The organism is Nocardia sp. NPDC059691 (genome assembly GCF_042733915.1).
Classification (GTDB): domain Bacteria; phylum Actinomycetota; class Actinomycetes; order Mycobacteriales; family Mycobacteriaceae; genus Nocardia; species Nocardia sichangensis.
Genome location: NZ_JBHWFB010000010.1, coordinates 110,684 through 319,908 on the forward strand (window position 1 = coordinate 110,684; position 209,225 = coordinate 319,908).

General features: G+C 67.4%; 184 protein-coding genes and 4 pseudogenes. 105 read left to right on the plus strand and 83 right to left on the minus strand.

The features are described from left to right. The 4 genes from ACFV2O_RS22430 to ACFV2O_RS22445 all read right to left on the minus strand — a co-directional run. Nucleotides 1–433 (minus strand): tachylectin-related carbohydrate-binding protein (locus ACFV2O_RS22430; RefSeq protein WP_379253470.1); only part of this gene is annotated, 433 nt, incomplete at its 3' end. A 486-nt stretch (nt 434–919) separates the two neighbouring features. Next, nucleotides 920–1,480: a choice-of-anchor K domain-containing protein gene (locus ACFV2O_RS22435; RefSeq protein ID WP_379253471.1), complete on the minus strand. Its 561-nt coding sequence runs from the start codon at nt 1,478–1,480 to the stop codon at nt 920–922. 294 nt (nt 1,481–1,774) lie between these two features. After that, nucleotides 1,775–3,094, minus strand: a complete 1,320-nt coding sequence (locus ACFV2O_RS22440) for a serine hydrolase domain-containing protein (RefSeq protein WP_379253472.1) — start codon at nt 3,092–3,094, stop codon at nt 1,775–1,777. 229 nt (nt 3,095–3,323) lie between these two features. Further along, entirely contained in the window at nt 3,324–4,088 is a 765-nt protein-coding gene (locus ACFV2O_RS22445) for a potassium channel family protein (protein ID WP_379253473.1), read from the minus strand. Nucleotides 4,089–4,420: 332 nt separating this feature from the next. Between ACFV2O_RS22445 and ACFV2O_RS22450 the strand changes: the two genes are divergently transcribed. After that, nucleotides 4,421–5,755, plus strand: coding sequence for a carotenoid oxygenase family protein (locus tag ACFV2O_RS22450; protein ID WP_379253474.1), 1,335 nt, complete (start codon nt 4,421–4,423; stop codon nt 5,753–5,755). Between the two features lie 194 nt (nt 5,756–5,949). On the opposite strand, the gene ACFV2O_RS22455 is transcribed toward ACFV2O_RS22450, so the two are convergent. Further along, complete coding sequence (locus ACFV2O_RS22455; RefSeq protein WP_379253658.1) at nt 5,950–6,642, minus strand: dienelactone hydrolase family protein; 693 nt, start codon at nt 6,640–6,642, stop codon at nt 5,950–5,952. A gap of 274 nt (nt 6,643–6,916) precedes the next feature. Continuing rightward, complete coding sequence (locus ACFV2O_RS22460; RefSeq protein ID WP_379253475.1) at nt 6,917–7,867, minus strand: zinc-binding dehydrogenase; 951 nt, start codon at nt 7,865–7,867, stop codon at nt 6,917–6,919. A gap of 77 nt (nt 7,868–7,944) precedes the next feature. On the opposite strand from ACFV2O_RS22460, the gene ACFV2O_RS22465 reads away from it, so the two are divergent. Next, on the plus strand, nt 7,945–8,553 hold the full coding sequence (locus ACFV2O_RS22465) for a TetR/AcrR family transcriptional regulator (protein WP_379253476.1): 609 nt from the start codon (nt 7,945–7,947) through the stop codon (nt 8,551–8,553). Between the two features lie 74 nt (nt 8,554–8,627). Here the strand turns inward: ACFV2O_RS22465 and ACFV2O_RS22470 are convergent, their stop codons facing one another. The 4 genes from ACFV2O_RS22470 to ACFV2O_RS22485 form a co-directional block, all read right to left on the minus strand. Then, the gene (locus ACFV2O_RS22470; RefSeq protein ID WP_379253477.1) at nt 8,628–9,041 is read right to left on the minus strand and encodes a DUF1003 domain-containing protein; all 414 of its coding nucleotides are present in this window, start codon (nt 9,039–9,041) and stop codon (nt 8,628–8,630) included. A gap of 206 nt (nt 9,042–9,247) precedes the next feature. Further along, the gene (locus ACFV2O_RS22475) at nt 9,248–10,078 is read right to left on the minus strand and encodes an LLM class F420-dependent oxidoreductase (protein ID WP_355074294.1); all 831 of its coding nucleotides are present in this window, start codon (nt 10,076–10,078) and stop codon (nt 9,248–9,250) included. Nucleotides 10,079–10,377: 299 nt separating this feature from the next. After that, the gene (locus tag ACFV2O_RS22480) at nt 10,378–10,608 is read right to left on the minus strand and encodes a DUF6400 family protein (protein WP_355074292.1); all 231 of its coding nucleotides are present in this window, start codon (nt 10,606–10,608) and stop codon (nt 10,378–10,380) included. 247 nt (nt 10,609–10,855) lie between these two features. Further along, the gene (locus ACFV2O_RS22485) at nt 10,856–11,308 is read right to left on the minus strand and encodes a helix-turn-helix domain-containing protein (protein WP_355074290.1); all 453 of its coding nucleotides are present in this window, start codon (nt 11,306–11,308) and stop codon (nt 10,856–10,858) included. A 110-nt stretch (nt 11,309–11,418) separates the two neighbouring features. Between ACFV2O_RS22485 and ACFV2O_RS22490 the strand changes: the two genes are divergently transcribed. Both ACFV2O_RS22490 and ACFV2O_RS22495 read left to right on the plus strand, forming a co-directional pair. After that, complete coding sequence (locus ACFV2O_RS22490) at nt 11,419–11,811, plus strand: dihydrofolate reductase family protein (RefSeq protein ID WP_379253478.1); 393 nt, start codon at nt 11,419–11,421, stop codon at nt 11,809–11,811. A 46-nt stretch (nt 11,812–11,857) separates the two neighbouring features. Next, nucleotides 11,858–12,235, plus strand: a complete 378-nt coding sequence (locus ACFV2O_RS22495; protein WP_356967487.1) for a PPOX class F420-dependent oxidoreductase — start codon at nt 11,858–11,860, stop codon at nt 12,233–12,235. Nucleotides 12,236–12,308: 73 nt separating this feature from the next. On the opposite strand, the gene ACFV2O_RS22500 is transcribed toward ACFV2O_RS22495, so the two are convergent. Further along, nucleotides 12,309–12,701, minus strand: a complete 393-nt coding sequence (locus ACFV2O_RS22500) for a hypothetical protein (RefSeq protein WP_364433752.1) — start codon at nt 12,699–12,701, stop codon at nt 12,309–12,311. 227 nt (nt 12,702–12,928) lie between these two features. On the opposite strand from ACFV2O_RS22500, the gene ACFV2O_RS22505 reads away from it, so the two are divergent. Beyond that, complete coding sequence (locus ACFV2O_RS22505) at nt 12,929–13,585, plus strand: VC0807 family protein (protein WP_379253479.1); 657 nt, start codon at nt 12,929–12,931, stop codon at nt 13,583–13,585. Nucleotides 13,586–13,635: 50 nt separating this feature from the next. Here the strand turns inward: ACFV2O_RS22505 and ACFV2O_RS22510 are convergent, their stop codons facing one another. Both ACFV2O_RS22510 and ACFV2O_RS22515 read right to left on the minus strand, forming a co-directional pair. Continuing rightward, nucleotides 13,636–14,382, minus strand: a complete 747-nt coding sequence (locus ACFV2O_RS22510) for an ABC transporter permease (protein ID WP_356967482.1) — start codon at nt 14,380–14,382, stop codon at nt 13,636–13,638. A gap of 165 nt (nt 14,383–14,547) precedes the next feature. Continuing rightward, nucleotides 14,548–15,981 carry an aminobutyraldehyde dehydrogenase gene (locus tag ACFV2O_RS22515; protein ID WP_379253480.1) on the minus strand — a complete coding sequence of 478 codons (1,434 nt, stop codon included), beginning with the start codon at nt 15,979–15,981 and terminating at the stop codon, nt 14,548–14,550. A 252-nt stretch (nt 15,982–16,233) separates the two neighbouring features. Here ACFV2O_RS22515 and ACFV2O_RS22520 point away from each other — a divergent pair, with 252 nt between their 5' ends. Continuing rightward, nucleotides 16,234–16,506 carry a hypothetical protein gene (locus tag ACFV2O_RS22520; RefSeq protein WP_379253481.1) on the plus strand — a complete coding sequence of 91 codons (273 nt, stop codon included), beginning with the start codon at nt 16,234–16,236 and terminating at the stop codon, nt 16,504–16,506. On the opposite strand, the gene ACFV2O_RS22525 is transcribed toward ACFV2O_RS22520, so the two are convergent. Further along, nucleotides 16,487–16,909 carry a VOC family protein gene (locus ACFV2O_RS22525; RefSeq protein ID WP_364433741.1) on the minus strand — a complete coding sequence of 141 codons (423 nt, stop codon included), beginning with the start codon at nt 16,907–16,909 and terminating at the stop codon, nt 16,487–16,489. The genes ACFV2O_RS22520 and ACFV2O_RS22525 overlap by 20 nt on opposite strands. 93 nt (nt 16,910–17,002) lie before the next feature. Between ACFV2O_RS22525 and ACFV2O_RS22530 the strand changes: the two genes are divergently transcribed. Continuing rightward, nucleotides 17,003–17,998 (plus strand): helix-turn-helix transcriptional regulator, encoded by a 996-nt coding sequence (locus ACFV2O_RS22530; RefSeq protein WP_379253482.1) that lies wholly within the window; start codon nt 17,003–17,005, stop codon nt 17,996–17,998. A gap of 145 nt (nt 17,999–18,143) precedes the next feature. On the opposite strand, the gene ACFV2O_RS22535 is transcribed toward ACFV2O_RS22530, so the two are convergent. Continuing rightward, on the minus strand, nt 18,144–18,548 hold the full coding sequence (locus tag ACFV2O_RS22535) for a hypothetical protein (RefSeq protein WP_364433735.1): 405 nt from the start codon (nt 18,546–18,548) through the stop codon (nt 18,144–18,146). Between the two features lie 476 nt (nt 18,549–19,024). On the opposite strand from ACFV2O_RS22535, the gene ACFV2O_RS22540 reads away from it, so the two are divergent. Next, nucleotides 19,025–19,465 (plus strand): hypothetical protein, encoded by a 441-nt coding sequence (locus ACFV2O_RS22540; RefSeq protein ID WP_379253483.1) that lies wholly within the window; start codon nt 19,025–19,027, stop codon nt 19,463–19,465. 234 nt (nt 19,466–19,699) lie between these two features. Here ACFV2O_RS22540 and ACFV2O_RS22545 read toward each other — a convergent pair whose 3' ends face one another. Then, nucleotides 19,700–21,328 carry an FAD-dependent monooxygenase gene (locus tag ACFV2O_RS22545; RefSeq protein ID WP_379253484.1) on the minus strand — a complete coding sequence of 543 codons (1,629 nt, stop codon included), beginning with the start codon at nt 21,326–21,328 and terminating at the stop codon, nt 19,700–19,702. Nucleotides 21,329–21,404: 76 nt separating this feature from the next. Here ACFV2O_RS22545 and ACFV2O_RS22550 point away from each other — a divergent pair, with 76 nt between their 5' ends. Further along, nucleotides 21,405–21,965 (plus strand): TetR/AcrR family transcriptional regulator, encoded by a 561-nt coding sequence (locus tag ACFV2O_RS22550; RefSeq protein WP_379253485.1) that lies wholly within the window; start codon nt 21,405–21,407, stop codon nt 21,963–21,965. Nucleotides 21,966–22,226: 261 nt separating this feature from the next. On the opposite strand, the gene ACFV2O_RS22555 is transcribed toward ACFV2O_RS22550, so the two are convergent. The 9 genes from ACFV2O_RS22555 to ACFV2O_RS22595 all read right to left on the minus strand — a co-directional run bounded on the left by ACFV2O_RS22555 (nt 22,227) and on the right by ACFV2O_RS22595 (nt 31,520). Continuing rightward, complete coding sequence (locus ACFV2O_RS22555; protein WP_379253486.1) at nt 22,227–23,459, minus strand: VWA domain-containing protein; 1,233 nt, start codon at nt 23,457–23,459, stop codon at nt 22,227–22,229. Further along, the gene (locus ACFV2O_RS22560; RefSeq protein ID WP_379253487.1) at nt 23,456–24,100 is read right to left on the minus strand and encodes an SRPBCC family protein; all 645 of its coding nucleotides are present in this window, start codon (nt 24,098–24,100) and stop codon (nt 23,456–23,458) included. Before ACFV2O_RS22560 ends, ACFV2O_RS22555 begins: the two co-directional genes overlap by 4 nt. A gap of 13 nt (nt 24,101–24,113) precedes the next feature. Next, the gene (locus ACFV2O_RS22565; protein WP_379253659.1) at nt 24,114–24,998 is read right to left on the minus strand and encodes an AAA family ATPase; all 885 of its coding nucleotides are present in this window, start codon (nt 24,996–24,998) and stop codon (nt 24,114–24,116) included. Then, entirely contained in the window at nt 24,998–25,591 is a 594-nt protein-coding gene (locus ACFV2O_RS22570) for a nucleotidyltransferase family protein (protein WP_364433722.1), read from the minus strand. The genes ACFV2O_RS22565 and ACFV2O_RS22570 overlap by 1 nt, the downstream gene beginning before the upstream one ends. After that, on the minus strand, nt 25,588–26,481 hold the full coding sequence (locus ACFV2O_RS22575; RefSeq protein ID WP_379253660.1) for an XdhC family protein: 894 nt from the start codon (nt 26,479–26,481) through the stop codon (nt 25,588–25,590). The genes ACFV2O_RS22570 and ACFV2O_RS22575 overlap by 4 nt, the downstream gene beginning before the upstream one ends. A 26-nt stretch (nt 26,482–26,507) precedes the next feature. Further along, entirely contained in the window at nt 26,508–28,898 is a 2,391-nt protein-coding gene (locus ACFV2O_RS22580; RefSeq protein WP_379253488.1) for an aerobic carbon-monoxide dehydrogenase large subunit, read from the minus strand. Next, nucleotides 28,895–29,413, minus strand: coding sequence for a (2Fe-2S)-binding protein (locus ACFV2O_RS22585; RefSeq protein WP_379253489.1), 519 nt, complete (start codon nt 29,411–29,413; stop codon nt 28,895–28,897). The genes ACFV2O_RS22580 and ACFV2O_RS22585 overlap by 4 nt, the downstream gene beginning before the upstream one ends. Nucleotides 29,414–29,415: 2 nt before the next feature. Then, nucleotides 29,416–30,306: an FAD binding domain-containing protein gene (locus tag ACFV2O_RS22590; RefSeq protein WP_379253490.1), complete on the minus strand. Its 891-nt coding sequence runs from the start codon at nt 30,304–30,306 to the stop codon at nt 29,416–29,418. 80 nt (nt 30,307–30,386) lie between these two features. Further along, a complete protein-coding gene (locus ACFV2O_RS22595) occupies nt 30,387–31,520 on the minus strand; it encodes an XdhC family protein (RefSeq protein WP_379253491.1) in 1,134 nt (377 codons plus the stop codon). Nucleotides 31,521–31,584: 64 nt separating this feature from the next. Between ACFV2O_RS22595 and ACFV2O_RS22600 the strand changes: the two genes are divergently transcribed. Together ACFV2O_RS22600 and ACFV2O_RS22605 are read left to right on the plus strand one after the other, a co-directional pair. Then, on the plus strand, nt 31,585–32,541 hold the full coding sequence (locus ACFV2O_RS22600) for a LysR family transcriptional regulator (RefSeq protein ID WP_379253492.1): 957 nt from the start codon (nt 31,585–31,587) through the stop codon (nt 32,539–32,541). A 153-nt stretch (nt 32,542–32,694) separates the two neighbouring features. Next, nucleotides 32,695–33,081 carry a phosphatidylserine decarboxylase gene (locus tag ACFV2O_RS22605; protein WP_379253493.1) on the plus strand — a complete coding sequence of 129 codons (387 nt, stop codon included), beginning with the start codon at nt 32,695–32,697 and terminating at the stop codon, nt 33,079–33,081. Nucleotides 33,082–33,342: 261 nt separating this feature from the next. Here ACFV2O_RS22605 and ACFV2O_RS22610 read toward each other — a convergent pair whose 3' ends face one another. Further along, nucleotides 33,343–34,320: an ADP-ribosylglycohydrolase family protein gene (locus ACFV2O_RS22610; protein WP_379253494.1), complete on the minus strand. Its 978-nt coding sequence runs from the start codon at nt 34,318–34,320 to the stop codon at nt 33,343–33,345. Between the two features lie 407 nt (nt 34,321–34,727). On the opposite strand from ACFV2O_RS22610, the gene ACFV2O_RS22615 reads away from it, so the two are divergent. Both ACFV2O_RS22615 and ACFV2O_RS22620 read left to right on the plus strand, forming a co-directional pair. Then, the gene (locus tag ACFV2O_RS22615) at nt 34,728–35,387 is read left to right on the plus strand and encodes a TetR/AcrR family transcriptional regulator (RefSeq protein ID WP_379253495.1); all 660 of its coding nucleotides are present in this window, start codon (nt 34,728–34,730) and stop codon (nt 35,385–35,387) included. Nucleotides 35,388–36,235: 848 nt separating this feature from the next. Continuing rightward, nucleotides 36,236–41,692 (plus strand): carboxyl transferase domain-containing protein, encoded by a 5,457-nt coding sequence (locus ACFV2O_RS22620; RefSeq protein WP_379253496.1) that lies wholly within the window; start codon nt 36,236–36,238, stop codon nt 41,690–41,692. A gap of 185 nt (nt 41,693–41,877) precedes the next feature. Here ACFV2O_RS22620 and ACFV2O_RS22625 read toward each other — a convergent pair whose 3' ends face one another. Continuing rightward, entirely contained in the window at nt 41,878–42,762 is an 885-nt protein-coding gene (locus tag ACFV2O_RS22625) for a universal stress protein (RefSeq protein ID WP_379253497.1), read from the minus strand. Between the two features lie 839 nt (nt 42,763–43,601). Here ACFV2O_RS22625 and ACFV2O_RS22630 point away from each other — a divergent pair. Beyond that, the gene (locus ACFV2O_RS22630; protein WP_379253498.1) at nt 43,602–44,219 is read left to right on the plus strand and encodes a hypothetical protein; all 618 of its coding nucleotides are present in this window, start codon (nt 43,602–43,604) and stop codon (nt 44,217–44,219) included. Then, nucleotides 44,216–44,866 (plus strand): hypothetical protein, encoded by a 651-nt coding sequence (locus ACFV2O_RS22635; RefSeq protein WP_379253499.1) that lies wholly within the window; start codon nt 44,216–44,218, stop codon nt 44,864–44,866. Before ACFV2O_RS22630 ends, ACFV2O_RS22635 begins: the two co-directional genes overlap by 4 nt. A gap of 61 nt (nt 44,867–44,927) precedes the next feature. Here ACFV2O_RS22635 and ACFV2O_RS22640 read toward each other — a convergent pair whose 3' ends face one another. Then, nucleotides 44,928–45,431, minus strand: coding sequence for an FAD-binding oxidoreductase (locus ACFV2O_RS22640; RefSeq protein WP_379253500.1), 504 nt, complete (start codon nt 45,429–45,431; stop codon nt 44,928–44,930). Between the two features lie 158 nt (nt 45,432–45,589). On the opposite strand from ACFV2O_RS22640, the gene ACFV2O_RS22645 reads away from it, so the two are divergent. Both ACFV2O_RS22645 and ctaD read left to right on the plus strand, forming a co-directional pair. Continuing rightward, on the plus strand, nt 45,590–47,383 hold the full coding sequence (locus tag ACFV2O_RS22645; protein WP_379253501.1) for a thiamine pyrophosphate-requiring protein: 1,794 nt from the start codon (nt 45,590–45,592) through the stop codon (nt 47,381–47,383). Between the two features lie 28 nt (nt 47,384–47,411). Continuing rightward, entirely contained in the window at nt 47,412–49,109 is a 1,698-nt protein-coding gene (gene ctaD / locus ACFV2O_RS22650) for a cytochrome c oxidase subunit I (protein WP_379253502.1), read from the plus strand. 20 nt (nt 49,110–49,129) lie between these two features. On the opposite strand, the gene ACFV2O_RS22655 is transcribed toward ctaD, so the two are convergent. Then, nucleotides 49,130–50,566, minus strand: a complete 1,437-nt coding sequence (locus tag ACFV2O_RS22655) for a short-chain fatty acyl-CoA regulator family protein (protein WP_379253503.1) — start codon at nt 50,564–50,566, stop codon at nt 49,130–49,132. A 154-nt stretch (nt 50,567–50,720) separates the two neighbouring features. Between ACFV2O_RS22655 and prpD the strand changes: the two genes are divergently transcribed. The 8 genes from prpD (at nt 50,721) to ACFV2O_RS22695 (ending at nt 58,221) form a co-directional block, all read left to right on the plus strand. Further along, nucleotides 50,721–52,223 carry a 2-methylcitrate dehydratase PrpD gene (prpD, locus tag ACFV2O_RS22660; protein WP_379253504.1) on the plus strand — a complete coding sequence of 501 codons (1,503 nt, stop codon included), beginning with the start codon at nt 50,721–50,723 and terminating at the stop codon, nt 52,221–52,223. Beyond that, complete coding sequence (prpB, locus tag ACFV2O_RS22665) at nt 52,223–53,137, plus strand: methylisocitrate lyase (protein ID WP_379253505.1); 915 nt, start codon at nt 52,223–52,225, stop codon at nt 53,135–53,137. The genes prpD and prpB overlap by 1 nt, the downstream gene beginning before the upstream one ends. Before the next feature lie 26 nt (nt 53,138–53,163). Continuing rightward, complete coding sequence (locus tag ACFV2O_RS22670; protein WP_379253661.1) at nt 53,164–54,315, plus strand: bifunctional 2-methylcitrate synthase/citrate synthase; 1,152 nt, start codon at nt 53,164–53,166, stop codon at nt 54,313–54,315. 250 nt (nt 54,316–54,565) lie between these two features. Next, nucleotides 54,566–55,258, plus strand: a complete 693-nt coding sequence (locus ACFV2O_RS22675; protein ID WP_379253506.1) for a DUF6069 family protein — start codon at nt 54,566–54,568, stop codon at nt 55,256–55,258. Nucleotides 55,259–55,271: 13 nt separating this feature from the next. Further along, nucleotides 55,272–55,862 carry a cutinase family protein gene (locus tag ACFV2O_RS22680; RefSeq protein WP_379253507.1) on the plus strand — a complete coding sequence of 197 codons (591 nt, stop codon included), beginning with the start codon at nt 55,272–55,274 and terminating at the stop codon, nt 55,860–55,862. A gap of 74 nt (nt 55,863–55,936) precedes the next feature. Next, on the plus strand, nt 55,937–56,161 hold the full coding sequence (locus ACFV2O_RS22685) for a hypothetical protein (protein ID WP_379253508.1): 225 nt from the start codon (nt 55,937–55,939) through the stop codon (nt 56,159–56,161). Nucleotides 56,162–56,220: 59 nt separating this feature from the next. Continuing rightward, nucleotides 56,221–57,933: an acyl-CoA dehydrogenase family protein gene (locus ACFV2O_RS22690; RefSeq protein WP_379253509.1), complete on the plus strand. Its 1,713-nt coding sequence runs from the start codon at nt 56,221–56,223 to the stop codon at nt 57,931–57,933. Between the two features lie 81 nt (nt 57,934–58,014). Further along, nucleotides 58,015–58,221 (plus strand): oxygenase MpaB family protein, encoded by a 207-nt coding sequence (locus ACFV2O_RS22695; RefSeq protein WP_379253510.1) that lies wholly within the window; start codon nt 58,015–58,017, stop codon nt 58,219–58,221. 177 nt (nt 58,222–58,398) lie between these two features. Here the strand turns inward: ACFV2O_RS22695 and ACFV2O_RS22700 are convergent, their stop codons facing one another. After that, entirely contained in the window at nt 58,399–59,295 is an 897-nt protein-coding gene (locus ACFV2O_RS22700) for an SDR family oxidoreductase (protein WP_379253511.1), read from the minus strand. A gap of 133 nt (nt 59,296–59,428) precedes the next feature. On the opposite strand from ACFV2O_RS22700, the gene ACFV2O_RS22705 reads away from it, so the two are divergent. Together ACFV2O_RS22705 and ACFV2O_RS22710 are read left to right on the plus strand one after the other, a co-directional pair. Continuing rightward, nucleotides 59,429–60,073: a TetR family transcriptional regulator gene (locus ACFV2O_RS22705; RefSeq protein ID WP_379253512.1), complete on the plus strand. Its 645-nt coding sequence runs from the start codon at nt 59,429–59,431 to the stop codon at nt 60,071–60,073. Between the two features lie 244 nt (nt 60,074–60,317). Continuing rightward, entirely contained in the window at nt 60,318–61,547 is a 1,230-nt protein-coding gene (locus tag ACFV2O_RS22710; RefSeq protein ID WP_379253513.1) for an erythromycin esterase family protein, read from the plus strand. Nucleotides 61,548–61,664: 117 nt separating this feature from the next. Here the strand turns inward: ACFV2O_RS22710 and ACFV2O_RS22715 are convergent, their stop codons facing one another. Next, entirely contained in the window at nt 61,665–62,297 is a 633-nt protein-coding gene (locus ACFV2O_RS22715; protein ID WP_379253662.1) for a TetR/AcrR family transcriptional regulator, read from the minus strand. Between the two features lie 109 nt (nt 62,298–62,406). On the opposite strand from ACFV2O_RS22715, the gene ACFV2O_RS22720 reads away from it, so the two are divergent. The 5 genes from ACFV2O_RS22720 (at nt 62,407) to ACFV2O_RS22740 (ending at nt 67,693) form a co-directional block, all read left to right on the plus strand. Continuing rightward, complete coding sequence (locus ACFV2O_RS22720; protein WP_379253514.1) at nt 62,407–63,489, plus strand: hypothetical protein; 1,083 nt, start codon at nt 62,407–62,409, stop codon at nt 63,487–63,489. Further along, nucleotides 63,450–63,875 carry a hypothetical protein gene (locus tag ACFV2O_RS22725; protein WP_379253515.1) on the plus strand — a complete coding sequence of 142 codons (426 nt, stop codon included), beginning with the start codon at nt 63,450–63,452 and terminating at the stop codon, nt 63,873–63,875. Before ACFV2O_RS22720 ends, ACFV2O_RS22725 begins: the two co-directional genes overlap by 40 nt. Nucleotides 63,876–63,961: 86 nt before the next feature. Next, nucleotides 63,962–64,804: a dienelactone hydrolase family protein gene (locus ACFV2O_RS22730; RefSeq protein WP_379253516.1), complete on the plus strand. Its 843-nt coding sequence runs from the start codon at nt 63,962–63,964 to the stop codon at nt 64,802–64,804. A 105-nt stretch (nt 64,805–64,909) separates the two neighbouring features. Further along, nucleotides 64,910–66,136 carry a thiolase family protein gene (locus ACFV2O_RS22735; protein WP_379253517.1) on the plus strand — a complete coding sequence of 409 codons (1,227 nt, stop codon included), beginning with the start codon at nt 64,910–64,912 and terminating at the stop codon, nt 66,134–66,136. A gap of 3 nt (nt 66,137–66,139) precedes the next feature. After that, nucleotides 66,140–67,693: a class I adenylate-forming enzyme family protein gene (locus tag ACFV2O_RS22740; RefSeq protein WP_379253518.1), complete on the plus strand. Its 1,554-nt coding sequence runs from the start codon at nt 66,140–66,142 to the stop codon at nt 67,691–67,693. A 72-nt stretch (nt 67,694–67,765) separates the two neighbouring features. Here the strand turns inward: ACFV2O_RS22740 and ACFV2O_RS22745 are convergent, their stop codons facing one another. The 13 genes from ACFV2O_RS22745 to ACFV2O_RS22805 all read right to left on the minus strand — a co-directional run bounded on the left by ACFV2O_RS22745 (nt 67,766) and on the right by ACFV2O_RS22805 (nt 81,847). Further along, entirely contained in the window at nt 67,766–69,052 is a 1,287-nt protein-coding gene (locus tag ACFV2O_RS22745; protein WP_379253663.1) for a uracil-xanthine permease family protein, read from the minus strand. Between the two features lie 47 nt (nt 69,053–69,099). Further along, nucleotides 69,100–69,354, minus strand: a complete 255-nt coding sequence (locus ACFV2O_RS22750; RefSeq protein WP_379253519.1) for a hypothetical protein — start codon at nt 69,352–69,354, stop codon at nt 69,100–69,102. 8 nt (nt 69,355–69,362) lie between these two features. After that, nucleotides 69,363–70,688: a UDP-glucose dehydrogenase family protein gene (locus ACFV2O_RS22755; RefSeq protein ID WP_379253520.1), complete on the minus strand. Its 1,326-nt coding sequence runs from the start codon at nt 70,686–70,688 to the stop codon at nt 69,363–69,365. Beyond that, a complete protein-coding gene (locus ACFV2O_RS22760; protein ID WP_379253521.1) occupies nt 70,681–71,631 on the minus strand; it encodes a glycosyltransferase family 9 protein in 951 nt (316 codons plus the stop codon). The genes ACFV2O_RS22755 and ACFV2O_RS22760 overlap by 8 nt, the downstream gene beginning before the upstream one ends. After that, nucleotides 71,622–72,311, minus strand: a complete 690-nt coding sequence (locus ACFV2O_RS22765) for an SDR family oxidoreductase (RefSeq protein ID WP_379253522.1) — start codon at nt 72,309–72,311, stop codon at nt 71,622–71,624. The genes ACFV2O_RS22760 and ACFV2O_RS22765 overlap by 10 nt, the downstream gene beginning before the upstream one ends. 21 nt (nt 72,312–72,332) lie before the next feature. After that, nucleotides 72,333–73,715, minus strand: a complete 1,383-nt coding sequence (locus tag ACFV2O_RS22770) for a PfkB family carbohydrate kinase (protein ID WP_355074205.1) — start codon at nt 73,713–73,715, stop codon at nt 72,333–72,335. Continuing rightward, the gene (locus tag ACFV2O_RS22775) at nt 73,712–74,275 is read right to left on the minus strand and encodes an SIS domain-containing protein (protein ID WP_355074204.1); all 564 of its coding nucleotides are present in this window, start codon (nt 74,273–74,275) and stop codon (nt 73,712–73,714) included. Before ACFV2O_RS22775 ends, ACFV2O_RS22770 begins: the two co-directional genes overlap by 4 nt. After that, a complete protein-coding gene (locus ACFV2O_RS22780; protein ID WP_379253523.1) occupies nt 74,272–75,315 on the minus strand; it encodes a glycosyltransferase family 9 protein in 1,044 nt (347 codons plus the stop codon). The genes ACFV2O_RS22775 and ACFV2O_RS22780 overlap by 4 nt, the downstream gene beginning before the upstream one ends. Beyond that, entirely contained in the window at nt 75,312–76,811 is a 1,500-nt protein-coding gene (locus tag ACFV2O_RS22785; protein WP_379253524.1) for an HAD-IIIA family hydrolase, read from the minus strand. Before ACFV2O_RS22785 ends, ACFV2O_RS22780 begins: the two co-directional genes overlap by 4 nt. Beyond that, nucleotides 76,808–78,430 carry a carbamoyltransferase gene (locus ACFV2O_RS22790; RefSeq protein WP_379253525.1) on the minus strand — a complete coding sequence of 541 codons (1,623 nt, stop codon included), beginning with the start codon at nt 78,428–78,430 and terminating at the stop codon, nt 76,808–76,810. Before ACFV2O_RS22790 ends, ACFV2O_RS22785 begins: the two co-directional genes overlap by 4 nt. A gap of 120 nt (nt 78,431–78,550) precedes the next feature. Beyond that, the gene (locus tag ACFV2O_RS22795; protein WP_379253526.1) at nt 78,551–79,522 is read right to left on the minus strand and encodes an NAD-dependent epimerase/dehydratase family protein; all 972 of its coding nucleotides are present in this window, start codon (nt 79,520–79,522) and stop codon (nt 78,551–78,553) included. A gap of 8 nt (nt 79,523–79,530) precedes the next feature. Then, on the minus strand, nt 79,531–80,838 hold the full coding sequence (locus ACFV2O_RS22800) for a glycosyltransferase (RefSeq protein WP_379253527.1): 1,308 nt from the start codon (nt 80,836–80,838) through the stop codon (nt 79,531–79,533). A gap of 31 nt (nt 80,839–80,869) precedes the next feature. Then, a complete protein-coding gene (locus tag ACFV2O_RS22805) occupies nt 80,870–81,847 on the minus strand; it encodes a glycosyltransferase (protein WP_379253528.1) in 978 nt (325 codons plus the stop codon). Nucleotides 81,848–81,991: 144 nt separating this feature from the next. On the opposite strand from ACFV2O_RS22805, the gene ACFV2O_RS22810 reads away from it, so the two are divergent. The 4 genes from ACFV2O_RS22810 (at nt 81,992) to ACFV2O_RS22825 (ending at nt 86,141) form a co-directional block, all read left to right on the plus strand. Further along, nucleotides 81,992–83,383: an aldehyde dehydrogenase family protein gene (locus ACFV2O_RS22810; protein WP_379253529.1), complete on the plus strand. Its 1,392-nt coding sequence runs from the start codon at nt 81,992–81,994 to the stop codon at nt 83,381–83,383. 89 nt (nt 83,384–83,472) lie between these two features. Next, nucleotides 83,473–84,360: a polysaccharide pyruvyl transferase family protein gene (locus ACFV2O_RS22815; protein ID WP_379253530.1), complete on the plus strand. Its 888-nt coding sequence runs from the start codon at nt 83,473–83,475 to the stop codon at nt 84,358–84,360. Beyond that, the gene (locus ACFV2O_RS22820; RefSeq protein ID WP_379253531.1) at nt 84,357–85,241 is read left to right on the plus strand and encodes a glycosyltransferase family 2 protein; all 885 of its coding nucleotides are present in this window, start codon (nt 84,357–84,359) and stop codon (nt 85,239–85,241) included. The genes ACFV2O_RS22815 and ACFV2O_RS22820 overlap by 4 nt, the downstream gene beginning before the upstream one ends. Nucleotides 85,242–85,244: 3 nt before the next feature. Next, nucleotides 85,245–86,141 (plus strand): glycosyltransferase family 2 protein, encoded by an 897-nt coding sequence (locus ACFV2O_RS22825; RefSeq protein WP_379253532.1) that lies wholly within the window; start codon nt 85,245–85,247, stop codon nt 86,139–86,141. Between the two features lie 35 nt (nt 86,142–86,176). Here the strand turns inward: ACFV2O_RS22825 and ACFV2O_RS22830 are convergent, their stop codons facing one another. From ACFV2O_RS22830 to ACFV2O_RS22840, 3 genes are all read right to left on the minus strand, one after another. After that, nucleotides 86,177–87,154: an acyl-ACP desaturase gene (locus tag ACFV2O_RS22830; RefSeq protein ID WP_379253533.1), complete on the minus strand. Its 978-nt coding sequence runs from the start codon at nt 87,152–87,154 to the stop codon at nt 86,177–86,179. 120 nt (nt 87,155–87,274) lie between these two features. Beyond that, nucleotides 87,275–88,057 (minus strand): sigma 54 modulation/S30EA ribosomal C-terminal domain-containing protein, encoded by a 783-nt coding sequence (locus ACFV2O_RS22835; RefSeq protein ID WP_379253534.1) that lies wholly within the window; start codon nt 88,055–88,057, stop codon nt 87,275–87,277. Between the two features lie 239 nt (nt 88,058–88,296). Then, nucleotides 88,297–88,911 (minus strand): hypothetical protein, encoded by a 615-nt coding sequence (locus ACFV2O_RS22840; RefSeq protein WP_379253535.1) that lies wholly within the window; start codon nt 88,909–88,911, stop codon nt 88,297–88,299. An 826-nt stretch (nt 88,912–89,737) separates the two neighbouring features. Here ACFV2O_RS22840 and ACFV2O_RS22845 point away from each other — a divergent pair. Beyond that, complete coding sequence (locus tag ACFV2O_RS22845) at nt 89,738–90,337, plus strand: SLATT domain-containing protein (protein WP_355074183.1); 600 nt, start codon at nt 89,738–89,740, stop codon at nt 90,335–90,337. Here ACFV2O_RS22845 and ACFV2O_RS22850 read toward each other — a convergent pair. Genes ACFV2O_RS22850 through ACFV2O_RS22860 form a run of 3 tightly spaced genes read right to left on the minus strand, consistent with a single transcriptional unit; the run spans nt 90,246 to nt 92,251 of the window. After that, the gene (locus tag ACFV2O_RS22850; RefSeq protein WP_379253536.1) at nt 90,246–91,064 is read right to left on the minus strand and encodes a TVP38/TMEM64 family protein; all 819 of its coding nucleotides are present in this window, start codon (nt 91,062–91,064) and stop codon (nt 90,246–90,248) included. The two genes, ACFV2O_RS22845 and ACFV2O_RS22850, sit on opposite strands and share 92 nt — an antisense overlap. A gap of 12 nt (nt 91,065–91,076) precedes the next feature. Then, nucleotides 91,077–91,484 (minus strand): VOC family protein, encoded by a 408-nt coding sequence (locus ACFV2O_RS22855; RefSeq protein ID WP_379253537.1) that lies wholly within the window; start codon nt 91,482–91,484, stop codon nt 91,077–91,079. Between the two features lie 11 nt (nt 91,485–91,495). Next, the gene (locus ACFV2O_RS22860) at nt 91,496–92,251 is read right to left on the minus strand and encodes an ArsR family transcriptional regulator (RefSeq protein WP_379253538.1); all 756 of its coding nucleotides are present in this window, start codon (nt 92,249–92,251) and stop codon (nt 91,496–91,498) included. 139 nt (nt 92,252–92,390) lie between these two features. Here ACFV2O_RS22860 and ACFV2O_RS22865 point away from each other — a divergent pair, with 139 nt between their 5' ends. The 3 genes from ACFV2O_RS22865 (at nt 92,391) to ACFV2O_RS22875 (ending at nt 95,149) form a co-directional block, all read left to right on the plus strand. Then, nucleotides 92,391–93,638 (plus strand): TIGR03618 family F420-dependent PPOX class oxidoreductase, encoded by a 1,248-nt coding sequence (locus tag ACFV2O_RS22865; protein ID WP_379253539.1) that lies wholly within the window; start codon nt 92,391–92,393, stop codon nt 93,636–93,638. A 159-nt stretch (nt 93,639–93,797) separates the two neighbouring features. Beyond that, nucleotides 93,798–94,241 carry a pyridoxamine 5'-phosphate oxidase gene (locus ACFV2O_RS22870; RefSeq protein WP_379253540.1) on the plus strand — a complete coding sequence of 148 codons (444 nt, stop codon included), beginning with the start codon at nt 93,798–93,800 and terminating at the stop codon, nt 94,239–94,241. Between the two features lie 110 nt (nt 94,242–94,351). Beyond that, nucleotides 94,352–95,149: an SDR family NAD(P)-dependent oxidoreductase gene (locus tag ACFV2O_RS22875; protein ID WP_379253541.1), complete on the plus strand. Its 798-nt coding sequence runs from the start codon at nt 94,352–94,354 to the stop codon at nt 95,147–95,149. Between the two features lie 50 nt (nt 95,150–95,199). Here ACFV2O_RS22875 and ACFV2O_RS22880 read toward each other — a convergent pair. Then, nucleotides 95,200–95,319: pseudogene (locus ACFV2O_RS22880) on the minus strand (ester cyclase); the annotation flags it as partial. On the opposite strand from ACFV2O_RS22880, the pseudogene ACFV2O_RS22885 reads away from it, so the two are divergent. Together ACFV2O_RS22885 and ACFV2O_RS22890 are read left to right on the plus strand one after the other, a co-directional pair. Next, nucleotides 95,292–95,414: pseudogene (locus ACFV2O_RS22885) on the plus strand (TetR family transcriptional regulator); the annotation flags it as partial. The pseudogenes ACFV2O_RS22880 and ACFV2O_RS22885 overlap by 28 nt on opposite strands. Nucleotides 95,415–95,423: 9 nt before the next feature. Next, nucleotides 95,424–95,810, plus strand: coding sequence for a hypothetical protein (locus tag ACFV2O_RS22890; RefSeq protein WP_379253542.1), 387 nt, complete (start codon nt 95,424–95,426; stop codon nt 95,808–95,810). Here the strand turns inward: ACFV2O_RS22890 and ACFV2O_RS22895 are convergent. Continuing rightward, nucleotides 95,773–97,044, minus strand: coding sequence for an FAD-dependent monooxygenase (locus ACFV2O_RS22895; RefSeq protein ID WP_379253543.1), 1,272 nt, complete (start codon nt 97,042–97,044; stop codon nt 95,773–95,775). The genes ACFV2O_RS22890 and ACFV2O_RS22895 overlap by 38 nt on opposite strands. Before the next feature lie 535 nt (nt 97,045–97,579). Here ACFV2O_RS22895 and ACFV2O_RS22900 point away from each other — a divergent pair. Both ACFV2O_RS22900 and ACFV2O_RS22905 read left to right on the plus strand, forming a co-directional pair. Continuing rightward, on the plus strand, nt 97,580–98,074 hold the full coding sequence (locus ACFV2O_RS22900; protein ID WP_379253544.1) for an anti-sigma factor antagonist: 495 nt from the start codon (nt 97,580–97,582) through the stop codon (nt 98,072–98,074). Nucleotides 98,075–98,166: 92 nt separating this feature from the next. Continuing rightward, nucleotides 98,167–98,378, plus strand: a pseudogene (locus ACFV2O_RS22905) (carboxymuconolactone decarboxylase family protein); the annotation flags it as partial. Between the two features lie 61 nt (nt 98,379–98,439). Here the strand turns inward: ACFV2O_RS22905 and ACFV2O_RS22910 are convergent. Beyond that, nucleotides 98,440–98,961: a MarR family transcriptional regulator gene (locus tag ACFV2O_RS22910; RefSeq protein WP_364426657.1), complete on the minus strand. Its 522-nt coding sequence runs from the start codon at nt 98,959–98,961 to the stop codon at nt 98,440–98,442. Between the two features lie 58 nt (nt 98,962–99,019). Between ACFV2O_RS22910 and ACFV2O_RS22915 the strand changes: the two genes are divergently transcribed. The 3 genes from ACFV2O_RS22915 to ACFV2O_RS22925 all read left to right on the plus strand — a co-directional run bounded on the left by ACFV2O_RS22915 (nt 99,020) and on the right by ACFV2O_RS22925 (nt 101,814). Then, on the plus strand, nt 99,020–99,745 hold the full coding sequence (locus ACFV2O_RS22915) for an SDR family NAD(P)-dependent oxidoreductase (RefSeq protein ID WP_379253545.1): 726 nt from the start codon (nt 99,020–99,022) through the stop codon (nt 99,743–99,745). Nucleotides 99,746–99,923: 178 nt separating this feature from the next. Next, entirely contained in the window at nt 99,924–100,745 is an 822-nt protein-coding gene (locus ACFV2O_RS22920; RefSeq protein ID WP_356969288.1) for a DUF1684 domain-containing protein, read from the plus strand. A 4-nt stretch (nt 100,746–100,749) separates the two neighbouring features. Continuing rightward, nucleotides 100,750–101,814 carry an LLM class flavin-dependent oxidoreductase gene (locus ACFV2O_RS22925; RefSeq protein WP_379253546.1) on the plus strand — a complete coding sequence of 355 codons (1,065 nt, stop codon included), beginning with the start codon at nt 100,750–100,752 and terminating at the stop codon, nt 101,812–101,814. Nucleotides 101,815–101,865: 51 nt separating this feature from the next. Here the strand turns inward: ACFV2O_RS22925 and ACFV2O_RS22930 are convergent, their stop codons facing one another. Beyond that, nucleotides 101,866–102,684, minus strand: coding sequence for a DUF2505 domain-containing protein (locus ACFV2O_RS22930; RefSeq protein ID WP_379253547.1), 819 nt, complete (start codon nt 102,682–102,684; stop codon nt 101,866–101,868). Between the two features lie 50 nt (nt 102,685–102,734). Between ACFV2O_RS22930 and ACFV2O_RS22935 the strand changes: the two genes are divergently transcribed. Next, nucleotides 102,735–103,499 carry a TetR/AcrR family transcriptional regulator gene (locus ACFV2O_RS22935; RefSeq protein WP_379253548.1) on the plus strand — a complete coding sequence of 255 codons (765 nt, stop codon included), beginning with the start codon at nt 102,735–102,737 and terminating at the stop codon, nt 103,497–103,499. Nucleotides 103,500–103,640: 141 nt separating this feature from the next. Beyond that, nucleotides 103,641–104,558 (plus strand): alpha/beta fold hydrolase, encoded by a 918-nt coding sequence (locus tag ACFV2O_RS22940; RefSeq protein ID WP_379253549.1) that lies wholly within the window; start codon nt 103,641–103,643, stop codon nt 104,556–104,558. Here the strand turns inward: ACFV2O_RS22940 and ACFV2O_RS22945 are convergent. Further along, entirely contained in the window at nt 104,542–104,748 is a 207-nt protein-coding gene (locus tag ACFV2O_RS22945) for a hypothetical protein (protein ID WP_355074149.1), read from the minus strand. The genes ACFV2O_RS22940 and ACFV2O_RS22945 overlap by 17 nt on opposite strands. A gap of 134 nt (nt 104,749–104,882) precedes the next feature. Here ACFV2O_RS22945 and ACFV2O_RS22950 point away from each other — a divergent pair, with 134 nt between their 5' ends. The 3 genes from ACFV2O_RS22950 to ACFV2O_RS22960 all read left to right on the plus strand — a co-directional run bounded on the left by ACFV2O_RS22950 (nt 104,883) and on the right by ACFV2O_RS22960 (nt 107,306). Beyond that, entirely contained in the window at nt 104,883–105,533 is a 651-nt protein-coding gene (locus tag ACFV2O_RS22950) for a cyclase family protein (RefSeq protein WP_379253550.1), read from the plus strand. Between the two features lie 124 nt (nt 105,534–105,657). Then, nucleotides 105,658–106,101, plus strand: a complete 444-nt coding sequence (locus ACFV2O_RS22955) for a fatty acid desaturase (RefSeq protein ID WP_379253551.1) — start codon at nt 105,658–105,660, stop codon at nt 106,099–106,101. Next, entirely contained in the window at nt 106,098–107,306 is a 1,209-nt protein-coding gene (locus ACFV2O_RS22960) for a cytochrome P450 (RefSeq protein ID WP_379253552.1), read from the plus strand. The genes ACFV2O_RS22955 and ACFV2O_RS22960 overlap by 4 nt, the downstream gene beginning before the upstream one ends. A 172-nt stretch (nt 107,307–107,478) precedes the next feature. Here ACFV2O_RS22960 and ACFV2O_RS22965 read toward each other — a convergent pair whose 3' ends face one another. Beyond that, entirely contained in the window at nt 107,479–108,330 is an 852-nt protein-coding gene (locus ACFV2O_RS22965; protein WP_379253553.1) for a crotonase/enoyl-CoA hydratase family protein, read from the minus strand. A 238-nt stretch (nt 108,331–108,568) separates the two neighbouring features. Between ACFV2O_RS22965 and ACFV2O_RS22970 the strand changes: the two genes are divergently transcribed. Further along, on the plus strand, nt 108,569–109,330 hold the full coding sequence (locus tag ACFV2O_RS22970) for a 3-hydroxyacyl-CoA dehydrogenase (protein WP_355074129.1): 762 nt from the start codon (nt 108,569–108,571) through the stop codon (nt 109,328–109,330). A 75-nt stretch (nt 109,331–109,405) separates the two neighbouring features. On the opposite strand, the gene ACFV2O_RS22975 is transcribed toward ACFV2O_RS22970, so the two are convergent. Together ACFV2O_RS22975 and ACFV2O_RS22980 are read right to left on the minus strand one after the other, a co-directional pair. Beyond that, nucleotides 109,406–110,302 carry a hypothetical protein gene (locus ACFV2O_RS22975; RefSeq protein ID WP_379253554.1) on the minus strand — a complete coding sequence of 299 codons (897 nt, stop codon included), beginning with the start codon at nt 110,300–110,302 and terminating at the stop codon, nt 109,406–109,408. Nucleotides 110,303–110,397: 95 nt separating this feature from the next. After that, entirely contained in the window at nt 110,398–111,159 is a 762-nt protein-coding gene (locus ACFV2O_RS22980; RefSeq protein WP_355074127.1) for a DUF4239 domain-containing protein, read from the minus strand. 1,059 nt (nt 111,160–112,218) lie between these two features. Between ACFV2O_RS22980 and ACFV2O_RS22985 the strand changes: the two genes are divergently transcribed. The 5 genes from ACFV2O_RS22985 to ACFV2O_RS23005 all read left to right on the plus strand — a co-directional run bounded on the left by ACFV2O_RS22985 (nt 112,219) and on the right by ACFV2O_RS23005 (nt 118,240). Beyond that, nucleotides 112,219–113,331: a hypothetical protein gene (locus ACFV2O_RS22985; RefSeq protein ID WP_379253555.1), complete on the plus strand. Its 1,113-nt coding sequence runs from the start codon at nt 112,219–112,221 to the stop codon at nt 113,329–113,331. Between the two features lie 358 nt (nt 113,332–113,689). Beyond that, nucleotides 113,690–114,955 (plus strand): cytochrome P450, encoded by a 1,266-nt coding sequence (locus ACFV2O_RS22990; RefSeq protein ID WP_379253664.1) that lies wholly within the window; start codon nt 113,690–113,692, stop codon nt 114,953–114,955. Between the two features lie 152 nt (nt 114,956–115,107). Further along, a complete protein-coding gene (locus tag ACFV2O_RS22995; protein ID WP_379253556.1) occupies nt 115,108–116,538 on the plus strand; it encodes a hypothetical protein in 1,431 nt (476 codons plus the stop codon). A gap of 134 nt (nt 116,539–116,672) precedes the next feature. After that, nucleotides 116,673–117,548 (plus strand): DUF4231 domain-containing protein, encoded by an 876-nt coding sequence (locus tag ACFV2O_RS23000; RefSeq protein WP_379253557.1) that lies wholly within the window; start codon nt 116,673–116,675, stop codon nt 117,546–117,548. 308 nt (nt 117,549–117,856) lie between these two features. Then, nucleotides 117,857–118,240 (plus strand): VOC family protein, encoded by a 384-nt coding sequence (locus ACFV2O_RS23005; RefSeq protein WP_355074122.1) that lies wholly within the window; start codon nt 117,857–117,859, stop codon nt 118,238–118,240. Nucleotides 118,241–118,357: 117 nt separating this feature from the next. Here the strand turns inward: ACFV2O_RS23005 and ACFV2O_RS23010 are convergent, their stop codons facing one another. From ACFV2O_RS23010 to ACFV2O_RS23020, 3 genes are all read right to left on the minus strand, one after another. Next, nucleotides 118,358–118,789 carry a hypothetical protein gene (locus tag ACFV2O_RS23010; protein WP_379253558.1) on the minus strand — a complete coding sequence of 144 codons (432 nt, stop codon included), beginning with the start codon at nt 118,787–118,789 and terminating at the stop codon, nt 118,358–118,360. A gap of 137 nt (nt 118,790–118,926) precedes the next feature. Next, on the minus strand, nt 118,927–120,483 hold the full coding sequence (locus ACFV2O_RS23015) for a serine hydrolase (RefSeq protein WP_379253665.1): 1,557 nt from the start codon (nt 120,481–120,483) through the stop codon (nt 118,927–118,929). Between the two features lie 188 nt (nt 120,484–120,671). Then, entirely contained in the window at nt 120,672–122,393 is a 1,722-nt protein-coding gene (locus ACFV2O_RS23020) for a GMC oxidoreductase (RefSeq protein ID WP_379253559.1), read from the minus strand. A 187-nt stretch (nt 122,394–122,580) separates the two neighbouring features. On the opposite strand from ACFV2O_RS23020, the gene ACFV2O_RS23025 reads away from it, so the two are divergent. Together ACFV2O_RS23025 and ACFV2O_RS23030 are read left to right on the plus strand one after the other, a co-directional pair. Continuing rightward, the gene (locus tag ACFV2O_RS23025; protein WP_379253560.1) at nt 122,581–123,279 is read left to right on the plus strand and encodes a TetR/AcrR family transcriptional regulator; all 699 of its coding nucleotides are present in this window, start codon (nt 122,581–122,583) and stop codon (nt 123,277–123,279) included. Nucleotides 123,280–123,331: 52 nt separating this feature from the next. Further along, nucleotides 123,332–124,318 carry an NAD(P)H-dependent flavin oxidoreductase gene (locus ACFV2O_RS23030; protein ID WP_379253561.1) on the plus strand — a complete coding sequence of 329 codons (987 nt, stop codon included), beginning with the start codon at nt 123,332–123,334 and terminating at the stop codon, nt 124,316–124,318. Nucleotides 124,319–124,323: 5 nt separating this feature from the next. On the opposite strand, the gene ACFV2O_RS23035 is transcribed toward ACFV2O_RS23030, so the two are convergent. Both ACFV2O_RS23035 and ACFV2O_RS23040 read right to left on the minus strand, forming a co-directional pair. After that, nucleotides 124,324–124,518 (minus strand): hypothetical protein, encoded by a 195-nt coding sequence (locus ACFV2O_RS23035; RefSeq protein ID WP_379253562.1) that lies wholly within the window; start codon nt 124,516–124,518, stop codon nt 124,324–124,326. Between the two features lie 34 nt (nt 124,519–124,552). Continuing rightward, nucleotides 124,553–125,872: a family 1 glycosylhydrolase gene (locus tag ACFV2O_RS23040; protein WP_379253563.1), complete on the minus strand. Its 1,320-nt coding sequence runs from the start codon at nt 125,870–125,872 to the stop codon at nt 124,553–124,555. Between the two features lie 614 nt (nt 125,873–126,486). Between ACFV2O_RS23040 and ACFV2O_RS23045 the strand changes: the two genes are divergently transcribed. The 4 genes from ACFV2O_RS23045 (at nt 126,487) to lexA (ending at nt 131,004) form a co-directional block, all read left to right on the plus strand. Next, nucleotides 126,487–126,945, plus strand: coding sequence for a nitroreductase family deazaflavin-dependent oxidoreductase (locus ACFV2O_RS23045; RefSeq protein ID WP_379253564.1), 459 nt, complete (start codon nt 126,487–126,489; stop codon nt 126,943–126,945). Between the two features lie 62 nt (nt 126,946–127,007). Beyond that, a complete protein-coding gene (locus ACFV2O_RS23050) occupies nt 127,008–129,302 on the plus strand; it encodes a molybdopterin-dependent oxidoreductase (protein WP_379253565.1) in 2,295 nt (764 codons plus the stop codon). After that, the gene (locus tag ACFV2O_RS23055) at nt 129,299–130,312 is read left to right on the plus strand and encodes a LysR family transcriptional regulator (RefSeq protein ID WP_379253566.1); all 1,014 of its coding nucleotides are present in this window, start codon (nt 129,299–129,301) and stop codon (nt 130,310–130,312) included. The genes ACFV2O_RS23050 and ACFV2O_RS23055 overlap by 4 nt, the downstream gene beginning before the upstream one ends. Before the next feature lie 29 nt (nt 130,313–130,341). Then, nucleotides 130,342–131,004 (plus strand): transcriptional repressor LexA, encoded by a 663-nt coding sequence (gene lexA / locus ACFV2O_RS23060; RefSeq protein ID WP_379253567.1) that lies wholly within the window; start codon nt 130,342–130,344, stop codon nt 131,002–131,004. 142 nt (nt 131,005–131,146) lie between these two features. Here the strand turns inward: lexA and ACFV2O_RS23065 are convergent, their stop codons facing one another. The 13 genes from ACFV2O_RS23065 to ACFV2O_RS23125 all read right to left on the minus strand — a co-directional run bounded on the left by ACFV2O_RS23065 (nt 131,147) and on the right by ACFV2O_RS23125 (nt 145,702). Further along, nucleotides 131,147–132,622 carry a phytoene desaturase family protein gene (locus ACFV2O_RS23065; protein WP_379253568.1) on the minus strand — a complete coding sequence of 492 codons (1,476 nt, stop codon included), beginning with the start codon at nt 132,620–132,622 and terminating at the stop codon, nt 131,147–131,149. Then, nucleotides 132,619–134,379, minus strand: a complete 1,761-nt coding sequence (locus tag ACFV2O_RS23070) for a DUF3556 domain-containing protein (protein ID WP_379253569.1) — start codon at nt 134,377–134,379, stop codon at nt 132,619–132,621. The genes ACFV2O_RS23065 and ACFV2O_RS23070 overlap by 4 nt, the downstream gene beginning before the upstream one ends. Before the next feature lie 32 nt (nt 134,380–134,411). Then, nucleotides 134,412–135,890 carry a class I adenylate-forming enzyme family protein gene (locus ACFV2O_RS23075; RefSeq protein WP_379253570.1) on the minus strand — a complete coding sequence of 493 codons (1,479 nt, stop codon included), beginning with the start codon at nt 135,888–135,890 and terminating at the stop codon, nt 134,412–134,414. Between the two features lie 132 nt (nt 135,891–136,022). After that, nucleotides 136,023–137,258, minus strand: coding sequence for a PucR family transcriptional regulator (locus tag ACFV2O_RS23080; protein WP_379253571.1), 1,236 nt, complete (start codon nt 137,256–137,258; stop codon nt 136,023–136,025). A gap of 10 nt (nt 137,259–137,268) precedes the next feature. Continuing rightward, the gene (locus ACFV2O_RS23085) at nt 137,269–137,895 is read right to left on the minus strand and encodes a TetR/AcrR family transcriptional regulator (RefSeq protein WP_379253572.1); all 627 of its coding nucleotides are present in this window, start codon (nt 137,893–137,895) and stop codon (nt 137,269–137,271) included. Between the two features lie 83 nt (nt 137,896–137,978). After that, nucleotides 137,979–139,076, minus strand: a complete 1,098-nt coding sequence (locus tag ACFV2O_RS23090; protein ID WP_379253573.1) for an acyl-CoA dehydrogenase family protein — start codon at nt 139,074–139,076, stop codon at nt 137,979–137,981. Beyond that, on the minus strand, nt 139,073–140,266 hold the full coding sequence (locus tag ACFV2O_RS23095; RefSeq protein WP_379253574.1) for an acyl-CoA dehydrogenase family protein: 1,194 nt from the start codon (nt 140,264–140,266) through the stop codon (nt 139,073–139,075). Before ACFV2O_RS23095 ends, ACFV2O_RS23090 begins: the two co-directional genes overlap by 4 nt. Nucleotides 140,267–140,288: 22 nt before the next feature. Then, the gene (locus ACFV2O_RS23100) at nt 140,289–140,741 is read right to left on the minus strand and encodes a MaoC family dehydratase (RefSeq protein ID WP_379253575.1); all 453 of its coding nucleotides are present in this window, start codon (nt 140,739–140,741) and stop codon (nt 140,289–140,291) included. Between the two features lie 17 nt (nt 140,742–140,758). After that, nucleotides 140,759–141,520, minus strand: a complete 762-nt coding sequence (fabG, locus tag ACFV2O_RS23105; protein ID WP_355074091.1) for a 3-oxoacyl-ACP reductase FabG — start codon at nt 141,518–141,520, stop codon at nt 140,759–140,761. 41 nt (nt 141,521–141,561) lie between these two features. After that, a complete protein-coding gene (locus tag ACFV2O_RS23110) occupies nt 141,562–142,545 on the minus strand; it encodes an NADPH:quinone oxidoreductase family protein (protein WP_379253666.1) in 984 nt (327 codons plus the stop codon). Nucleotides 142,546–142,555: 10 nt separating this feature from the next. Next, nucleotides 142,556–143,311 carry an SDR family oxidoreductase gene (locus ACFV2O_RS23115; RefSeq protein ID WP_379253576.1) on the minus strand — a complete coding sequence of 252 codons (756 nt, stop codon included), beginning with the start codon at nt 143,309–143,311 and terminating at the stop codon, nt 142,556–142,558. Nucleotides 143,312–143,336: 25 nt separating this feature from the next. Continuing rightward, nucleotides 143,337–144,554: an acetyl-CoA C-acetyltransferase gene (locus ACFV2O_RS23120; RefSeq protein WP_379253577.1), complete on the minus strand. Its 1,218-nt coding sequence runs from the start codon at nt 144,552–144,554 to the stop codon at nt 143,337–143,339. 644 nt (nt 144,555–145,198) lie between these two features. Further along, on the minus strand, nt 145,199–145,702 hold the full coding sequence (locus tag ACFV2O_RS23125) for an SPW repeat protein (RefSeq protein WP_379253578.1): 504 nt from the start codon (nt 145,700–145,702) through the stop codon (nt 145,199–145,201). A 128-nt stretch (nt 145,703–145,830) separates the two neighbouring features. Between ACFV2O_RS23125 and ACFV2O_RS23130 the strand changes: the two genes are divergently transcribed. The 4 genes and pseudogenes from ACFV2O_RS23130 to ACFV2O_RS23145 form a co-directional block, all read left to right on the plus strand. Further along, complete coding sequence (locus ACFV2O_RS23130; protein ID WP_379253579.1) at nt 145,831–146,268, plus strand: MarR family winged helix-turn-helix transcriptional regulator; 438 nt, start codon at nt 145,831–145,833, stop codon at nt 146,266–146,268. A 283-nt stretch (nt 146,269–146,551) separates the two neighbouring features. Beyond that, nucleotides 146,552–147,394 carry an ABC transporter permease gene (locus ACFV2O_RS23135; RefSeq protein ID WP_379253580.1) on the plus strand — a complete coding sequence of 281 codons (843 nt, stop codon included), beginning with the start codon at nt 146,552–146,554 and terminating at the stop codon, nt 147,392–147,394. Further along, complete coding sequence (locus tag ACFV2O_RS23140) at nt 147,395–148,123, plus strand: ABC transporter ATP-binding protein (RefSeq protein ID WP_355074080.1); 729 nt, start codon at nt 147,395–147,397, stop codon at nt 148,121–148,123. Beyond that, a pseudogene (locus ACFV2O_RS23145) lies at nt 148,120–149,013 on the plus strand (FAD-dependent oxidoreductase); the annotation flags it as partial. The gene ACFV2O_RS23140 and the pseudogene ACFV2O_RS23145, both read left to right, overlap by 4 nt. A 46-nt stretch (nt 149,014–149,059) precedes the next feature. Here ACFV2O_RS23145 and ACFV2O_RS23150 read toward each other — a convergent pair. The 4 genes from ACFV2O_RS23150 to ACFV2O_RS23165 all read right to left on the minus strand — a co-directional run bounded on the left by ACFV2O_RS23150 (nt 149,060) and on the right by ACFV2O_RS23165 (nt 157,056). After that, entirely contained in the window at nt 149,060–150,142 is a 1,083-nt protein-coding gene (locus ACFV2O_RS23150; RefSeq protein WP_379253581.1) for a tyrosine-type recombinase/integrase, read from the minus strand. A gap of 1,149 nt (nt 150,143–151,291) precedes the next feature. After that, nucleotides 151,292–152,182 (minus strand): helix-turn-helix domain-containing protein, encoded by an 891-nt coding sequence (locus ACFV2O_RS23155; RefSeq protein WP_379253582.1) that lies wholly within the window; start codon nt 152,180–152,182, stop codon nt 151,292–151,294. A gap of 294 nt (nt 152,183–152,476) precedes the next feature. Further along, nucleotides 152,477–154,309: an FAD-dependent oxidoreductase gene (locus tag ACFV2O_RS23160; protein ID WP_379253583.1), complete on the minus strand. Its 1,833-nt coding sequence runs from the start codon at nt 154,307–154,309 to the stop codon at nt 152,477–152,479. A gap of 170 nt (nt 154,310–154,479) precedes the next feature. Continuing rightward, on the minus strand, nt 154,480–157,056 hold the full coding sequence (locus tag ACFV2O_RS23165; protein WP_379253584.1) for an ATP-binding protein: 2,577 nt from the start codon (nt 157,054–157,056) through the stop codon (nt 154,480–154,482). A 623-nt stretch (nt 157,057–157,679) separates the two neighbouring features. Here ACFV2O_RS23165 and ACFV2O_RS23170 point away from each other — a divergent pair. The 28 genes from ACFV2O_RS23170 (at nt 157,680) to ACFV2O_RS23305 (ending at nt 188,815) form a co-directional block, all read left to right on the plus strand. Next, nucleotides 157,680–158,492, plus strand: coding sequence for a class I SAM-dependent methyltransferase (locus ACFV2O_RS23170; RefSeq protein WP_379253585.1), 813 nt, complete (start codon nt 157,680–157,682; stop codon nt 158,490–158,492). Nucleotides 158,493–159,821: 1,329 nt separating this feature from the next. Next, entirely contained in the window at nt 159,822–161,024 is a 1,203-nt protein-coding gene (locus tag ACFV2O_RS23175) for a cutinase family protein (protein WP_379253586.1), read from the plus strand. 452 nt (nt 161,025–161,476) lie between these two features. After that, nucleotides 161,477–162,043: a hypothetical protein gene (locus tag ACFV2O_RS23180; protein ID WP_379253587.1), complete on the plus strand. Its 567-nt coding sequence runs from the start codon at nt 161,477–161,479 to the stop codon at nt 162,041–162,043. Continuing rightward, nucleotides 162,040–163,044, plus strand: coding sequence for a hypothetical protein (locus ACFV2O_RS23185; RefSeq protein ID WP_379253588.1), 1,005 nt, complete (start codon nt 162,040–162,042; stop codon nt 163,042–163,044). The genes ACFV2O_RS23180 and ACFV2O_RS23185 overlap by 4 nt, the downstream gene beginning before the upstream one ends. Next, a complete protein-coding gene (locus ACFV2O_RS23190; protein WP_379253589.1) occupies nt 163,045–163,527 on the plus strand; it encodes a hypothetical protein in 483 nt (160 codons plus the stop codon). Then, nucleotides 163,527–163,802, plus strand: a complete 276-nt coding sequence (locus tag ACFV2O_RS23195) for a hypothetical protein (RefSeq protein ID WP_379253590.1) — start codon at nt 163,527–163,529, stop codon at nt 163,800–163,802. The genes ACFV2O_RS23190 and ACFV2O_RS23195 overlap by 1 nt, the downstream gene beginning before the upstream one ends. Then, nucleotides 163,799–163,942, plus strand: coding sequence for a hypothetical protein (locus ACFV2O_RS23200; RefSeq protein WP_379253591.1), 144 nt, complete (start codon nt 163,799–163,801; stop codon nt 163,940–163,942). Before ACFV2O_RS23195 ends, ACFV2O_RS23200 begins: the two co-directional genes overlap by 4 nt. Nucleotides 163,943–164,090: 148 nt before the next feature. Beyond that, a complete protein-coding gene (locus ACFV2O_RS23205; protein WP_379253592.1) occupies nt 164,091–165,263 on the plus strand; it encodes a GAF domain-containing protein in 1,173 nt (390 codons plus the stop codon). A 324-nt stretch (nt 165,264–165,587) separates the two neighbouring features. Then, nucleotides 165,588–167,129, plus strand: coding sequence for a flavin-containing monooxygenase (locus ACFV2O_RS23210; protein WP_379253593.1), 1,542 nt, complete (start codon nt 165,588–165,590; stop codon nt 167,127–167,129). A 62-nt stretch (nt 167,130–167,191) separates the two neighbouring features. Next, nucleotides 167,192–169,096 carry an acyl-CoA dehydrogenase family protein gene (locus ACFV2O_RS23215; RefSeq protein ID WP_379253594.1) on the plus strand — a complete coding sequence of 635 codons (1,905 nt, stop codon included), beginning with the start codon at nt 167,192–167,194 and terminating at the stop codon, nt 169,094–169,096. Between the two features lie 1,885 nt (nt 169,097–170,981). After that, a complete protein-coding gene (locus ACFV2O_RS23220) occupies nt 170,982–171,107 on the plus strand; it encodes a hypothetical protein (protein WP_379253595.1) in 126 nt (41 codons plus the stop codon). A 180-nt stretch (nt 171,108–171,287) separates the two neighbouring features. After that, entirely contained in the window at nt 171,288–172,232 is a 945-nt protein-coding gene (locus ACFV2O_RS23225) for a hypothetical protein (protein ID WP_379253596.1), read from the plus strand. Further along, a complete protein-coding gene (locus tag ACFV2O_RS23230) occupies nt 172,229–173,791 on the plus strand; it encodes a cutinase family protein (protein ID WP_379253597.1) in 1,563 nt (520 codons plus the stop codon). Before ACFV2O_RS23225 ends, ACFV2O_RS23230 begins: the two co-directional genes overlap by 4 nt. Nucleotides 173,792–173,838: 47 nt before the next feature. Beyond that, complete coding sequence (locus tag ACFV2O_RS23235) at nt 173,839–174,612, plus strand: hypothetical protein (RefSeq protein ID WP_379253598.1); 774 nt, start codon at nt 173,839–173,841, stop codon at nt 174,610–174,612. Beyond that, nucleotides 174,609–175,316, plus strand: coding sequence for a DUF6668 family protein (locus tag ACFV2O_RS23240; protein WP_379253599.1), 708 nt, complete (start codon nt 174,609–174,611; stop codon nt 175,314–175,316). The genes ACFV2O_RS23235 and ACFV2O_RS23240 overlap by 4 nt, the downstream gene beginning before the upstream one ends. After that, entirely contained in the window at nt 175,313–175,603 is a 291-nt protein-coding gene (locus ACFV2O_RS23245; RefSeq protein WP_379253600.1) for a hypothetical protein, read from the plus strand. The genes ACFV2O_RS23240 and ACFV2O_RS23245 overlap by 4 nt, the downstream gene beginning before the upstream one ends. An 18-nt stretch (nt 175,604–175,621) precedes the next feature. Then, a complete protein-coding gene (locus ACFV2O_RS23250) occupies nt 175,622–175,891 on the plus strand; it encodes a hypothetical protein (protein ID WP_379253601.1) in 270 nt (89 codons plus the stop codon). 28 nt (nt 175,892–175,919) lie between these two features. After that, complete coding sequence (locus tag ACFV2O_RS23255; protein ID WP_379253602.1) at nt 175,920–176,561, plus strand: hypothetical protein; 642 nt, start codon at nt 175,920–175,922, stop codon at nt 176,559–176,561. Next, complete coding sequence (locus ACFV2O_RS23260) at nt 176,558–177,397, plus strand: hypothetical protein (RefSeq protein WP_379253603.1); 840 nt, start codon at nt 176,558–176,560, stop codon at nt 177,395–177,397. Before ACFV2O_RS23255 ends, ACFV2O_RS23260 begins: the two co-directional genes overlap by 4 nt. Further along, a complete protein-coding gene (locus ACFV2O_RS23265; RefSeq protein ID WP_379253604.1) occupies nt 177,388–178,983 on the plus strand; it encodes a hypothetical protein in 1,596 nt (531 codons plus the stop codon). The genes ACFV2O_RS23260 and ACFV2O_RS23265 overlap by 10 nt, the downstream gene beginning before the upstream one ends. 42 nt (nt 178,984–179,025) lie before the next feature. After that, nucleotides 179,026–180,513, plus strand: a complete 1,488-nt coding sequence (locus ACFV2O_RS23270; protein WP_379253605.1) for an SCO6880 family protein — start codon at nt 179,026–179,028, stop codon at nt 180,511–180,513. A 4-nt stretch (nt 180,514–180,517) separates the two neighbouring features. Next, nucleotides 180,518–182,269 carry a hypothetical protein gene (locus ACFV2O_RS23275; protein ID WP_379253606.1) on the plus strand — a complete coding sequence of 584 codons (1,752 nt, stop codon included), beginning with the start codon at nt 180,518–180,520 and terminating at the stop codon, nt 182,267–182,269. Nucleotides 182,270–182,518: 249 nt separating this feature from the next. Beyond that, the gene (locus tag ACFV2O_RS23280) at nt 182,519–183,688 is read left to right on the plus strand and encodes a hypothetical protein (protein WP_379253607.1); all 1,170 of its coding nucleotides are present in this window, start codon (nt 182,519–182,521) and stop codon (nt 183,686–183,688) included. A gap of 306 nt (nt 183,689–183,994) precedes the next feature. Next, entirely contained in the window at nt 183,995–185,629 is a 1,635-nt protein-coding gene (locus ACFV2O_RS23285; protein WP_379253608.1) for a peptidoglycan DD-metalloendopeptidase family protein, read from the plus strand. A gap of 25 nt (nt 185,630–185,654) precedes the next feature. Further along, nucleotides 185,655–186,206, plus strand: a complete 552-nt coding sequence (locus tag ACFV2O_RS23290) for a hypothetical protein (protein WP_379253609.1) — start codon at nt 185,655–185,657, stop codon at nt 186,204–186,206. Next, nucleotides 186,203–186,754 (plus strand): hypothetical protein, encoded by a 552-nt coding sequence (locus ACFV2O_RS23295; RefSeq protein WP_379253610.1) that lies wholly within the window; start codon nt 186,203–186,205, stop codon nt 186,752–186,754. Before ACFV2O_RS23290 ends, ACFV2O_RS23295 begins: the two co-directional genes overlap by 4 nt. A gap of 124 nt (nt 186,755–186,878) precedes the next feature. Further along, the gene (locus ACFV2O_RS23300) at nt 186,879–187,715 is read left to right on the plus strand and encodes a helix-turn-helix domain-containing protein (RefSeq protein WP_379253611.1); all 837 of its coding nucleotides are present in this window, start codon (nt 186,879–186,881) and stop codon (nt 187,713–187,715) included. Between the two features lie 95 nt (nt 187,716–187,810). Continuing rightward, nucleotides 187,811–188,815, plus strand: coding sequence for a hypothetical protein (locus ACFV2O_RS23305; protein ID WP_379253612.1), 1,005 nt, complete (start codon nt 187,811–187,813; stop codon nt 188,813–188,815). A 124-nt stretch (nt 188,816–188,939) separates the two neighbouring features. Here ACFV2O_RS23305 and ACFV2O_RS23310 read toward each other — a convergent pair whose 3' ends face one another. Further along, complete coding sequence (locus ACFV2O_RS23310) at nt 188,940–189,881, minus strand: hypothetical protein (protein ID WP_379253613.1); 942 nt, start codon at nt 189,879–189,881, stop codon at nt 188,940–188,942. Nucleotides 189,882–189,910: 29 nt separating this feature from the next. Beyond that, entirely contained in the window at nt 189,911–190,876 is a 966-nt protein-coding gene (locus ACFV2O_RS23315) for a hypothetical protein (RefSeq protein ID WP_379253614.1), read from the minus strand. Nucleotides 190,877–191,548: 672 nt separating this feature from the next. Here ACFV2O_RS23315 and ACFV2O_RS23320 point away from each other — a divergent pair. From ACFV2O_RS23320 to ACFV2O_RS23360, 9 genes are all read left to right on the plus strand, one after another. Then, nucleotides 191,549–192,757: a hypothetical protein gene (locus tag ACFV2O_RS23320; protein WP_379253615.1), complete on the plus strand. Its 1,209-nt coding sequence runs from the start codon at nt 191,549–191,551 to the stop codon at nt 192,755–192,757. Nucleotides 192,758–192,917: 160 nt separating this feature from the next. Next, nucleotides 192,918–194,738: a hypothetical protein gene (locus ACFV2O_RS23325; protein WP_379253616.1), complete on the plus strand. Its 1,821-nt coding sequence runs from the start codon at nt 192,918–192,920 to the stop codon at nt 194,736–194,738. A 155-nt stretch (nt 194,739–194,893) separates the two neighbouring features. Continuing rightward, a complete protein-coding gene (locus ACFV2O_RS23330; protein WP_379253617.1) occupies nt 194,894–195,118 on the plus strand; it encodes a hypothetical protein in 225 nt (74 codons plus the stop codon). Then, nucleotides 195,115–196,086, plus strand: coding sequence for a hypothetical protein (locus ACFV2O_RS23335; protein WP_379253618.1), 972 nt, complete (start codon nt 195,115–195,117; stop codon nt 196,084–196,086). Before ACFV2O_RS23330 ends, ACFV2O_RS23335 begins: the two co-directional genes overlap by 4 nt. A 326-nt stretch (nt 196,087–196,412) precedes the next feature. Continuing rightward, a complete protein-coding gene (locus tag ACFV2O_RS23340) occupies nt 196,413–197,150 on the plus strand; it encodes a hypothetical protein (RefSeq protein WP_379253619.1) in 738 nt (245 codons plus the stop codon). A gap of 70 nt (nt 197,151–197,220) precedes the next feature. Continuing rightward, nucleotides 197,221–199,077: a type IV secretory system conjugative DNA transfer family protein gene (locus ACFV2O_RS23345; RefSeq protein WP_379253620.1), complete on the plus strand. Its 1,857-nt coding sequence runs from the start codon at nt 197,221–197,223 to the stop codon at nt 199,075–199,077. Continuing rightward, nucleotides 199,074–199,949, plus strand: a complete 876-nt coding sequence (locus ACFV2O_RS23350; RefSeq protein WP_379253621.1) for a DUF4913 domain-containing protein — start codon at nt 199,074–199,076, stop codon at nt 199,947–199,949. The genes ACFV2O_RS23345 and ACFV2O_RS23350 overlap by 4 nt, the downstream gene beginning before the upstream one ends. Before the next feature lie 219 nt (nt 199,950–200,168). Then, on the plus strand, nt 200,169–200,834 hold the full coding sequence (locus tag ACFV2O_RS23355; protein ID WP_379253622.1) for a cysteine hydrolase family protein: 666 nt from the start codon (nt 200,169–200,171) through the stop codon (nt 200,832–200,834). A gap of 635 nt (nt 200,835–201,469) precedes the next feature. Then, nucleotides 201,470–201,673 (plus strand): cold-shock protein, encoded by a 204-nt coding sequence (locus tag ACFV2O_RS23360; protein WP_069160283.1) that lies wholly within the window; start codon nt 201,470–201,472, stop codon nt 201,671–201,673. A gap of 999 nt (nt 201,674–202,672) precedes the next feature. Here ACFV2O_RS23360 and mobF read toward each other — a convergent pair. Next, on the minus strand, nt 202,673–208,807 hold the full coding sequence (mobF, locus tag ACFV2O_RS23365) for a MobF family relaxase (protein WP_379253623.1): 6,135 nt from the start codon (nt 208,805–208,807) through the stop codon (nt 202,673–202,675). Nucleotides 208,808–209,225: the final 418 nt, after the last annotated feature.

The following is a 209,225-nucleotide window of genomic DNA, read 5'->3' on the forward strand; positions in this document are numbered from 1 at the left end:
TACGGTTGCCGCCCGCACCGGCGGTCCACCTGGCGGTGCCGTCCTGCCACCCGTCGTGGCGGTACCACTGCAGGTCACCGTTCGGCTTGATGCCGTAGACCACGCCTCGGCCGATGCTGAAGACCGTGCGGTAGATGTCCCAGCCGCCACTGATCCTGTTACCGCCCGCACCGGCGGTCCAGAAGGCGCCGCCGTCCTGCCAGCCGTCGTGGCGGTACCACTGGAGATCGCCGTCCGGCTTGATGCCGTAGATGACGCCGCTGTCGCGGCCGCTGAACACCGTGCTGTAGATGTCCCAGCCGCCACTGATCCTCTTCCCGCCCTCACCTGCTGTCCAAAAGGCTCCGCCGTTCTGGACACCGTCGTGGCGATACCACTGCAGATCGCCATCGGGCTTGATGCCATATAACGCAGTGCCGACAACCCTGGTCATTTCTGTTCCTACCTTTTTGTCGCGAGTGATACTGCTGTCGTCCCCGACATTTCGGCCGCTCGGCCCAACTCCTGGCGATAATTTCAGGACGCTGGATCGCGGACACCAGTAGTCGACTACTCGTTTCGGGGCGTAGCTGATGAATTGCCCTGCAGGGTGCGCGAGAGCGTCGCGGCGGCTCGGCTCCCTGGATCGGCCGCCGGGAAATGTCAGCTCGAGGCGAGCGCGTCAGCCAGCGGTCGGCGCCCGGGGCAGGATGATCGCCGTGGACACGTGGTCGCTCGGGACTCTGGCAGCGTGCACCTCGGCCGATAGGGCGACGAGGTAAGACCGTCGGCGCGGCTAGCGGCGCCCGGGTCACGGTGGTCGATCCTGCACGCTGGATTGCCGCGGCCGGGCCCGGCGAACACGCCGTCGGGCCCGGCCGTTTACATCAGCGTCCCGCCGCACCAGGACATAGGATGGGCGCCGGGCGAGTATCTTGGTTCAGGAACCCGGCTCAGCCTGGGGTTCGAATTTCGCAACGAGCCAGACTCTCTTGATTTCCCCTTCGGGATTTTCGAAGTACGGCCTCACTTCATCCTTGTCGTCCAGGAAACCGCTGATGGTCACCAGGTATTCGGTGCCGTCGACGCGGACGATGTCGTTCTCGTGGACGACCGGCGGTCTCACCACATCGGGGACGTCGCCCGGCGAGTTGGGCGTCTCGTCGTGGCGGAAACGCAGGGTGAACGTATGGTCGAATCCCTCGTCCTGGAAGTCGACGGTGACCTTCAAGAAAACCGAGAACTGACTGTGTGGCAAATGAATTCGACGGTTGTAGTGTGTGAATATGCCGAGCCGGAAGTTCTGGCCGTCGAGGCGCGCGTCGACATCGGTGAGGCCGGTGAAGTCGTAGCCGCTCTTCTCCTCGTCTTGGCTGCCGCCCCATCGGATACTCGATTTGATGCCCGCGCTCGACCTGACTCCGGGCTGTCGCAAACCCTCGAACTGCGACTCGTCCACGCTGACGCGCGTCCAAACACCTCTGGTGTCCACTTTTCCCATGACAGACATGCCCCCTTGTTTCCGGACCGATCGGCGAACTGCCTATCTACCGTGAGACACATCATCCCCCACAGAGCGCAATTTGTCATCGAAATCGGTTGTGCGACAAAGGTAATTGGGTCGAGCTACTACTCGAAGATCTTCGCTGGACCCCATGCCCGCCGAAGACGGTGAAGGCAGGTTGGTGCGCGGAACGTAGACGCATTGGGTTTCATCGCAAGGAACTACGGATCGGTTGCGCGGCCCGGCGTCGTGATATGTCGGCGGCGGCATGGTGCGCGACGCGTTGTGCCGCTACGGAATTCCAGGAGTCGCCGGGTGCGGGCCGACGCAGCCGAGTATGAAACAACCCGGTGGCCAATTCGCGAACGGTGTGGACATGGGTTTACCCAGGCAGGACAGCGGGTTGCAACCTGGGTAGGCCATCGGCCCGATGCCGAGTGCGGCGAGTGTCGCGTCCGGGTTCGAGATCATCGGATCGGACAGTTGGACATCGGATTGCTGCTCGTAGGGCGCCGCTGCGGGTATGCGAGGTTCCCGGAAGGCGGCGCCGACCGCGCGCAGGACATCGTGCGGGAAGCTCAACGCGCTCCCCGGCACCGTGACACCGGTCCAACTGACCATCAATCCGAGGCTCGGCACCACGAAATTGTCCTGGCGCATCATTCCCGACATCTGCATCGCATCCGGCGGCAGTCCAGGAAAGTAGTTGCCGCAGTCCGGCCCGTTCACCACGAACAGGAAGCCATAGCATGGGTTCGTCGGGGCGGGCCGGCCTGCCTGCGCGAGATATTCCGCGGAAATGATCTGGTGACCGCCCCACTGGCCGCGATTGGTGAGCAGCAGTCCGAGCTTGGCGAAGTCGTCCGGTGGCAGCAGTAGATGCGCGTAACCGTAGGTGTTTCCACTGCGGTCCCGTCCCCAGAAGTAGTCGGTCGGCGGAATTCCCAACGGATCGAAGAGCTTTCGTTGCGCGTACGTCTGAAAGTCCTCATCGACCGCACGCTGGATGACGTACACGAGCAGATCGACAGCGCGCTGACTGTAGCGCCACTCGGTGCCCTGCTGTTGATCGATCGGCATCGCCAGCGCCTGCGCCACCACATTCGGGTCGATTTGCGCCAACCCGGTGATGCCCTCCGAGGCTACCGCTACCCGCATGCCGCTGGATTCGATGAGCAGATTCCGCACCGTGATCGCGCGATGTCCGGCATCACCGAGCTCGGGTGGCAGATAGGCGCCGATCGGGTCATCGAGCCGCAGCCGCCGCTCGTCGACCGCGATCCCGGCTACCATCGAAACCACGCTCTTGGTGCTACTCCATAGATTCCACGGCACACCGGCGGCCCGCGCGGTGTTCGGGCCGGTCGCGATCAGGCAATTGTTCCGAAAGATCTGTAGCGTCGTGCGGGTCGAATCCGCCGCGAGCGCCACCGCCTGGCGCAGCGCGGGCGAATCGAGTCCGACCTCCTCCGGGGTCGCTGTTTCCGGTACTCGTCCACTGCTGACCGCGCAATGCCTCAGCCCGTCCGGTTCGGCATGCGCCATCACCGGCGAACCGATCCCGAACATCGACATTGCCGCCGTAATAGCGACCACCGCAACACTTCTCATAGCTCGACCCACGCCGGCCTCCGCTCTCGACGAACTCCACCTGGCTCATCGCCCCCACCTCACCCCCGGTTACGACCCTGAGCGCCCCTACTTGTAGGGGCGGCCCCGCACCGGCCCGCATCCGCTGGTGGTCGCGGTTGCGGCGAATCATGTTGAAATTCGGCCGACACCGCAGGGCCGCGTCGGCGACTCTCGCCGGAGATGGGCATTGTCACCGAGGATGCGTCGGTCATTCGGCCGGCACGGTATCCGGCTCGATCCCAGTGGATCGCAGAGCGGCCACCTCGGCACGTAATGCTCTGATCTCTGCGACGAGTTCGGTGATCTCCCGATCGGTACTCTCCACATTCGCCTCGACGCTCTTCAGCTGATCCATCACCCAGCTGGTGGTGGTGCCGATTGCGAAACTGATCAGGCCGATGCCCAGGGTCATGAGGATCAGCGAGATCAAACGGCCTTCGGTGGTCACCGGATACACATCGCCGTAGCCGACGGTGGTCACCGACACCATCGACCACCACAGCGCGTCACCGAAATTGTGGATCTTGCTGTCGGCCGCCCCGTACTCGGCGTCGAAGAATGCCAGACTGCACAGCAGCAGAAGCAGTAGCGAACTAGTTCCTACGAATACCGCGAGCCTGGCTCTGGTCGTCGTGTTCCGGTTCAGGGTGCCGATCACGAGCATGGCCGCCCGCAACAGCCGCAGGGGGCGAAGCGGCGGCAACACCACGATCAACAGGTCGACCGGGTGGGTACGCAGGAATCGCAACCGGTTCCCGGACAGCGCCAACCGCACAGCGAAATCCAGCGCGAACGCCGCCCAGATCAGCACGTCGACCCGGGTGAGCCAGGCGTCCAGGCGAGGCGATGCCCCGGTATCGAGTACTTGCCAGGCATAGACGCAGAGAAACGCGACGGCCAGCACCATCAAGGGGATGCCGGTCGTCCGCTCCCAGGACTCTCTGCGGGTGCACTCGGAATGTGTTTCGGTCATCGGACTACCTGTGTCGCTGCGCAGCGGTGTCGGCGACACCGCGGGTTCGGCCGCCGAGTCCCGAAAGAGACCGGCCGTTCTCCAGCCGATTCTCACACGGAACCCAGGTCACCGTGCCTATCCCGGTCGTCATTCCAGCGACGAGTCGGCCGGCGCCATCCGCGACGGCCGCCGCCGGCGCGGATGGCGGTGATCGAGTCGCGCATATTTTCTTGCGCGGCGCTGAGCTGGGAGTTCGGTGAGCGGCTCAGGGCTTCGCCGAAAACAAGTCTGTTTGTTCAAGAATTGTCTCGGCATCCTGGCACGGCGATCCAGGGAAGGGAGATCCGACGATGACAATGCCGTCGCACGCGGCCGTGCCACTGCATCTGGCCGGGAACAACGCGCCGGTCACCGAGGAATGCACCGTGGAACCAGCCGAGGTGATCGGAGAAATACCCGCAGACTTGAACGGAATGTTCGTGCGTAATGGTCCCAACCCGCGGACCGGTTGGTCACCGCACTACTTCGCCGGGGACGGCATGGTCCACGCGGTCGCCTTGACGGAAGGACGCGCGCGCTGGTATCGCAACCGCTACGTGCGCACCCCGCTCTACCACCACCCGGGCCGGTCGCGCTTCGAACTCGGCTTCGACCCGGCGACCGCGACGATGGATTACCGGGTCACCACGGCCAACACTCACGTCGTCAGCCACGCGGGCCGACTTCTGGCGCTCGAGGAAGGCGGCTTCCCCTACCAGCTCACGCCGGAGCTGGAGACCGTCGGACCGTTCACCTTCGACGGCGCGCTGCGGACGCCGATGACCGCGCACCCCAAGATCTGTCCGGAATCCGGCGAGTTGCTGTTCTTCGGTTACCGACTGCGCCCGCCGTATCTGACCTACCACCGTGTGTCACCCTCCGGCGAGTTGCTCCGGACCCAGCCGATCGAACTTCCGCGCGCCACGATGATGCACGACTTCGCCGTGACCCGGCACCATGTGGTCTTCATGGACCTGCCGGTCGTGTTCGACCAGGTCACCGCAGCGTGGCGCTGGGACGACGGACATCACGCGCGGTTCGGCGTGATGGCCCGCGCCGGTGGCCCGGTCCGCTGGTTCGACATCGAACCCTGCTATGTGTGGCACACCCTCAACGCCTTCGAGGCCGACGGCGCCATCACCCTCACCGGTACGCGGGTGGCAGCATTGTGGCGGGACGGCAGCGACGATATCGGCGGCGGGCTGCCCCGCCTGCACCAGTGGCGCCTGATGCTTGCCGAGGGCACCGTCACCGAACAGCAGGTGGACGACGCGGTGGTCGAGTATCCGCGCGTCGCCGACAGCACGGTCGGGCTCCACCACCGCTTCGGTTACCTGGTCAGCTTCTCGCTCGAAGCCGAACCGAGCCACTCCCGCATCTACCGCTACGACTTCGCCGACGGCGCCTCACGGCGCACTCACCGACTGCCGGAAGGGCGTACCTGTGGCGAGGCCGTGTTCGTCCCGCGCCCCCAGGCGACGGACGAAAACGACGGATACCTGATGAGTTTCGCCCACGATCGTATTCACGGAAACGGCTACCTTCTGATTCTGGACGCCGCCGACCTCGACAGCCCTCCCATCGCCGAAGTCCACCTGCCCGTCCGAATCCCCACCGGCTTCCACGGCAGTTGGATACCCTCTTGACTCCATCTCCAGCTGTTGCGCCGACCGCCCGCGCGGTCTCCTCCAATCCGAGTGTCGAGGCAGCGCGGCGCGCAGGTGTGCGGCCGATGCCGCTGTGTCCGGGGCCGCCGTCGCGGACGGCGCGGAGCGTTCGATGCTCTACTGACCCGACAACGAGGGCGAGGCTCCCCGACGCCGATCTCGCGGCGTCGCGGTCACCGCAGGTGCTGGCCGAAGAACGCGAATACCCTCTGCCACGCATCCGCGGCGACTTTCTCGTTCTCGCCGAACCCGAAGATGCGCGCCACCGCCTGCACGGGAGTGCGGTCGGCGAAGCTGTGACCCGCGTCGGGGTAGGTCTTGACGTCGTGTGGAATCTTCTTTTGGGTCAACACTTCTTCGAGGCGCGGGCCGCTACCCCGGTTCATCGGATCGCGTCGGCCGAAGCTGGCGACTATGGGGCACGCGCCCTCGACGATTTCGGCGTACTTGCTCTGCAGCGGCGGTGGATAGAACGGCGCCGATGCGCCGAAGCCCTTCGTAGAGGCGACGAGGGCGAACCCGCCGCCCGAGCAGAATCCGGCGATGCCGACTGCACCGGTGCAGTCGGACCTTTCTGCCAGGCATTTTCGTGCCGCCGCGATGTCGTCGAAGGTGCGGCCTTCATAGGCCATGAGATCGTTGAACATCGAGCGCATACAGCGGATCATCCCGCCGCGGGAGTACAGGTTGGGCACGATCGCCAGATAGCCGTTGCCGGCGATGCGACGCGCGATCTCCCGGTGGGGGCCGCGGAGCCCGAGGGCGTCGTGGATGACGACCACGCCAGGCCAGGGTCCTTCGCCGGACGGGATTTCGAGCACCGCGTCGATGGTTCCGTTGAGCGTCTCGATGCTGATATCTGTCATGGCGCTCTGACTTCCTTCGGTGGGTCGGGGCGAGTTTGTCGGGACGTCGAGCGGTGGACATCCACACGGCCAGCTGAATACAGTGTCGGGTCTGCTGCGCAAACTCCGATTATCCCAGTTCAGGAGCCTTTTCCAGGTAACAACCATCGATGACCGCGATATCGGGCGGTCGGGGGCTGGGAGGTCCGGCCGCCGAGAGATCTTTCCGGTAGCGCGGGATGGGCAAATCGCCGGGGCGCGGAGACCTGGCGCTGGATTTCGGCGATGCGATCGCTCACGGCGTCAGGACGATGCGACCGAAAACCTCTCCGGCGTCCATCTTCCGATGCGCCAGCGCGGCCTGCTCCAGCGGCAGCAATTCGTGCACTACCGCATCCAGTTCCCCGCGAGCCGCGGCGGCGAACTGCTCGGCTCGGATCGCTCGCTGGGCGGTGTGGTCGATGGTGTCGGCGCTGAAGGTTGCGAAGGAGAGCGACTTCTGGAACGCCGTCATCATCGTCATACCGAAATCGGCCGGTGGATAGCCCGCGACGATCCCCACGACCACCATGCGGCCGTTCGGCGCGAGTTTGCCGAGGAACGACGGGACGGCGGCGCCGGCGACGATGTCCATGATGACGTCGTAGTCCGCGCCACCGGTCCCGGCGCGGTCCAACACCTGGGTGGCGCCGAGGGCGCGGAGTCGATCGCCTCTCTCCCGCGAGGAGGTCGTGACCGCGACCGCGGCGGCGCCGGCGCGAGCGGCGAGCTGCACGGCCGAGATTCCGATACTGCCCCCCGCTCCGCGCACCAGCACCGACTCGCCTGCGGCGAAGCGGGCGTGAGCGAGACCGAAGTGCGCCACGACTCCGGAGCTGCCCAGGGTGACCGCCGCGGCCGGAGACAGGTGCTCGGGCAGCGCGAGGATCTGCTCGACGGCGGCGACGGCATGTTCGACGTATCCGCCGCCGACCCCGGTGAACGCCCACACCCGCCGCCCCACCCACGAGCGGTCGACACCCGCGCCGACCGCGGTCACGACCCCGGCGACCTCGCTGCCGGGGATGTGCCCTTCCCGGAAGCCGTAACCGCCGAGGGTGCCGCGCCGGATCACCGCGTCCACTCCACCGACGCCGATCGCCTCCGTGGTGACGAGCACCTGTCCTGCGGCGGGCGACGGGATGCGAATGTCGGCCACTGCCATGCCGTCAGGGCTTCCGAAGGTCCGGATCTCGATGGCTTTCACTGGCTCTCCTCGTCTCCCGTCATCCCCCCGAGCCGACGCTAACGGACGCATGCGTCCGCTTAGCTAAAGTGAGAGCGGTGGCCGACCGTTTGCCTCACACTCTGCGTTCGGATGCCAGAGACAACCGCGAACGCATCCTGGACGCCGCGCGCGCTCTGTTCGCCGCCGAGGGAATGACCGTGCCGATGCGCGATATCGCCCGCCATGCCCGGGTCGGGCCCGCGACGCTGTACCGGCACTTTCCGACCAAGGAGATCCTGGCCACCGCCGCGTTCGCCGGTGAGATGCGCGCCTGCCGCGCCCTCGTCGAGCAAGGACTGTCCGACCCGGATCCCTGGCATGGCTTCTGCCGGTTCATCGAGAACATCTGTGCGCTGCACGCCGACAACCGCTCCTTCACCGAGGCGTTCACCTCGACCTTTCCCGACGCATTCGACTTCGCCGCCGAACGTGCCGCTGCGCTACGGGCGGTCGGCGAACTGGCCCGCCGCGCCGAGAAGACCGGGCAGCTGCGACCCGACTTCGCAGTCGCCGACCTGAGCCTCATGCTCATGGCACACCGAGGAATCCGAGCCGGCTCGCAGACCCGTGTGGCGGCCTCGCGGCGCTTCGCCGCACTCATGATCCAGGCGTTCCGCGCCTCGCCTGAGAACGGTCCGCTGTCGGCAATGCCGCGTGCGCGGTAAGGAGTCGCCCTCCGCCGCAACGCAACACCGCGGGACAGTGGCAGCGCGCTGTCGTGCCGGTCGGTCGACCGCGATCACAACCGCTCGGCCTGGTCGGGTGTTTCCTCGATGATGCGACGGTGCAGTTCGGTGGTCATGGCGTGGATGGCGCGGGTGAGTTCGGTGTTGGTCTTGAGTTCGAGCTCTTCCTCGGCGAAGTCGTGGTCGGCTTTGAGTTGCTGGAATTCGGCCGCTCGGTTCTGTCCGATCATCACGAACGTCGAGAGGAAGATCGCCTCGAGGGATACCACGAGAGTCAATGTCGGCCAAGGGCTTTCCTCGCAGAGGAGCATCCAGGCGGCGAATCCGGCCGCGTGGAGGTAGACGAACGGCATCGATCCGGCAAAGCGGGTGATCCAGTCCGCGAGGCGTAGTTGCCAGTTGTCGCGGCGGCGGGTGTGGAAGTCCACCACGACCGGGTGCTGGGCGGGATTCGGCGGCTGGGACATAGTGGGCTCCCCGGCAGGAGGATTGTGGGCGACGACGCCGGAATACTATCGGCCGCCGCCTACACACCCTCCGACTCCGGCTACCTCTGCGGCAGCGGACGCATCCGTCGCCAGTGCTCGACACCGCTGTGCGCACCCATCGAACCGTCGATCGACGTGGATCAGCGAATGGCCGGCCTCACGAGAACGCGGCCCGGCACGGTGATTCAGTCGGCCGCGGTCAGCAGCGGCGCGAGTTGGCGCAGCGAGCCGAGATAGTCCGCGTCCAATGCCTGCAGCGCAATGTGGTCGGCACCAGCCTTCAGATGCTCGACCAGTTGCCCGGTGACCTCGACGGGCGTGCCGTGCACCGTGAGCACATCGATGAGACGGTCACTGCCCGGTTTGGTCACATCGTCCTCGGAGAAGCCGAGACGCCGCAGGTTCGAGACGTAATTGCGCAGGCCGAGATACATGTCCACCATCTGCCTGCCGACTTCGCGCGCCCGCTGCGGATCGTCGTCGAGCACGAGCTTCTGCTCCGCGACCAGCAGCGCGGAGCCGAGGATCCGGCGCGCCCGCGCGGTGTGCTCCGGCGGAGCCAGATACGGCAGCGCGCCGGCGGTGCGCTCACGCGAGAGTTCGAGCACCTTCGGCCCGAGGGCCGCCAGTGCGATCCGCTCCTTCGGCACCCCGGCCTTGTCGAGCTCGTCGAGGTACTCCACCAGCGCGTCGTACGGTTTCTGATACGGCTTGTTGGCCTCCGGGTGCCCCACGCCGATACCGAGCAGGAAGCGGCCGGGGAATCGCTGTTCGATCCGGTGGAACGATTCGGCGACCGTATTCGCCGGTGCCGTCCAGATATTCACGATGCTGGTGGCGACGATCAACGTCTCCGTCGCCTCGAGCAACGACTCGACCACCGGCAAGTCGGCGGGCGGCGACCCACCGAGCCACAGCGCGCTGTAACCGAGACCCTCGAGTTCGGCGGCATCCGCGGGAGCGAATCCCCGGTAGCCGCGCCATACTCCGTACCGTCCGAGACCGTCGATCGCCATAAACGTCCGAACCTTCCTTTTGCCTCCGCTGGTCAGCGACCCGCCGCTGAAGGTATACCGTTTCGCGTCCCGGCCCACGCGGGCGTGGATGCCGGCGGGCGAAGATTTCCTCAGGAAAACGATAACGGTGCGGACGACCGGCGCCTACGACCTGGGGGCAGTCCGACCACTCGGCCGTGTCCCTGGTCCCGCGCGACAGCTCTGGATGAGTTCCGGATGCCGGCTCGGGGACGATCCGTCCGGCGGTCGGGCTGTCGCACACGCCGAACACCGGTCACGGTTCGTGCTCGGCGGTCGGATCAGTGCGCAGTATCGCGTGTCGCTCGATCCGGCAGGATCCCCGCTTGGACGAGTTCCTCGTAGATTCGCTGCTGCTCATCGTCGAGATTCGAGTACAGCATGGTGTACGCCAGCTCCTCCTCGGCGAGCACCGCGACCGGATCCCAGTCGTCTCCGAGCGCCGCCAAGACGGCGCTGCGCCGTCGTGCCTCGTCCAGCGTGAGGTCGTAAGCGAAATTATGGTCGGCCATTCGGCATCTCCAACCAGGTTCTTTCCAAAATGAATGGACGACGATGCCCAACCCCACCTTTTGGCGCAATGATCTGCATCACGTTCTGTGATATGTCTTCGTCACATTCGATGTCCGTACATGCGCTGGACGGCGGAGTAGAGCGAATGATCGGAAGCGTATTCGGCCGGCGATTGATCCAGGCCCGGAATCCCGGTACCTCGCTACCCGGCGCCCTCGCAACTGGACGCAACGCAAGCGGGCGGGGTCATCCGGCTGCGCCGGGGCCCGGCAGTGTGTCGATGTCCTCCGCGTGCATCGGCTCGCCGCAGTGGGCGCAGCGCAGGTCGACGTCGCTGATCCGGCCGCACGCGTGGTGGCGGTAGAGCACCGGCGGGCCTTCCTGGCCCGAGAGCCATCTGTCACCCCAGCGGGTCATGACCATGAGCAGGTCCACCAGCTCGAGACCCTTCTTCGTGAGGTGGTACTCGTAGCGTGGCCGCTGGTCGTAAGGACGCCGGACGAGCACCCCCTGATCGACGAGGTGGTTCAGCCGCTCGGTCAGGACCTTGCGGGAGATTCCCAGGTCGGCCTGGATCTGGTCGAACCGATTGAGCCCGACCCACACATCCCGCAGGACCAGCGGTGACCACGGCTCCCCGATGACGTCGAGCGTCCGCGCGATCGAGCACGCCATCCCGCTGAAGTTCGTGCGCTGCATGGAAGCAGCTTACCGATTGGAGTTCCTTCAGGGAACTAAAGGTGCTACGGTTCTGAAGTCTCTTGAAGGAACTCAGGGAGGAGTGTGGAGATGAGCAAGGTTTCAGCGCGTTGGCGGTATCGGTCGACGGATATGTCACCGGCCGTGACCCCGGGACCGGTCGCGGTCTCGGCGATGGAGAGACGCTGTTCGTCGTCAGCCACCCGCACGCGCCGGAGATCTCCGACCGCCAAAACCTCGTCACCACCGGCATCGAGGACGCGATCGCGGCAGCCCGTGAGGCCGCAGGCGACAAGGATGATGTCGCCCTCATGGGCGGCGGCGTCGTGACCGAGGCGTTGAAAGCGGGACTCGTCGACGAAATGGTTCTGCATCAGGTGCCGGTCCTGCTCGGCGAGGGCACGCCCTTCTTCCGGGCGCTGCCCGAGCAGGTGCGTCTGCGTCTGGTCGAAGCCGTTCCCGCGTCGGGGGTCACCCACCTCCACTACGAGATTCAGCGTTGACCCTTCGATATCGATACCGAGAACTCACGCCCAGGAGATGACAAGCATGCTCGACCCCGAAGTGCGCCGCGTGCTCGAAGGCACCTCGATCGCCCACCTCGCCAGCATCCTGCCCGACGGCGCACCCCACTCCGTCCCCGTCTGGACCGGCACCCACGGCGACCATATCGCGATCATCACCGGCCCCGGCTATCGCAAGACTCGCAACATGCGCCGCGACCCCCGGATCGCACTCTCCCTCACACCGGTCGACAACCCGCTCCGGCCGGTCGTCATCCGCGGCAGGGTCGTCGCATGGCTCGAAGGCGACGCCGCATGGGAGATCGTCGACCAAATCTCGACGAAATACACCGGCAACCCCTACTCGCGGCAAGAGGAGCGGTTCATCGCGCTCATCGAGCCAACCCGTCAAAGCATCGGCTGAAACCGCGGGGAATCACTCCGGCCGGATGCCCCTACCGTCCATCGCATCGGGGTAGTCGGTGGGTGTACAGCCGTCAGGGCGCATCCAACACACTTGCCGGAACCCCATAGGGCAGGAACCGCACCCGACGGCGATCATCGGTGTTGTCGCGATGCGCGCGCAAGGCCTCGAGTTCGCTCGGAAAGACCTGCTCGACCTTGGCCTCGCCGATGTCGTCGACTCTGTAGATCACCCACACCCCGCTGCCGGTCTCCCCGGTGGTCTCGCCCTCGGGTTTCGGTGGACGTGGCTGTTGTGATTGGACGAACTGACCGAGCAGCGACGCCAGTGAACCGACGGTCGCGTGGTCTACGCGATCCAGGTATACACCGGCTTTCCCGAGCAGGTCGCGGAGCTCGGTGCCCGCCCCACGCAGTGCGCGTTCGAAATCTTCCGGATCGATGCCGAAAGGCCCGTTGGTTGGCATCGCATGTGCTCCTGGGGACGAGTTGGGTGCTACGTCCTCAGTGTCCTCGCCGAACGCCGACTCCGCCACGTCGAACGGCCGCGGGTCCGGGTCGGGTGCCGTTCGGGGGCGGCTACCGCGCCATGACAGTTGTCATGCCCGACATGTGACGGTTGACAGATCCCGGACGGCTCTCGCGTTCGTAGATTCGATTCCTGTCCGGCCCGTTCTTACAGGAGTTGCCCACCATGATCGTTGACGAGACCGTTTCCCCCGCCGCGCAGGTTGCCACTGGGCGTCCCGACCTGCGAAAACTGTTCGCCCCCGTGGCGCGCGACATCCTGGTGCCGATAGCGGCCTACTTCGTGCTGCACGCGCTCGGCTGCTCCGATTTCATGGCGCTGCTTGCCGGTGCGCTGGCCTCCGCGGCGACCGTGCTCGTGGAGGTGGCGCGGAATCGCCGGATCGACCTGTTCGCCGGAATGATCTTGGGCGGCTTCGTGATCGGACTGATCGGGTCGCTGCTCAGTGGCGACGCCCGCACGCTCATGGTGCAACAATCCGTGGTGACCGCCGGTATCGGCGTCACAATCCTCATCGGCCTGTTCTTCGGCAAGCCGCTGACCTACTACGCCGCCCGCCGCGTCATGGCGACCGGCGACCTGGCCGTCATCGAGCACACCTACCGCGCCAATGCGCTGGCCCGCCGCACCCACGTCCGCCTCTCGGCATTGTGGGGCGTGGGACTGGTCGTCGAGGCCGCGACCCGGATCGTGTTGGTCTACCGGCTGTCGGTGCCCACCATGGCGTGGTTGTCCACGGTGCTGCTGACGGCCACGTTGACGGTGCTGGTGGTCGTCACCGTCCGGATGGTCGAGCGGATGCGCAAGGCGCTCAGGGGGTGACCGGCGCGGGTCGGTGCGGCACCTTCGGCTGGTACTGATCCATTGTGTCGTTATCGTGGTGTGCGGCGTACCTTCGATCGTGCGACCAGTTCGGTGGTCACCGCTACCGCGGATGCTTGGGCCAGCAGCAGGCCGGTGAGAACCAGCATCTGTACCGCGGCGGCTTGCAGGGCTGAACCGCTGGCGAGCAGCACACCGATGAATGCGCCGGGCAGAGTGACCAATCCGACTGTGCGGGTCTGGTCGACGCCCGGTAGCAGCGCATCACCCGTACTCGGACGGACGACCTCGAGTCGTGCTTCGCGTTCGGTGAAGCCCAGACTCATCGCCGCCTCCACTTCACCCCACCGTTGTTCGACCGTGTCGAGGGCTCGACGGGCGGCGAGCGATGTCGCGGTCATCGTCCCGCCCAGCACGATTCCGCCGATCGGGACCAACGCCACACCGGTGAGTGGGACCACGCCGCTGATCAGCATCAGTGGCACCACCACCCCGATTCCCGCCCCGAGCGCGACGGTGAGCCACATTCCCGACCAGCCGGCCGAGGACCGCTGCGCGGCGGTCGCCACCGCGGCGGCGAACATGACGGCCAGGACGAGCACCGCGGACCAGAGATGTGCCAGCGCCGCGGCCAGTACCAGCGCGACGATTCCGAGTTGTGCGGCGCCGCGGATCGCGGCGCGCGGAGCCACGGGAGTCGGTCCCAATCGCGCCACCCGATACCACGCGGCCGTCAGAGCCACCATCACCACGCACAGCACCGCCAGTTCGACGCCGGGCTCTACGGTCGCGTGCACCCGCGCCCCTTTCTTCTTCGCTCACGGCACCGGATTCGTTGCCTACGCTGTTGCGATTGTGCCGCCGACCGGCCTGGATCACACGAGTAGGTGATGGCGACGCCGCAATTGGCGCATGGCGCTGCCGGTGGCGGCGACCGGCTGTGCTGTCATCGTCGTGGGGCTTCAGTCGATCTTGGCCATCACATGCTTGACACGGGTGTAGTCCTCCAGCCCGTACATCGACAGATCCTTGCCGTGTCCGGACGACTTGAACCCGCCGTGCGGCATCTCCGCGACCAGCGCGGTGTGGGTGTTGATCCACACGGAGCCGAAGTCGAGCGCGGCCGACACGCGGAGCGCCCTCGACACATCCTTGGTCCACACCGAGGAGGCCAGCCCGTATTCGACGCCGTTGGCCCACCGGATCGCCTCGTCTTCGTCGGTGAACGACTGCACGGTGATCACCGGGCCGAAGATCTCGTTCTGGCTCATCCGGTCATCCTGCAACAACCCCCCGATGACCGTCGGCTCGACGTAATACCCGTGGTCGCCCTGCCGGTGTCCACCGGCCACGACCGAAGCGTGATCGGGCACCTCGTCGAGGAAGCCGAGCACCCGCTGTAGTTGCTCGGCGTTGTTGACCGGTGGCACCCAGGCATCCCCGTCATCGGCGGCTTTGCCGAAAGTGGTTGTCGCGCCGCAGGCCTGCTCGGCCAGCGCCGCGGTCAGATCGTCGGCCACAGACCCGTGACCGAGCACTCGGGTGGCCGCCGTGCAATCCTGCCCGGCGTTGAAATAGCCCGCGGCCGCGATACCCTGGGCGGCAGCAGCGATATCGGCGTCGGGGAACACGATGACCGGCGCTTTGCCGCCCAACTCCAAATGCGTGCGCTTCAGGTGGCTCCCGGCCGACTCCGCGACCGCACGGCCCGCGGCCACCGAACCGGTGATCGATACCATCTTCGGAGTCGGATGCGCGACCACCGCCGCACCGGTCGCCCGGTCACCGGTTACCACGTTGAGCACACCTGGCGGCAGGTGTTCGGAGGCCAGTTCGGCGAGCATCACCGTCGTCACCGGAGTGGTTTCGCTCGGCTTGATCACCACGGTATTGCCTGCCGCTATCGCGGGAACGAACTTCCAGATGGCCATCATCATCGGGTAATTCCACGGTGTCACCTGTCCGATGACGCCGATCGGCTCCCGGCGGATCCAGGATGTATGGCCCGCCAGGTACTCACAGGCCGACTTGCCCTCGAGTACCCGTGCCGCCCCCGCGAAGAATCGGGTCTGGTCCAGCATCTGCGGGATCTCCGCGGCCGAGGTGATGTGGTTCGGCTTGCCGGTGTCGCGTCCCTCGGCCTCGACAAGCGCGTCGGCGGCATTCTCCAACTCGTCGGCGAAATCCAACAGCGCCTTCTGGCGTTGCGACGGCGTCGTCCGCTTCCAGTCGCGGAACGCTCTGGCGGCCGCTGCGTACGCGTTCTCGACGTCCTGTTCGTCGGACACGGGGGCGGTACCGTACCGATCGCCGGTAGCGGGGTCGACCAGTGCCATCGTCGCACCGCCGACCGAGTCGACGAGCTTGCCGTCGATGAAGTTCTGAACCACTGTCATGATGCCTCCTCGATCGCTCTGTTCTGTCGACGATGCGTTGGCGTGGGACGGTCGGTCGACTCGGCATCTGGTCGCCATCGTCGGGCTAGCAATTATCGTCGATATTTGATTTATCGATATCGAATGAATCGATTTTACTCCTCTCGCGACTGCCGAGGACTATGCTGCTGGAGGTCTGCTTATCCGCGCCGAACAGCGTCATTTCATCCGATTGTGACGAATTCCGCCTCGCTAAGAATATTGTCGTTCCAGATGTCGGAAAAGTTGTGCACCATAGCATCCGCCTTCACCCACCGGCCGACCGGCGTTGCGGCCGCCCATCGGGATATCGAATCATGGCTCGCGGCCCGTCTGGCCAGGAAGGGCGGCGGCGAATTCGATTTGGGTTGGTGGAATGCGGCGGTGATTCTGCGGCAGATGCAGATTCGTCAACGCGAAGTGCCCCAGGTGGCCCGGCGGGAGGCGGATGGACATCGGGGCGGGAGCGCCCCGATGACGCAACGAGTTATCCGTTGTATTCGCTGACGACGTCGACGACCCAGACCACGCCGAAACGGTCCCGCAGCATCCCGTAGGCGGTCGCCCAGCTCGCCGGGCCCATCGGAATCACCACGGTGGCGCCCGCGGTGAGTTTCTCCCAGTAGTCCGACACCTCGTCGACGGTCTCTCCGCGCACGGAGACGAAGAACCCGTTCTCTCCGGGGTGGTAGTCCATCGACGAGGGCACGTCGTAGGCCATGACGTGGAACCCGCTGTCGGCCTGTACCTGGCCCCACATGATCTGGTCGGCCTCGGACTCGTCACGGACAGCTCCGGCGTCTCCGTAGGTGACGACGGCGAGGTGGCCGCCGAAAACGGACTGGTAGAAGGCCAGCGCGGCGCGGGCGTCACCGCGGAAGTTCAGGTGGGTGGTGGTTGTGAGGGACAAGGTTGCTCCTGATTCGGCTCGATGGCTGACGTGAGCAACCCTCGCAAGGGTAGTGGCCAGGTTGTGTCCTCTACTTCGGGCAGGATGACAAACATGCCGAAGACTTCCGCGCGACTGCTGGCACTGCTGTCCCTGCTCCAGGCGCGCCGGGACTGGCCGGGAATGCTGCTGGCCCAGCAGCTGGAAGTCAGCCCGCGCACGGTGCGCCGTGACGTGGACCGGCTGCGCGAACTCGGCTATCCGATCGTCACCAGCAAAGGCCCGGACGGGGGATACCGGCTCGGCGCGGGTACACAACTGCCGCCGCTGCTGTTCGACGACGAGCAGGCCGTCGCCCTGGCCGTCGCACTGCAGATCGCCACCACCGCCGGCGCCGGTATCGACGAATCCGCGGCGCGAGCGCTGACCACCATCCGTCAGGTCATGCCCGCGCGGCTACGCCACCGCATGGACACTCTTCGGATCACCGCTGTCGCACCGCCCGCCGACCAGTCCGCACCCGAGGTCGGCACGGAGGTTCTCACGGCGATCGGCGCCGCCATCAATGCCCGCGAAGTACTGCGTTTCGACTACAACGGCGCGGCCGCACCGCTTGCCGCCGCGCACCCCCCGCGTCGAGTGCAGCCCCACCATCTCGTCACGTGGGGAGGGCGCTGGTACCTCGTGGCGTGGGACCTCGACCGTGACGACTGGCGGACGTTCCGAGCCGACCGGATCACCCCGCGCATCCCCACCGGCCCCCGCTTCGTTCCGCGCGAACTTCCTGCGGGAGATGTGGCCACCTTCGTGAGCAGCAGTTTTCGCGGTTCGGACGCGAACGGCGGATGGCCCTGCCGCGGTGCGGTCATCATGCACCTGCCCGCCACCGAGATCGCACCGTTCCTCCACGACGGAGTGGTCGAGGCGCTCGGTCCCGACCGCTGCCGAATCGTCCTGGGCTCGTGGTCATGGCCCGCGCTCGCAAGCTCTCTCGGCAGGTTCGACGCTGACATCGAGGTCATCGGCCCGCCCGAACTCACCGCCGCTTTCGCCCACCTGGCCCGCCGCTACGCCGACGCAGCGAACAGCGGACCCGGTCGGCAGGTGTGAGGGTGAGTCGTTGTCCCGCGGCACACTCGAATCAGCACGGAACCGCGTCGGGCCCGAACCGATCGCCGAGATCGAACACACCGAGCAGCCGTCTACCTGACGAGCAGGCGCGATGTACGAGAGGGTGTCGCCTTCGGCTGAACAATCACGCAGGTGGTCGGCAACCGTAACTTTGCGGCATTCGATACCACGGGCGCGGGCAGACCCTGGCGCACGCGGAACACCGGATAGGCCGAGCTTCGTTGACCACCAGCTTATTGCCGACGAATGTGTGCACGATAAGAGACTTCGAATGGCCGGCGTCAACCAAACCGGTGAAGACGAAGTCGTACATGGTGAGGCGTCTTCCGCATTCGCAGACGATTTTTTGGAGGTAGTACTCGTCGCCGGCGAGCATGCCTTCTCGCAGATCGAGGATCCGCTCCATCCGTGCGATGTCGACATCATCTGATTTGGTCGACTTCGTGTCGTCTCTGAGTTCGGCAACACTCGGTCCCGATTGTTCGAATTTCTCGCGGGACAGCGAAACGACTCGATCGTAGTCAGCCATTACCGTCCTCCAGGTTCTGAGAGCCATCCCCTCGGCTGCGGTGTCCAGAGACCGAGTGTAGCCGCCGTAATTTCCGGGGCCGCATTCGCTCTGCGTCCTCGTCGGCGTGTCGTTGCGCGAGGAATTCGAGATGGTTTCCGAGTCACACCCGGTCGCGCCGTGCACCGGCGCGGGGTGCCGACCGCCGCTCACCACAAACAGCCGACAGAGTCACCGGGCAGCGGTGGATGGATGCAGTGCGAGGCGTCGGGGGTAGGTCCCGACCGGCTGGTCGTCGGCCCCGCGGATCGTCCCCAGCTCGCTGAGACAGGGGGGCTCTGTCTCGTTCGGAGGAGCCAGGCGGCTGCGATCCCGCCCGTACCGACGTGATTCTTCGGTCGATGGGCGGGGTAGCCCAAAGGCACGGAATCTTCTGATGCGAGGCTCGCGGGAACACCGTGGCCTCGGGATCCAGCGGATGGTGAGGACGACGGATCATGACCGGTTTGAGCGAGGGTGTCTATCGGATCGTCAATGTCGGCGCCGGTTGTGTGCTGGCGCTCGACAGCGCTGATCAGGTGACGGTGGTGGCGGAGCCAGGTGTCGAGGACGGCTGGCAGCATTGGCTGTTGTCCAGAGCGCCGGAATTCGGCGAGGGAATTTGGTATATCGGCAGCGGACGCACCGGCACCAGGCTCGGACTCGGCGACGGAGTGGTGAGCGAGGGAACCCACCTCGAGTGCAGTGGGACGCCGATGGGGTGGCAGATCACCGCCGAGGAAGCCCATCCCGACTGTTACCGCATCGCTGTCTGGGCCGCCTGCGAGTTCGTCCTCGACCTGCCCGGTCACGACGGTGACATCGGCACCGAGCAGATCGGGCTCGCGCGATCCGCGCCGATCAGCCGCACCCAGCAGTGGCGATTCCAGCACACCTGATCATCCGCCGGACGGCGGACAGCGCGATCGAACCGGACGCAATTCCACGCAGCACCGACCGTCTGCCGTAGGAGTGGTGGACGTTCTCCACTTCCATCATCACTCCCTCATCTGCTGCCGGTGTAGTGGCCAGGCATCCCCTCGGAGCTATCGATTGGCAACGAAACCCTTGCAGCGAGAGCAGAGTCGCAGTCGCCGCTGGCCGTCATCCGGCGCAGCACGCGACGGTGACCTTCAGGCAGTGGTCTCGAGTGCTTTGCGCGGAGCGAGGATTCGAGTGAGGTGTGCGGAGATCGCGGCTGCGTCGCGGGTGCGCGCGGCGAGGTAACCGTCGGGACGGATCAGGACCAGCGTGCCCGGCTGGGCGCGGAACAGGCGCCGCGCTTCGGAACCGATGAGTGTCCGGGTGATATCCGTGTGGTCCGAACCCGGGGCGTTGTCGGTTGCCATGCAGGTGCGTACTGCGTCGTCCGAGATACCGGCGAGTTCACGGAGCGCTGCGGCGGCCTCTTCGCCGAATCCCACTACGGTCCAGTGGGTTCCGCGTGTGAGATCGAACAGTCGAGTGGGTGTGCCGTCGGCGGTGACGCCGCGGGCGTCGGGGGCGCGGTCCCCGGGGCGTGGGCCGCGGCAGCGGTCCTCACCGCGGAGGGTCAGCGCGGAGTCGGGGTAGGCGATGGCCAGGTGGTTGGTTTTGGCGAGCAGCCTGGCCATCACCGCCGGGTGCTTCACGAGTGGGAAGATCAGATGATCACGCAGAAAGCGGCGCACACCGCGCAGCGCGAACACCGACTCGAAGCCGCGCGAGCTGTCTGCCAGCACCTTGGCGGCCACCGGGATTCGCTCGTCCCCGTAGCTGTCCAGCAGGTCGACGGGCGCACCACCGAGGACAGCCGCGAGTTTCCAGCCAAGGTTGTAGGAGTCCTGGATGCCGGTGTTCATGCCCTGGCCGCCAGCAGGCGAATGCACGTGGGCGGCGTCGCCGGCCAGGTAGACCCGGCCGTAGCGGTACCGGTCGACCATGCGCGCGTTGAAGCGGTAACGCGACAGCCAGGTCGTCTCGTCCAGCACCACATCCGCCCGGCCCGAACGCGCGGTGAAGAGTTCGCGGAAGATGTCGAGCGTCGGCTCGGGCACCGATCCGTCGGGTCCGGGCACTACGTTCGCCTGGAACTGCCATACTCCATCGGCGTGCGGCAGCGGCGAAACAGCGAGGTAGCCACCGCCTTCGGTGAACCAGGCGTAGGCGGCATCGGCACTCAGTCCGCCTACTCGCACATCGCCCACCAGGAAGTACTGATCGTCGTGCGTCCGTCCGGCCATAGTCGCGCCTAGCTGACGGCGGACTGTGCTGTGCCCGCCGTCGCAACCGACCAGATACCGGGCCCGGACGATCTCACCGTTCTCCAGCACTGCCGTGACGCCCTCGGCATCTTGTTCGAACGATGCCAGCTCCGCACCGAACGCGACGTTGCTACCCAGTTCGGCCAAGCGGTCGCGCAGCACCTTTTCCACTCGCCATTCCGGCAGCAGGACCAGGTCCGGGAAAGGAATTCCCGGCCGGGGACCCGGACCCGTGGTGGTCGCCAGCTCCGCGGTGAATTCGTGGTCCTGGTACATGCGCAGCGGCAGCCCTGCCTCGCCGGCGGCGAGGATTCGATCGATCACGCCGAGGTCGTCGAGTACCTCCAGGCTGCGCGGCTGCAAGCCCTTGCCGCGCGAACCGATCGCGGGACCGGAGCCGCGGTCGATCACCCGATGGGCGATCCCGCGACGGGCGAGTTCGACCGCCAGTGTCAATCCGGTTGGTCCGGCGCCCACCACGAGGACGTCGGTGCTGTGAATCTTCTTGCCCTGCAACATCAGAACCTGCCTCGATCAAATGGTCACTACATCGTAGTACTACATCGTAGTACTACGATGTAGTAGAATCAAGCGCATGCCGAGAAAAACAGATAGACGTGAGCTTCTGTCCGACACAGCCCTCCAGCTGATCGACGAGATCGACCTGGCAGCGATCACCCACCGCAGCATCGACAAGGCCGCGGGCGTTCCCCCGGGCACCACCTCGAACTACTTCGCAACACGAGCCGCCCTCTACACGGCGATCGCCCGGCGCATCCTCGACCACCAGATCGCCGCCGAAAAGAGCTCGGTGGCAAACCCGCCCTCCACCCCCGGGCAGGTGGTCGATCTGCTCGCAGCCGCCGTCGATGCCGGGTCCGGCCCCGCTCGCAACCGGTATCTGGCCCGCTTCGAGCTGTCCGTGGAAGCCGCCCGCGATCCGGAACTGGCTGCGCTCATGCGAGACCTGCGGGCGGTCACCGTGCGCACTCGCGCCGCCCAGATCCGCGCTGCCTACCCGCACGCCACCGACGATCAGATCGATGCGATAGTGTCCCTGCTGACCGGCGTCGCTCTCGACCGTCTCGCACTCGACGTCCCCGCACTCGACACCGCCGCTATCGTTCGGGCCATCCTCCGCGGATTTCTCGAGTAGAGATGTGCGGGACGTCTGAGCACACAATTCCGGCAAGCCGGCTCGTATGGCGGACCGTCGTCGGCGCGGTGACACGGGTCGGTCTCGAGCGGGCTCGCAATGCCGGGCTGCCATCGTTGCCGCCGCGCCGGATCCACCCCGCGCTCACAACGCCGCTGCGCCGAGATCGCGGCTAGCGGCCTGGGCCGGGTGAAGCCAGACGCAGGCGTTCGGATGGTCGCCGATCCGTCTGGTTTGCGCCACCGCAAGGTTTCTCGATGATCACCGGGACGGGATCGGGTATCGACCTGGGTCGGCGGACACAGCCGACGATGCCAGAATCTGCACGAACGCGTGTATCTCCGCCAGTGTGTGCGCGGGCATCATGGTGTCGCAGAACGGCAGGGCTGCCGCCATCGCGCCGGTGGCCGGCTGGAACCCGGACTCGCCCGCACGGGGATTGAGCCAGATGACGCGCCAAGCCCGGCGTCTGATCCGGGCCATCGCGCGGGCCAGGAGATCGGGAGTGTCGCTGTCCCAGCCGTCCGAGGCGATGACGACGACGGCGCCGCGCACCGCGTTACCGGACGGAGTCGCCAGCAGTGTGCCGAGGCATCGGCCGATGTGCGTGCCGCCGTAGCGGTCGAGCACCTTGTCGTTGGCCCGGGCCACCGCCACCTCCGGGGAACGGTGCGCGAGCACGGGGGTGAGCCTGGTCAGGGAAGTGGAGAAGGCGAACGCCTCGGGTCGATCGGACGAACGGCGTTGCATGGCGGCCCGCATCAGGTGCAGGTAGATCGTCGAATACGGCTGCATGGAGCGGCTGACGTCGCAGACCATGACGATCCGGCGCGGGCGACGCCTGGGACGGGTGCGGACCAGCACCGCCGACTCCCAGCCGGTGCGGCGCGAGTGGTTCATCGTCGCTCGGAAGTCGATCCGCTTGCCATGCGGATCACTTTCCTGGCGCGTGCTGCGGCGCTGCGGCCAGAGCGCTGCCGCCTGTTCCAGCCAGACGCCGATCGTTCGCAGATCGTCCGGATCGAAGCAGGCGAACGGTTCCTGTTCCCGTGCGGCGAACCGGCTCGGCAGCACGTCCGGCAGCGCCGGAGCCTGGTCGGTGGACCGGTCGGCGCCGGTTGCCGATCGCGGCGTCGCCCAGGGGACATCACCGCCGTGCCGAGACCGCCCCCGACCGACTGTGCCCGGCGCCGACGCGCGTTCGGCCGGTAGTCCGTGCGTTCGGCTCGCCGGGTCCACACCCAGCACCGCGTCGGCGAACACCGCCGCGAAGACCGCGTCGAAGGCGGCGAGATCTTGCATGCGATCGACGAGCGTCAGTCGCATGGCCCAGTAGAGTTCGGTGCGCGAGCGCGGCGCCATGCGACGCCAGGCTTGCACGAACAGCGCGGGACCGCTCGGCGCCACCGCGACGCCACTTCCCCGCAGCCGCGCGACCACCGCGACGGCGAACGCCGCCAGATCCACGCCGCGCAGCAGTGCCGCCCGCGTCATCGATTCGTGCGTATCCGCTTGCGAAGCAAGATTATTCCGAGCACTGCCGCGAGTGCGAACACGACCGCGGGCGCATATTTTTTGATCATCGCGGGCCCCATGAGTTCGACAAGGTCCAGCGGCGCGGGCTCGGGTGGCGCCACCGGCTGCGCTGCTCGGCGGTCCGGCTCGGCTACGGGCTCCGCAGAGGTCTCATCGGCCGCCGCGAGTTTCGTTTCCAAGGATGTGACGAACTGATTCATCATCTTCTCGGACACCTGTTGCAGCATTCCGCTGCCGAACTGGGCGAGTTTGCCGACAACCTTGAGGTCGGTGTCGACGGTGACCCGGGTCCTGCCGTCGTCCGCGCACAGCCGTGTGGTGATGGTCGCGGCGGCGTTCCCGGATCCGTGTGCATCCCGGCCGCGCCCGCTGATGACGGCGCGATGGTCGTGTTCGTCGCGCTCGACGAATTGCGCTTTGCCGGTGAATTCACTGGTCACCGGGCCGACTTTGACCTTCAATCTGCCGAGGAAGTCGTCTCCCTGCCATCCGACCATCTGTGCGCCGGGCAGGAGCGGGACGACCTGTTCGAGGTCGGTCAGTACCTCCCATGCCTGCTCGACGGGTGCGTTGACGGTGAACTCGTTGGCGATCTTCATTGCGGCATCCCTCTCATCCGGTAGCCAGGTCTCGCGTGTATTCGGCGAACGCCTCCCGCACGGTCGCGCGGTCGTCGGGTGTCTTCGCCAGCGCGCTGAGTGCTGCGACCGCCTCCGGCGCGACGAGATCGGCGACATCGAGCGTCGCCAACGCGGCGATCCAGTCGATGGTCTCGGCGACGCCGGGCGGCTTGTCGAGATCGAGACCGCGAGCGTGCGCGACGAACAGGGTGGCATGTTCGATCAGCGCATCGGTCGCCCCGGGCACGGTGCGTCGCACGATCGCCACCGCGCGGGACGGTTCGGGATAGTCGATCCAGTGGTAGAGGCAGCGCCGCCGCAGCGCGTCGTGCAGGTCGCGACTGCGGTTCGAGGTCAGCACCGCGAGTGGCGGCCGCTCGGCGGCGAAGGTGCCGAGTTCCGGCACGGTCACCGCGGCCTCACCGAGGAATTCCAGCAGCAACGCCTCGAATTCGTCGTCGGCACGGTCGATTTCGTCGACCAGCAGCACCGGGGGCGTCGGACCGCGATAACGGACACAGCGCAGGATCGGACGGTCGACCAGGAATGCCTCGGTGAACAAGTCGGCTTCGGTGAGGTCGGCGCCGCGCGCTTCGGCGAGCCGAATGCTGAGCAGCTGACGCTGGTAATTCCAGTCGTACAGCGCTTCGTTCACGGTCAGGCCCTCGTAGCACTGCAGGCGGATCAGCGGAGCGGCGAGCGCGGTCGCAAGGGTCTTCGCCGCGGTCGTCTTGCCGACTCCCGGCTCGCCTTCCAGCAGTAGGGGCCGACCCAACGTGGTGGCCAGATAGAAGGCGGCGGCGGTACCGGTGTCGAGCAGGTAGTCGTCGGCGTCGAATCGCCGGACCACGTCCTCGATATCGGCGAACGGCGACATCATGGCGAGGTCGAGGCGCGCAGGCGCTCGTAATCGGCCCAGGTGTCCACATCCAAGGGCACCGCTGCGTCGACGTCGAGCCGGGAGACCGGGACGCGGCCCGACTCGATGATCTTCCAGACCGCCTTGTCGCCGTGCAATCGGGCCAACTGGCCGAACAGACCGCGGGGCAGCCAGAACGGATGCCCGACGCCGTCGCGGTAGCCGCAGACCGTGATCGCCGCGGTCGTCGCGTCGGCGATCAGTCGTTCGACGGTCGCGGCCGACAGACCCGGTTGATCACCGAGCATCAGCACGATTCCGGGGGCCAGGGGATGTACCGAGCCCAGGGCCGAACGCAACGACGAGGAACAGCCCGAACCGAAGTCGTCGGCCACGACCACCTCCACCCCGGTGAGATCGACCTGCTGCCGGACCGCTGCGGCCGCCCCGCCGAGGGTGACGATGATCTGACCGAAACCGCAGGCTCGAACCACGTCCAGTGTGGCGCCGAGAAGTGTCGTATCCCGGTATGGCAGTAGCTGTTTCGGTGTGCCGAGACGCCGTGAGGTTCCCGCCGCGAGTACGACCCCGGTGACGAATCCGTTTGTCATGAGCCCGTCTTCGCCTCGGCGAAGGAAGTGCGGCAGCCGGAGCCGCAGAACCAGTAGTCGACGTCGTCGACGGTGAGATGCGGTGTGTCCGGCCCGACCGCCACGGTCATACCGCACACCGGATCGAGCGCCTCGAACGCGACGCTCGACAGGCGAACCGGGACGGCCAAGCCGCCCTTGCGGATCGCCTGGATCACCTCCGCGACGATCGAGACGGCGATCTCCGCCGAGGTCTTGGCGCCGATCGGCAGGCCCACCGGGGTGCGCACGCGCATCTGCTCGGCTTCGGTCAAGCCGAGTTCGTCCAGAATCGACGCTCCCCGGATCTTGCTGGCCACCAAACCGACATACCCCACACCCGAGTCGAGCGCGGCGCGGATCGTCTCGGCTTCCGGGCCGCCGTGGCTCGCGATCACCACCGCGGTCGTGTCGGTCAGCGAATCCGGCGAGTCGGCTCCGCCGATACCGCGCTGCACATCGAATCCCACCAGTGCGCACATCTCGGCCAGTGCGTCCGCGATCGGTGTCGCGCCGCAGATGCGCACCAGAGGAGCCGGGACCTGCGGCTCTAGGAATATCTCCAGCGCTCCGCCGGACAGACAGGGATTCACCACCACAGCCGCGCCGGGGGCTTCGGGAAATTGCAGGTCGCCGTCGGGCAGCACGCGCAGCAGCACGCTCTCGTTCGATTGCAGGGCGCCCAGCGCGGCCTTGCGGACCGAGTTCTGGGCGCACTGGCCGCCGACGAATCCTTCGATCGTCCCGTCCTGCAACAGGATCGCCTCGTCCCCGGCATGCGCCGAGGTCGGCTGCTGCGCTCGGACGACGGTCGCGTGCACGAACGGAGTCCGGGTCCGAACCAGTTGCTGTGCACGCTCGGTCATCTTCATCGGTGTTCCCATCGCTCCCACCCCACTCAGACGGGCGGTGTGGCCCGGCCCTGCATCGCCTCCCAGACCCGCGACGGCGTCAGCGGCATGTCGGCGTGCCGAACCTTGTAGGGCGCCAATGCGTCCACCACCGCGTTGACCACTGCCGCCGGTGATCCGACGGTCGCCGATTCGCCGATACCTTTCGCGCCGATCGGGTGGTGCGGCGAAGGAGTGACCGTGTACCCGGTCTCGAAATGCGGAACCTCGAGCGCCGTCGGGATGAGGTAGTCCATCAGGGATCCGCCGAGGCAGTTGCCGTCCTCGTCGAAGGCGATGATCTCCATCAGCGCCATGCCGATGCCGTCGGTGATGCCGCCGTGCACCTGACCCTCGATGATCATCGGGTTGATCCGGGTCCCGCAGTCGTCGACGGCGAGGAAGCGCCGGACCTTCACCACGGCCGTCCCCGGGTCGACATCGACGACGCAGAAGTACGCGCCATAGGGGTAGGTGAGATTCGCTGGGTTGTAACAGATCTGCGCGTCGAGTCCGCCCTCGATACCCTCCGGCAGATCACCCGCGCCGTGTGCTCGCATCGCGATCTGCTGGATCGTGACGGCCGCGGACGGGTCGCCTTTGACGTGGAACAAGCCCTTCTCCCACTCCAGATCGGCGACGGATACTTCGAGCATGCCGGACGCGATGATCCGGGCCTTGTCGCGCACCTTCCGCGCCACCAGCGCGGCAGCGGCGCCCGAGACCGGAGTCGAGCGGCTGCCGTAGGTGCCGAGGCCGAACGGGGTCTGATCGGTGTCGCCGTGGACGACGTCGATGTCGTCCGGCGGTATCCCGAGCTCCTCGGCGACGATCTGGGCGAACGTCGTCTCGTGTCCCTGCCCCTGGGTCTGCACCGACAGCCGCACAACGGCTTTGCCGGTCGGGTGGACCCGCAGCTCACACCCGTCGGCCATCCCGAGCCCGAGGATGTCCATATCCTTGCGCGGTCCCGCGCCGGCGGCTTCGGTGAAGAAAGCCATCCCGATGCCCATCAACTCACCGCGGGCGCGCTTTTCCCGCTGCTCCTCTCGCAGGGCGTCGTATCCGATCATGTCCATCGCCAAGCGCATGGTCTTCTCGTAGTCACCGGAGTCGTAGACCCAACCGGTCTTGCTGGTGTACGGGAACTGTTCGGGCCGGAGCAGATTGCGCAGCCGCAGCTGCGCCGGATCCATCTTCAGTTCCTGTGCGAGGCAATCCACCAACCGCTCGACGAAGTAGACGGCCTCGGTGATCCGGAACGAGCACGCGTAGGCGACGCCGCCGGGGGCCTTGTTCGTGTAGACCGCGGTCATCTTGCAGTAGGCGGCTTCGATGTCGTAGCTGCCGGTGAAGACACCGAAGAAGCCGGCCGGATACTTCAACGGCGCGGCCGTGCCGTTGAACGCGCCGTGATCGGCGAGCACGGTGGACCGGATGGCCAGTATCTTGCCGTCGGCATCGGCGGCGATCTCACCGAGCATGATGTAGTCGCGGGCGAAACCGGTACTGGTCAGGTTCTCGCTGCGATCCTCCATCCATTTGACCGGTTTGCCCAGTAGCAGCGACCCGACGATGGCGCAGACGTATCCCGGGTAGATGGGCACCTTGTTGCCGAACCCGCCGCCGATATCGGGTGCGATGACCCGGATCTTGTGCTCGGGCAGCCCGGCCACCATCGCGTAGATCGTGCGGTGGGCGTGCGGCGCCTGACTCGTCGACCACAGGGTGAGCTTGCCGGTCACCGGATCGAGATCCGCGACGGCGCCGCAGGTTTCCATCGGGGCGGGATGCACGCGCGGGTAGACGATCTCTTGCTCGACGACGACGTCCGCGCGGGCGAACACCGCCTCGGTCGCGGCGGCGTCACCGGTCTCCCAGTCGAAGCAGTGGTTGTCCCGCTTGTCCTCGAGATCGTCTCGGATCACCGGCATCTCGGGCGAGAGCGCGGTCCGGGCATCGATCACCGGAGGGAGCATGTCGTACTCGACGTCGATGAGTTCCAGCGCGTCACGCGCGGCGTAGCGGTCCTCCGCGACGACGAAGGCCACCTCCTGGCCTTGGAACCGGACCTTGTCGGTCGCCAGTACCGCCTGCACGTCGTTGGAAAGCGTCGGCATCCAGGCCAGTCCCTTGGCGGCGAGGTCCGCGCCGGTGACTACCGCCTTCACCTTCGGATGCGCCTGTGCCGCGGAGACGTCGACGCTAACGATCCGCGCGTGCGCGAACGGCGAACGCAGGATCGCCATATGCAGCATGCCGGGCAGTTGGACGTCGTCGACGAAATTGCCGCGTCCGCGGATGAACCGGGGATCCTCCTTGCGGAGCATCCTGCCGTGCCCGCACGGCTTGCGGTCGTTGTCGACTCGGTCTTCCGGCCGGGATTCGACGGCGGTCATGATGTACTCGCTACCGGCGCCGCGGTGGGCGCGGGTTCCGGCTCCGCCGCTTCGCCCCGTTGCTTCGCCGCGGCCCACTGGATCGACCGCACGATGGTGGTGTATCCGGTGCAGCGGCAGATCTGGCCCGAGATCGCCTCCCGGATGGTTTGCTCGTCGGGATCCGGGTTGCGGTCGAGCAGTGCCCGGGCCGTGATCATCATCCCGGGCGTGCAGAATCCGCACTGCAGCCCGTGACACTGCATGAAGCCTTCTTGCACGGGATCGAGCTTGCCGTCGACCTCGAGTCCCTCGACGGTGCGCACCGAACGCCCGCCGGCCATGACGGCCAGCATCGTGCACGACTTCACCGGTTCGCCGTCCACCTCCACCACACAGGTGCCGCAGTTGCTGGTGTCGCATCCCCAGTGGGTTCCGGTGAGCCGCAATTGGTCTCGTAGGAAGTGCACGAGCAGGGTGCGCGGCTCGACGTCGGCGCTCACCTGCTCGCCGTTGACGGTCATGGTTACCTGCATGGCTAGTTCCCTCTCGGTGCGGGATGGTTCAGCACGCGCTCCACCGCGGTGCGCAGCGCGCGAATCGTGAGTTCGGACGCGAGGTGGCGCTTGTAGTCGGCGCTACCTCGCGAATCGGAGGCTGGTGCACACGCCGCGCTCGCCCGCCGGCCCGCCTCCACGTAGATCTCCTCGGTGGGCGGCGCGCCGACCAGCAGGTCCGAGGCGGTGGCCAGCGCCGCTGTATCGGGCTCGACGGCGGTCAGGCCGATCCGGGCGGCCGCTATCGCACCGTCGCGCAGTGTCACCGTCGCGCCTGCCGCCGCGATCGCCCAGTCGCCGACTCGGCGCTTCACCTCCTTGTAGGCGCTGGAGGTCCGATGCCGCACGGGAATTCTGATCTCGATCAGAAGTTCATTGCGCATCATGGCGGTCTCGTACGGGCCGACCAGGAAGTCGTCCATCGCGATCTCCCGGTCGCCGGACGGTCCGCGCACCAGGCAGGTGGCGCCGAGAACCGTGCAGACCGTGGTCAGGTCTTCGGCGGGATCGGCCTGGCACAGCGAGCCGCCGATCGTGCCGCGGTTGCGCACGACGGGGTCGGCGATCACGCGCTCGGCGTCACGGAAGATCGGGCACACCGCGGCGAGATCGTCGGATTCGAGCAGATGCCGGTGCCGCACCATCGCGCCGATGCGCACCAGGGTCGGATCGGTGACTATATAGCCCAGCTCGGCAGCCAGGTCGTTGATGTCGATGAGATATTCCGGATTGGCCAGGCGCAGTTTCATCATCGGCAACAGGCTGTGCCCGCCCGCGATGATGCGCGCCTCCTCTCCGAGCCGGTCCAAGAGTCCGACGGCGTGATCCACGCCCGTCGCGCGCTCGTATTCGAATGGTCCGGGCACCTGCATGTGACCCACCTCACATTCATGGGGAGAAGCTCAGCTTCTGCGCCGCTGAACTGGGGGTCAAGACCGGATTAAGTAATCACTTAATCGGCTGTCGGCGCGGTGTGGTGAATCCGTCCGCCGGTTCCGGTCAGCGAACGGCCGTGCCCGCCCCAGCGCCGCGCGATGATCTCGGCCGCGATGGACACCGCCGTCTCCTCCGGCGTCCGGCCGCCCAGATCCAGCCCGATCGGGCTGGCGAGCCGGGCGAGTTGCTCCTCGGTGAGGCCGGCCTGCCGCAGGCGGGCCAGCCGCTGGTCATGCGTGCGGCGCGACCCCATGGCGCCGACATAACCGATCTGCGGCGCCCGCAGGGCCACTTCGAGCAGCGGAACGTCGAACTTGGGATCGTGGGTCAGCACGCAGACGACGGTCCGCGCATCGACCGCGCCTGCCGCGATCTGCGCGGCCAGGTAGCGGTGCGGCCAGTCGACGACGACCTCGTCCGCGGTCGGGAACCGGGCCGAGGTGGCGAAGATCGGCCGCGCGTCGCATACGGTCACCCGGTACCCGAGGAAGGATCCCTGCTGCGCCACGGCGGCGGCGAAATCGATGGCCCCGAACACCAGCATCCGCGGCTGCCTGGCATGACTGGCGACGAAAACCGCCATGCCCTCGCCGCGACGCTGTCCGTCCGGGCCATAGGACAGCACCTCGCTGCGGCCCGCCGCGAGCAACCCGGCCGCGTCATCGATCACCGCGTCGTCGGTGCGCGCCGACCCCAGCGTGCCGCGCGCGTCACTCGGCCGGATCAGCAGCCGCCGCCCGATCCGGCCGGGGTCCGGGTGCTCGATGACGGTCGCGATCGCGACCGGCCGGTGCTCGGCGATGTCCGCGGCCACCTCGCCGAGTTCCGGAAACGTCTTCCGTGAGATCGGTTCGACGAAGATGTCGATGATGCCGCCGCAGGTGAGGCCGACGGCGAACGCGTCGTCATCGGAGAACCCGAACCGCTGCAACACCGGAAGGCCGGTGCGCACGACGTCGGTGGCGAGTTCGTAGACCGCGCCTTCGACGCAGCCGCCGGAGACCGAACCGCCGACCGTCCCGTCCGGGGCGACGACCATGGCGGCGCCTGGCGGTCGCGGCGCCGAGCGGAAGGTGCGCACAACCGTCGCGACCCCAGCCGTGCCCCCGGCGTTCCACGTTGCCATCAGATCCGTGAGCACGTCCTGCATGATGCGTCCTCCGGGCGCGATACGGCGGTAGGCACCGCGTCCACCTCCAAACTAGACTCGGATCGTGACGCCCGCCCAGCTTCGGGCCTACTCGACCGTGGTGCGGCTCGGCTCCGTCCATGCGGCGGCCAGAGAGCTGGGGATGTCCGACGCCGGTGTCTCGTTGCACATCGCCCAGCTGCGCAAAGAGCTCGACGACCCGTTGTTCACCCGCGCCGCCGCGGGGCTGGCCTTCACGCCCGGCGGATTGCGCTTGGCCAGCCGGGCCATCGAGATCCTCGGACTGCAACGGCAGACCGCGATCGAGGTGAGCGAAGCCGCCCATGGCCGACGGCTGCTGCGTATCGCGGCATCGAGCGCGTTCGCCGAACATGCCGCGCCCGGCCTCATCGACTTGTTCGCGGCGCGGGCGAAGGATCTGGCGGTCGAACTGAGCGTGCACCCCACCAGCCGGTTCCGCGGTCTGATCGAGACCCGTGCGGTGGACATCGCGCTCGGGCCCGGGCCGGAGAACGCCGACACCGCCATCGCCGCCCGGCCGTTCCTGAAGTATCAGATCATCTCGGTCGCGCGCCCCGACAGCCCTCTGGCGGGCGTCGCCGCACCTCCGGCGCTGCTGCGGGAGCAGCCGTGGATGCTGGGTCCCAGCGCGGGCAGCGTGGACGGGCACATCGCGACGATGCTGCGCGAGTTGGCCGTACCCGAATCCCATCAGCGGATCTTCCAGAGCGACGCCGCCGCTCTGGAAGAGGTCCGCCGGGTCGGAGGCATCACCCCGACGATCGGTTTCGCCGTGGCCGCCGATCTCGCGGCCGGTCGGTTGATCCACGTCAAGGGACCAGGGCTCCAGGTATCCGACGAGTGGTGCGCCACCACGTTGCCGCCCGATTCCCGCCAGCCCGCGGTGTCGGAACTGCTGCGGTTCATCACCACCCCGCGATGCATCCAGGCGATGATCCGTGGGTCCGGCGTGGGCGTCACGCGGTTTCGCCCGAAAGTGCATGTGACCCTGTGGAGTTGAAAACGCGACTGCTGCGCACCGTTGACGGGATGCTTCGCCTCGAGTCCGCACGACGGCCTCGATGGCGGAGTCGATGTTGTCGGCGATGCGGAACGTCTGGCCGCCGCAGGCCGCGACGTAGAGTTGGGTTTACACGGCCGGCAGGAGGCTGATGTGAGCGAGCCGGACAGGATCATCCAGCATTTGCGGCGGGCCCTCGGCGAGGAGCAAGGCCTTGCCGCCCGGCTCGACGCCCAGACGGGCTATCAGTTCTCTCAAACCCGCGGTGTCGTCACCATCGACACCTCCGTCGCACCGGTCGGTGACATCGGCATCGTCGCGGTCGTTTGCGTCGGCATGTCCCACGTGGGTTCGGTCGTGCTCACCGCGGTCGAGAACAGGCAGATGGAGAAGGGCCAGCAGTTCGGCTACTTCCAGTTCGGCGGCTCCGACATCATCCTCCTCTTCCAAAACAAGCTCGATCTGCACGTGAACACCGACGACGACTACCGGCTCGTCGGATCACCCGCAGCGCACTTCGCGTCGGCGACCAACCGCTGACGCGCGGCTGGACGATGACGAACCGATATCGGGAACAGACGCGCTCCGGGCCGACCTCATTCGCCACTGAGAAGCGTTGGGGCGTCCGAGGGCACAGGACATCGCTCACGCCACCGCATGATCGGTGCCGCTCGGTTGAAAAGCTTTGCGGCCAAGAGACTCTGGGCCGCGACCGGTGCGGCGGGCGCCAGGGTAGGCGAGGAGGTGCGACGGGGGAGTGGCGTCTTGGTGTTGCGGATCCACGGCGTCAGCTGGTTGTTCTCACGACGCGCCGGATAGCCACTTCCGGAAGCGGCCGGAAACGGAATCTTTGCGCCGTGGTGGTCGGCGGGTGGGGTCGAACCAGCCGGGCAACGGTTCTCGCGCGGCGAGCCAGGTTCGCGGCACTCCTCCGAGCGGGCCGGGATGCGTGTCGGTGCCGGTGTGGGCGGCGACGATGCCGCCGGCGATGGCGCTCGTGGTGTCGATATCGCCGTCTGCGGCGATACACGTGGTGATCGCGGCCGGGTAGTCGTCGAGATGCGTCGCCGCTACCCAGATCGTGAACGGCACCGTGTTCTGTGCGGTGACCCGGGATCCGTTGCCGAGTTCGTCCGCGGCCTCCTCCGCGGAGGCATCGAGCAGACTGCGAGCACGGCGAATCAGGCGGGTCGTCTCGCCGTCGTCAAGGCGGTCGAGGACGCCGGTGATGAAATCCGCTGGCGTGGGCCGACTTCCGCGTAGGCGAGCATGAGCGGCCTGACCGGCCGCGAGCGCCACCGCGACCGCGCCGAGGACGCCCTCCGGATGCAGATGCGTCACCTGCGCCGACCGCGCCGCTTCGGCGGCGATCTTTTCCGGATCGTCGGCGTAGAAGGCGCCCAGCGGAGCGACGCGCATGGCCGCACCGTTTCCACAGGATCCCTGGTTGTCGTACACGGCTCCGGCCGCCTCCCGCCAGTGCACGCCGTCGCGGATCCGGCGCAAGGTACCGACCGCCAGGAAGCCGTAGTCACGGCTCGGGTCGAATCGGCGCGCGAAGGCGGCGGCGAGCCGATCCTGGTCGATCCCACCGCGACCGATGAGTTCGGCAACCACGGTGCAGGCCATTTCGGTGTCGTCGGTCCACCCGCACTGCCGGGCCGGGAGATTGCCGGCCCGAAGATCCGGAATCGACCGGCCCATGATGGGAAATTCCGCTCCCAGCGCGTCTCCCACGGACAGTCCGTCGAGTGAATCGAGCATCAACTCAACATGCATCGCGTCTGAGGGTAGCCACCGAAACGGCGGTGCATACGAATGCGCAGGCTGGGCCGTGCCTGAACCGAGCGCTGCCGGCAGAACGCCCAGCTGGGCGAGATGGGTGAATTCGCTGCCGTCGGGCGCCACGGGAACAATTGCATGTTCATACTTAGATATGCGCATCAAGATATGTATCATCCGTCGAGCCGTTGACGGCAATGCAGCGCTTGTCCTAGCCTCGGCGAGGTGAACATTGATCACCCGGCGGTCGTAACCACTTCCGTCTCGTGTTCGGGAGATCTGGACGGCCTCCGCTTCGTAGATGTCCGTGGGGTGACTCGACGGCTCGTATGTGTCGATCACGTGGGGGGAGGCACTCGCCGCGTCCTTGGGCCTGCTCGCGGCGCGGGATCGGCGCGATAGCGATGACCAAGCGCGGGTTGACCCGGGATCGTCTGGCCGACATCGCTCACGATTACGTCTCGGAGAACGGTCTGGACGCGCTCACGATGCGACGGCTGGCGGCCGCGGCGGGGGTGACGCCGGGTGCGTTGTACAAGCATTTACGGGACCGGAAGGATCTCCAGCGTGCGATGGCCGACACCATTTTCCGGGCCGTCGACCTGTCGGATATCGACCTCGGCAACCCCGATGTCGCTCAGACGATGATCTGCTGTCGGCGTATTCGTGCGGCGATACTTCGTTTCCGTGAGGGAGGGCGCGTCGTCGCGGGCTCGTACTCGCCTTCGCCGGAGACCATCAGAGTCTCCAGTACGCTGACGACACTCCTCCGCGGTGTGGTTCTGCCGCAGTTCGGCGTCGGCGAGATCGTTTTGGTATTGCGTTCCTACATCACGGGTTTCGTCATCGAGGAACAGGCCTATCTCGAACTGAGCAACGCGGGCGAGTGGGATTCCCTGGTGGCGCGAATTTCGACCGGTGATCATGCTAGGCAGGAGGGCGCCGACGATGTCCTCGCGATTATGACCGGTGATCGGGATCTGAGGTTCACGGACGGATTGCGCGCTGTTCTCTACGGCAAGGTTCGAGATTCGGCGAACATCCTTGCCTCGGTGCATAACTGACCGCAGTGTCGGCTTCGGCCGAATCGACGGGCGCGGCTGCATCATGGCTGATCGGTTCAACCGGTTCGCGGTCTGTCCGGACGTCGACGCATCGGCGAAGGCGGTGCGCTTCATACGCATCTGCGACCTGTGGGATCCCGATCGTCACCCTGGTCGGCGCGCCAGGTCTCCTACCGGGTGCAGGGTGGCAGCGCGACGGGTGAACAGGCATCCGAGCCTTTCGTACGCCTACGGTAAAGCCGAGGTCGGGAAGATCGCGATCGGAACGCGCTACGGCGGGCGCATCGAGTCGTTTGCTCCGTACCCGGGGTGAGGAGGTGGACCCGGGACAACTACGCGGTTCCTGGTCACGGGGTCGTCCGGTGGGGCGCGAAGTGGCAGGTTCCCCGTTCGTGGGAGGGGAGACGTCTGCGAAAGGGAGACGCCGTTCGCGTGCAGGTTGCGGCGCCACAGCTCTCGGTACTCGCTAAAATATTCGAAACCGACCAGTAATTCGCGTTTCTGGTTTCGTAGCGGAATCCGACGACGCGAGCGTACGCGAGGCGAAAAGATTGACGCGGCACCGGCCTGCCTCTAACCTTCGCGTGGTGAACGATGCTTACCATGCGGCGTCGGGGTGGCCGTCGCAGGTATCGCCATCTCTGCGACCGACGGCTGCCGGATCACTCCACGCTTCCCTGAACGTCGCAGTCGGCAGCGGGCTACCCGGCGCGCCTGCCCCGCACCCGCGCGACGATACGGCCGAGTAACCACCGGACAGGTGTAATTGCACCGACCGGATGTGCGACAAAGGGTATCCACCCTTTGCCCGTCGACCGGGCCACAACTTCGGAGAGGAAGGACGGCGAGTGTTCAGCCGCATCGCCATTGTGAACCGGGGAGAGGCCGCCATGCGCCTCATCCACGCGGTCCGAGACCTGGCCGCGGAAACGGCACGTTCGATCGAGACCATCGCCTTCTACACCGATGTCGATCGCAACGCGACGTTCGTGCGCGAGGCCGACATCACCTATGACCTCGGGCCGGCCTCCGCGCGACCGTACCTGGATCTGAAGGCGCTCGAACGGGCGCTGGTGGCGACTCGGGCCGACGCCGCGTGGGTCGGCTGGGGCTTCGTCGCCGAAGATCCGGCGTTCGCCGAGTTGTGCGACCAGATCGGCGTGACCTTCATCGGTCCGGATGCCGAGGCGATGCGCAAACTCGGCGACAAGATCGGCGCGAAGCTCATCGCCGAAGAGGTCGGTGTACCGGTCGCGCCGTGGAGCCGCGGCCCGGTCGAGACCGTCGACGACGCGCTCGCCTCCGCCGCCGACATCGGCTACCCGCTCATGCTGAAAGCGACCGCGGGCGGCGGCGGGCGCGGTATTCGCGTGGTCACCGACGAGGCCGAGTTGGTCGACGCCTACGAACGCACCCGGCAGGAGGCCGCCCGCGCGTTCGGCAGTGGAGTGGTGTTCCTCGAACGGCTCGTCACCGGCGCTCGCCATGTCGAGGTTCAGGTGATCGCGGACGGTCAGGGCACCGCTTGGGCGCTGGGTGTGCGCGACTGCTCGGTGCAGCGGCGCAACCAGAAGGTCATCGAGGAGTCCGCGTCACCGGTGCTGCGGCCCGAGCAGGTCGCCGAACTCAAGGCCTCGGCCGAGCGCCTGGCGGTCGCGGTCGGTTACCGCGGCGCGGCGACCGTCGAGTTCCTCTATCACCCCGGTGACGAGCTGTTCGCGTTCCTCGAGGTCAACACCCGTCTGCAGGTCGAGCACCCGATCACCGAGCAGACCACCGGTTTCGACCTGGTTCGCGCGCAACTGGCGGTGGCTTCGGGTGAACGGCTCGAGGGCGAGCCGCCCGCCGAGCGTGGGCACGCCATCGAAGCGCGGCTCAACGCCGAGGACCCCGACCGCGACTTCGCTCCCGCGCCGGGCCGGATCGCCCGCTTGGACCTGCCCGCGGGTCCGGGTATTCGGGTCGACACCGGTGTCAGCGAAGGCGATGTCATCCCCGCCGATTTCGATTCGATGATCGCCAAGATCATCGCTTACGGTCGCGACCGGTCCGAGGCGCTGGGCAGGTTGCGCCGGGCCGTCGGGCAGACCCGGGTGATCATCGAGGGCGGCGCTACGAACAAGAGTTTCGTCCTCGAACTGCTGGACCAGCCCGAGGTGATCGACGCGAGCGCCGACACCGGCTGGATCGACCGGGTGCGCGGACAGGGTCGCCTCGTCTCGCACCGCAACTCCGCCGTCGCGCTCGCGGCCGCCGCCATCGACGCCTACGAGGAAGAGGAACGGGCCGAGCGGGACCGCCTGCTGTCCACCGCCGCGGGCGGTCGTCCCCTGGTGCAGCACCACGCGGGTCGACCGCTCGACCTCAAATTGCGCGGAGTCGGCTATCGCGTGCGCGTGGCCCGTACCGGCGCGCATCGTTTCCGCATCGGCATCGAGGCGGGCGAGGACATCCGCACCGCCGATGTCGACTTGGTCCGCTATGACCGGCATTCCGGCCAGATCGTGGTCAACGGCACCGCCTTCCGCGTCACCGCGGGCACGCACGGGCCGATCCACGTGGTCGACGTCGATGGTGTGACCCATCGGGTGAGCCGGGACGAGGGCGGCGTCGTCCGCTCGCCCGCACCCGCGCTCGTGGTCGCCACGCCGCTGCAGGTCGGCGACGAGGTCGAGGCCAACGCGCCGCTGCTGGTGCTGGAGAGCATGAAGATGGAGACGGTGCTGCGCGCACCGTTCAAGGCGCGACTGAAGGAATGCGCCGTCTCGGTCGGTACCCAGGTGGAGACCGGGGCGCCGCTGCTGCGGCTGGAGCGCCTGGTCGACGACGCGGTCGAGGAGACCGCGGTCGTCGGGTCGGTCGAACTGGACCTGCCTGCCGGGGACGCGCAGGCTCATCCGCACGAGCGGATCGTCCGACGGTCGCAGGACCTGCGCGGCCTGCTGCTCGGTTTCGACGTCGATCCGCACGACGACCGCCGGGTGCTGACGGATTACCTCGATGCCCGCCGTGTCGCCGTCGCGGACGACCGCAGGCCGCTGGCGGAGGAACTCGAGCTCATCGACGTGTTCACCGACCTCGCCGAGTTGAGCCACAACCGGCCGTCGGGTGAGGACGCCCAAGGGCATGTCCACAGTGCCCGCGAGTACTTCCACACCTACCTGCAGAGCCTGGACGTCGAACGGGCGGGACTGCCGGAATCGTTCAAGAGCAAGCTCGCGCGGGCGCTCGGCCACTACGGCGTGTCCGATTTGGAACGTACCCCCGAGCTCGAGGCCGCGGTCTTCCGGATCTTCCTCGCCCAGCAACGCACCGACACCGTCGCGGTCGTGACGGCACTGCTGCGGGAGTGGCTGGGCGAGCGGATGCCCGATCGAGCCCTGCGCGAACCGGTCGGTCTGGCACTGGAACGGCTGGTCGCCGCGACCCAGGTGCACTTCCCCGTCGTCGCCGATCTCGCTCGCGGTCTGGTGTTCGGCTGGTACGGCCAGCCGTTGCTGCGGCGTAATCGCGCCCGCGTGTACACCAATGTCCGCCGGTCCCTGCGGTACCTGGACACCCATCCCGACGCGTCCGATCGCGCGGAGCGTATCTCCGACATGGTCCGCAGCACCGAACCGCTGGTGCGGTTGCTGGGCCAGCGGCTGGTGCGCGGCAGCGACGACAACACGGCGATGCTCGAGGTGCTGACCCGCCGGTACTACGGCAACAAGGGGCTCACCGGCGTCCGCACCCACGACGTCGACGGATGCCGCTACCTGATCGCCGACCGCGACGGTGCGAGCCTGGTGTCCGCCGCGGTGCGCTTCGACGCGCTCGGCGCCGCGGTGCGCGGGCTGGCCGAACTGACCGGCGACGCGGTGTCGATCGACGCCGACATCTACCTCAGCTGGGAGAAGCAGCCCGCCGACTTCGACGCCATGGCCGCGGCTCTGCACTCGGTGCTCAGTGCGCAGCCGCTGCCGAAGCAGGTGCACCGGATCACCGCGACGGTCGCGGGCAGCAACGGCGCGGTCATGCATCACCACTTCACCTTCCGCCCGTCGGCCACCGGCCCGGCCGAGGAACGACTGATCCGCGGCCTGCATCCGTACATCGCGCAGCGGATGCAAATGGAGCGGCTGCGCAAGTTCGATCTGACGCGACTGCCGTCGTCCGACGACGAGGAGATCTATCTGTTCCGGTGCGTCGCGAAGGACAATCCGGCCGACGACCGGCTCATCGCGTTCGCCCAGGTGCGGGACCTGACCGCGCTGCGCGAACACGACGGACGGCTGCTCGCGCTGCCGACCGCCGAGAGCACGATCGCCACCTGCCTCGACTCGATCCGCCGGGCGCAGTCGCAGCGGCCGTCGGCGAAGCGGCTCAACACCAATCGCATCGTGATGTACGTCTGGCCGCCGCTGGACGTCACTCGCGCCGAGCTCGAGCGGATCGGCGGCCATGTGCTGCCGACGACCGCGGGCGCCGGACTCGAGGAAATCGTGCTCATCGCGCGGGAACGCGACGCGGACACCGGCGAGTTGGCGAAGGTGGCCATCCGGATCAGTTTCGATGCCGCGGGCGGCACCGTGGTGACCTTCGGCGAGCCGTCCGACGAACCGATCGAACCGCTCGACGCCTACCGGCAGAAGGTGCTGCGCGCCGCGGGCCGCAATGCGGTGTACCCCTACGAATTGACCGGCTTGCTCGGCGATTTCACCGAATACGACCTCGACAGCGACCACACGCTCGTCCCGGTCGACCGGCCGAAGGGGCGCAACACCGCCGCGATCGTCGCCGGCGTCATCACCACGGCCACCCCGAAACACCCGGAGGGCGTCACGCGGGTGGTGCTGCTCGGCGACCCGACGAAAGCATTGGGCGCGCTGTCGGAACCGGAGTGCAGGCGGGTGATCGCCGCACTGGACTTGGCCGAGCGCCTGGAGGTGCCGCTGGAGTGGTACGCGCTGTCGGCGGGCGCTCGCATCTCGATGGAATCGGGCACCGAGAACATGGACTGGGTGGCGGCCGCGCTCAAGCGGATCGTCGAATTCACCCAGGCGGGCCGCGAGATCAACATCGTGGTCGCGGGCATCAATGTCGGAGCCCAGCCGTACTGGAACGCCGAGGCGACCATGCTCATGCACACCAAGGGCATCCTGGTGATGACGCCGGATTCGGCCATGGTGCTCACCGGTAAGCAGGCGCTGGACTTCTCCGGCGGCGTGTCGGCCGAGGACAACTTCGGCATCGGCGGCTACGACCGGGTCATGGGTCCGAACGGACAGGCGCAGTACTGGGCGCCGAACCTGGCCGCGGCGCGCGACATCCTGATGGCGCACTACGACCACACCTACATCGTCCCTGGTGAGCAGGCGCCGCGGCGGTCGCAGACGAGCGATCCCATCGATCGCGACATCTCCGATTTCCCGCACGTCCTGGCGGGCAGCGACTTCGCCACCGTCGGCGAGATCTTCTCCGCCACCGCGAATCCGGACCGGAAGAAGCCGTTCGACATCCGCACGGTGATGCGCGCGGTCGCCGACCAGGACCACCCCGTGCTGGAGCGCTGGGCGGGCATGGCCGACGCCGAGACCGCCGTCGTGCAGGACGCGCATCTGGGCGGAATCCCGGTGTGCCTGCTGGGCATCGAGTCCAGGGGCGTGCCGCGGCACGGTTTTCCGCCCACCGACGGCCCGGACACCTACACCGCGGGCACGCTGTTCCCCCGGTCGTCGAAGAAGGCCGCGCGGGCGATCAACGCCGCGAGCGGCAACCGTCCGCTGGTGGTGCTGGCGAACCTGTCGGGCTTCGACGGGTCGCCGGAGTCGATGCGCAAGTTGCAGTTGGAGTACGGCGCCGAGATCGGCCGTGCGATCGTCAACTTCGACGGTCCGATCGTGTTCTGCGTGATCTCCCGCTATCACGGTGGCGCGTTCGTCGTCTTCTCGAAGGCGTTGAACCCGAACATGACCGTCTTGGCGCTGGAAGGCTCGTTCGCCTCGGTGCTCGGCGGCGCGCCCGCCGCGGCGGCGGTGTTCTCCGGTGACGTCGCCACCCGCACCACGGCGGACCCGCGGGTGCAGCAGCTGGAGGTGCGCGTCGCCAACGCGGCCGGTACCGATCGCGCCACTCTGAGCGCCGAACTGGACGAACTGCGCTCCTCGGTGCGCGCGGAGAAACTCGGTGAAGTGGCCGCGGAGTTCGACCGCATCCACAACATCCAGCGCGCCGTCGAAGTCGGCTCTGTCGATGCGGTCATCCGCGCCGATGAACTGCGGCTTCGCGTCATCGAGGCCATCCAGGAGCGCCTGGACGGCTGACGGCGGGCGGGCGGCGTCCTCGGCGGGCGGCGGCTGGACGGTCGGTTGTGCTCGATAGCGGCACAATCCGATCGGCAGTCGTCGCCCGCCCTCGTGTGCGAGCTCGGCTACGAGCCCACGGCTCCCCGTGGTGCACCGTGAATCGGTAGCGTTGACGGTCCGTCGATCGCGGTGGCGGTGCCCGTCTATCGCCCGTTCCGGGGGTGCCGCGCAAAGCTCGCCGGTCTTGTGACGATCACCGGCACCTGCGCCCCGTGTAGTACGGCTCTACTGACCGAACCGAGCGGCATCGCGGAGAAGTCGTCGTGCCCGCGGCTGCCGACGACGATCGACCGCGCTTTCTCGCCCGCCTCGAGCAGTCGCCTGGCGGGGTGGTCCTCGACCACGACACGCCTCACCGTCACTTCCGGATACGCCTCGCTGTACCCTGCCAAACTCCGGTCGAGCAATCCCTCGCCACCCTCCCGCGATTCGATGAGCGAGCCGGGGAAGCCGGACAACGCGTGGACGGCAACGAGATCGGCGCCGCGAAACGCCGCTTCGTCGAAAGCCAAGGAGACGGCTGCCGCGCTGCTCGTGGAGGCATCGACGCCGACGACGACAGGCCCGTCGCCGTGCTCGACGCCACGGGGAACGACGGCAACGGGGCATCCCGCCTGCCGCGCCAGCGCGGTGCTCAGCGATCCCAGCATCGCGCGGCTGAACGCGCCGAGGTCATGGGCGCCGACCACGAGCAGCCGCGCGGTCTCGGATCGGCGGCGCAGAACCGGAACGGGGGCGGCGTTGGTCAACTCCGCGGTCACGTCGATCCGATGGATCGGAGCGGATTCGGCGATGGCCGTGGCGTACGCGATCTCCAACGCGTCCGGGCCGCCCCACCGATAGCTGCCGGGGGCGGACGGCCCGAACTCGACGCCGGAACCGTGGTCGCCGAGGCCGCCGGTCAGATAGACGAGGTGCAGCGGTGCGTGGCGGTGGGCGGCGTCGATGGCGGCCCAGCGCACAGCGGCAAGCGCCACCTCGGAACCGTCGACACCCGCGAGGATCGGAGCCTTGCTCGAAGTGAACATGGGTTCTCCTCCGGTTCGCATGCGGGGGCCGTTGTCGGGCCGGGTCGAGATCGTGGCGGCGTACCTGCGAGTGTCCGTCTCCTCGGCGAGGCGGCAGTAGAGCAACCGGTAGCCAGCGGCGAAGGACCAAGGTCCCGCTCTTGCACCCGGCCGGGAGCCGCCTTCCCCGCGTCGACCGCTGGGGCGAAGTCGCGGAGCACGATGGTGCGTTCGAGCCTCGGCGACGGGTGATACATCCGTTGGCCTCGCGGAATCAAGGGCGGTGCCGGGGCAGACGGGTACGGGCGCGACTACGGGAAACGGGTAGTCGGCTACTCGCGTCGGCAGGTCGAGGAGAGCGAAGGCTCGACTGCATCCTCGGGAGCATGCCTGTCTCGGGGGAGGTGATCATGAGAAACGATTCGCGAGTATTCCTTGTCGCGGCGGCCGTAGCGGGACTGGTCGGCGCGGTGTCGGTACCGGTCGCGGCACCGGAGCCGGTTACCACCGTGCCTAACCCGTCGCCGGTCACGTCACAACCCGCTTGGCCGAACAGCACGCCCACGGATGACTGGCTGCCCAAGACTACGCGGTCCGATTGGACGACCACCCCGACGACACCGGAGCCCACGACGGGGAAACGGGAGCCCAAAACCACGACTGAACCGGAGCTCACAACCACGACGACCAGGCCGGAACCGACAACCACGACGAATCCGGAACCGACAACCACGACGACAAAGCCGGAGTCCACAACCACGACGCAACCGAGTCCGACGACGACCACGACGAAACCGGTCGGGACAACCGCGCCGCCATCGAGTTCCGGTCCGTCCCCTGTACCGACCGAGAGTTCGGCCGTGCTTCCCGCACCCGTTCTCACCGCGCCGGCCACTGCCGAACGCGGCACTGTGATCACTGTGCACGGCGAACGCTGGCCCTGCGACCTGGTGCGGGTGCTTCCGGACTGGTCCGCGGCGGTGACCGCCCAGGCTCAGGGCGGTTCGTTCGATGCTCGCGTCGATGTGCCACAGGGAGCCGCACTGGGTCCGCACTCCATCCCCGCCGCCTGTTCGGGAACCTCTCAGCGCATTGTCGCGAAGACATCCGTGGAGATATCACCCGCGCGGCTCGTCCCCACATCCAACGGACCCGGAAACCCGGAACGGCCCGGCGAGCCTCCGCTTCCTCCGGGACAAGCCGATGCGGGCAACCCGGACACCGGCCCCGTCGGCATAGTGGGCCTCGGAGGGTTCCTCCTTGCCCTCGGTGCCGCGGCGCTGGTCATACGGGGTCGCGGGAAACGCCCGGGCGGCGCGTCGCACGACGAGGATCCGCATCTACCACAGGTAGAGGTGCGTGTGGTCGCGGACGTCCCCCCATCCATCCACGTTCGCCAGGTCGCCCGCGCTCCCGACGTCCGGGTGCGGCTGCGGGCCTGCGAGCCATGGCTGAGCGTCAAGGAGGTATTCGGATGACAAGTCCAGCGTTGATCAGGGCTCGGACAGTGCTGTTCCAGAACGCTCCGCACGATGTCGGTGTGGGCGAGTTGGCCGAGTGCCTGCACGAAAGGGGCGCCGAACACCTGGCACTGCGCCGGGCGCCGGGCGTGGCCGCGCTACTGGAGTCGGCGGCGCTGCGCGAGGTGGCCGAGACGATAGATGGGCTGCTCGAGGTCGACTTGGGCACTGTCGCGATCGAGGGTTGGCGCCGTTACGACCGGCTACGCATGGCGGCGATGCGTACAAGTGCGGGCGGAGCCGAGCAGGTGACGCTGTTCGAACACGAGATCACCCAGACCTACCATCCGTGCCTGGACGTCACCATCGACGGAAATACGGTGGGGGAGTTCACGATCGAGCTCTGTGTCGCGCTGCTGCTCCAGCCGCTCGCCGCCACGGTTCGCAACGGCATGCTGTCGGCGCTCGGCCCCGGCGATTGCACCGTGACGGTATCGATCGGCGCGCCGGAGCTCGGGCCGATCATGAAACGCCAACGCACGCTGCACACGGCGACCATGATCGACCTCCGATGGCCCATCCCGCTCGTCGAGCAGCCCGGAGCCTCGTCCGTCGATCGCGTGCACCGGGTGCGTCCGCCGCAATCGCGGTGGACCGGCGGATGATGAAAAAGTATGGACGTCAGGGCATGTCGCCGCCTGGGCCTTCACCGGCCGGGCCGTGCTCTCATTCCGTCGAGCCGGAAGCGCGGCGAGAGCTGTCGGTCGTGCAGCTGACATGGGTGGACGGCTTCGGGCCGACCATCAGGCCGGTGGATGCCAGCTCGGTGTTGAGCCGGTCGAGCGCGATGCCCGGCTCGACCACGGCGGTGGCGGCGGCACGGTCCACCGACACCGCACGCGTGCAGTATTTGCTCCGGTCCATGACGATCGCCGCGTTGCGGCATTGCCCGGCCAGGCTCGTGCCGCCACCACGCGACACCACCGGCACGTCGTGCGCGCGACAGACGGCGACCGCCGTGGCCGCGTCCTCCGGTGTGCGCGGCACGACCACCCCGAGCGGGACGGCGCGATAGTTGGACGCATCCGTCGAGTACGTCGCGCGGCTTCCGGAGTCGAATCGAACCTCGCCGTCGATCCGCTCGGTGAGGTCCGCGCGCAGTGCCTCCAACGGCCATTGGGAACGACCGGAAGCGCTGTGACGGCCGGGCAATTGAAGCGAACGCGCCATTTCGGGCACATCCTCTCGACGACGGCAGGTGAGCATCGGAACAGACGAGAACACCGCGCGGATGCCCGTCCGGTCGCCGCGTATGCCTCGGGTTGAGGGCTGCCGGCCGGGGTAATCGGCCCCGGAGACGACACCTCGAAGGCGGACAGGAGAACGACATGGCTGACCAGGTCGCCGACTATGTCTTGCGACGACTCCGTGACTGGGGCGTGCAGCAGGTGTTCGGCTATCCGGGCGACGGCATCAACGGCTTGATCGCCGCGTTCGGGCGGGCCGACAACAAACCCGCCTTTATTCAGGCGCGCCACGAGGAGATGGCCGCGTTCCAGGCGGTCGGCTACGCGAAGTTCAGCGGCGAGGTCGGCGTCTGCACTGCCACGTCGGGTCCGGGAGCGATCCATCTGCTCAACGGTCTCTACGACGCGAAACTCGATCACGTGCCGGTCGTGGCGATCGTCGGGCAGACCGCGCGCAGCGCGATGGGCGGCAGCTATCAGCAGGAAGTCGATCTGCAGAGCCTGTTCAAGGATGTCGCCTCGGACTACTTGGTCGAGGTGAACGTTCCCGATCAATTGCCCAACGCGCTCGACCGCGCGTTCCGTATCGCGACCACCCGCCGGGCCCCCACGGCGCTGATCATCCCCTCCGATCTGCAGGAGGAGCGCTATCAGCCGCCCGAGCACGCGTTCAAGCAAGTGCCATCCAGCCCGCCCTCGGCACTGCATGCCACGGTCACCGCGGATCGCGCAGGCATAGAACGAGCCGCCGAGATCATCGACGCCGGGTCGCGGGTGGCGATCCTCGTCGGGCAAGGCGCCCGGGACGCCGCCGAGCAGGTGATGGAGCTGGCCGAGATCACCGGAGCCGGGGTGGCCAAAGCCCTGCTCGGCAAGGACGTGCTATCGGACGACCTGCCGTACGTGACCGGATCCATCGGCCTGCTCGGTACCCGGCCCAGCTATGAACTGATGCGCGACTGCGACACCCTGTTGATCATCGGATCGAATTTCCCCTATTCGCAGTTCCTTCCGGACTTCGGTCAGGCGCGTGCGGTGCAGATCGACATCGACGGCGCCATGATCGGCATGCGATACCCCACCGAGGTCAACCTCGTCGGTGACGCGAAACGAACACTCACCGAACTGCTTCCGCTGCTGAGCCGCAAGTCCGATCGCAGCTGGCGGACGACGATCGAATCCAACGTGCGGCGCTGGTGGGAGACGATCGAACGCCAGTCGCTGCTGGACGCGAAGCCGGTCAATCCCATGCGGGTGGTGTGGGAACTGTCGCGGTACATCCCGGAGGACGCCATCGTGACCGCGGACTCCGGGTCGTCCACCAACTGGTATGCCCGCTGTCTGCGGTTCCGCGGGCAGATGCGGGGTTCGTTGTCGGGGACGCTGGCCACCATGGGGCCCGGTGTGCCGTACGCGATCGGCGCGAAGTTCGCCCACCCGGACCGGCCGGTGGTCGCTCTCGTCGGTGACGGTGCGATGCAGATGAACGGCGCGGGCGAATTGCTGACCATCAGCCGCTACCACGAGCGGTGGCGCGATCCACGGCTGGTGGTGTGCGTGTTCCACAACAACGACCTGAACCAGGTCACGTGGGAGCTGCGCTCGATGGGGGGCGCGCCGAAATTCGAGGAATCGCAGTCGCTGCCGGAGGTCTCCTACGCCGAACTCGCCCGCACGTACGGCCTGGGCGCCATCGCCGTGGACGACCCCAACGACCTCGCGCCCGCGTGGGAAGCGGCGCTGTCGGCCGAGCGGCCCACGGTGCTCGACGTCCGCTGCGATCCGGAGGTGCCGCCGATCCCACCGCACGCCACCTGGGAACAGATGAAATCCACCGCCGAAGCGGTGCTGCGCGGCGACCCCGACGCCTGGCATCTCGTGGCGCAAGGCGCGAAAGCCAAGGCCCAGGAATTCGTCCCCGGCCACCGCGGGTGATCTCGCCGGTAGCAGGTGAGGAGTATCGATGACTCAGGTGTCGTATCCACTCGCACCGCAGGTCACACCGACCAGGCCGTTTCCGGCGCGGACGGCTCCGAAGGGCTCGGTGTTGTGGCGGCTGGTCACCACGACGGACCCGAAGGTGCTCGGCATCATGTATCTCGTCGCCGCGACCGCCTTCTTCTTGCTCGGCGGTCTGATGGCGCTGCTCATGCGCGCGGAACTGGCACGGCCGGGCCTGCAGTTCCTCTCACCCGAGCAGTACAACCAGCTGTTCACCATCCACGGCACCGTCATGCTCCTGCTGTATGCGACTCCGACGGTGTTCGGATTCGCCAACGCGGTCCTTCCGCTGCAACTCGGAGCACCCGACGTGGCATTTCCACGGTTGAATGCCTTGAGCTTCTGGCTGTTCCTCTTCGGCGGGACGATGGTGGTCTCCGGATTCGTGACACCCGGCGGCGCGGCTGATTTCGGATGGACCGCGTATACGCCACTGAGCGACATCATCCACGCGCCCGGCCCCGGAGCCGATCTGTGGATCATGGGCTTGGTCGTATCCGGTTTGGGCACCATTCTCGGCGCGGTGAACATGATCACCACCATCGTCTGCCTGCGCGCGCCCGGCATGACGATGTTCCGCATGTCCATGTTCGGGTGGAACATCCTGGTGACCAGCGTGCTGGTGTTGCTCGCGTTCCCGATTCTCACCGCCGCCTTGATGGCGCTGGCCTACGACCGGCATCTCGGCGGGCACATCTACGACGCCGCCACCGGTGGCGTCCTGCTCTGGCAGCATCTGTTCTGGTTCTTCGGGCACCCCGAGGTCTACATCGTGGCACTGCCGTTCTTCGGGATCATCAGCGAGATCCTGCCCGTGTTCAGCCGCAAACCCCTGTTCGGCTATGGACCTCTGGTGTACGCCACCATCTCGATCGGGGTGCTGTCGGCAGCGGTATGGGCGCATCACATGTTCGCGACCGGGGCGGTGCTGATGCCCTTCTTCTCGATGATGACCTTCCTGATCGCGGTGCCGACCGGGGTGAAATTCTTCAACTGGATCGGCACCATGTGGAAGGGGAACCTGACTTTCGAGACCCCGATGCTGTTCGCCGTCGGCTTCATCGTCACTTTCTTGTTCGGCGGACTGTCCGGCGTCATCCTCGCCAGCCCGCCATTGGACTGGCAGATTCACGACACCTATTTCGTCGTAGCCCACTTCCACTACGTGTTGTTCGGCACGATCGTTTTCGCCACTTTCGGCGGAATCTACTTCTGGTTCCCCAAGATGACCGGGCGCTACATGGACGAACGCCTGGGCAGGCTGCATTTCTGGACGACATTCGTCGGCTTTCACACGACCTTTCTGGTTCAGCACTGGCTGGGCGCCGAAGGTATGCCCCGCCGGTACGCCGACTATCTGCCGACCGACGGGTTCACCGCGCTGAACGCCATCTCGACCATCGGATCGTTCATTCTGGGCGTCTCGATGGTCACGTTCGTATGGAACGCGTTCCGCAGCTACCGCTACGGCGAGGTCGTCACCGTGGACGACGCCTGGGGCGGGGGAAATTCACTCGAATGGGCCACGACTTGCCCGCCTCCCCGGCACAACTTCTACGAACTCCCCCGTATCAGATCCGAACGCCCGGCCTTCGAACTCCACTACCCACACATGCGAGAACGGATGCGCGCGGAATCGTACGTCGGCTGGGGCTCGTAGGTGGCACGAAGCCGGTGTGATCATCGCGGTTCGCCGCGATGGTCGGCCGGGGTGTAGGGGATGTTGGCGGCGCGGTTCTCATCGACCCGGATCGCGCGCCCGAGCTGCGGGAAGGCGCGCTGGGCGCAGTCGGGGCGTTCGCAGATCTTGCAGCCCGGGCCGATGGGCACCGCGGAGGTGTCGTCGTGGATGGGCAGGCCGTGGGAGTAGACGAGCTTGTCGGCGTAGGCCAGGTCGCAACCCAGACCGATTGCGAAATCCCTTCTGGGAGAGAGGTATCCGGGGGTGCTCTCGTCGGTGGTTCGGGCCAGCCAGAGGTATTTGCGTCCGTCGGGCATCTCCGCGATCTGGGTACGGATTCGACCGGGTGTGGTGAAGGCCTCGTGGACGACCCACAACGGGCAGCTGCCGCCGACCCGGGAGAAATGGAACGCGGTCGCGGATTGGCGTTTGGAGATGTTGCCCGCGCGGTCGGTGCGTACGAAGAAGAACGGGACTCCGCGTCGTCCGGGGCGTTGCAGCGTGGACAGGCGGTGGCAGACGGTCTCGAAGCCGACCTCGAACATCGCCGACAGCAGATCGATGTCGTAGCGCAGCTCTTCGGCGGCGTCCCGGAACCGGGTGTAGGGCAGGATCAGCGCCCCGGCAAAGTAGTTCGCCAATCCCACCCGCAGGAGTTCGCGCGATTCGGCCGCCATCGACTCCACTCTCGCGGTCAACGCATCGATGGTCGCGGTCTGGGTGAGAAAAGCCAGCTGCGTGGCGAGTTGAAAGGCCCGCTGACCGGCGGAGAGCCTGCGGGCGAGCGTGATACGTCCTGCTTCGGGGTCGTAGAGGCGTTTGGGGCCGGGGCGGTGTGGGTCGTCGGATCTGATCGCGACCGCGATGCCGTGCCGCTCGCGCAGGAGTTCGCTCAGTTGCAGGTCGAGGCCGCCGATGCCAAGACCGTGGTCGGCGAAGAGTCGTTCGGCGGCCTGGTCGAGTTCGGGGATGTGGTTGCGGTGGTCGTAAAAGAAGTCGCGCACGTCCTCGTACGGCATGGCACGACCGGGGTCGGCCGTAGGGCTTTCGATGCCCGCGGAGAATCGTTCGAGTTGTTCGGTCGCGCCACGCAGACGCCGGTGCAGGCTCACCAGGACGCGGGCGGCGGCGGGCACCCGGGAGACCAGGTCGTCGAGTTCGGCGGTGGACACCGTCGTGCCGGCGGGATCCTCGGCGAAGACGTCGTGCAGGTCGGCGAGCAGTCGCGCGTCGGTGTCGGCGGCGAAGAACCCCATGTCCAGGTCGAAGGTGGAATTCAGGCGTAGCAGCACCGGCACCGTCAGGGGCCGCTGATCGTTCTCCAGCTGGTTGACGTAGCTGACCGACAGCGCGAGCGCCTTCGCCAGGCCCGATTGCGACAAGCCGCGTTGCTCGCGCAGTGCGCGCAGCCGTCCGCCCGCATACATCTTCTGCATGCTCGCGAATGTAGCACCACGAGATTTCGCAATTTCCACAAATTTGCTGATTGCGGTACGCAAAATTCGGCATTTGTAACGGATTTCTCGCGTGCACAGGCGTGTGTAGTGTGCGAAAAGAAACCCGGAAATTGATGATCTGGAGGATTCCGTCGTGAAAAACCACTTCGTCCGCACGCGCCGCTCCGCTGAGCACTTCCCCCGCGAGGAGCACCTCGCGTGGCGGATCGCCGAGGTTGCCGCGGACCCGGTGGCGGTCGCTCCGGAGACCGAGGAGATGATCGTCAACCGGATCATCGACAACGCGGCGGTCGCGGCGGCGTCGGTGACGCGTCGTCCGGTGGCCAACGCGCGCGCCCAGGCGCTGGCGCACCCGTACCAGCCGGGCGCGACCGTCTTCGGCGTCGACGGCCGATGCTCGCCGGAGTGGGCGGCCTGGGCCAACGGCGTGGCCGTGCGCGAACTGGATTTTCACGACACTTTCTTGGCCGCGGAGTACTCCCACCCCGGCGACAACATCCCGTCGATCCTGGCGGTAGCCCAGCATGCCGGACGCGGCGGGCGGGATCTGATCCGCGGGTTGGCGACCGGATACGAGATCCAGGTGGACCTGGTGCGGGCGATCTGCCTGCACGAGCACAAGATCGACCACGTCGCCCACCTCGGCCCCTCCGCCGCCGCCGGTATCGGCACGCTGCTCGGCCTGGACACCGAGACCATCTATCAGGCCATCGGTCAGGCACTGCACACCACCACCGCCACCCGGCAATCGCGCAAGGGAGAAATCTCCAGTTGGAAGGCCTACGCACCCGCTTTCGCCGGGAAGATGGCGGTGGAAGCGGTCGATCGTGCCCTGCGCGGTGAAGGCGCGCCGTCGCCGATCTGGGAAGGGGAGGACGGCGTCATCGCCTGGCTGCTGGGCGGCCCCGACAAGGAGTATTCGGTGCCGCTGCCCGGCCCGGGTGAACCCAAGCGCGGCATCCTCGACACCTACACCAAGGAGCATTCCGCCGAATACCAGAGCCAGGCGCCGATCGACCTGGCGCGCCGGTTGCGTGAGCGGATCGGCAACCTGGACCGGATCGCCTCGATCGTGCTGTACACCAGCCACCACACGCACGTGGTGATCGGCACCGGATCGGGCGATCCGCAGAAATTCGACCCGACGGCGTCCCGCGAAACCCTCGATCACTCCGTCATGTACATCTTCGCCGTCGCCCTGCAGGACGGCACCTGGCACCACGAGCGCTCCTACGCCCCCGAACGTGCGCAGCGACCCGACACCGTCGAGTTGTGGCGCAAGATCTCCACCGCCGAGGACCCGGAGTGGACCCGGCGCTATCACTCGACCGACCCGAACGAGAAGGCGTTCGGCGCCCGCGCCGAGGTCACGCTGAAGAGCGGCGAGGTGATCGTCGACGAACTCGCGGTCGCCGACGCGCACCCGCTCGGCGCGCGGCCGTTCACCCGCGACCAGTACATCGCCAAGTTCCGGACGCTGGCCGAGGGAGTGATCGACGCGGGCGAGCAGGACCGCTTCCTCGACGTGGCCCAGCGCACCCCGCAGTTGTCCGCCGAGGAACTGGGTCAGTTGAACTTCACCGTCTCCGACGAGGTACTCGCGCGGGCGCCGAAACTGCCGAAGGGACTGTTCTGATGACCGGTCTGCTGGCCGCGGCCACGCCGGCCGCCGACAAACGCGCCGCGTTCCGCGCGGGCCTGGCCTCCGGAACGATCCAGCGCTTCCCGGGTGCGTTCAATCCGCTGGTAGCCAGGCTGATTCAAGAAATCGGCTTCGAAGGCGTGTATGTCTCCGGCGCGGTGGTCTCGGCCGATCTGGCGCTGCCGGATATCGGGCTCACCACCTCGACCGAGGTGGCGGAGCGCGGTCGGCAGATCGCGCGCGTGACCGATCTGCCGGTGCTCATCGATGCCGACACCGGCTTCGGCGAGCCGATGAGCGCCGCGCGCACGGTCTCGATGCTGGAAGACGCCGGAATCGCGGGCTGCCATCTCGAGGATCAGGTGAATCCGAAACGGTGCGGTCACCTCGACGGCAAGGCTGTGGTGCCGGTCGAGGAGATGGTGCGCAGGCTCCGGGCGGCGGTGTCCGCCCGGCGGGATCCGAATTTCGTGCTCTGCGCGCGCACCGACGCCGCCGGGATCGAAGGCATCGACGCCGCGATCGATCGGGCGGGGGCCTATGCCGAAGCGGGCGCGGACCTGATCTTCACCGAGGCGTTGCGCACCGTCGCGGATTTCGAGAAGTTCCGGGCCGCGATGCCGATTCCATTGCTGGCGAATATGACCGAGTTCGGTAAGTCCGAACTCATCCCGGCGGCGACACTGGAGCGGATCGGCTACAACGCGGTGATCTACCCGGTGTCCACCCTGCGGTTGGCGATGTTCGCGGCCGAGGCCGGGTTGCGGGAGATCTTCGAGCGGGGCACGCAATCGGGCTTGCTCGATCGAATGCAGCCCCGCTCTCGCCTGTACGAGCTTCTCCAGTACGAGCGATACAACGAATTCGATTCCGACATCTTCGATTTCACTCTGGGAAGGAACCAGTGATGAACACCGCATCGCCAAGCGATTCGATGGGGGGCGGTGGTCGGGCGACGGGTGGGCCGGAGGCCGCGGTACCGACCATAGCCAAAGGCCTGGCAGGCGTCGTCGTCGACACCACGGCCATCTCGAGGGTGGCGCCGGAAACCAACTCTCTGACCTACCGGGGCTACGCCGTACAGGACCTGGCCGCACACTGCGGTTTCGAGCAAGTGGCGTATCTGCTCTGGTACGGCGAGTTGCCCTCGGACGCCGAACTGGAGCGGTTCCAGCAGCGAGAACGCGCGGCCCGCCGGGCCGATCGGTCACTGCTGTCGCTGGTGGCCAAGTTGCCCGACACCTGCCACCCGATGGATGTGGTCCGCACCGCCATCAGCTACCTCGGCGCGGAAGACCCGGCCGAAGACGACAATTCGGCGAATGCCAACCGCGCCAAGGCTCTTCGCATGTTCGCGGTGCTGCCGACCATCGTCGCGGCCGACCATCGCCGTCGCCATGGCCTGGACCCGATCGCACCGCATTCCCATCTGGGGTACGCGGAGAACTTCCTGAACATGTGCTTCGGGACCATCCCGTCGCGCGCGTTGGTGGAAGCGTTCGAAGTGTCGTTGATCCTCTACGCCGAGCACAGCTTCAACGCCTCCACCTTCGCCGCCCGCGTCGTCACCTCCACACAGTCGGACATATACAGCGCCGTCACCGCCGCCATCGGCGCATTGAAAGGGCCCCTGCACGGCGGCGCGAACGAAGCCGTCATGCACGACATGCTGGAGATCGACGACCCCGCGCTGGCCCAGGCATGGTTGCGTAACAAGCTGGCGCGCAAGGAGAAGGTGATGGGCTTCGGCCACCGCGTCTACAAGAACGGTGACTCCCGCGTCCCCACCATGAAGAAAGCCTTCCTGGATATCGCCGCGGCGACCGACGGCCAGAAGTGGGTGCGTATATACGAGGTCCTCGAGCGCACCATGCGCGAGGCCACCGGCATCGAACCGAATCTCGACTTCCCGACCGGCCCCGCCTACTACCTGCTCGGTTTCGATATCGAGGTGTTCACCCCGATCTTCGTGATGAGCCGCATCACCGGCTGGACCGCGCACATCATCGAGCAGGGCGAATCCAACGCGTTGATCCGGCCACTGAGCGAATACGTCGGCGTCCCGCAACGGACGGTCGTCGCCTGAACTTTCCGCACTGCGGATCGTGCTCGGGTGCGATCGGCCGGGAACCGGGAGGAGTTGTCGGCTGGGCCACGGCGATCCTCAGGACCCGATCGGAGTCCGGCACCTTACTGATCTCCGCCATGGCGGCGCCGGCCTGTGTGTGACGACTGCGCGCAACGGGAATTCGATAGGGGGCAGCGGCCCTTGCGGTCCCGCCCTACACTCGACGCACACGCAAGCTCTCCACGGAGGTGATCGGCGGTTGAATCCCATGAATCCGCGCGACCAACACACCGCACGTTATGAAGCCGGTTATCAGCCGGGCGATTACCGTGATCCCGGGTACGGCCAGGATCGCGGAGACGGCCGGTCCTCCGGGTACGGCCAGGATCGCGGGTACGGCCAGGCTTCGGGATACGGGCAGGAACACGGGTACGCCCAGGATCACAGATACGACCAGGCGTCCGGATACGGCCAGGACCAGGGACAGGGCGCGTATCAGCACTCCGAACGCCCGGAGAGGCAACCTCGGTCGCGGCAGGAGCCGGACGTCAATATCGGCATGTTCGTCGGCGGTGTGATCGCCGCGGCGGTGGTGACCGCGCTCGCGGCGTGGTTGTGCGCCTGGATCATCGAGATCATCGCCACCCGGGTGAGCGAGAGCGGCAAGTTCGGGGTGTGGAACCCGATGGCCCAGGATGCGTACTGGTTCGCCGTGGTGGCATTCATCTGTGCGCTGTTGGGCGGGGTGCTGTGGTATCTGCTGCGCCTGGGCACTCCGTCGCCGGAGTTGTTCTTCGGCTGGATCGTGGGCATTCTGACCGCCGCGGCGGTGATCATTCCTCTGGCACTGTCCAGCGACCTCTGGGTCGGCATCTCCACCGGGATCGAACATTTGGTGATCGGGCTCCCGATCCTCAGCCTCGTGCGCATGGTGGGCGCGAAGAGCATCGTGCCCCGGTGATCGACCCTGCACAATGTTTGCACGCGCGCTGCCGGAGCCGGATGGGGATGTCCAGGTCGACTATGTCCCCTACGCGGCAACGGCTTTCCCATGGGAAAGCGAAGTGTACGGTCGCTCCGAACGGAAGGCGATCGACAAAGCGCGCGTCCTGGTATCGGCAATGGCCCAGCTGTGCGGGGCCACTCGGATCGCGCTGCTCGGCTACAGTCAAGGCGCGGACGCGGCAGGTGATCTCGCGGCCGAAATCGGTACCGGACTGGGCGTGGTGCCGCCACACCGGGTCGTGCTGGTCGGGCTGATCTCCGATCCTCGTCGCTCACCCGGCGACCTTCTGATCGGGCCGCCTGTCCCGGGTGCGGGCGCGATCGGCCCTCGCGCAGGGGGTTTCGGCTGGCTCACCGCGCGGACCTGGACCTTCTGCATCGCGGGTGACCTGTATTGCGCGATGCCGGACGGCGACTTCGCCGGACGCATCGCCGGCTTCTTCGTGCAACTGTCGAATCCCGATCCCGGCAACATGGGTGAATACCAAGCGGCCACCTCGCCGCTGGAGCCGGTATCCACCGCGTCGGAGAGCGTGACCGAGAGCGTTCTGTCCAGATGACGACCCGTCGCGTCCACCGCCTCGCAGGGGAGTCGGGGTGGTAACCAAGACGCAAGTGGACCACTCTCGCCGTCATGCCCTCGTTCACTCGCCTGATCCGAGTGCACTTCTGCACCGGTATCCGGGATCCGGTGCGCCGTGACCTGGCCGCGGTCACGATGGCGTGCGCCTGTGCGGGCCTGTTCTCGGCCTGGTGGGACGGCACATTGCCCGCGACACGCGAACAAGTCGTCGAACACCTCGCCGAGACGCTGACCGCTTACCGTCGCCTGTACCGCCGAGCCCCGTTCGATGATTGACGGCAGCTGCCGTCAGTTCTAAATTGATGGCACTTGCCGTCAATTCGAAAGGTGTCGTCATGGCCCTGTTCAACCCGAAGACCGAGACGTTCGAGGAGTTCGATCCCGCCACGCGGGCTCGGCTGCGGTCGGTGGTCGACTTCTTCGAGCGGAAGGGCAAGCAGGCGCTCACCAGCGACGCGCACCGAGCGGAGTGGTACGAGGACTGGATGCGGTTCCTGGCGGAGAGCCGGATCATCGCCTACATGGCGATCCCGCGGGCGAGTTCGGGCGCGGATCCGGAGAAGCGCTGGGACACCGCGTTCATTTCCCGGTTCAACGAGATCACCGGCTTCTACGGATCGCAGTACTGGTATGCGTGGGGCGTCTCCACGCTCGGCCTCGCCATCATCTGGCAGAGCGCCAACGGCAAGGCGCATCTGCGTGCGGCCGAGGAACTCGACCGCGGCGGGATCATCGGGTTCGGGCTGTCGGAAAAGGACCATGGCGCCGACATCTACGCTACCGATATGCTGCTCTCTCCGGATGGCGCAGGGGGTTTCACCGCCACGGGCAGCAAGTACTACATCGGCAACGGCAACGTGGCCAGGATCGTGCCGACCATCGGCAGGCGCACCGACCTGGAGGGTTCCGACGCGTACGTCTGGTTCATCGCCGACAGCCAGCACCCGAACTACCGGCTGGTCAAGAACGTCATCCACGGGCAGAACTTCGTCTCCGCCTACGACCTGGTGGACTATCCCGTCTCGGCCGACGACATACTCCACGTAGGCCGCAAGGCGTTCGACTCCGCGCTCGCCGCGGTCAACTGCGGCAAGTTCAACATCGGCATGGTCGCGTTGGGGATCGTGGAGCACTGTTTCTACGAGACGATCAACCACGCCGCCGCCAAGGTCTTGTTCGGGCACCCCGTCACGGACTTCCCGCAGGTGCGCCAGATCCTGAGCGACAGCTACGTGCGCATGACCGCCATGCGGCTCTACCACGAACGAGCGATCGACTACATGCGCTGCTCGACCCCGGAGGACCGCCGCTTCGTGATGTTCAACTCCATCGGCAAGATGAAGGTCACTCGCGAGGCCGAGCGCGTGTTCCGTGAACTCTCGGATGTCATCTCCGCCAGAGGATTCGAGAAGGACTCCTACTTCGCGACGGCACGCGGCACCATCGACTCGATGCCACGGCTGGAGGGCACCGCACACGTCAATATGGCCTTGACGTTGAAATTCATGCCGAACTTCTTGTTCAACCCCGCGGAACTGCCGCCGGTCCCGGTGCGACGGGATCCCGGCGACGACGAGTCGCTGTTCCGGCAACCGGGTGCGGCGGGTTTGGGCGCAGTGCGATTCGCGGATTGGCGGCCGGCGTACGAACGCTATCGGCACCTGCCCAACGTGGCATTGTTCGTCGAGCAAGCCGAGCGCTTCACTCATTTCCCCGTACAGGCACCGCCTACCCCGGCCCAACTCGAGGATCTGGACTATCAGCTCGCGGTGGGGGAATTGTTCACGCTGCTGCCTTACGGGCAGCTCATCCTGGAACAAGCCGAGATCAAAGGGGCGTCCGAGGACATTGTGGACTCGATCTTCGAGATATTCGTGCGCGACTTCTCCTCGTACGCGCTGGGAGTCTTCTCGAAAGCCTCCTCGACCACCGCTCAACAGGATTGGGCACTGAGCGTGCTGCATAAGCCGATCATCGACGTCCAGCGAACCGCGCGCCTGCACGACGAGGTGATGAGCCACGCGGGCGTGTTCGAAATGAACCCGTAGCAGGCCGCCCCCGCTGTGAGGGCGATGACCGAGCGCGCGGTTCGCCGGTGGGCGGCTCGCTGAGAATTTGTGGAGGTCGGCGTGGGCGTCGAGGTCGCGATGGTGCAGATCGCCTACTCCGACCGGGATCTGCGCTCGCTGATCCACGCCGGGCACGCCCACGTGCAGGGCAGCGACGATTTCGGCACTCGCTATCACGCGCTCCGGCCGGATCTCTTCTTCTTCCAGCATGCGACCTACGGGTTGGATGAACCGAATCCCTCGTGGTCTTCCGACTGGTTCGGGTGAACGCCGCCACGTGCTCGATGCCCGAGGCCGCACCGGTGCAGACACCGGCCTTTTCTTGTCGTCGCCGAGGCGGTGATCGCCACAGGGCGTGCTGGGTCGGGGAGGCTACCGGTGACCACGGGTGAAGGCTCGTCAGTGGAACCCGCCCCGGCGACGGCACGAACTTGCGGCGGCCGATCAGTGCGCCGTGTAGGCACCGGCGTCGAGGTCCTCGATGAGGGTCGGCCCGGTAGGTTTCCAGCCCAGCAGCTCTCGCGTCGCCTCGCTGGTTGCCGAGAGGTCCATCGCGAAGAATGCGCCGATCCACCCGAAATGACCTTGGATGTCCTCCGGGGCGATGGAGGTCACGGGCAGGTCCAGTGCTCGGCCGATCGCCTCGGCGATCACGCGGCTCGGCACGCCCTCTTCGGCGACGGCGTGCAGGCGAGCTCCCGCCGGGGCCTTGCCGAGGCCGAGCGTGACCAGTCGGGCGGCGTCGGCTCGATGGACCGCGGCCCACCGGTTGGCGCCGTCGCCGGGGTAGCCGGAGAAGCCGGTCCGGCGGGCGATCGCGGCGAGGGTCGCGATGAAACCGTGGTCCCCGGCGCCGTGCACGGTTGGCGCGAAACGCAGGCTCACGGCGTGCACGTCGCGGTCGACGTACTCGAGCGCCAAGTTCTCGCTTCCTCCGCGCGGCGAGTCGGGGCCGTGGAACGGAGAAGGGTCGGCTTCCGTCGCGGGCCTGCCCTGGCTGAGGGCGGCGACGCCCGACGCGAGCAGGAAGGGGCGGCCGGTGCCGGCGAGCGCGTCGCCGATGGTCTGAACGGCGGCTCGCTCGGCCGCATTGGAGGCGGCGAGGTCGGACCAATCGTGTTTGTTCGCCAGATGAATGACGGCGTCGGCCGCCTCGGCTCCGGAGCGGATGCCGTCGAGGTCGTCCAGGTCGCCGCGGCGGACCTGGGCGCCTTTTGCCTCGAGGGCTGCGGCGGATCCGTCGGATCTGGCCAGTCCGGTGACCTCATGGCCGTCGGCGAGCAGGTCGGCGACGGTGGCCGAGCCGATCCATCCAGAGGCTCCGGTGACGAAAACATGCATGACGTGAACTCCTTCGTCCACTCCGCCGCTGAGCGGGGAGCGATCCCTGCGAGGTGATGTCTGTGACTGACGTCAGTCACAGACATCACCTTACGCCTTCATGTCAGTAGCTGTCATCACTACACTTGGCGACATGGCACGCTGGGAACCTGGGGCCGCGGAGCGGCTGCGGCAGGCCGCGCTCGAACTGTTCGCCACCCGGGGCTTCGAACAGACCACCGCCACGGAGATCGCGCAGTCCGCCGGTCTGACCGAACGCACGTTCTTCCGTCACTTCAGTGACAAGCGGGAGGTTCTCTTCCGCGGACAGGGCTTACTGGTCGAAGCGTTCGTCACCGGCGTGGACGCCGCACCCCCGGACATGTCCGCGATCGACATCGTCGCCTCCGCGCTGCAGTCCGTAGCGTCGTTCTTTCCCGACGAACGCCGGTCGGACTCCCGTACGCGACAATTCGTGATCGACCAGAACCCCGCACTACAGGAACGCGAGCGGCACAAGCTCGCAGGTCTCGCCACGACGGTCGCCGACGCCCTGCGCGCGCGAGGCGTCGAGGACCTCGCCGCGAGGCTGGCGGCGGAGTCGTGCATCACGGTGTTCGGGATCGCTTTCACGCAATGGATTCGCGAAGACGAGCAGCGGTCGCTCGCCGAGATCGCAGCCGATGTGTTCGGCGAGTTGCTGACCCTCACCCGAAAATCGACAGCGCATCGCGCCACGCCCGCGGATCGCGCCGCCGGGCAATCTCGAGAAACTGTCGACGCCCGCCATCGCTCATGACGCCGATGATGCTCGGCTCACTCGATCGGCCCTTCCTGCGCTCCGGCGCGGCCGACCTCATCGCGGCGCGTCGGTCGCGGTAGGCGGGGGCGGACGGGTTCGGTGACCGCGATTCGGCAATTGACATCCGCCCCATCCCGAAAGTACTTTTGCGATCAAAGATAAATGTCTTTGATATCAAAGGCATTGTCGAGAGCGCTCCGCCGCGCTAGGTCCGGCGGGCCCGTTCGCCGAGGAGCAGATCATGTCGGATGAGACGCACGACTCCGCGCACGTGACGCGTTGGATCCGCGACCGCGCCCGCCCCCTCGCCACGGTCGACGCCGATGGGTCGCTCATGGACTTGGCGGCGTTGGTCGACCGGGCTGACAGCACGGTCGTCGTCGGAGTCGGCGCGACGACCCGCGCGGGGCACGAACTGTCCGTGACCGCACACCGGATATTGCGACTGTTCGTGGAAACTCTGGGTTTTCGGGCGCTCGCCCTGCTCGATGACGAATCCGTCGTGGCGGCCATGGACGAATACGCGCGGACGGGTGCCGGGGACGTGCGGGCGATTCTGGGCGATGCGTGGGTGCCGTGGCGCACCGCCGAGACAATCGCTGTTCTGGAGTGGGCGCGCGAGTTCAATCGTGCGCATCCGCACGATCCGGTACGCCTGTTCGGCCTGGCTCCCGAGGCCGCCAAGCCGGCGCACTACGAGCGCGTGACAAGGTTCGTGGAAAGAGTTGCGCCGCAAAGGATCGCGGAGATCAGATCGCACTACGACCCGATTGTGACAGCCCATCGGCTGGGCGAGCACATACAGCGCGCGAACGGCACCCACCCTGGGCGCCCATTTGCCGACCACGCCCGAGACGCGCTGACGCTGGTCGAGTCGTTGCCGGGCGCCGCAGGCGCACCCGAAGTCCTGGACGCGGCTCGCCTCATCGTGCGGTACCACGAGAACAGCACCGCCTCGGGCCGCCGTGACTTCGCCGCCGAATCCGTCGATGCCGCTCGCCGCATCGTGGACTGGCACGATCGCACCGGGCACCGGATCGTGTACTGGGAAGGAGTGTCCAACACCGCCGTCGCGCGAGAGCTCACCGTTGCCGCTATGTCACAACGGTTTCCGAACACGGGATCCCTGCTCCGTGACCGCTTCGGAACCGGTTATCTGTCGGTCGCACTCACCTTTCATCACGGCAACGTCCGCGCCGACCTGGCTGTGCCCGCTCCGGCGGAGGGCTTCGCGGACACGGTGCTCGACCAACCCGAGCTCGGCAGTTACCTGCTCGATCTGCGGACCGCACCCGCGGGCGCGGTTCGGCAATGGCTGCATCGGCCCGCGAAGCTCCGCCTCATCATCGGGACCTACCGCCCTGACCGCGACGTCGATCATCACATCGCCGGTGCCGGACTGGGCGACTGGTTCGACGTCGTCCTGCACATCCGGACCATCACCCCGACGCACTCGCTCGCCCAACCGTGACGCATGCGCCCGCCGTCGGGTCCACGACCCTCGACAAATTACGCTACTCGACTTCGATCGACGGTGGCGCCGCGCACTTCTGACGCGCTCGACGCGGTCCGAGTAGGCGGCGCGCTCTCATTCGCCGCCCTGCCCGATGTGGGGCCGCACGAGGGGCAGGTAGATGGTGTCGATGATCTCGGTGATGGTGCTGTCGGGGATGGTGGTGACGCCGCGGACAAGGTACTCGTTGCGCAGTAGATCGACCGCCACGGTCGCGATTCGCGGCGACAGTGCTTCGGGGCGGGCTTGGCCACGGGCGATGGCGCGACCGAGAATCGTCAGCCATCGGGTGACGCTGGTGTCGAACAGCTGATCTCGAACTTCGCGGAGCAGGTCCGGTTGGCTGTGCATTTCGGTGGCCAGTACGTGCAGTAGGTCTCCCTGTCGTGACGTCATTCGGTCGGCGGCGGCGCGTAGTACCGCGAGTGCGTCCGTGCGCAGGTCGCCGGTGTCGGGCACGTCGTCGGTCAGGGCGGCATCGCGGAACGCCGCGACCGCCAGTGCCGCGCGGCTGGGCCAGCGGCGATAGATCGTGGTTTTGTTGGTTCCGGCGCGGGTGGCGACTCGGTCGATGCCGAAGCCCGCGTAGCCGACCTCGGCGAGTTCTTCCGCCGCCGCTCGCAGTATCGCTTGTTCCAGCACCTCGCCACGCCGTCGCGGCGCCTTGCGGTGATCGTCCGCGCGGCTCGGCCCGTCCGGCCCACTCATTCCGTTCACTTAGAGGACTATACGTCCCTTGGTGGCGGAATCCCGTGGTAGCTTGGCTCACTAATAGAGTACTAATAGTCCTCTATTTGGCGCTGAAAGGAGCACGACCATGGCCTCTGCCGTATCCGCGGATGAACTGCTGCCCGGAATTCGTCTCGGGGTGGTGCGTGGCACCACCTACGGGCTGTTCGGCCGACCCGAGGAGTTCGTGCCACAGGCGCGGGCGCTGGGCGCAGGCATCGTTCGGGTGAACATTCACTGGTCGCAGGTCGAGCCGGAACCCGGCCGGTTCGATCTGCACGTGCTGGACGCGTTGCTGGACCAACTCGCCGACGGCGACGAGGCGTGGGTGACGGTGTGCGCGGGTTCGCACTGGGCCACGCGGCGCGCCACCCGGTGGCTGCCCGCGTCGCCGGCCATCGACATCGACCGCTACCATCGCTTCGTCCGAGAGCTCGCCGCGCACCAGCCGGGCCGAATCCGTTTCTGGCAGTGCGAGATCGAGCCATGCCTGCCGTTGTTCTGGGCCGGTACGGCCGGTGACTATGTCGCTCAGCTGCGGGTCTTCCACGAGGCCGTGAAACAGGCGGACCCCGCGGCGCTGGTGGTACTCGGCGCGGCGGTGCCGGGGGCGATGCTTGGCGACGGACCGGCCGGAGCGCACACCTGGGGGCGCTTCTTCGGAGAGGTGCTGCGGGACGGAGCGGAGCATTTCGACGTTTTCGACATCCACCCCTACGGCGACCCGTACACCGTCCCGGAACTGGTGCGAGCATGCCGAGCGCAGCTGGCCGCGCACGGATGCGAAAAGCCGGTCGTCGCAAGTGAACACAGTGGGCCGCTGCCCACGGATTTCCCGGACAATCTGCCGCATCTGGCCGATGTGCTCGCGGTTCATCAGCAGCAGTTCCTCGGGAAGGCTCCAATGCCCGACACCCTCGAAGAGATCGAAGCCGCGGCGGACGCGCCGGTGGTCGAGCTCTACCAGCGCATGGCCGAACTGCCGCCCACGTTGCAGATGTTCATGAACGGGTGCGCACCGGAACTGGAGGAACACCGGCACAGGCTGGCCTGCCGGGATGTGGTGGTGCGCACGATGCTCGCGCTCGCCGAGGGCATCCGGCGCAACTTGTACTACCCGATCGCCCCCGAATGGAGTTCTATCGCGACAGCCGTGCCGCGGGTGCGCTGATGTTCGGCAAACTCCAGCTTCTGGACAGTGCGGGCGCAACCATCGGTCGACGGCATCCGGCCGCCGACACCTTCGAGTTGATGGCACGCCTGCTCGACGGCGCCACCCGGGTTCGGCGGATCACCGTCATCGATCGTCCCGACTTGTACTTGTTCGAAGCCGAGCGGAATCACGGCACTCCGGCGCTGGTCGTCTGGGAGCGGCGCGGCATGGCCGATCAGGATGATTCACCGAACGAATTCGTCTGTGACTGGCCGTTTCTCCGGGCGCATGTAGTGGATGCCCACGGTGCTCGTGTGCCGGTCGACATCGCTGGGGGAGTGCTTCGGGTCCCGGTCTCGTCGACGCCGCTGTTCATCGACGGCGCTGTCGAGGGACAGCGGTGACTCCGGGCGCATCGGGGAACATTTTTCCTATAACCGGCGAGTCCTGCCGGTCGATAGTGAGGGCCCATTCACGAGAAGGGCTACACATGAGCGACGACGATCTTCACGACTTCGAGCGCGATTCGTTCACCTACGACGGCAAGACCCGCGCACTTTTCCGCCGAGGCGCCGGTCCCGCCGTAATCGTCATGGCGGAATTCCCGGGCATCTCACCCGAGGTGTTCGACTTCGCCCGCCGCGTCGCGGGTTTGGGGTGCACGGCGGTGGTGCCGCACCTGTACGGCAACCCGGGTCGTGACCCCAGCCCCGCCGCGCACGGGCTGGTCTCCGCGTTGGCGAACGTCGCCGGTCAGCTCGGGCCGATCTGCGTCAGCCGGGAGTTCGTGGTGCTGGCCACCGGCCGCACCTCACCGGTCGTGCACTGGCTGCGTGCGCTGGCCGAACACGAGCACCGCCGCTGCGGCGGACCGGGTGTCGGTGCCGTCGGGATGTGCTTCACCGGTGGATTCGCCCTCGCCATGGCGGTCGACGACCGTCTGATCGCGCCCGTACTGTCCCAGCCGGGGCTGCCGCTGGGTTTCACCTCGCGACAGAAATACTCCATCGACCTGTCCGCTTCGGACCTCGCCCGCGTCAAACAACGTTGCGCCGACGGACTTTCGGTCATGGGCCTGCGATTCTGCGGTGATCGACGTTCTCCGGCCGAACGATTCGACTTCCTGCGCGACCAACTCGGCGAGGCGTTCATCGCGATCGAACTAGACGACGCCGCCGCCAACCCGGACGCCGTGCTCGATCCCCACTCGGTCCTGACCGAACACCTCATCGACGAACCGGGCCAACCTACCCAGGCCGCCCTACACCGAGTACTGGATTTCCTCGGCAGTCGACTCCTGGCGGATCACCAGCCGATCGGTGAGCGCCCTTAGCGACGACTCCTGTCGTCCCGCGAGGTCGATGCGACTCCGCACCGCCTTCGGCGCGGGCCGGCGTCGATCGGACCGCATCGACGACTTCGAATCGAAAGGAAAATCATGACAACCCCCGTCTGGGTCGCCGGTGTCGGAATGACGCCGTTCGGCAGACACCCCGGAAAGAGCGTCAACGATCTCACCCGCTGGGCCGTCACCGACGCGTTGCGGGACTGCGGTGCCTCCGCCGACGCACTCGACGCCGCGTTCTTCGGTACCGCCACGCAAGGTGCGCTCGAGGGCCAGCACATGATCGCGGGGCAGATCGCCTTGCGGGCCTCGGGTATTCAGCGCATTCCGATCGTGAACGTCGAGAACGCCTGCGCTACGGGCGCCTCCGCGTTCGCGCTCGCGGTGGATCGGATCCGGTCGGGGGCCGCCGAGGTCGCGCTGGCCGTCGGCGTGGAGCGCATGCACGTCGACGACCCCGAACGAACCATGGCGGTGTTCGACAGCGCCTACGACGTGTCCGATCCCGCCACACTCGAGCGCGTCCTGCTGGAGTTGGGTGGTGACGTCGACGACCACGACCTGGGGCGCCGCTCGGTCTTCATGGACATCTACGCGGCTATCGCTCGCAACCACATGCGTCTGCACGGCACGACCCAGGAACAGATCGCCGCGGTAGCGGCCAAGAATCACGACCATGCGGCCGACAACCCGCGCGCGCATTACCGCAAGCCGATGACCGTGGCGGACGTACTCGCGGGGCGGCAGCTGTCGTACCCGCTCACCGTCCCGATGTGCGCGCCGATCACCGACGGCGCGGCCGCGGTGATCGTGTGCAGCGAGGCCGGGCTCCGGCGGCTCGGCGCGCCGAAATCGGTGCAGGTTCTCGCCGCCGTCCTCGGCAGCGGAGCGGACCGCGACGCGACGACCTTCGAGGGACACCCGAGCCGTACGGTATCCGCACGCGCCTACGAACTGGCAGGAGCCGGTCCGGAGGACATCGACGTGGCCGAGGTTCACGATGCCACGGCATTCGGCGAGATCCTGCAGACCGAGTTGCTCGGCCTCGTTCCGCTCGGTGCGGGTGGACCGGCGGCGCTGCGCGGTGAGACCACGCTCGGGGGCAGGATTCCGGTGAATCCCTCCGGCGGCCTGGAATCCAAGGGGCATCCTCTCGGGGCGAGTGGGCTCGGCCAGATCTTCGAGCTCACGGAACAATTGCGCGGCAACGCCGGTCCGCGTCAGGTGGACGGGGCGCGAATCGCGCTGGCGGAGAACGGCGGTGGTTTCCACCGCGGCGAGGAAGCGGTCACTGCCGTCATCGTGCTGGGAAGGGTGTGAGACATGGCCATCATCGATTTCTTCGATCGAGGCCGGGCGATCAATCCGGCGGGCGTCGCCTACCGGACCGACGACGAGACCTGGACTTTCGACGAAGCCGGTGCGCTGTCGTGCCGAATCGCCCATGCGCTACTGAGCGCCGGCATGCGGCGCGAATCGAAAATCGCCGTGCTGTCGCCGAACTCACCGCTGGCGTGGATCTGCGTACTCGGCGCATGGCGCGCGGGCGCGGCGTGGGTCCCGCTGAACCCGGCGCATCCGGTGAGCGAGAACATCCGGCTGTTGCGGCGCTTCGACGTGGAAGTGTTGTTCTACCACCCTGCTCTCGCCGACCAGGTAGCGGAACTGAAGACGGCAGCACCCGGGGTCGGCGTATACATCGCGTTGGCGGCAGGGACCGACGATGTGACCCTGCGGGACTGGACCGCCCAGCATCCCACCGCGCCACCACGGGTCGGCTACGCCATGGACGATGTGGTCGCAGTGGCGCCGACCGGCGGAACGACCGGTGCACCCAAGGGCGTCATGAACACGCACCGCAGTCTGTCGGCGATGGTGACCCACCAGATGATGGCGCTGGTCCATCCGGCGGGCGCACCCATCGTCAACCTGGCCGCGGCCCCGATGACGCACACGGCCGGGCTGTTCAGCCTGCAGGCCACCGCACGCGGGGGCGCAGTCGTCATCATCCCGCGCGCGACACCGGAGCGGGTCCTCGATGCCATCGAGCGGCACCGCGTCACGGATCTGTTCCTTCCGCCGACGGTGATCTACCGCTTGCTCGAGGTGCTGCGGCAGCGGACCGCCGACACCTCGTCCCTGCGCTACCTGACCTACGGCGCGGCGCCGATGTCGACCGAGAAACTCCGCGCCGGAATCGAGCGGCTCGGGCCGGTCTTTCTGGAAGGCTACGGGCAAATGGAGGCCCCCGCGGCGATCTCGTTCCTGCGGCCCGACGAGCACCTGATCGACGGACAGGTGGCGCCCGAGCACCGACTCGGTTCGTGCGGACGACCCTATCCGCTGGCCACGGTGGCGATTCTGGACGAGTCCGGGGCGGAGGTGGCCGCGGGTGTGACCGGCGAGATCTGTGTCCGGGGCGATCTCGTGATGAAGGGCTACTACAAGGATCCCGAACGCACCGCGGAGACCATTGTCGACGGATGGCTGCACACCGGCGACCTGGGGCATCGCGACGCGGAAGGCTACCTCCACATCACCGACCGGAAGAAGGACCTCATCATCTCGGGCGGTTTCAACGTCTTTCCCGGCGAGGTCGAGCAGGTGATCTGGAGCCACCCCGCCGTGCGGGATTGCGCGGTGGTCGGCGCCCCGCATCCCGACTGGGGTGAGGTCGTGACCGCTGTGGTCGAACTCGAGGCGGGGCAGAGCGTTGGCGACGCGGAGCTGATCGCCCGGTGCCGCGAGCGGCTCGGCCCGGTGCGGGCGCCCAAGGCGGTCGTCTTCGTCGACCAGCTCCCTCGCAGCGTCAATGGCAAGGTCTTGAAGAAGGAAGTGCGGGAGCGATTTTGGGCCGACCGCAGCACGAGGATCTGAGGGTCGTGCTCGTATTCCTCCAGGTTCCCAGCGCATGGAGCGTCGATCGCTGTTGCCCGGAATCGCCGACGGTCACCGATCCGTCGGTTCCACCGGCTTCCGCACCCCGTGCGCGTTGTCAGGGACGACCGTCCCGCGCCATCCCCCGATGAGCCGCATGGCGTGGTAGATCACCAGCGCGGCGACGGCGCCCAGCGTGATGCCGCCGAAGTCGAGTTCGCCTACCACCCATGTGAAGTCGGCGATGCCGATGACCAGCGGGATGGCCGCGGTGAACTGGTTGATCGGCTTGCCGAAGTCCACCCGGTTGCTCACCCAGATGTGCACGCCGAGGATTCCGACCAAGCCGTAGAGTGCCGTCGTCACGCCACCGAGCACCCCGGCCGGGATGGCGGCGATCACGGCTCCCACCTTCGGTGAAAGGCTGAGCGCGATCGCCGCGGCGCCGGCCACCCAGTACGCGGCGGTGGAGTACACCTTCGTCGCGGCCATCACGCCGATGTTCTCCGCGTACGTGGTGGTCGCCGAACCGCCGCCGCTGCCCGCCAGTACGGTCGCCAGACCGTCGGCCGCCAGCGCGCGGCCCATGCGCCGGTCGTAGTCGATACCGGTCATCGTGGTGATCGACTTGACGTGCCCGATGTTCTCGACCACGAGCACCAGGACCACCGGCAGGAACATCGGGATCACCGAGAGGTGGAAGCTCGGTGCGTGGAAGTCGGGCAGCCCCACCCAGGAAGCCTTCCCGATCGCCGCGGTGTCGACCTCGCCGCGGGCGAGCGCGAGCAGATAGCCGAGCACGACACTGGTGACGATCGCCAGCCTGCCGAGCAACCCGCGAAAGAGCACCAGACACAGGATCAGCAGGACGAGCACGACCGTCGCGGTGATCGCGTCCTTCTCGAAATTCGTCTTGGCGGTCGGCGCCAGGTTCAGCCCGATCAGGGCGACGATGGTGCCGGTGACCACCGGCGGCATCAGCGCTTCGATCCAGTGGGTGCCTGCGAAGTGCACCACCGCGCCGATGACGATCAGCACGACGCCCACCACGACGATGCCGCCCAGCGCCGCACCCATTCCGGCGGAGGCGGTGGCCGCGAGGACCGGAGCGATGATGGCGAAACTCGAACCCAGATAGCTCGGCAGCCGGTTGCGGGTGATCACCAGGAACAGCAGGGTGCCGACTCCGGAGAACAGCAGCGTCGTCGACGGTGGGAACCCGGTGAGGACCGGCACCAGGAAGGTGGCGCCGAACATCGCCACCACATGCTGCAATCCGATGCCGATCGTGCGCGGCCAGGTCAATCGCTCGCCGGGCGCGATCACCGCGCCGGTGGCGACCGGAGTCCACCGGAACATCGATCCGGTTCGCGATTCGGGCGTCGTCATGGGAGCAGTGTGCGGCATCAACGGCCGGCGCGCTGTGCCGGACTCCCTCGGCCGAGATGTCGCGTGCTGTCGTGCCGCGCGTCGACCTCGTCCTGTGCCCCGTAGGCGTGGGCGCCGGACGGTGCCGAAGTCGTCGCCCACGCCTTCGCGGTGTAGCCCGGCTGCACCAGCCAGGCGGGGGTGCGGGCGTAACCGACGCCGGACGGCGTTCCGGTGGCCAGCAGGTCGCCGGTGCCGAGACCGGCTTCGCGTACTCGACCTGGGCCCTGCACGAGCGTGTCTAAAAGGTCCGTCCGGCGTCGGACGCGCCGGTGGTGCCGTTGCCCAGCACTGTGAATCCAGTGCCGGTGAGCAGGCGCTCGTCGAGAAGGTTTCTCGTGTCGACGATTACGGGTCGGTCGACGTCGGTCGCGAGTTCGGCCCAGTCGAGCGAACGGAATTCGGGCCACTCGGTGAGGATCACCAGCGCGCCGGCGTCTTTCGCCACCAGGTAGGGGTCGTCCACCACGCGGATGCCGTCCAGACCCGGGGTGCCCGCCGGCACACACGGGTCGTAAGCGGTGACCACGGCGCTGTGCCGGGTCAGCTGCCGCGCGACCGCGACGGCGGGGGAGTCGCGCAGGTCGCCGGTTCCGGCTTTGAACGCGAGGCCGAGCACGCCGATCCGGGTCCCGGCCAGCGAGCCGTCGACCGAATCGGTGACCGCGCGGCGGATCTTGCGCAGCACCATCGCCTGCTGACGGTCGTTGGCCTGCAAGGCATTGCGAACCATGGCGAAGTCCACACCCCGAGCTTCCGCGGCACGCAGGAGCGCGCGCGTGTCCTTGGGCAGGCACGAGCCGCCCCAGCCGGGGCCGGGAGCGAGGAAGGCGGGACCGATCCGGTCGTCCATCCCCATCGCGCCGGTGACCTTGGTGATGTCGGCGCCGACTCGTTCGCACAGTTCGGCCAGTGTGTTGACGAACGAGAGCTTCACCGCGAGAAACGCGTTGCTGGCGTACTTGGCCAGTTCGGCGCTGGCAGAGTCGGAACGCAGCACCGGTGCGCCCGTTCCGGCGTAGAGCGCCGCGACACGGTCGGCCGACTCCCGATCGTGCTCGGCCGCGCCGAGGAGAACCCGGTCGGGGCGCAGGAAATCCTCGACCGCGTGGCCCTCCCGGAGGAATTCGGGGTTGCTGACCACCGCCGTGCCCGCGAGACCGGACAGGGCGGGAATCCGCGCCGCCGTCCCCACCGGGACGGTGGATTTGGTGACGAGCACACAGTCCGGCGGCAGGACGGTGGCCAACGTCCTCAGCGCGTCCTCGAGTACGCCGAGGTCGGCCGTACCGCCGGTGCCCATGGGCGTGGGAAGGCACAACAGGACCACTTCGCATTCGTGCAGCGCCTGCGCGTCCGATGTGAAGACCAGCCGATTTTCCTCCAGTCCCTCTCGAACCAGTTCCGGCAACCCGGGCTCGACGATCGCGACCGCACCCGTACGCAGCGCCGCGACTTTGGCTTCGTCGTTGTCGACGCAGATCACGTGGTGTCCGAGGTGGGCGAGGCATGCGGCGCTGGTGAGCCCCACATAACCGGCGCCGACCACGCCGACGCGACTACCCATGGCGGACCCGCTGTCCGAGCAAGTCGGCCGCGACCGCGAGCACATGTTCGGGTCGCACCATGAGCAGGCCCGGGTCCGGATAATCGGCGTGCGGGTCGCCGACCGTCCCGGCCCACAGCGCGATGTGGTGTTCCGCGTGCGGGGGCGGCCCCCACCGGTTCGGGGGCGTGGGCCCGAACAGCACTACCGACGGTGTGCCGAACGCGGTGGCGAGATGCCCGACGCCGGTGTCACCGCACACGATCAGAGCCGCGTCGGCCACCAGTGCGGCGAGTTCGGTCAGATCGGTGCGTCCCGCGTACACCGCCGAGGGCGGTAGCCCGGCCTTCTCGGCGACCGCGTTGGCCAAGCGCATTTCGTCTCTGTTCCCGGTGATCACCACTCGATGACCGTCGGCGACGAGTTCACGCGCCACTCGCGCGAAGCGTTCGGACGGCCAGCGCCGCGCGGGATACGCCGCGCCGGGATGGATCACGACCGCATTCGATTCGGGGGCGGGTCGCGGTGGGGCCGGCAGCAGCAGTGCGGTTGGATCGGCTTCGATCCCACCGTATTCCAGCAGCTGGCACCAGCGATCCACTTCGTGCTCGTCGTCGCGCCACGCGGGGCCGGGCAGGTCGGGAAATTCCGGATTGTGGTGGGTCAGTAGTGCATCGGGGCCTGCCGTCAGCAGATCGCGGATGCTCTCCGGTCCTTTGCCGTGCAGGTTGACCGCGAGACTCGGTGGCGCGGTGGGCCATCGAAGCGCACCAAGTCCCGCCGTCGGCAGCAGTTCGTCGACCGCGTCGATGAGGCCGACGAGGTCACGCAGCGCTTCCGGCGCCGCGAGCACCACCCGGTGGCCGGGGTGGGCGCTTCTGATCCCGCGCAAGGCGGGCACGATGGTCAGCAGGTCGCCGAGCCCGAGTGCCCGCAGCACCAGGATCGTGCGCGTCAGGGCCACGATCCCTCTTCCGAGGCGCACACGACCATCTCCCTGACTTCGCAGCCCGGCGGCTGCCGGAGCGCGAAGACCACCGCGTCGGCGACGTCCCGCGGTTGGTTGAGTTTCGCGTCGGGCGGCGGCTTGTACTGCTCGTCGCGGTCGTCGAAGAACGCCGTGTGCATCCCGCCCGGGATGAGCAGGGTCACCCCGACGCTGCCCGCCGTTTCGGCGGCGAGCGCCTTGGTGAAGCCCACGACGCCGAATTTCGAGGCGCAATAGGCGGTCGCATGACCGACCGCCTTGACGCCCAGGGTGGAAGCACACGTCACGACCGTTCCCTTGCTCTCCCGCAGCGCCGGAAGGGCGGCACGAATCACGGCGGCGGTGCCGAACAGATTGACCTGGACCACGTATTCCCATTTCTTCGTTGGCACTTGGTCCAGTGGGCCGCAGGCGTCGGTCCCCGCCGCGGTGAACACGCCGTCGATCCGGCCGCCCGTGCGCTCGATGATCTCGTGCACGGCTTGTTCGGCGGCGACGGTGTCGGCGAGATCGGCACGCACGAAGTCGACGGGTGCCTCGGGCTCCACCCGGTCGATCACATAGGGGCGGCCCCCGTTCGCGCGGACGGCGGCGGTGACCGCCGCGCCGAGCCCGGAAGCGCCACCGGTGATCAGGACATTGCCGAGGGTTCGCATCGCGCTCCTTACGTTCTCGGGTCAGCCGCCGACCTGGCTCGCGGTGACCAGTTGTGTAGTCGAGTAACCGGGAACAGTGGGGATCAGCGCGATCTCGCCGCCGTAACCGCGAACGACCGCGGCCTCGGGGAGATCCACGCCGGAGTAGTCGCCGCCCTTGACCCACACATCGGGGCGAAGGCGGTCCAGCAGTGCGCTCGGCGAGGATTCGTCGAACACGACGACGGCGTCGACCGAGGACAGTTCGACGAGCAGCCGGGCACGGTCACGTGCGGTGACGATCGGCCGGCGCGGCCCTTTCAGGCGCCGCACCGACGCATCGGAGTTGAGGCAGACCACCAAGGCGTCACCCATGGCGCGAGCCTGGCGCAGCAGGCTCACATGGCCGGGATGCAGCAGATCGAAACAGCCACCGGTGGCGACGAGTCGGCCGCCACGCGCCCTGATCCGCGCCGCCACCTCGAACGCCGACTCGTTCGTGTCGGTCGGCCCCGCCGTGGCCACGGCCGTGCTGTCGCACGTGGACAACGTGGCCGCGCCGCCCGCCGCGACGAACCTGGCCGCCGCGTCGACCGCGTGCGACACCGCGTCGGCGACCGTGGAGCCGCCGAACAGGGCGGCGGTCGCGGCCGAGGCGAATCGGTCACCCGCGCCGCAAGTGTCGGAACCGGGATGCCCGGCGAGACGGACGTCGGCAGGTACGGGAACCACAGTGAGCCGTTTCCCGTTGGCCAGGACCGCTCCGCCCGGACCGGTGGTAACCGCGACGGAATCCGCTGCCCACTCGTCTCGCAGCACCTTCGCCAACTCGTCGGGTTCGACATATCCCGGCGCGAACTGGCGTGCCTCTTTCAGGTTCGGCGAGACCAGTTGTGCTCCCGGTGTCGGCGCGGGGCCACGCGGGTGCGGATCCCACACCACCGGTACCGACCGAGCCAGTTCGGTGAGCAGGCTCCGGATCCGGGGATGCGCGGCGACACCCCGGCCGTAGTCCGCCACGAGGATCGCCCCGGCCGCCCGCAGTGTCCTGGTAACCGCGGCGCTCACCGAGCCGCCGTCCGCGGTGCCGTCGCCGGTGTCCATTCGCAACAGCGACTGTCCCGCGGCGCGGACGCGGGCCTTGCGAACCGTCTTGCCGCGCAGCGCGATCGGAACGACTCGAACGTGCTGGTCGAGGAGCCGGGTGAGGATGCGGCCGTCGTGGTCGTCGGCGGTCGCCGTGATGAGCGAGACCTCGGCGACCGACTGCGCGGCCAGCGCGGCGGCCAGCCCGGCACCGCCCGGGCGTATCCACTGGCGTTCCACGTCCACGACGGGCACGGGAGCTTCGGGCGACAACCGCTCCGCGACGCCTTCGATGTCGACGTCCAGAATGCTGTCGCCCACCACGACCAACGGCTTCATGTCGGTACCCCCAGTGCATCGTCGAGCGCCGAGCACAGAGCGTGCACCAAGACCAGATGCACTTCCTGCACAGTGGCCGTGGTGGGCGCGTCCACGGCGACGGCGTCATCGCACAGCGCCGCGAGCGGATTGGGCGCGGGCCCGGTCATGGCCCACGTGACGACGCCGATGTCGTGCGCCGCTTTCGCCGCGGCAACCACGTTGTGGCTGGTGCCGCTGGTGGACAACAAGACGAGGATGTCGTCGGGCCTGCCGTGCGCGCGGACCTGGCGCGCGAACAGTTCGGTCTCGCCGTAGTCGTTGATGATCGCGGTACCCGCCGAGGTGTCGGCGTGCAGCGCGATCGCCGAGAACGGACGGCGCTCGTTGCGGAAGCGGCCGACCAGCTCACCGGTCAGGTGCTGGGCTTCCGCGGCGCTGCCGCCGTTACCGCAGGCGAGCAACCGTCCACCGTTGGCGAGCACGACCGCGAGTTGCCTGCCCCATCTGCGGATATCGGGTGCGAAGCAACTGGTGCGGTCCAGCGCCGCGTGCAAAGCCGCGAAATGGTCCTCGATCACCCCGCACCTCCTGTCCGCAGGCGCGTGAGGCTGCCCGCACCGAGTTCTTCCGCCACCGTGACGACCTGCTCGGGGGTGATCGAGTCGAGGCACGGATGCCCCGCCACCGGGCAGACCCGGGCTCTGCTGCCGCGGCACGGCGCGCGTTGGTCACCGAGCATGGCCACCGGCACGCCGTAGGGCGCCCACCGCTCGGCGGGCACGACCGGTGCGAACAGCGAGACCACGGGTGTCCCGACGGCCGCGGCGAGATGCGCCGGGCCGGTGTTGGGCGCCACCACGACGCTCGCGTCGCGGAGCACGGCGGCGAGTTCGGGCAGGGTCGTGGCTCCACCGAGATCGATACCGTGTCTGCCCGCGACGGCGCCGGTGAGCGGCCGGTCGGCGGGAGCGCCGGTCACGATCACCCGGTGACCGGCGCTGGTCAGTGCGGCGACGATGGCCGCGGAACGGGACGAGGACGGCTGCCGCGCCGGTACCGACGCGGCCGGATGCATGACCACGTAACCCGGTTCGCCGGTGAGCCCGCCGACCTTCGGCAACGGCTGCCGGACAGCGAGTTTCCCGTCGTCGCCGGGCGGCAGCCGGAAGCCGGCCGCCGCGGCGAGCGACAACGCCCGTTCGGCTTCGGGCGGATCGCCCTCGACGCGATGGCGCAGATCCAGCAACGAACCGGGGTAGTCCTCCGAGATCGCGCCGATCCAGGGAATACCGGCCATCCGAAGCAGCAGCGCCAGCGGCAGCGGCGACTGGTGGAAGGACGTGAGGATCAACGCGAGATCCACCTCGAGCGCGCGTATCCGCTCGATAAAGGCATCGATACCCGCCGACGTGACCGCGGGTGGCTCCAGATCGATCCACGGAGCGCGCCACGTCACGACCTGCTCCACACCCGGCAGAAGATCTGCGGCGGCTCGGCCGCGCGGCCCGGCCAGCAGCGTCACCGAATCGACCTGCGCGGCCACCGCTCGGACGCACGGCCCCGCCAGCAGCACATCGCCGAAATTGTCCATGCGGGCCACCAGCGCCCGGCCGGTCACGGCACACCCGCCATCGCCAGCCGGACGGCCTCGGTCAGATCCCGCGCCACAGTCGCTTCGCGACGCGCGCGGTGCACCTCGCCGGGAAGGGTTCTCGCAGTCGGCACCAGGATCGCGCGTGCGCCCGCGGACTGCGCGGCGGCGACGTCGGCGCCGGTGTCGCCGATGACCACACACCTGCCGACGTCGACGCCGAGATCCGCCGCGGCCTGCCGGATCAGGCCCGGCTCCGGTTTGCGGCACCCGCAGCCGTCGCCTTCGCCGTGCACGCACACCTGCCAGGTCGCGAACGGTCCGAGCAGATCCTCGACTCGGGAGTTCACCGCGGCGAGCTGTTCGGGGCTGATCAATCCTCGCGCTACGCCGGACTGGTTGCTCACGATGCCGAGCTGGATGCCCGCCGCGCGCACTTTCCGCAGCGCGTCGGCGGCTCCCGGCACCGGCTGGACCTCGGTGGGGTCGGCGAGGTAGGGGACATCGATGATGAGGGTGTCGTCGCGGTCGAACAGCAACGCCAGCGGCGAGGCGTGGGTCGCGTTCCGGTGACGCAGCTCGCCGCGCAGTCGGTGCCAGCACGCGGCCGGTGGAATCAGCGCGCTGCTCAGCGTCATCCGGCCGATCTCGCCGGGTGTTCGGGGTCCTGGTGCGATCCGGCGCGCTGCGAACGCACCGGTCAGCGCCGTCCAGATGGCCGCGAAAACGAGGGCGGGCAGTTTACGGCCCGCGACGCCGAGCGCCATGGCCAACGCGCCTGCGGCCGTAGTGAACGCGTGGCGGCGGAGAAGTCCGGCCTCTTCGCCGATCCGCTGCCGCCATCGAGCGCCGTATTTCCGCCGCAATAGGGCGTTGTCGGCGTTCCCGCGTTGTGCTCGGACACTGGCCATCGGTCCCGATTCGCGAAGCGGGTGGCGAGTGACGCGTTGTCCGGCCGCGATGACGTAACCCGCGAGGCAGACCCGGAGTGCCAGATCGGCGTCCTCGCGGAACGCCCGCGGGAACCGTTCGTCGAAGCCACCCACCGCGATCAGCGCGGACCGGCGATAGGCCATGTCCGCCGTGATCCACCGCGCCGTGGCCAGCCGTGCGATCCCGCGTTCGGCGTCGGTCGGCCTGCGGTGCTTCGGCAGTGGAACCTCGATGCGGGCCGTGGAAGCCGCCGTGTTGTCGTCGAGATCACGCAGGTCCTCGGCCAAGCGGGCGGGCCAATCCGGCGCGGTGAGCACATCGTCATCGAGGAAAGCGATCCAGGTTCCTTCGGCATGCCGCCACCCGGCGTTCCTGGCCGCGGCGGGTCCGCGTCCGCCCGAGCGGATGACCTGAACCGAAGACACCGTCGCGGGCAACGGTAGGTCCCCGGCTCGGGGCCGATCGTCCACCACGATGATCTCCCGTGGTTTCGGTCCCGACGCTGTGTCCAGCGACTCGAGCAGCGCGCGAAGACTTTCCCGGCCCATGGTCGGGATCACGATGCTGTAGTCCACGGTGGGGCCGTTCATGGGCGACGGACCACGAATGAGCCGATGGCGAGCAGATCGATGGGTGCCGAACCGAAGCATTCGAGGGCGTCGCGCGGTGAATCGACCATCGGCCTGCCCGCCGTGTTCAGGCTGGTGTTGATCACTACCGGCAGACCCGTGTGCCGCTCGAACTCCGCCAGCATGCGTGCCAAAACCGGCTTGTCGGCGGGATCTACGGTCTGTACCCGCGCGGTGCCGTCGACATGTGTCGCGGCGGGAATCCGCTCTCGCCACTCCGGCGCGACGTCGTGCACGAACAGCATGTACGGGCTCGGCAGCGGCCCGCGTCCGAAGATCTCGGACGCCCGGTCGGCGAGCACCATCGGTGCCAGCGGCCGGAACTGTTCGCGCCCCTTCACATCGTTGAGGCGTTCGAGATTCGCCGACCGGCCGGGGTGAGCGAGCAGCGAACGGTGGCCGAGTGCGCGCGGGCCGAATTCGGACCGGCCCTGGAACCAGGCCACCACCTGGTCTTCCGCGAGCGCTTGCGCCACGTCCGCCGCGATGTCGTTGGATTTCGTGTACCGGACCTTGGCCGTGCGGAGCACGGTTTCCAGCTCGGCGTCCGTCCATTCGCGGCCGAGGTCGGCGCCCCGCATCGGGGTGACCCGCTCCCCGAACTCGGCCGCCAATTGCAGCGCGGCGCCCAGTGCGGTGCCCGCGTCGCCCGCGGCAGGCTGGACCCAGATCCGCTCGTAGGGGCCTTCGGCGTGCAGACGGCTGTTGGCCACGCAGTTCAGCGCGATGCCACCGGCCAGCGTGAGGGTTCGCTGCCGGGTCTGGCGATGCAGCCAAGAGGTCAACTCGAGCAACACGTCCTCGAGTCGTCGTTGGACGCTGGCGGCGAGGTCGGCGTGGTCTCGGCCGAGCTCACCGCCGATCACCGTGGGGGCGAAGTCCGACCAGTTCACGGCCTCGGTACGGAAACCACCGTCCCGGGTGGAGTACACGAGTTGGCGGAACCGATCGAGGAATCGGGGGGTGCCGTAGGAGGCCAGTGCCATGACCTTGTATTCGTCGCTGGACCGGGTGAAGCCCAGATGCTCGGTGAGGTCCTCGTACATCAATCCGAGCGAGTGCGGCAGCCGCTGTGCCGCCAGCTCCACGAACTTGCCGTCTCGATATTCCCCGGCGAGATAGGACTGGCTCTCGCCGCGTCCGTCGGCCACCAGCACCGCCGAGTCGCCGGACGGGGCCGCGAGGGCCGCGGACGCGGCGTGCGCCAGGTGATGTCGCACGAAACGCACGATGGTGGGATCGAGGCCGGGCAACGCGGCCGCGAGGAAAGCGGGCGCTCGGAACGCGTAATCCGTTCTGGTCGCCTCGCTTTTCCGATCGAGACCGCCGAGCGAATGATCGACCAGTGCCGGGTCGTAGGAGTAGCCCACCGCGTCGAGTTGGTCGGGGCGTAACCCCGCTCGCTCCAGACACCATGCGGCGGCTTGTTCGGGCAGTTCCCATGCGGAGAAGGGCACCGGGCGCTTGCCGTGCTTGCGACGGGTGAACCGCTCTTCCTCGGCGGCCGCGACGATTTCGCCGTCCACGATCAGAGCCGCAGCAGGATCATGAAATACCGCGTTGATTCCGAGAATGCGCACGGGCCGCCTTTCTGTTCGAGACGCGGTTCGAGACGCGCGGGACCCGGTTCGCCCGCTGGCATACAAGGGGGGCGCTACCCGGTGAAGTCGCGACTAAACCGATCCGCCGTCGGGCGCCGCTCAGCGCACGGACTCTTCGGCCGACTCGGCGGTGCGCCCGGCGAACCAGTCGATCGTGCGGCGCAGTCCTTCCTTCCTGCCGATCAACGGCCACCAGCCCAATTCGCGCCGGGCCAGCGAGATGTCCGGGCAGCGCCGTTTCGGATCATCGATCGCGCTGTCGACATACGTCACGATGGAACGGCTGCCGGTTGCCGCTCGGATCTCCTCGGCGAGGCCGCGGACGGATATCTCGTGCGGATTACCGATGTTGACCGGCCCCGGATGGTCGGTCGACGCCAGCGCGAGCAGGCCGCGCACCGTGTCTTCGACATAACACAGCGAGCGGGTCTGCTCGCCGGTTCCCGCGATGGTGAGCGGTGCGTCCGCCAACGCCTGTGCGATGAAGGTGGGCACCATCCGGCCGTCGTCGGTACGCATGCGGGGACCGTAGGTGTTGAAGATCCGGGCGATCCCGGTGTTCGCGCCACGCTCCCGGCGAAATGCCATCGTGAAAGCCTCGGCATACCGCTTCGCCTCGTCATAGACGCTGCGCGGCCCGACCGGATTCACGTGACCCCAGTAATGCTCGGGTTGCGGGTGGACACCCGGGTCGCCGTAGACCTCGCTGGTCGATGCGAGCACGAAACGAGTTCGATGCCGCTCGGCCGAATCGAGGGCGTTGGCGGTGCCGAGGGAGCCGGCTCGTAGCGTCTCGATCGGCAGTCGCAGGTAGTCCGGTGGCGACGCGGCCGACGCGAGGTGGAAGACGACATCGAAGAAGCCCATCGTCGGCAGCGGCTCGGTGACGTCGTGCTGGATGAGGTCGAATCCGGGACGGGCGAGCAGCCGGGCGACGTTGTCCGGTGTGGACGTGGCGAAGTTGTCGAGCGCGACCACGACGGTGCCCGCGTCGAGCAACTGCTCACAGAGGTGGGATCCGACGAAACCGCATCCACCGGTGACCAACGCGCGTTCGCGGGGTTCGGACATGCTGTGGCCTACCCGCGGCCGCTCGCGCGAAGACCACGATCTGTCGACGGTGACTCGGGAGCAAGCTTGCCGCTGTCGCCGGTGCCGTCGAGCGAACGGCTGTCGGTGGGCCCATGTCCGTTGCGTGCGCCCGCGCGTGCGGTCACCCGGCGGTACGCGTGGAGGGTTTCGGCGGCGATCCGATCCCATGAATAGCGCGACTCGACACGCTCGCGCCCGGCGCGGCCGTAGCGCTCCCGGACCCCTGGTGTGGTCAGCAGCTCGCCGACCGCGTCGGCCAGTTCCGCGGGCTCCCGCGGTGGAACCAGCCTGCCGGTCACACCGTCGACGACGGTATCGATGAGGCCGCCGACCGCGGTGGCCACCACGGGAACGCCGCACGCCATCGCTTCGAGTGGCGTCATCCCGAAGGGCTCGTACCACGGCGTGCACACGGCCACGTCCGCCGATCTCAGGAGCGGAGCTATCCGGGTCCTCGGCACCCGGCCCAGCATGCGCAGCCGTTCTCGTACGCCGAGTTCGTCCGCCAGGGCCAGCAGCCGCCTGCCCTCCGGGTCGTCGGATAGCTCGGCATCGTCCGGCCCGCCGACCAAGACCAACTCGGCGTTCCGCAGTCCGGTGAGCGCGGTGATCGCGGTGTCGAAACCTTTGCGGGGCACCAACCTGCCGACGCTGATCATCCGATACTCGGCCGACTTCGGCTCTTTCGGTCCCTCGGGTGCGAACTGTTCGAGGTCCACGCCGCACGGGATCACCGAAGTCTTGGACCGGGGGACGCCAAGCCTGGCCAGTTCGAACACCTCGTCGGTGCAGGTCGCGATGATCCGGTCGGTTTGTCCGGCGATCAGCCGTTCGAGGCGTATCCGGTCGGCCGGACTGGTGTCGTTCGCGCCTTGGTGGCGGCGCTTCACCACGCCCAGCGCGTGAAAGGTCTGCACGACCGGAATGTCGGTGGGGCGTGCCCCCGACAGGGCGGCGAGTCCGGACATCCAGAAATGCGCGTGCACGACATCCGGCCGCAGGTCGCGCCAGTGCTCGCGCAGGAAAATGCCGAATTCGACCATGTGCGGCAGCAATTCGTCCTTCGGCAGCGGACGAGCGGGACCGGCCGGGACGTGGACGACGCGGTAACCCTGTTCGGCGGTGACCGTGTCGGGCGCGTCCGCCTCCTCGCGGCGCGTGTAGACGGTGACCTCGTGTCCCTGCCTGCACAGGGCGGCGGACAGCTCGGCGACATGAACGTTCTGCCCACCGGCATCGACGCCGCCCAGCACCGCGAGCGGACTGGCGTGTTCGGACACCATCGCGATCTTCATGATTCCGCCTTCTCTCTCCGGGACACTGCCTTCATTCGGTGACCTCGGCGAGCAGGGCATCCCACCGGCGCAGGAAGACCTCGAGGCCGTAGTGCTCGAGCGCGAACTGCCGTCCCGACTTGCCCGCCAGCGCCGCGAGATCGGGTTCGTGGAGGAACTCGTGGAACTTCGCGGTGAGCACCGCGACATCGGTGGAGACGGCACCGGCTTCGGGCGGCACCGCCATGACGGCCTCGGTGGTGGCGAGGGCTACCACCGGCATGGCCAGGTGCATGGCTTCGAGAAGGGACAATCCGAGCGAGGTCCAGCGCGCGGTGTGCAGGTACACCCTTCTGCGCGCCATGTCCGGATGCAATGCCGACTGCCGCAAGTCGCCGATGCCGCGGATCGGGTGCCCGGTGGACCTGTTCGCCGTGTAGTCGCCGGCTCCGATCCCGTACACATCGATCGGTCCCGCCATCGCGAAGTCGGGCAGGAGATCACTCCCGGTGATCCTTCCGCGCCGCATCGGCTCGTTGATCAACGCCACGCCATGGGGCAGTTCACCGGTGTAGCGCGCGCCGGGGTCGACGATTCCGTGCGGCACCACCCGGGTGGGCGCGCGTCCGCTGTCCCACATCAAGTCGTTGAAATGCGTGACGTGCACGAGCGGGATGTCGGCGCGATCCGCCAGCGGATGCCTGCTGGTGGCAGCACTGGGCCGCGGCGCGTTGTGCTCGACGAAGACCGCGGGAATATCGGCCCCGGGACGACGGCCGAGCCATCGTTCGGTGAGCTCGATTTCCTCCGGGCGCTGGAGCACGACCACGTCCGGCTCGGTTTCGCGCAAGTGGTCAGCGGGCACCTCCGCGGCGGACGGCCAGTCGCGGCCGCACCGTCCACGGCCCCACGGCCCGCCGCCTTCCACCACGGGCAGCAGATAACGGTGCCGCCCTCGGACGAACGACGTCGTCCACGAGCCGTGCACGTGCCACAGCAGCACCGTGAGCCGCTCGATCTTTTCGGCCATGCCGGTAGCTCTTGCCTATTGCCGCCGGATCAAACCTGGTCGGCGCGGCCTGACAGCGAACTTGTGGCTATTGTCGATGTCCTGGGACCGCTGCGGCCGACGCGCGACCGGTTTGAACCATGGATGCCAGGCAATGGCCGCGATATGAGCGCACCCCATGCTGCCCCGTCGGCCACCGAACTCCACGCGACCGAAACAATCGAGATCTTCGATCCCGCCAGCGGCGCCACCGTCGGCAAGGTACCCATGACGGATGCCGCCGAAATCGATCGGCAGGTTGATCTGGCGAATCGCGTGCAAACCACCTGGGCGCGAACAACGGCGGCCGAGCGGGCCGTCGCGGTCCGCGCCGGTGCTGCCCTGCTGCGCGAGCATGCCGATGAACTGGCCGAACTCAATCGGCTCGAAACCGGACGTCCACGGTCGGAGAGCAAGGAGGGGGTGCTGGCCGGTGCCGCGACGCTCGAGCAATATGCCGAACTGGGACCGTTGCACCGAGGCCGAAGTCTGCAAGGAGCTTTCGAGGCGACCGACCTCATGGTGTGGGAGCCCCGCGGCGTCGTCGTCGCGCTGACGCCGTGGAACGATCCCGTCGCGGTGTCCTGCGGTTTGCTCGGCGCGGCGTTGGTCACGGGAAACACGGTCGTGTACAAGCCGAGCGAACGCGCACCGCACACCGGAGCTCTGCTCGGCGAGTTGCTCTCCCGAGCGCTTCCCGGCGGCGTTCTGCAGACGGTGCAGGGCGACGGCCGGGTCGGCGCGCTGCTCGCCGCACGTCTCGATGTGGACGTCATCGCGCATGTCGGCAGCACCGCCACGGGACGGTCGATCGCGCGCAGCGTCGCCGACACCGGTGCGAAGGCGCTGCTGGAGAACGGTGGCAACGACGCGCTCGTCGTCGACGCCGGTGTGGATCCCGTCTGGGCGGCCGGGCAGGCGGCGCTCGGCGCGTTCGCGAACTCCGGCCAGATCTGCGTGTCCGTCGAGCGGATCTTCGTGCACCGGGACGTCGCGGAGGCCTTCCTGGCGGCGCTGGTGGCCGAAGCCGAGTCCTGGAACCCGGCGCCGCTGGTCGACCGTCATCATCGCGAGCAGGTCCACTCGCACGTCCGCGATGCGGTGGAGCGCGGCGCCGAGCTGCTGACGGGCGGAGTGCTGCCGGACGGCGCCGGTGCGCACTATCCGGCCACCGTGCTGGCACAGTGCGATCCGGCCATGCGGATCATGCGGGAGGAGACCTTCGGCCCGATCGCGCCGGTACGGGTGGTGGATACGTTCGAGCAGGGCATCGCCGAGGCCGCGACCGACGACTACGGGCTCGCGGCCACCGTGCTCACGCCGTCGATGGCCAACGCGCAGCACGCTTGGCGGGAACTGCCGGTGGGGACGGTGAAGATCAACTCGGTGTTCGGCGGGGCGCCCGGGGGAGCGGCGCACCCGCGGCGGGCCAGCGGGTCCGGTTTCGGTTACGGGCCGGAATTGCTGGACGAGATGACCCAGACGAAGGTCGTGCACCTACGCCCGGCTCCGAGCTAGGACGCCGCACCCCGGTCTTCGCGGTCACCGAGCGGAGAGATCGCCGTCGCGGCTGATTGACCTGGGGCGCAGCGGGTATGGGCAGAGACATGCGGGTACTTGTCACCGGGTGGCCCAGCTTCCTGCACGGGGAAGCGACGGCCGGGGACGTGTTGAGCATGAGCCGGGTGTGCGACGCGCTGGCCTCCGCCGCGATACCCCACGACACGGCCTGGAGCCCGGGGTTTCGTTCCGACGGGATGCATCTGGACGACGCGGACTCCGGGCGATATTCGCACCTGGTGTTCGTGTGCGGGCCCGCGCACGGTGAACAGGTCCGGTTCCTGCACGAACGGTACGCCAACTGCCGACGCATCGCGGTGGGCGTCTCCATCCTCGATCCGGCCGATGCCGCGGTCACCGGCTTCCACCGCATCTTGCCGCGCGACGGTCCGTCCGTCGCGCGACCGGACATGGCGGTCGGGGCGTCCACGGTGAGCGTCCCCGTGGTGGGAGTCGTCTTCGCCCCGGGCCAGGCCGAGTACGGCGTGGCCAGGCGGCACCGGTCGGTGCATCGCGCGTTGCTGCGGTGGCTGCGCGAGCTCGACTGCGCGCGACTACCGCTCGACACCAGATTGACGTCCGACGATTGGCGCCTGTGCCGCACACCCGACCAGCTCGCGTCGGTGTTCGCTCGCCTGGACGCGGTGATCACCACTCGACTGCACGGCTTGGTGCTGGGCCTGCGAGCCGGGATCCCGGTCCTCGCGGTGGATCCCATCGCGGGCGGAGGGAAGGTCACCGCGCAGGCGAGGGCGCTGGACTGGCCTGCGCTGGTGTCCGCCGAGCAGACCGCCGACGCGGGCGCGTTCGACCCGTGGTGGCGCTGGTGCCTGGCACCGGCGGGGCGCGAACGCGCGCGGCGGCGGGAGTTCCCCTCGGCCGACGCCTTGACCAGCGACCTGCTCGACGAACTGCTCGCGGGACGGCCTGCGTGAGCGCGCCGACGGTGGCGAAGACCACCGTCGTCATCGCCACCCGCAACCGCGCGGCCGAACTGGCCCGCACCTTGACCGAATTGCGCGCACTGCGCCCGGCTCCCGCGATCGTGGTACTGGACAACGCTTCGGTCGACGGCACGGCCGGCGCGGCGGAGGCATTCCCGGATGTGCGCGTCGTCCGGCTGCCCCGCAATCTCGGCGCGGCGGCGCGCAACCTCGGCGTCGCACTGGCCCGCACGCCCTACGTCGCGTTCAGCGACGACGACTCGTGGTGGGCCGAGGACGCGCTGCGCGAAGCCGAGCGGGTGCTTGATGCCCATCCGCGACTCGGCCTGATCGCCGGACGTACGCTCGTCGGCGCCGACCACCGTGACGATCCCGTCAACGAACTGATGGCGAGCAGCCCGCTCGGGCATCCCCCCGGTCTGCCGGGCCCGTTGGTGCTCGGCTTCCTCGCCTGCGCGGCGATCGTCCGGAGAGAGGCGTATCTGCAGGCCGCCGGGTTCAGCCCGCTGTTGCATTTCGGCGCCGAGGAACGCCTGCTGTCACTCGATATGGCGGCGTGCGGCTGGGACCTCTGTTACGTGGCGCGAGTGCGCGCCCATCACCACCCCTCGGCGCGGCGACCGCCGCACGCGTGGCGCAGACGGGCCGAACAGCGCAACAACGCGTTGATCGCTTGGATGCGGCGGCCGTTGCGGCGGTCCGCTGCCGAGTCCGCGGGCCTGTTGCGCCGAGCGGTGCGGGACCCCGGAATGTTGCTGGCGTTCGCGGGGGTCGTTCGCCGCCTGCCGAGGGCGCTGGCGCAGCGGCGCACGCTGCCGCCGGAGGTCGAGCGCCGTGCCAGGACGCTGGAACTCGCCCATGGAAGGAAGTGACGGATGGTCACGGAACGAATGACGGTCGTCATCATGACCCGCAACCGGCGCGAACAATTGCTGCGCACCCTGGCGCACATGACCACGCTGCCCGACGCGGCGCCGATCATCCTCGTCGACAACGGGTCCACGGACGGCACCGCCGACGCGGTCGCCGCGGCGTTCCCCTCGGTAATACTCATCCGCTCGGCGGAGAACCTGGGCGCGGTGGCCAGGAATCTCGCGGTCGAGCGGACGGCAACGCCGTATGTGGCGTTCTGCGACGACGACACCCGATGGCAGCCGGGCGCCTTGACCCGGGCCGCCGATGTGCTCGACCGATACCCCGGCCTCGGCTCGGTGACCGGACGATGCCTGGTCGCACCCGATCTCCGAGAAGACCCGATCACGCCGGAACTGCGCGACTCACCGGTCGTCGGGCCCGACTGGCTGCCCGGCCCCGCTCTGCTCGGCGTGATGGCCGCGCTGTCCGCCTTCCGGGTCAGCGCGTTCCGGGAGGTCGGCGGCTTCTCCCGGCGTCTGTGGTTCGCGGGCGAAGAGGAACTGCTCGCCCTCGACCTCGCGGCGCGCGGCTGGTGGATGTGCTGGATGGAGGACATCCTGATCCACCACGAGCCGTCCACCACCCGTGATCCGACGCACCGTCGCAGGCTCGGCATCCGGAACACGTTGTGGACGCTGTGGTTGCGCCGCCCGGCCCGCAGCGCCGCCCGGCGGACCGCCGTCGTACTCGGATCGGCCCCGGCCGACCTGACGACCGCCGCGGCCGTCCTGGACACACTGCGTGGGATGCCGTGGGTGCTGCGCGAACGAAAAGTCCTGCCACCGCCAGTGGAGGCGGGCCTCGTTCTGCTGGAAGAATCGCAGCGCCGTTCCCCCGCGCGTCGCTATGTGGGCTGACGGTCGTCTCGGCGGGGAGGACCTACCCGGTCGTGCTATCCCGCAGCGGCGCCGACACCCCGGCGTGCTTCCCGAGCGAGGGCACGGTCGCGTTGTTCCTCGAATCGGGGAATGCGCACTTCCGTAAGGTCGTCCAAGAAGGCGGCGAGTCGTTCGCGGGCTTGCTCGCCGCGTGGCCCGAAGTCGTCGCGGTCGAGGATGTTCCACTGCCGGATGACGGGTTGGAGCACTTCTTCCAAGTGCTGGCGCAGATCGTAGATGCCGTGTTTGGCCATGAGGACGCCGTTGCGCCGGAAGTTGGGCATGCCGGTGCCCGGCATCCGGAAGTTGCGCACGATCAGGTCGATCGCTTCGATGGCCTGATCGGGCACCAGATCCAAGGCGGCGCCGCACATGCCGCGGTAGAAGATCATGTGCAGGTTCTCGTCGGCGGCGATGCGTTGCAGCATGCGGTCGGCGACCGGGTCGTCACAGACCGCCGCCGTGTTGCGATGGCTGATGCGGGTGGCCAACTCCTGGAAGGACACGTACGCCACCGAGTACAGGAACCCGCCGTCGAAGTCGGTGTCCGCTCGCTCCACCGGCGCGCCGAAGCCGGTGGACATGTGCGTCATACGGTCGTTCTCCAACGCGACCGGGTCGACGCCCCGTGTGACGACCAGGTAGTCACGCAGGGCGATGCTGTGGCGGGCCTCCTCGGCGGTCCATCGTCCCACCCACGACCCCCACGCGCCATCTCGGGAAAAGCTGGCACTGATCTCGCGGTGATAGGACGGGAGGTTGTCCTCGGTGAGCAGGTTCGTGATCAAGGCCGCCTTCGCCACCTCCGAGAGCCGTGATTGCCCTGGCTCCCAATCGATCCCGCCCAGCATCGCGAAGTTGTGTCCTTCGTCCCAGGGCACGTAGTCGTGGGGATGCCACTCCTTGACCATGGACAGGTGCCGGTTCAACGCGGTACCCGCGAAAGGTTCGAGCTCGGTGAGGATCTCCAGCTGTGTCAGATCACGCGCCAACGTCGTGTCCGCCTTTCTTTGCGCATTGCTTCGGAAGGGAGAGATGATCGGCCCGGCCCGGCCCGGTCGCGATCAGCGACGACCGAGGTCGGACGGATAACGCCGGGGAAGTGACGACTTTCAGGCGGTCGCCGTGTCGATGGCGCCGGTACGGGGTGCGACGAGCGTCAGGCCGCCGTCGTAGCGGCGATACATCAGGTGGCCGCGTCCCGACGGTGGGTCGGTGTAGAACAGGAACGGCAATCCGTATTCGCATACCCGTTCCACTGCTCGTGTTTCGGTGAGCGCCGGTGCCGGTCGGGGGTTGATGGTGAACAGTCCCGAACTGCCGACGATCGAGTGTGGCGTATGGACACTGTGCTGGCGCGCCATCCGCAGCCCGAACGGTCCGGCGCGGTAGACGACGGCGTCCTCGCCGGTCTCGGCATCGGTGAACAGATGCGCGTCGTAATCCATCGCGTCCAAGAGCGCCGTCGCCGCGGGCAGCGAGCCCGTCGTCAGCGCAACCGCCTTGCGGCGGACCAGTTCTCCCGGGCCGGGTGCGTCCAGCGGCCGACGGTCCGGATCCGGCCACGGCCGCGGCTCCCACGGCTTCTGCAACGCCTTGATCTGCCGTTGCAACCGGATCACCGTCGGCAACGCGTCACCACGACGATGTGCCAACGTCTGGATCCGCGCGCAGGTGTCACCGACGGACAGATTCACCTGGATGACCATCGGGCCGTCGTCGCTGTCCGGGGCCGTGATCCGCAGGCGGGCGGCGCCCGCGACAGGGAATCGCCGCAGTAGACGGCCGACCGTACCGGCGAAGCGTTCCCGCTCGAGGGCCGGTACTCGGCCGGTGGCGAACACGGCGACTTCCGGGAACGACGTCGACGACCACACCTCCGACACCAGCGACATCCCATCCTCCACTGCTCTCGCCCCACCGACTCACCTGGCAAGACTGTGCCCGCAGCGTGGGTCGTGCCCGTAGGGCCGAAAGTCCGCTACGCCGATTACTTTCAGCATCGTGAAGTCCCTCGGCGATCGGCCGTCCGTCGCGCGGGATCGTGGAGGCCGCCGATGCGACGGCCGGCCATGTGTCCGGCCGGCGGGCAGATCGAGGCGTCAGCGGAGCGTGCGGTGGTCCGCGGGCCTGCTCACTCGACGCGTCCGGCCGGTTCGCCGGAACGCGCACCGGCCGTACGCCGTGGCAGGCGTAGCGACGTGGCCGGACGGTTGTAGGCCCATTGGGCGACGGCGATGACGGCCGAGCCCAGCGAAGTGATACCTGCGAGCAGAGCCCAGTGGGTGAGTCCCGCGGTGTTGTAAGAGACCTGCCGGACTCCCGGCGCGATCAGGCTGCCGTTGCCGAACGCCCAACTCGTCACCATGCCGACCTGCCCGCCGAAGTCCGTGGAGCGGGCGAGCATGGCGCGCAGCTCGGGAGCCTTGCTGTTGACGTAGAGCACGGTGAGCAGGACCAGCGCCGCGGTCGTCACCGCGCACGCCGTCGCCGTGCGTGACAGGACCTCGGTGCGAAGCCGGAGATTCACCACCACCACGCAGACGGTGAGGACGATCGCGCCCGCGGACAGCAGTGCCAGGGCGCCGCTGATCCGCGCGGTGGGCGGCTGCGACGACGACCAGACGTTCAGGTAGGAAGTGGTCGCGGTGATCCGGCCGAAGGCATCGGCACTGGCTTTGCCGTCGGCGCCCACAGCCCTGAGCCACGGCTGGAACAGCAGGATCAGCGTGACGATACTGCCGGCCACGGCGCACAGGTAGCCCCAGTGGCCCTGCAACGCCGACAGGGATGCACGGAATTCGCCGTGCCGTCCCGGCGCCGCGCTGGGTTCTCGCTCGAGTCGAGTGTCCTTTGCTGACCACGGCGTTGGCTGCACTTCGCTCCGAACTCGAGGACAAGGGTTCGCCGTCGGGAACCCAGGTGGACAGGGCGGTCCCGACTGCGGTCGGCCTCACGCACGGTAGGCAGCAGGGTTATCCGGACGTTAAGAGCTGCCGAACGCTCGGAGAATGGTTGCGATCAACGCGATTTTGAAATCTCGGTGGGGTGCCTGGGGCGGGTGCGGAAATGGAGATCGCCTCACCCGGCCACCCCACCCTTCGCCCGGCACTTCGGCTTCCAGGTCTGTGTGAACATTCGAGCAGACGGACTGCCGCGTTCGGGAAGAGTTCGGTGCATTCTGCCGACGTCGGACAGCGGTCGGTGCAGCGCCGTTCGTCCGCATCGCAGGCGGGCGTCGAAAGATCTGTAGCACAGTCCGATTCGGTGCCGTTGCAATCTCTCCGGCAGTGGTGCCGGAATTGACCGACGACTTACCTGGAGACCACGTGTCGCCCGAATCCGTTACTAAGTCGCAACTTTCGTCGATCCACGCATCGCAACACCTCGGCGCGGTCGATGCGGAATCAGTCCACGATCTAGCAGCGCGCTGAAAAACCTTGCTGCACAATGTGAAACGGTGCATCCGGCGGTGCCGATCGGACGTGCCGAGTAGGGTTGCCGACGCCGCTCCGGCCGCCTGGCAAACGGCCGAAAGGTGATTCTGGAGCCGTAGGCGAGATACAGTACGGGCCGTGACAGAGCACCGATCGCCCATCGGCGGGGATCGCTCGCAGGATCTCGGAGTACCGCGTTCGCTGGACCTCCGCTCCGCCGACTGGTCGAGTTCCGATGAGACCCTTGCCCGGCTGTTCCAACGTGTCGAGGCGTACGCCATGGACGCGCGCGAGTGGTATTCGCGGGACGGTCTAACGAAGCGGCGGGCGAGCCTAGCCCTCACCGCGGCGATGATCGTGCTCGGCTTACTCGGAATCCTGGTGCCCCTGCTGACCACCGCCGGAGTCCACGCCATCGACCCGAGCTGGGGATACATCCTGCTCGCCTGCGCCGCCGGAAGCGCGGCATGCGACCGGTTCTTCGGTGTCTCGACGGCGTGGGCGCGCGATATCCGCAGCGCGCAGTCGATCAACGCGATGCTGTGCGACTTCCAACTCGAGTGGGCTTCGGTCTCCCGCGCGCCCGCCAATTCGAATGGGGAAATCGACCGCAGGATGGGACTGCTGCGGGATTTCTCCTACCGGGTCAACGAGGTGATCGCACACGAAACCGACAGCTGGACCGGGCAATTGCAGCTGTCGGCGCAACCGCGGATGAGCAGGCTGGACCGGAGGTAGCGCCGGCTGCCGTTGTCGTAGGCGCGTTCGTTACTGGTTCGTCGGCGCCGAGACGGGCGTCGGCGAGCAGTCCGGCCGCTCCGATCGCGGCGCAGGCGACGGTGGTCGCGAGCAAGGCCGGGCTGGTGTGCCCGGTCAGAGCGTCACCGAGCGCGACGACCGCGATCGTTCCTGGCAGCACGCCGACGACGGTGGCGACCAGGTAGGGCGCGAGCCGGACCGAGGACAGGCCGGCGCAATAGTTGATCAGTGCGAACGGCACCGGGCCGATCAGCCGCAGCGACCCCACCGCCAGCCAGCCGCGGCGGGCCAGGCGCCGGTCGACCGCGGCGACCGCCGGATGGGTCAGCAGCCGGGCCGCGACGGCCTCGCGGCCGACCGCGCGCACGAGCTGAAACGCCACGACCGCGCTGACCGTGGTCGCGGCGATCGCGACAGCGACGCCGGTGACCGGGCCGAACAGCAGTCCGGCGCTGAGAGTGAACGCGATCCGTGGCAGGACGATGGTCGCCGCGGCGTGCGCGGTGAAGAACACCAGCGGCAGCCATGGACCGGTTTCTTGTGCCCAACTGCGGATCTGGTCGGCACCCAGGTGCGGAACGACTGCCGCGCCGGACACGAACACGACCGGCAGCAGCACGACGGCGATCAGTCGCGGATCACGCCACCGCGGCCTGCGGTGACCATCGGTTGCCGCTACACCAGCGGCGGGGTTGTCGACCGGCATGAGTCGATGCTCTCAGCGTGCTGTCGGGCGGGGCGCGGGCTGGAACAGTTCGACGAAGTTGCCGGAGGGGTCCTGGAGGAGCACCTGTTGCCCGCCGGGGCCGTCGACGATGTCGTTGCGGAAGGTGACGCCCGCGGCTCGCAGCCGCGTGGCCTCGGCGGCGATATCGTCGACGACCAGCTGGAGACGATTCCAGCCGCCGGGTTCCGGGGTAGCGCCATCGGGCATCGGGCGTGCCGCCGAACTCTTCGGCCCCGCCAGCAGCAACTGCAGTGGGCCGCGCACCACTGCGGCGAAGGCCGGGGAGGCGTCGAAGTCGACGGTGAACCCGAGGTGGGTGGTGTAGAACTCGACCGCCGCGGCCACATTGTCGACGAGGTAGCGGACTCGGGCGAGTTCGATCGGTGCGGTCGTGGTCATGGCTGGATCTCCTAGTTGTTGTGTGCCGAGGACATGGCGGTGGGCATGGGCGGGAACCCGATGCGGGTGTCGAGTTCGCCGGCGAGACGACGGAACTCCGGATATGTGGCGCGGTCGGTGTCGCCGGTCGTGGCCGGATCGGGCAGGCTCCAATGCGTCGCGACGGCGCGGCCGTGGTCGCGGGGTACCTCGCGGATCTTGTCGCACAACGTGATCACGTAATCGAAGCGGCGGTCGGCGACCGCATCGAGCGCCTGCGGTCGCTGTGCACCCAGGTCGATCCCGTAGTCCTCCCGGAGCACTCGCGCCGCGTTCGGATGGATCCGCGGTTTGGGATGGCTGCCCGCGCTGGCGACCCGGACGCCGGTCACGCGGTGCCGCAGCAGTGCCTCGGCCATCGGCGACCGGGCACTGTTACCGGTGCACAGGAACAACACCGAACAGTCCTTCGGCCATGTGCGGCCGGACGGAGCCAGCGCCGGATGCAAAGCAACCGCGGCGTCACCGAATGCGGCCGCGCACCGGGACAGGTCGAGATGGTAGTAGCTGTCGCGGCCGTCGAAACTGCTGCGGCGCGCGTCGACCAACCCGGCCGACCGCAGCAGCCGTAGGTGATACGACACCAGATTCTGCGGCTCCCCGACCGCTTGCACCAGCTCCCGCACCCGGCGATCACTCGCCGCCAGCTCGGTCATCAACGCCCACCGCAGCGGATGTGCCGTCATGCGCATCAGCAGCGGAACCGGAACTCGATCCGTGGTACCCACCTCGCCCACATTACATCAAACCAATTTGATGTATATACCGATCTCTGCTCGGTCCGTAGTTCGGCTTCATTGAACCAAACAGTGTGATAGGCAGTACCGTGAAGATGACTTATCTGAACTAGTCGGTTAACTTTGTGTCATGAAATATGTTGTGGTCGTTGGTGGTACCGATGGGATCGGCCGGGCTGTCGCCCTGAAGCGGCTTGCCGTTGGAGACGCCGTCGTGGTCGTCGGGCGAGACGCCGAGAAAGGCAAGAGCCTTCTCGCGGCAGCCGAGGAGCTCGGGGCGGGCGACCGTGCGCATTTCGTGCCCGCGGATCTCAGTTCGATCGGTGCGACCCGCACCGCCATCGACGCCATCCGAACCCGTTTCACCACGGTGGATGCCCTGGTGCTCTGTGCCAGGCACTACCGGTCCGATCGGCTGGTGACCGCGGAAGGGTTCGAATACACCTTCGCGCTGTTCTACCTGAGCCGATTCGTGCTCAGCTACGAACTGATCGACCTGCTGAACACCGCCCCGAACCCGGTCATCGTCAATGTGGCCGGTCCGGGCAGCGGAACCGGCGAGATCCGCTGGGACGACTTGGGTCTCGAGCGCGATTACCACGGCCTGCACGCGCTCGCGCAGGGCGGTCAGCTCAACGATCTGCTCGGCATCGAGTTCGCGCGCAGGCCGGTGTCGGCGCGAGTGCGATACGTGCTGGTGCATCCGGGGGTGGTGAACACCGCCCTGTCCGGCGACTACGACGCCGAGATGGCGGCCAGGATCGAAACGATGCGCCGCACCGCACGACCGATCGACGAGGCCATCCGCCCGATCCTCGCGGTACTGGACGATCCGCCGGTCGAGGCGCTGACCGCGATCGCGCAGGGACAGCCGTTGGACGTGCACGGACCCGAGTTCGACACCGCCGCGGCCGCGCGGCTGTACGGCGAGACGACGAAGCTGCTCGGACGGTTGCAGTCGACGGCGTCGGGCATTTCCCCGGCCAGGTTGCGGCAGGTCCTCGACTCGCCCGTATTCGGTGTCGTTGCCACGATCCAGCCCGACGGCAGCACACATCAATCGGTGGTGTGGATACTGCGAGACGGGGACGATGTCCTCTTCGTCGTGGGGGAGGGCAGTCGCAAAGAGCGCAACCTGCGCCGTGACGCCCGAGTCGGCGTGCTGGTCAACCCGCCCGAGCAGCCCTACACCTACGCCGCGATCCACGGTACCGCGACCCTGTCCACCGAAGGCGGTCTCGAAATACGGGATCGTTTGGCGCTGAAGTACACCGGCAAGACCTATCGCGAGCACAATCCGGAAGCCGCGGCCACCTACGGGGATACTCCGATGGTCGTCGTCCGGGTCACGCCCGAACTAATCGTCGGCCGACTTTGAGCCGCGATCTTCTCTGAGCCCGGGCAGCAAGCACTGCCACGGCGCGCGCATGGCGTGGCCGGGTGTGTTACCGAGCGCGTTGTGCGGAAAATATCAGCGGTACTGCGCAACTCGCTGTTCCCGACGGCCCGCGCCCGCTCGAGTACGTAGACTTCCGGCGTGACCGATCTCGCGGACTTCGCCCGGCTGATCGCCGGTGACCACGGACTTTGTGTCGTCTCCACCCTTCGAGCCGACAACACGATCCAGTCGTCGCTGGTCAACGCCGGCGTATTGCGACACCCGGCGACCGGTGCCGACGTGGTCGGCATGGTGGTACGCGGCGGCGCGCGCAAACTGGACAACCTGCGGGCCCGGGCGCGGGCCACGATCGTGGTCCGTGTCGGTTGGCAATGGTGCGCCGCCGAGGGGCCGGTGTGGATCGCCGGTCCGGACGACCCGGCCCCCGGGGTCGACGCCGAGCGGTTGCGGTTGCTGCTGCGTGAGGTGTTCACCGCGGCCGGTGGCGTGCACGAGGATTGGGACGAGTACGACAGAGTGATGGCCGCCGAGCGCCGGGCGGTGGTGTTGATCTCGCCGGATCGCGTCTACGGCAACGGCTGAGCTCCGCCGCGCCCCGGGAGAGCCGGAAATGGACGCGGGGCAGCGCGTAGTTCCGATCATGTCGAGCGGGATCGGTTACCGGGATCGACAGGCTTGTTAGCGTCAGCCTGGTGAATCTCGATCTGGATGGAAAACGCGCGATCGTGACCGGCGGCAGCCGAGGGATCGGATTGGCTGTCGCTCGCGGGCTCGCCAACGAAGGTGTGGATGTGGTGATCGCGGCGCGTGCGGCCGAACCGCTCGCGGCCGCTGCCCGGACATTGGCCGAGGAGACGGGTCGGCGAGTGGTCGCGATACCGACCGACACCGGCGACGACAGCCAAGTCGAGGCGCTGGTGGAGCGCACCGTCGCCGAATTGGGCGGCGTCGACATCCTGGTGAACTCCGCCGCCACGCCGTGGAGTGCGGGCGCGAGCGCCGACCTGGCGGCCACCAGCGACGACGTGGTGCGGCGTGAAGTGGAGATCAAGGTGCTCGGATATCTGCGCACCGCCCGCGCGGTCGCCCCTCATCTGGTCGAGCAGGGCTGGGGCCGGATCATCAACATCAGTGGACTCGGTGCGCGCCAGGCGAATTCCATCGCCCAGACGATTCGGAACATCAGCGTCTCGGCATTGACCAAGAATTTGGCGGACGAGCTCGGTCCGAAGGGCATCAATGTGACGGTCGTGCATCCGGGGCTGACCAGGACCGAACGCCTGACCCAGCGGTTGACCGCGCAAGCCGAGGAGTCGGGGAATGCGGTCACCGAACTCGAAGCCGAGCTGGCGAAGAATACGCTGCGCCGGGTCATCGACGCCGCGGAAGTCGCCGACGTGGTGACCTTCCTCGCGTCACCCCGCAGTATCGCGATCACCGGCGACGCCATCGCGGTCGGCGGCGGCGTCCCGGGTCCGGTCTTCTACTGAGAGTGCCGCGCAGGACGAACTTCGCCCGCGCGTAGCTCGCGCTCTGTCGCCTATCCGGCCGCCTGGAAGGGTTCCGCGACCATCCAGTGCTCGATGAGCCTGCCGTCGTGCACTCGGATCATGTCCATGCCCGTCGTCTCGAATCGCTGACCGGTCGGCGGCAGGCCGAAGTTTCGGCGCCGCCGCCTCGCTCGATGACATCGCTCGCGCGGCCGGTGTCGCCAATGCCACCCTGTACCGGCATTTCCCGACCCGCGGGCACCTGATCACGGCCGTGTACCGCGAGCGGATCGACGCGCTGTGTGCCGCGGCCACCGAGCTAGCGGGCGGCGGTGCGGCCGGTGACGCCTTGCTCGGCTGGCTGAATGCGGTCATCGATCACATCGCGGTCAGCCGAGGCTTGCGCGAGGCGTTCGTCAACGCGTATGGACTTCGCGACGGCGACGAAACCCCGGAGGTCGCAGCGTGGCATCGCATGACCGATGCCGCTGCCATGCCGCTGTTGCGGGATGCCCAAGCCGCCGGTCTCATTCGAGCCGATCTCGAGGTGACCGAATTGATGACCCTCGTCTCCGCGATCGCACACGCGGGCAACGGCGATGCCGACCATGCTCGCCGTCTGCTCACCCTGACCTTCGAGGGTCTGACGTCCGAGGGCTGAACGGGTCGCCGCCCAGGCCTCCTGATGCGGTGGGCGGTGGTGGATAGTCGTCGACGGTCATAGCGTTGTAGACGCGTGTGCTTTTGGTGGCGAGGCGGAGGAAGGCGCGGCCGGGGCCTGCGGGCAGGGCGGATAACAGTCGGGTGGCCTGCACCAGTCCCGAGACACCGAGGCGGGATGTGGGGATCAGGGTCTTGGCTGCGCTGAGCGCGACCGCGTGGCCGCCGCGTATGTGTTCGGCCATCGCGTGTTCGTAGGCGGGGAAGGCGCGCTCGTGGTCGCCGCCCGCTCGTGCGAGTTCTCCGGCGAGGACGTACGCGCCGACGACGGCCAGCGTGGTGCTGCCGCCGACGGCCGGGCCGGGGCAGTAGCCCGCGTCGCCGACGAGCGTCACCCGGCCTCGGGACCAGGTGTCCATGCGGAGTTGGGTGATGGAGTCGAAGTAGAACGCCGGGGTGGGGTCGAGTTCGTCGAGCCAGCGGTCCACGTCGGTGTCGAAACCGTGGAATGCTCCACGCAGCAGCTCTTTCTGCCGTGACACGTCGTGGCGCTGGTAGTCGAGTTCGCGGTTGCTGCGGAACAGGAACAACGCACGCGCCTCGTCGAGGTGGCGTACACCGTAGATACCTGCGGTGCGGCCGACGCCGACGTGGATGTGGAGTTCGCTGTCGCAGCCGTAGGCGCCGGGCAGGGTCATCACCCCGAGATAGGCCCCGGCGAAGGCGCTGAAGCGCGATTCCTCGCCGAAGATCAGGCGGCGCACGGTGGAGTGCAGCCCGTCCGCGCCGACGACGAGGTCGAAGCGGCGCTGCGCGGACTTCTCGAACCGCACCTCGCCCTCGGGTGAGATCGCGGTGATCGAGTCGCCGAAGAGATATTCGACGTCGTCGGACGCGGCGTCGTAGTAGATCTCGCTGAGGTCGTCGCGCATGATCTCGGCGTGTTGGTCGGAAGTGGCGCCGAAGATCTTGGCGAGATCCACGCTGGCGGGCCGCCCCGCGCCTTCGGGGTGGAGTGTCATCCGGTTCGTGCCGGTGGCCCGTTCCTGGACGCGCGCCAGCACGCCCATCTTCTGTGAGATGTCCATCGCGGGCCGGAACAGGTCGACCGCGTGGCCGCCGGTCTTGCGCAGGGTCGGGGCGCGTTCGACGACGGTGACGGAGAAGCCGTGCCTGGTGAGCCAGTACGCCAGCACCGGTCCGGCGATGCTTGCACCGGAGATGAGGATCCGCATGAGTATGCCTCCCTTTTTGCTGAAATCGCCGATCAGTTGGGCATCTTCGATCCGAAACTCCACTGCCACTTCGGATCTGGATCCGAACGCAGACTCGATGCCGCAGCGGCGCTGGTCTCAGCCATTGGTTCTCCTTCGGACGGTCCGTGCAGGGACTACCTTGCTGAGCGGCCGAAGATTCGTCTTGAACAAATGTCAGCGTTCACGGTCGGCAGGAACCGCTCATACGATCGGCCTGCGGCCATGGGAGATCGGTGACGGCCCGGCGTGGCTACGTGCCGTTCCTATCCGGCCGTGACGGGTCGCCGTCGATCGGTTCCGCAGTTGGGCGCCCGCTGAGCAGCGCGCGGCCTCCCGCCTCGGCCGACTCCAACAGGTACCGCAGCCCGTCCCACGACCTGTCCAGGTAACCGCTCGGATCCGCACCGCTGTACAGATGGGCATGTCTCTGTTAGCAATAAGGGACGGGTCTGTCTTGAGGATGCAGGGTGGGCCGGTATCGAGCGCGCTAGGCGCGAAACGAATCGAGTGCCCTATGAGCACAGAATTGCACGGTCTCGGCGGCGCCGCCCAACCCTCGTCGGACGGGTGGAAAGACGCTCTCCTCGGACTGGACGCGACCATCGAACACTGCGGCAACGCGACCGTCGTCCACGTCCATGGTGAAGTCGATGCCTACACGCTGCCCGCGTGGCGGCGATTGCTATACGAGGCCGGAGCGACCACCGCGGCGCCGGGGTCGATCGTGATCGATGCGAGCGGTCTCGGCTTCATGTCCTGCCGTTCGCTGCTGATCTTGGCCGAAGAATCCGAGGCATGCCTGCGCCGGGGCGTCCGGCTGCGAGTGGTCGGTGACCGGCTGGTAGTGGCCCGCGTCGTGGCCGTCCTCGACCTCGACGCCCTGCGGCCCGTTCACTCCTCTGTCGAGGACGCGCTGGCCGACTCGCTGCCGAGCGGGCGATTCCACGGCATCGGGCCACGTGCGGCGTGGCGCGGTCACGCCGGTACAGCGGAGCCGCGACTTCTCTGACGCTCCGTCTTCCCGGCACCGGGGCTCCGCTCGAATGCCCTGGTGCCGGGGTCGGCGGATCGAGCCTTGACAGGCGACGTGTCAGCAATCACATCGAACGAATCCTCTTCTTCTACGACCGGCTGTTCGGCCCGGCAAGGATCCCGCCGTCGATCACGGCACGATCCATGCCACACCCGGCGACTGGTGGACCGTGTTCGCTCAATCGCCGGACGTATTCCGGCACGCTGTGCGCGGTTTCGCCGTCTACCGCAACGCGATCCTCGATCCGGCCTCGCGCGAATTGGGTCAGAGCCGGGCCGGTCGTGGAAATCAGGGACCTGTCCGCGGATCTGTCCGGCGCCTGACCGAGTCGGCGCGGGGGTCTATGCCGGTTCGGCGGATCGGATCGCCGCCTCGAGTGTGCGCAGAGCCGCGGTGAGCACGGTGCGTTCGTCGGCGGCGAGTTGGTCGGTGAAGGCGGTTTCGTGCTCCAGTAGGGCGGGCACGACCTGTTCGATGTGGCGATGGCCGTCCGGCGTGAGCGAGACCAGGACGCCGCGCCGGGTGGTCGAGGTCGGTTCGCGGGTGATCAGCCCGGCCGCTTCCGCACGGGCGAGGCGCTGGGAGACGGCGCCCGCGGTGACGAGGCTGCGGGCGGCGATCTGGCGGGTGGTCAGCTGGTAGGGCGGACCGGATCGGCGCAGGGTGCTGAGCAGATCGAGGGTCGATTCGTCGATGCCGAGCCGCTGGAGGGTGCGCTGTCGCTCGTCGGTGAGGAGTTTGGCCACTCGCCACAGCGGCGTGAGGATCTCGATCGACTCGACTCGCGCGCCGGGCAGTTCACGGCGCCATGCCGCGGCTATCCGGGCGGCCGAAGGTATCTCGTCGTGTGCTTCGTGCGTCATTGCCGGAAGTCTCTCCCCTCGGTACATTTAGCGCTAAATATACCGAGAGGAGATGAGAATGCGCGGAACGGTCGTCGTCACCGGTGCGAGCGGGGGAATCGGACGCCGGGTGGCTCAGCGGTTCGCCGAAGGCGGGGCGGACGTGGTGATCACCGGGCGTTCGAAGGAACGGGTGGAGCGGGCGGCGCAGAAACTCGGAGTGCGGGGAATCGTTTGTGATGCGGCGATTCCCACGGAGGTGGAGCGGTTCGCCGAATCGGTCGGGCCCGAAGTGGATGTGCTGGTGAACATGGCCGGGGGCAACACCGATCTCGTCGTCGGGAACGGCGCCGCGGTGTCGTTGGCGGAGTTGGCCGAGCAGTGGACGGCGAACCTGTCGACGAATCTCTTGAGTGCGGTCCTGACCACCTCGGCGTTGCGGGAGCGGCTGCGACCTGGTGGAGCGGTGATCAATGTCGGCTCGATCGGCGCGGAGTACGCCGCGGGGTCCTACGGCGCCGCGAAGGCGGCGCTGGCGGCGTGGTCGGCCGGTTTGTCGGCGCAACTGGCGCCGAAGGGTGTCACGGTGAACACGGTCGCGCCCGGTTACATCGAGAACACCGATTTCTTCCAAGGGCAACTGAGCGAGCAACGGCGTAGCTGGTTGATCGACTCCACGCACGACAAACGCGCGGGTGAGCCCGATGACGTCGCCGGGCTGATCGAGTTCCTGGCCTCCCCGCACGCCCGGCACATCACGGGCCAGACGATTCACGTCAACGGCGGTGCGCACACGACCAGATGAATGCTCCGTGAGCGGCGATTGGGTTCGGGCTGATCGCAATTCTATTCGCGCACGGGCGCGTGCGGTTGAATCCGGTATCACCTCCGTTCGTCGTCCGGAGCGGTGTCGCACGTCTCGGCTCGAATCGTGGGGACGGCACCGAACCGGGGCGGACACGGCTTCAGACGAGGAGCACCACATGACAGCGCAGGCCGCCGCGGCAACTCCGACCGACGCCTTCGTCGCCGACTGGCAGGACTGGCACCGCGGACAAGAGGCGCGACTGGCCGACCCGCACGGATTCCTGGCCATCACCGATCTGCACTGGCTGGCCGAGACGCCGCAGCGATTCTCCGACGCGCCGGGTGCCTGGTCCACCGGCGCCGACGGTGTGACGGTGGTGCTCGACGACGGTGAGGAGCTGGTGGTCGACGGGACACCCGTGCGCGGCCGGCATGTGTTCGGGGTCATCCCCGAACGCGGCGGCGTGAACGCTGTCTGGGGTGACGCGGTGATCGAGGTCGCCAAGCGCGGCGGGCACGACATCGTTCGGCCACGGCACCCGGACAACCCGCTGCGCACGGCATTTCGCGGCACGCCCGCCTACGCGCCGCACCCGAAGTGGGTGGTCTCCGGGCGATATGTCGCCTTCCCGGAGCCGCAGCCGACCACGGTCGGCGCCGCTGTCGAAGGACTGGAACACGTCTACGACGCGCCGGGGCAGGTCGAGTTCGAGTTGGACGGACGGCCGCTGCGCCTGACCGCTTTCCCCGGCAAGGACCCCGGCGCCCTGACCGTGCTCTTCACCGACGAAACCTCCGGGGTCACCACGTACGCCGCCAACCGGGTGCTGCAGCTGTCGCCGCCGGATGCCGACGGGTCGGTGGAGCTGGACTTCAATCGGGCCGCGAATCTGCCCTGCGCCTACACCGACCTGGCGACCTGCCCGTTGCCGCCCGCGGAGAACCGGCTCCCGGTCGCGATCGAAGCCGGTGAGAAGCTGCCGTACGAGCGCGGCTGAACCGATGAGCGACAAGGCACCTCGGATCAGGACGTTGTCGTTCCTGACGCCGGGCAACTATCCCGACGACGATCCGTACTCCGGGCTCGAGGACACACTACGGCTGTTCGAGTACGGCGAAAGCCTCGGTTTCGACGGTGCGTGGATCCGGCAGCGTCATCTCGAGCACGGCGTCGGGTCGGCAGCGGTGTTCCTGGCCGCCGCCGGTCAGCGCACCAGTCGAATCCAATTGGGCACGGCGGTGATTCCCATCGGCTACGAAAGCCCGTTCCGGCTGGCCGAGGATCTGTCGCTGGCGGATGTGCTGTCGCGGGGCCGGTTGCAAGCCGGTTTCAGTGCGGGCACGCCGCCGCATGCCGACTTGCTCGGCGGCCTGGTCTTCGACGGGGACTGGCGCACCTACGATCTTTCCTACGGACGGATCGCCCGGCTGATCGAGAACCTGCGGGGCGACTATCTCGGTGACGCCGACACGGTGATCCACTCCCCGGGCAACACCCAGCGGCCGCGGTTACAGCCGCACAATCCCGGTTTGATCGACCGGCTGTGGTACGGCGGGGCCAGCACCCGTTCGGTGCGCTGGGCAGGGGAGAACGGGCTGAACCTCCTGACGGGGAACATCGTGTTCGGCGAGCACAGCGACGATTTCACCACCACCCAGTCGAGCCTGATCGGCGAGTACCGCGGACTGGTGGATCCGGCTCGGCCCGCCCGGGTCGCGGTGGGACGGGTGATCGTTCCGTTCGACAGCGCCGACCGCGCGACTCGCGAGCGGTACCGGCAGTACGCGGAGAGCAGGCGCGAGCGCACCCTCGCGCCGCAGGGGCCGCGGCGTGTGCTGTTCGCCCCGGACCTGGTCGGGCCCGCCGAGGAGATCATCGATCGGCTGCGGGCCGATCCGGTGCTCGCGCAGACTTCGGAACTGCGACTGGAGCTTCCGTACGAGTTCCACCGCGCCGACTACGAGCAGATCCTGCACGACACCGTGGAGTTGATCGCGCCGGCGCTGGGTCGTCGGACCGCGACCGGTTCAGAGCACGAGACCGGTGAGGTGGCCGCCCCCGCGTGATCCTTGATGCCCGATCGACTGCCCGATCGACTCCGGGTGCCGGTCGACGTGTCAGTGGTTCGTGATCCAGGCATCGGTGAATTCCGCTTCCGCGGCGAGCATGTCGAGCAGCCGGGCGACGACGGCCGCTTCGATCTTCTTGCCGAACAACGGGATCCCCACCTCGGCCGCGCCGTCCACCACCGCCACCGCGGCGGCATCCTGCTCGGTGAGCCGGACGGTGCCGCTCACCCGCGCGGGCACACCCTCGACGTCGGCGTCGAAACTGCCGCCCTCCTGGGTGTAGGTCTCGGTGCGGGTGACGACCAGGCCCTCGGGGCGCACCGCGGTGACGGCGCCGGGCAACTCGGCCGCCGCTATGGTCTGCACCATTCGCACGTGCAAACGGTCCTCGGCGGCATCGAACTCCACGAGAACTCCGCCGACCTCCTCGACGCGGTCTTTCCAGTACCGCTCGTCGGCCAGCGCCGCGCGAAGCGCGTCGGCCGGATGGGAGTAGGTGGCCGTGTACGCCAAGGGGGTCGCCATATCGGCACACGCTACCTGCCGCGCCGCCTGCCCGAGCCGGTGAATCGCCGAGCCGTGCAGCCGGATCCGCTGAATCACCTTGGCAAGCACCAGCTTCGACATCTGCATACCCAGTCCGGTATGTCTTCCACTGCGGTGCGGCGTGCCTTGCCCCCGGCGGGGAGTGGCCGTCTCAGACCGGGCAACCGCCGTCGTGCCCGGGGGCGGCGCGAAGGAGTCCAGCGCGTCCTTACGGTGATAGCGGACGAGCTTCTCGTATTGCAGGCGGTTGTAGGCCAGCGGGAGCAGCAGCAACCGATCCGGCAGCAGACGCCATGCCGCTTGCAGCACACGGACGTACACGGCGAACTCGAGGTGAGGCGCCGCACGGGACGGGCGGTAGGCTCACGCCGATGAGGGCGCAGCGAAACGATTCGAGCAAGCCCGAGACGAGCACCAGGCGGAACAAGACCGCGGGTGACGTGGGCCCGGCCGAACCGCATTCCGCCACGCGCCCGCAGGGACGCGGCGGTGACCAGACCGTCCCGGAGTTTTTGGACTCGGTGGGCGATGTATGGGCCGATCTCGCCGCGCTGGACGCCCGATCGCGCCGCATCGTCGAGGCCGCCCGCGACTGCTTCGCCGAGATGGGTTTCGAGGAGACGACCATGGTCCGTATCGCCGAGCAGGCCGGTGTCGGCGTCGCCACGGTCTATCGCCGTTTCGGCACCAAGTCCGCGCTGGTCCGCTACGCCCTCATGGCCGAGTCGCAACGGGTCGGGATCATCGTGGCCGAGGCGGTGCAGCGCTCGGCGGGTCCGGTCAGCGCGCTGGCGGAGATGTTCTCGGCGTTCGTGAGCGAGGCGAAGGCCCCCCGGTTGCTGACGCGCAGCCTTCGCGTCTCGTCCGCGGCAGGGGAACTCACCCGTTTCCTCACCGGTGACGAATTCATCGAGCAGGGACGGGCATTGGTCGCGCGCTTCATCGTGCACTGGCAGAAGCGGGGCGAGCTGGGCGTCTTCGACGCCGAGGTGGTCGCCGAGCTGTTCGTCCGCCTGACGATGTCGTTCATCTCGAATCCGCGCGGCGCGCTCCCGCTCGCCGACGCCGCGGCGGCGAAGGAGTTCGCCCGGCGTTTTCTCGCACCGTTGTTGTTCCCGCATCCCGGCGGGGGTTAGCCGCTCCCGATAGCGGCTACTGTTCGGCCGCACGCGATAAGCCGGGGATCTCAGTTCTCGCTGACGATCGATAGCGCCGCAGTGGTTTTCGACCGGTGCACGTGCCAGAGCTTGTCGGTGCGATGTCCTACTGTCCGAGAGATGCGCAACAGGATTGCTGGATTCGCCTACGATCGCGTGACGGTCGGCGATATCGGTCTCCACGTAGCCATGGCCGGAGCAGGCGCCCCGATCGTGCTCTTGCACGGCTTTCCGCAGACCCATTTCGCTTGGCGGCACGTCGCGACGGACCTCGCTCGCGACCATCTGGTGATCTGCCCGGATCTGCGCGGCTACGGCGACAGCGACAAGCCCGTCGGCGAGCCGGATGGCAGCACCTACGCGAAACGGACGATGGCCGCCGACATCGTCGGGCTCATGCGGGCGCTGGGCCATGAGCGATTCGCGCTCGCCGGCCACGATCGAGGGGGGTTGGTCGCGTTCCGCGCCGGTTTGGACCACCCGGACGCGATCAGCCATCTCGCGATTCTGGACGTGCTGCCCGCCGCGGACATGTGGTCCACCCTGCACGGGACGTCCGGCATCTTCGCCTTTCATCTGTACCTGCTCGCACAACCTTCCGACGTGGCCCAGCGCATGATCGGAGCCGACCCCGATCTGTTCTTCGGGCACTTCCTCGACGACTGGTGCCGGATACCCGGCGCGATTCCCGGGGACGCCCGCGCCGCATACCTAGCGGCTGCCCGCGCGCCCGGCGCCGTTCGCGCGGTGTGCGCCGACTATCGGGCCAGCGCCTCCATCGACAACGTCCACGACGAAGCCGATCGTCGTGCGGGCCGCCGGTTGACCATGCCCGTCGCCGCGCTCTGGCAGGATCCGGGCGAGGTCGTGCTTCCGTTCGATCCCCTATCGATCTGGTCGGGATGGGCGAACGATCTTCGCGCCGGGACCGTGCGGTGCGGACACTTCCTGCCGGAGGAGATGCCCGGCCCCGTCATCGAAGCCATACGAAACCTGATCGACCGACCCGCGGCGACGGCCGTCAGGGCAGATGCATGAGTTGCCGGGAGAGGGTGAACAGGCGGCGGGCGAGTTTGGTGACCGGCAGACCGAGGGGAAGCAGGATCACCGTCACGCACAGGATCGCGCCGACGAGCCACAGCACGGCCGCGACCAGCCCCAGTACCGTGCCGAGCACGGCCGTGAGGATCCCCAGCACGACGCCGAGCAGGCCCTGTAGCGCTCGCATGATGACCTTCCGATGTCCATTCTGCCCTTCTTCGGCGCGACGCGCAGGTGCCGATCGCGATCGGCGCTTCCACCGCGTCCGGCCCCGCGACGACTCCGTGTACGGGCACGGCATCGGCCGGTAGCGTCCCAGGTATGAGCCGAGCGATCGTGGAGCTGTCGCATCCGGTCTCGGACGGCATGCTCACCTATCCGGGCCTGCCCGCACCACGCGTCACCACGGCCGTGGCGCGCGACCGATCGCCGCTGATCGACATGGCCTACGACATCGCACGCGTGGATATGGTCGGCCACACCGGGACCTACATCGACGCGCCTTACCATTTCCACGCCGAAGGCGCCGACATCGCCGAGTTGCCGTTGGAACGGCTGTTCAACGTGCCGATCGTCCTGATCCGCGCGCGGGGACTGCGCGCGGTGGGCCCTGATCTGCTCGGTGATCCCGCGCGCCTGTGGGGCAAGGCGGTGCTGGTGCACACCGGTTGGTCGGCCGAGTGGGGTTCGGCCGCGTACCGTGACCCCGGGCATCCGTTCCTGATCGGTGAGGTCGCCGATGCGCTGGTCGCCGCCAATGTGGCGTTGGTGGGCATCGACTCGCTCGACGTGGACGACACGTCGTTGCCGACACGTCCGTGCCATCACACGCTGCTGGGCGCGGGAATCCCGATCATCGAGCAGATGACGAACCTGGACGCGCTCCCCGGCACCGGCGCCAGACTCGTCGCATTGCCTGCGCCGGTGCGCGGGATGGGCTCGTTTCCGCTGCGCGTCGTGGCGTGGTGGTGACATAGACGCTTTCGATCCCACGATCGGGGGCTCTTGCTCTGCCGAAGTTCCTCTCGCCGACGGGGTTACGGTCGAGCGGTCCCGCCGGCGAGATCGGGCCCCTGGACCGACGAGGTGTAGTCGAGTGATTGCCGAAGATAGTGATCCGAACGGCGAGAAGCCGGAACCCCGCAGGAAGACGATCAGCAGTACTTACATTCATCGGCTGCAACGTCGGCACTTCCTGCTCTTCGATATTCTGCCGATTCTCGGCACGGCTGGTGCGTTCGCCTTTCTCCGGGTGCATCCGTTCGGCCTGACCGAATTCCTGCTGCTGTTCTCGATGTGGCTGGCCACCGGCCTCGGCGTGACCGTCGGCTACCACCGGCTGTTCACCCATCGCACGTTCACGGCGGCGCCGTGGGTCGCCGCGGTGCTGGCGGTGCTCGGCTCGATGGCCGGACAGGGCGGCGTGGTGTCCTGGGTGGCCCTGCATCGGCGGCATCACGAATACAGCGATCGCGAAGGAGATCCGCACTCGCCGAACCTTTCCGGCGGCGGTCTGCGCGGAACGCTGGAGTGGCCGTGACCACCGACAGCTTCGTGTTCGATCCGTTCGCCGCGGGCTTCGCCGAGAATCCCTATCCGCACTACGACCGGCTGCGGGCCACCGCACCCGTGCACGAGCACCCGCTCGGATTCTGGATCGTGTCGAAGTACGAGGATGCCGCCGCGCTGCAGCGGTCGGCGCAGTCGGTCGACGAACAGGATCTGACCCGTCTGCCGACCTGGAAGAGCGACAGCGGCGAGCTCGGCAAGGAAAACCGCATGATGCGCGGACTGTCCATGCTGGACCGGAATCCGCCCGATCACACCCGCCTGCGCCGCCTCGTCGCCAAGGCGTTCACGCCCCGCGCGATCGAGGCGTTGCGGCCCAGGGCCGAGGCACTCGTCGACGCCGCCCTGGACCGCATCGCCGAGGCGGGCACCGCGGATGTGGTCGCGGGACTGGCGTTCCCGGTGCCCTTCGCGATCATCTCCGAGATGCTGGGCGTCCCGGTGGTCGAGCACACCAGGCTGCGCGAACTCACCGCGATACTCGTGCTGGCGCTGGAACCACTGCCCGATCCCGCCTTGCAGGCCGAGGTCCGGTCGGCCAACCAGGAACTGTTCGCCATGGTCGGCGACCTGGTCCGCTGGAAACGCGCCGCACCCGGCGACGACCTGCTGAGCAGGCTCATCACCGCCGAACACGATGGCGATGTGCTGAGCGAGGACGAGCTGGTCGCCCAGGTCATGCTGCTCTACATCGCGGGCCACGAGACGACCGTGAACCACCTCGCGAACGGCGTCCTCGCCCTGCTGCGCCACCCCGGCCAGGCACGACGACTCCGGGAAGACCCCGCACTCGCCGAGAACGCGGTCGCCGAACTGCTCCGATACGACACCCCCGTGCAACTGATGCGCCGGATCACCGTGGAGTCCATGCCGATCGGCGGCTCGGTGATTCCGCCGGGCAGCCTGGTGCTCGCCTGCGTCGGCGCCGCCAATCGCGATCCCGAGTTCTGGGGCGTCGACGGCGACGAGCTGCGCCTCGACCGGCCGAACGCGCAGCAGCACCTTTCGTTCGGCGCGGGCATCCATCACTGCCTGGGCGCGGCGCTGGTCCGGCTCGAGGCCCGGGCCGTCTTCACTCGCTTCGTGCGGCGGTTCCCCGACGCGACCATCGACGAATTGCGCTGGAACGGACGGATCAACGTGCGTGGACCCGCGGAACTGTCCATTTCGGTGTAGCGCGAGCGCATCGCCGCGTCGATCCCGGGCGCGCGCCTGCACACCATCGCGGATTGCGGTCACACCAGCAGCTTGGAACAACCCGCGGCGATCACCGCGTTGCTGCGGGAGTTCCTCGCCACCGTCGACGGTTCCTGACGCACCGACAGGTCGGTGATCAGCACCGAGAGACTCATGGCCGGAACGGCGGGACCGCGAGATCGTCGCCGAAAAGGTCCGGGAGGTCGCGATCGACGCTGTCGGGGAAGCGCGCGGGGCGCTTCTCCAGGAAGGCGGTCACGCCTTCCCTGGCGTCGGCGCTCGCGCCTCGGTGGTAGATGCCGCGGGACTCGATGCGGTGCGCGATCATCGGATGCTCGGCGCCCAGGTTGCGCCACAGCATCTGCCGAGACAGGGCCACCGAGACCGGCGCGGAATGCTCGGTGACGCGGCGCGCGAGCGCACGCGCCTCGTCGAGCAGGGTGTCCACCGGATGCAGCGCGGAGAACAATCCCGCTTCGCGGGCCTCGCTCGCGTCGACGAGGCGGCCCGAGTACACCCAGTCCAGTGCGGTCTGCATGGGGACCAGCCGGGGCAGGAACCAGCTGGAGCAGGACTCGGGAACGATGCCACGTCGATTGAAGACAAACCCGATGCGGGCGGTGTCGACGGCGATGCGGAAGTCCGCCGCGAGCGTCATGGTGATGCCGACGCCGACGGCGGGGCCGTTGACGGCGGCGATGATGGGCTTGCGAGATTCGAACATACGCAGGACGACCTCGCCGCCGCTGTCGCGGAAGGACTCCGCGGCGTCCTGGTCGCCCGCGACGAAGGTCTCCGCACCCGCTGACAGGTCCGCGCCCGCGCAGAAGGCGCGTCCGGCGCCCGTGATGATCACGGCGCGAATTCGATCGTCCCGGTCGCAGGTATCGAAGGCATCGATCAGCTCCGTGCCCATCGCGGTGGTGAACGCGTTGAGCTGCCGCGGGCGGTCGAGTGTGATGGTGGCGATGGCGTCGGAGACGTCCAGGCGAATATCGGCCATAACCAACAGCTTGCCATCACGACGATTTCCGCGCTCTTGCAGGGGGTTCGGGTGACATTGGACGAACGGCGTATCGATTCGAAGGAGAATGACTGTTTACTTAGTGCTGCCCGTGCGGTTAGCCTGTCGCCGTGTCTCGATTGGTCACGGCGCCTGGCTCCCCGTGTCGGGGTGACAGCGCGGACAAGTCGGACGGCGTTTCGCGCTGTCGTTCGACAACCCGGAGAAGAGGAGTGGGATGGAGATCAGCAACTCGGTCGCGGCCGTGACCGGTGGTGCGTCGGGACTGGGCTTGGCGACCGTGCGGGAGCTGCACGGCAAGGGAGCGAAGGTCGTGATCATCGACCTGCCGTCGTCCTCCGGCGAGGCCGTCGCCAAAGAACTCGGCGACGGCGTGGTCTTCGCGGCGGCGGACGTCACGAACGAGGAGCAGGTCACGGCGGCCCTCGACGCCGCGCAGGAGCTGGGCGATCTGCGGATCGCGGTCAACTGCGCGGGTATCGGCAATGCCATCAAGACCGTGGGCAAGAACGGGGCGTTCCCGCTGGCGGACTTCACCAAGGTCGTCAACGTCAACCTGATCGGCACCTTCAACGTGATCCGGCTGGCCGCCGAACGGATCGCGAAGACCGATCCGGTGGGTGAGGAGCGCGGTGTCATCATCAACACCGCGTCCGTGGCGGCCTTCGACGGCCAGATCGGGCAAGCGGCGTACTCGGCGTCCAAAGGTGGAATCGTCGGCCTGACCCTGCCGGTGGCGCGTGACCTCGCGGCCATCAAGATCCGGGTCGTGACCATCGCGCCGGGGTTGTTCCACACTCCGCTGTTCGCCACGCTGCCGGACGAGGCCATCGCGTCCCTCGGCGCTCAGGTCCCGCACCCCTCGCGCCTGGGCGACCCCAGCGAATACGCCGCGCTCGCGCGCCACATCGTGGAGAACCCGATGCTCAACGGCGAGACCATCCGTCTCGACGGCGCCATCCGGATGGCGCCCCGCTGAGGTACTCCGAGTAGTGAGGACGGTGCGGGTGCCGGTTGTTTCGGCACCCGCACCATCCTTGCGCGGATCGGAGATCTAACGGGTTCGTCTGGGGCCGGGTGCGAGGCGGATACCGACGACGGTGATGACGGTGACCACCAGCACTGTCATCAGCCTCATGAGGTTCCAGACGGCCGGGTCGGGGGCCGGTTCGGCGGGTTGGATGTCCCGTCCGTGTGTCCGGTTCGGTGGGGCAGGGTGCGGCTCGGGTAGGGGACGCTCGGCCTGCGGCGGTATCGGTGTAGGGGCAGCTGCGGGAGCCGGAACGATAGGGAGTTCGGGGGCAGGCGGGTCGAGTTGGAGGGGGCTCATAGGCGGGGGCGGGGCGGTGGGAAGCAGCAGCAGACACGTCAGCACTGCGCTGCCGGTAGCGGCACTGCCGACGGCGGCGCTGCCCACGCCCGATCCACTCGATCCGGGGCCGATGAGACCAGGTACGAGGGAGCCGAAACCGCTGCCGGTCACGAGCCCGAGCAGGAGCAACGCGCTGCCCGTCACGGCGCTGCCGGTGCACGCCAGCTGGACGCTGCCGGTGTCGACTCCCGGCGTCGCGGCCGGTTGTTCCGCCGTGACGTCCGAGTGGGGCGCCGGGCGTGCCGCGCCCCCGGTTTCCGCATCGCCGGTGGCGGGCGGACCGCCGCGAGCGCCTGCGGTCCCGGCGCTGCCGGTGGCGACGAGGCCGCCGCTGCCGGAAGGCAGCCGAACCGGGCCGAGGCTCAGGGACTCACCGGACGTCTCACCTTCGCCAGCGGCGCTACCGGACGATGTGGCGGGGCCGTCGCTGGAACCACCGCCCGCGAAGGCGCCCACCGGCTCGGAGCCGGTCCCCGCACTCCCGGTGGCGAGGTCGCCGAACGGCGGCCACGGCGGTGGCTCCGCCGATGCTTCCAGCGGTGGGGCCACGAGTGCCGCTATGGTCAGGGGCAGCATCACAGCGGCCAATCCCTTTGCCGTTCTCGGTGTTCGAGATGTGTTTCGCTCGCGTCGCATGGGCAGTCGCCTCGTCGTAGTCGGAACCGGCCGGAAGATCACGTCGTGTGCTGGTACCGGGACAGTGCGAGTTCGAAGGCCTCCTTCGGGACCACGTTCCCACCGGAGAACGGCTCGTCGAGGTTGTAGATCGCCCGGATCACCACGCCGACGATGGCGCCGAGCAGCGCGGTTGTCACGACGGTGCGCTTGGTGACCTGGACGCCGGAGAGGACCACGCTGAACAGCAGCAGGACCGTGCAGATCCACATGGCCAGGTAGAGGAAGCCGGGAACGCGGTAACCGGCGTCCAGCGCGCGATCGGCACGTGCCTGCGCCACCGCGTCGAGGCTGGTCAGTGCACTGGTGCGAAGTGTGTCGACCTCGGGATCGGCCGGATTCACCGCGGCCACGGCGTCGCGCAGGGTATCGAGGGTGTCCTGGGTGGATTGACTGAGATGACCGTCGTCGGCCATCACGGCCCATTCCGCGGTGAGAACCTGCTCGGTGTAGTCGCGCACCAGTCCTTGGATGCGCGTGTGGTCGGGTTCGGGCATCCCGTGCGCGGCCCAGTAGGTGTCGATGAGCGATTTGGCTTCGGCGATGGTGTGATTGCGCGCGTTGTCGTACTGCTGCCAGGCGATCACGACGATGAACGCCACCACCGCCATGAAGATCGTGTTGATCAAGTTGAGCACGAGCGCGCCGACGGTGTCGTCGTCGGTGTGCCGCCATGCCTTCGGATGTAGGCGATCCCCCGCCACGAAGACGACCACCGCGACAAGTGCGGTGAGAGCGGGCACGAGAAACTCGAAGGCCATGCGGGGACTCCATTCTGTCTGAGTGGTTCTCGCGACCGCCGCGTCGGTGACGTACCGCAGCGCTTGTCGCACTACGGGTTCGATGAATTCCGGGCATCGCCGCGTCCGAGGTCGATCGATGCGCCTGCCCTCAGCGGTACTGCGGCGACGTGGTCATCCCGAGCGAATCACGCTCGGATCGGAAAGCTCTCAGCGCTGCCGACGGGACATCACGCGATCCCGCGAGCCGGTCGAGACGCTCAGCTGGTCTCGGCTACCAGGCGAGCCGGAATTGTCGCGGACAGGCATTTCGATGGTCATGCGTGGCCCTCACCCCCGAGATGGATACCGAGACGATCGACGAGCACGCTGTCGATGGTCTGCGTCTGTTCGGATCTGATCAGTGGTGCACAGCAAAGCGATAACACGACACGACGCCGATACGGACCAGGCGCCGTCGAATTGTCCTATCCGGCAGATCGGTTCGGACGCACCGATGGTAGACCGCGAATACGCCTGCGCGTGGGAAATTTTCGGAATGCGTCGCCGCAATTCGTCCAGGACGCGGCGCGGACTGCTGCGGTCGGTCGCCCCGGATTACGGTGCCCGGTGCCGACCCCGGGTCAGTGTTGTGCGAGGAAGTTGCTGCTGCGCAGCCGAAGGGTGCGTGATCCGCGACTTTGCCGATCACCGAACGATGCCGGCAAGCACCCCGTATCGGCTGCACGCCTGCTGGAGTCAGCGCAATAGTGACCGCTGTGCCGGGTCTGGTGGGCGTGGGGTTCGTCCGGTGCTTTTGTCGCGGTAGTCGCCGCCGTTCGGGGCTCGCATCGAAGCATGGGGTTAAGCCATTGGCACACAACAGGTCCCGGTCCGCAGTGGCTGGCCGACTCGGCCACCGCAGCACCTGCCGCGACGGCGGAACGGCTTCGGAAACGTTCATCCGCTGGTCGATAGCGTGGGAACATCAGGGGGTGCGGGATTCCGGCGTGTCCGTGTACGCTTGCACAGCTACCGATCGGCGTAACGGGAATGCTCCCGGGTCGCGGATCGCGCGTCCAGACAACAGAAGAGCCACAGATGACCAGATACGCGCATTATGTCGGCAGCCTGCCTGCCGAGCTGATGACGGGTGATCGTGCCGTCATGCAATGGTTTGCCGACCACAGCGAGGGACGGCCGGTGACCGCCGTGCCTTGCGATCTCGATCCGGACTGGATTCTCGACTATCTGCGCACGCGCAAGCAGCATGCCGACGTCTTCGAGATCGTCCGCCCCGGCGAGTACGCCGACTACAGCGACTTCCCCAGTTACGGCCTGAGATCCGGGCGCACGTTGGAGCCGCGGCACGTCTCGATGGACCGGGTCGAGCGGATCGGCCAGGTCGTGGACACGTTCGAATCGCTGCGGAGCGACCGTCCGGAGCTGGCCGGAACGAAAGTCCAGATCAGCCAACCCAGTCCGCTGGATCTGGCGATGTTCGTCTTCGCGGGCGCCGCGGTCTCCGGTGGGCTTCCCGTCTGGCCCGCCGTGCGGCGCTCCGGGCTCGTGGTCGGCGCGCTTCGGCAGCTGCCGGTGTTCACCGAAGCGGTGATTCAGGAGATGACCGAGGTCGTCGAACGGTACGGTGACCGCGTGGTCTGGCAGCTGGAGTCGCCGATCGCACTGCTGAGCATGGTCAAGGCCGAACGACTACGTTCGCAGTGGGTCCTGGCACCGCTCGTCGCGCGGCAACTCGCTGGTTTCCTCGGCCGGATGCACCGAATCGGCGCGGAAGCGATCGTGCACCTGTGCTACGGCGACTATCAGCACAAGAGCCTGCTCACCCCGCGCACCCTCACTCCGGCGGTGAAGCTGCTCGGCCGCACGGCACGGCTGCTGCGCGAACAGGGCACACCACTGCCGCCGGTGCACATCCCGTGCGCCTACGGTGCCGAGCCGGCGCCGCTGGACCCGCGGTTCTACGCACCGCTGCGCAAACTCGATCCCGACTGGAAAGTGATCGCCGGTGTCGTCTCCCCGGACTCCGAAGAGGACAGCGCCCGCGCGCTCGCTCTCTTCGAGCAAGCCGCCGGACGCGAGGCCTACGGTGTCGCCACCGCCTGCGGACTCGGCCGATGCACGGTCGACGACGCGCGGCAGGCGGCCGCGACGATGGTTGGCCTGGCCGGCGGTGGGGGACCCGAACAGTGATCTGCCGTGGGGTAGCCGACCGCGCGTGACCGCAGGGGAGCGGCGACGCCCTCCAGGTGCGGAACACGACCCGGAGCCGATGCGCGACGACCGGATCGTGCACTCCCCACCAGCGCCTACAGCGTGCTTTCGTGCCGAAATTCGGCGAATTGCCTTGTCCCGACGTGCCTCTCGGCCGTATGTCGGCGCCGCCTTCGTCAGCGGAGGTATCGAAGCGTTGCTATGTTGCTAGCGTATGCGGGTCGCCGAGTTCTGGACGACAGGTCTCGGCAGGCACGTGTACCCGCTCACAGATCACTTTCGTCGAATTGCTGTTCCATTACCTGGAGTCACGTTCTTGACCACACCACAGTCCCCGATGGCCGCGCCGCACACCACTGGAACCGGAGCGTGCCCCGTCCAGCACGGACCCTTGACGGAAGCGGACGCCCCGCGCGTCCAGATGTATACGAAAGAGTTCGTCACCGACCCGCACCGCGCCTACCGCGAGATGCGGAGCAAGCACGGCTCGCTGGTTCCGATCGAGCTGGCGCCCGGCGTTCCCGCCACCCTGGTGATCGGCTACCAGACCGCGGTGCGAATCCTCAGCGATCCCGACCATTTCCCGGCCGATCCGCGCACCTGGCAGAAGACCATTCCCGACGATTCTCCGGTGCGGCCGATGATGGAGTGGTATCCGGCGGCACGGTACAACACCGGACTCGCCCATGATCGGTATCGGCATGCTTCCGTCGACGCCATCGACGGGATCGATTTGTTCGACGTGCCTACCACGGTCGAACAGATCGCCGTCCCGTTGATCAATGCGTTCTGCGCGGACGGATCCGCCGATCTGGTCACCCAGTACGCGTTTCCGCTGGTCCTGGAGGTCCTCAACCAGATGGTCGGCTGCCCGGCCGAGATCGGCGAGCGGGTCGCCACCGGTATGGCCGCGCGCTTCGACACGGTGCGGGGGCCCGAGGGCATGAAGATGCTCAAGGATGCGCTGATGCAGCTGATCCGGCTCAAGCGCCAACATCCCGGCGACGACGTCACCTCGCGGCTGGCGCACCACTCGACCGAACTCGACGACATCGAGATCTTCGCCCAGCTGATGAGTTTCTACGGGGCCGGATTCGAGGCGCAGCGCAATCTGATCACCAACGCCGTGCTGCTGATGATCACCGACGACCGATTCCGCTTCGGTGACGTCCTCGGACGGAACCTGTCCACCACCGACGCGCTCGACGAGGTCTTGTTCAACGATCCGCCGATGGCGAACTTCTGCACGACGTACCCGCGGCAGCCGATCATGGTCGACGGGGTCTGGTTGCCCGCCGACCAGCCGGTGGTCATCAGCCTCGCCGGGTGCAACAACGATCCTCAGATCCGTGGGACCGACGAGCCCGGTGGCAGTCGTATCGGCAATCGTTCCCATCTGGCGTGGAGTGCGGGTCCGCACGCGTGCCCGGCGAAATCCGTCGCCTACATGACGGTGCAGAACGCCATCGACCAGCTGTTCGACGCTCTGCCGGAAATCCAGTTGGGCAAGGCCGAACTGCAATGGCGGCCGGGACCGTTCCACCGGGCACTGATGGCCTTGCCGGTCGTCTTCCCGAAATCCGCGCCGGTCCGCGTCATATAGCGCCGATAACGAATGTGTCTTCACCGGCTCGGGTCCATACTGGTGCTCGCCGGTGAAAGCGGCTGACATGCCCGGCGATATCGCCGGCGCGACAGGCGCAGCCATCGGTATACGGATGTTCGTCGGCACAGGGGCGGGACGGTACGCCAGCGGTGGTCAGCGGAATGAGCGGCGGCGAGTTGTACGCTCGCGTCCGGGGCGAGGAGACCGCGTCGCTGCGGTCGGCGTCTGGAAACGCCGTTCGATTCGTGGCGGCCGTGGCGGCTGTTGTCGTGGTCTGGGCTCGCGGGCCGCAGCTGCTGGCGGCCTGGGTGCCCGCGGTGGACCTGTCGACGTGGCGGCAGCTGGTGCTGTTTCCGCTGGCCGTGCTGGGGGTGGGGGCGTTCGCCGCCGGTGCGGAGGCCGTCGCCGACGCATCGCAGGGGTTGCGGGCGCGATCGCTGCGGCGACGCGTGGACCGTGATCCCGATCAGATCGCCATGCTGGTGCCGCCGCTGGACACGCACATGGCCACGGTGCAGGAGGTCCGAAGTCACGGCGCGGCCGCGAGCCGACGGTTGCTCTGGGGCGTGGTGCCGGTCGCGCTGTTCGTCTTGGTCCTGGTCTACGGGGTGACCGTGGAGGAACCCGACGGAACGCAACGTCCGGCGCCGGAACTGGAGCCTGCCGTCCTCGGCCTGATGGTCCTGTCGGCGGCGGTATTGCTGGCATCGGTCGCGCTGCGGTGGCGGCGTTGGAATGCGAGCCGGACGGTCGAGAAGTGGTCGAAAGACCCCGCCTACAGCGCCAGGATCAGCCCGATCGGCCCGGACCCGACTTGGTCTCGCGCGAGCGAGATTCCGGCGCTCACCGTGCGGTTCACCACCCCGCCGCGGGGCAGGGGAGACCTTCGCGAGGTCTCGTCGCGGTCGAATGTGATCGGCGCGAAGCCGGTACAGATCGCCTATCTGCGCCTGTTCGACAATCGGGCGCGCGCCCGGGAATTCCTGCGCGGCGCGTGGCGCGAGTTCGGGTATGTGCATCTCCTGCGCAGCGCCGCGTCGGTGAGTCCGGAGGAGGTGCGAGACGTGCGCAGGCGCAATGCCTTCCGCACCATGTTCGTGGCGTCACCGCGCATGTTGCGCGAAGAACTGGCGAAACACTCGGACGAACCGTTGCCACCCGGACGAAGGCGGCTGCTCGGGGTGACCGATCTGGCGGTCAAGGTCCGCGACCCCGCGGGCAGCTATCCCGTTCGCTCGATCCTCTGCCACGTCAGCTTCTGGCAGGCGGCGGTGGACACACTGCTGTCCCGGGTCGACTACGTCGTGCTCGACCTCGCCGGATACGTGCCGGCGAACGCGGGAACACGATTCGAGTTGCAACGTGTGATCGACCGCTTTCCCATTGCCGAAGTCATCTTCCTCTGCGACAAGCAGAGTGACCGGGCGTTCCTGAAAGCGCAAGTGCTCTATCACTGGTCGCGAATGGACAGCCGCTCACCGAATTCCGGCACCACCCCGCGGACGGCCCGGATCGCCGTGACCGACGGTCATCGGGCCGCCTCCCGGTATCTGATGGCGGATCTGCAAGTCCGTGGTTGATGTCGCGAATGCGTGGTCGGGAATGGCGATCGGCGATGGTCGACTCGTAATTCGAAAGCAGCGCAAAAGGATTCGGTACGGACCTGTCGCCTGTTACGCTTCGGCCATGTCGGTTCGAACGCGTCCCGCGGCCCGTGCGGCAGGCTGACGACTACCCCGGGCTGTTCCAGTCCGCGGACACGGCGTCGCTGTACGGCCAGAAGTTCTATCTTCGCGCCTACGGAGCTCGGCTTTGGCTGGCCGTGGTGGCGGCGGCGTGCGCGGCAGTCACCATACGCGTCGGCGCTTCGGGCACCGATATCGCGGCCATCCTCACGGCGATGGCCTTCGTCGGAATCCTCGCGGTCGATGTGGGCGTTCTGCGCGGACGTCCGGGTAAGTCCTGGTACGAGGGTCGCGCGCTCGCCGAATCGGTGAAGACCTTGACCTGGAAGTACGCGGTACAGGGTGCGCCGTTCGTCGGGACGCTGTCTCCGGGCGAGGCCGATCGGATGTTGATCGAGCGACTGATGCTGCTGCGTCAGGATATCTCGGCGCTGGCGTTGCGGCCGACCACCGCCCCGGCCATCACCGATCACATGCGGCGGCTGCGCTCCGCACCGTTCGACGAACGGCGCCGCGTCTACTTGAACGACCGCATCCGGGAACAGCAACGGTGGTATGCGGGAAAATCCGGATACCACCAGCGCAGGTCTCAGTTGTTCGGCACGCTGGCACTCGTTTTCGAGGTCGCGGGTGTCGCGGGAGCGCTGGCGAAGGCGTTCAACGCGGTGAACTTCGATCTCGCAGGCATTTTCGCGGCGGGGGTGGCGGGACTGGCCGCCTGGTCGTCGGCCCGTCAGCACAGTACCGGCGCCGCCGCCTATGCCGTCGCCTCGAATGAATTGAGCATCGTCGCCGAGGTCTTGGAACAGAACGACACCGAAGCCGCTTGGGCCGACGCCGTATCCGACGCCGAGGAAGCGATCAGCCGTGAGCACACGCTCTGGCGAGCCTCGCACGGCGAATGACCTGCGTGCACGACGGTGCCGCATCGATCGGACATCGGATGATCCGGCGTGGCTGCCGGATATGCCAGGCGTGGGCGCTTACCATGATCAAGCTGTGTGACGTGGCGGCGTCGCATGGCGAACGGGGAAGCGGCCCGTCCGGCGTGTTTCGTAGCGCCGGGCGGGCCGTTGCGTTCGGTCCGGCCTGCCTTCGGCCCGTGTGATCCGTCGCAGCGGCGACGGGTGCGGCGCTCGGATGTACCGCCCGCGTTTGCCACCGAGCGGCGCGGGTAGGCAACGACGAATGGCATAGGTCTGGAGGTCGGAATATGGCATCGAACAATGGGGTCGGACAGTTGCGCAGCGTCGTGCTGGATTGCCCTCAGCCGCGCAAACTCGCCAGGTTCTATCAAGAGTTACTCGGGGGAGATCTGCTCGAGGACGATGACGACGACTGGGTGGTGCTGGTCGAGGCATCAGGTCGGCGCATCGCGTTCCAAACGGCGCCCGACTACCAGCCCCCGCGCTTCCCGGATCCCGAGGGGTCACAGCAAGTACATTTCGACGTCCTGGTGGACGATATCGAGCAAGCCGAGCCCGCTGTGCTCGCGTTGGGCGCGACACTCGTGCAGGACGAAACCGATGGTGCCTTCCGTGTTTATGCCGACCCGGTGGGGCATACGTTCTGTCTGGTATTGCTCCCGGACGAGTAGAACTCCATCCGCGCCCGGTCCTGCCGCGCCGGAAGCGATCGCGCCATATACGGCGGATGTCTTATCCGGGTGGCGGGCCGGGCCACGGCGGTACCGATCAGGCGGGCATGCTTCAGTTCATTCGGGCGGGGCCGGGTGCCGGATGTCATCGGCCACCGAACCGCCCGCGACATCGGCCGCCACACCGATTTCCTCCTCGTAGCGGTGCGCGGCGAGTACCTGGTCGCGGTCGTCGGTGATGTCCTGGAGCTTTCGGTCGTCCCCGGTGCCGGTGGCCTCGGTATCCAGGACTCCGGCATCGGTGTCGGGCTCCTCTTCGGCGAGCCGGTCGCCGAGCGGTCGAGGATGAGATTGCTCCCACTGCGTCACGCCGTACTTCGTGACGCCGCTCCAGTGCTCCGGTGGGTCCATTCCGGCCTCGAGCGGGTCGGAACGCAGCCGATCCTCGTCCAGATCCTCGGCGCTGCTGAGGGCCGCCGCATCGGTCTCGACCGCGTCGGGCGCGCCGGTGTCCTGCGGCGGGTCGTATGTCTCGTTCGGTTCGGTCATCGCTGCCTCCTCTCCTGCATTCAGCGACTTCCCGCAACGGTGGTCGGCAAACCCCCGGGAAACGGATGGACGGCGTCCGCGACCGGCTGCGGGCCGTGCGCCGGAGCCCGGGGTCGCGGTCGGGGTGGGCGCGACCGTCACCGTCGGGTGAACACGCCGAGGTGTTCGGTGTCGTAGTACTCGAGGGTGAGTTTGTCGCCGTCGAACCTCGCCTGGGAGACCGATCCGTGCGGGGCGTTCTCGCCGGGAGGCGTGAAGACGAAAGTGTCGCCGTTCCAGTGCTTCAAGGGGAAGGTCATGTTGTTCGGGCCCAGGGTGAGCGTGAGGAATTGATCGGTGGCGCTGATCGTCGCCGGCCCGTAGTAGGCGTTGTCGTAGGTACCCGCGTATGCCGCCGCCGGTCGCGCGGGGGCGGGGTCGGCGGGCGGCTGTTTACCCGCCAGCGCCCCGGCCGGTGCTCCGAGCGGCTGGAACGCCGTTCGATACAGAGTGCGCCAGTCCTGCTGGACCTCCCCGAACTGCACCAGGTCGGCGAACTCCGCGTTCAGCGTCTCCGGCACGCCGATCGGGGCCGCGTTGGTGAGCGTCACGATGCCGACGTCGGCCGAGGGGATCAGGGTGAACGCGGTGGCCGCGCCGAGGCCGAACGCTCCCGAGTGACCGAGCACGACGCGGCCCGCGGCGGAATCACTCACATTGAAGCCGAATCCGTAGAACCCGGCCCGCGCGTCCGGCGTTTTCGGTGGCGCCGACACGGCTTGCGGAGAGATTGCGGGCAGCAGATCCTCGGATGGCACCAGGACCGAGCCTCCGGCGGAACCGTCGGCGAGCACCATCGTCATCCATTTGGCCATGTCGGTCACCGAGGAGCTGACGCCTCCCGCCGGGGCCTGCGCGTCCGGTTGGCGCTGTGGGTTCGCCGGCTCGTACTTCCCCTCGATCAGCACGTGCCCCTCCGCGCGGTTCGCGCGGGACACGAAGTCGGTGTAGCGGGAACTGGTCGAATTCATGCCGAGCGGACCGTAGATGGTCTGTGCGGACAACGTCTCCCAATCGGTTCCCGCCGCGGTGGCCACGGCGACGGCGGCCGCGGTCAGCCCGAAATTGGTGTACTCGTAGGAATCGCGGAACGCGCCCAGCGGCAACAGCCGAAGCCGGTCTAGAACCGCGCCGCGGTCGTAGCCGAGATCCTCCAGTAGGTCGCCCGCGTGATCGGGCAGTCCGGAGCGGTGCGCGTACAGATCGCCGATGGTGACGTGCTCGGTGACGTAGGGATCGGCGAGGGCGAAGGACGGCAGCAGCCGGTGCACCGGAGTATCCCATTCGACGCCTCCCGCGGCGATCCGGCGGGCGACGACCGTGGCCCCGACCGGCTTGGACAACGACGCAAGCTGGAAGACCGTATCCGGGTCGACCTTCTCGTCGGTGACGATGTTGCGAACGCCGAATCCCTTGCTGTACACGACCTTTCCGCCGTGAACGACGGCGACCGCCATGCCGGGGACCCCGGAGGAGGCGAACAGGTCTTCCGCGAGCCGGTCCAGCTCGCCCACGGCATCGTCGATCCGGCCGTCCGGTATCGGCACACCGGCGATCCGGTTGGGCAGCACCGCGGAACTGGACGGCGCTCCCGCTCGCGTGGAGTCCGCTCCGTCGCCGCACCCCGCTATCGCGAGTATGAGGGCCGTCGCCATCGCCGCCGGGCCGAGCAACGTGCGCCGCGGTGTGCTCACGGATCGCCTCCTGGCTGTCGCAGCGACAAAAGACCAGATAAAGGCTAGTTGAGGTGAGATTGCTGCGCGGTCGGTTCCGGTTTTCGCGGCGACGGGCCCCGCACTCGCCCGCCGCCGTCGAATTCCGGCAGATCAGACCGGCGGCGGAGCTATCCGGCGGCGGGCGTCTCCCGGATCTCCACGATCGGAAGCACCAGCGCCGCGGGCGAAGTCGCCGGAACCGCCGGATTCACCGGTGCGATGGGAGCGATACGCCGGTATCCCGTCCCCACCGGTGGGCGGGCGTCCACCTCGCCCTTGTTCGGCCAGTACGCCGCCGCCCGCTCGGCCTGCGCGGTGATCGTCAGCGACGGGTTGACGCCCAGGTTCGCCGAGACCGCCGCCCCGTCGACGACGCTGAGCGTCGGGTAGCCGTACACGCGGTGGTAGCCGTCGATCACACCGTGCTCGGCATCGGCCCCGATCGCCGCGCCGCCCAGGAAATGGGCCGTGAGCGGGATGTTGAAGATCTCCCCCCAGCTACCGCCCGCGATGCCGCCGATCTTCTCCGCGACCCGCCTGGTGACGTCGTTGCCCACCGGAATCCAGGTCGGATTGGGTTCGCCGTGGCCCTGTTTGCTGGTCAGCTTGCGGCCGAACAGTCCGCGTTTGGTGTAGGTGGTGATCGAATTGTCCAAGTGCTGCATGACCAGCGAGATGATGGTCCGCTCACTCCAGTTCTTCGTGCTCAAGAAGCTGAGCAGGTTCATCGGGTGCCGCAGCACCAGGCCGAGGAAGCGCAGCCAGCGCGGGATCCGGCCACCGCCGTCGACCATGAGTGTCTGGAGCAGCCCCATCGAGTTGGAGCCCTTGCCGTAGCGGACCGGCTCGATGTGCGTGTCGGGAGTGGGATGAATGGACGAGGTGATCGCGACGCCCTTGGTGAAGTCGGTGCCGGGGCGCACCTGCTTGGTCGCGGCGCCGACGATCGACTCCGAGTTGGTGCGCGTGAGCACGCCGAGCCGATCGGACAGGTCCGGCAGCACGCCCTTGTCGCGCATGGCGAACAGCAATTTCTGGGTACCGCGCGTGCCCGCCGCGAGCACGACGTGCGCGGCGGTGAGCGTGCGAGGCTGCTTGCGAATCCAGGCGCCGGTACGAGCGGTGGACACGTCCCACGTGCCGTCCGGGTGCGGGCGCAGTTCGGTGACCGTCGTCATCGGGATGACTTCGGCGCCCGCCTGCTCGGCCAGGTACAGGTAGTTCTTCACGAGCGTGTTCTTCGCGCCGTACTTGCAGCCCACCATGCAGTCGCCGCATTCGACGCACCCGGTGCGCTCCGGCCCGACGCCGCCGAAGTAGGGGTCGGGCACGGTCTTGCCCGGCTCGCCGAAGAACACGCCGACCGGCGTCTGCACGAAGGTGTCACCGACACCCATGTCGTCGGCGACGGCCTTGAAGACCTCGTCGGCGGGCGTCATGTGCGGGTTCCGCACCACGCCGAGCATCTGCTGCGCCCGCTCGTAGTACGGGGTGAGTTCGTCGCGCCAGTCGGTGATGTCACGCCACTGCGGGTCGCGGAAGAACGGCTCCGGCGGCACGTACAGCGTGTTCGCGTAATTCAGCGATCCACCCCCGACGCCCGCGCCGCCGAGGATGAGGACGTTGCGCAGCGGATGGATGCGCTGGATTCCGTAGCAGCCGAGTGCGGGCGCCCAGAGGAACTTCTTCAGCTCCCAGCTGGTCTTGGGCAGTTCGTCGTCGGCGAAGCGCCGGCCCGCCTCCAGTACGCCGACCTTGTACCCCTTCTCCACCAGCCGAAGCGCGGTGACGCTGCCGCCGAACCCGGAACCGACGATCAGCACGTCGAAATCCGTCGTCCGCTGGTCCATGTGGAACTCCTCGATCGTGTCGCCAGTGACTCGGCTAACACTACTCCCGGGTAAGTAACGGTTCGCAAGTCGGCTCGAACCAGCCGATCACTCCGGTGATCAGCGGTGCCGGTGGTCGCCCGCCCCGGTTAAAGAGCGATGCTCTCAATAGTTGACAACGCTCTCGGATGCGCGCATCGTTTCTGTTATGCCGACGACCCCCCGCGCCCGCGCCAGGGCCCAGACCATGAACGACATCGTCCGGATCGGGCGCGAACACCTGGCGACCGAAGGCGCCGCCGCCTTGTCCCTGCGCGCGGTCGCGCGTGACCTCGGCGTGGTCTCCTCGGCCGTCTACCGGTATGTCCGCAGTCGCGACGAGCTGCTGACCCTGCTCGTCGTGGACGGCTACAACGCCCTCGGCGACGCGGTCGACGAGGCGCTGGCCGAGGCCGGGGACGATCCGATCGACGGGCTGCGGGTTCTGGGTCGCACGGTGCGGCGTTGGGCACTGGCCGAACCCGCTCGCTACGGGTTGTTGTTCGGGACGCCGGTTCCCGGCTACGACGCACCCGCCACCGAGACCACCGCGCCGGGCACCCGGGTGATCGCCGCGCTGCTGACCCTGTTCGCTCAGGCCCATCGTGCCGGCCGACTGGCCGCGCCCGGTAAGGAGCCGCGGATCTCCGCGCCTCTCGCGGGCAGCTTCGCGCTGATCCGCGACGAGTTCCCGCTCGAGGTGCCCGACTGGCTGGTGGTCCGCGGCGTCACGTTCTGGGTCGGCCTGTTCGGGGCGGTGAGCGCGGACGTCTTCGACATGTACGGCACCAACACTTTCGCCGACCGCGACGAATTGTTCGAACTCCAGCTCGACGGACTGCTGGACATGCTCGGTTACCGCGGGTAACCACCCGCGGTGACAGGGCGGCCCGGCACTGTTCATGGCACGGTGTGCTGCGATGGAAGTCGTGACGACGCCCGGCGAACAGTTCCCCGCACACGACGCGATCGCATGGGCGCACCGGATGGGTGCGCGCATTCCACTGGTCAATGCGCCGATGGGGGGTGTGGCGGGCGGACGGCTCGCCGCGGCGGTGACCGCGGCCGGCGGGCTCGGGATGATCGGGATGGGCAGTGCCGGATCGGTCCGGGCGCTGGAGCGGGAATTGCCGCACGTGCGCGGCATCGACGGCCCGTTCGGCATCGGTCTGGTCGATTGGGTGGTCGCCGAGGAGCCGCGACTGCTCGAGGTCGCGATCGAGGCGCGTCCCGCACTGATCTCGGTGAGCTTCGGGGAAGACTTGGGCTGGGCCGCCCGAGTCGCGGACGCGGGGATCGTCCCGGCCACTCAGGTGTACAGCGGGCAGGACGCGCGGCGTGCGCAAGCCGCCGGTGTCGGCGTCCTCGTGGCCCGCGGCGTGGAGGGTGGTGGGCACGGCGCCGTGAACGCGTCGCTGCTGCCGCTGCTGGAAGAGGTGCTGGACGCGGTAATGGTCCCGGTGCTCGCGGCGGGCGGCATCGGCGCACCGGGGGATCTCGCCGCCGTGCTGCGCGCCGGGGCCAGTGGCGCATGGCTCGGCACCTGCCTGGCGGCCTCCTCGGAATCGCTGCTGTCGGATGCGGGCCGTCGTGCTCTGGTCGAGGCACGCGGCGACGACACGGTGCTCACCCGCGCGTACGACGTGGGAATGGAATTGCCTTGGCCCGCCAAGTTTCCCGCGCGGGTGCTGCGCACCGGGTTCACCGACCGGTGGACCGGGCGAGAAGAAGAACTCGCCATGGACGCGGCGGCCAAGCGCGCTCTCACCGCGGCGCTCGCCGCTGACGATCCCGCCGTCGCGCCGATCGACGCGGGGCAGGGGGTCGGCTCGATCACCTCCGTGGAACCGGCCGCGCGCGTGCTGGAGCGGCTGTGGGCGGGGGCGACCGGATCGGTCATGAGCTGAGCGGTTCAGTCCTCGCTGCTGGTTCGCTCACCGAGATAGCGGATCAACTCGGGATCGGAGGAGACCAGCCGGTCGACTTCCTCTCCGCCCGTGCACTGGTAGAGGGCGACGGTGACCGAACCGGGCCGGCGTCCGGCGACCCGCCAGATTCCGCCGGAATCGGCCCAGCGCCGCAGCACCGTGATGGGATCGTCGGTCATCGTCCACCTCCACTCGATGGTGTACCCCGAAGTGTCACCGCGGGACGGTGACCGGGTCGGAACAGCTGGCGGGCGCGTCGACGAAGGAACAATCCTTCGGCGCACGGGTCGGCTGGTAACCGGGCGCGACGCCGCCGGCCCGGGTGATGTCGGTGTATGCGGCCACCGCGTCCGTCGGCTTGCGCGTGAGGGCTGGATCGGTGAGGACGTCGACGGTGTAGAGGCCGAAACGTGGTGTGTAGGAGCCCCACTCGTAATTGTCGGTCAAACTCCAATAGTTGTAACCGATCAAGTTCATGCCGTCGGCCTTGGCTCGCTGGAGCCAGTAGACGGTGTCGCGGAGTGAATCGGCGCGGCTGTATCCGTCCGCGCGGGGCAGGCCGTTCTCGGTGGGCATCCCGTTCTCGACTATGTAGAGCGGCTTACCGGGGAACTGACGCGCATAGTGTTGCAGCGCGTAGTAGATGCCTTCCGGCTGCAGCGGGTTCTTCCACAACTCCGTGAAACTCGCCGTGGCGCTGAGGCTGTCGGGGGAGAGGCCGTAGTAGTAGTCGATGCCGATGTAGTCGAGCTTTGTGTCGAGCCTGTCCACCAGTGGTTTGTTCACCACATCCTCACCGCCGGGGATGTAGGCGACATTGCTGGTCACCATGGCGCCCGGCTGTACCCGGTGGATGTAGTCGTAAATGCTGTTGTGCGCCTGGGCGATCCGGTCTTGCATCGCGGGCGCGGCCGCGGGCGAAAGTCCGCCATGGCGCAGTTCGTTCAGCAGGTAGAAGGTCGGCTCGTTGAACGTCACCCACAACGGCTGGAACGGGGCGTAGCGATCGACGACCGCTCGTGCGTTGGCCAGCCAGTCCTCGACGAGGCCCGGGTTGTTCCAGCCCCCGCGGTCGACGGCCCAGCCCGGGTAGACCCAGTGGTCGATGGTGATCATGGGACGCATGCCGGCAGCCGTGATCGCGGCGACGACATCGTCGTAGAATTTCAGCCCCTCGGGGTCCCACTTGCCCGGTTCGGGCTGGACGCGTGCCCACTCGACGCCGATGCGGTACACCTTCACGCCCAGATCGGCCGCGAGGGCGATGTCCGAGCGGTAGCGCGCGTAGAAGTCGATCGAATCCCGGTAGGGGTCAGTCGTTTTCCCGGACGCGACGTAGCGGGACCAGTTGCTGTCCGGGGCATGGCCTTCCGATTGATATCCCGACGAGGCGACGCCCCAGAGGAAATCCGGGCCCATCGGGGTGACCGCGGCGGGCGGCTCGGGGCGGGCGGCTGCTGGGGCGGCGCCTCCGAGCAGTACCGCGGCGACGGCCGCCAAGGCGGCAGAGACATGGCGGCGGTGTGAACGCATCGAACTCCTGTTCCGAAAGGGGCTGATCCTCGTCGTCCTTCGGGTGCTCGAACCAGGGTGGGGGAGGACGGCACGGGGGACAGGGTAACTGGTCGCTTGTCCGTTTTCTCGAAAGTCGGGGAGTGGGCTGCGCTTCGAGGACTTGCGCGGAACGGAACTGCGTGGAGGGTGATGTGGCGGAGCCTCAACAACTAACATCGCAACAACTTGCATGTTGATACGTAGATATTCGCATTGAAATATGTATTTCCTCGTCTTCAAAACCACGGAACACCCCCAGAACCACCATGCGATCGTGCACGCACAACTCCGCCCAGGACGAGCCGATCCAAGATCGCGTTCGGCCTGGTCGGGCTCGAACCGGATCGGCGCAGCCAGGCCGGGCCGGGGGATCACCAGCGACCTCGTCCGGTGCGGTGACCAGCGGGATTGCGTAGAAACGGATGCAATACGAAACCTGCACCGCAACTGAAACTTCGCAATGGATATCGAAGACCGAGAGGCCGACTGTGCATAGATGTCGGTACGAGGTGTTAGATCTGTTGTAGAGCGCCTGCCAGCCTGCGAGTCGTACGGAGAGGTGTCCTGAAGTGGTGTCTAATCCGTTGCCGCGCGTGGCGAGACGGCTCGCTCAGCAGCGCTGGGTGATGCGGTCGGCGCCGGTCGTGCTCCGGCTCGAGCGCGTGATCCGGCGGGTGAGCGGCGGGCGAAGGGGTGTCCTGGATCTGGCGGGGTTGCCGTCCATCGAGGTCACGGTGCCGGGCCGGAAGACGGGGATCCCGCGGACCACGTCGTTGCTGTATGTCCCGCATGGTGCGGACTTCATCGTCCTCGGCTCGAATTGGGGGAGTTCCGAACATCCGGCGTGGTCGGCGAATCTGCGTGCCGCGCAGACTGCCTCGGTCCGGCACAAGGGTGAGCAGTTCCTGGTCGCGGTGCGTGAGATCGACGGTGTGGAGCGCAAGCCCTTCTGGGATCTGGCGGTCGAGTTCTGGCCAGGTTATGCCATGGAGTACGAGCTCTCCGGCGGCCGTGTGTTCCGGATCTTCGAGCTGCGCCGCAAATCCGGCTGAGGTGGCGTCGGCGGGGAGACGGGCGGCGCTGCGATGTCGGTGGGGCCGATTACGGTGGGGCGGTGACCACGCATCTGACCCACTGGGGCGCGTTCGAGGCGGACAGCGACGGTGAACGACTGACGGAGGTCCGGCCGTGGCGTGGTGATCCGGAGCCGATGCCGTTGATCGGGAACGTCGCTTCTGCGCAGCACCACCCCACTCGGATTGATCGGCCGTATGTCCGCAGGGGTTGGCTGGAGAACGGGCCGGGACCGGGGCCGCGCGGTTCGGAGGCTTTCGTTCCGGTGCCGTGGGAACGGGCGTTGGACCTGCTGGCGGGCGAGCTCGGCCGGGTCTACCGGCGGTATGGGGCGGAGGCGGTGTATGGCGGTTCGTACGGTTGGGCGAGTGCGGGGCGGTTCCATCACGCGCAGAGTCAATTGCACCGCTTCCTGAACTGTCTCGGCGGCTACGTCCGGCACGTGAACAGTTACAGTCTGGGCACTTCGACGGTTTTCCTGCCGCACGTCATCGGTGACATCGGCTGGTTGACGCAGCAGGCGACGGCGAAGGCGGTACTGGCCGAGCACTCCGAACTCGTGGTGGCCTTCGGTGGTCTGTCACCGAAGAACGCGGCGGTGTCGCCTGGTGGCGTCTCCCGGCACAACGTGCGGGGCTGGATCACGGCGGCGCGGGAGCGGGGCTGCCGGTTCGTGTCGATCAGTCCGTTGCGCGACGACACCCCGCCGGAGAGCGAAGCCGAGTGGATCGCGCCGCTGCCTGGCACCGACGTGGCGATGATGCTTGCGCTGGCTCAGGTGCTGGACGCGGAAGGCTTGGCGGACACGACGTTTCTGCGTGAGTACACGGTCGGCTTCGAGCGTTTCGCGGCGTATCTTCGTGGCGCGGTGGATGGAGTCGTCAAGGATCCGGAGTGGGCCGCGGCGATCACCGGGGTGGGGGCGGAGCGTATCCGGATGCTGGCGCGCGAGATGGCCGCCGCTCGAACTCTGGTGACGGTGAGTTGGTCGCTGCAGCGAGCGCGACATGGTGAGCAGCCGTTGTGGGCGGGTGTGGTGCTGGCGGCGATGCTGGGGCAGATCGGCCTTCCCGGCGGCGGGTTCGGGCATGGTTACGGCTCGGCCGCGGGCGTCGGGGAACCGGCGCGCGGGCCGGTGCCGCGACTTCCGCAGGGGCGCAACGGTGTCGATGCCTTCATTCCGGTCGCGCGGATCGCGGACATGCTGCTGAATCCGGGTGCGCCCTATCGGTACAACGGTCAGGATCTGGTGTATCCGGATGTGCGGTTGGTGTATTGGTGTGGCGGCAATCCGTTCCATCACCACCAGGATCTGGCCCGTTTGCGAATGGCGTTCGAACGGCCGGACACGGTGGTGGTGCACGATGCGTTCTGGACGGCTACCGCGCGGCACGCGGACATCGTGTTGCCGTCGACGATGTCCATCGAGCGCGATGACTACGGCGCGGGCGAAGGTGACCGGTCGTTCTTTCCGATGCGAGCGCTGACCCGCCCGCCTGCCGAGGCGCGCGACGATTATCGGATCTTCGCCGAGACGGCGGATCGGCTCGGGGTCGGTAAGGAATTCACCGAAGGACGTTCGGTCGCGGAGTGGCTGCGGCATCTGTACGAGCGGTGGCGCGTAGAGCAGTCGCGTGCGGGACAGGAGTTTCCGGATTTCGACGCGTTCTGGTCCGGCGAGGCGCTCGAGCTTCCGGTGCCGGACCCACAGCAGGTGCTTGCCGCGGACTTTCGCGCAGACCCGGACCGGTACCCGCTGAGCACGCCCAGCGGGAAGATCGAGATCTTTTCGTCGACGATCGATGGCTTCGGGTACGCCGATTGCCCGCCGCATCCGGTGTGGCTGGAGCCGGAGGAGTGGCTCGGTGGCGCGGCGGCGGAGCGGTTCCCCGTGCAGTTGGTGGCGAACCAGCCGCGGACGAAGTTGCACAGTCAGCTGGACGTGGGCGCTTATAGCCAGTCGGTGAAGATCTCCGGGCGGGAGCCGATCCGGATGCATCCCTCGGACGCCGAGGCTCGTGGTCTGCGTGCCGGTGACATCGTGCGGGTGTTCAACGATCGGGGTAGTTGCCTGGCGGGGTTGGTCGTGGACGAGGGGGTGCGAGCCGGTGTCGCGCAGCTGTCCACCGGCGCGTGGTACGACCCCGACCCGGCGGATCCGACGTTCTGCCGTCACGGTAATCCGAACGTGCTGATCGCCGACCGTCCGTCCTCGACGCTCAGCCAAGGGTGCGCCGGGCAGCTCACTTCGGTGGAGATCGAGCGTTATGCGGGCCCGCTCACGGAGGTGGAGGTGGTCCGCCCGCCGGAGCGGACGGGCGCGGAAGCGTTGTGAGGTCGCCGAGCAAGGCGGAGGTTGCCTGGTCGATGGAGGTGATGGTGGATCTGGATCTGGCGGCGTTGCGGGCGTTCGTCGCGGTGGTGGAGGAGGAGCAGTTCGGTCACGCCGCCGCTGTGCTGGGTATCAGCCAGCAGGCGGTGTCCAAGCGCATCGCGAAACTCGAATCGCAGTTGGGTGCGGAGCTTTTCGAGCGTGGACGCGGCGGCAGTACGCCGACCGCAGCGGGTCTTCGGCTGTTGCCGCATGCGCGTTCACTGCTCGTGGGCGCCGAGGCGGCGGTGCGGTCCGTGCGCGAGCGGGTGCGGCCGTTGCGGGTGGCGGTTCTGGGTAAGCGTATGGCCGCGACGGAGTTGATGGAGTTCTATCTCGCGCGTCATCCGCGCTGTGAGACCGAGATCGTCATGTCGAACATGATCACGACGTCGCGGGAGGCGCTGCGCAGCGGTCTGGTCGATGTGGCCTTGGCCCGCGCGCACGGCGGCCCGGTGGCGTTGCCCGGTGACATCGTCGCGGCTCCGGCGTATCTGGAGCCGCTGTATCTGCTCGTGGGTAAGGACCATCCGTTCGCGGGCCGGTCGACGATCGGGTTGCGGGAGGTCGCGGGGCATCCGGTGTGGGTGCCCGGTGCGGCCGTGCCGTCGGAGTGGGCCGATTTCTATCGAGAACTCAGCGCGTTCAGCGGGATTCCGATCGATACCGGGGGTCCGCTGGAGAATATGGCGGGAATCGTCGAACGTATCGCGGATTCGTCGTCGTTGGCGACCTTCACCGGTGACGGCGGGCAGACGCCGTGGCATCCGAACGTGCGGCGGCTGATGATCGTGGATCCCACTCCGGCCTATCCGCTGGCGCTGCTGTGGTCGGCGGGTGACCGGCATCCGGGATTGCGGCATTTGATCGAGCATGTCGCGGAGAGCTACAACCGGGATACCGCCGCCGCCTGCTGGGTTCCCGAACCCGATCAGGAGTTGTTCGGCGTGCCCGGTGTGGTGGCCGGTCCGTAGTGTCGGCCCGTGCCTCTACCATTCCCCGGGTGACCGGATACGACCCGCTCGACGCGTTCGAGCACCTCGACACCTCGACGTTGCCGCCGCGCCAGCAGCGGATTCTCGCCACGATTCGGGACTGGGTTCTGCGGTACGGGTATCCGCCGAATACGCGCGAGATCGGTGACGCGGTGGGTCTGCGGTCGGCGTCGTCGGTGTCCAAGCATCTGAAGAGTTTGGAGGAGCGAGGTTTTCTGCGCCGCGGCCGGACGGTGTCGCGTCCGATCGACGTGCGGATGTTCCTGCGGGCTCCGGTGCGGCGGGAGACGGCGGAGGATTCGGTGGCGGTGCCGGTGGTCGGCGATATCGCGGCGGGTGCTCCGATCCTGGCCGAGGAGCATACCGACGACACGATGACGTTGCCGCGCGAGTTGGTCGGCCGTGGCACGGTGTTCGGGTTGCGGGTGCGTGGTGATTCGATGATCGACGCGGCGATCTGTGACGGCGACATCGTGGTGGTGCGACAGCAGCACGAGGCGCATTCCGGTGAGATCGTGGCGGCGATGATCGACGGAGAAGCGACGGTGAAGGTGTACCGGCGGCGTAGCGGTCATGTGTATCTCGAGCCGCGCAATCCGGCCTACGAGGTGATCGACGGTGACGAAGCGGTGGTGCTCGGCAAGGTCGTGTCGGTGATGCGGCGGGTCTGAGCCCGGTGCGCTTGCTCGATGGCGTCGGGTCGTCGCGTTGACCGGCGCAGGGGTCTGGACCGACAGGGGATCGCGGTGGTCGAGCAGGTCGCGGCCTTGCTTGCCCCAGTAACCGCCCAGGTCGACGCGACGCGCGCTGCGATCAATGATCGGGGGAGTTCGGGCCGTTCCCGCCGCGCGGCACTGCGGGTCGATGCCTCGATGGGGCGGCGAATTCTCGCAGGGCCGCGACCGCGGCGTTGTATCCGCTCATCCCGTGCGCTCCCGGCCCTGGCGGGACAGCGGCCGAGCAGATGAACATCCGGTCCGCCACATGATAGGGGCGCCTGGTGATGCGTGGTCCGCCGAAGACCAGCTGGCGGATGCTCTTGTCGCCGGTGAGGATGTCTCCGGCCACATAGTTGGGGTTGTAGGCCTGCATGTCGATGGGGCCTACGACGGTGGTGGCGAGGATGCGGTCTCGGAACCCCGGTGCGAACCGCTCGACCGCCTCGAGCAGCACTTCGGTGATGTCCTCCGAATATCCTTGTGGCACATGGGCATACATGTCGACCGGGTGCATGTTTCCTTGTGAGCGTGTTGGGTCGGCGAGGTACTGCTGTCCGACGATGATGAACGGTCGGTCGGAAAGCCGACCTCGATGCACAGCGCGTTCGGCGCGGACCACGTCAGCTGCGCTGCCGCAGATGTGCAGGCTTCCCGACTTCCTGGCGTGCGGGTTGGTCCACGGAATGCCGCCCGCTATGGCCAGGCTCATCTTGTATGCGGCGGGCCCGTGCCGGAAGCGCCGGTAGGCCCGGGCGACCCGTGACGGCAGCCGGTCACCGGCGATGTCGGCGATAGCGGCCGGGGCAAGATCGAACATCACGAGGTCGGCCGGCGGCAGTCGGTCCAGCGACTCGACCCAGAACCCGGTCTCGATCTTTCCGCCCAGATCTCTCAGCGCCGCCGCCATGGCTTCGGTGATGGCGCGTGAGCCGCCCACCGCAACTGGCCACCCGTAGCGATGGCCCGCGGTGGTGATGCCGAGACCGATCGCCGCGGACAGGATCCGGTGCTGTGGTTGCCAGCCGTGCGCCATGTTCCCGGCGAACAACGCCCGTCCCCGCTCGGTCCGGAACAGCCGTCCGAGTGCGGCGGCGGGGATCAGGGTCGGGATGCCGAATCGGGCCAGCCGCAGTGGATGTGACGGTATCCGTAGGAGTGGTTGCATGACGTCCTTCGCCAGCAGTTCGTATCCAGCGGCGGGGTGGGCGAACAGGCGGCGCCAGATCGGCCCGTCCGGCCCGAGGCCCGCCGCGGTCTCTTCGACGGATTGATACAGCACTGCCGCTGTTCCGTCGTCGAGGGGGTGAACGCAGTCGATTTCCGGCCATGCCCATTCCAATCCGTAGCGGGCCATGTCGATTCCGGCGAAGAACGGTGAGCCGACGGCCATGGGGTGGGCCATGGCGCAGTGGTCGTGCAGCAGACCGGGGAGGGTCAGTTCGCCGGAGCGGGTGCCGCCGCCGATGGTGGCGGCACCTTCCAGCACGGTGACGTCGACCCCGTGCCGGGCCAGCGTCACGGCCGCAGCCAGTCCGTTCGGCCCGGAGCCGACCACGATGGCCGTGGTCATCGCGCACGCGCCGAGGGCAGATCCTGGGTGTCGTCGTGGTGGAGAGGATGAACCGGGAACAGATCGTCCGGCTCCGGCCATGGCTGGCGGGCAAGCATGTCCTCGACCAGTACGTAGCCCTCCTCGATGACGCCGGTTCTGGCATCGATGATGCGGTATGCCTGGCGTTGCCGGTGGATGGGCTGAGATTCGAGGACGACGACGCGAAGCTCGCCCTCCTCGAACTGGCAGCGCCGCTGCAGCGCTGTCAGCAGCTGTTCGTTGTGCAAGTGCCCTTCACCGAAGTTCCAGCCCAGCAGCGGGCCCGCGACAATCTCTCCGTCGCGGACGGCGTAGTCCTCCGGGTTGTCGACGGCGCGTGCGATAAGGCCGTTGAGTGCCCGGCCGTGGGTGTGCATCGATCGCCAGCCGAGCCCGGTCTGGATGAGGATGTCGGCGATCTCGGGGCCGTACAGCTTGGTCAACTGGGTGACCGGGAGCGCGGCGCTCATGGTGACGTGCTGCTCGAGTTTCAGCTCGGCGTCCCCGCGGAAACACCAAGCGCTTGTGGCCCAGTTGCCTGCGTAGTAGCGCATCGATGTCAGGAACGAAACCCATTGCGGCCGAATATGTCCCACGACGACGACAAGTGCGGAGAAGAGGATCATCGCGAGCACCAGCGGTGATCGAAGCTGCTGGACGTGGATGTAGCCGTAGTGTCCGAACAGGTAGAACAGGCTGAAGATGAAGAAGATGTTCCACTCCAGCGGCACGCCCATCGGGACGGTGGAGATGATGTGCAGGTGGAAAACGGCCATGAAGATGATCGCGGCCCAGGTCAGTGGGCCGCCGTGGCCGAGGAACACGAGGTAGGCGGGAACCAGGTATTCCACGACGGTGCCGCCGTGAGCCAGCAGAGCCGGGATACGTGACGGCCGCAGGTCCTGCGGTGGGTTGCGGTACATCTTGCGCTCGAGCCATCCGAGTCGCATGACGGGGCTGTTGCTCATCATGACGGCGACCACGTGCCCGAAGTGATGGTTGAGCTTGGACGTGGCCGCACCCCACCACAGTGCCAGCATGACCAGCTTGAATCCGATCACCATGTCGGCGAAGGGCACGAAGAACATCAGCAGCATCAACAGGTAGTGCTCAGGGCGTGCGGCCAGAAACACCGTCTTGTCTCGCAGCCCGAGCACGCAGAGGGCGATGACCAGAGCCACGACGACCATGGGATCGAGCAGGCCTACATGGCCGCCGTCCACCGGCGGAACGCCGCGACCGGAGGCGAGCAACGCCTGGATTCCGGATCCGAGGACGACCGCGTACAAGGCGACATCGATGAGCCCGCGCTCGTCACCACGGGTGAACGGCACCTTGCCCGGCCATGGCGGCAGCCGCAGGGTGCCGGGACGCAGGAAGTACAGCAGGCCGCCGAGCGGCGGCAGGAACCGCATGGTGAGCGGTCCGAACCCGCATCCGAGCCCGAGTATTTCGAACAGCAGAGTCCAGACGACGAGTTTCTGGTAGACGATCGGTTCGGTCCACCACGAGCTGATGTCGGTGAGCGCCCCGAGCCCGGGGGTCAGGGAGATCACCGCGGCCGCGCCGAGGACGTACAAGGCGCATTTGACGAGGTAGAGCAGGTAGACGGCAAGAGGCGTGCCGAAGCCGTGCTCGACCCAGTGCTCGGCGACGGTGCGCAGCCGTTCACCGCGCGGGCGGGTCTTCCATTCGGCGTAGTCGATGTCCGGAAGATCGGGTTTCGTGAATCCCATGGCAGGTGTCTTTCGAGAGGGAGAGGAGGGGGTCAGAGGGTCGCATCGACCGAGCGGCGGCGCAGAATCCGCTTGTCGATCTTCCCGACGGGGTTCTTCGGGATCTCGTCTACGGTCACGATCAGCTCGGGAAGCTTGTAGGCGGCCAAAGACTTCCGCAGTAGTTCGAGAATCTGTTCCGGCTCGACCGCGGCGCCGTCGCGATAGGACACGAAGGCGATGGGCACTTCGCCGTAGACCGCGTGCGGTCGACCGATCACGGCGGCCTCGAGCACCTGTGGGTGGGTGTAGATCGCGGACTCGATCTCCTTGGGATAGATGTTCTCTCCGCCACGGATGATCATGTCCTTGATGCGGTCGACCAGGGTGAGGTAGCCGTCGGCGTCCATGCGACCGATGTCTCCGGTGTGCAGCCAGCCATCGACGATCACCTTCGCCGTCTCCTCTGGCCGGCCCAGATATCCCCGCATCACGGTCGGGCCTTTGACCACGACCTCGCCCACCGATCCGGCGTTGAGGAAATTGCCGTCGCTGTCGACGATGGCGATCTCCTGGCCCGGCAGCGCGCGACCGACGGTGCCGGGTTTGCGGACACCGTCGAGTGGATTGCCCGTGCTCGCGCACGTCCCCTCCGACAGGCCATAACCTTCGTAGATCGGGATCGCGTAGCGCTCCTCGAATCGGGTGAGCAGTTCGACCGGCATCGGAGCCGCACCGCAGAGCGCGAACCGGACCGAGGAGGTGTCGGGCCGGATCTCCGCAGGCAGCGCCGACAGCATGGCGTAGATGGCGGGCACCGCGGAGAAATAGGTCGGCCGCGCCGCATCGACCCTGTCGAAAAAGGTCCGCGGCGAGAACCGGCCCGCGACTGTGGCCCGGCCGCCGGCGAGCAGCGGCGACAGCACGCCGACCACGATGCCGTTGACGTGGAACAGCGGCAGGATCAGCAGACTGTGGTCCTCGGCGGTCAACCGCATACCCGCGACCATCGTCTCGGCCATCACCATGATGTTCGCGTGCGTCAACTCGACGCCCTTGGGACGTCCGGTGGTGCCGCTGGTGTAGATGATCAACGCGAGCGCGTCGTTGGAGAACTCGGTCGCTTCCGCGGCGCCGCCGCGGCCTTCGTGCCGATTCAGCTCCGCCAGCGCAACTCGCTGCGGTTGATCGGCCTGGCCGGCCTCGCGTTCGTCAGCGCAGACAAGGACGCGAGCGCGGGAATCGGCCAGCTGATAGTCGGACTCGGCCGCGGTCGACGACGGGTCGATCGGCGTCGCCGCGGCGCCCAGCCGCCAAGCCGCGAACAATGTCACGATCAATTCGAGCCGGTTCGGCAACATCACGGCCACGACATCGCCGACACCGATCCCCGCCTCCGACAACCGATCGGCGTACTTCCGCACGAAGTCGAGGAACTCGGCGTTGGTGATACTTCCCGAGTTGTCGTCGGCAAGACACGGGTTGGTGGGGAAGCCTGCGGCACGTACATCCGGCAGGGCAGCGAAGTGCATGTCGATCTCCTTGCTAACTCGGCAGCTCACTTGCGTGAACGCCACGTTAGGAAGGTGATGTGACCTGGACCATATTGTGAGCGCATGAAGATAGCGGGAGGGATCGTGCGCCGCGCACGACGGATGTGTCGGTCACCCCACGGGCTGCAGCACGGTCGACCCCAGCCATCGGCAGGCCAGCAGGGCGACCTCGACCTCCAGTCGTCGCTCCCGAAGCGAATGTCCCAGTACCGCCTCCGCCTTGCGGATCCGGTACTGGACGGTGTTGCGGTGCAGCACCAGCCGCTCTGCCGTTGTCTGGAAGCTGCCGTTCGTCTCCAGGAAGACACGCGCGGTCTCGCGGAGTTGCGCCGTGGCATCGTCATCACGCGCAAGCGACCCGAGAATTTCGCTGATCCATGCCCGGGTGGCGGTCAGGTCCGCGCACATCAGCGCGATCGGCCCGAGCTGAGCCGAACAAGACATCGACGCACGCTGCGGTGCCGGTGCGGACATCGCGACGACCTGCGCTTGTGTCGCCTGGCGATGGGTCAGCCGGAAGCCTTCCAGTCCGGTGGCAGGTCTGCCCACCGCTGCCCATGTCTGCTCCGGAGTGCGCACCGCGGCGGGATCGACATCCAGTTCCGGCTGCGGGAGCCACGCCCACAGGGTTGATTCGTCGGCCGGGATCAGCAGCGGTGGTCCTTGGCAGGACAACTGATCGGCGATGGCCGTCGCCACTTGTTTGGCCGCGCGCAGTTGGTCGGCGCCCGCGTCGGACCAAATGACCATGCCGAGGTGGGTTCGGTCGAGCCGATATCCCAGTGTGCGCTCGCTGTCATCCGGGTCGACGCGCTGTCCGGACAGGATCGAGCGCACCCTCGCGGTACGGACGGCCATCTGGTTCTGCAGCCACCGGTCCCGCTCGTCCTGGTAGGCGGTCACGACTTGCTGGGAGACCCGATCGATATAGGCGAACGAGCGGTCGGTCATCTCGGCCACTGCGGAGGTGATCAGGGCGACGTCGTTGGTCGCCGCGGTGAGCTCGCCGAGCATGTGGTCGTTGAACAGTCGCTGCCCGATGCGGTAGGCCCGCAGCAGGGCGGCGATCGAAGTGCCGCGCTGGGCCATGCGCCGGGCGTACTCCAATGCCTCCGTGGGAGCTTCGAGTTCGTCGATGTCGAGCCCCAGCTCGTAGATATGCAACGCGATCACGACGTTGCCGGTGACGCTGGCCCGCAGTAGTGACTCCACGCGGCTGTCGCCGCGCAGCTCCGGCTCGATGTGGAGCATCTGCTCCGTCAAACGTTCGGACAAGCCGAGCGCATGTCGGCTCAGTTCTCCCGCGATCCTCGCGAGCAGTTCCGCGGCGTCGCTCCGCATGATCATCCTGACATCGTCACGATCGAGCGGACTCCGGCGGCCTCGACCTTCGGCCGCCCACGATCCGCAGCGCGAGGTCCGCGTAATAGTCGCCGATGTCCTCCGGTGACCAGGAGCCACCCTCGTGGTACCAGCGCGCGATATCTATTCCCAGCGAAAGCAGAGCGGCCGCGGCCATATGGGTATTCGAGTTCTCGAACACCCCCGCGGCCGCCCCGCGCTCGATCAAGCACCGGACCTCGCCCTCGATCGCACGCCGGGTTGCCTTGATCTCCTGTTGATGTTCTGGGCTCAGTGCGGCGAGCTCATAATTGATGATCCGGGCGACGGTGTGGGAGCGGGCGTGATGGATCGTGAACTCCCGCATCACGGCGATCAGTTGCTCGGCGGGGTCTTGTGCCGAAGCGATGGCAGTGCGGACGCGCTCCAGGGTGTCCAGGTGACCGGCGCGTGAGATCTGGTAGAGCAACTCTTCCTTGGAACGGTGATACACGTAGATCGTCCCGGTGCTCACCCCGGCGATCGATGTGATATCGCGGGTGGTCGACCCGTGGAAGCCGCGTTCGGCGAAGGCCACCACCGCGGCGTCGAGCAGCCGCGCTCGGGTCTGGTCCGCGCGCGATAGGTCCTCTGTATCGGTCACCTGGACAGTATGGCTCTACACAACGAGCACGAGTTTGCCGGTATCGGCACCTGTGAACAGCATGTTCAGTGCATTCGGCTTTCTCACGCGGGCAGCCCGACGAGGTCCGCCAGCAATCTCCGATGGTGGCCGGGACTTCCCAGTCCTATCTGGTCGGCCTTCGCGCGTTTGAGGTACAGGTGTGCCGGGTGCTCCCAGGTCATGCCGATCCCGCCGTGCAATTGGATGGCCTCCTCGGCGGCCCGCACCGCGATATCGCTGCAATAGGACGCCGCGACGGCGGTGGCGATCACGCTGTCGGGGTCGTCGGCCGCGTATGTTCCCGCCGCATACCGCGCGGCGGCCGAGGCCGACTCGACCTCGACGTAGAGGTCGGCGAGGCGGTGCTTGATCGCCTGGAATCCGCCGACCACCCGGCCGAATTGGCGTCGCAGCTTCAGATACTCGACGGTTGTCTCCAGGCACCAGGCGGCGATTCCGGCTTGCTCGGACGCGAGGAGTGCGGCGCCGAGCGTCAAGCCGGATTGGATAGCCGCCCAACCGGATTCGGCGGCGACGACGACCCGGCCCGGCACGGAGTCGACAGCGACGTCAGCCAGCGGGCGGGTCATATCCAGGGAGACCACCGGCTTGATCTGCGCCGCGGCGGCCGTCAACGCGTGCACCTCCGTGCCGTTGGCCGTCTCGACGGCGGCCAGCAGCACATCGGCGTCGAGCGCGCCGGCGACGCTGGTAACCAGTCCGGACAGCCGACCCTCCGCATCAGCCGTCAAGGTCGGGATGTGCGTCGCGAGCGCAGTGGAGAACGGCGTCAGCAGCGCTGCGCTGCAACTACCGTCGCCGAGCCGACCGACCAGCGTGGAGTCGCCCGCGAGCAGGACGGTCGCGGCAATGACGCTGCTGGTCAGAAACGGGACCGGTGCGACGAACCGTCCGAACTCCTCGAGGACGACGGCGGCGTCACGGGCCGTACCGCCCGCCCCGCCGCGGTCCTCGGGGATGAGGAGACCAGCGAGCCCGAGGTCGTCGGTGATCGATGTCCACAGCGTCCGGGTCAGTGTCCGATCGCCGTCGTAGGCCCGCGCGACCGCGGACGGATCGCATCGGGTGGTGAGCAGGTCACGCACCGCGCTGCGCAAGGAGGTCTCGACATCGGTATCGAGCAGCAGGATGTCGCTCATCGGCTCAGGTCCTTCCAGGCGATGTCCTTGTCCGCACGGGGTTCACCCGGCAGCCCGAGGACCCGTTCGGCGATGATGTTGCGCAGGATTTCGGAGGTTCCGCCCTCGATCGAATTGCCTTTGGCCCGCAGGAAGCGGTAACCGGCGCCGCGACCGGCGAAATCGACCCGGTCGGGGCGCACCATCGTCCAATCGTCGTATCGCAGGCCGTCCTCACCGCGCAGTTCGACCTCCAATCCGGCAACCTGCTGGTTGACTCGGGCGAACGACAGCTTGAGGGCAGAGGTTTCCGGCCCGGGCTGGCCGCCGGCCACCTGCTGACGCAGCCGGGTCGCCGCCAGCCGGGAGACCTCGGCATCCACCCACAATCGCAACAGCCGGTGGTGCAATTCGGGGGTGCGCTTTTCCGGGAATTCGCGCCAGAGGCCGGCGGCGGCGCCCAGCACTCCGCTCTCGCGGGGGAGCGCGCGCCCCCCGATCGAGACGCGCTCATTGTTCAAAGTGGTGGTTGCGACTCGCCAGCCTTCTCCTTCCTTGCCGAGGCGGTGCGTGTCGGGGATCCGAACGTCGGTCAGGAAGACTTCGTTGAATTCCGCTTCGCCGGTGATCTGCCGCAGCGGCCGCACCTCGACTCCGGGTGCGGTCATATCGCAGATGAAGTAGGTCAGCCCCGCATGCTTGGGCCGGCTGGGATCGGTGCGTGCCACGAGGATCGCCAATTGCGCTTTGTGCGCGACCGAAGTCCACACTTTCTGCCCGTTGACGACCCAGTCACCGCCGTCACGCACTGCCCTGGTGGCGATCGCGGCCAGGTCCGAGCCTGCCCCCGGTTCACTGAACAGCTGGCACCAGATCTCCTCCCCGCTCCACAGCGGACGCAGGAAGCGCTGCCGTTGTTCCGTCGTGCCGTGGGCGAGGATCGTCGGCGCGGCCATACCCAGACCGATACCGTTGATCGCCGCGTTGTTGTCCGGAGATCCGGCCTGCTCGAACAGGGCGTCGACGAACGGTTGCAGTTCCCGGTCGACGGCCCGGCCACCGAGCCCGATCGGAAAGTGAACCCAGGCCAGGCCCGCGTCGAACCTGGCTCGGTGAAAGGTCACGGCATCGGTGGTGGCCGGATCGTGCTTTTCGAGTACGGCTTCCACCCCGCGCCGCAGATCGTCGCGGACCGCGTCGGGTCGAGTCATCTGTCATCCTTCTGATCGGCCGTCACGGCACCAGCACCGCGACCGTCTCGGCCACACACGCGGGCTTGTCCGAGCCGTCGAGTTCCACGGTCACTCGGAGCACTGCTTGCGACCCGATCGTGCCCGGCACGAGCGAGACCAGTTCGACACCGGCTCGGACCCGGGATCCGGCCGGGACCGGAGTGGGGAATCGCACCTTGTTGGTGCCGTAGTTGACGCCCATGGACAAGCCCCGCACGGCGTATACCTGACCGGCCAGCATCGGCACCATCGAGAGGGTGAGAAACCCGTGTGCGACGGTGGTGCCGAACGGTCCGGCGGCGGCTTTCGCGGGATCCACATGGATCCATTGGTGATCCCCGGTAGCTTCGGCGAAGCGATCGATCTGTTCCTGGGTCACCGTGTGCCAATCGCTGTATCCGAGGTGGGTGCCGACCGCGGCCTCCAGCTCGGACAGGCCCTGGAATATATGCACAGCTCTCCTTCCTCCGTTCAGTTCCGTGGGCCGCCGGCCACATAGATCACCTGGCCGGACACGAAGCCGGCCCCCTCGCTCACCAGGAACGACACGGTGTGCGCGATGTCGGCGGGAGTGCCGGTACGGGCAACCGGAATCTGGGCGGCCATCGCCGCCTTGAGCTCCTCGAAGGAGATGTTCATCCGGGCGGCCGTGGCCGCGGTCATCTCCGTCTCGATGAAACCCGGGGCGACCGCGTTCGCGGTGACGCCGAACTTGCCGAGTTCGAGTGCGAGCGTCTTGGTGAATCCTTGCAGCCCGGCCTTGGCGGCCGCGTAGTTGGCCTGGCCACGGTTGCCGAGCGCCGAGGTGCTGGACAGGTTGACGATGCGACCCCACTTCTGCTCGATCATGTGCGCCTGCGCTGCCCGGGCCAGCAGGAACGAACCGCGCAGGTGCACGTTCATGACGGCATCCCAGTCGTCGGCACTCATCTTGAACAGCAGATTGTCACGCAGGATCCCGGCGTTGTTGACCAGCACCGTCGGTGCGCCGAGTGCGGCGGCCACGCGATCGACCGCCTGGGTAACCGCGGCCTCGTCGGAAACATCGACACCGACCGCGAGCGCGCGTCCACCGGCTGCCTCGATGTCGTCGACGACCGTCTTGCAGGCGGCCTCGTCCAAGTCGAGCACGGCTACTGCCATACCGTCGGCGGCCAGCCGCCGGGCGACAGCGGCGCCGATTCCGCGAGCCGCGCCGGTGACGATGGCGGTCCGCTGTGTCGGATCGGTCATGAATACTCCTCGAAGATGTGATTGCGGGGGAATTGCTGAGTTCAGGGGGTGTAGACCACGCGACCGACGGTCTTGCCGTCCGCGAGTCGCTGCACGGCGCCGGCGACCTCCTCCAGTCCCAGCCGCGCGCCGACCAGAGGACGGATCGCGCCGTCGGCGGCAAGTGCGGTCAGCGCGCGATGGCATTCGGCGACGGCGCCCGGGTCCTGGGTGTTGTACAAACCCCAGTGCAGGCCGAGGATCGAATAGTTCTTGACCAGCGCATGATTCAATGCCGGTGCTTGGATCTCGCCGCCGGCGAATCCGACGACCACGATGCGGCCCTCGAAGGCGACGCATTTCGTGGACCGTTGGTACACCTCGCCGCCGACCGGGTCGTAGATCACGTCGGCGCCACGACCGCCGGTTACGTCCTTCACGACGTCGACGAAGTCCAGCTGATGCCGATCGATGACCACGTCGGCGCCCAGATCCTCGGCGTAGGAGGCTTTTTCGGCGCCACCGACAACTCCGATCACCCGGGCGCCCGCGGCCTTGCCGAGCTGGATCGCGGCGCTGCCCACGCCACCTGCCGCGGCATGCACCAGGAGGGTCTCGCCCGCGGTCAATCCGGCGCGCCGATGCAAGCCGAACCAGCCGGTCTGGTAGCCGATGAACAGGGAGGCCGCCTCCGCGTCATCCAACGACGGCGGCGCTGGGAAGGTCTGGGCGGCCTCCAGCACGGCGAATTCCGCGAAACCACCGTGCGGCAGCGCCGCGCCTCCGAGCACCCGGTCACCGGCAGCGATCCCGGCCACGTCGGCACCGACCGCCACCACTTCGCCACACAACTCGACGCCTGGCGTGAACGGCAACGGCGGCCGGACCTGATAGAGGCCGCGGCACATCAGTACATCGGGAAAGTTCGCCGCGGCGCCGCGGACCCGCACGACAACCTGGCTCGGGCCGGGCTCCGGAACTTCCACCTCCTCCAGCCGCAGCACCGTGCCCGGTTCGCCCAGCTCATGGACTCGCCACGCTTTCATCCGCGCCATGTCAGATTCCGCCTGTCAGCGTGACGCCGCCGTCCACGACCAGCAATTGCCCCGTCAGCCAGCTCGCGTCGTCGGAGAGCAGAAACGCCACCACACTGCCGATGTCCTCGGGCACGCCGAGCCGCTTCAGCGGGTACGCCGCGGCGACCTCGTCCTCCCTGCCGTCGTAGAGAGCAGTGGCGAACTTCGTCTTCACCACCGCCGGGGCGACGGCGTTGACCCGTAGGTTCGGGCCGAGTTCGACCGCGAGTTCCTGAGTGATGTGCGTGAGCATCGCCTTGCTCGAACCGTAGAAGCCGATGCCCGGCGCCGGCTTGAGACCGGCGACCGACGACACGTTCACGATCGCGCCGCCGAAGTCCTTCATCCAGGCCCGATACGCCTGCTGCACCCACGACAGCGCGGCCAGGCAGTTGACCTCGACTATCTTGCGGGCCACGTCCAACGGCAGATCGACCATCGGCCCGAACGCCGGGTTGATGCCGGTGTTGTTGACGAGGAGGTCGGCGCTGCCGAACGTGTCGATCGCGCGAGCGACGGTCTCCGCCTGGTGCTCGACGTCATCGGCACGGCCCGCGACGGCCAGCGCGCGGGCCGGCCCGCCCAGTGCTTCCACCGCTTCGTCGAGCGCGTCCTGTTTGCGGGCGGTGATCACGACTCGCGCCCCCTCGTCCACCAAGCGCTGCGCGATGCCGAGCCCGATGCCCCGGCTCGCACCGGTGACTATCGCTGTCTTGCCTTCGAATCTGTTCATCATTGAGTCCCTTTCGCGGAGTCAGCGGTTACGACAGGCGCTCCAGCACCATCGCCATGCCCTGACCGCCGCCGACGCACATCGTTTCCAAACCGATCTGCTTGTCGTGGAACTGCAGGGAGTTGATCAGGGTGCTGGTGATGCGGGCGCCGGTCATGCCGAATGGGTGACCCACCGCGATCGAGCCGCCGTTGATGTTGAGCTTGTCGAAGTCGACGCCCAGCTCCCGCGCCGAGGGGATGACCTGGGCGGCGAAGGCTTCGTTGATTTCGACCAGGTCGATGTCATCGATGGTCATCCCGGCCCGGGCCAGCGCCTGCTTCGACGCCTCCACCGGCCCCAGGCCCATGATCTCCGGCGACAGCGCGCTGACTCCGGTCGCGACGATCCGAGCCAGTGGCGTCAGGCCGAGTTCGGCGGCCTTGGTGTCCGACATGATGACGACCGCGGCGGCGCCGTCGTTGAGCGGGCAGCAGTTCGCGGCCGTCACCGTCCCGTCGGGCCGGAACACCGGCTTCAGTTCGGCGACCTTCTCCAGGGTGACTCCAGGCCGCGGGCCGTCGTCGTGCGAGACGACACTGCCGTCGGGCAGGGTGATCGCGGTGATGTCGCGCTCCCAGAATCCGTTGGCGAGGGCGGCCTCGGCGAGGTTCTGGCTGCGGACACCGAAAGCGTCCTGTTCGGCACGGCTCACACCGCACAGTTGCGCCACGTTCTCCGCGGTCTGCCCCATCGCGATATAGACGTCCGGCAGTAGATCCTCGGTGCGCGGGTCGGTCCAGGCCTCGCCGCCCGCAGCGAATTTCGCCGTACGGCGCACCGCGTCGGCGAATACGGGGTTCTCGGTGCCGGGCAGGCCGTCGGCACTGCCCGTGACGTAGCGGCTCACGGTCTCCACGCCGGCGGAGATGAAGACGTCTCCCTCGCCGGCCCGGATGGCGTGTAGCGCCATGCGGGTCGTCTGCAAACTGGACGAGCAGTACCGGTTGACCGTTGTGCCGGGCACCCGATCCAGGCCCGCCAGAATCGCCACGACTCGAGCGAGGTTGAAGCCCGACTCACCGGCGGGCTGGCCACACCCGAGCATCAAGTCGTCGATGCCGTTCGGACCGAGGGCAGGCACCTTCGCCAGCGCGGCCCGGACGATCTGCGCCCCCAAGTCGTCGGGCCGGAGATCCCGCAACGAACCCTTGCCTGCGCGACCGATCGGCGAGCGGGCGACAGAGACGATGACGGCTTCGGGCATGACTGTGAACCTTCCAGCAAGTAACTGAGCGCTTGTTAACCTATCGACACCATGCTGGACGGACCGTCGATGGTCAATACGTCACAGTGAATTGGGACTGTGACACAGGGCACAGGCCGGCGCGGTCGCTCAGCAGACGGCTTGCGTCCGACGCAGCAGCCATCATTGGATGAGTACAGCGACGGTCGAATGGATGGCCTTGTGGGGCAACGGATCGCCAGCCCTGTGCGGCAGCGGCTCCGGCGGGACCTTCACCACACGATTCTGAGGCACACCCGCCGCGCTCGCTGCGGGTGTGCCTCTGCTGGTCACCACCATCGATGAGGGTCGGGACCTGTCGTCGACGTGCGGGATACCGGCCGACGGCTCCTATCGTCTGCTGCCGGCCTGACGGCTCCGCCTCACTTCAGGCGCCGGGCGAAGAATCGGATCCCGTCGTCCGCCCCGAGCGCCCGCACCGCGAACCCTGATGAGGCAGGTGGCGAAGCCGAGCATCAATTCGGTGGAGCCGGTGTCTGCCTGGGAAGAACAGTGGCCCGCGCTCGCCGAGGGCCTGGACCGGACACGCGTGCCGGCCAGGGCCGAATCAGCACGCGCGTAGCGTCGATTCGCTCACTCGGCAGAGCGCTCGGGGAACTGCGTTTTCACCGTGTGGAGGTCTCCGGCCCGAGCCCGGACGGGCGCTGGGTTCGCGTCGCTTCCGCTCGAGGTGCTGGGCCGGTGAGTCCGCCGGTCCTGCGCATTCCGAGGAACATCGAGGCCAGGCCGAGCAGCACGGCGACGGCGCCGGCGACGACGTTGTTCCAGATCGTCGAGGTGGTATCGACGTTGCCGCTGACGATCCAGGGGGCGACGATCGTCCAGAGGCCGATCAGGGGAGCGGCCCAGACGATGCCGTGCGTCCGGCCGTACACCGAGGCGAAGCCCAGTGCGAGCATGGCCAGAGCGATGCCGACGATGAGGTTGTTGACGGTCAATGTGGAGAGTCCGTTGAACCCGACGACCCAGGGGGAAATCGCGATGTAGAGCCCGGTCAGGAACATCAGGCCGGTGACCGCTTGGGCGTCGGGTGCCTCGGAGGCGCGCTCGTACTTCTCCCGCAATTCCACGATGTCGGGATGCCGGCTCATCATGGTTTCACTACTCATGTTTCCACCACCCTTCGGACGTAGTGGCGTATCGAAGCTCTCCCGAGCCGGGCGGCTCGCGATCGGTTCAGGAACGCGACCCGTCCTGATCGCCGCTCACTTATATCATCCTGTGATAATATCACTCCATGATGGAAGGGTCGATGTCCTCGTCGGGCCACCTCACCGACCAGGAATACACGCGGCTGCTGGCGTTTCGTACCGTGCTGCGCCAGCTGCTGCGCTGGAGTGAGCGTGGGGCGGCCGAGGTGGGACTCACCGACACCCAGCACCAACTCCTGCTGGCGATCCGAGGGCACTCCCACCCCGGCGGGCCGAGCATCGGGGAGGTCGCCGGTTACCTGTCCGCCCGCCACCACAGCGTGGTGCAGCTGATCGATCGCACCGAGCAACTCGGCCTCGTCACTCGGAAACGAGGGCAGGGCACCGACCGTCGCGTCGTACACCTCACGCTGACCGAGGCAGGCAAGGAAACGTTGGCCTTGCTCAGCGCCACACATCGGGAAGAACTAGAGCGACTGACTCCCCTCATCGGCGCGCTGGATGATCTCCCCGCCGTAGGGTGAGCGTTGCTCGGTCCGGGTAGGGCCACCCGAGCCGGGATCACCTCGCGATCCGCTCTGGTGGGCCGGGTGTGCCGAGAAAGGTGCGCCCCTCAGCGGCCGAGCAAAGCGCTTGCCCCGTACGGATTTCGCCCGTCCATGCCCGCGTCGTGCCTGATGGGGGTGGTGCGGCAGGAGCGGGAGGACCCGCGCTCGGGTTCAGGATCGCGCTGATCGCAATCATTCTGTGAACCGTCTGCGCACCTTACTGTTCCGGACAGTACTTCTCGTGTGAGGACCGCGTCAGATGACATTGCAGTTGGATCCGACCACATCCGCGCCGCCTTCCGCCCCTGCCGAGGCGGTCGTCGAAAGCCCGGCCCCGTTCACCCGGAAGCTGATCGGCCTGGCCAGAGCGTCTTCCGGGCTGATTTTGGCGGTGGTCGTCTGGCAGCTGGGCGCCCGATCCTGGCTCGGCACGACCACTCCGGCGCCGACGGAGGTGCTCGAGGCCGGGTGGGAGCTGATCAGGTCGGGCGAGCTGTGGCAACATCTGGCCGCCTCCGGGCGTCGGGTGGCGGTCGGGTTGGCGATCGGCATCGGCATCGGTCTGGTGTGCGGGGTGGCGGCCGGGTTGTTCCGCGTCGCCGAAGATCTGGTGAACGGCCCGCTACAGGCGTTGCGAATGTTGCCGACGCTGGCGCTGGTACCGGTGTTCATCATCTGGTTCGGCATCGGCGATTCGTTCAAGATCGCGTTGATCATCGTCGCGCCGATCTTCCCGATCTATTTGAACGTGCTGGCCGGGATCCGGGGTGTGGACCGGCGGTTGGTGGAGGCGGCGGAGTCGCTGGGCCTCAACCGGTTCGAGTTGACCACCAAGATCATCCTGCCCGGTGCGTTGCCGCAGATCTTCGTCGGTTTGCGGCAGGCACTGGGCATCGGCTGGCTCACCTTGGTGGTCGCGGAGATGCAGACCACGCCGGTCGGTCTCGGGTTCCTGATGAACGATGCCAAGGAGTTCCTGCGGACCGATCAGATCTTCTTGGTCCTGGTGATCTACGCGGTGCTGGGGTTGCTCACCGATCTGTTCGTGCGCGTGCTGGAACACCGGTTCCTGGCCTGGCGCACCGGATACGAGGGGAAGTAGATGACCGCCACCATCGGGACTGGTGTCCGTATCCGCGGGGCGGTGCGCGCGTTCGGCGGGCGCACGGTACTGCGCGGGGTCGACTTGGATATCGCGCCGGGGGAGTTCGTCGCCCTGCTCGGCGCCAGCGGGTCCGGTAAGAGCACGCTGCTGCGCGGCATCGGTGGGCTGGACCGCGGCTTCAGTGGGTCGTTCGACGTGCCGGGATCGAAGGCGATCGTGTTCCAGGAGCACCGGTTGATTCCGTGGATCACCGTGTGGCGCAACGTCGTTCTCGGCGTCGACCGGGCCGGCAAGGCGCGTGCGTTGACGGCGCTGGAGGAAGTGGGGCTCGTCGCGAAAGCGGATGCGTGGCCCGCGACCTTGTCGGGCGGGGAAGCGCAGCGGGTCGCGCTGGCCAGGGCGCTGGTCCGCAATCCGGAACTGCTGCTGCTCGACGAGCCGTTCGGCGCCCTCGACGCGCTGACCCGGTTGAAAGTGCAGGCTCTGGTGGCGCGCCTGTGGACGCTGCACCGCCAGTCGGTGCTGTTGGTGACCCACGACGTGGAGGAGGCGCTGCTGTTGGCCGACCGTGCGCTCGTGCTGCGCGAGGGCCGCATCGCCGAATCCTTCGACATCACCGTCGCCCGCCCGCGTTCGGTGGTCGACCCCGAATTCTCCGCACTCCGGCGCCGGTTGCTGCTCGCACTCGGCGTGAATCCCGAGGCACCGACAGGAGCAGACGTATGAGTGAACCGTTGCAGATCAGTACGGACGTCTTGGTGATCGGCGGCGGGCCCGCCGCCTGCTGGGCCGCAATCCATGCCCGCGAGGCCGGCGCCGAGGTGATGTTGGTGGACAAGGGCTACTGCGGGACCAGCGGCGCCACCGCCCCGTCCGGCACCGGCGTGTGGTACGTGGCGCCGGAGGCGACCGCGCGGGCCAACGCGAAGGCCAGCCGGGAAGCGCTGGGTGGCCATCTGGCCGATCACTATTGGATGGACCGGGTGCTGGATCAGACCTACGCGAACATGAATCGGCTCGCGGTGGAGGGACGGTATCCGTTCCCTGTGGATCCGGCCACCGGTGAGCAGATCCGTACCGGCGTGCAGGGCCCGGAGTACATGCGCCGGATGCGGGCGTGGGTGAAACGTGCCGGGGTGCGCATCCTGGACCACTCGCCCGCGCTGGAGTTGCTGGTCGACGACGACGGCGTGGTGCGCGGCGCGGCGGGCTACCAGCGCCAGGCCGACCGGGACTACCGCATCGCGGCCGGTGCGGTGGTGCTGGCCACCGGCGGTTGCGCGTTCCTGTCCCGGGCGCTGGGCACGAATGTCGACACCGGTGACGGCGCGCTGATGGCGGCCGAGGTGGGCGCCCGATTCTCGGGGATGGAGTTCTCCAACGCTTATGCGATCGTGCCGAAGGGGTCGACGATCACCAAGACCGCCTACTACGGTTACGCGACGTTCTTCCACGAGGACGGGCGGGTACTCGAGGGCGCGGGCTCGACCAAGGGCCGTTCGGTGATCGCGCGAACACTGTTACGGGAGAAGGTGTTCGCGCAACTCGATCGTGCCGACGCGGCGGTGCAGGCGCAGATGCGGCTGGGGCAGCCCAATTTCTTCCTCCAGTTAGAACACCCATTCCGCAGCGAAGTCGCCACAAAAGTGGGTTCATAGCGCGTTACCCTACCGTGTCGGTCTCACCGGGCTTGCGCCATCCGTCGGTCGACAGTGGATGTCGCGTGCGGATGGGAAGCAGTGGGTGGGCCTCGCCGGTCAAGGCGACGAGCGCCTCGACCACGTCGAGCAGGCTGGCCTTGGTATAGATGAGGGTCGTAGGGCCCGCCCCCGGCCTGTCTTGGTGGCCGGCGTAGGCGCTGGAGACCGCCATTCCGAACTCTCTTTCGACGAAAGTCAGCGTCGTATGGCGGACCCAATGCGCGGAAACTCCAACCGACGATGCCCAAGGAAGAAATTTCCTGATGCGTTTGAAGAGGTTGTTGATGCGTGCTACTCCGACCGGTCTTCCGTCCCGGTATCGAAGGACACGCCGGGTCGCTTCCGTGCCGCCGCGGGCTTCGATGTGCTCGAGGATCCTTTCCATCAAGGTTGGCGAGACGGGTTGCCATCTGACGGTTCCGCCCTTCTCTCGAAGGCGGACAAGGCAGTCGTGGGAGTTGAGGTCATCGCTGGTCAAGCCGAGCAGTCCGCCGCGGCGACATGCGGTTTCGATCAGGATACGCACGATCAGCGCGTCCAGTGGCCGATCATTGCCAGTCGTCGCGGCAACACGGCCGATGTCGCGGATATGGTCGAGAGACAGCGCGTGTCTCGGGCTTCTGGGCAGGCGCGCTCTTCTGACTTTCGCGGCCGGGTTGTCGAGCGGGTGGATCAACCGGTCGAGTTCGGCGTGGCGGTAAAGCCGGCGAATTGCCGCCACCAAGGTCGCCTCGGCGCCGACGCCGCCGCGTGAATTCGATCGTCCGGCAGCAGCCGCGCGTACCCGGTGTTCGCTGCAGAGTTGTTCGATCTCGGTGTACGTCGGCTCGGTGATGGGCCTATCACCCCACCTCTGCACGAGGACCTTCCAATAGGATCCGTAGTTCCTGAGAGTTTTTTCCGACGCCGAGGCCGAGACCTGTGCAATGTACTGCGCGAAAGTTGGTGCAGGCCCTTGTCGTGTCGACTCGTCGAGCAGGTCTTCGAGCTTCAACCCCAGTCTGGAGATCAAGTGCAGCGCTGTACTGACGTCTTCGGAAGTCATTTAGGTTCCCACGGATTGGGCCGGAATTGTGAGATAGCAGCGGCCACCAGCGGCGTTGTGTACACGACGAGCCGCTGGAGAGTAAGGGACGCTACGAGTAGGAGCCGGTCACCAGCCTGCATGCCACAGGCGTGACGGACGTTCGCCGGAAGGTGGATGTATCCGGTCGGGCCGACAGCCCAGCGACCGTCGTCGGCAGGGTCCACGACTGCGAGTTGGTCTTGGTGCTGGATTGTTACTGGCTGGCCGGGATGCCAGTCGAGCTTCCTGATGGCTGATCTGTCACTGACGCGGCCACGTTGATCGATGGTCGCTGTTGCGCAGTGTGCCACCCCGATCGGTGTCTCGATGACAGTGGTCGGGTAGTGAAAGGGGATGCCGGGAAACTGGACTATCCGCGGACGTGCACTGTAGAGGTCGTCGAAACCCACGACTGATTCCTCGTGAGGCCGCAGCATCGGTCGACAATGTCTGGCCGAATTCAATGCTGGTTTCTCGCAATGCGATGTCCGGGCGGTTGATGGAGGAAGTGCGGGATACTCTGGCTGTGCCTGGCTCATTGATCATCACTCACTGGCGAGCTCGACGAGGTACCGTATCGGTACGAGTGGCGCGCTTGGCCGCCATCGCGTGCGGGGCCTATTGGAGCAGTTTCCCATCGGATGACACTGAGAACAGGCGAAGGTGGCTGGTGGTCCGGCAGGGCAGATCCGGCCGTGGAGGCGATCTGTTCCTCTAACAGTGTGCTGGCTTTCCCGCAACGCGGCACCACAAGGTGCGCCTGCGATGACTGCGTTCGCGTACGCAAAGTTTCGACCACCTCGATGTCAAAGGCGCAGCGCAATGTCCGTTCGACATGACATGCGTCAGGCTGCTTGAGGGCGTTTGCCGGCAACGACGATTCGCTGTGCTGGTGTTGTCGGGCAACGGCTGATTGCTTCCCAAGCATTCATTCGTGGCGGGTGGGTAGTCAAGACTTTTAGCGTGTACACCGTGGGTGACTTTTTCGATAATCCACCCGGCGTCGGAGTATTTTTCGATCTGTCACGCGAATTCGGCGCGTGACAGGGCACCCCAGTAGCGTGTAGGCGACTGGGTGCGGTTGTCGCGCTGGGTGGCTTCGGCTATGTGGTCATGAACCGAAGGTCCTCACGCGCGGGCGGTCGGCTGATGAACGAGCGAGCCAGCGGTGTCTGGTAGGTCATGGGGTCTCGGTGCGGGCTGGTAGAGCGAGTAGGTCTTGAGTTGGCTGGGTGGGAAGTGGGCGTCGGTTTGTCTGGTTTCGTAGATGTCGTATTGGCCGGTTTCGGCGTTGTATATTCCTACGGTTGTGTCGTCGATGATCTCCGGTAGGGGATCGTTTTTCCATAGTCTTGCGAAGTGTGGTGATTTGGCGCAGGCTGCGTAGACTTCAGCGAATCTGGTGGGGTCGGCGAAGGGGCGGAAGATGCGTACGCCGAAGAGCAGCACCTGTATGCGCTCGTATCGCTTTCTGAATCTTTCGGAGTCGGGGTGATTGAGCATCACATCGATGATGTTTACTGCGCGTTTGGAGCCCCGGGGTGCCGGTTGCAGCATGGGGAACACTTCGCACCATTGCTGGTTCGCCCCGCCGGGCGGGATGTCGTAGAGCAGCCCTTGGAAACACGCTGGGCCTTTGTGGTTTTCGAGGTAGGAGATGTCGTCGTCGGTCAACTCCGGCCACTCCTCGGTGGTGACCGGGTAGAGATCCGGGGCGACCAGAGCCCGCATGACGTCCGCGATGTACCAGGGGACGCTCAGTTGCTCGATGAGCAGGTCGATATAGGTGTCGGAGGGTGTGCGTTCGTCGCGGATCCACTTCTGGACGGTGTTGAGAGAGGAATCGAGCAATGCGCCCAGCTGTGTCAGTGTTAGTCCCCGTTCGTTGCCCCGGGGTGAGAGGTGTCGGACCTTCTCTGGCACGACGCTGGTCAATCGGACCCAGTTGATGTACTCACCGAGTGTCGACGGGTTCGGGCCGGTGCCGAGTGGTTCTATTCGCTCGACCAACTTTCTCATTGTTGCCTTTGTCTTTCTGTGGTGTGCTGCCCTCGTCATGTACCTGGTAGCCGCCGAGGCGACTGACTCGTCACCGCGCTGTGGCTTGCTGAGCAATCGGGTTGCTTGTTGCCGAGGCCGGTTCTGGACGACGCCTACGGCCCCTTCTCTGCGCTGATGGCTTCGGCTGTGCTGCGACCAGGGTTGGATCGATGTTGTGGGCACATGCCGGGTGGTCGAAACGCTGATTGCGCCGGTTGGCGTGCCCACGGTGCCGTGTCGGGACTGCGAACAGACTGAGGTTTGCGATCTTGGTCATGGCCGGTCTTCAGATGTCCTCAGCGCCGTGCGCGACCGCGGTGGCTCAGTGGGAGCGTGGGTGTCGTCTACGTCAGGGGGCGCTATCAGTGCTGTCTGCAGCATGGCGAGTAGTGCGGATTTGTCGTTTCCGCGGCACCGCAGGCTGATATGTCCGTCCGGTCTGACCAAGCACAGCGAGTCCGTGGCGGAGTCGCCGTACGTGTCGAAAATTTCGTTGCTTTCGGCGACTACGGCATGGGTGGGCGCGGCCGCGCCAACCTCGGGGGTCAACCTCGATGCGCGAGGGAGCGTGCCCCGGTTGATCCTCCGTGGCGACCAGCCCAGCCACGATGGGCAGTGCCGGCGCCGTTGGCCGCGCCATGGGGGCCGCCGCCGGGTTGAGTCAGTCGAGGCGATCGCTACCACTCGCAGTCGTCGACTGTAGGGCTGCGCGGCGTGCGCGGCCCATGCCGCCAGCGGGGACTGCGGATGCCGTTGCAAGACCAGCAGCGTGTAGCCCGGATGTCGCAGCAGGTCGTGAAGCCACAGCGTCGGCGTGATGGCCACGTCAGGGGCGCGGTCTCCGGCTCTGAGGCCATCCAATGGCAGTATGCGGGGGGGCTGGGCTATGACCTCGCGGTAGGAGTACGACAGGCCTGCAATTTGCTTGGCGGCAGCTTGTTTGAAGCCTGGTGCTCGGATGACCGCGCGTCGGTCGTCCATGGATTTGCCGTGCGCCATCATGAAGCTGTGCAGCCTATGGGTGCCGTCGATGACCTGCTCGGCGACCGGCCTGCGCTCCACTTCGTAGGTGTCCAGTACCTCTTCCGGAGCCTCGCCCGCGGCGACGCCTGCGAGTTTGTAGCCGAGGTTGAGCGCGTCCTGGATGGCTGCGTTCATGCCTTGGCCGCCAGCAGGTGAATGAACGTGTGCGGCGTCGCCGCACAGGAAGATATTGCCGATGCGGTAGGCAGAGCTGACGCGCCGCCAGATCTCGAAGACAGTGGCCCACTTCGGCTCACCGAGCATAACGGCGCCGTCGAAATGCCTATGTATGGCCTGCTGAAACTCCGCGCGAGCGGCGTCGAGCTCGGGTGTGCCTTTCCGTGCGGGCGTGGGATCGTGGATCAGGACACGGTAGTTGGTTAGAAGCGGTTCTTCGGTAGGGAGCGCTGCCGTGAGCAGCATTTCCCCCCGATGGATGTCGTAATGGATGTCCCTGTCTTCGTGCGGAAGGCCGAACACCGGGACGTCCATCATCCTCATGCTGCCGGTGTACTCGTCTCCTCGGAAATCGAGCCCGAGGAGGGTGCGCACGGTACTTCGCACTCCATCACATCCCACCAGCCAGTCAGGGTTCACGATCTCTGCAACCACCCGGGTGTCGGCGTCGGTGTGAACAATGGTCGCGGTGATGCGTCCGCTGTCACTGGTGGTGAGGGCGCGAAGTTCGGTGTTCCATTCCACGAGCACGCCGCGTGCGGCAAGTTGGGCACGCAGTACGCTTTCCAAGCGATCCTGCTCGAGCACGAGGATGCCCGGATACCGGTGGCTCAATTGCTCGAAGGCGAGCCGCTCCGCCGCTTGTTCGGCCCCCTCGAAATGGAAGACCATACCGCCGCTCCAGATGCCCTTATCCAGCAGTGGCGTGACGATCCGTGCCCTGTCGTATCCTTCCAATGTTCGTATGTGGACGGTGAATGATCTCGATGTCGTGGCAGGACCGGACCTTTTGTCTATCACGCGACACGGCACACCCCAGCGCAGCAATTCGAGGGCGAGGGTCAAACCCGCCGGCCCAGCACCAACGATCAGAATCGCATCACGCGAGACAGCGGCTTGTGACATGGTGATCCTTCGTGCGGTGCCTGTAGCGTCCAGCGGCAAGGGAGCGCTGACCGGCTTCGGATGGCGCCCTGTCGTCGCGGGAGAGCTGTGGTCGTCAAGCGCGACTCTCACACGCACGCAATGAAGATGGAATGCGGAATGACCGGCAGCTACCTACCGTGGTCACTTACCTATGTCACGCTGTCAGGATTCGAAGCTGAAGACCGTTCTCGTGCGGCGTCGTCGATTCTGGGCATGAGATGTGCAGGAATGCTCGCCGCTACGTCTTTTCGCGAATTGATCTTCAGCTTCTGGAATATCGCCGCGACTTGCGCGTCGATCGTTCGCCGGGAGACGCCTCGACATGCGGCGATGGCACGATTCGTGTAATCAGCAGCAATCAAGATGGCGATCTCGAGCTGGGGTTCCGATAGCGTGCGCCACGGCTCGGGTGCAGGCAGCGGTGCGAAGTTCATGGTCAGGTCGCGCAGAGCGACGCGGTGCACCTCGTTGGTCACAGGATCGAGTCGGGCGCCGCGTTTCTCGACATCCGTGTAGGCGGCAGCACCGAGCACCTTGCGGGATACGGCGCGGGCCTGGCGCGACTGGTCAGCGAACGACCCCATCGATGCGATGTCGATGCCCAGGCGCGTTCGCACGGCGCCCATGCCGCCGGTGAGGTAAGCGATCTCCCTTGCTAGAGATGGATTCTGAGGGTGGCTGCTGCCGTTGTTTGTGATGAGGGCTGCCAATGCCCAAATCCGCAGCTCGACCGCCCACGCCGCACCCCACTGATCACGAACGGACAGCTGATGACGTAAGGCATGATCCAGGATCGTCAACGCGGCTTTGGGATCGCCGTGCTTGAGCAGGGCGACGGCACGGCTCAGCTCAGCCCACGAAGCCGCCCACCGCGCACCCGATACTTGCGCTTGCTCGAGGCAACGCTCGGTAATGGCGTGAGCCTGGTCCGATGATCCGAGCAGGGCCGCCGCGAAGCCGGCGAACATGCCGGCCATCATCTCGCCGCCGCGATCGCCGAGATCACGGAACTTGTCACGGGCCCGCTCGAGCACTGCGATCGCTCTCGGATCCCGATCGCGCATAACCATTTCTGTGCCCTGGGCCATTTCCAGTCGTGGAGAAAGGCCGAAGTCGATCTCGGGGTGCTTGCGCCAGCCGGCCATGTCGGCATCGGGAATGCTGGCGGCGACGCAGTCCTCGATCATACGGTGGGCCTCTTGCCCTTGCCGCACGGCAAGCCACGCGATCGCCGACTGGGCAGCTACCTGCAGCGCAGTCGGCTGTGGGCTGAGCGTCTCGGTGGCATGCAGACACCGCTCTGTTAACCGCCGAATATCTTGGATCCGACCTCGTACGAACGGAACACGGAGGGCGATCAGCCCGATGCAGATTTCCAAGCCTGCCTCCGCCATGCTGGGCGAAGAGCGGGACGTTTCGATAGCAGTGAGGATGTTGTCCCAGGATGCCCGGGCCCAGTCCAGCAGTTCTCGCTCCTGCGGACTGAACCAGCGGGATGCGGCATCGGTGACTCGATCCCGGTAGTACATCAGGTGCCGATGAGCCAGGCACATCAGCTGGTCTTCTCCGCTGCTGTCCGAACGTCGACTCAGCTGCTTCCAGGCGAACATCCGTAGGGTCTCGAGCAGGCTGTAGCGCACCGTCGATGTGGTGATGTGGACGGTCACCAGCGATTGATCGACGAGCCTGTCGAGCAGCTGCTGTATCTCATTGCGCGGCAGCGACGGACGAACATCCCGGTTGTCGCCGGAATCCTCGACCTCGTCACCGCACACGGCTTGGATCGCATGGAGATCGGCTCCGACATCTGCGGCGGCGGCGCGCGCGTCGTCGGGATGGGTGTCGTATCCAGAAGCGAAGACCGACATGCGATCGAACAGCAGTCGTTCCTGATCGGAACACAATTCGTACGACCACCGAATGACGTCAGTGACCTTCCTGTGGCGGGGTTCGACCCCCGCGCGCGGCCCGGCCGACCACTGCATCCGCTGGTCGTCGGCTCGGCCCGATAGCTCATCCCTAATCCCGGCCAACGACTGGTAACGCCGCCGGGCGGCGGCCAACCGGATATAGAGGGGATGGTGATGCACGTGTCGGCATATCTCAGCGGCGATCTCCGACTCTTCCTCGCCGATCACCTGGTGGCCAGTGAGCTCGACGCGCTGCCGGAACAACGCGGCGGCCTGCTCCCTGGTCAGCGGTGGAACATTCGTTACACGCTCATCGGCCCAGCCGAGGGAGATCCGACTGGTGGCCAGGATCGTCAGATCCGGGAGCGTATCGAGGAGATCGGTGACGAAAAGTAGGAGAGGGTCGAGCACATGCTCGCAGTTGTCGAAGACAACGATGGTGCGTTGGGTGTTGCCTGCCTCATCGGTGCTGGCGCTGGCCAGTGCGTCGACTAGAGCTTCCCACCCGGATTTTCCGGAGAACTCGCCCTGGAACACGATTCGAGTGGTCTCCCGCTCAACTGCGGCGTAGTCCGAGTCAGCAGGCAGCCGTGCGAGTGGCACCCAGTGGACCTGAGCGCCGCGGTCCTTGGCTCTGACGCGCCGGATCGCCTCAGCCGCCAAGGCTGTTTTCCCGATCCCACCCGCACCCGCAAGCGTGATCAGCCGCTGGGTCAGTAGGTAGTCCTGAATCTGCTCCAGCTCGCGATCGCGTCCGACAAAGTTCCGAGTCGGCGTCGGTACCCCTCCCACACGCCCCACCCCTGGTTTATGCATATGCGGACTATAACCGAAAAAGGATGGTCGGTCTTCTACGTGCTGCTGGCCGACCTAACTCGTGGTTGTCAACACTCACGCCCGGCTGGGCGGAAACACCATCGCGGCGTGGGCGTCTCGATATGCACTCTTCTCGTGTCGATCCGCATGCACTGGCAACTGAGGATCGACGACGGGCAGGCGTGCCAACCGTATCCTGTGATGATAGGTAGGTAAGTCCGTAGGTAGCTACCTATCCTTTCGGTACTTCGAAGTGCGTGAATTTGCTGCCTGCGATCTGTGCGTCCACCTGGACGTGCCATTCACTCCCGCCGACGATCGGTCAGAAAGGTTTGTCAGTGATATAGGTAGGTACAAGCGTAGGTAATTCTCTATTCCGGCGCATCTTACGATTATGGCAATGTGTCGCTGGCGTACATCGGGAGGTAACTCGATGCTCGACCCGAGTTACTTGTTGCCGCAGAGCGATTGATGTGGCGACCCGGCTACGTTCGCCGGATGCTGACCGCGCCACTGGTGGTGTCTGGGCACTGATCGGGCTGATGGCGCACGACGCTCGAGCGGCGTGGTTGTGCAGCAATGGGAGGGTGAGGATGCAGACCGGACGTCCGAGCACAACCGCGATGGCTGTTGCGCACGCGCGGGCCTACCACCAGCTCGCCGACGAGCCGCGGGTGTTCACCGATCCTTTCGCTGTGAGAATCCTCGGTGAATCCGTCTTAGCTGAAACGGAGTTCGACCACGGTCTGGATCCGGATCTGGTTCGTCAAAGGAGGTTGTTCATCAATGCGCGCAGTCGATTCGCAGACGACACCGTTGCGGCCGCAGTCTCCAGAGGCACTGACCAGGTGGTGATCGTCGGCGCCGGACTCGACACGACCGCCTACCGCCATGGCGGGACAACGGCGCGAATCTTCGAAGTGGATCACCCCACCACTCAGGAGTGGAAGCGTCGACGCGTGTCCGGAGCGGGCATGGCAATTCCGGACTCGCTGACCTTCGTTCCAGTCGATTTCGAGAACACCACACTGGCCGCCGGGTTGGCCGGAGCGGGCTTCGACTGCAATCGCAGTGCTGTGTACATCTGGCTCGGCGTTGTCGTTTACCTCACCAGGGCATCGGTCGACGACACGCTCCGGTACATCGCCGGCCACGCCAAGTCCGAAGTAGTTTTCGACTACTTCTACCCGGTCGCCGCGAGTCCCGACGAGGCCACGGCTACCCAGGTGCAAGCACGTGCTGATCGCGTCGCTGCAGCGGGCGAACCGTGGCTCACTTTCTTCACCGCAGACGAGATGCGCGACATCTTGCAGGAATTGGGCTACGTCCATGTCGAAGACCGCTCCGCGATCGAGCTGCTCACTTCATACGGCGTCCCGGTCGGCTCTCGCGCCACGGATTCGGGACCCCATCTGGTGTATGCCTGTACGGCGTGACAGCGCCAAACTGCCCCTCCCGTCACGGGTAGGTGAGCAGCCTGTGGCGGGATGATGCGCGCGGCGAGCTTCAGGTGAGGTGAGGGCGGGGTTGCCAGACTTCCGCGTCGGTTTCATCGCGAGAATTGCGGTGCCGTCTCAGCGCGTCTGCGCCGGCTGTCGGTCATCTGTCGGCGCGGACGCTGCCGGTAGACCATGGTGTGGGGACCCAGCTAGTCGTGACGTGGAGGGGATGGGGTTCGATCTGTCCGACTCTCGAACGGTACATTGCTGCCGTTGTCGATCATTTACAACTGTAGCGGCCACCGTCAGTGTCGAGGCGGTCAGCAGCGCACCGATATTGCAGTACGGTGCGTTCCGCTCCTTCCGGTGTCCGGCAACTGGGGGTGGCACGGGTGATCGCAGGCGAGGCTGGCCCTTTTGTCGCCGGCGGTGCGAGTGTAGGCAGGCCTGTGTCATCACCTGAATGCACTCAACATGCGAAGGGAAAATGTACCCAGCGTGGGTGAAATTTGCCGATATATATCGGTGGTGCTGACGGTCTGGGTGTCTTTCTGCAAAATGTGTACAAAGTGGGTACCCAAAGAGCGTTGACACGTACATCTTACTGCCGAAGACTGCTTGTAGCCCGAACATTCAGTATCCGGTCGGACATCCAGGCGGTAGCTGCCGTGGGAATCCGCCCGTTTACAGATGTGTAAGGCTGACGATTCGCCGGGGGCGGTGGGAAATTCGTGCACTCCGTTGCTGCGCTGTGCGCTGCACGTGTGTGGGAATCTCTTTCATTCGCTGTCGTGCGACCACTGGAGCTCGGTGTGAAATGTGATCAGTTCATATCGTGCGGCCGATATTTCGATGTACGGACATCGTGCGTCAGTAATGAAAGGAATACCTAACTCATGGACATACTCGGCCTGGCCTACGCAGTGTCGAATCTCGTCTCGAGCGGCCTGTCGCTCCTGGCGAACGGGATCTCACTTCTGCATTCGTTCGGCGTGATCTAGCGGCGCGGCGGGATCCGGCCCACACGCGGCGGGCCGGCTCCAGGAGTCTCCACGGCTTCTCGGGCTCATCGCAGAGCCCGGGAAACCGCGAAGACTTCAACGTCGCTGCTGCGGTGTGTGTGCACCAATGCTTCTCGATCCTTGATAGGGGAATCCCTTTGCGTTATTCCAGCATTCGCATCGTGACCTACGTCGGTGTGGCGCTCGGCGGCGTGCATGACGCTGCGCAAGAAGCCTTTGTTCGCGCAATTGCGGAGGTGAGCGCATGAGCAGGCATCGCCGCTGCCGTTTGAGCGCACGAACCGGCGCGTGGGGAGCGGTGGCGGTGACTACTGCCGCTGTGATGGCGACGGGCGGCGGCGCTGCGGCCGCAGACGAAGGCCCCGTTCCGCTGCCTGGCTGCCCGTCGCTGCTGGTGTTGGGGGTGCAGGGTACCTCCGAGTCGTCGCCGACCGCCTCGCCTACGGCGGATTCGGGAATGCTCGGCCGGGTGTTCGTCCCGTTGATCGCCGAGGGAGCGAGCGTGGACCGCGTCTACATTCCCTACCCCGCGTCATTCGGTGGTGCGCTGGGCACGGGACCGGGCACCGATCCGTTCGCCGCCTCGACTGATCAGGCTCGTGCTCGACTGGACGCCACGGCAGGCGAGGTCGTGGACCGCTGCCCACACACCCAGATCGCGGCTGCGGGATATTCCGGCGGCGCCGCGGTGGTGTCCGGTTTTGCACAGGACATCGGCGCGGGTGTCGGTCCGGTGCCTGCGGATCGAGTGGCCGCGATTGCGCTGCTGAGTGATCCCACGCGACCGGCTGGGACAGGGCCGATACCGGGTGTGGCCGGCCAGGCGTCGCCGAGTGCCCCGCCGGGCACCGACGGCACGCACACCGCACGAGTGCGGCTGTCGCCGGTCCCGGGTAGCGGCGGCATCGCCGACCGCGGCACCGACTTCGGTACCCTTGCCGGGCGGGTGGGCGAGTTCTGCGCGGCGGGTGATTTGGCATGCGATGCCCCCGGTCATGCCGCGGCGCTACGCACGGCAGCCGGACTCGCGGCGCAGGCCGACCTGCGGGACCCGATCACGGCGGCGGGCAGCCTGGCAGGGGCATGGGGCCAGACGGTAACCGAGGCAGCCAATGCGGTGCTGCTGTCGGATGTCACCGTTGATCCGGCCGGTCAGGTGAACTATGCACCCGCGCAAACCGTCTCGCAGCGCCTGGCGGAGGCGGCAGATCCACGTACTCCCGCGGCGACGCCGGAGCAGACGCAGGCCGCGGCGGACAGAGTCGGTCAGATCGTCGGCGCGATCGCTGCCGACCCGCTAGGGCAGATCCCGAGGCTGGTCAATCAGATCGGCGTCGCGGTCGGCGCTGAGATCGTGGCGAACGCGGACCTGCTGAATCCGGCAACCCTGTTGCACTACGCGACCGTCACTGTCGCGCACACCGGGTACGGCGCCAATGGCCAGACCGACGAGGCAGCCGACTGGTTCGCCGCGGCCTCGCATGACCTTGCGGGGAACGGGCAATGAGTGCCGAGCCGCACGACCGCATCCCATATGTCGTAGCCGCGAGCGCCGCTGCCGCACCGACGACCGCAGCCGATGTCATGGCGCCACCGAAGCGCAGTCCGCGAGGCCTGCTGGCTCTGCTCGGCGCGGCCGGTCTGTCGGTGGGTGTCGGTGAGGTCGTTGGGGCCTTGGCCGAGGGCGCAGACTGCGATCTACTGGCCCGGTGGCTGGTGGCATCCGGCGGAACAGCAGCTACAGACACAGTCGTCGCGCGCGGCGCGCGGCATCCACGTCCGGCTCCGACGGTGCCGCGATGGCGACGGCGGCGTCTGGCGACGGCGAGTCTGGTGTCGTTCTGCCTTGGTGCGGGAACATCCAGCTATCTGCTAGCCGCCCCGCAGCTGCTGACCTCGGTGTGGGGAGTGTCGCTGCCAACTACGGTCGCCTGCGTCGGATCAGCGGGTGTGGAGGCAATGCTCGCTGCCGTGGTGGCGGGTCACCTCATCACCGATTCCTCAGCACGGTGGTGGTGCGCGGGCGGGATGACGTCGGTCGCAGCGGGATTCGCTGTCATGGGCAGTTCAGCCGTGGGTGTCGAACCTGCGTGGCCGGCATGGGGAATGGTGGTTGCGCTTTTGGGACTGGGCATGGGCACCGCGATCACCGCGTTGTCGGTGATCTGCGCCGAGGTGGCTGATGCCGGGAGGTGTGCGGCTGCGTTCGGGTCGAGACTCACTGTCAGCCAGCTCGGCGGTGTTGTCGGCATCGCAGCCATGGCCACCGCCCGGCCGCTCGAGGCGTTTCTCGACGGTTTTCACGCGGTCTTCGGACTGATGGCCGTGCTGTCGTTGGGGGTAGGCGTCGCGGCCGCCGGGTGCCTGCGCACCGCGGCGTCCGCGACTTCCCCAGCACTGATCTCCGCTGCCACAAAGGGGTGCGCGCACAGCACGGGCGGGCATTGGAATGCGGCAACCGAGCCACTGGTCGGCGGGCGCAGCGATGTGCCCGACCGCCACCATCGAGCGGCGGATTCACGATGAGCTCCTACGAGGACGACCAGCCGCGCCACCACGATGATGATCGTTGCAGGCCAGACCGGCTAGGGCTCTATGGGATAGTGCCCGCAGATGGTCTTCTCGCGTCGGGTCCGCTCGGCGCGGAGCATGAACTCGCGCAGGCCGAACGCCGCGATGCCGACCCGGCGACCGAATTCGATCTGCTGCGCAGGATCGTGCGGGCCGCGGCGGTCGTCAGCGTGAGCGAGGGAGAGTTCGTCCGCCGGCTGCGCACGCCGCGCATGATGCTGCAGCCACGCTTCAGCGCGAATGATTCGACTGTCGCCGGTTTCTCACTGCGCGATCCCCGCACAACACTTCTGCGACCGGAGGTATCGGACGCGGAACTCGGTGCCGATTGCCTGCTGCAGGTGCTGCGCCTGGATTGGGACTCCAGCGAACAGGCGCGGTTGGAAGCGGCGGCGGAGTGGCGACACGTGCGCATCATGGGCCGATGGGAGCGGGAATCAATCCTGCTGACCTCCCCGGCGATGTGGCAGCGAGCGCTAGTAGACGCCGCGCAGTTCAATCACCGCCTGCAACATTCCGAGGCTGCGGATCGCTACAGCTGGCAGTGGTCGGCCACCCGAGTTGCCGGAGTTCTCGCGATCTGGTCGCTGCGTTGCGAACCCGCCTCTGGGGGGCCGTTGGCCGCGGCATCCGAGCAGGTTGCCCGATCCGGCATCGCTCGGGGCAGCGGTCCCCGCTCGAAGACGGACGGAACCCCTTCGGCCAGTCTAGCGCGGACTGCGTATGTGCTGGCTCAACAATCGGCTACCGCCCACGACGCGGCGCGCGAGACGCTGTTACTCGCGCAGTTGTCCGCGTCGGTGATGCTCATCGCCAAGGCCCATCGCCGCCGCGGCGAGCTACCGGCCGCGATGCGGCTGGCAGAGCGCGCATTGTCGCCACTGGCGGCGGTCGAACGGTTGATGCGCGAGCGCGTTGATCGGCTCCCGCCCAACGACGAGGCGGTAGGCGAGTAGATGCCGCAACAGCCGACCAACACAATCTCCGCCGCCCTGCACGCTGCGCGCGCCGTCATCGACGACAACGACGCTGAAGCAGGCGGTCTCGTCATCATTCTGCTGCGTGAGGGGCATCCGGTGACCGTGCTGCGACAGCCGCGGGGCGAGATCGACCTGGCGACGATCACAGCAGCGGCACGGTCGGCGAGCGCTGCGGTGGTGATCGTCCTCGGCACACCGGCAGCACGGGGGATCGGACCGATCCTGATGCGTCTGGACGAGCTGGTGGCGCAGCTGTCGGCCGCAGGGATCAGCGATCCGGTCGCAGTGCACGTCCCCAGCCTCGACGGTGACCAGGACACCGTCGTGACGGCCTTGACCAACACCAGCGACCGGGTCGTGCCCGCCCTGGGTTCGCACCGCCGTGCCCGCCGAAGGGGCCGGATCGCTGCGCTCCTCGGCGGTCGCCGCCGCCCAAGCTGCGAGAGCAGGAGATCGTGATGCATTGGGACACAGAGAATCTGGATGACGACACCTCGCCGAGGCAGTGGCAGACGTTGAGCAGTGTGGTCACAGTTCTCGCCGCGGTGGTCGCCGCGGCCGCCGTCGGATGGGCGACGATCTGGTCGCCGAACCCCGAACCGTCGCATCCGTCGAGCAGCACCAACACCATCCTCGTGCCCGCCCACTCGGGCGACAGGGTGGGCTGTGGCGGCGCGGCTGACGGCGTGATCCGCCTTGCCGTGTGGGTCACCGATAGTGGGGTGGCGCAATGAGCGTGGATCTTTTGATCCTGGCAGCCTTCGCGATCGCGGCGGTGAGCGTCAACGCCGCGATCGGCGTGGCCGCCCCACCACTACGACCTACGGCCCCCCACACCGACACCGGTGCGCCACCGGAGCGCAGCGGGAGCTGACCGTGCTGAACTTCGAGTCGGTGTATCCGGTTGTCATCGCGGTGGGCACGGTGATAGCGAACGTCGCGCTCACGATCGGTGGGCATCAACCCCGATGTGCACGTCAGCGCTGCCGCGACTGCGCACGCAGCCGTGCGAGGAGCCGTCGATGATTCCCTCCGGCCCTCAGAGCTCACGGCTCGAACAGACGTCAGCCGCGGCACCGGCCGTGGGGAGGGATAGTCCTCGCCCTCCGAAAGAAACGGCGTGGGTGCTGGTGCAGACATTCCTGCCCGGCTTGCCGCGATCGGTGGTAGCCGAAGGTGCCTATCCCCGGCGATTCTCACGAGTCGCGCGAACCCGCGCCGCAGGCAGTTCTACCGTGGCGCAGCACATTCCCGCGATCATCGAGCAGACCGTCACCACCGGTGAGCCGCAGGTGCGCGCACTTTACCCACCCTCGGGCGAACCGATGCGCGTGTTCGCCGTCCCGGTCCTCGGCCCGAACGATCACGTGTGGGCAGTGCAGCTGTGGGCCGGCCCGCGCGATACAGCAGTGCCGCTTCGGCCGGAGGTCGGCGCCATGCTGTGGACCGCATCCGGTGGCGGGCTCGTCCACACCACCAGCGCACTCGAACGGATATTGGACAGCGACTCGATGCGGTCGACTGACCGCACGCTGCCGGACCTCATGCGTCATTTCGAACGCATCGAGGACCGCACCGCATTTCTGCACCTCTTCGGTGACACCCCCACCCCGAAATTGTGGTCGGGCACCGCCATCACCGCAGGGGTGATGAGCCAAGCGCGGCTGCATGTTTCCATCGCCGCCTGCGGCAGCGGTACTGGACGCACCCGCACCGTCCAGGCCCTGGTCCACGACATCAGCGACGCGTACCCCGTTCCTGCCCCTGGAATGACGACGCGGCTGATCCGAGCGGCGCCAATTCCTGTTCAGCACGCCGTGGGCGTGGTGGATCTACGCACCGGCCTGCTGCATGAGTGGGTCTCCCAAGGGCCGCCGCCCCTGGACCGGTGGCTGCACCAGATGCCCACGATCCACCCAGAGGACATCACCGGGCTGGCCGCCCTACGGGCGGAGTTGCTATCCGGGACCGAGCACGCCCGAAATCACTGGCGGATGCGCTGGGACGACGAGCAGGACTGGGTTGTCGTCGCGGCCCGCTGGACTGTCCTGACCCGCGGGGACGCGCCTCAGGCAATGGTCGATGTGCGGCTGTCCGCGCCACGGCGCACACGACCCACGCCACGGCCTGACCCCGAGCAGCAAGCAAGCAACCCGCCCGGCTCGAAGCATGACCACGCAGAGCGGGTCCTATGAACATTGATCACGCTGCACCGGAAATATCACCACCAGCGCGCGCCGAAATAACCCTCGCACAGGCCCCGAATGGCCTACAGGCGCGGCAAGTCCTGACCGATAGCCGCCTCACCGTGGCCGCCGGCGCACGCCGCCATCAGCACCCTCCATGATGCGGCCGCCGGGTCGCGCCTCCACAGGACGAACCGGCGACAAACGAAGTCACGGGGGCCAGCTGCGACAAAACGAACTGTCGCACCAAACATCGGAAAACGGCTGGAGCGGGTATCGACAGCTGAGACAAGCGAGGCAACAACTATGAACTCACCGGATTCGCGTCAGACCATGGCGAAAGTCGCGATCGTCGGCGCCGGTTTCGGCGGGCTCGCAGCGGCAATCGCGCTACGCGAGAACGGGATCGATGACTTCCTGATCTTCGAGGAGGCCGACGATGTCGGAGGCGTCTGGCGAGAGAACACCTACCCCGGATGCAACTGCGACGTACCGTCACATCTGTATTCGCTGACCGCGCAGCCCTATCGCGGCGAGGTCCGCTATCCGGGACAGCGGGATATCTTGGACTATCTGCGCCAGGTCGTCGGTGACCACGGACTGCGCCCGCATCTGCGTCTGCGCACCGCCATCGCCCAAGCGGCCTTCGACGAGGACACTGGTCGCTGGCGGCTCACCACCGCCCAAGGACATATCGTCCACGCCGAGACCGTGATCTTCGCCGTGGGGATGCTGCACCGCCGCCATCTGCCCGACATCCCCGGCCGCGACACCTTCGGCGGGAATTGGTTTCACTCCGCGCAATGGGACCACACCCGAGACCTGCGGGGCCGACGTGTCGCGGTCGTCGGCACCGGTGCCAGCGCCGTGCAGCTGGTCCCCGAACTAGCGGTTATCGCCGAGCAGGTGCGCGTGTTCCAACGAACTCCGACCTGGGTGCTGCCCAAACCCCGCCCCGAGTTCGGATGGCTCACCCGCACGTTACTGCGGCGGGTCCCGATCACCCACGAGCTGTATCGCGCTCTGGTGTATTACATGGCAGATCTGGTGCTGGCGCCGGTGATGACCGGCGGATGGTCGGCGCGCCCTGCCGAATGGGCCGCTCGCGCCTACCTGCGCTGGCAAGTCCGCGACCGGCGGCTTCGTGACGCGCTGACCCCACAGCACCGTATAGGCGCCAAACGCATACTGCTGTCGCGCAGCTACTATCGTGCGCTCCGCCAGGACAACGTCGAGCTGATCACCACCCCGATCGACGCTGTAACTGCGACCGGTATCCGCACCGAAGACGGTGTCGTGCACGAGGTCGACACGATCGTCTACGCCACCGGGTTCCGCACCACCGAGTTCCTGGAGCCGATCCGAGTCGTGGGTCGCGGCGGCATGCTCCTGCACGAATACTGGAATGAAGGTGGCGGAACATTCCTCGGCCTGGCCGCGCCGAAATTTCCCAACGCCTACTTCCTGGCCGGACCGAATACCTTCAACTCTGCCGGCTCCAACATCGGCATGAAGGAATCCCAGCTGCGCTACATCATGGCCGCAATCCGGCTGCGCGAAACCTCCGGCGCGGCCGCGCTCGAGGTCAGCGCCCACGCCATGGCCAGCTACGACCAATGGTTGCAGGCGGCGATCGCTCGAACCGTCTGGCCCACCGGGGGACCGAGTTGGTACAAGACCGCCTCCGGGCGGGTCGTCACGCCGTGGCCGTCGACCGCCCGGGCGTATGCGCGGATGACCGCGCGTGATCCTGCTCTGGACCTTGTCCCGGTGCCGCTGCGCGGACGCGCACCCGCGCAACGCCCTACCGGCCCAGCGATCGCTTCCCGACGCGCGCACACCCTCCCACGCGCATCACACACCGCCACGCCGTAACCGGCAACCGCCAGCCGCGACGGCACAACCACTCATTCTTTGCACCGAATCGAGGACTTGTCATGACCACATCCACCGCGCCCGATGGCCGCGCCTACTGGCATTCCATCCACTCCACCCGCACCCACCGCCCGGCCCCCGCCGCGTTGCGCCACACCCTCGCCGGCACCTCCACTCTCGACCAGCGACGGGTCCGCGACATCATCGCCGCACTCGACGACCGGCCCGTGCCGGGCCGCAGCTACACCGACACCGCCCATCACGGCTACGAACTGATGGCACAGGTCGTAGCCGCGCTCGGCGGCTCAGCCACCGACATCGCCCGCAATTTCCCACTTCTGTGCGCCATCTACGACTCCGCCGCCATCCACGCCCCCCGGCTGCTGACCGTGCTGCACGGATTCAACCTCGGCATCGCACCCATCCTGCGCTTGGGCAGCGGATCCGACTACCAGCAGTCCTTGCTGCACGCCCTCGAGGACGGCACCGCCAACGGCGCCTTCGCAGGCACCGAACTGGGCCACGGCACGAACCTGGCCGGTCTGCAGACTCAAGCGATCTGGCAAGCACAGCAGCGTCGATTCCTGCTGCACACCCCCAACGCTGCGGCGATCAAATGGATGCCGAACATCGCTGATCCCGCCGTCTCCAAGATCGGGATCGTCCTTGCCCGCCTGATCGCTGCGGGCACCGACGAAGGGGTCTGGCCGTTTCTGGTCGTGCTGCGCGACGCCGACGGCAAGCTCACCGACGGCATCGAATTGTCAGCGCTCCCACCGTCGGCCGGTGGACCCGAGATGGACCACGCGGGGTTCCGATTCGTCGAGAAACCGCTGCCCGCGGAGGCACTGTTGTGCGGGCAGCTGGCCCACTTCGATGACGAGGGCCGGTTCCACTGCGCTTTGAGCCGACACCAGCGTTTCCACGCGGCCATCGGCACCATCGATTCCGGGCGCGCTCTCTACGCCGGCGCGGCGCTGGCCAGCGCCCGGGCGGGATGGAGCATCACCACCCGCTACGCCCGTCAGCGGCTCACCGCTGGCGGTGTCCTACTCGGTGACCGTGACGGTATCCAACGCGATCTGGTCTCTGCGGCCGCGCGCATCACCGCCGCCACCGCGCTGAGCAACCTCACTCGCGCCCGGTTCACCACCGGTGACGGCGGCGAACCGGACCCGACCGCCGCGCCGATGGCGATGCTGGCCAAACCCCTGGCCACCTACACCGCACGCGACGTGCTGACCACATGCCGTGAGATCGTTGGCGCGCAGGGGATTTCGAGCGTGAACTACTTCGGCGACTACATTGCCCGGGTGGCCGGGACGGTCACCGCCGAGGGCGCCAACAGCGCGTTGTTGGTGGCGGCTGGCCGCAGTATCGAACTTGTCGCCGCCGGTCGCGCCCCCCGATACACCGACATCTCCCAACTGCGGGTCGTCGACGAGCGCGCACCGCTGCCGTGGTGGAGCGCGATGCTGCGCGAGCGGGAGGAGGCGATCGTCGCTGCCGCTCGAGAAGGCGCACTCACCGGTGGCGGCGTCGTCGGAGCCGACACCGCCACCACCGAGGTGGCGATCGCCGTGACCGACCGGCTGGCCTCCGACGCTGTGATCGCGGCCGCCACCGCCACCGACGACCCCGAAGCCGAGGCCATCCTGCGGGATCTGGGTGCAGTGTTCGCGCTCGAGCGCATCAACGCCCACGCCGCCTGGTATGCCGCCCACCGGCAGCTGCCGGCCAAACGTGCCGGTGAGGTCCAGCGGCAGCTGACCGACCGCTACGCCGCGCTCGCAGCACACCTGCACACCACCGTGCTCGATGCCTTCGGTGTCCCGCCCCTGCCCGCGCTCATCGACCAGCCCGACTACATCGCCGCCTGGAGCGAGCAGTTGGGTTGGCGCACCGAGGATTTCAGCGAGGTCACCGCCGAGCGGGCCAGCAGCGCGTCCGGTCCTCGCAAGGCCTGACCGTTTCGGGTTTCGATACGCCGAAGAGGAGAGGTGGGCAAGTGTGGAGATGGAGCCGCACTGTCGTCGAGCACGCTGAAGCGGCGTCGTTCACCGCTTGGAGATATCCACCCCATCAGTACGGAACACACAACTGCTTGCCGGACTGCAACTCGGCGCGATTGTCGACACCTCGCCGTGGGCGGCGGGTGCGGATTCGGGATATTTGGAGGCGGCTTCTCCGGCACGGACGGTGCGAGGTCCACAACGACGAGCGTGTCGACGTCGATGAGTTCGGTCCTGCTGCGTGAGGAGACGGCCGGTTCGGGATGTCCCCGTCGCTGGGATCGCGCCGGGACGGGCCAGAACAAGTCGATGGGGCGATCGAAGAGCGCCCGACGCGCGTGCGTGCGAGCCGTCCCGGCCCACGAGGCCGGGGCGGCTGGACCCGCCAACGCGAGCGAACCCAACTTCGACGGCGCGATCACCTCTGTTGCCGACTATGGTTCACAGGCGCGCCTACACGGCCGCGGTCTTAGCGGTGTGGTCGCCTAAGCCTGTGACACAATGCGCAGACAACACCTCGCACGCTGGCCGTTCGCGGAGAGGAAAACGCAGAAGCTGAAACCTCAGCGTGTCGAGCCGCCGAAGCCGAAGTTTGCACGACATGGCCCGCTTGGAACCAATTCTGAAAGAGCGAGGAGTGAAGACCGAAGTCGAGCACTGGCTATCTCGCTCCGCTTCGAGGGACGTCGGTGGTGTCTCCATGGATACGCCGGATGCCCGATCCAGGGCTAGCCAGTAGCTCAGACCTCGGTGGCATCGCCCCTGATGACTGATCTGATGCTGCTGAAGGATGAGACTCAGCGCGAGAATTGAATCACGCACGCCCACACCATGTCTCGCGATAGGTGATGTTGTGCACTGACCTCCCGGCCCGAACCGAAGCCCGAATGGTCCAGCGGTTGCCACGTCTGGAAAGGCAGGGGAAGTCAGCCCACGCGGATCCGGTGCTGCCTCCTCCGGGGGCGGGAGGCAGCACCGGCAGGAACTCGTCGGTGGGGGTATCGGCCGGGAAGGCCCGGCGCAAGTTGAGTTCCCGTCTTCTTCTGCGCAGCAGAATTGTTTCTGCCGAATTCCACGATACTCGCTTCCGATCGCGATTTGTCAATGCCGTTAACACACCCACCGTGGGTGACTTTTCATGCTGCGCTATAAGCAGATAGCGAAATGTGCCCAGCCTGGGTGCATTGCCTGGAAGCGGCACGCGGGTAGGCCGCCGAAGGTCCGGAGATGCTGCCCAAAGCTATGGATAGCAGCGCAACCCGTCGTTCAGCGGTTCAGTGGTCGATGCTGTTGGTGCGCACGTCGCCCCACCGATTGTGATCTGGAATCTTTTGTCGTTGCGGTTATCGCCTCGGCGACTTACAGTACAAATGCGCCCCTTGGATGGGGTTCCCCGGTATCTCGCTGGTGGCGGAACCGGATGTGGCGTCGTTTTCCGTGTGTCGGCAGAGGCCGGCACGTGAGCGGCTTTCGGAATCGCGTGTATTCCAGCGTGCATGTATTGGTCGTATTCGATCATCGGCTGCGCCTTTGTTTGCGGGTGATCTTGCCCGCCCATCCGGGGCTGCACGCTCGCTGCAGTGCTCGCGCGCACTCATCGAACGAGGGGTATCGAAGAATGGACACACCCACGCGACGGCATCTCGCCCGAGCGGTGGCGCTGAGCGCACTGCCGCTGGCCATGGCGGTCGCAGTCGCCGGAGTTGGCGCTGCTGATCCGGGGCAGGGCCTGGCGCCGGTGAATCAGCAGAGACAGCTCACTGCCGACGCGGGCGTCACTGCGCCGCCTGCGGAGTCAAAGTTTTCCACCGGAGTCGAGGCAGTGCCTATCCCGGCACCGATGCCTGATCCGGTGCCCGACATCACCCACCAGGTCCTCGACGCGATCACCTCGCTGACGGAGGAACTGGTGGGCGCCCTCGCCGAGGCGCTGCCCCGGCCCCTGTGGCTGGGATCCGCACGATGAGGCTTCCCGTCCGGGCAGCAAACGGGCGATCCCTTGCAGTGCCGGTGAGAAAGTCGCGGCGGGGGATCGCTGCGAACGTTGTATTCGCCCCCTTCTCGCCGCAGACAGCGGGATCCGATCACGGGTTCATGCCAGCGCGTTCGGCGCCTTTCGAGTCGGGTTCGAGGATCTGAGGACGATATGACTGTTCGACGTCAGCCGATGCTGGCTTTCGCGGCGACAGCAGTGGCCGCCGCGCTGGCTGCGGGGCCTGCGTATGCCGCGCAGCCAGGGCTGGAATCACCGGGCCAAGGACAGCCCGGGTTGAGCACGACACCTCCTGCACCGGCACCGGCACCTGCGCCGCCGGAGGACACACCCACTGTGGTGGATCTCCTGCCCAAGCCTGCGCGACCGCGCCCGAGCCAGCAGACGCAACCGGTGGTCACGACCCGCCCACCGGCCCCGGCACCGGCACCCGAGCCCGAAGCGGACTCTGGTGAGGCAGAAGCCCAGCAGGCGCAGCAAACACCTGCGCCCGAGCCGGTCCCGCCAGCTGCACCGCCGCGGACGCTGCGGTTCGGCACGGAGACGGTGGCGGTGCCGGAGTGGGTGCCGCCGGAAGCTCAAGCAGTCGCACAGGATCTCGCTGATACCGCCGAGTGGTGGATCGCGGCGGGTTTCGACGCGGCAGGGCTGCCGGTCGATCAGTCCGATCGGCGCGCGGCCGCGACCATGGTCGGTGGCGTCGCCGGCTGGAGCGTCGGGGCCAACGCGGGCGGGTTCGTCGGCGGCTTGACCGGCTGCGCCGCGGGCATGGCGGTCGGTGGCGTCGCAGGCGGTGTGATCGGTGGCGCTGTATCCGGTGGTCCCTTGGCGCCGTTCGGAGCGTTCGCTGGCGGCTTGGCCGGGTGCATGGCCGGCGCGGCGATCGTGGGCATCCCCGCCACGGTCGCCGGAGGAGTCGTCGGCGCCAGCATCGGCGCAGCAGCGGCCGCGGCCCTCGGGTCCGACACCCACCTCGACCACGCCGAGCCGCCCTCGGACCAGACCACCGACACCCCGGCCGCACAGCAGGATCCGGACACGACGACCGCCGACGAGGACGTCGTCGCTTCCCCCGGGACTGACGAGGACTGCGCGTGATCACGCCGCTGCGGCGGCTGCTGGCGGTAGCGGCGATCACCGCGACAACGACGGCGGCCGCCGTGGCGGCAGCCGCGCCTGGCACGTGGGCACAACCAGCCACCGGACAGAACTGCCCAGCGCTGTTGGTGATTGGTATTCAGGGGGAGGGCCAGGCCGCGGCCGACGCTGCCCCCGACACCGACTCCGGAGTGCTGGGTCAGGTGTTTCGTCCGATGCTGGCGGCTGCCGCGCCGGGGTCGGTGCACCGGGTCTACGTGCCCTGGCACGACCCCACCTCCCCAGCTGTCGCGGGCACTACAGGCGGTGGCGGGTTCGCAGCCAGTGTGGACGCCGGGGTCGCGGCAGTGTCGCAGGCTGCCTCTGAGTTCGCGTCGCGATGCCCCAGCGGGCAGGTTGCGGTAGCGGGCGCGGCGCAGGGCGCGCAAGTCGCCTCGCAGTTCGCGCAATCGGTGGCGCGCGGGGCGGGCGCTGTCGCCGCCGAGCGTGTGGCAGGGGTGGCGCTGTTCGGTGATCCCAGCCGCAACCCCTCGGCGGCATTGTTTCCCGGTCAGCCGGGCAAGACGGTGCCCGATCCGGCGCCGGGCACCAGCGGCGGCGCGGTGGCCCGGCTTCAGGCGTTGCCGCAGCAGCCGTTGACCGGCGGCGGCATCGGGCCGCAACGCGGCGCGGTGGCCGACTTCGGGCCTTTGGCCGGGCGGGTGGCAAGTTTCTGCGTCGCTGGCGATTTGGCGTGTGACACCCCGGCGCAGGCCCCGATCTTGCGGGTGGTGTCCAACATCGTCGCTGCAGCCGATCAGTCCGGCGGTGACCCGCTGCGCGCGTTGGCGTCGGTCACGCAAGCGTTGGCGTTCACCGCCATCAAGACCGCGACCAGCGTGGTGAACAACGACGTGCAGGGCACGTCGTTGGCGTCGCTGTCGCTGTCCTCGCGCACGTCGCTGTCGGCGCGCATGGCCGAGGCGTCGGATCCGCGCACCCCGCTGGAGATCAACGACGTGTTCAAGGCGCTGCTGAAAGTGGGCACGATCGCGTTGAATTCGGTGATCACGGTGGCCAAGGCGGTCATCACGCCGGGCAACATCGCCGAGATCGCCGCCGCGGGGCTGGCGAACCCTGTCGCGGGGTTGGCTGTTCTGGGACAGAAACTGTTGGGTGCTCTGCCGCAGCTGGTTCCGCCGACAACGGTGTCGCGGCTGGTCAACCAGGCGTTCGAGGCGGTGGTCGCAAACGTCACCGACAACACCGGCCTGGTGGACACCACCACCGGGGTCAAATACAGCGACGCGATCAGCAGCCGCGGCGCCTACACAGCCCACCCCGTCGGCGCCGACGGCGCGGCACCCGTGCAGTTCACCGCCGACTGGTTTGGCGCCCTCGCCCGTGATCTCACCGCCCGCCCGACACCCACCACGGCGACCTCGACATCTACCGCGCCGCCGAGCGGCGGCTGGTCGGTCGGCGGCGCACCCTCTGCGACCGCGCCGACGACCAGCAGCCGACCGGGTGGGGGCGGGCTGTTCGAGTCCTGGCCGTCTTCGACCAGCCCCACACCGTGATGACTGGTCGGGCCGGTGGCGTGCGGGCGCACAGGAGAGGAGGACCGTTGTCCGATCCGCGTGGTGAATTCACCGTCCCTGGCTTGTCCTCACCGCTGCCACCGAGCTGGCCGGAGTCCGACGAGCTGGACATGCTCCCACCCGAGGCGCTGCTCTCACCGGACACCGCCGAGGTGGACTACACCACATGGCTGCCCCACCCCGCGCCCACCACCTCGACCGCGGAGGCCTCCACGCCGCCTGAGCCGATTGCGCGGACGACTGCTGACCGCGCCCGGCCGCGGTCGCTGCGCCGGTTGGTGGTTGCGTTGCTGTCGATCTGCGGTCCGGCCGTGATCATCGGCCTCGGGATCTGGGGGTGGCCCGCCGACACCGCACCGCAATCCCAGTCCCCACTCACTGGTGCGGCATCCCCGCCCACGGCTGCGCCACCGGCTTCCTCGGTCGCGCCGGGGGCGTGGTGTGTGCAGCGTGCCGGCGCTGATCGGGTCAGCGGCGATGGTGCGGGGTCGACCGCGTCGGGGCCGGAAGTGATTCTGGCGCTGGAGTACTCGTATTACACCCGCCGTGACGCCGCGGTCGTGCGGACACTGCTGGCGCCTGAGGGCCGGTTCGGCAGTGACGCGGCGATCCAAGCCGGCATCGACGCCGTGCCGACCGGCACCGCCCACTGCGTGGACATCACCCCGGCCGGGCCGGACCGGTGGTCGGTCACCGTGACCGAACGCTGGCCCAACGACTCCCGAACCGTGCACCGGCAAACGATCTCGACCACCACCCGCGATAACCGCACGCTGGTGGTGGCGGTGGAACCGGCATGAGGTCGGCCGCCATGGACACCCCCACCCCCACCCCCACCAGCGAGCGCGCCCGCACCGCCCTAAAACGGGCGCGTGCGAGAGCGTCTGCCCGCGCGGTGGTGGCGCCGCCGCCCGCCCAGCGCGCTGCGGTGTGGGATCGCCCGGTGCCGGTAGGCCGCGGCGCGATACCCGGCGGCCGACCGCCGCTGGTGTGGCTGCTGGGCGCCCACGGCGGCGCCGGAGTCACCACGCTGGAGCAATTGCTGGCTCCCGCGGCGGACTGTCACCGCCGCTGGCCCGCCCCGATCGGGCGTGAGTCGCCGTATGTGCTGGTCGTGGCCCGCGCCACCGTCATCGGGTTGGCGGCCGCGGACGCGCTGCTGCGCCAGCACCACGCCGGGCTGGCAGGAGACAGCACCGTCGTGGGGCTGGTCACCGTCGCCGCGCGACCCGGCCGCCTCCCGGCGGCGATCCGCCGCGACCGCGACCTCTACAGCGGGCTTGTCGAGCACCTCTGGCATGTCGACTGGCACGAAACCTGGACGCTGGCCGGACACGACGCACTCCCGGTCTGGACCCCCGGACAACCGACCCCGCAGCACACCTGCCGCGACGACGACTTGTCCACCCCGCCAGCGGATGTGCGCGCGCTCGGGGCAGCGGTCACCGAGACCGTTGCCGCTCTGCATCACGCGACCATCACCGATAACGGAGAGTCACCATGAGCTGGATCCTGTCCGCCGCCGAACACACCACCGTGCTCGCGCAGGTCAACAACTTCACCCCCGAAGCGCCGCCGGGCACCAGAGGGCTGACGAAGTTGGTGCAGTGGCTGATGTGGTTCGTGCTGCTGTCGGGGGTGAGCGCGATCATCTTCGCCGGTGGCCGATTCGCGTGGGAGAAGTGGCATGGCGGCATGCTCGAGTCCCCCAAAATGGTCGTCGGTGCGTTGATCGGCGGCATCGTCGCCACCAGCGCCGGATCGATCATGAACGCCATCCTCGGCGTGTAGGGGTCTGGGAGCGCTCTGATGATCGAAACGGTTGTGGCGTACAAGCAGTTGCCGCCGGAGATCACCGACCAACTGCGCCAGATGTTCCAGTGGCTGCTGTGGGGCGTGGAAGTCGGGCTGATCATGCGGCTGGCGTGGGTCGGCGGCCGCGCCGGCTGGGAATACTTCCGCCCACCCCCCGGCCCACCCGCCGCACCCGCGGAGGTGATGCGGGTGCTGCTGTCGTGGGTATTCGCCACCGTCGCCTGGCCGATCGCCGCATCCCTGCTCATGGACCTCGCCTTCTGACCCCATGCGCACGCGAAAAGGACTGCACATGAACCCTTTTGAAAACCGGCGTTGCGCTGTGGCCGCTGTCGCGGCGGCCCTGGTGACGATGAGTGTGGCAGTGGGCGGCTGCGGCCGCGACGATCACCAGGCACCTGCATCGGTGCATGCCGATGACCTGACAGTGGTTCCTGCGGACGTGCACTGGGTGGACTATCAAGGTGTGCGGCTGCCGGTCGGCACCGACGGACCCCGGCAGCTCAGCGCGGAGGCCGCGACAGGATTCACGCACACTCCGCAAGGCGCGGCGCTGGCGGCGATCGTGCACACGGTGCGGATGTCGCTAGCCCCCGACGAGCACTGGGCCAGCGTCGCGGCACACGAAATCGCCGCAGGCGCAGGCAAAGACGCCTGGGCCAGCTCTCGGGTGCTGCTATCCATCCAGGGCCGCGCCGATCCCGCCACCGCGCCACGCGTGCGCGGCTACACGATCACCGACTACAACCGCGCGATCGCCCACGTACAGATCTACACCTCGTTCCCGGACAGCTCGGCCGCGGTGAACACCGCGACGGTGGTGTGGGTGGCCGAGGACTGGCGACTACAACTGCCCGGCCCCTCGGCCACCGACCCGGTGGTGCGCGAGACCACCACGGTGGACGCCCAGGTGAGACTGGAAGCCCCGCAATGACCACCGATCGACGACACACCACACCAGAGGTTCGGCAGGTCAGTGGGTGGACGGTGGCGTCGGTGGTGCTGCTGGCGCTGATCCTGATCGCCGCGGCGATCGCGTTCGCTGCCCACCGCACCCACACCTCTACCGCGGGCCGGGCGTACGTGGCCGCCACGACCAGTGCGCCGCCTGTGACGGGGGAGGGCTTCGATGTGCCGACGGTCGATGCGTTCGGCCGCCGCGTGGACATCCCCCGCAACCCGGCCGGGCAGCTGCGGGCGCAGACCGGTCCGGCACGCCAGCCCAGCGACCCGGACTGGTTGACCGCGCCGCCATCGGGTTTGGCCGAGCCCGGCGGGTGGCAACGTGTGCACGGCGCGGTCGTGCCGTTCTCCGCCTCCGACGGGCCCACCCGCGTGCGGGACGCGATGGCCGCCGGCTACGCCCACACACCCCAAGGCGCGGCCGTGGCCGCGGTATCGAGCATCAACCAGGTCGCCGCCCGCCCTGGAGACCGGACCTTGGTCGCCGCCCGCATGGTGCTGACCGCCGCCGACCAGGCAGCGTTCGACGCCGGGATCGCCGCGGGGAAACTGCCTGTGCAGCAACCGGAGTCGGTGACCCGCACTTTGGTGGCGCCTGATGCGTACCGCATCGACAGCTACGCCACCGATCTGGCGGTCCTGCGACTGGCCGCCCGCACACCGACAGAGCCCACCGGCACACGTTCGTGGGTGACGGTGACAGTGGGCATGGTCTGGCATGAGGGGGACTGGCGCCTGCGCGGCAACGGCCAACAGCTACCCACCACCACCACAACCGATCTGACGGGGTGGACACGATGGTCCTGACCGCCGGTCGCCGCCTCGCTCTCACCGTCGCCGCCGTCATCGCTTTGATGATCAGCGCCGCGGGCGCGGGCGCGGCCCAACCGGTCACGCCGTCACCGGCGCCCGCACCGGTTCCGGCCGAATCCGGCACCTCGACCACCTACGGGTTCGACCACACCTGCAACGAGATCCACGACGCGCTGTCGTCGATCCCCGGGTTGGGCGCATGGACCGGGGATGTGGCCTCGGCGGTGTGTAAGGCGGGAAACGCCGCCTCCCACCCGGGCAGCGCGATCGAGGCCACGAAATCCAAGCTGTGGGATTCCACATTCGGTCAGGTGACCGAGATCCTGCTCGACGGGCTGGGTGACGCGCTCACCTTGAGCACGGCGTGGGCCAAGTTACCCAACGACCGCATCCTCGACGACCCCGCCGCAGGCGGGGAGACACTGTGGCAGCGGGTGGACTCCTACACCCGGCAGGTGCAGACGTGGCTGCTGGCGTTCTCGATTCTGATCTCGGCGTTGCGGATCGGGATCGCCCGCCAGCACATGGCCGCCGAGCACGCCGAAGAAGCCTTCCGCACCTTGGTGCGTTCGACCGCGACGACCTGGATCGCCGGGTTCGCCATCTTGGCCGGTGCCCGGCTGAGTGACGCGTTCTCGATGTGGATTATCAACGACTCCACCGGCGGCAACGCCCGCGGCGCGGCGGAGCTGCTGGTACGCACCGACCGCTTCGGTGTGTACGGGCCGGGACTGGTGTTCATCGTCGCCCTGGTCGGGATCCTCGGCGCGATGGCGATGGTCGCGTTGACGATCATCCGCCAAGCCCTGCTCGTGGTCGCCGTCGGCATCTACCCGCTGACCGCCGCGGCGTCGGGGATGAGCGGCGGACGCGCGTCCTTCCAGCGCCTTGGTGCGTGGATCGTGGCGTTCCTGCTGTTCAAACCGGTCGCGTCGCTGGTGTACATGATCGCCTACCTCACCGCCGACACCACCAACACCACCCTCGACCAGCAGCCGCCAGCAGGATCGGCGGATTCTGCGCACCGCGCGCTGGTCGGGATGGTGTTGCTGTGCAGCGTGGCGTTCGTGCTGCCGGCGTTGGTGCGGTTGGTCGCCCCCGCTTTGAGCGTGATCGGCTCCGGCGGCAGCGGCGCGTCAGCCACCGGCGCCGCAGTCGGCGCAGGCATCATCGCCGCCACCGGCGGCAAAGCGCTACTGGCCCGCGGCGCAGCGACCGGAGGTGCAGGCTCCGCCGGATTCGTCTCCAACACCAGCAGCGGCCCGACGAGCAGCGGGCATGCTAGCCCCGCCCGGCCCACCGACGGCGGCGGCGGAGGCGGCGGCGGTGGTGGTGGGGCGCCGAAGCCGCTGCCGGGCCCGGGTGGCTCTCGCGGATCAGTGAAGCCGTCTGCGGCGCAGGCCAGTCCCTCAGGGGCGGGAGGCCTGGTGCGGCGTGCGGTGCATCCGTCGACGGTCGCGACCGGCGCGGGTCAGGCAGTCGAGCGCGTGAGCGACGACGTCACCGGCGGGGCCTCGCCCGCGTCGGGGGTGGCGCGCTATCGCGGGCCGGATCTGGGGCCTCATGACATTCCCCGCTGAACCCGATGCGCCGCAGTGGGTTTCGTTCAGGAAGGAGTCGCGGTGAGCGTGGAGTATGTCGAGCGCACCTACAGTGCGGGCTCACGGCCGCGCACCGAGGGCTTGTTCGGGCTGTCGTGGGTGGCGATGATCACCGCCGGGGCGGTGATCATCGCGGTCGTGCTGACCCAAGCGGTTTTCGGGTTGCTGGCGGCGGGCATCGTTGCGGCTACGGGGACGGTGGTGACCGCGCCGCTGGTGATCCAGATCGGCGGCCGCACCGGGTACGCGCGGGCGCTGCTGCTGTGGCAGTGGTGGCGCGGGGCCCACCGCGGCGAGCACGTCTACCGGTCCGGGTCGTTCTCGGCGATGCCAGGCGGCGCGACCCGACTACCCGGGCTGCTGGCGCCCTCACGCATGTATGAGGGCCAGGCCGTCGACGGCCACCGCTTCGGCATGATCCACCTGCCACGCTTCGACGAGTACACCGTGGTCTTGCGGGCGTGGCCGCAAGGCGGCGAAGCCGTCGACCAGGACCTGGTGGACCAGTGGGTCGCCGCGTGGGGAGCGTTCTTGGCGTCAGTCGGTTCGGCGCCGGATGTGAAAGCGATCGTGCCGGTGATCGACACCATCCCCGAAACCGGCAACCGGCTGATGGGGGAGGTCTCCGCGCTCACCCACCGCGACGCGCCGGCGCTGGCGTCGAATGTGATGTGGGAGCTGGCCTCCCAGCTGGCCAGCCAACGCGTCCAACTGGAACCACGCATCGCGATCACTTTCGAAGCCACCACCCCCGAACGCCGCAAAGTCCCCGCCGAACAAGCCCTCGAGATCGGGCGCCGCTTGCCGGGCATCCTCGTCGCCCTCGCTGAAGCGGGGGTTCGCGCCGAGCCGATGACCGCCGCCCAGATCACCGCGTTCGTGCGCCGCGCCTACGACCCGGCCTCCCAAGCCGACCTGGAAGCCGCCGCGACCGAACCGGATGGTCACGGCGTCACCTGGGACATGGCCGGCCCGCAAGACGAACAGCAACGCTATGACCGCCTCCAGCACGCTGGTGCGGTCAGCATCACCTGGGAGATGACCGAAGCCCCCCGCGGTGTGGTGACCGAGCGGGTATTGCAGCGGCTGCTGGAACCCAACCCCGACCTGCCCCGCAAACGCGTCGCCATCGTCTACCGGCCACATTCGGCGGCCGAAGCCACCCGCCTGGTCGACGACGACTACCGCAACGCCCGCGTCGCCGAACAGAACACCCGCGGCGGGCTGGTCTCCGCATCCGCCAGCATCCGCGTCGCCGGAGCCGAACAAGCCCGCCAAGAACAAGCCCGCGGCCACGGGTTGACCCGCTACGGCATCCTCATCACCCTCACCGCGCCCCGCGGCGAAGACATCCCCCGCATCGAAGCACTCGTGCGCGACCTGTCCACCCAAGCCCGGCTGAGCATCCGCCGCTGCAACACTTACCACTCCGCAGCCTTCGCCGCCTCTCTCGGCGTCGGCGTGATCCTGCCCGAACACGCCACCATCCCCGAAGCACTCGAAGGGTAGAACGATGGCGAAAACCTCCATATCGCAGACGGAAACGCCGCAGCGTGCCTCTGGCGCGTCGGCGTCCGGTCGGCGCGGGCCCCAGGTGTTGACCGACCAGCGGCGCACCGCGCTGCAGGCGCGGCAGCAGCGCGGGGGAGTGCGCGGGGCGTGGGCGGGCGTGCTGCTCTCGCGCGATGACCACCGCCGCCGCAACCTCGGCGTCCTCGAACGCTCCGCGCTGGTCGAGGACTTCGACCGTCCCGTGCTGCGGTTGACCGACACCGGGTATGCCGGGCCGACCGGGGGACGGGTGTCCGCGGTCGGGCGGCCGGCGGAGTGGCGCGGCACCACCGCTCAGGTCGTCGGACTGTGGCCGTGGTCGGTCGGGGCGGGTGCGCCGCTGGTCGGCACCCCGCTGGGCCCGCATCTGCGCACGGGCGCACCGGTGTGCTTCGACCCGATGAACTGGTTTCTGCGGGGCGGATTCATCACCGCGCCCAGTCTGTTCGTGCTGGGGCTGAACGGATTCGGCAAATCGTCGCTGGTGCGGCGCATCGTGCTCGGCGGCATCGCCCAGGGCATCACCCCGCTGGTGCTGGCGGACGTGAAACCCGACTATCGGGCGCTGGTGGAACTGGTCGGCGGCCAAGTCATCGACCTCGGCTACGGCTACGGGCAACTCAACCCCCTCGATGTCGGGGTCATGGGCAAAGTCCTCGCCCGCCTCGAAGCCGCCGAAATGTTCGAACGCGCCCAAACACTGGCCCAAGAACTGCGGGCACGCCAGATCGCGTTGATCTGCGCGCTGGTGGAACTCGTGCGCGGGCGCCGCGTCGCCGATTTCGAAGAGACCGTCATCGCCACCGCCCTCAGCAGCCTCTATCGGCCCGTCAGCGAAGGCGGACGCGGATTCACCGCCGCCCAGCAGCCCATCCTCGACGACCTGTTGGAGGTGATCGTCGCCGGTGGCCCGGACCTGCAACTGGACGCTGCCGCCGACAGCGAACAGCGCTACCAGGCCGCGGTGGTGCCGCTGCGGCAATCGTTGCGGGCGCTGACGCGCGGACCGTTCGGGCAAGTGTTCAACGGCCCCACCACCGTCGGCATCGACCTGGACTCCACCGCGGTGTGCATCGACGTCTCCCACATCCCCACCGGGGACCGCAAACTCAAAGCCGCGGTGATGCTGGCCTGCTGGGGCGCGGGATTCAGCGCCGTGGAGGCACTGAACACCCTCGCCGACGCCGGGCTGGCGCCACAACGCTACTTCCAAGTCGTGATGGACGAACTGTGGCAGGTACTCAGCCTCGGCGACTTCATGGTCGAACGCGTCGACGAACTCACGCGGCTACAACGCCAGATCGCCACCGCCCTGATCATGATCAGCCACACCATCAAAGACCTCCAAGCCCTCGGCAGCGACGCCGCCATCTCCCGCGCACTCGGATTCCTCGAACGCGCACGCGCGAAGATCTTCGGCGCCCTGCCCGGAGAAGAAGTCAACCGGCTCTCGACATTCATCCCCTTCACCGCCGCCGAACGCGCGATGGTCACCAACTGGTCAGCCCCACAAGCGTTGACCGGCGAAGCCATCCGCCCCGGCACGCCACGCCCCACCCCACCCGGCACCGGGAAATTCCTGCTCAAAGTCGGCGAAGGCCGCCAACCCGGCATCCCCTTCCTCGTCGAACTCACCGACACCGAACGCGCCACCGGCATCCACGACACCAACACCCGCTTCGCAGGCTTCGACACCAGCGGAGACACCGCATGAGCAGTAGCGCACGCATTTTCGAGAGGACGACGCTCGTGGTCAGCATACAGACCCGCTGTGCAGTGACTATCGAATTCGACGCCGCCCCTGTCGGCGCCCAGGCGGCTGAACAAGGATCGATCCGCAAACCCCCCCACAGATCGCTTATGGGTCGAAGCGAAAACCTACACATGACCGCAGTTGTGTCGCCCAGCCCCGCGCACCAGTTCGACAGCACGGAACCCTCGGCACGAGATCAGGGCAGAAGCCATGAATGACGGCAGTGGCATGGAAAGGTTATCGGGATGGCAGGCACGGTTGCTGCGCCGCATCGAGGACCTCAGAGCGGAATGCGGGCAAGTTCGGCGTGAGATTCCACACACGCCTTGGCCGCAACGACCAGATCCATCATTCGACCAACTGCGTTTACGGCGATCTGAGCTGGAACGCAACCTCGACGGCTTGAAAGTCCGCGCCAGAGCTTCCGGGATTCCCGACACAGAGATCACGAAAGCCGAGCACTCCGCCCAATGGCGTGGATTTCCAGACAACACCCGTCCAGCAGGTTCGATGCAGACGGGAGGCGACAGCCCAGCACGCACCCAGATGATGGACGCGATCGCGGACGACGTTTGGACCGTCGAGCATATGGCAGCAGTTGCGGCATTGCGCGAATGGCAACCCGGCACCGATGGTTCGAAACGCCTCGAGACCGTGGAGTCGCGGCAATACGAACGCAATATGGTTGCACTGCTGAACCGGGTGGAGGCTATCGCATCGCTGGCGGAGCTGACCGATGACGAGCGATCTGAGCTGTGGGATCGCGACGAAGCCAGCTGGATTCGACTGTTTCAGCACACCGTATACGCCTACGACAGCGAACAGCTCGAGCGCAGGTGGCAAGAGAATTGCCGTCCTCACTCAGGCGCCGAGATCGAGGGCATCATCCGCCGCGTGGCAGCCGGGCCACACGATCCTACCGATACTGGCCTGGCTGCACCGACACCGCCCGAGCTCATCGATCGCGCCGTCGCCGCACTGAAAGCGGACTATCTCGCCTGGGGCGGGGACTACGACGACTACTTGTTCTACATTTCGATGTTCGGACCGGATTCCGTCATCAACGAGAACACCCCGCAGCCGGCGACGGATCCAACTGATCAACTCCCCAGTGTCACACAGCAGACGGCCGGTCCCGGCGACGTCCTGCACACCGATGCGCAGACGGGTATCGATGCGGACCGCCCGCAGGCGCACCGTTGCGGGCCGACGCCCGCCGAAACGGTCGACCACGGATCGAGCGCGGACCTCGCAGTCGAACTGATCCAGGCGGCTTGTCTCGACAGTGGCCCTCCATCAGGCGCCAGCAGCGAGACAGACAGTGGCACTGCGGATTCCGTGCCGACTCCCCAGTCATCCGACCTGGGAGTCGATCTGTGAATCCGCCGAGTGAATGCACAAGAACCCACATACCCACCGCTGGTTCCTCGGCCGTGGGGCGAAAGGTAACGACCGCAAGGCCACGCACGGTCGGCATGTCCGCGACGGGCCGAGGCTGACGATGAACCACCGACCCCCGGTACTACTCGGCGCACGTCATGAAAGCCCAAGACGACGGAAATGGCTGGAACCTGCACGTAGGCCGCGCATCACGGTCACAGCCAGCGGTGATGGCGTCGTGCCCGCTGCCGCAGCGGCGCTGGCTGCCCATGGCGTCTGCCGGACAGTCAGCGCACGGAGTGGGCCATGAGGCTGGTCAGCATCATCGCGGTGGCGGGGCTGGTGTGGGTGTCGGTGATTCTCATGGTGCTGTTGCTGATGCTGGACTCCGACCGCGGCGGAAAGCACTGCACGGCAATGCGTCCCGGGGCTACAACCCTGTTGCCGCCGGGGACTCGGGTGGCTCCGATGAAGGCGGGTACCTACCAGATCACCTCCGGCTTCGGAATCCGGGCGGGCGGGGAGTTCCATCGCGGCATCGACTTCGCCGCCGCCGCGGGCACACCGATCTATGCCGCTGCCGACGGCGTCGTCGCCGCAGCCGGTCCTGCCGACGGGTTCGGTACCTGGATCGTCATCGACCACAACATCGACGGCCAGGTCATCTCCACCGTCTACGGACACATGTTCGACTCCGACCTGCGAGTACGCACCGGTGACCAGGTCGCCGCCGGTCAACAGATCGCGCTGGTCGGCTACAACGGACAAGTCGTGCCGAGCGGTCCCGGCGGCGCGCACCTGCATTTCGAAACATGGCCGGGGGGCCGTTTCACCGGCGGTCAGGCCACCGACCCCCAAACATGGCTCGACGGCGCCACCGAACCCGGCGCCGACCACGGCCCAACTGTCCCGGCGCCGGCTCCCGTGCCCGGGACGGTGGCGGGCGCGGACCGCGCCGCCGCTGCGGCGGAGCCGGGGGCGGAGTTGCCGCCGTTGCCGGCGAGCGTGGAAGCCCACCTGCAGGTCGACGCGGTCCGTGTGGCCCGCGCCGTCGCGGTGACGTTCCCGCAGATCACCACGATCGGTGGATGGCGCGAATCCGATCCCTACCCCGACCATCCTTCCGGTCGCGCGATCGACGTGATGATTCCCGACTACGCCACCGGTGAAGGAAATGCGTTGGGCGACAGCATCGCCGACTACGTCATGGCGCACGCCGCCGACTTCCACGTCGAGTACATCATCTGGCGGCAGGTGTACCGCTCGCCCGACGGCACAGCGAATCTGATGGACGACCGCGGCGGAGACACGGCCAACCACTTCGACCACGTGCACATCAGCGTGACCGGCGGCGGCTACCCCGACGGCTCGGCCATCACCGGCCCCACCCAATCCCCTGGCGGCGCCGGAAGCAGGGGCTGTGAAGCCGTCGCGACCACCAGTGACGGTGAACTCGCGCCCGGATCGGTGCCACCGGAGTTCGAGCCCTGGTATCGCCGCGCCGGCGGACTGTGCCCACAGATCAGTGCCGCGCTGCTGGCCGCGCAAGGCAAAGCCGAAAGCGGCTTCCGCCCCAGCGCCGTCTCCGGAGCCGGAGCACAAGGCCCCGCCCAGTTCATGCCCGGCACCTGGGCCGTCTACGGCGCCGACGACGACGGCAACGGGCAAACGTCTCCGTTCGACATCGGTGACGCGATCATGGCCCAGGGCCGCTACATGTGCGCGATCGCCGCCGCGGTCGACTCCTGGATCGACGACGGAAAAGTCCACGCCCCCCACGGGCGCATTGAACTGTATTTGGCCGCCTACAACGCCGGTGAAGGCGCGGTCCTGGCCTCTGGCGGATTTCCCACCGGCGCACCGGACTACCTCACTCAGACCCGGCCGTACGTCGAGAAGATCCTCGCCGCCACCGATGAGTTCAGCACCACGCTGAGCTGACGACACCAACAGGAGAGCCCCTCAGATGACGCATTCGATGATCACCGACCTGCGACTACCACGTCTGCTCGCCGCGCGACCCGACCCCGCCAGCACGCTGACACGGGCCCGGTTCGCGGTGAACCTGCTGCGCTGGCGCGCGACACTCTCAGCGCTGTTCCGCGACTACGACCGGGTCAAAGCCGATCAACACCTCACCGAGAAGACTCGGGAGCTGGCATTGGCGCGAGTCCTGGACTCCATCAACGCCGTTGTCGTTCAGGAACCGCTGCACACCGATCAGCTCGAGCTGCCCAGCACCGCGCCCCCGGCGCTGGTCGAAACCACCCAGCATTACCTCGAAGCGCTGATCTTGGCGGCCAACCGCACCCGTACCCGCGGCGTTCTCGTCGAAGACCTGGTGCGGCGCTGGCTGTCGGAGCCGACCTGTATCGAGGCGATCGCCGCGCTCGACGGAGACCGGCACGCGCAGATGCTGTACACCCTCGACACCGGGCCCGCGTCCTTCCGCGACGCCGTCACCACGCTGGCATCGGCATGGGTGTTCGACCGCATGGATGCCCCCGCGCCCCGATGACACGACCCCGCACGGTCCTGGCAACGCTGTGTGCTGGCGCGGCCGCGATCATCGCCGCAGTCGCCTTGGCCGGTCCAGACCTCGGTGACCGAAACGCAACCCCGCCCACCGCCGGGGACGCCGACCACGACATCCACGGCCTCAGGCCGGACACAGCAGGCCCGGCGCAGGCGGCTGAACAGGCTCTCGCGGCAATGTTCACCTGGCAGCCGGCCCTCGACGCCACCCCCGGGGCGGCGTTGTCGCGGGCGAGGCCCTGGCTCACTGGTGAGCTCGCCCGTGCCTCGCAGCGCCCACCGGCTACCGGTGTGCGTGAGCTACCGCAGTGGGCGGCGTGGCGGCGATCCGGCGACATCGTGACCGCCCGCGTCGTCGCGCAGGCAGCCTCCGACTGCGACCGACACCACTGTGCCGTGACCGCGGACGTCACCCAAACCGTGCTGCACCGCGACGGAGCCACCACCCCCTACCAGGTGATGCGCGTGGACGCAGCCACCGAACACACCGCCGAAGGATGGAAAGTCAGCGACTACCGCATCGAGCAGTAGCCGTCTGTCCCACCCTTCAGGGCGCCGAACACGAGCAGGAGCGCGAGAAACAGCCTTGGGAGATAACACATTCCGATCAGAGACCCCGCCCGCCACGACGGACCACCGATCGTTCGAGCACGGCGTGAGCTTCGGTGCCGGGATCCGCCGCTCGATGGCCGCGCCACAGCGGGCCGACCTCGCGCCTCCGGAGTTGGGACCGTTCCTGCGGCAGATCCGCGAATCCATTCGTCCACCCGGCAAGAGCAAACACTTGTCCAGGGAGAAGGCAGCCATCCGGATCGGTCTCAGCGCTGCCTACCTGCAGCAGGTCGAAAACGGCGTCCGGGTCCCCACTCAGCAAGCGCTGCACCTGCTCGCCTCAGGCTACTCACTGACGGCGGCGCAGATCCGGCACATCCGCGAACTGCGCGAGCCCGCCGTGCCGCTGGTCGGGGTGGAAACGCTGCGCGCCAGCGTCGCGCATACACCTGCTCTGCTCGAACGCCTCGATGACCTGGACCAGGTCGACATGCTCGCCGGCTACTTCTCCCCGCTGTGGCATGTGCTGGCCACCAACGACAGTCTCGAACGGGCACTACCCGGGCTGAACGAAGCCGGCAACCTGGCGCTGTGGTACTTCTCGCCCGTCGCGCACGAGGTGCTGGTCGACTGGGATCAGGAGGCCACCCAGATGGTGCGGTGGCTCAAACCGATTCTCGGCCAACACCGCAGCGCACCCGGTACACGGCAGCTGCTGGCCCGCTTGCAAGCCGACGAGCAGTTCTACACCCGCTGGACCGGCAGCACCGACATCGCCTACCGCCGCGATGTCGATCAGCCGTTGATCCTGCGCACCGCGCAAGGTGGGCACCTCGCCGTGAATGTCGAAACCAGCACCGTCACAGACACCCACGGATACATCCGCTTGTTCCTCGGCGTCCGCAAGCCGACCGATGACGATGCTGCGAGCATCCGATGACAAGATCGTCTCTCACGACAACGCCCGGCCTTCACGCGTCACACCCGAGCCCCGCCGCAGGGCTGCACGGTGGGTATACCGGTAGGCTCGCCGAAATGTTGATCAGGGCGGGGATTGTGCTGGCAGCACTTCTGCTGCCACTGTCGTTGCTGAGCGGATGCGGGCGTGTCGTCGCCGGTGCCGCTCTGCCCCAGGTCGCCGACAATGGCCCATCGAGTTACCGGCGCGCGTTGAGCGCCCAGGAGCAAGAGCGTCTGGCGATGTCCGACCGCGTCCGGGAACTCGACGCCTGCGGCTTCGTCAATCAGGCAGCGATCGCGACCCTCGGCGCGCCCGTGTACTTCGGGCAGGGCCAGGATTTCGACAGTTGCATCCTGCGGTTCAAACCGAGTATCGGCCCCAGCAGGATCTACGCGGTCGAGATCAACACCGGTCAGCGGGACACCGAGACGCCTCCCACGATGATCGACGGGGTGCCGGTGCGTCTTCGCCCGGCCGATGGCTGCATGGCCACCGTTCCGTATCCGGTGCGGGATTTCGTGTTCTGGGTCAAAGGACGAGACAACTCCAACACCTGCTCGGAGGCCACCGCTTTCGTGCGGGCCGCCCTGCCAATGCTGAAGAGCAAACCCCTTCGCGCGCAGTCGCAGCGTGTACTCGACACCCCGCTGGCCCGGCTCGATCCCTGCGCCGCCGTGTCCGTCATCGGCAAGAACAAGCCGCGGCTGCAGGTCGAGACCGGGCTGCGTCCGTACTACTGCAAATTCACCCTCGACAGCAGCGACGAGACGACCAGCCAGAACATCGCGTACACGCAGAAGACCCTCGAGATGCTCGAGTGGGCCCGCAAAGACGGGAAGGTCTACGGCGTGAGGTCTGGGCAAATGCAGATCAACCGTGGATCGCAGAACAGCCCCAGCGGGTACTGCTCAGCGGACTTCTATCCCAACGTCGGTTCCCCGAACATCCGCAACTTCACCGGCGATGCCGACAGCCACGGCCCCGAGCATTGGGTGGACGTTGTCGACATGTCCACACTGGCGGGATGCGCGGCACTGCAGCGAACCGCGGAAGCGATCCTCGAGTTCTACGGCAAGTAGACCGGGGGTTCTTCCGCAGCGAGGTGGTCGGCTGCCCACACGGACTTCCGCAGCTCCACACGACACCCCTGCCGCGACCTCCGATCACCATCCATGCCGCCTGCTCACTGACTTCGCGCGGGAGTCAGTTCTGGTATGCCTTGACTGCGGCGACGGCGAGGTTACGGGTTTCGGTGCAGCCGGGTCCGCTGACCTTGACTGCTTCGATGCGGTCTTCGGGCGTACCGTCCCATCCTCGTGTCGGGAACGGCTGGGCGACCCCGACGTAGGCGCGGATGATGCAGTAGCCGCCGCTGATGTTCTCCGCCACCGAGTCCACGCCGGCGAGCAGCAACTTGCGTGCGTCCGAAGGGACATAGGTGGCTTGGGATTTCGCGACGTTGAACACTGAGATGGCGAATCTGTTGCTGTCGTTGCTGGTGTAGTCGCCCAGCCATGCATCGCATTCGTAGGGTGAGAACGCACTCAAGTAGAACTTCTGCTTCGCATCGAACGCCGAGTCCAAGGCCGCGCAGGGGTCTTTCGCGGCACCTGCGGTTTTCGGTATCCGGGTCGAGTTCGCGCGTAATGCGTTGCGCGCGAGCAGCGGAGCTGACGCTGTCACGATCGCCCGTAGCGGTGTGCACGGGTCGATGCCGGGGCGTGCGGTGGCTGAATAGTGGAACGCGCGGCGCTCATTGTATTGCAGTGCGATGAAGCACGTGTCGTCCGAGCGCAGCGTCGAGGCCCGCCGATTCCCGACCTGGAATGGGGTGCCGCTGAAGTCCGGCAGGACCGACAGAGAGACACCGACGGTGGTGACGCCCTGGGTGAGGGTGGCACGGTCGATTCGGACTACACATTCGTCCAGGTCCTGCCCGACACCGAAGTACAGCGCGCGCCCGAGAGCGTTGACGGACGGCTCGTCGAGCATGCCGCACGGGTCCAGCAGTCGTGCGGTGTCGCGTTCGGCGAGGTCATCCAGCGAAGAGCCGCCGCTGAGGTTACTGCGGTAGCGCATCCCGAGCGGGGTGGCAGCGCCGTCGACGGTCGTCGTACAGCCGCACACGGCGAGCACGGCCAGCACAACAGTCGCCAGGGCGAGCGTTGGTTTTCTCATCCGTTGGCCCCGAACAAGCTCATCGCCGCGGGCGTCAGCGCATCGGTGATGCGGCAGGGTGCCTGCAGCGACACCATAGACTGCCAGCGCGCGGCATTCTTCGTCGATGCTGTGGCCGGAGCGCCCGGGCGGTAGGTGTCGACCACCGCGCCCGCGGCGAACCACACCGAGCAATGCGGCTCGCCGACCGCGGTGTTGCGGTCGATCAGCACCGGTTTGCCGCCGACTTGGGCGGCCACGAATGTGGAGGACGGCTTCATCGCGGTGTCGGCGGAGTTCATTCTGAACCCGACGCTGACCATGTCGGTGAGGTACTGGCTGCCACCGGGCTTGCGCAGCTGGAAGCGGCACTCATACGGTTCGGCCTCCGCGTCGAGCTTGGCCACGAGGAGGCCCGCGGGCAGATGCTGCATCAATTCGCAGGGGCTGCGACGGGTCAACGGCACATCGATCCGGGTGTTTTCGCGGCCCGGGATCTTGTTGTCCCGGAACGCGGTGACGATGTTGGTGACGGTTTCCTCGACCAGTTGGCAGCCCAACGTGTCCGGGGTGAACCCTGCCGAGCTGACTGTCGCGTATGCAACGGTCGGCACTTCGACGATGTCGGGCACGGCCGCGCCGCGCGCAGCGCGGACCGCCGAGAACCGCATCGGCACCTTGTAGGCGCAGTTGCCGTGAGAGTTGCGGACACCGTCGACGGTGACCGTTTCACCCGCGATCTGTTTGTTGACCTCGTCGTTTGTCGGCGGGTAGCTGGCCATGTCGATGGTCACGTGCGATAAGACCTGCTTGCGGTTGAACTGCAACAACCCGACCTCGCAGGTACTGATCCTCGCATCCGGGCCTAGTGTAGAGATCTGCCCGTAACCGGCGGATATCTTCTCCTGATCGAAGAAACCGCACGGATCCACCGACCGGATCTGCTCGGCGAGATCGAGCTTCTGCCGATCCCCCGCCGGCACACTCACTCCGAACGTCGGGGAAGCCTTCGCTGGTTCGGCACCAGGTACTCCCGCGACCTGTTGTGAACATGCTGACACGAGCAGCGCCAGTATTACTGGCGCGCAACACCACGCGAGTTTCATCCCGCCCCTTCCTCCACCCGGGCCACGACTCAGCCGGGCACACACGACGTCCAGCCCTCAAGGGCCGCATGGTGAAACGTGCAGCTGCGTCCGCGAACGTGGACGCGATCGCCCGCTTCACCGCATCCGACATCCTGTCACAGCGAAGCGCCCTTGCCTGGTACCGGCGCCACATCTCGCTGGCGCGGCGATGCCGAGCACGAGCGGGACCGCGGCGGATCCCGGTGGATCGGTAAGCCTTGCTCGACCGCAGGTCATCACCGATTTCCTGCCCCTATGCGCCGCACGCCGCGCGGAATCTGGTCGGGACGAATTCTGCTGATGCGACAGAGCATTAATGCAAAGCGCATCGCGTGAGCCGCTGGTGGCGCAGGCGCCGATCCGTGTGTCATAGAAGCGAGCCCACACGCAATTCCACTACTGCTTGCGAGGTTCGCATCGGGAACACATTCGCCAGTTCAGTCCCCTGCGAGTGTGTTCCCGATAGCCGCGCATCGATTCCCTAAGGAGACGCTGTGGTGATCGCAGATCACTCGCCGAACACGACGGATGGACACAGCCATCCTGGCGCTCATCGCATCAGGGCGAACTCCGGCGGTCGCGTTGAGTGAACCGGTCGATGAGGTAAGCCGATCATTCGGCTTCGGAATCATCAACGGAGTCAACCTCGCACGGACGATCACCGACCTCGTGCGGGGATTGAATGCCGAGGACCGCTCGAGATTGGAAAGTGCGACACGGATACAGCAAGGTGCTGAACTACAGGCGGCGCGGCTGAGCAGCATTACCGCGGAGGACATCCGCAATGAGGAGCGTCACCAGATCGGGATGCAGCAGCGGCGACGCGCGATCGAAATCGCGGATGAGGATGTCGCCCGCCGAAACCACGACAGCGTCCAACGAAACGCGCGCGAAGAACGCCAAACCGCCGCCAACGTCGGCAGCACCCATCTGCGGAACCAACTGACTGTTCTGAACGGTCGACTCCGAGTCGCCGAGTTTCGCCTGAGGCGCAGCGACAGTGTTGCGGAGAACGCTCGCCGCGAGAGAGCGACAAAAGCCCAGATCGACGCCTCCAAAGCGCGGGAGAACACCGCTGACACCGAGGCGCGGATCAAGCGAGAAGACCAGGGCAGACGTATCCAGCGAGAAAACAATGCGGAGGTACGGGAGGGCCAGTTGCACGCCAAAAGGCTCGCCGCCTACGACAACCGTGAGACGCGGGCAGGCGAACTACACGACCTGGAGAAGGCCTCCATCCAGCAGCAAATGAAGCTCCGCGACCGCACCGCCGGACTCACCCAACAGCTGACCGACAACCAGCAGCGGTCCGGCAAGGCGATGGCCGACGCGGGCCGGTTCGCTGCCGCAGTGAGCACAGCCGAACCCGCCACGACCGCCGCCTTCCGCGAACGGTTCCGCGAGGACACTGGTCTGGACCCCAGCGAGTTCGACACTGCCCTCGGCAACCTCGGCGATCTCGGCGCAGACCCGGTCGAGGCACTGGCGAGGCTGCTCGAAAAGGCCCAAGGCGCCGACGCGGATCCAGCGACGATCTATGCGGCCACCTATGTGACGAACCTGCTCATCGCCCAGACCGAGCCCGACACAGGCACTGGCACCGGGGACCAGATCGGGGAAGCAGTCGCAGCAGCGCACGCCGCCGCAGAACCGGCAGCCGACGCCGATCTCGAAACTGCCCCCGACCACCGGGCCGGCGCACCCGAGAACGTCGCCAGCAGCGAGGTAGCGCCATGACCCACGACATCACGATCAGCACAGCCCAACCGACAGCGACACACCGACACCGATTACGCAGCCGCCCCAGCATCGCCGCCGCCGGCGTGCTGCCGATCCCGCGCACGCCCGGGGGCGGACCGGGCGTGGTCGCCGCGCGGGTAGAACACCAGGAGCCGCGATGAAGCGCACCGTCGACCACCGTTGGCACCCGACACTGGTCGGCCCGCCGGCACAGGGGCCGCACCAGCGACTGGGGTATCTGCTTGGTGTCGTTGCGCTGCACCGCGCGACGGCCGCGCTCACCAGGCCGCGCGAGTCCGAGGACAGCGACGCACAACGCAGCCTCGAGCGCGCAGACGCCGAGCAGCGCCTGGCCGCGACCGACCTTGCCGGGCCGCCGGAGGATCTCGCCGCAGCCTTGACCGATGCCGTGGTGTGGAGGGAGGAATCCGCGCTGGCCCGCCAGCAGCTGACACGGCTGGTGCAGCACTATCGCCGCATTTACGGGCTGGTGATCGACCCCGCAGCAGCAACGGTCTCCATCGACCCGGGCTTCGACGCCCTCGGCAATCAGCAGCGTCTGGAAACCGCGGCGCGGCAACAGCAATCGCGGTTGGCGCGGCAGGCAGCGGCCGCGCTGATCACCGCCGCCGGGCTGGACGCCCACGCGCAGGCACACGCGGTGCGCGCGGTGTCGGATCCTCGCAGCGGCACGGTCCGCGGCTGGCTGGATGCCGAGCTCGCCGCGGCAGGTGTCGGCACGCTCGATCGGCAGCGGGTGGTGTTCGTGCTCGCCTACCTTTCCGGCGCCACCGCGACGTTGGATTTGCTGACCGAGGCGCCGGTGATGGTGGATGCCCGCGCGGAATTGATCGGCATGCTGCGGCGGGAGATGGAAGAAGCCCGCGATCCCCGCCGCGTTGTATTCTTCGGCCCAGGGGAGTATGTGCCCGGCCCCTGGTTCGAGGCGGCGGTGCTGTCGATGCCGGAGCCGGAGCGAGGGTTCGCCCGCCAGCTGCGCGTGGCGGTGAGCGAGGGCAGCCGGATGCCGCAGCTGCCGTGGCCGCGTCAAGCTCACCGCGCGGAACTGGAAGAACTGGTGTGGGACTACGTTGTCGCCACACGGGATGTTCACCAGGCCGCCGAGCGGCTCGCGGTCGACCCCGAGGCATTCACCGGCCGCGTCCTCAACCAGGTCCATGACCTTCTGCTAGAACTCCGCACGACCCGTCGCGCGATCGTCGAGCAGATCGATCGCGGCGAAGGACTGCTCGGGATAGAACGACTCCGCGTACGGGAGGTCCTCGACCGGTTCGGCCTCGGGCCGGTGGAAATGTCGGGATTGCTGTTTGTCAGCGAGCGCCACAAGCAGGCCCGAGATTTGTCCGAGGGTTCCCGCGCGGTGACCGTTCTCGCCCAGCGGGCCCGGTCGGTGATCGACGAGGCCCTCGACACAGCGGGGATCGTGGTGCTGGAGATGGATCCCGCCGGGGAAGTCGCGGGCGCGATCAGCGACATCGTCGGCTCGTCCGTACGAGACCACATCTACGACCTCGCCGCCGGGCGGGAGGTCTATGACGACGACACCCGCGGTCGCATCAGCTTCACCGTCGCAGTGGACACCCTCGACCACGCGCTGTCGCACGCCGGGATCGCCCCTCGGCAGCGGCAGGAACTGCGTGCCACGCTCGATGAACTCGCCACCTGCGCCGAGGAACTGAGCGCTCCGCTTCTCGCGCGCCGCCACGCCTGGCACGAACACCTCGCCGATCTGACCTGGTCGGTCGATATCGACGTGCCGATGCTGCAGACCACCGACCCGCTCGCACGCGCACTGTTCCTCGAGACAGCACCACCGCAGCAACCGGCACACGGCACTCAGACGGCCATCGACGCCGTTCTCCCGCCCGCGATCCCGCGCACCACCACCTCGCAGCCACCAGACCCTCAGGCCAACCCACCGGCCGCAGCCGAAAGGGGCGCCGCACCCCAACTCTGACCGGCGACACCGCGCGCCACGCGTGGTCAGACCGACTACACCCCGCCCGGGGCACCGATCCGTCGACAGCGCCCGCATACAAGCACGCCCGGAATCCGTCATGACCCCGACCAGCCCGACATCGCCGTTCACGCATCTTGAAGGAGGCACCCCAGATGAGTATGCGGCAGCCGCGAGACGTCGATGGTCAGCGCCTGGACCATCTTCGCGGCCACCGCGTCCGGAAAGACCCGTCCGCCACCTTGGTGCCGCCGCGGCCCGTCTCGTCGTGGCCCCGCCAGGCCCCTCCTCCCGACGCGCAGGTGCGGGCCGGATACCTGTGCGGTTGGGATCGCGGCGGCGCGATCGTGGGTGGCGAGCACGTGCGGAGCAGGCGATGAGTCGCCCACCCTCCGCGGTGCGCGCCGGGGACCTGCCTGCAGAGCAGGCAGCAGTGCTGCGCACGATCCAGCAGTCGGCCGCACGCACCGCACGGCTGCGCAAACGCCTGCTCGCCGCTGACCCGGACATCGCGACAGCTACCAAACTGCTCACGCAAATCGAGAAATGCACCGAAAAATGCAAGCGCGCCGAAGCCAGTGCCGACACCCTCGGCGTACCCGGCCAATGGGTCAAACGCGCCCAAGAGCTGGGGCAAGCCGGACACGAGTGGAGCGACGAACAACGGTTCGCTCAGCCGGTTCGGCCCAGAGGTCGCAGCCCGGCCAGCCGCCTTACCCAGCACACCCGCCAGTTGACCGAGATGGCCGCGATCGCCGCCGTGCGCACGCACCGCCTCACCGTCGAAGGCATCGAATGGGAGCCCACCCCCACCGCCGCACGCCAGTTCCGCGCCAATATGCAGGCCGTCTGGGCCTGCGCAGTCCGCACCGCGGATGTAATGCGACTGAGAGGGCACGAGCCCGGCCATGCATGGGCCATCAACGACGCCGAGTGGCGTCAGCTTGTCGGCCGCTACGCCAACGCTCCCCTCCCCAGCATCGAGCAGGCATGGCTGCGCTACGCCGATCCGCACATCGCCGAGAAAGCACACAACTCGCTGACCGAGTTGCGCCGCACATTGAACAGCGCCGCCAAACCGGCCTCCGCGGTCGACTGGGAAGAGCCGCCGAGACCGGATGCACTGATCTTGAGCGCGCAGGACGGGTTACGCATGTTGCTGCGTGAGCGTCTCTACGACGAGCCCCCGCGCACACGCCCGGCGCGGGGCGCCGTCGCGCCGATCCGGTCCGCGATCACCGACATCATGCCCGCGGCAGGCAACCACGCCTGGTATGCCGCACCACACCTCAACAGCTCAGCTGCCTCGGCAGCAGAACCACAGCGCGATAGCGGAGTCGACCTATGAACCGCCGACCAACCCGATCACCCCGCCGATCATTGAACGACTCGAGGAATATCCATGTGCAGTGAACCACCGGACCGACCACTGGCCCATTTGCCCCAGCACGACGGCGACCTCGCCAACGTCCGGGCCGTGCCGTCGAGACGAACAGCGAGCGCGGAGCGCCCGCATTCTTCCCCTGTCGATCGGAGTTCGGCAGCCGGAAGCGGCTGCGACACGGCAGACGATCTCACCTTGCCGCAACGATATTCCTCGGCTGTGCCGCCAGCTGCCGAGACGAGCACCCATGCAGCCACGGCACCGCTGTCGACATGCGAGGCGGCCGACAAATGACCGACCCATCGACACGTCCCTCGACCAGCCCTGACCGTTTCGCACAGTACGGGCTCGTACCACCCGATCTGCAGGAAGCACCGATCGACTACGACTTCTCCGCCGACGCCGCACGCGACGACCTGCACACGAAACATCTACGGGGACTGCAAAATCTGGCCGCCGAAGCAAGCCGAGAACAACGGCCTGCCGAACAAGCCCCAACGCAGCATGCTTGGCTGGCGTCCACCCCACGCTCAGCGGCACTACAGACCGCGCTGCGCGCGGCCACTCGCGACGCGACCGCCGACGGTGTGCCCGGCGAGAAGATCGCACGCGCTGTCGACCTCGGCCGCACCGGAGTGTACTGGCACCAGCAACCCTCCGACCGCACGTTGGGCCGCTTCGAAAAGCTCAACGCGGCAGTTGCCGCGGCCGAGATGGACGCAGCTGCACTGCGTGCACTGGTCGAGCGGGTGCCGCGCTTCGTCGCCGAGGAGTGGAATCGAACAGTAGCTCGCGACCTGCGAAAGGTGCACTCTGCCAACGCCAGCGGTGAGCAACCCTCCCGGTCGACGACCATCGCCGCCGTTCGCGCGGCCGGGCACGGCTCAGGCAGCGAACCAGGCGCGATCGGCTCCGCCATCACCGACGCGATGCCCGACACAGGCGCCGCAACGACCTGGACCAACGACGCCTCGCCCGCGGATCGCGGCGCGGACAGGGGCGTCGGCAGCCAGGCGGCAGAGCTATGAACCACACAACATCGCACCCCACAGCGTTCCGGGCTGCGCCGGGCCGCCGCGGGTGGGGGAGGAGCAGACGATGAGCCCGACCCGGGAATCCCGCCGCCGCAGCACCGCGGGCATCAGCGAGGAACTCAGCGCACTGCTTGTACTGGTGGGAGTCGTCGCGGTCGCTGTGCTGCTGTGGGCAGCGTTGAGTCTGGGCAGCGCTGCCGCGGGCTTGCCGATCCAATGGAACCCGACAGCCGCGCTGCTCGAGGTAGCGGTCGGCGACCGCGCCTGGCCGTGGCAGTCGGGCGTGATCGCCGCAGCGTTCGCCGGCGTGGCTGCGTCCGCAGCAACGCTGTGGCTGAGGCGGCGACACAACAACGACCGCTTGGAGATCGATTCCGCCGCACGCACGATGCAGCGCCCCGGACAGTTGAGCATCGGCACGCTGCGCGCGAACAGCGACGCCGCGCGGCGGCTGCTGAAAGACGCCCCAGAACACGTGCGGGCACGCCCTGGCCCGCCGCTGGGGTTCACCGTCGCCGGGAACCTCTCTCTGCACGTCCCGGCCGAAATGTGTGTGTTCATCGAGGCCGGTGCTCGCACCGGCAAAACCATGGCCTGGGCCATCCCCGCCATGATGTCGGCGTGGGGTCCGGTGCTGGCGACCTCCAACCGCCCAGACCTCTACCGCCACACCGTCCTCGGACGCCGCGCCCACGGGCAAGAATGGCTGCTGGATCCCCAAGGGGTCACCGGCACCGTGCAGGTCGGGTTCTGGGTGAACCTGCTTCGGCAGGTGACCACGCTGGCGGCCGCCCGCAAACTCGCCTCGTTCTTCGTCTCGGCATCCAAAGAGAAAGACGCCCGCGTCGACAGCTATTTCGATGGCGGCGCGCAAGACCTGCTGGCGTGCTATCTTCTGGCCGCCGCCTGCGCCGGCGGCGACTTGCTGCATGTCGCCGAATGGCTCGGCCACGACCAGGACACGACCCCCGCGCTGATCCTGAAAAAGAGGCGCAAACTGCGACCCGCGCAACGGATCCTGGAATATCAAGCGCTGTACTCCCGCCAGCGTGACGGCCTGTTCGACATGGCCCGCAGATTCCTCAACGTCCTGTCCGATGAGGTCTACGCACAGATGGTGTGCCCACCGATCCGGCGCACGATCACCGCCCACGAACGCAGCGAACACGACATCGACATCGAACTCGGCATCGACCTCCACAGCCCGCGCCACGATCTGCCCGAGTTCGATCCGCGGGAGTTCGTCACCAGCAACGACACCCTCTACGCGTTGAGCATCGAAGGCCCCGACTCCGCGGCACCGTTGACCGCCGCACTGGTCGGGCAAGTACTCGAATCGGCGTTCACCGCCGCGCGGGCCCGCCCCGACGGACGGCTGGCGGTGCCGCTGCTGGCGGTGCTCGACGAAGCCGCCAACTGCTGCCCCATCTCACTGCTACCCAGCTACTACACCTACGCCGGCGGGCACGGCGTCATCCTCATGACGTTCCTGCAGGTCCTCGAACAAGGCAAAGACCTGTGGGGCGAAAACGGGTTGAAAACCATGCGAGCCCAAGCGATCGAGGTCTACGGCGGCGGCATCAGCGACACCGAATTCCTCCAGCAACTCTCCACCGTCACCGACGAACACGACGTCGCCGACCGCTCCCACAGCGTCGGACCCGGCGGCTCCAACCGCACCCTGACCTGGCGCGCCGAACCCATCCTCAACGTCGCCGCGCTGGCGGCGCTACCCAAACAACGTGCCTTGGTACGGCTACCCGGCCACCGCCCGATCCTGGTGCGCAAACCCTGGTGGCAGGCCAGCGAACACGCCGCCCTGATCACCGCCTCCCTCGCCCAGTTCGACGAAACACTCAAAAACACAGTGCTTCTCGACCCGGACTCCGACAACGAAGACGACGACGAGGTCGAGCTGTGACCGGCAAGAAACGCAACGCCACCGCCACGCCCTCACCACCGCCACCGCAACGGTTTGCGGATTTCGTGACCTTCGCCGAATCCTGGCTGCTGCCGTTACAGAGCGTGCGGCTGGCCGAAGCCAACCGCGAAGGCACCTACACCTGGTGCACCAAATGGTGGGCTCACCGCGCGGTCGCCGTGCGCATCGCACACCTGCACACCGCGTTCGAAACCTTCCGCGCCCGCGAAGACGCCGCAGCAGTCAGCTCCTACCTGCTCGGGCATGTCGACCGCCACTTCCAGATCATCTTCGACGCCGCCAACGGCCCCCTGCACCGCTGCAGCCGCACCAAACACGTCGCGGTGCCCTCGCTGCCGTTCGACCCCGTCCCCCCGGAATGGTTCGGTCCCGCCGTCGCGCCCCCGCCACCACCGACCGGCGACGGGGCAGAAGACCAGCCGCCGCCGCTGCGGTTTCCCACCTTCGTGGAGTTCACCGAGCAATGGTTGCTGCCGGTGATCTCCGTGCGACTGATCGGGCAAGGCCGCGAAGGCATGTACACCTGGTGTCGGCAGTGGTGGCGACACCGCACGGTCGCCGTCCGATTCGCTGCCCTGCACGCGATCTTCGAAGCCGCGCGCCGCAGCGAGGACCGCAGCCAGATGAGCAGCCTGTTCGTCGGCCACATCGACCCTCACATGCGGGTCATCCTCGACGCCGCCAACGGGCCACTGCACCGCTGCACACCCGAGCATCACACCGACAGCCCCGGCCTGCCGTTCGCCGACGTGCCGCACGACTGGTTCAACCCGCCCGGAGCTCTCATCGCGGTCGAGGATGCGGTGTTCGGACCAGATTTCCGATTCCTCGGGGGCTTCCGCATTCCATGACCAGGACTGGCACAGCGCACTCACGACCCAGCGCGACCAGCCTCAACACACGATCGCCGAGACCGAAAACCAGCAAGCGGATTTCGGCGGCGTGGAGATGGAAAACCGGCAAGGGCTCAGGCGAACCGCCGCGCAGTAATGCGGGCAGGTCCTACGCTGACTTGTCCGAGAATCACTTGGGTTCGTCAGTTGGGGGAGCCATTGTCCGACACTGCGTTGTTGCTGATCGACCTGCAGAACAGCTATCTCGTCCAAGACGTCCGCGATGCGCTGGGCTGGCCGCCGATCTGGCGGTTGGACCAAGTGATGACCGAGTGTCGTGAACTGGCCGAATCTGCCCGCTCGATGAGCGTCCCGGTGGTGTATTCCCGTCAACTTCCCAGCCCGGCGGGGTCGTTGGCGCTGAATCCTCGCTCCGCCCGGCATCGACGCTTGCGCGCCCCACTGTTGCCGCGCCTGACGGCCGAGGATCGGCTCTGGCGATCACAGATCATCGATGCCGTGGCACCGCAGCCGAATGAGCTGGTAATCGACAAAACCCGGCACAGCTTCTTCGCATACACCGAACTCGACCCGATCCTACGCAGTATGGGCGTCCGTCGGCTGATCGTCGCCGGACTGCAGACCAATGTGTGTGTCGAGGCGACCGTTCGGGCAGGTCTGGAACGCAATTTCGAGGTTGCCGTCGCCGAGGACGCGGTCAGCACCGATGGACCCGCCCTGCATTTCGCGGCGCTCAATGCGATGCGGGTGCTCTACGTCGAAGTCGCTCCCTGGCGCGAACTCATCGTTCCCGGCGCGGCATGGGATCTGGCGTACCGGACACCGAACTACGGCCGCGATCCCGCCTACTGGTCTGACCCGAACATGCCCATGCCCCGGTAGCCGCCAACGCGCATTCGGTATCCATGAGCCACCGCGCATCCAGGGGCACGGTCAGCGATGCGCGGTGGGGTGTTCGAGTCCGAGTCGAGTTCGGCAGGATGTCGAGCTGCTGGGCCGACAAGGGATTCGGCTCCGAGCGGAAATTATGTGCAGATTCGGCAAGCGCGGACCGCGCATTATTGCCAGCCGATGCCGTTTCAGCACCTGTTGAAACGTATTTCAGTATGCCGTGAAATTGTGCGGAAGACACAGCAGCGCTGGCCGCTCGGTCATCGGCCAATCGCCTCGTGCACATCCCGTGCGGCGCCGTCCCAGCCAGCAGGATCGTACGCACGTCGATGCCGTAGCGCCGCGACGCCGTTTCGGCATGGCGCAGCAACACGAGTAGACCCGGGCGTACCCGAGCGTGAGGATTTCGAGTACTGGATAGCGGATTCAAGGCGATGTCCGAGCCCGCACCGCGCCTCATGGGAAGGTGGGCAGCGGGCACCTCAGAGACGACGCGCGATCAGTGACGCTGCCTACAGTCTCGAGCCGTGGACGTGCGAGTCTTCCAGGTGTGGCATAGTGGGACACGAGATCGGGCTCATCGAAGTGATCTGCGCGGCTCACCTACAGAAAAGAATTAGTACAGCATGGCTCAAGGCAGCGTGAAGTGGTTCAACGGCGAAAAAGGCTTCGGCTTTATCGCTCAAGACGGAGGCGGTCCTGACGTCTTCGTGCATTACTCGGCCATTGGTGGCTCGGGATTCAAGAGCCTCGATGAGGGTCAGCGTGTGGAGTTCGAGATCGGGCAGGGCCAGAAGGGTCCGCAGGCTCAGGACGTCCGCGCTATCTGACCCAGCGTGACTTGCAGGCTCCGCACCGTAACGGTGCGGAGCCTTTCTCGTTTCAGCCGCTCGGCTACCGGTGGTCGACACCGGAAGCGGGGACGGATCTGCTCTAACGCGCGCGGGCGGGCCTATCGCGCGGAGCGCGCGTTCGTGGCCCCCGAGGGCGGCAGCGAACAGAGCCAGGAGTTGTGCAGGTCCTGCTGCCAGTAACCCCCGGGAGTGGGTGCCGACGCCGCGGAAGTCGAATGTCGCCGGGATATCCAACTCCTGCAATCTTTTTCGCAGGTCGTGCGTGCACTGGTTGGTATGGCTTCGAGGACATCGCCACTGGCGCTCTGGCTGACCAGCTTGCCGCCGTTGCCGTCGATGCCCGGACCGCCGGGTGTGTCCAGTGCTCCTGGTGTGCCGGTGCCGGTGGAGACGTAGATGGTGGTGCCGCGGAGTTGTTCAGCGTGGAGGTAGCGGTCGTTGGTGGCCTATTGGGGGTCGGTGGGCGGTCCCCACATGTTGAGGGTGTTGCCGCGCCAACGTGTGACAACGGCGGTGACCATGGCTTGGCCGCCTTGCGGGTCGCTGGCGCGCACACATCCGACTTTGAATCTCCGCGTTGCAGACCGGGATCCTGATCCTTCCCTTCGCGATCGGTGCGGCGCTGGGTGCGCTCACGTCGCCAGTTCTTGTAGCGCGGCTGGACAGCCGGGCGCTCACCCTGGGCGTGCTGGTGTTCGCGCTGGCGATCGCCGCTACTGCGGACGACGCTCTGGCCTACGTCATTCACCGGAGGCCCATCCGCGCTGCCGAGCTGGTCGATCGCACCCGCCTGCCAATAGGTCTGGGTTTCGTATGTACGGTGCGCCACGATGCGCCAGGGGTGCGCCGTACATGGCGGGCTGGCGCGGGGTGGCACCTGCGGTCGATGTGGGTCGTCGGGAATCGACGTACGGTGCGGTCGCGAGGGGACGCTGCGGGTGCTCGCGCGGCTCCGGCCATTGACCACCGCTCATCTCACAATTCCACACCGTCAACCGGTGCGGGATGCTGCGGTTCGCCCGTGCGCTCGGGGGCGGTGATGTCTGTCGGTCGCGGCGCGCGTTCGGTCGAGCGGCGGTGGGCCTGTTCGCGGTCACGTTCGGTGTCGGAGAGGGATGCGCGGCGGCGTTGTTCGGCGCGCAGCCGGTCGAGTTGCTGTTGCCAGTGTCGGTGGTCGGGAGAAGTAGTGGTCTCTTCGACCGGGGTGGTAGCCGGTGGTGAGAACTTTTCGGGGCGGGCGAGGATGTCGTCCCAGTGCTCGGGCGGGCCGGCGAGGAGTTCTGCGTCGCGGTGGGCGTCGTCTGCTGTGCGTCGAGCGGCGGCGACTGCTTGGATCAGCTGCTGTTTGGTGCGTCGCAGCGCGTCGAGTACGGTCTCGAGGCGCACGGGATCGCTGGTGGAGACGCGTTGCGTGCGTGCGGCGGCGATCTGGCGGCTGGTGCTGTGTACTTGCTTGCTCAGATCCTCGACGGCGGCTGCGGCCGAACGCGCGTGGGTGATCGCGTCGGCGGCCGCGACTGCCTGGGTCCGGGCAGTGCCGGGGTCGGTGCTCGGTGCGGCGGCGGGAAGGGTTTCGGCGGCATTCATGCTGGCGGTCAGCGCAATGTGGCGGCGGGTCTGCTCGATGCGGTCGCTCAATTCCGCATCCGACAGGTCACGTACAGGGGCGGTGGCTTCGGCACGGGCGTGTGCGGCTTCGGTGTCGAGTCCGTGGTCGAGCACCCAGGTGCGGATGCGGTGGCGGTGAGCGAGAGGGACGCGGCGCCAGTCGCGGTGCAGGAACGCCAACGCGTCCGGCGCGGGTCGGGTTGCGGCGACGTGCGCGCACCTGGCCTCGATGTAGCGGTCGGGCTCGTGGGCAGGAATGCCGCGCACGCCCTGATCACGGCAATCACTGCACAGCCCGTCATCGCGTTCGGTGTCTCCGGTGACGGGATCGAAGGCTGGCCGGTCGATGAGGGGGCGTTCGAATCCGCAGCCGACGCACGGTAGATCCCGCTGTGATTCCAGCAATGCTTTCAGGTGCTCATCCCGGCCGTTTTCGTTGCGGTGACGGGTGCGGCTCGGGTCGGTGTCGTCGTCGAATCGGTCATGGTCATCGCTCCGGTGCAGCGTGGGCCGGCGGACAGGGCGGTCGTCGCTGTCCACGATCCGAACCGATCTCACGGTCCGGCCTGATTCGCGCGGAAGGTGTTCGTCGTCGCGGGTCCGGTCATCGGCGTCGGGTTGGATGATGTAGTCGAGGTAGCGGGTGGTGTGGTCGTAGACGGCGTCCGGTTCGCCTTGCTGCTGGGAGGCGGGGATTTTGCGGGTGGGGTCGATCCAGCGGCGGGTGTTTCGGCGGTACTGGGGGTGGCGGGTGCTGTTATCGCGGCGAAAGATCCCTGGGTCGGTGTCGGGAATGCAGGCGCGTATGAGGTCGGCGCGGTCGGGGAATTGTGTGGCGGCGTGTTCCAGGCGGGCGCGGGCGACGGGGAAGGCGTAGCGGCGCAGAGTTTCCTCCACCCGTTGCAGGGTGTCGCGTTCCAGCGGGCTGGCATCCTCAGTGATCCGGGCGATGGCTTCAGCCGCGGAAGTGACCTGTCCGGCTTTGAACAGCTTGGCGACCGCGCGGATCTGCGCGGCCAGCGGCACACGCTCGCTCGGCGCGGTGGCCGGGGGAGAGCTGTCCGGCGCATGCGCGGCGGCGGGATCGGTCGCTGGCCGGGGTGCGAGGTCGTCCATGGTGGGCTCCGTAGGCGCGGACAGGGTTTCGGCGATGTGGTCGGGGACCGGGGGGATGTCGGGTTCTGTAGCGGGGTATTCGTCGAGGTCGGGGGCGTCGGTGTCGGGGGGTGGGTCGGGGTAGGTGGGGGCAGCACGGGTGATGGCGTCGATGCGCCAGGCCAGGGCGGTGGCGAACTGGCCGGGGCGTAGCCGGTCGTGGTGGTCGGTGCGGCCGCCGACGAGTAGTTCGCTGGCGACTTCGAGTAGTTCGTGAGCGCTCCAGCCGGATTCGGTGGCGCGGTCGATGGCGGCGACGACTTTCGGCCAGGCAGGGTCGGCCAGGATCCGGTCGGCGGCGGTGTCGCCGAGCACCGCCCGCAGTTCTGGTGTCCACGCCGGCGTCAGGGGTGTGTCGGGGTGGGGGGTGTCCAGGGCGCTGGGGCCGAGGGTGATGCGGGACCACAGCACGGCGGCGGGCATCTCGTGGGGCAACGGGCGTGCCGCGGCGGCGGCGTCCAGCAGTGCGGGGACGTCGATGCCGGCGCGGTCGGCGGTGTCGAGCCGTTCGGCGAGGATGGGCCAGAACGGGTCGTCGGTGACGCCGACGGCGATGCGTTTGGCGACGGAGGACCACTTGTTGGTGGCGAGGTTGACATCGCCGATCGCCTCGGCCGCGCGGGCGGTGAGCAGCTCGTGGTGGTGTCGTTCGGCGGCGACGAACCGGGACGGTCCGGCGGGGCGGCGGTCGAGGTCATCGACATGCGCCGCGGCCCGCCACACCGCGAGATCACCCAGCAATCCAGGGTCGGCGCCGACGAGCGGACGCGCCCACAGTGGTGCGCTGGCCGGGGTGAAACCGCCAGCCGCCGTGCGGATTTTCGCGGCGAGTTCGGTGATGACGCGTGCTCGGGCGGCTAGGAACCCCCCGACATCCGGGTCGCTGCGCAGCCGCTCCGGGATGCCAGGGATCCACGGCAGCGGGCCCGGTGGCGCGGAGTGGGCGCCGGAGGTGTCCAGCCGCCAATCCAGCACCGCGGCGACATCGTCGGCGGAGCCGAGTTCGCGGGCTTTGATCGCGGCGGCGAGTTCGGCGATGGCGTCGCGGCCGGCCAGCAGCAGCCGACCCAGATGCTGACGCAACACCCCGTAGCCGGGGCTGCGGGCCAAGCCCGGCCACAGCCTGTCGGTCTCGTGGTCGATGCGCGCCAACACCGACAGGCCGAGGACGTGGTCGATGGCGACGGCCAGGGCGTCGAGGTAGATGTCGGTGGCGCGCCCGAGCCGCCGCCGCGGGTCGAGCGCGTCGCGCAGTTCGGTGTGGGCGGATTTGTCGGTGTCGGCGCGACCGAGGATGCGGGTGAGGATCTCGAGGCCGGTGCGGGGCAAGACCGCTTCCTCGGTCCAGAACGAGGGTTCGTCGCCGTCGACGGTGGTGGTGAGATACAGGTGGTTGCCCGCGCGGCCTCGGGTGACCGCGACATACAGTTGCGGGCGGGTCTCGTGGCCGGTCAGCGCGGTGTGGCAGGTGTCGGCGGTGATGCCCTGGGCGGAGCCGATCGTGGCGGCGTACCCCAGCCGCACGTGAGCGGTGACGTAGTCGCCCGGTAACCACACCGTCTCGCCGAGCTGCCGGTGTTCGAGCAATTGCACCGCGCTCAGCGAGCCGTCCGCGTGCACGTGGGTGACGATCCACCGGTAGCCGTTGCGGACATAGTCGTCGTCGCCCACGGTGATGCGGGGGTTGTTGAGTCCGGTGCGGATCGTGTCACCCACCGACGCGTGCAAGGTGTCGGCCAATTCCACCTGCGCGCCCGCTGCTTCGCTGGCGAGGCGGTGGGTGCGGGCGAGCCGGTTGAGGTCGGTGACTACCGCGTGGTTGGCGGCGAGCATGACGCTGTCGCGTCCGGCGGTGTGGTCGGCCAGCCAGCCGGTGAACGCGGCGTCGGCGACGGCGGCGGGGCTGCCGACATGGATGCGGCCGTGGTCGAGGTAGTAGGCCAAGCCGGCTGGGTCACCTTCGCGCAGCAGCAGGCTGGCTTCGCCTTCGGCGTCGTCGGCGAAACGCACGATGTGGGTGAGGGTTTGGGTGCTGGGGCCGGCGGCGTGGATCATGTCCTGCACCGCGCCCCCGGCGTCGATCGCGGGCAGCTGTTCGGTGTCACCGACCAACCGGATCGTCGCTTTGCGTGAGCGCAGGAACATCAACAACCGCAGCCGGGCGGCGTTGGCGATCTGCACGTGTTCATCGACGATGACCAGCGTGCGGTCATCGATGTCCAGAACCCATTGCGGCAGCGGCGGTGGCAGCCGGTCGGGTTCGAACAGAAACCGCTCACGAGTCGGGGTGTGACGCGCCAGGACGTGCAGCAGTTTGTCGACCGTCTCCACCCGCACCCGAATATCTCCGGCGAGGACGGCGGCCGCCCGCGCGGTCGGCGCCAGCCCCAGCACGGTGCCCCCGCTGGCCAGCCAGGCGTCGGTCAGCACCCGCATCGCCGTGGTCTTGCCCGACCCTGCGGGCGCGTTGGCCATCTGCACCCCGGCACCGGAGGTCGCGAACGCACGGACCGTCGCCAACTGGCCCTCGTTCAACCGCCGCTGCCGATTGGCGGGATCCGCGCTGAACGCCGCGATCGCCGCATCCACCATCGCCGGGGGAACCGCGCGGCCATCGCGGGTTTGGGCCATTTCGATCAGATCCGCTTCGCCGGCGAGGACCTTCGGTGCGGTGTAGAGCTGGGCGTCGGCGGTGTTGTAGACCGAGTGGCCGTCTGCGCGGCGGAACAACCCCGGCACCGCCGCGAGTTCGGGATGGGCGGCCACGTCCGGGTCGCCGCGCGGGACCGACCGCGTCGGCGCAAGCGCCTGTTCCTCGACCGCGGCACCGACACTCGCCCACTGCGCGAACCCCACCAGGCCGCGTATCACCCGCTCGACTTCGGCGCGCACGTGCGCGCGCCGCCACACAGACCGCTGCGCTGACACCGTCGCGATCACCCGGTCCGCGCACTGGGTGATCCAGGCGGCGTCGATCACCGGCCGCACTGGCGCGCCGGGATGCAACGCGGCCGCGATCATCGCCGCCAACGCCGCCTGCCCGCCGAGCACGGCGAGGGCTTGGCGCCGCCACGCCGCGCGTTGCTCGGCCAGCGACCGTGCCGCTGGTTTGGGGCCGCGGGTGTCGAGGATGGCGCGTTGCACCAGCTGATACATCTCCACCGGCAGCGGTTCGCGCCCGTAGGTGGCCTGGTGTGCGACGGTCAGCTCACCCAGCCGCGCGGTGATCGCCGCATCACGCTGTGACCAGTGCTCGTTCAATGCCGGGTCCACACCCACGATCTCCCGGATCGGCCGCTTCCCCGGATCCAGACCCGCCCGCTCGGCGAACCACAACCCCAGCAGCCGCTCCAGATACATCTCCAGGCGGGTGTTGTAGATCTCCGACGCGGTGACCGCCGCACGGTAGAACATCGCGCCATCCAGTGCCCGCCACTGTCCATCGGCGGCTCGCACCTTGTTGGGGCACACCACATGGGTGTGCAGATCAGGGTCACCGGCGCGGGATTCGCGGTGATCGAACACCGCGGCGATCAGCCCCTCGACCTCCACTTGGCGGACCCCGTTGCGGCCGACCCGGGTGTAGGTGGCGTTCTGCTCGAGGTAGCGCATCGCATCAGCTACGGCGAGATGGTGGGCCTGCTCGATCAGTTTCGCCACATTACGGGGCGCGACCGCCCACAGCGTCGACACCGACTTCACCGGCGAGAACGTCCAGTCGAAACCCGCCACCGCCGTGGTGTGCTGACGCGAGTTCCGTGTCACCCACCCCGACAACTCCTGGTCATCCAAGGGTGGGCGGGCGAAGCGCTCGATGAACATCTCCCGCGCCACGCCGCTGCGGATCGCCGCCCGCTGCTCGTCCGGGATAGTCGCGTAACGATGTAGTCCGCGCGCGGTGTTGTAGTCGTTGAACGCGACCGCGCACCGTTTGCGGTACTCGCTGGCGCCGTTGTAGATGCGGAACGGCGCGCCCAACCTCGACGCCTGCGATGCCGCCCGCTTCGCGTCCTTACGTTTCGCGCCCCGGCGAATCTCTTCAGCGATCACCGCCGCTTCGATGGCATCGGCCTGCGGGTGCCGCCCCAACCCCAGCAGTGCCTTGAGCTGCGGCTCGGTTACAACATCCCCGGCATGCACCGCCGAACCTTCAACCGGCATGCCCCGGTAATGGATCGCCAACGAGGCCAGCCCCGCACCGAACCATCGCCCCGGCGATTCACCGCGCGCGGAGTAATAGTCCGCCAAGCTCGAACGCCCCCGCTCGGCCGCATCATGCGCCGCGACATGCCGCAGGTAGTACTGGTAGCCGTCGCCAGCGCTGATCTTGGCGAGGGTGACGGTCACCCCTCCATGACAGAACCCACTATGCTCTGTCGGCCAGCCGTTTCGGTGATGCAAACGGCATTAACGCATTCCAGCAATACATCCCCGTTATGAAAAAGTTATCCGGGATGCAAGAGGTATGACGGGCGAAAAGGAGAAAAGAAGGAGGAGAAGGCTGTCAGGGGATGGAAGAGAAAAGCGGGGTCAGAAGATAGTCAGGCGAAGCGGAGATGAAGTAGCGCGTTCGTTGGATGCACGTTTCTCAGGTGCATTGGTCGGCAAGTGACGTGGGCGGGTGCAAGCGCGAAGCGGTCGTGCTCGCCCTGTCTTCCGCTCGCAGCGCGACCTGTCGGCCCCGCCCCGGGGGGCCCCCGCCCCACGGGTGGGGCCCGGGGGGGGGGGCCCGGGGCGGTAACAAAGGGGACCCCAGGGTGGGGTA

Excerpts from the sequence above, each read along its gene's own strand:
- ACFV2O_RS22435 (WP_379253471.1), bottom strand. The coding sequence starts at position 1,480 with ATGGGAAAAGTGGACACCAGAGGTGTTTGGACGCGCGTCAGCGTGGAC.
- ACFV2O_RS22440 (WP_379253472.1), bottom strand. The coding sequence starts at position 3,094 with ATGAGAAGTGTTGCGGTGGTCGCTATTACGGCGGCAATGTCGATGTTC.
- ACFV2O_RS22445 (WP_379253473.1), bottom strand. The coding sequence starts at position 4,088 with ATGACCGAAACACATTCCGAGTGCACCCGCAGAGAGTCCTGGGAGCGG.
- ACFV2O_RS22450 (WP_379253474.1), top strand. The coding sequence starts at position 4,421 with ATGACAATGCCGTCGCACGCGGCCGTGCCACTGCATCTGGCCGGGAAC.
- ACFV2O_RS22455 (WP_379253658.1), bottom strand. The coding sequence starts at position 6,642 with ATGACAGATATCAGCATCGAGACGCTCAACGGAACCATCGACGCGGTG.
- ACFV2O_RS22470 (WP_379253477.1), bottom strand. The coding sequence starts at position 9,041 with ATGTCCCAGCCGCCGAATCCCGCCCAGCACCCGGTCGTGGTGGACTTC.
- ACFV2O_RS22475 (WP_355074294.1), bottom strand. The coding sequence starts at position 10,078 with ATGGCGATCGACGGTCTCGGACGGTACGGAGTATGGCGCGGCTACCGG.
- ACFV2O_RS22480 (WP_355074292.1), bottom strand. The coding sequence starts at position 10,608 with ATGGCCGACCATAATTTCGCTTACGACCTCACGCTGGACGAGGCACGA.
- ACFV2O_RS22485 (WP_355074290.1), bottom strand. The coding sequence starts at position 11,308 with ATGCAGCGCACGAACTTCAGCGGGATGGCGTGCTCGATCGCGCGGACG.
- ACFV2O_RS22495 (WP_356967487.1), top strand. The coding sequence starts at position 11,858 with ATGCTCGACCCCGAAGTGCGCCGCGTGCTCGAAGGCACCTCGATCGCC.
- ACFV2O_RS22500 (WP_364433752.1), bottom strand. The coding sequence starts at position 12,701 with ATGCCAACCAACGGGCCTTTCGGCATCGATCCGGAAGATTTCGAACGC.
- ACFV2O_RS22505 (WP_379253479.1), top strand. The coding sequence starts at position 12,929 with ATGATCGTTGACGAGACCGTTTCCCCCGCCGCGCAGGTTGCCACTGGG.
- ACFV2O_RS22515 (WP_379253480.1), bottom strand. The coding sequence starts at position 15,981 with ATGACAGTGGTTCAGAACTTCATCGACGGCAAGCTCGTCGACTCGGTC.
- ACFV2O_RS22520 (WP_379253481.1), top strand. The coding sequence starts at position 16,234 with ATGTCGGAAAAGTTGTGCACCATAGCATCCGCCTTCACCCACCGGCCG.
- ACFV2O_RS22530 (WP_379253482.1), top strand. The coding sequence starts at position 17,003 with ATGCCGAAGACTTCCGCGCGACTGCTGGCACTGCTGTCCCTGCTCCAG.
- ACFV2O_RS22535 (WP_364433735.1), bottom strand. The coding sequence starts at position 18,548 with ATGGCTGACTACGATCGAGTCGTTTCGCTGTCCCGCGAGAAATTCGAA.
- ACFV2O_RS22540 (WP_379253483.1), top strand. The coding sequence starts at position 19,025 with ATGACCGGTTTGAGCGAGGGTGTCTATCGGATCGTCAATGTCGGCGCC.
- ACFV2O_RS22545 (WP_379253484.1), bottom strand. The coding sequence starts at position 21,328 with ATGTTGCAGGGCAAGAAGATTCACAGCACCGACGTCCTCGTGGTGGGC.
- ACFV2O_RS22550 (WP_379253485.1), top strand. The coding sequence starts at position 21,405 with ATGCCGAGAAAAACAGATAGACGTGAGCTTCTGTCCGACACAGCCCTC.
- ACFV2O_RS22555 (WP_379253486.1), bottom strand. The coding sequence starts at position 23,459 with ATGACGCGGGCGGCACTGCTGCGCGGCGTGGATCTGGCGGCGTTCGCC.
- ACFV2O_RS22560 (WP_379253487.1), bottom strand. The coding sequence starts at position 24,100 with ATGAAGATCGCCAACGAGTTCACCGTCAACGCACCCGTCGAGCAGGCA.
- ACFV2O_RS22565 (WP_379253659.1), bottom strand. The coding sequence starts at position 24,998 with ATGTCGCCGTTCGCCGATATCGAGGACGTGGTCCGGCGATTCGACGCC.
- ACFV2O_RS22570 (WP_364433722.1), bottom strand. The coding sequence starts at position 25,591 with ATGACAAACGGATTCGTCACCGGGGTCGTACTCGCGGCGGGAACCTCA.
- ACFV2O_RS22575 (WP_379253660.1), bottom strand. The coding sequence starts at position 26,481 with ATGAAGATGACCGAGCGTGCACAGCAACTGGTTCGGACCCGGACTCCG.
- ACFV2O_RS22580 (WP_379253488.1), bottom strand. The coding sequence starts at position 28,898 with ATGACCGCCGTCGAATCCCGGCCGGAAGACCGAGTCGACAACGACCGC.
- ACFV2O_RS22585 (WP_379253489.1), bottom strand. The coding sequence starts at position 29,413 with ATGCAGGTAACCATGACCGTCAACGGCGAGCAGGTGAGCGCCGACGTC.
- ACFV2O_RS22590 (WP_379253490.1), bottom strand. The coding sequence starts at position 30,306 with ATGCAGGTGCCCGGACCATTCGAATACGAGCGCGCGACGGGCGTGGAT.
- ACFV2O_RS22595 (WP_379253491.1), bottom strand. The coding sequence starts at position 31,520 with ATGCAGGACGTGCTCACGGATCTGATGGCAACGTGGAACGCCGGGGGC.
- ACFV2O_RS22610 (WP_379253494.1), bottom strand. The coding sequence starts at position 34,320 with ATGCATGTTGAGTTGATGCTCGATTCACTCGACGGACTGTCCGTGGGA.
- ACFV2O_RS22615 (WP_379253495.1), top strand. The coding sequence starts at position 34,728 with ATGACCAAGCGCGGGTTGACCCGGGATCGTCTGGCCGACATCGCTCAC.
- ACFV2O_RS22625 (WP_379253497.1), bottom strand. The coding sequence starts at position 42,762 with ATGTTCACTTCGAGCAAGGCTCCGATCCTCGCGGGTGTCGACGGTTCC.
- ACFV2O_RS22635 (WP_379253499.1), top strand. The coding sequence starts at position 44,216 with ATGACAAGTCCAGCGTTGATCAGGGCTCGGACAGTGCTGTTCCAGAAC.
- ACFV2O_RS22640 (WP_379253500.1), bottom strand. The coding sequence starts at position 45,431 with ATGGCGCGTTCGCTTCAATTGCCCGGCCGTCACAGCGCTTCCGGTCGT.
- ACFV2O_RS22645 (WP_379253501.1), top strand. The coding sequence starts at position 45,590 with ATGGCTGACCAGGTCGCCGACTATGTCTTGCGACGACTCCGTGACTGG.
- ctaD (WP_379253502.1), top strand. The coding sequence starts at position 47,412 with ATGACTCAGGTGTCGTATCCACTCGCACCGCAGGTCACACCGACCAGG.
- ACFV2O_RS22655 (WP_379253503.1), bottom strand. The coding sequence starts at position 50,566 with ATGCAGAAGATGTATGCGGGCGGACGGCTGCGCGCACTGCGCGAGCAA.
- prpB (WP_379253505.1), top strand. The coding sequence starts at position 52,223 with ATGACCGGTCTGCTGGCCGCGGCCACGCCGGCCGCCGACAAACGCGCC.
- ACFV2O_RS22670 (WP_379253661.1), top strand. The coding sequence starts at position 53,164 with ATGGGGGGCGGTGGTCGGGCGACGGGTGGGCCGGAGGCCGCGGTACCG.
- ACFV2O_RS22675 (WP_379253506.1), top strand. The coding sequence starts at position 54,566 with ATGAATCCGCGCGACCAACACACCGCACGTTATGAAGCCGGTTATCAG.
- ACFV2O_RS22680 (WP_379253507.1), top strand. The coding sequence starts at position 55,272 with ATGTTTGCACGCGCGCTGCCGGAGCCGGATGGGGATGTCCAGGTCGAC.
- ACFV2O_RS22685 (WP_379253508.1), top strand. The coding sequence starts at position 55,937 with ATGCCCTCGTTCACTCGCCTGATCCGAGTGCACTTCTGCACCGGTATC.
- ACFV2O_RS22690 (WP_379253509.1), top strand. The coding sequence starts at position 56,221 with ATGGCCCTGTTCAACCCGAAGACCGAGACGTTCGAGGAGTTCGATCCC.
- ACFV2O_RS22700 (WP_379253511.1), bottom strand. The coding sequence starts at position 59,295 with ATGCATGTTTTCGTCACCGGAGCCTCTGGATGGATCGGCTCGGCCACC.
- ACFV2O_RS22705 (WP_379253512.1), top strand. The coding sequence starts at position 59,429 with ATGGCACGCTGGGAACCTGGGGCCGCGGAGCGGCTGCGGCAGGCCGCG.
- ACFV2O_RS22710 (WP_379253513.1), top strand. The coding sequence starts at position 60,318 with ATGTCGGATGAGACGCACGACTCCGCGCACGTGACGCGTTGGATCCGC.
- ACFV2O_RS22715 (WP_379253662.1), bottom strand. The coding sequence starts at position 62,297 with ATGAGTGGGCCGGACGGGCCGAGCCGCGCGGACGATCACCGCAAGGCG.
- ACFV2O_RS22720 (WP_379253514.1), top strand. The coding sequence starts at position 62,407 with ATGGCCTCTGCCGTATCCGCGGATGAACTGCTGCCCGGAATTCGTCTC.
- ACFV2O_RS22725 (WP_379253515.1), top strand. The coding sequence starts at position 63,450 with ATGGAGTTCTATCGCGACAGCCGTGCCGCGGGTGCGCTGATGTTCGGC.
- ACFV2O_RS22730 (WP_379253516.1), top strand. The coding sequence starts at position 63,962 with ATGAGCGACGACGATCTTCACGACTTCGAGCGCGATTCGTTCACCTAC.
- ACFV2O_RS22735 (WP_379253517.1), top strand. The coding sequence starts at position 64,910 with ATGACAACCCCCGTCTGGGTCGCCGGTGTCGGAATGACGCCGTTCGGC.
- ACFV2O_RS22740 (WP_379253518.1), top strand. The coding sequence starts at position 66,140 with ATGGCCATCATCGATTTCTTCGATCGAGGCCGGGCGATCAATCCGGCG.
- ACFV2O_RS22745 (WP_379253663.1), bottom strand. The coding sequence starts at position 69,052 with ATGTTCCGGTGGACTCCGGTCGCCACCGGCGCGGTGATCGCGCCCGGC.
- ACFV2O_RS22755 (WP_379253520.1), bottom strand. The coding sequence starts at position 70,688 with ATGGGTAGTCGCGTCGGCGTGGTCGGCGCCGGTTATGTGGGGCTCACC.
- ACFV2O_RS22765 (WP_379253522.1), bottom strand. The coding sequence starts at position 72,311 with ATGCGAACCCTCGGCAATGTCCTGATCACCGGTGGCGCTTCCGGGCTC.
- ACFV2O_RS22770 (WP_355074205.1), bottom strand. The coding sequence starts at position 73,715 with ATGAAGCCGTTGGTCGTGGTGGGCGACAGCATTCTGGACGTCGACATC.
- ACFV2O_RS22785 (WP_379253524.1), bottom strand. The coding sequence starts at position 76,811 with ATGAACGGCCCCACCGTGGACTACAGCATCGTGATCCCGACCATGGGC.
- ACFV2O_RS22795 (WP_379253526.1), bottom strand. The coding sequence starts at position 79,522 with ATGTCCGAACCCCGCGAACGCGCGTTGGTCACCGGTGGATGCGGTTTC.
- ACFV2O_RS22800 (WP_379253527.1), bottom strand. The coding sequence starts at position 80,838 with ATGAAGATCGCGATGGTGTCCGAACACGCCAGTCCGCTCGCGGTGCTG.
- ACFV2O_RS22805 (WP_379253528.1), bottom strand. The coding sequence starts at position 81,847 with ATGGCCGAAAAGATCGAGCGGCTCACGGTGCTGCTGTGGCACGTGCAC.
- ACFV2O_RS22810 (WP_379253529.1), top strand. The coding sequence starts at position 81,992 with ATGAGCGCACCCCATGCTGCCCCGTCGGCCACCGAACTCCACGCGACC.
- ACFV2O_RS22815 (WP_379253530.1), top strand. The coding sequence starts at position 83,473 with ATGCGGGTACTTGTCACCGGGTGGCCCAGCTTCCTGCACGGGGAAGCG.
- ACFV2O_RS22825 (WP_379253532.1), top strand. The coding sequence starts at position 85,245 with ATGGTCACGGAACGAATGACGGTCGTCATCATGACCCGCAACCGGCGC.
- ACFV2O_RS22835 (WP_379253534.1), bottom strand. The coding sequence starts at position 88,057 with ATGTCGCTGGTGTCGGAGGTGTGGTCGTCGACGTCGTTCCCGGAAGTC.
- ACFV2O_RS22850 (WP_379253536.1), bottom strand. The coding sequence starts at position 91,064 with ATGCCGGTCGACAACCCCGCCGCTGGTGTAGCGGCAACCGATGGTCAC.
- ACFV2O_RS22855 (WP_379253537.1), bottom strand. The coding sequence starts at position 91,484 with ATGACCACGACCGCACCGATCGAACTCGCCCGAGTCCGCTACCTCGTC.
- ACFV2O_RS22865 (WP_379253539.1), top strand. The coding sequence starts at position 92,391 with ATGAAATATGTTGTGGTCGTTGGTGGTACCGATGGGATCGGCCGGGCT.
- ACFV2O_RS22895 (WP_379253543.1), bottom strand. The coding sequence starts at position 97,044 with ATGCGGATCCTCATCTCCGGTGCAAGCATCGCCGGACCGGTGCTGGCG.
- ACFV2O_RS22900 (WP_379253544.1), top strand. The coding sequence starts at position 97,580 with ATGAGCACAGAATTGCACGGTCTCGGCGGCGCCGCCCAACCCTCGTCG.
- ACFV2O_RS22910 (WP_364426657.1), bottom strand. The coding sequence starts at position 98,961 with ATGACGCACGAAGCACACGACGAGATACCTTCGGCCGCCCGGATAGCC.
- ACFV2O_RS22915 (WP_379253545.1), top strand. The coding sequence starts at position 99,020 with ATGCGCGGAACGGTCGTCGTCACCGGTGCGAGCGGGGGAATCGGACGC.
- ACFV2O_RS22920 (WP_356969288.1), top strand. The coding sequence starts at position 99,924 with ATGACAGCGCAGGCCGCCGCGGCAACTCCGACCGACGCCTTCGTCGCC.
- ACFV2O_RS22925 (WP_379253546.1), top strand. The coding sequence starts at position 100,750 with ATGAGCGACAAGGCACCTCGGATCAGGACGTTGTCGTTCCTGACGCCG.
- ACFV2O_RS22935 (WP_379253548.1), top strand. The coding sequence starts at position 102,735 with ATGAGGGCGCAGCGAAACGATTCGAGCAAGCCCGAGACGAGCACCAGG.
- ACFV2O_RS22940 (WP_379253549.1), top strand. The coding sequence starts at position 103,641 with ATGCGCAACAGGATTGCTGGATTCGCCTACGATCGCGTGACGGTCGGC.
- ACFV2O_RS22945 (WP_355074149.1), bottom strand. The coding sequence starts at position 104,748 with ATGCGAGCGCTACAGGGCCTGCTCGGCGTCGTGCTGGGGATCCTCACG.
- ACFV2O_RS22950 (WP_379253550.1), top strand. The coding sequence starts at position 104,883 with ATGAGCCGAGCGATCGTGGAGCTGTCGCATCCGGTCTCGGACGGCATG.
- ACFV2O_RS22965 (WP_379253553.1), bottom strand. The coding sequence starts at position 108,330 with ATGGCCGATATTCGCCTGGACGTCTCCGACGCCATCGCCACCATCACA.
- ACFV2O_RS22970 (WP_355074129.1), top strand. The coding sequence starts at position 108,569 with ATGGAGATCAGCAACTCGGTCGCGGCCGTGACCGGTGGTGCGTCGGGA.
- ACFV2O_RS22980 (WP_355074127.1), bottom strand. The coding sequence starts at position 111,159 with ATGGCCTTCGAGTTTCTCGTGCCCGCTCTCACCGCACTTGTCGCGGTG.
- ACFV2O_RS22985 (WP_379253555.1), top strand. The coding sequence starts at position 112,219 with ATGACCAGATACGCGCATTATGTCGGCAGCCTGCCTGCCGAGCTGATG.
- ACFV2O_RS22990 (WP_379253664.1), top strand. The coding sequence starts at position 113,690 with ATGGCCGCGCCGCACACCACTGGAACCGGAGCGTGCCCCGTCCAGCAC.
- ACFV2O_RS23005 (WP_355074122.1), top strand. The coding sequence starts at position 117,857 with ATGGCATCGAACAATGGGGTCGGACAGTTGCGCAGCGTCGTGCTGGAT.
- ACFV2O_RS23010 (WP_379253558.1), bottom strand. The coding sequence starts at position 118,789 with ATGACCGAACCGAACGAGACATACGACCCGCCGCAGGACACCGGCGCG.
- ACFV2O_RS23015 (WP_379253665.1), bottom strand. The coding sequence starts at position 120,483 with ATGGCGACGGCCCTCATACTCGCGATAGCGGGGTGCGGCGACGGAGCG.
- ACFV2O_RS23020 (WP_379253559.1), bottom strand. The coding sequence starts at position 122,393 with ATGGACCAGCGGACGACGGATTTCGACGTGCTGATCGTCGGTTCCGGG.
- ACFV2O_RS23025 (WP_379253560.1), top strand. The coding sequence starts at position 122,581 with ATGCCGACGACCCCCCGCGCCCGCGCCAGGGCCCAGACCATGAACGAC.
- ACFV2O_RS23030 (WP_379253561.1), top strand. The coding sequence starts at position 123,332 with ATGGAAGTCGTGACGACGCCCGGCGAACAGTTCCCCGCACACGACGCG.
- ACFV2O_RS23035 (WP_379253562.1), bottom strand. The coding sequence starts at position 124,518 with ATGACCGACGATCCCATCACGGTGCTGCGGCGCTGGGCCGATTCCGGC.
- ACFV2O_RS23040 (WP_379253563.1), bottom strand. The coding sequence starts at position 125,872 with ATGCGTTCACACCGCCGCCATGTCTCTGCCGCCTTGGCGGCCGTCGCC.
- ACFV2O_RS23065 (WP_379253568.1), bottom strand. The coding sequence starts at position 132,622 with ATGACCACGGCCATCGTGGTCGGCTCCGGGCCGAACGGACTGGCTGCG.
- ACFV2O_RS23070 (WP_379253569.1), bottom strand. The coding sequence starts at position 134,379 with ATGGGATTCACGAAACCCGATCTTCCGGACATCGACTACGCCGAATGG.
- ACFV2O_RS23075 (WP_379253570.1), bottom strand. The coding sequence starts at position 135,890 with ATGCACTTCGCTGCCCTGCCGGATGTACGTGCCGCAGGCTTCCCCACC.
- ACFV2O_RS23080 (WP_379253571.1), bottom strand. The coding sequence starts at position 137,258 with ATGATCATGCGGAGCGACGCCGCGGAACTGCTCGCGAGGATCGCGGGA.
- ACFV2O_RS23090 (WP_379253573.1), bottom strand. The coding sequence starts at position 139,076 with ATGAGCGACATCCTGCTGCTCGATACCGATGTCGAGACCTCCTTGCGC.
- ACFV2O_RS23095 (WP_379253574.1), bottom strand. The coding sequence starts at position 140,266 with ATGACTCGACCCGACGCGGTCCGCGACGATCTGCGGCGCGGGGTGGAA.
- fabG (WP_355074091.1), bottom strand. The coding sequence starts at position 141,520 with ATGACCGATCCGACACAGCGGACCGCCATCGTCACCGGCGCGGCTCGC.
- ACFV2O_RS23110 (WP_379253666.1), bottom strand. The coding sequence starts at position 142,545 with ATGAAAGCGTGGCGAGTCCATGAGCTGGGCGAACCGGGCACGGTGCTG.
- ACFV2O_RS23115 (WP_379253576.1), bottom strand. The coding sequence starts at position 143,311 with ATGATGAACAGATTCGAAGGCAAGACAGCGATAGTCACCGGTGCGAGC.
- ACFV2O_RS23120 (WP_379253577.1), bottom strand. The coding sequence starts at position 144,554 with ATGCCCGAAGCCGTCATCGTCTCTGTCGCCCGCTCGCCGATCGGTCGC.
- ACFV2O_RS23125 (WP_379253578.1), bottom strand. The coding sequence starts at position 145,702 with ATGAGTAGTGAAACCATGATGAGCCGGCATCCCGACATCGTGGAATTG.
- ACFV2O_RS23130 (WP_379253579.1), top strand. The coding sequence starts at position 145,831 with ATGATGGAAGGGTCGATGTCCTCGTCGGGCCACCTCACCGACCAGGAA.
- ACFV2O_RS23135 (WP_379253580.1), top strand. The coding sequence starts at position 146,552 with ATGACATTGCAGTTGGATCCGACCACATCCGCGCCGCCTTCCGCCCCT.
- ACFV2O_RS23140 (WP_355074080.1), top strand. The coding sequence starts at position 147,395 with ATGACCGCCACCATCGGGACTGGTGTCCGTATCCGCGGGGCGGTGCGC.
- ACFV2O_RS23150 (WP_379253581.1), bottom strand. The coding sequence starts at position 150,142 with ATGACTTCCGAAGACGTCAGTACAGCGCTGCACTTGATCTCCAGACTG.
- ACFV2O_RS23155 (WP_379253582.1), bottom strand. The coding sequence starts at position 152,182 with ATGAGAAAGTTGGTCGAGCGAATAGAACCACTCGGCACCGGCCCGAAC.
- ACFV2O_RS23160 (WP_379253583.1), bottom strand. The coding sequence starts at position 154,309 with ATGTCACAAGCCGCTGTCTCGCGTGATGCGATTCTGATCGTTGGTGCT.
- ACFV2O_RS23165 (WP_379253584.1), bottom strand. The coding sequence starts at position 157,056 with ATGCATAAACCAGGGGTGGGGCGTGTGGGAGGGGTACCGACGCCGACT.
- ACFV2O_RS23170 (WP_379253585.1), top strand. The coding sequence starts at position 157,680 with ATGGCTGTTGCGCACGCGCGGGCCTACCACCAGCTCGCCGACGAGCCG.
- ACFV2O_RS23180 (WP_379253587.1), top strand. The coding sequence starts at position 161,477 with ATGCTCGCTGCCGTGGTGGCGGGTCACCTCATCACCGATTCCTCAGCA.
- ACFV2O_RS23185 (WP_379253588.1), top strand. The coding sequence starts at position 162,040 with ATGAGCTCCTACGAGGACGACCAGCCGCGCCACCACGATGATGATCGT.
- ACFV2O_RS23190 (WP_379253589.1), top strand. The coding sequence starts at position 163,045 with ATGCCGCAACAGCCGACCAACACAATCTCCGCCGCCCTGCACGCTGCG.
- ACFV2O_RS23195 (WP_379253590.1), top strand. The coding sequence starts at position 163,527 with ATGCATTGGGACACAGAGAATCTGGATGACGACACCTCGCCGAGGCAG.
- ACFV2O_RS23200 (WP_379253591.1), top strand. The coding sequence starts at position 163,799 with ATGAGCGTGGATCTTTTGATCCTGGCAGCCTTCGCGATCGCGGCGGTG.
- ACFV2O_RS23205 (WP_379253592.1), top strand. The coding sequence starts at position 164,091 with ATGATTCCCTCCGGCCCTCAGAGCTCACGGCTCGAACAGACGTCAGCC.
- ACFV2O_RS23210 (WP_379253593.1), top strand. The coding sequence starts at position 165,588 with ATGGCGAAAGTCGCGATCGTCGGCGCCGGTTTCGGCGGGCTCGCAGCG.
- ACFV2O_RS23215 (WP_379253594.1), top strand. The coding sequence starts at position 167,192 with ATGACCACATCCACCGCGCCCGATGGCCGCGCCTACTGGCATTCCATC.
- ACFV2O_RS23220 (WP_379253595.1), top strand. The coding sequence starts at position 170,982 with ATGCCTGATCCGGTGCCCGACATCACCCACCAGGTCCTCGACGCGATC.
- ACFV2O_RS23225 (WP_379253596.1), top strand. The coding sequence starts at position 171,288 with ATGACTGTTCGACGTCAGCCGATGCTGGCTTTCGCGGCGACAGCAGTG.
- ACFV2O_RS23240 (WP_379253599.1), top strand. The coding sequence starts at position 174,609 with ATGAGGTCGGCCGCCATGGACACCCCCACCCCCACCCCCACCAGCGAG.
- ACFV2O_RS23245 (WP_379253600.1), top strand. The coding sequence starts at position 175,313 with ATGAGCTGGATCCTGTCCGCCGCCGAACACACCACCGTGCTCGCGCAG.
- ACFV2O_RS23250 (WP_379253601.1), top strand. The coding sequence starts at position 175,622 with ATGATCGAAACGGTTGTGGCGTACAAGCAGTTGCCGCCGGAGATCACC.
- ACFV2O_RS23255 (WP_379253602.1), top strand. The coding sequence starts at position 175,920 with ATGAACCCTTTTGAAAACCGGCGTTGCGCTGTGGCCGCTGTCGCGGCG.
- ACFV2O_RS23260 (WP_379253603.1), top strand. The coding sequence starts at position 176,558 with ATGACCACCGATCGACGACACACCACACCAGAGGTTCGGCAGGTCAGT.
- ACFV2O_RS23265 (WP_379253604.1), top strand. The coding sequence starts at position 177,388 with ATGGTCCTGACCGCCGGTCGCCGCCTCGCTCTCACCGTCGCCGCCGTC.
- ACFV2O_RS23275 (WP_379253606.1), top strand. The coding sequence starts at position 180,518 with ATGGCGAAAACCTCCATATCGCAGACGGAAACGCCGCAGCGTGCCTCT.
- ACFV2O_RS23280 (WP_379253607.1), top strand. The coding sequence starts at position 182,519 with ATGAATGACGGCAGTGGCATGGAAAGGTTATCGGGATGGCAGGCACGG.
- ACFV2O_RS23285 (WP_379253608.1), top strand. The coding sequence starts at position 183,995 with ATGAGGCTGGTCAGCATCATCGCGGTGGCGGGGCTGGTGTGGGTGTCG.
- ACFV2O_RS23290 (WP_379253609.1), top strand. The coding sequence starts at position 185,655 with ATGACGCATTCGATGATCACCGACCTGCGACTACCACGTCTGCTCGCC.
- ACFV2O_RS23295 (WP_379253610.1), top strand. The coding sequence starts at position 186,203 with ATGACACGACCCCGCACGGTCCTGGCAACGCTGTGTGCTGGCGCGGCC.
- ACFV2O_RS23305 (WP_379253612.1), top strand. The coding sequence starts at position 187,811 with ATGTTGATCAGGGCGGGGATTGTGCTGGCAGCACTTCTGCTGCCACTG.
- ACFV2O_RS23320 (WP_379253615.1), top strand. The coding sequence starts at position 191,549 with ATGGACACAGCCATCCTGGCGCTCATCGCATCAGGGCGAACTCCGGCG.
- ACFV2O_RS23325 (WP_379253616.1), top strand. The coding sequence starts at position 192,918 with ATGAAGCGCACCGTCGACCACCGTTGGCACCCGACACTGGTCGGCCCG.
- ACFV2O_RS23330 (WP_379253617.1), top strand. The coding sequence starts at position 194,894 with ATGAGTATGCGGCAGCCGCGAGACGTCGATGGTCAGCGCCTGGACCAT.
- ACFV2O_RS23335 (WP_379253618.1), top strand. The coding sequence starts at position 195,115 with ATGAGTCGCCCACCCTCCGCGGTGCGCGCCGGGGACCTGCCTGCAGAG.
- ACFV2O_RS23340 (WP_379253619.1), top strand. The coding sequence starts at position 196,413 with ATGACCGACCCATCGACACGTCCCTCGACCAGCCCTGACCGTTTCGCA.
- ACFV2O_RS23345 (WP_379253620.1), top strand. The coding sequence starts at position 197,221 with ATGAGCCCGACCCGGGAATCCCGCCGCCGCAGCACCGCGGGCATCAGC.
- ACFV2O_RS23360 (WP_069160283.1), top strand. The coding sequence starts at position 201,470 with ATGGCTCAAGGCAGCGTGAAGTGGTTCAACGGCGAAAAAGGCTTCGGC.